General features: G+C 56.3%; 216 protein-coding genes and 1 tRNA gene (1 of these 217 running past the window's edge). 71 read left to right on the plus strand and 146 right to left on the minus strand.

Going from position 1 to position 230,686, the window contains the following annotated elements:
- Positions 1–251 carry the 3' end of a 7-carboxy-7-deazaguanine synthase gene (gene queE / locus GJQ55_RS09405; RefSeq protein ID WP_228344708.1) on the plus strand. The gene continues 442 nt to the left of window position 1, outside the view, so 251 of the gene's 693 nt are visible here — the last part of the coding sequence; its start codon lies off the left edge, out of view; the stop codon is at positions 249–251.
- 6 nt (positions 252–257) lie between these two features.
- On the opposite strand, the gene GJQ55_RS09410 is transcribed toward queE, so the two are convergent.
- The gene (locus tag GJQ55_RS09410) at positions 258–1,223 is read right to left on the minus strand and encodes an alcohol dehydrogenase catalytic domain-containing protein (protein WP_228344709.1); all 966 of its coding nucleotides are present in this window, start codon (positions 1,221–1,223) and stop codon (positions 258–260) included.
- Positions 1,220–2,089, minus strand: coding sequence for an HTH-type transcriptional regulator HdfR (gene hdfR / locus GJQ55_RS09415; protein WP_228346777.1), 870 nt, complete (start codon positions 2,087–2,089; stop codon positions 1,220–1,222). The genes GJQ55_RS09410 and hdfR overlap by 4 nt, the downstream gene beginning before the upstream one ends.
- Before the next feature lie 106 nt (positions 2,090–2,195).
- On the opposite strand from hdfR, the gene GJQ55_RS09420 reads away from it, so the two are divergent.
- From GJQ55_RS09420 to argF, 4 genes are all read left to right on the plus strand, one after another.
- A complete protein-coding gene (locus GJQ55_RS09420) occupies positions 2,196–2,543 on the plus strand; it encodes a MaoP family protein (RefSeq protein WP_228344710.1) in 348 nt (115 codons plus the stop codon).
- On the plus strand, positions 2,536–2,976 hold the full coding sequence (locus tag GJQ55_RS09425; RefSeq protein ID WP_228344711.1) for an ATP-dependent zinc protease family protein: 441 nt from the start codon (positions 2,536–2,538) through the stop codon (positions 2,974–2,976). The genes GJQ55_RS09420 and GJQ55_RS09425 overlap by 8 nt, the downstream gene beginning before the upstream one ends.
- A gap of 127 nt (positions 2,977–3,103) precedes the next feature.
- Entirely contained in the window at positions 3,104–4,270 is a 1,167-nt protein-coding gene (locus tag GJQ55_RS09430) for an aspartate aminotransferase family protein (protein WP_228344712.1), read from the plus strand.
- 27 nt (positions 4,271–4,297) lie between these two features.
- Complete coding sequence (argF, locus tag GJQ55_RS09435; RefSeq protein ID WP_228344713.1) at positions 4,298–5,203, plus strand: ornithine carbamoyltransferase; 906 nt, start codon at positions 4,298–4,300, stop codon at positions 5,201–5,203.
- Here the strand turns inward: argF and GJQ55_RS09440 are convergent.
- Positions 5,191–6,342 (minus strand): GGDEF domain-containing protein, encoded by a 1,152-nt coding sequence (locus GJQ55_RS09440; protein WP_228344714.1) that lies wholly within the window; start codon positions 6,340–6,342, stop codon positions 5,191–5,193. The two genes, argF and GJQ55_RS09440, sit on opposite strands and share 13 nt — an antisense overlap.
- 90 nt (positions 6,343–6,432) lie before the next feature.
- Positions 6,433–7,920, minus strand: coding sequence for a glycerol kinase GlpK (glpK, locus tag GJQ55_RS09445; RefSeq protein WP_228344715.1), 1,488 nt, complete (start codon positions 7,918–7,920; stop codon positions 6,433–6,435).
- A gap of 185 nt (positions 7,921–8,105) precedes the next feature.
- Here glpK and GJQ55_RS09450 point away from each other — a divergent pair, with 185 nt between their 5' ends.
- Positions 8,106–9,029 carry a LysR family transcriptional regulator gene (locus GJQ55_RS09450; RefSeq protein ID WP_228344716.1) on the plus strand — a complete coding sequence of 308 codons (924 nt, stop codon included), beginning with the start codon at positions 8,106–8,108 and terminating at the stop codon, positions 9,027–9,029.
- Positions 9,030–9,206: 177 nt separating this feature from the next.
- Here GJQ55_RS09450 and GJQ55_RS09455 read toward each other — a convergent pair whose 3' ends face one another.
- Complete coding sequence (locus GJQ55_RS09455) at positions 9,207–10,757, minus strand: ATP-binding protein (RefSeq protein ID WP_228344717.1); 1,551 nt, start codon at positions 10,755–10,757, stop codon at positions 9,207–9,209.
- Between the two features lie 29 nt (positions 10,758–10,786).
- Entirely contained in the window at positions 10,787–11,527 is a 741-nt protein-coding gene (locus GJQ55_RS09460) for a response regulator (RefSeq protein ID WP_228344718.1), read from the minus strand.
- A 397-nt stretch (positions 11,528–11,924) separates the two neighbouring features.
- Between GJQ55_RS09460 and nrdA the strand changes: the two genes are divergently transcribed.
- From nrdA to GJQ55_RS09490, 6 genes are all read left to right on the plus strand, one after another.
- Complete coding sequence (gene nrdA / locus GJQ55_RS09465; protein WP_228344719.1) at positions 11,925–14,201, plus strand: class 1a ribonucleoside-diphosphate reductase subunit alpha; 2,277 nt, start codon at positions 11,925–11,927, stop codon at positions 14,199–14,201.
- Between the two features lie 48 nt (positions 14,202–14,249).
- Positions 14,250–15,380: a class Ia ribonucleoside-diphosphate reductase subunit beta gene (gene nrdB, locus GJQ55_RS09470; RefSeq protein WP_228344720.1), complete on the plus strand. Its 1,131-nt coding sequence runs from the start codon at positions 14,250–14,252 to the stop codon at positions 15,378–15,380.
- Complete coding sequence (gene yfaE, locus GJQ55_RS13465; protein ID WP_420907141.1) at positions 15,380–15,832, plus strand: class I ribonucleotide reductase maintenance protein YfaE; 453 nt, start codon at positions 15,380–15,382, stop codon at positions 15,830–15,832. The genes nrdB and yfaE overlap by 1 nt, the downstream gene beginning before the upstream one ends.
- 95 nt (positions 15,833–15,927) lie before the next feature.
- The gene (locus GJQ55_RS09480) at positions 15,928–16,206 is read left to right on the plus strand and encodes a hypothetical protein (RefSeq protein WP_228344721.1); all 279 of its coding nucleotides are present in this window, start codon (positions 15,928–15,930) and stop codon (positions 16,204–16,206) included.
- 71 nt (positions 16,207–16,277) lie between these two features.
- On the plus strand, positions 16,278–16,751 hold the full coding sequence (gene bcp, locus GJQ55_RS09485) for a thioredoxin-dependent thiol peroxidase (protein ID WP_228344722.1): 474 nt from the start codon (positions 16,278–16,280) through the stop codon (positions 16,749–16,751).
- A gap of 40 nt (positions 16,752–16,791) precedes the next feature.
- Complete coding sequence (locus GJQ55_RS09490; RefSeq protein WP_228344723.1) at positions 16,792–17,706, plus strand: hypothetical protein; 915 nt, start codon at positions 16,792–16,794, stop codon at positions 17,704–17,706.
- 7 nt (positions 17,707–17,713) lie between these two features.
- Here GJQ55_RS09490 and GJQ55_RS09495 read toward each other — a convergent pair whose 3' ends face one another.
- A complete protein-coding gene (locus GJQ55_RS09495; protein WP_228344724.1) occupies positions 17,714–18,739 on the minus strand; it encodes an AraC family transcriptional regulator in 1,026 nt (341 codons plus the stop codon).
- A gap of 178 nt (positions 18,740–18,917) precedes the next feature.
- Here GJQ55_RS09495 and GJQ55_RS09500 point away from each other — a divergent pair, with 178 nt between their 5' ends.
- Positions 18,918–19,292 (plus strand): MAPEG family protein, encoded by a 375-nt coding sequence (locus tag GJQ55_RS09500; RefSeq protein ID WP_228344725.1) that lies wholly within the window; start codon positions 18,918–18,920, stop codon positions 19,290–19,292.
- A gap of 18 nt (positions 19,293–19,310) precedes the next feature.
- Here the strand turns inward: GJQ55_RS09500 and GJQ55_RS09505 are convergent, their stop codons facing one another.
- From GJQ55_RS09505 to fliS, 35 genes are all read right to left on the minus strand, one after another.
- Positions 19,311–19,553 (minus strand): hypothetical protein, encoded by a 243-nt coding sequence (locus tag GJQ55_RS09505; protein ID WP_228344726.1) that lies wholly within the window; start codon positions 19,551–19,553, stop codon positions 19,311–19,313.
- A gap of 134 nt (positions 19,554–19,687) precedes the next feature.
- A complete protein-coding gene (locus GJQ55_RS09510) occupies positions 19,688–20,074 on the minus strand; it encodes a DUF2802 domain-containing protein (RefSeq protein WP_228344727.1) in 387 nt (128 codons plus the stop codon).
- 9 nt (positions 20,075–20,083) lie between these two features.
- Positions 20,084–20,569, minus strand: a complete 486-nt coding sequence (locus GJQ55_RS09515) for a chemotaxis protein CheW (protein ID WP_228344728.1) — start codon at positions 20,567–20,569, stop codon at positions 20,084–20,086.
- A gap of 125 nt (positions 20,570–20,694) precedes the next feature.
- A complete protein-coding gene (locus GJQ55_RS09520; RefSeq protein ID WP_228344729.1) occupies positions 20,695–21,468 on the minus strand; it encodes a chemotaxis protein CheW in 774 nt (257 codons plus the stop codon).
- Entirely contained in the window at positions 21,455–22,243 is a 789-nt protein-coding gene (locus tag GJQ55_RS09525) for a ParA family protein (protein WP_228344730.1), read from the minus strand. Before GJQ55_RS09525 ends, GJQ55_RS09520 begins: the two co-directional genes overlap by 14 nt.
- 92 nt (positions 22,244–22,335) lie before the next feature.
- Positions 22,336–23,022: an OmpA/MotB family protein gene (locus GJQ55_RS09530; RefSeq protein ID WP_228344731.1), complete on the minus strand. Its 687-nt coding sequence runs from the start codon at positions 23,020–23,022 to the stop codon at positions 22,336–22,338.
- Positions 23,019–23,759, minus strand: coding sequence for a motility protein A (locus GJQ55_RS09535; protein WP_228344732.1), 741 nt, complete (start codon positions 23,757–23,759; stop codon positions 23,019–23,021). Before GJQ55_RS09535 ends, GJQ55_RS09530 begins: the two co-directional genes overlap by 4 nt.
- Entirely contained in the window at positions 23,759–24,784 is a 1,026-nt protein-coding gene (locus GJQ55_RS09540) for a protein-glutamate methylesterase/protein-glutamine glutaminase (RefSeq protein ID WP_228344733.1), read from the minus strand. The genes GJQ55_RS09535 and GJQ55_RS09540 overlap by 1 nt, the downstream gene beginning before the upstream one ends.
- Before the next feature lie 21 nt (positions 24,785–24,805).
- On the minus strand, positions 24,806–27,001 hold the full coding sequence (locus tag GJQ55_RS09545; RefSeq protein WP_228344734.1) for a chemotaxis protein CheA: 2,196 nt from the start codon (positions 26,999–27,001) through the stop codon (positions 24,806–24,808).
- A gap of 12 nt (positions 27,002–27,013) precedes the next feature.
- Positions 27,014–27,781 (minus strand): protein phosphatase CheZ, encoded by a 768-nt coding sequence (locus tag GJQ55_RS09550; RefSeq protein ID WP_228344735.1) that lies wholly within the window; start codon positions 27,779–27,781, stop codon positions 27,014–27,016.
- 31 nt (positions 27,782–27,812) lie between these two features.
- Entirely contained in the window at positions 27,813–28,187 is a 375-nt protein-coding gene (gene cheY, locus GJQ55_RS09555; RefSeq protein WP_479266825.1) for a chemotaxis response regulator CheY, read from the minus strand.
- A 134-nt stretch (positions 28,188–28,321) separates the two neighbouring features.
- Positions 28,322–29,002, minus strand: coding sequence for an RNA polymerase sigma factor FliA (locus GJQ55_RS09560; RefSeq protein WP_229367427.1), 681 nt, complete (start codon positions 29,000–29,002; stop codon positions 28,322–28,324).
- 57 nt (positions 29,003–29,059) lie between these two features.
- Positions 29,060–29,878, minus strand: coding sequence for a MinD/ParA family protein (locus tag GJQ55_RS09565; RefSeq protein WP_228344738.1), 819 nt, complete (start codon positions 29,876–29,878; stop codon positions 29,060–29,062).
- Between the two features lie 2 nt (positions 29,879–29,880).
- On the minus strand, positions 29,881–31,314 hold the full coding sequence (gene flhF, locus GJQ55_RS09570; RefSeq protein ID WP_228344739.1) for a flagellar biosynthesis GTPase FlhF: 1,434 nt from the start codon (positions 31,312–31,314) through the stop codon (positions 29,881–29,883).
- Positions 31,315–31,329: 15 nt separating this feature from the next.
- The gene (gene flhA / locus GJQ55_RS09575; protein ID WP_275944421.1) at positions 31,330–33,540 is read right to left on the minus strand and encodes a flagellar biosynthesis protein FlhA; all 2,211 of its coding nucleotides are present in this window, start codon (positions 33,538–33,540) and stop codon (positions 31,330–31,332) included.
- A 353-nt stretch (positions 33,541–33,893) separates the two neighbouring features.
- Complete coding sequence (flhB, locus tag GJQ55_RS09580) at positions 33,894–35,039, minus strand: flagellar biosynthesis protein FlhB (RefSeq protein WP_228344740.1); 1,146 nt, start codon at positions 35,037–35,039, stop codon at positions 33,894–33,896.
- Between the two features lies 1 nt (position 35,040).
- A complete protein-coding gene (gene fliR / locus GJQ55_RS09585; protein WP_228344741.1) occupies positions 35,041–35,820 on the minus strand; it encodes a flagellar biosynthetic protein FliR in 780 nt (259 codons plus the stop codon).
- A 3-nt stretch (positions 35,821–35,823) separates the two neighbouring features.
- Positions 35,824–36,093: a flagellar biosynthesis protein FliQ gene (gene fliQ, locus GJQ55_RS09590; protein ID WP_228344742.1), complete on the minus strand. Its 270-nt coding sequence runs from the start codon at positions 36,091–36,093 to the stop codon at positions 35,824–35,826.
- A gap of 11 nt (positions 36,094–36,104) precedes the next feature.
- A complete protein-coding gene (gene fliP, locus GJQ55_RS09595; RefSeq protein ID WP_228346780.1) occupies positions 36,105–36,878 on the minus strand; it encodes a flagellar type III secretion system pore protein FliP in 774 nt (257 codons plus the stop codon).
- Positions 36,878–37,306, minus strand: coding sequence for a flagellar biosynthetic protein FliO (gene fliO / locus GJQ55_RS09600; RefSeq protein ID WP_228344743.1), 429 nt, complete (start codon positions 37,304–37,306; stop codon positions 36,878–36,880). The genes fliP and fliO overlap by 1 nt, the downstream gene beginning before the upstream one ends.
- Positions 37,281–37,775, minus strand: coding sequence for a flagellar motor switch protein FliN (fliN, locus tag GJQ55_RS09605; protein WP_228344744.1), 495 nt, complete (start codon positions 37,773–37,775; stop codon positions 37,281–37,283). The genes fliO and fliN overlap by 26 nt, the downstream gene beginning before the upstream one ends.
- A 10-nt stretch (positions 37,776–37,785) precedes the next feature.
- Positions 37,786–38,754, minus strand: a complete 969-nt coding sequence (gene fliM, locus GJQ55_RS09610; protein ID WP_228344745.1) for a flagellar motor switch protein FliM — start codon at positions 38,752–38,754, stop codon at positions 37,786–37,788.
- A gap of 11 nt (positions 38,755–38,765) precedes the next feature.
- Positions 38,766–39,293 carry a flagellar basal body-associated FliL family protein gene (locus tag GJQ55_RS09615; protein ID WP_228344746.1) on the minus strand — a complete coding sequence of 176 codons (528 nt, stop codon included), beginning with the start codon at positions 39,291–39,293 and terminating at the stop codon, positions 38,766–38,768.
- A gap of 299 nt (positions 39,294–39,592) precedes the next feature.
- The gene (locus GJQ55_RS09620) at positions 39,593–40,714 is read right to left on the minus strand and encodes a flagellar hook-length control protein FliK (RefSeq protein ID WP_228344747.1); all 1,122 of its coding nucleotides are present in this window, start codon (positions 40,712–40,714) and stop codon (positions 39,593–39,595) included.
- Between the two features lie 227 nt (positions 40,715–40,941).
- Positions 40,942–41,313 carry an Hpt domain-containing protein gene (locus GJQ55_RS09625; protein ID WP_228344748.1) on the minus strand — a complete coding sequence of 124 codons (372 nt, stop codon included), beginning with the start codon at positions 41,311–41,313 and terminating at the stop codon, positions 40,942–40,944.
- A gap of 36 nt (positions 41,314–41,349) precedes the next feature.
- Positions 41,350–41,805, minus strand: coding sequence for a flagellar export protein FliJ (fliJ, locus tag GJQ55_RS09630; RefSeq protein ID WP_228344749.1), 456 nt, complete (start codon positions 41,803–41,805; stop codon positions 41,350–41,352).
- The gene (gene fliI, locus GJQ55_RS09635; RefSeq protein WP_228344750.1) at positions 41,802–43,148 is read right to left on the minus strand and encodes a flagellar protein export ATPase FliI; all 1,347 of its coding nucleotides are present in this window, start codon (positions 43,146–43,148) and stop codon (positions 41,802–41,804) included. The genes fliJ and fliI overlap by 4 nt, the downstream gene beginning before the upstream one ends.
- Positions 43,135–44,181, minus strand: coding sequence for a FliH/SctL family protein (locus tag GJQ55_RS09640; protein ID WP_228344751.1), 1,047 nt, complete (start codon positions 44,179–44,181; stop codon positions 43,135–43,137). The genes fliI and GJQ55_RS09640 overlap by 14 nt, the downstream gene beginning before the upstream one ends.
- The gene (gene fliG / locus GJQ55_RS09645) at positions 44,182–45,210 is read right to left on the minus strand and encodes a flagellar motor switch protein FliG (protein ID WP_228344752.1); all 1,029 of its coding nucleotides are present in this window, start codon (positions 45,208–45,210) and stop codon (positions 44,182–44,184) included.
- A complete protein-coding gene (gene fliF / locus GJQ55_RS09650; RefSeq protein WP_228344753.1) occupies positions 45,200–46,900 on the minus strand; it encodes a flagellar basal-body MS-ring/collar protein FliF in 1,701 nt (566 codons plus the stop codon). The genes fliG and fliF overlap by 11 nt, the downstream gene beginning before the upstream one ends.
- Positions 46,901–46,921: 21 nt before the next feature.
- Positions 46,922–47,341: a flagellar hook-basal body complex protein FliE gene (gene fliE / locus GJQ55_RS09655; RefSeq protein ID WP_228344754.1), complete on the minus strand. Its 420-nt coding sequence runs from the start codon at positions 47,339–47,341 to the stop codon at positions 46,922–46,924.
- A gap of 644 nt (positions 47,342–47,985) precedes the next feature.
- Positions 47,986–49,377 (minus strand): sigma-54-dependent transcriptional regulator, encoded by a 1,392-nt coding sequence (locus GJQ55_RS09660; RefSeq protein WP_228344755.1) that lies wholly within the window; start codon positions 49,375–49,377, stop codon positions 47,986–47,988.
- A 17-nt stretch (positions 49,378–49,394) separates the two neighbouring features.
- Positions 49,395–50,612, minus strand: coding sequence for a sensor histidine kinase (locus GJQ55_RS09665; protein WP_228344756.1), 1,218 nt, complete (start codon positions 50,610–50,612; stop codon positions 49,395–49,397).
- 178 nt (positions 50,613–50,790) lie between these two features.
- Positions 50,791–52,254 carry a sigma-54 dependent transcriptional regulator gene (locus GJQ55_RS09670; protein ID WP_228344757.1) on the minus strand — a complete coding sequence of 488 codons (1,464 nt, stop codon included), beginning with the start codon at positions 52,252–52,254 and terminating at the stop codon, positions 50,791–50,793.
- Positions 52,255–52,500: 246 nt separating this feature from the next.
- Positions 52,501–52,965, minus strand: a complete 465-nt coding sequence (fliS, locus tag GJQ55_RS09675) for a flagellar export chaperone FliS (protein WP_228344758.1) — start codon at positions 52,963–52,965, stop codon at positions 52,501–52,503.
- A gap of 241 nt (positions 52,966–53,206) precedes the next feature.
- On the opposite strand from fliS, the gene GJQ55_RS09680 reads away from it, so the two are divergent.
- Positions 53,207–55,234 carry a methyltransferase domain-containing protein gene (locus tag GJQ55_RS09680; protein WP_228344759.1) on the plus strand — a complete coding sequence of 676 codons (2,028 nt, stop codon included), beginning with the start codon at positions 53,207–53,209 and terminating at the stop codon, positions 55,232–55,234.
- Positions 55,235–55,350: 116 nt separating this feature from the next.
- On the opposite strand, the gene ung is transcribed toward GJQ55_RS09680, so the two are convergent.
- The 3 genes from ung to prfB form a co-directional block, all read right to left on the minus strand.
- Positions 55,351–56,034 carry a uracil-DNA glycosylase gene (ung, locus tag GJQ55_RS09685; protein ID WP_228344760.1) on the minus strand — a complete coding sequence of 228 codons (684 nt, stop codon included), beginning with the start codon at positions 56,032–56,034 and terminating at the stop codon, positions 55,351–55,353.
- 578 nt (positions 56,035–56,612) lie between these two features.
- Positions 56,613–58,142, minus strand: a complete 1,530-nt coding sequence (gene lysS / locus GJQ55_RS09690) for a lysine--tRNA ligase (protein ID WP_228344761.1) — start codon at positions 58,140–58,142, stop codon at positions 56,613–56,615.
- Positions 58,143–58,223: 81 nt separating this feature from the next.
- Positions 58,224–59,319 (minus strand): peptide chain release factor 2 gene (gene prfB / locus GJQ55_RS09695; RefSeq protein WP_228344762.1). Its coding sequence is split into 2 segments (ribosomal slippage): positions 58,224–59,246 and positions 59,248–59,319, totalling 1,095 coding nucleotides; the frame shifts between segments, so codons are not numbered across the junction.
- A 266-nt stretch (positions 59,320–59,585) separates the two neighbouring features.
- Between prfB and GJQ55_RS09700 the strand changes: the two genes are divergently transcribed.
- Positions 59,586–59,780 carry a (2Fe-2S)-binding protein gene (locus tag GJQ55_RS09700; protein WP_228344763.1) on the plus strand — a complete coding sequence of 65 codons (195 nt, stop codon included), beginning with the start codon at positions 59,586–59,588 and terminating at the stop codon, positions 59,778–59,780.
- A 70-nt stretch (positions 59,781–59,850) separates the two neighbouring features.
- Here GJQ55_RS09700 and GJQ55_RS09705 read toward each other — a convergent pair whose 3' ends face one another.
- The 4 genes from GJQ55_RS09705 to GJQ55_RS09720 all read right to left on the minus strand — a co-directional run bounded on the left by GJQ55_RS09705 (position 59,851) and on the right by GJQ55_RS09720 (position 67,665).
- Positions 59,851–60,309 (minus strand): ester cyclase, encoded by a 459-nt coding sequence (locus tag GJQ55_RS09705; RefSeq protein ID WP_228344764.1) that lies wholly within the window; start codon positions 60,307–60,309, stop codon positions 59,851–59,853.
- 211 nt (positions 60,310–60,520) lie between these two features.
- A complete protein-coding gene (fliD, locus tag GJQ55_RS09710; RefSeq protein ID WP_228344765.1) occupies positions 60,521–64,459 on the minus strand; it encodes a flagellar filament capping protein FliD in 3,939 nt (1,312 codons plus the stop codon).
- A 172-nt stretch (positions 64,460–64,631) separates the two neighbouring features.
- Positions 64,632–65,033 carry a flagellar protein FlaG gene (locus GJQ55_RS09715; protein ID WP_228344766.1) on the minus strand — a complete coding sequence of 134 codons (402 nt, stop codon included), beginning with the start codon at positions 65,031–65,033 and terminating at the stop codon, positions 64,632–64,634.
- Between the two features lie 67 nt (positions 65,034–65,100).
- On the minus strand, positions 65,101–67,665 hold the full coding sequence (locus tag GJQ55_RS09720) for a flagellin N-terminal helical domain-containing protein (protein WP_228344767.1): 2,565 nt from the start codon (positions 67,663–67,665) through the stop codon (positions 65,101–65,103).
- Positions 67,666–68,038: 373 nt separating this feature from the next.
- On the opposite strand from GJQ55_RS09720, the gene GJQ55_RS09725 reads away from it, so the two are divergent.
- Positions 68,039–68,329: a nucleotidyltransferase family protein gene (locus GJQ55_RS09725; RefSeq protein ID WP_228344768.1), complete on the plus strand. Its 291-nt coding sequence runs from the start codon at positions 68,039–68,041 to the stop codon at positions 68,327–68,329.
- A gap of 156 nt (positions 68,330–68,485) precedes the next feature.
- On the plus strand, positions 68,486–68,698 hold the full coding sequence (locus tag GJQ55_RS09730; RefSeq protein WP_228344769.1) for an RpnC/YadD family protein: 213 nt from the start codon (positions 68,486–68,488) through the stop codon (positions 68,696–68,698).
- Positions 68,699–68,784: 86 nt separating this feature from the next.
- Here GJQ55_RS09730 and flgL read toward each other — a convergent pair whose 3' ends face one another.
- From flgL to GJQ55_RS09800, 14 genes are all read right to left on the minus strand, one after another.
- Positions 68,785–70,023 carry a flagellar hook-associated protein FlgL gene (gene flgL, locus GJQ55_RS09735; protein ID WP_228344770.1) on the minus strand — a complete coding sequence of 413 codons (1,239 nt, stop codon included), beginning with the start codon at positions 70,021–70,023 and terminating at the stop codon, positions 68,785–68,787.
- Positions 70,024–70,033: 10 nt separating this feature from the next.
- Complete coding sequence (gene flgK, locus GJQ55_RS09740) at positions 70,034–73,015, minus strand: flagellar hook-associated protein FlgK (RefSeq protein WP_228344771.1); 2,982 nt, start codon at positions 73,013–73,015, stop codon at positions 70,034–70,036.
- Positions 73,008–74,063, minus strand: a complete 1,056-nt coding sequence (gene flgJ, locus GJQ55_RS09745) for a flagellar assembly peptidoglycan hydrolase FlgJ (protein ID WP_228344772.1) — start codon at positions 74,061–74,063, stop codon at positions 73,008–73,010. Before flgJ ends, flgK begins: the two co-directional genes overlap by 8 nt.
- 438 nt (positions 74,064–74,501) lie before the next feature.
- Complete coding sequence (locus tag GJQ55_RS09750) at positions 74,502–74,795, minus strand: hypothetical protein (RefSeq protein ID WP_228344773.1); 294 nt, start codon at positions 74,793–74,795, stop codon at positions 74,502–74,504.
- Positions 74,792–75,883: a flagellar basal body P-ring protein FlgI gene (locus GJQ55_RS09755; protein WP_228344774.1), complete on the minus strand. Its 1,092-nt coding sequence runs from the start codon at positions 75,881–75,883 to the stop codon at positions 74,792–74,794. The genes GJQ55_RS09750 and GJQ55_RS09755 overlap by 4 nt, the downstream gene beginning before the upstream one ends.
- A gap of 26 nt (positions 75,884–75,909) precedes the next feature.
- Positions 75,910–76,590: a flagellar basal body L-ring protein FlgH gene (locus GJQ55_RS09760; protein WP_228344775.1), complete on the minus strand. Its 681-nt coding sequence runs from the start codon at positions 76,588–76,590 to the stop codon at positions 75,910–75,912.
- Positions 76,591–76,600: 10 nt separating this feature from the next.
- On the minus strand, positions 76,601–77,386 hold the full coding sequence (gene flgG / locus GJQ55_RS09765; protein WP_228344776.1) for a flagellar basal-body rod protein FlgG: 786 nt from the start codon (positions 77,384–77,386) through the stop codon (positions 76,601–76,603).
- A gap of 12 nt (positions 77,387–77,398) precedes the next feature.
- Positions 77,399–78,145: a flagellar basal body rod protein FlgF gene (locus GJQ55_RS09770; protein WP_228344777.1), complete on the minus strand. Its 747-nt coding sequence runs from the start codon at positions 78,143–78,145 to the stop codon at positions 77,399–77,401.
- Between the two features lie 192 nt (positions 78,146–78,337).
- Positions 78,338–81,907 (minus strand): flagellar hook-basal body complex protein, encoded by a 3,570-nt coding sequence (locus tag GJQ55_RS09775; RefSeq protein ID WP_228344778.1) that lies wholly within the window; start codon positions 81,905–81,907, stop codon positions 78,338–78,340.
- 28 nt (positions 81,908–81,935) lie between these two features.
- Entirely contained in the window at positions 81,936–82,724 is a 789-nt protein-coding gene (locus GJQ55_RS09780; protein ID WP_228344779.1) for a flagellar hook assembly protein FlgD, read from the minus strand.
- Positions 82,725–82,737: 13 nt separating this feature from the next.
- Complete coding sequence (gene flgC, locus GJQ55_RS09785) at positions 82,738–83,184, minus strand: flagellar basal body rod protein FlgC (RefSeq protein ID WP_228344780.1); 447 nt, start codon at positions 83,182–83,184, stop codon at positions 82,738–82,740.
- Between the two features lie 2 nt (positions 83,185–83,186).
- Positions 83,187–83,585, minus strand: coding sequence for a flagellar basal body rod protein FlgB (flgB, locus tag GJQ55_RS09790; protein WP_228344781.1), 399 nt, complete (start codon positions 83,583–83,585; stop codon positions 83,187–83,189).
- Positions 83,586–83,751: 166 nt separating this feature from the next.
- Positions 83,752–84,591: a CheR family methyltransferase gene (locus tag GJQ55_RS09795; protein WP_275944422.1), complete on the minus strand. Its 840-nt coding sequence runs from the start codon at positions 84,589–84,591 to the stop codon at positions 83,752–83,754.
- A gap of 24 nt (positions 84,592–84,615) precedes the next feature.
- Positions 84,616–85,539 (minus strand): chemotaxis protein CheV, encoded by a 924-nt coding sequence (locus tag GJQ55_RS09800; RefSeq protein WP_228344782.1) that lies wholly within the window; start codon positions 85,537–85,539, stop codon positions 84,616–84,618.
- A gap of 141 nt (positions 85,540–85,680) precedes the next feature.
- On the opposite strand from GJQ55_RS09800, the gene flgA reads away from it, so the two are divergent.
- The 5 genes from flgA to GJQ55_RS09825 all read left to right on the plus strand — a co-directional run bounded on the left by flgA (position 85,681) and on the right by GJQ55_RS09825 (position 88,297).
- A complete protein-coding gene (flgA, locus tag GJQ55_RS09805) occupies positions 85,681–86,352 on the plus strand; it encodes a flagellar basal body P-ring formation chaperone FlgA (RefSeq protein WP_228344783.1) in 672 nt (223 codons plus the stop codon).
- Positions 86,353–86,521: 169 nt separating this feature from the next.
- A complete protein-coding gene (gene flgM / locus GJQ55_RS09810; RefSeq protein ID WP_228344784.1) occupies positions 86,522–86,821 on the plus strand; it encodes a flagellar biosynthesis anti-sigma factor FlgM in 300 nt (99 codons plus the stop codon).
- A gap of 17 nt (positions 86,822–86,838) precedes the next feature.
- Entirely contained in the window at positions 86,839–87,309 is a 471-nt protein-coding gene (locus GJQ55_RS09815; protein WP_228344785.1) for a flagella synthesis protein FlgN, read from the plus strand.
- Positions 87,310–87,323: 14 nt separating this feature from the next.
- Positions 87,324–88,172 carry a flagellar brake protein gene (locus GJQ55_RS09820; RefSeq protein ID WP_228344786.1) on the plus strand — a complete coding sequence of 283 codons (849 nt, stop codon included), beginning with the start codon at positions 87,324–87,326 and terminating at the stop codon, positions 88,170–88,172.
- 49 nt (positions 88,173–88,221) lie between these two features.
- Positions 88,222–88,297: transfer RNA gene (locus GJQ55_RS09825), tRNA-Arg, on the plus strand.
- A gap of 1 nt (position 88,298) precedes the next feature.
- Here GJQ55_RS09825 and GJQ55_RS09830 read toward each other — a convergent pair.
- The 3 genes from GJQ55_RS09830 to GJQ55_RS09840 are packed head-to-tail and all read right to left on the minus strand — an operon-like array spanning position 88,299 to position 90,713.
- Complete coding sequence (locus GJQ55_RS09830) at positions 88,299–88,775, minus strand: hypothetical protein (protein ID WP_228344787.1); 477 nt, start codon at positions 88,773–88,775, stop codon at positions 88,299–88,301.
- Positions 88,772–89,482 (minus strand): OmpA family protein, encoded by a 711-nt coding sequence (locus tag GJQ55_RS09835; protein ID WP_228344788.1) that lies wholly within the window; start codon positions 89,480–89,482, stop codon positions 88,772–88,774. Before GJQ55_RS09835 ends, GJQ55_RS09830 begins: the two co-directional genes overlap by 4 nt.
- Entirely contained in the window at positions 89,475–90,713 is a 1,239-nt protein-coding gene (locus tag GJQ55_RS09840; protein ID WP_228344789.1) for a hypothetical protein, read from the minus strand. The genes GJQ55_RS09835 and GJQ55_RS09840 overlap by 8 nt, the downstream gene beginning before the upstream one ends.
- Before the next feature lie 153 nt (positions 90,714–90,866).
- On the opposite strand from GJQ55_RS09840, the gene GJQ55_RS09845 reads away from it, so the two are divergent.
- Genes GJQ55_RS09845 through GJQ55_RS09855 form a run of 3 tightly spaced genes read left to right on the plus strand, consistent with a single transcriptional unit; the run spans position 90,867 to position 92,463 of the window.
- A complete protein-coding gene (locus tag GJQ55_RS09845; RefSeq protein WP_228344790.1) occupies positions 90,867–91,187 on the plus strand; it encodes a YbjQ family protein in 321 nt (106 codons plus the stop codon).
- The gene (locus GJQ55_RS09850; RefSeq protein ID WP_228344791.1) at positions 91,187–91,648 is read left to right on the plus strand and encodes a YbjQ family protein; all 462 of its coding nucleotides are present in this window, start codon (positions 91,187–91,189) and stop codon (positions 91,646–91,648) included. The genes GJQ55_RS09845 and GJQ55_RS09850 overlap by 1 nt, the downstream gene beginning before the upstream one ends.
- Positions 91,645–92,463 (plus strand): M48 family metallopeptidase, encoded by an 819-nt coding sequence (locus GJQ55_RS09855; RefSeq protein WP_228344792.1) that lies wholly within the window; start codon positions 91,645–91,647, stop codon positions 92,461–92,463. The genes GJQ55_RS09850 and GJQ55_RS09855 overlap by 4 nt, the downstream gene beginning before the upstream one ends.
- Positions 92,464–92,546: 83 nt before the next feature.
- On the opposite strand, the gene trxB is transcribed toward GJQ55_RS09855, so the two are convergent.
- Positions 92,547–93,497 carry a thioredoxin-disulfide reductase gene (trxB, locus tag GJQ55_RS09860; RefSeq protein ID WP_228344793.1) on the minus strand — a complete coding sequence of 317 codons (951 nt, stop codon included), beginning with the start codon at positions 93,495–93,497 and terminating at the stop codon, positions 92,547–92,549.
- A gap of 319 nt (positions 93,498–93,816) precedes the next feature.
- Between trxB and GJQ55_RS09865 the strand changes: the two genes are divergently transcribed.
- Positions 93,817–94,524, plus strand: coding sequence for a cyclic di-GMP-binding domain-containing protein, MshE-related (locus tag GJQ55_RS09865; RefSeq protein WP_228344794.1), 708 nt, complete (start codon positions 93,817–93,819; stop codon positions 94,522–94,524).
- Between the two features lie 80 nt (positions 94,525–94,604).
- On the opposite strand, the gene GJQ55_RS09870 is transcribed toward GJQ55_RS09865, so the two are convergent.
- From GJQ55_RS09870 to GJQ55_RS09880, 3 genes are all read right to left on the minus strand, one after another.
- Complete coding sequence (locus GJQ55_RS09870) at positions 94,605–96,728, minus strand: TRAP transporter large permease subunit (RefSeq protein ID WP_228344795.1); 2,124 nt, start codon at positions 96,726–96,728, stop codon at positions 94,605–94,607.
- Positions 96,729–96,807: 79 nt separating this feature from the next.
- Entirely contained in the window at positions 96,808–97,800 is a 993-nt protein-coding gene (locus tag GJQ55_RS09875) for a putative solute-binding protein (protein WP_228344796.1), read from the minus strand.
- A gap of 2 nt (positions 97,801–97,802) precedes the next feature.
- On the minus strand, positions 97,803–98,813 hold the full coding sequence (locus GJQ55_RS09880; protein ID WP_228344797.1) for a hypothetical protein: 1,011 nt from the start codon (positions 98,811–98,813) through the stop codon (positions 97,803–97,805).
- Between the two features lie 314 nt (positions 98,814–99,127).
- On the opposite strand from GJQ55_RS09880, the gene GJQ55_RS09885 reads away from it, so the two are divergent.
- The 4 genes from GJQ55_RS09885 (at position 99,128) to GJQ55_RS09900 (ending at position 102,457) form a co-directional block, all read left to right on the plus strand.
- Positions 99,128–100,507 (plus strand): PhoH family protein, encoded by a 1,380-nt coding sequence (locus GJQ55_RS09885; RefSeq protein ID WP_228344798.1) that lies wholly within the window; start codon positions 99,128–99,130, stop codon positions 100,505–100,507.
- Positions 100,508–100,611: 104 nt separating this feature from the next.
- Positions 100,612–101,031: a hypothetical protein gene (locus GJQ55_RS09890; RefSeq protein ID WP_228344799.1), complete on the plus strand. Its 420-nt coding sequence runs from the start codon at positions 100,612–100,614 to the stop codon at positions 101,029–101,031.
- A 9-nt stretch (positions 101,032–101,040) separates the two neighbouring features.
- A complete protein-coding gene (locus GJQ55_RS09895; protein ID WP_228344800.1) occupies positions 101,041–101,586 on the plus strand; it encodes an LOG family protein in 546 nt (181 codons plus the stop codon).
- Between the two features lie 52 nt (positions 101,587–101,638).
- Positions 101,639–102,457, plus strand: a complete 819-nt coding sequence (locus tag GJQ55_RS09900) for a pseudouridine synthase (protein WP_228344801.1) — start codon at positions 101,639–101,641, stop codon at positions 102,455–102,457.
- A gap of 748 nt (positions 102,458–103,205) precedes the next feature.
- On the opposite strand, the gene GJQ55_RS09905 is transcribed toward GJQ55_RS09900, so the two are convergent.
- From GJQ55_RS09905 to rpsP, 5 genes are all read right to left on the minus strand, one after another.
- Positions 103,206–104,057 (minus strand): thioredoxin fold domain-containing protein, encoded by an 852-nt coding sequence (locus GJQ55_RS09905; protein WP_228344802.1) that lies wholly within the window; start codon positions 104,055–104,057, stop codon positions 103,206–103,208.
- Positions 104,058–104,194: 137 nt separating this feature from the next.
- Positions 104,195–104,548 (minus strand): 50S ribosomal protein L19, encoded by a 354-nt coding sequence (rplS, locus tag GJQ55_RS09910; RefSeq protein ID WP_228344803.1) that lies wholly within the window; start codon positions 104,546–104,548, stop codon positions 104,195–104,197.
- 10 nt (positions 104,549–104,558) lie between these two features.
- Positions 104,559–105,314, minus strand: coding sequence for a tRNA (guanosine(37)-N1)-methyltransferase TrmD (gene trmD / locus GJQ55_RS09915; protein WP_228344804.1), 756 nt, complete (start codon positions 105,312–105,314; stop codon positions 104,559–104,561).
- A 3-nt stretch (positions 105,315–105,317) separates the two neighbouring features.
- On the minus strand, positions 105,318–105,854 hold the full coding sequence (gene rimM / locus GJQ55_RS09920) for a ribosome maturation factor RimM (RefSeq protein ID WP_228344805.1): 537 nt from the start codon (positions 105,852–105,854) through the stop codon (positions 105,318–105,320).
- A gap of 21 nt (positions 105,855–105,875) precedes the next feature.
- A complete protein-coding gene (gene rpsP, locus GJQ55_RS09925) occupies positions 105,876–106,127 on the minus strand; it encodes a 30S ribosomal protein S16 (protein WP_228344806.1) in 252 nt (83 codons plus the stop codon).
- A 332-nt stretch (positions 106,128–106,459) separates the two neighbouring features.
- Between rpsP and GJQ55_RS09930 the strand changes: the two genes are divergently transcribed.
- Entirely contained in the window at positions 106,460–108,196 is a 1,737-nt protein-coding gene (locus GJQ55_RS09930) for a Na/Pi cotransporter family protein (RefSeq protein WP_228344807.1), read from the plus strand.
- Between the two features lie 390 nt (positions 108,197–108,586).
- Entirely contained in the window at positions 108,587–109,765 is a 1,179-nt protein-coding gene (locus tag GJQ55_RS09935) for a PilT/PilU family type 4a pilus ATPase (RefSeq protein WP_228344808.1), read from the plus strand.
- Positions 109,766–110,244: 479 nt separating this feature from the next.
- Here the strand turns inward: GJQ55_RS09935 and GJQ55_RS09940 are convergent, their stop codons facing one another.
- The 7 genes from GJQ55_RS09940 to purL all read right to left on the minus strand — a co-directional run bounded on the left by GJQ55_RS09940 (position 110,245) and on the right by purL (position 121,344).
- Complete coding sequence (locus GJQ55_RS09940; RefSeq protein ID WP_228344809.1) at positions 110,245–110,847, minus strand: hypothetical protein; 603 nt, start codon at positions 110,845–110,847, stop codon at positions 110,245–110,247.
- Positions 110,848–111,319: 472 nt separating this feature from the next.
- A complete protein-coding gene (gene aadA1, locus GJQ55_RS09945; RefSeq protein WP_001206316.1) occupies positions 111,320–112,111 on the minus strand; it encodes an ANT(3'')-Ia family aminoglycoside nucleotidyltransferase AadA1 in 792 nt (263 codons plus the stop codon).
- Between the two features lie 16 nt (positions 112,112–112,127).
- Complete coding sequence (locus GJQ55_RS09950; RefSeq protein WP_228344810.1) at positions 112,128–112,433, minus strand: VPA1267 family protein; 306 nt, start codon at positions 112,431–112,433, stop codon at positions 112,128–112,130.
- Positions 112,426–113,094, minus strand: coding sequence for a gamma-mobile-trio protein GmtX (gene gmtX, locus GJQ55_RS09955; protein ID WP_228344811.1), 669 nt, complete (start codon positions 113,092–113,094; stop codon positions 112,426–112,428). Before gmtX ends, GJQ55_RS09950 begins: the two co-directional genes overlap by 8 nt.
- A complete protein-coding gene (locus GJQ55_RS09960; protein WP_228344812.1) occupies positions 113,094–115,781 on the minus strand; it encodes a VPA1269 family protein in 2,688 nt (895 codons plus the stop codon). The genes gmtX and GJQ55_RS09960 overlap by 1 nt, the downstream gene beginning before the upstream one ends.
- 2 nt (positions 115,782–115,783) lie before the next feature.
- The gene (gmtY, locus tag GJQ55_RS09965; RefSeq protein ID WP_228344813.1) at positions 115,784–117,250 is read right to left on the minus strand and encodes a gamma-mobile-trio recombinase GmtY; all 1,467 of its coding nucleotides are present in this window, start codon (positions 117,248–117,250) and stop codon (positions 115,784–115,786) included.
- Positions 117,251–117,438: 188 nt separating this feature from the next.
- Positions 117,439–121,344 (minus strand): phosphoribosylformylglycinamidine synthase, encoded by a 3,906-nt coding sequence (purL, locus tag GJQ55_RS09970; protein ID WP_228344814.1) that lies wholly within the window; start codon positions 121,342–121,344, stop codon positions 117,439–117,441.
- A 389-nt stretch (positions 121,345–121,733) separates the two neighbouring features.
- Between purL and mltF the strand changes: the two genes are divergently transcribed.
- On the plus strand, positions 121,734–123,161 hold the full coding sequence (gene mltF, locus GJQ55_RS09975) for a membrane-bound lytic murein transglycosylase MltF (RefSeq protein WP_228344815.1): 1,428 nt from the start codon (positions 121,734–121,736) through the stop codon (positions 123,159–123,161).
- A 4-nt stretch (positions 123,162–123,165) separates the two neighbouring features.
- Here the strand turns inward: mltF and tadA are convergent, their stop codons facing one another.
- A complete protein-coding gene (gene tadA, locus GJQ55_RS09980) occupies positions 123,166–123,714 on the minus strand; it encodes a tRNA adenosine(34) deaminase TadA (RefSeq protein WP_228344816.1) in 549 nt (182 codons plus the stop codon).
- A 72-nt stretch (positions 123,715–123,786) separates the two neighbouring features.
- Here tadA and GJQ55_RS09985 point away from each other — a divergent pair, with 72 nt between their 5' ends.
- Entirely contained in the window at positions 123,787–124,182 is a 396-nt protein-coding gene (locus GJQ55_RS09985) for an acyl-CoA thioesterase (RefSeq protein WP_228344817.1), read from the plus strand.
- A 1-nt stretch (position 124,183) separates the two neighbouring features.
- Here the strand turns inward: GJQ55_RS09985 and GJQ55_RS09990 are convergent, their stop codons facing one another.
- From GJQ55_RS09990 to GJQ55_RS10000, 3 genes are all read right to left on the minus strand, one after another.
- Positions 124,184–124,540, minus strand: coding sequence for a translation initiation factor Sui1 (locus tag GJQ55_RS09990; RefSeq protein ID WP_228344818.1), 357 nt, complete (start codon positions 124,538–124,540; stop codon positions 124,184–124,186).
- 32 nt (positions 124,541–124,572) lie between these two features.
- Entirely contained in the window at positions 124,573–126,210 is a 1,638-nt protein-coding gene (locus tag GJQ55_RS09995) for a sensor histidine kinase (RefSeq protein ID WP_228344819.1), read from the minus strand.
- An 81-nt stretch (positions 126,211–126,291) separates the two neighbouring features.
- A complete protein-coding gene (locus GJQ55_RS10000) occupies positions 126,292–126,768 on the minus strand; it encodes an Lrp/AsnC family transcriptional regulator (protein WP_228344820.1) in 477 nt (158 codons plus the stop codon).
- A gap of 186 nt (positions 126,769–126,954) precedes the next feature.
- Here GJQ55_RS10000 and GJQ55_RS10005 point away from each other — a divergent pair, with 186 nt between their 5' ends.
- The gene (locus GJQ55_RS10005) at positions 126,955–128,625 is read left to right on the plus strand and encodes a 2-isopropylmalate synthase (protein ID WP_228344821.1); all 1,671 of its coding nucleotides are present in this window, start codon (positions 126,955–126,957) and stop codon (positions 128,623–128,625) included.
- Positions 128,626–128,704: 79 nt separating this feature from the next.
- Here GJQ55_RS10005 and GJQ55_RS10010 read toward each other — a convergent pair whose 3' ends face one another.
- From GJQ55_RS10010 to GJQ55_RS10025, 4 genes are all read right to left on the minus strand, one after another.
- Positions 128,705–131,002, minus strand: a complete 2,298-nt coding sequence (locus tag GJQ55_RS10010) for an ATP-dependent helicase (protein ID WP_228344822.1) — start codon at positions 131,000–131,002, stop codon at positions 128,705–128,707.
- A 74-nt stretch (positions 131,003–131,076) separates the two neighbouring features.
- On the minus strand, positions 131,077–131,685 hold the full coding sequence (locus GJQ55_RS10015; RefSeq protein WP_228344823.1) for an NADPH-dependent FMN reductase: 609 nt from the start codon (positions 131,683–131,685) through the stop codon (positions 131,077–131,079).
- A 16-nt stretch (positions 131,686–131,701) separates the two neighbouring features.
- Positions 131,702–132,313 carry a glutathione S-transferase family protein gene (locus GJQ55_RS10020; RefSeq protein WP_228344824.1) on the minus strand — a complete coding sequence of 204 codons (612 nt, stop codon included), beginning with the start codon at positions 132,311–132,313 and terminating at the stop codon, positions 131,702–131,704.
- A 94-nt stretch (positions 132,314–132,407) separates the two neighbouring features.
- The gene (locus GJQ55_RS10025; RefSeq protein ID WP_228344825.1) at positions 132,408–134,336 is read right to left on the minus strand and encodes a DEAD/DEAH box helicase; all 1,929 of its coding nucleotides are present in this window, start codon (positions 134,334–134,336) and stop codon (positions 132,408–132,410) included.
- 208 nt (positions 134,337–134,544) lie between these two features.
- Here GJQ55_RS10025 and GJQ55_RS10030 point away from each other — a divergent pair, with 208 nt between their 5' ends.
- Both GJQ55_RS10030 and ppnP read left to right on the plus strand, forming a co-directional pair.
- Positions 134,545–136,137 carry a sensor histidine kinase gene (locus GJQ55_RS10030; RefSeq protein ID WP_228344826.1) on the plus strand — a complete coding sequence of 531 codons (1,593 nt, stop codon included), beginning with the start codon at positions 134,545–134,547 and terminating at the stop codon, positions 136,135–136,137.
- A gap of 73 nt (positions 136,138–136,210) precedes the next feature.
- Positions 136,211–136,492, plus strand: a complete 282-nt coding sequence (gene ppnP / locus GJQ55_RS10035; RefSeq protein ID WP_228344827.1) for a pyrimidine/purine nucleoside phosphorylase — start codon at positions 136,211–136,213, stop codon at positions 136,490–136,492.
- Between the two features lie 59 nt (positions 136,493–136,551).
- On the opposite strand, the gene GJQ55_RS10040 is transcribed toward ppnP, so the two are convergent.
- Positions 136,552–137,226 (minus strand): flagellar brake protein, encoded by a 675-nt coding sequence (locus GJQ55_RS10040; RefSeq protein ID WP_228344828.1) that lies wholly within the window; start codon positions 137,224–137,226, stop codon positions 136,552–136,554.
- 118 nt (positions 137,227–137,344) lie between these two features.
- On the opposite strand from GJQ55_RS10040, the gene GJQ55_RS10045 reads away from it, so the two are divergent.
- Both GJQ55_RS10045 and GJQ55_RS10050 read left to right on the plus strand, forming a co-directional pair.
- The gene (locus GJQ55_RS10045; protein WP_228344829.1) at positions 137,345–137,602 is read left to right on the plus strand and encodes a DUF3820 family protein; all 258 of its coding nucleotides are present in this window, start codon (positions 137,345–137,347) and stop codon (positions 137,600–137,602) included.
- A gap of 21 nt (positions 137,603–137,623) precedes the next feature.
- The gene (locus GJQ55_RS10050) at positions 137,624–138,343 is read left to right on the plus strand and encodes a glutamine amidotransferase-related protein (protein ID WP_228344830.1); all 720 of its coding nucleotides are present in this window, start codon (positions 137,624–137,626) and stop codon (positions 138,341–138,343) included.
- Between the two features lie 247 nt (positions 138,344–138,590).
- Here the strand turns inward: GJQ55_RS10050 and GJQ55_RS10055 are convergent, their stop codons facing one another.
- The 3 genes from GJQ55_RS10055 to GJQ55_RS10065 form a co-directional block, all read right to left on the minus strand.
- Positions 138,591–138,824, minus strand: a complete 234-nt coding sequence (locus GJQ55_RS10055; protein ID WP_228344831.1) for a GNAT family N-acetyltransferase — start codon at positions 138,822–138,824, stop codon at positions 138,591–138,593.
- Between the two features lie 22 nt (positions 138,825–138,846).
- Positions 138,847–139,194, minus strand: a complete 348-nt coding sequence (locus GJQ55_RS10060; RefSeq protein ID WP_228344832.1) for a DUF3301 domain-containing protein — start codon at positions 139,192–139,194, stop codon at positions 138,847–138,849.
- 922 nt (positions 139,195–140,116) lie between these two features.
- Positions 140,117–141,415, minus strand: a complete 1,299-nt coding sequence (locus GJQ55_RS10065) for a uracil-xanthine permease family protein (RefSeq protein ID WP_228344833.1) — start codon at positions 141,413–141,415, stop codon at positions 140,117–140,119.
- Between GJQ55_RS10065 and GJQ55_RS10070 the strand changes: the two genes are divergently transcribed.
- Positions 141,414–141,584 carry a hypothetical protein gene (locus GJQ55_RS10070; protein ID WP_228344834.1) on the plus strand — a complete coding sequence of 57 codons (171 nt, stop codon included), beginning with the start codon at positions 141,414–141,416 and terminating at the stop codon, positions 141,582–141,584. The two genes, GJQ55_RS10065 and GJQ55_RS10070, sit on opposite strands and share 2 nt — an antisense overlap.
- Positions 141,585–141,595: 11 nt before the next feature.
- Here GJQ55_RS10070 and upp read toward each other — a convergent pair whose 3' ends face one another.
- Entirely contained in the window at positions 141,596–142,222 is a 627-nt protein-coding gene (upp, locus tag GJQ55_RS10075; RefSeq protein ID WP_228344835.1) for a uracil phosphoribosyltransferase, read from the minus strand.
- Between the two features lie 123 nt (positions 142,223–142,345).
- On the opposite strand from upp, the gene GJQ55_RS10080 reads away from it, so the two are divergent.
- Positions 142,346–142,624, plus strand: a complete 279-nt coding sequence (locus tag GJQ55_RS10080) for a peptidylprolyl isomerase (protein WP_228344836.1) — start codon at positions 142,346–142,348, stop codon at positions 142,622–142,624.
- Here the strand turns inward: GJQ55_RS10080 and GJQ55_RS10085 are convergent.
- The 10 genes from GJQ55_RS10085 to cysM form a co-directional block, all read right to left on the minus strand.
- Positions 142,621–143,397, minus strand: coding sequence for a class I SAM-dependent methyltransferase (locus GJQ55_RS10085; protein WP_228344837.1), 777 nt, complete (start codon positions 143,395–143,397; stop codon positions 142,621–142,623). The genes GJQ55_RS10080 and GJQ55_RS10085 overlap by 4 nt on opposite strands.
- A 7-nt stretch (positions 143,398–143,404) precedes the next feature.
- Positions 143,405–144,202: an undecaprenyl-diphosphate phosphatase gene (locus tag GJQ55_RS10090; RefSeq protein WP_228344838.1), complete on the minus strand. Its 798-nt coding sequence runs from the start codon at positions 144,200–144,202 to the stop codon at positions 143,405–143,407.
- 15 nt (positions 144,203–144,217) lie between these two features.
- On the minus strand, positions 144,218–144,910 hold the full coding sequence (tsaB, locus tag GJQ55_RS10095) for a tRNA (adenosine(37)-N6)-threonylcarbamoyltransferase complex dimerization subunit type 1 TsaB (RefSeq protein WP_228344839.1): 693 nt from the start codon (positions 144,908–144,910) through the stop codon (positions 144,218–144,220).
- 163 nt (positions 144,911–145,073) lie between these two features.
- A complete protein-coding gene (locus GJQ55_RS10100; RefSeq protein WP_228344840.1) occupies positions 145,074–145,973 on the minus strand; it encodes a hypothetical protein in 900 nt (299 codons plus the stop codon).
- Between the two features lie 346 nt (positions 145,974–146,319).
- Positions 146,320–146,973 carry an adenylate kinase gene (adk, locus tag GJQ55_RS10105; RefSeq protein WP_228344841.1) on the minus strand — a complete coding sequence of 218 codons (654 nt, stop codon included), beginning with the start codon at positions 146,971–146,973 and terminating at the stop codon, positions 146,320–146,322.
- A 221-nt stretch (positions 146,974–147,194) separates the two neighbouring features.
- Positions 147,195–149,849, minus strand: coding sequence for a phosphoenolpyruvate carboxylase (gene ppc, locus GJQ55_RS10110; protein ID WP_228344842.1), 2,655 nt, complete (start codon positions 149,847–149,849; stop codon positions 147,195–147,197).
- 116 nt (positions 149,850–149,965) lie between these two features.
- The gene (gene mazG, locus GJQ55_RS10115) at positions 149,966–150,775 is read right to left on the minus strand and encodes a nucleoside triphosphate pyrophosphohydrolase (RefSeq protein ID WP_228344843.1); all 810 of its coding nucleotides are present in this window, start codon (positions 150,773–150,775) and stop codon (positions 149,966–149,968) included.
- The gene (gene relA / locus GJQ55_RS10120; RefSeq protein ID WP_228344844.1) at positions 150,775–153,018 is read right to left on the minus strand and encodes a GTP diphosphokinase; all 2,244 of its coding nucleotides are present in this window, start codon (positions 153,016–153,018) and stop codon (positions 150,775–150,777) included. Before relA ends, mazG begins: the two co-directional genes overlap by 1 nt.
- Positions 153,011–154,342, minus strand: a complete 1,332-nt coding sequence (locus GJQ55_RS10125; RefSeq protein ID WP_228344845.1) for an rRNA adenine N-6-methyltransferase family protein — start codon at positions 154,340–154,342, stop codon at positions 153,011–153,013. The genes relA and GJQ55_RS10125 overlap by 8 nt, the downstream gene beginning before the upstream one ends.
- 101 nt (positions 154,343–154,443) lie before the next feature.
- Positions 154,444–155,343 (minus strand): cysteine synthase CysM, encoded by a 900-nt coding sequence (gene cysM / locus GJQ55_RS10130; RefSeq protein ID WP_228344846.1) that lies wholly within the window; start codon positions 155,341–155,343, stop codon positions 154,444–154,446.
- A gap of 179 nt (positions 155,344–155,522) precedes the next feature.
- On the opposite strand from cysM, the gene GJQ55_RS10135 reads away from it, so the two are divergent.
- The gene (locus GJQ55_RS10135) at positions 155,523–158,330 is read left to right on the plus strand and encodes a response regulator (RefSeq protein WP_228344847.1); all 2,808 of its coding nucleotides are present in this window, start codon (positions 155,523–155,525) and stop codon (positions 158,328–158,330) included.
- Here the strand turns inward: GJQ55_RS10135 and acpS are convergent.
- The 12 genes from acpS to rpoE all read right to left on the minus strand — a co-directional run bounded on the left by acpS (position 158,320) and on the right by rpoE (position 168,076).
- Positions 158,320–158,745, minus strand: a complete 426-nt coding sequence (gene acpS, locus GJQ55_RS10140) for a holo-ACP synthase (protein WP_228344848.1) — start codon at positions 158,743–158,745, stop codon at positions 158,320–158,322. The two genes, GJQ55_RS10135 and acpS, sit on opposite strands and share 11 nt — an antisense overlap.
- A gap of 16 nt (positions 158,746–158,761) precedes the next feature.
- Positions 158,762–159,508: a pyridoxine 5'-phosphate synthase gene (gene pdxJ / locus GJQ55_RS10145; protein ID WP_228344849.1), complete on the minus strand. Its 747-nt coding sequence runs from the start codon at positions 159,506–159,508 to the stop codon at positions 158,762–158,764.
- Positions 159,505–160,194, minus strand: a complete 690-nt coding sequence (gene recO, locus GJQ55_RS10150) for a DNA repair protein RecO (protein WP_228344850.1) — start codon at positions 160,192–160,194, stop codon at positions 159,505–159,507. The genes pdxJ and recO overlap by 4 nt, the downstream gene beginning before the upstream one ends.
- A 3-nt stretch (positions 160,195–160,197) precedes the next feature.
- Complete coding sequence (era, locus tag GJQ55_RS10155; protein WP_228344851.1) at positions 160,198–161,094, minus strand: GTPase Era; 897 nt, start codon at positions 161,092–161,094, stop codon at positions 160,198–160,200.
- Entirely contained in the window at positions 161,091–161,798 is a 708-nt protein-coding gene (gene rnc, locus GJQ55_RS10160; protein WP_228344852.1) for a ribonuclease III, read from the minus strand. Before rnc ends, era begins: the two co-directional genes overlap by 4 nt.
- Positions 161,795–162,157 carry a DUF4845 domain-containing protein gene (locus GJQ55_RS10165; RefSeq protein WP_228344853.1) on the minus strand — a complete coding sequence of 121 codons (363 nt, stop codon included), beginning with the start codon at positions 162,155–162,157 and terminating at the stop codon, positions 161,795–161,797. The genes rnc and GJQ55_RS10165 overlap by 4 nt, the downstream gene beginning before the upstream one ends.
- A gap of 1 nt (position 162,158) precedes the next feature.
- The gene (gene lepA, locus GJQ55_RS10170) at positions 162,159–163,961 is read right to left on the minus strand and encodes a translation elongation factor 4 (RefSeq protein WP_228344854.1); all 1,803 of its coding nucleotides are present in this window, start codon (positions 163,959–163,961) and stop codon (positions 162,159–162,161) included.
- A gap of 105 nt (positions 163,962–164,066) precedes the next feature.
- Positions 164,067–165,470 carry a DegQ family serine endoprotease gene (locus tag GJQ55_RS10175; RefSeq protein ID WP_228344855.1) on the minus strand — a complete coding sequence of 468 codons (1,404 nt, stop codon included), beginning with the start codon at positions 165,468–165,470 and terminating at the stop codon, positions 164,067–164,069.
- Positions 165,471–165,481: 11 nt separating this feature from the next.
- A complete protein-coding gene (locus GJQ55_RS10180) occupies positions 165,482–165,943 on the minus strand; it encodes a SoxR reducing system RseC family protein (RefSeq protein WP_228344856.1) in 462 nt (153 codons plus the stop codon).
- Positions 165,944–165,945: 2 nt separating this feature from the next.
- On the minus strand, positions 165,946–166,881 hold the full coding sequence (locus GJQ55_RS10185) for a MucB/RseB C-terminal domain-containing protein (protein ID WP_228344857.1): 936 nt from the start codon (positions 166,879–166,881) through the stop codon (positions 165,946–165,948).
- Positions 166,878–167,456 (minus strand): sigma-E factor negative regulatory protein, encoded by a 579-nt coding sequence (locus tag GJQ55_RS10190; protein WP_228344858.1) that lies wholly within the window; start codon positions 167,454–167,456, stop codon positions 166,878–166,880. Before GJQ55_RS10190 ends, GJQ55_RS10185 begins: the two co-directional genes overlap by 4 nt.
- A 20-nt stretch (positions 167,457–167,476) precedes the next feature.
- A complete protein-coding gene (gene rpoE / locus GJQ55_RS10195) occupies positions 167,477–168,076 on the minus strand; it encodes an RNA polymerase sigma factor RpoE (protein WP_228344859.1) in 600 nt (199 codons plus the stop codon).
- A gap of 209 nt (positions 168,077–168,285) precedes the next feature.
- On the opposite strand from rpoE, the gene nadB reads away from it, so the two are divergent.
- Positions 168,286–169,893 (plus strand): L-aspartate oxidase, encoded by a 1,608-nt coding sequence (gene nadB, locus GJQ55_RS10200; protein WP_228344860.1) that lies wholly within the window; start codon positions 168,286–168,288, stop codon positions 169,891–169,893.
- 14 nt (positions 169,894–169,907) lie between these two features.
- Here the strand turns inward: nadB and GJQ55_RS10205 are convergent, their stop codons facing one another.
- Both GJQ55_RS10205 and GJQ55_RS10210 read right to left on the minus strand, forming a co-directional pair.
- Positions 169,908–170,297 carry a hypothetical protein gene (locus tag GJQ55_RS10205; protein WP_228344861.1) on the minus strand — a complete coding sequence of 130 codons (390 nt, stop codon included), beginning with the start codon at positions 170,295–170,297 and terminating at the stop codon, positions 169,908–169,910.
- On the minus strand, positions 170,281–170,535 hold the full coding sequence (locus GJQ55_RS10210) for an FAD assembly factor SdhE (protein ID WP_228344862.1): 255 nt from the start codon (positions 170,533–170,535) through the stop codon (positions 170,281–170,283). The genes GJQ55_RS10205 and GJQ55_RS10210 overlap by 17 nt, the downstream gene beginning before the upstream one ends.
- Positions 170,536–170,711: 176 nt before the next feature.
- Here GJQ55_RS10210 and ygfZ point away from each other — a divergent pair, with 176 nt between their 5' ends.
- Together ygfZ and GJQ55_RS10220 are read left to right on the plus strand one after the other, a co-directional pair.
- Positions 170,712–171,593, plus strand: a complete 882-nt coding sequence (ygfZ, locus tag GJQ55_RS10215; protein WP_228344863.1) for a CAF17-like 4Fe-4S cluster assembly/insertion protein YgfZ — start codon at positions 170,712–170,714, stop codon at positions 171,591–171,593.
- Complete coding sequence (locus GJQ55_RS10220) at positions 171,590–172,429, plus strand: HDOD domain-containing protein (RefSeq protein ID WP_228344864.1); 840 nt, start codon at positions 171,590–171,592, stop codon at positions 172,427–172,429. The genes ygfZ and GJQ55_RS10220 overlap by 4 nt, the downstream gene beginning before the upstream one ends.
- A gap of 80 nt (positions 172,430–172,509) precedes the next feature.
- On the opposite strand, the gene GJQ55_RS10225 is transcribed toward GJQ55_RS10220, so the two are convergent.
- Positions 172,510–173,646, minus strand: coding sequence for an enoyl-CoA hydratase/isomerase family protein (locus GJQ55_RS10225; RefSeq protein WP_228344865.1), 1,137 nt, complete (start codon positions 173,644–173,646; stop codon positions 172,510–172,512).
- 89 nt (positions 173,647–173,735) lie between these two features.
- On the opposite strand from GJQ55_RS10225, the gene GJQ55_RS10230 reads away from it, so the two are divergent.
- The 6 genes from GJQ55_RS10230 (at position 173,736) to nhaD (ending at position 180,615) form a co-directional block, all read left to right on the plus strand.
- A complete protein-coding gene (locus GJQ55_RS10230; protein ID WP_228344866.1) occupies positions 173,736–174,416 on the plus strand; it encodes a hypothetical protein in 681 nt (226 codons plus the stop codon).
- A gap of 30 nt (positions 174,417–174,446) precedes the next feature.
- Positions 174,447–175,391 carry an alpha/beta fold hydrolase gene (locus GJQ55_RS10235; RefSeq protein WP_228344867.1) on the plus strand — a complete coding sequence of 315 codons (945 nt, stop codon included), beginning with the start codon at positions 174,447–174,449 and terminating at the stop codon, positions 175,389–175,391.
- Between the two features lie 871 nt (positions 175,392–176,262).
- Positions 176,263–176,754, plus strand: a complete 492-nt coding sequence (locus GJQ55_RS10240; protein ID WP_228344868.1) for a DUF4442 domain-containing protein — start codon at positions 176,263–176,265, stop codon at positions 176,752–176,754.
- A gap of 115 nt (positions 176,755–176,869) precedes the next feature.
- Entirely contained in the window at positions 176,870–178,465 is a 1,596-nt protein-coding gene (locus tag GJQ55_RS10245) for an ABC-F family ATPase (protein WP_228344869.1), read from the plus strand.
- A gap of 154 nt (positions 178,466–178,619) precedes the next feature.
- Positions 178,620–179,237: a cyclic nucleotide-binding domain-containing protein gene (locus GJQ55_RS10250; RefSeq protein WP_228344870.1), complete on the plus strand. Its 618-nt coding sequence runs from the start codon at positions 178,620–178,622 to the stop codon at positions 179,235–179,237.
- A gap of 112 nt (positions 179,238–179,349) precedes the next feature.
- On the plus strand, positions 179,350–180,615 hold the full coding sequence (gene nhaD, locus GJQ55_RS10255) for a sodium:proton antiporter NhaD (RefSeq protein ID WP_228344871.1): 1,266 nt from the start codon (positions 179,350–179,352) through the stop codon (positions 180,613–180,615).
- Here nhaD and GJQ55_RS10260 read toward each other — a convergent pair whose 3' ends face one another.
- The 3 genes from GJQ55_RS10260 to dnaE form a co-directional block, all read right to left on the minus strand.
- Positions 180,616–181,110 carry a hypothetical protein gene (locus GJQ55_RS10260; RefSeq protein ID WP_228344872.1) on the minus strand — a complete coding sequence of 165 codons (495 nt, stop codon included), beginning with the start codon at positions 181,108–181,110 and terminating at the stop codon, positions 180,616–180,618. It lies immediately after the preceding gene.
- Between the two features lie 88 nt (positions 181,111–181,198).
- Positions 181,199–182,524, minus strand: coding sequence for a tRNA lysidine(34) synthetase TilS (tilS, locus tag GJQ55_RS10265; protein WP_228344873.1), 1,326 nt, complete (start codon positions 182,522–182,524; stop codon positions 181,199–181,201).
- A gap of 4 nt (positions 182,525–182,528) precedes the next feature.
- Positions 182,529–186,026: a DNA polymerase III subunit alpha gene (gene dnaE, locus GJQ55_RS10270; protein WP_228344874.1), complete on the minus strand. Its 3,498-nt coding sequence runs from the start codon at positions 186,024–186,026 to the stop codon at positions 182,529–182,531.
- A gap of 175 nt (positions 186,027–186,201) precedes the next feature.
- Between dnaE and rimK the strand changes: the two genes are divergently transcribed.
- Together rimK and GJQ55_RS10280 are read left to right on the plus strand one after the other, a co-directional pair.
- A complete protein-coding gene (gene rimK / locus GJQ55_RS10275; protein ID WP_228344875.1) occupies positions 186,202–187,104 on the plus strand; it encodes a 30S ribosomal protein S6--L-glutamate ligase in 903 nt (300 codons plus the stop codon).
- Positions 187,105–187,121: 17 nt separating this feature from the next.
- Entirely contained in the window at positions 187,122–188,147 is a 1,026-nt protein-coding gene (locus GJQ55_RS10280; protein ID WP_228344876.1) for a succinylglutamate desuccinylase/aspartoacylase family protein, read from the plus strand.
- A gap of 752 nt (positions 188,148–188,899) precedes the next feature.
- On the opposite strand, the gene GJQ55_RS10285 is transcribed toward GJQ55_RS10280, so the two are convergent.
- From GJQ55_RS10285 to GJQ55_RS10315, 7 genes are all read right to left on the minus strand, one after another.
- A complete protein-coding gene (locus GJQ55_RS10285; protein ID WP_228344877.1) occupies positions 188,900–189,712 on the minus strand; it encodes a TatD family hydrolase in 813 nt (270 codons plus the stop codon).
- 3 nt (positions 189,713–189,715) lie between these two features.
- On the minus strand, positions 189,716–190,189 hold the full coding sequence (locus GJQ55_RS10290; RefSeq protein ID WP_228344878.1) for a 6,7-dimethyl-8-ribityllumazine synthase: 474 nt from the start codon (positions 190,187–190,189) through the stop codon (positions 189,716–189,718).
- Between the two features lie 169 nt (positions 190,190–190,358).
- Positions 190,359–191,801 (minus strand): DEAD/DEAH box helicase, encoded by a 1,443-nt coding sequence (locus GJQ55_RS10295; protein WP_228344879.1) that lies wholly within the window; start codon positions 191,799–191,801, stop codon positions 190,359–190,361.
- 170 nt (positions 191,802–191,971) lie between these two features.
- The gene (locus GJQ55_RS10300) at positions 191,972–192,724 is read right to left on the minus strand and encodes an SDR family NAD(P)-dependent oxidoreductase (RefSeq protein WP_228344880.1); all 753 of its coding nucleotides are present in this window, start codon (positions 192,722–192,724) and stop codon (positions 191,972–191,974) included.
- Between the two features lie 93 nt (positions 192,725–192,817).
- Entirely contained in the window at positions 192,818–194,698 is a 1,881-nt protein-coding gene (locus tag GJQ55_RS10305; protein WP_228344881.1) for a transporter substrate-binding domain-containing protein, read from the minus strand.
- A 63-nt stretch (positions 194,699–194,761) separates the two neighbouring features.
- Entirely contained in the window at positions 194,762–196,513 is a 1,752-nt protein-coding gene (locus GJQ55_RS10310; protein ID WP_228344882.1) for a DUF3592 domain-containing protein, read from the minus strand.
- A gap of 4 nt (positions 196,514–196,517) precedes the next feature.
- Positions 196,518–197,399, minus strand: coding sequence for a hypothetical protein (locus GJQ55_RS10315; protein ID WP_228344883.1), 882 nt, complete (start codon positions 197,397–197,399; stop codon positions 196,518–196,520).
- Positions 197,400–197,641: 242 nt separating this feature from the next.
- Between GJQ55_RS10315 and GJQ55_RS10320 the strand changes: the two genes are divergently transcribed.
- Positions 197,642–197,965, plus strand: a complete 324-nt coding sequence (locus GJQ55_RS10320) for a hypothetical protein (protein ID WP_228344884.1) — start codon at positions 197,642–197,644, stop codon at positions 197,963–197,965.
- 12 nt (positions 197,966–197,977) lie between these two features.
- Here GJQ55_RS10320 and GJQ55_RS13480 read toward each other — a convergent pair whose 3' ends face one another.
- Positions 197,978–198,352: a VF530 family protein gene (locus tag GJQ55_RS13480; protein ID WP_479266819.1), complete on the minus strand. Its 375-nt coding sequence runs from the start codon at positions 198,350–198,352 to the stop codon at positions 197,978–197,980.
- A gap of 50 nt (positions 198,353–198,402) precedes the next feature.
- Positions 198,403–199,662: a glycosyltransferase gene (locus GJQ55_RS10330; protein ID WP_228344885.1), complete on the minus strand. Its 1,260-nt coding sequence runs from the start codon at positions 199,660–199,662 to the stop codon at positions 198,403–198,405.
- Between the two features lie 117 nt (positions 199,663–199,779).
- Between GJQ55_RS10330 and GJQ55_RS10335 the strand changes: the two genes are divergently transcribed.
- From GJQ55_RS10335 to GJQ55_RS10345, 3 genes are all read left to right on the plus strand, one after another.
- A complete protein-coding gene (locus GJQ55_RS10335; protein ID WP_228344886.1) occupies positions 199,780–200,595 on the plus strand; it encodes a hypothetical protein in 816 nt (271 codons plus the stop codon).
- Positions 200,596–200,971: 376 nt separating this feature from the next.
- Entirely contained in the window at positions 200,972–201,541 is a 570-nt protein-coding gene (locus tag GJQ55_RS10340; protein ID WP_228344887.1) for a hypothetical protein, read from the plus strand.
- Between the two features lie 141 nt (positions 201,542–201,682).
- Complete coding sequence (locus GJQ55_RS10345; protein ID WP_228344888.1) at positions 201,683–201,889, plus strand: DUF2798 domain-containing protein; 207 nt, start codon at positions 201,683–201,685, stop codon at positions 201,887–201,889.
- Positions 201,890–202,024: 135 nt separating this feature from the next.
- Here the strand turns inward: GJQ55_RS10345 and groL are convergent, their stop codons facing one another.
- From groL to GJQ55_RS10365, 4 genes are all read right to left on the minus strand, one after another.
- On the minus strand, positions 202,025–203,665 hold the full coding sequence (gene groL, locus GJQ55_RS10350; RefSeq protein ID WP_228344889.1) for a chaperonin GroEL: 1,641 nt from the start codon (positions 203,663–203,665) through the stop codon (positions 202,025–202,027).
- A gap of 48 nt (positions 203,666–203,713) precedes the next feature.
- On the minus strand, positions 203,714–204,007 hold the full coding sequence (locus GJQ55_RS10355; protein WP_228344890.1) for a co-chaperone GroES: 294 nt from the start codon (positions 204,005–204,007) through the stop codon (positions 203,714–203,716).
- A gap of 131 nt (positions 204,008–204,138) precedes the next feature.
- Entirely contained in the window at positions 204,139–204,633 is a 495-nt protein-coding gene (locus GJQ55_RS10360; protein WP_228344891.1) for an FxsA family protein, read from the minus strand.
- A gap of 64 nt (positions 204,634–204,697) precedes the next feature.
- Positions 204,698–205,546 (minus strand): metal-dependent hydrolase, encoded by an 849-nt coding sequence (locus GJQ55_RS10365; RefSeq protein WP_228344892.1) that lies wholly within the window; start codon positions 205,544–205,546, stop codon positions 204,698–204,700.
- Between the two features lie 186 nt (positions 205,547–205,732).
- Here GJQ55_RS10365 and GJQ55_RS10370 point away from each other — a divergent pair, with 186 nt between their 5' ends.
- Positions 205,733–207,124 carry an RsmB/NOP family class I SAM-dependent RNA methyltransferase gene (locus GJQ55_RS10370; RefSeq protein WP_228344893.1) on the plus strand — a complete coding sequence of 464 codons (1,392 nt, stop codon included), beginning with the start codon at positions 205,733–205,735 and terminating at the stop codon, positions 207,122–207,124.
- Positions 207,125–207,222: 98 nt separating this feature from the next.
- On the opposite strand, the gene GJQ55_RS10375 is transcribed toward GJQ55_RS10370, so the two are convergent.
- A complete protein-coding gene (locus tag GJQ55_RS10375) occupies positions 207,223–208,386 on the minus strand; it encodes a type III PLP-dependent enzyme (RefSeq protein ID WP_228344894.1) in 1,164 nt (387 codons plus the stop codon).
- Positions 208,387–208,648: 262 nt separating this feature from the next.
- Here GJQ55_RS10375 and GJQ55_RS10380 point away from each other — a divergent pair, with 262 nt between their 5' ends.
- The 4 genes from GJQ55_RS10380 (at position 208,649) to GJQ55_RS10395 (ending at position 212,876) form a co-directional block, all read left to right on the plus strand.
- Entirely contained in the window at positions 208,649–210,493 is a 1,845-nt protein-coding gene (locus tag GJQ55_RS10380) for an ABC transporter ATP-binding protein (RefSeq protein ID WP_228344895.1), read from the plus strand.
- A gap of 164 nt (positions 210,494–210,657) precedes the next feature.
- Entirely contained in the window at positions 210,658–211,059 is a 402-nt protein-coding gene (gene rnk / locus GJQ55_RS10385) for a nucleoside diphosphate kinase regulator (protein ID WP_228344896.1), read from the plus strand.
- A gap of 111 nt (positions 211,060–211,170) precedes the next feature.
- Positions 211,171–211,791: a hypothetical protein gene (locus GJQ55_RS10390; RefSeq protein ID WP_228344897.1), complete on the plus strand. Its 621-nt coding sequence runs from the start codon at positions 211,171–211,173 to the stop codon at positions 211,789–211,791.
- Entirely contained in the window at positions 211,791–212,876 is a 1,086-nt protein-coding gene (locus tag GJQ55_RS10395) for a rhomboid family intramembrane serine protease (protein WP_228344898.1), read from the plus strand. The genes GJQ55_RS10390 and GJQ55_RS10395 overlap by 1 nt, the downstream gene beginning before the upstream one ends.
- 68 nt (positions 212,877–212,944) lie before the next feature.
- Here the strand turns inward: GJQ55_RS10395 and GJQ55_RS10400 are convergent, their stop codons facing one another.
- Complete coding sequence (locus tag GJQ55_RS10400; protein WP_228344899.1) at positions 212,945–213,763, minus strand: crotonase/enoyl-CoA hydratase family protein; 819 nt, start codon at positions 213,761–213,763, stop codon at positions 212,945–212,947.
- 130 nt (positions 213,764–213,893) lie between these two features.
- Positions 213,894–214,889 (minus strand): ferrochelatase, encoded by a 996-nt coding sequence (gene hemH / locus GJQ55_RS10405; RefSeq protein ID WP_228344900.1) that lies wholly within the window; start codon positions 214,887–214,889, stop codon positions 213,894–213,896.
- Between the two features lie 210 nt (positions 214,890–215,099).
- On the opposite strand from hemH, the gene GJQ55_RS10410 reads away from it, so the two are divergent.
- The 3 genes from GJQ55_RS10410 (at position 215,100) to GJQ55_RS10420 (ending at position 217,186) form a co-directional block, all read left to right on the plus strand.
- Positions 215,100–216,299 carry a multidrug effflux MFS transporter gene (locus GJQ55_RS10410; protein WP_228344901.1) on the plus strand — a complete coding sequence of 400 codons (1,200 nt, stop codon included), beginning with the start codon at positions 215,100–215,102 and terminating at the stop codon, positions 216,297–216,299.
- Positions 216,300–216,367: 68 nt separating this feature from the next.
- The gene (locus GJQ55_RS10415; protein ID WP_228344902.1) at positions 216,368–216,940 is read left to right on the plus strand and encodes a TetR/AcrR family transcriptional regulator; all 573 of its coding nucleotides are present in this window, start codon (positions 216,368–216,370) and stop codon (positions 216,938–216,940) included.
- 96 nt (positions 216,941–217,036) lie between these two features.
- Positions 217,037–217,186: a hypothetical protein gene (locus GJQ55_RS10420; RefSeq protein ID WP_228344903.1), complete on the plus strand. Its 150-nt coding sequence runs from the start codon at positions 217,037–217,039 to the stop codon at positions 217,184–217,186.
- 10 nt (positions 217,187–217,196) lie between these two features.
- Here GJQ55_RS10420 and GJQ55_RS10425 read toward each other — a convergent pair whose 3' ends face one another.
- The gene (locus tag GJQ55_RS10425) at positions 217,197–217,793 is read right to left on the minus strand and encodes a hypothetical protein (RefSeq protein ID WP_228344904.1); all 597 of its coding nucleotides are present in this window, start codon (positions 217,791–217,793) and stop codon (positions 217,197–217,199) included.
- A 137-nt stretch (positions 217,794–217,930) separates the two neighbouring features.
- A complete protein-coding gene (locus GJQ55_RS10430) occupies positions 217,931–218,284 on the minus strand; it encodes a DUF1820 family protein (RefSeq protein WP_228344905.1) in 354 nt (117 codons plus the stop codon).
- A 161-nt stretch (positions 218,285–218,445) separates the two neighbouring features.
- Here GJQ55_RS10430 and miaB point away from each other — a divergent pair, with 161 nt between their 5' ends.
- From miaB to GJQ55_RS10460, 6 genes are read left to right on the plus strand one after another with little or no spacing between them, the layout of a single operon-like run.
- On the plus strand, positions 218,446–219,795 hold the full coding sequence (miaB, locus tag GJQ55_RS10435; protein ID WP_228344906.1) for a tRNA (N6-isopentenyl adenosine(37)-C2)-methylthiotransferase MiaB: 1,350 nt from the start codon (positions 218,446–218,448) through the stop codon (positions 219,793–219,795).
- A 49-nt stretch (positions 219,796–219,844) separates the two neighbouring features.
- Positions 219,845–220,924, plus strand: coding sequence for a PhoH family protein (locus tag GJQ55_RS10440; protein WP_420907143.1), 1,080 nt, complete (start codon positions 219,845–219,847; stop codon positions 220,922–220,924).
- Positions 220,921–221,403, plus strand: coding sequence for an rRNA maturation RNase YbeY (gene ybeY / locus GJQ55_RS10445; RefSeq protein ID WP_228344907.1), 483 nt, complete (start codon positions 220,921–220,923; stop codon positions 221,401–221,403). Before GJQ55_RS10440 ends, ybeY begins: the two co-directional genes overlap by 4 nt.
- Entirely contained in the window at positions 221,400–222,239 is an 840-nt protein-coding gene (locus tag GJQ55_RS10450; protein ID WP_228344908.1) for an HlyC/CorC family transporter, read from the plus strand. Before ybeY ends, GJQ55_RS10450 begins: the two co-directional genes overlap by 4 nt.
- Before the next feature lie 58 nt (positions 222,240–222,297).
- A complete protein-coding gene (gene lnt / locus GJQ55_RS10455; protein WP_228344909.1) occupies positions 222,298–223,797 on the plus strand; it encodes an apolipoprotein N-acyltransferase in 1,500 nt (499 codons plus the stop codon).
- A gap of 6 nt (positions 223,798–223,803) precedes the next feature.
- Positions 223,804–224,169 carry a DUF6164 family protein gene (locus GJQ55_RS10460; protein ID WP_228344910.1) on the plus strand — a complete coding sequence of 122 codons (366 nt, stop codon included), beginning with the start codon at positions 223,804–223,806 and terminating at the stop codon, positions 224,167–224,169.
- A gap of 14 nt (positions 224,170–224,183) precedes the next feature.
- On the opposite strand, the gene mutT is transcribed toward GJQ55_RS10460, so the two are convergent.
- From mutT to lpxC, 5 genes are all read right to left on the minus strand, one after another.
- Positions 224,184–224,594, minus strand: a complete 411-nt coding sequence (mutT, locus tag GJQ55_RS10465; protein WP_228344911.1) for an 8-oxo-dGTP diphosphatase MutT — start codon at positions 224,592–224,594, stop codon at positions 224,184–224,186.
- Entirely contained in the window at positions 224,594–225,811 is a 1,218-nt protein-coding gene (argJ, locus tag GJQ55_RS10470) for a bifunctional glutamate N-acetyltransferase/amino-acid acetyltransferase ArgJ (RefSeq protein WP_228344912.1), read from the minus strand. Before argJ ends, mutT begins: the two co-directional genes overlap by 1 nt.
- Positions 225,812–225,825: 14 nt before the next feature.
- Positions 225,826–228,558: a preprotein translocase subunit SecA gene (gene secA, locus GJQ55_RS10475; protein WP_228344913.1), complete on the minus strand. Its 2,733-nt coding sequence runs from the start codon at positions 228,556–228,558 to the stop codon at positions 225,826–225,828.
- 98 nt (positions 228,559–228,656) lie between these two features.
- Positions 228,657–229,586 carry a M23 family metallopeptidase gene (locus GJQ55_RS10480; protein ID WP_228344914.1) on the minus strand — a complete coding sequence of 310 codons (930 nt, stop codon included), beginning with the start codon at positions 229,584–229,586 and terminating at the stop codon, positions 228,657–228,659.
- A gap of 145 nt (positions 229,587–229,731) precedes the next feature.
- Positions 229,732–230,640, minus strand: coding sequence for a UDP-3-O-acyl-N-acetylglucosamine deacetylase (gene lpxC, locus GJQ55_RS10485; protein ID WP_228344915.1), 909 nt, complete (start codon positions 230,638–230,640; stop codon positions 229,732–229,734).
- Positions 230,641–230,686: the final 46 nt, after the last annotated feature.

Here is a 230,686-nt window from a genome sequence, read left to right on the forward strand (position 1 = left end):
AGTGCGATGAACTGAAGCTGGTGTATCCGCAAACAGAGGCACCACCGGAACGTTTCAGCACATTCAGAGCCCGGCACTACTATCTGCAGCCTTTGGCCGACTACCGTCCACAACTGCTGACCAGTGACCGTATTCAGGCGGCTAACGATGGCTTAAGCCGGAACAATACGGCAGCTGCCGTGGCTTATTGCCTGGCCCACCCACAATGGAAGCTGAGTTTACAAACCCACAAACTACTGGGTATTGATTAACCTGGCTCAGAAGTCGGCCAGCAGTACGGTTTTTTGCTGCAGACGGCCGGCTTCGTAATCACGATGCACATTAACCACCTGCGACATTGGCAGCACGTTAACCGGCAACGGGCGTATTTCGCCGTTATCGATGGCGGCAGCAATATCGGCCAGGTCCTGACCAAGACTGTCACGACCCTCTTCATTTAACAGCGGCAACAGAATAAAGATGGCGTGCAGCGTCAGACTTTTGGCATGTGCCAGTCCCAGTTCATGCTGCCCCCGGGCATTTATAGTCGCTACCTGCCCACCCGGCGCAGTCAGTTGCAATGCCTGTTGCAGGGCCGGACCACCAAAGGTATCAACCACCTTCGGAAAACTACGGGCCAGTGCGCTGACCTCATGATGCAGACAAGCCTGCGCACCGACGTGCCGGATTAACTGCAACCGCTGCTCCGATCCGGCACTGCCCACCACCCGGCAACCAATCTGACGGGCCAGCTGAATGACCATTTGCCCCACCGCCCCCGAACCGCCCAGCACACAAAGTTCATCCTGGGACTGAAGGTTCAGCCGCCGGCGCAATGCCAGCGCGGTTAATGACGGCACCGGCAAACCGGCCGCCTGAGCCAGCGGGATACTCCTTGGTGCTTTAGCCAATAACCGCGCATCGGCCAGCATATACTGCGCCAGGGCGCCAGCGTGTCCACGCACACCACCGGCACAGCCATATACCGCATCACCGGGACGGAACGCGGTTACCGCATCACCAACCGCTTCGACAACACCACTGACATCAACGCCGAGCACACCATGTTCTGGTGCAATAGCGGCCAGACCAGCGCGGATTTTGGTATCAATCGGATTAAAACCCGCGGCCTCAACCCGCAACAGTACTTGCTGCCCTACAGGTGCTGACAGCTGACAGGAGGATAATTCCAGAACCTCAGGAGCACCCGGCCCCCGCATCCGCCAGGCGGGTACACTTTTCACAATAAATCCCCTGCCGGACCGGGAGTACCGGCCGTAATCTGATCAATCACCTTATTAATAAGCTCTTCGCGCCCACTGGTCGCGTGGTAGCTGGCGTATACCGCACGTTTAATGACCGGCGCATCGGCCACAACGTGCAAAGCTCCCTGCTCGACAGCTCCCTGCACCAGGGTAGGTGGCAGATACGCCGCACCGCCATTGCTGAGAATACAATCCAGTGCAATCCGGCCGGTATTGGTGTGCAACACCGGTGCACGGCCACTGCGGAACTCTTGTGCATGCTGCATCTGGAAGGACGTGCCCCAGTCGACCATCACATAATTATGCTCAAACGCCTGCTGCCAGCCGCTGCAGGGCTGCGTGGACACCAGATAGAGTGGCACCTGCATCACTTCAATGGTGGTGAGTTCATCCACTTTCGGTGCGTCAAATACAAAGGCCAGATCGAGGGTGCGTTCAATAATCTGCCGCACCAGATTACCGCCGCTGTGCGACAACGCGGTTAAGCCGATACCAGGTGAAGAACTCATAAATAAGCTGAGATGCTGCTGCAGCAATGCATCCCATAAATTCGGCGTGGCGCCAATCGACATCTGTTGCTGCCGCCCTTCCGCCATCGCTACTTCCTGGCGGATACGCTGCTCCAGCAACACACTGCTCTCCGCCAGCGGCATCAGCTTTTCACCCGCCGCCGTTAGCTGAATATTATTACGCTGACGTGAGAACAGCTCGACACCGAGCAGGCTTTCCAGCTGGCGCACACGGAAGCTGACCGCTGATTGGGTCAGATAGAGGTTTTCCGCAGCCCGGCCGAAGTGGCGGGTACGGGAGACTTCCATAAAAGTTTTGAGCAGTTCAGTGTCCATTTCGACCAATAAATATTTTCGTTACGACAAGTTTTTTTTGTTTTACCGGTGAATCCTGGCTGACCATACTCCGCCCAAAATTACCTCTGGGGATAGTAGGTGCAGAATGGACAATAGCCAAGCGCAGAGTTTTGCCTGCCAAAAAAAGTTTTTTGACGACCGTAATTATCCGCATGGTTTCCAGCGTTCCGGTGACTTTACCCGCACTCAGGCGCAACTGCTGGAAAGCAAAGGCGTGGCGATGAAAGCCCTGCATGAAGGCAGCCGTCAGCCACAAACTGCGGAAGAAGAACATTTCGTAGCCGTGTGTCAGGGCAAAGAAAGCGCCACCACCGATATCGAAAAAACCTGGGCGCTGTACCTCAGCTCCTTACGGCGCAAACAGATCTACTTCACGGCCTCTTCTGCGGCCGTGGAAGGATCCGGCTCCGACAGCATCGACAGTGATGACTAAGCCAGTACTGGGCTACATAGAACACATCACCCTGCCGGACTTTGGCATAGACTGCTATGCCAAAGTCGATACCGGCGCCTGCACCAGCAGCCTGCATGCAGACCATATCGAACCCTTTAAACGTAACGGTGAACGCTGGGTACGTTTTCATGTGCAATTCGATAACGACCACCACACGCTCAATCAGGTTTGCGAAGCACCGGTGGTGGCGCGACGTATTATTGCCAGTTCCAATGGTCAGCGCAGCAGCCGCTATATTATCCGCACCACACTTAACGCTGCCGGCGACAGCTGGCCCATAGAAGTAAGCCTGAGTAACCGGGGCAGCATGAAATATCCGATGCTGATTGGCCGTAAAGCCATCGCCGGCCGTTTTCTGGTCGATGTCAGCCAGCCAGCCGACAGCCTCAGCGACGACAGTAACAACGACTGACGCTCCCGCTCCCGCCGTCCCGAACCCGCACCAAAGCAGGGGTTTTACAAAGCTTTTTGCCTCTCGTATGATGCTTTCCCTTCCGGGGCAGCCAAGGCTGCCTTTTTGTGTTTACGAGGAATTTTTCATGCAGGCCATCATGAACACCTACGGGCGTTTGCCGGTAACTTTCGTCAGCGGACAAGGCAGCTGGTTGATCGACACCGAGGGCCGACGTTATCTGGACGCCCTCAGCGGTATTGCCGTTTGTGGTCTGGGCCACGCCCATCCGGCGGTGACTGATGCGCTGTGCAAGCAAGCCGGACAGCTTATTCATACCTCCAACCTGTACAGTGTGGAACGGCAGCAGGCGCTGGCCGAGGCATTGGTACGCGTGTCCGGTATGGATAACGTTTTCTTTTCCAATTCCGGCGCCGAAGCCAACGAAGCGGCCATTAAAATTGCCCGCAAATATGGCCATGACCGCGGCATTCATGAGCCGGTGATCATCGTCATGACCAAGGCTTTCCACGGCCGCACCATGGGCACCTTAACGGCGACCGGCAATACCAAGGTACAGGAAGGTTTTGGCCCGCTGCTGAACGGTTTTATCCGGGTACCTTATCTGAATATTGAGGCCATCCGCGCAGTCACCGCCGCTAACCCGAATGTGGTGGCCGTGATGCTGGAACCCGTGCAGGGTGAAGGTGGCCTGGCCACCGCACCGGCCGATTACCTGCAAGCCGTGCGCGACCTGTGTACCGACAAAGAATTACTGCTGATACTGGATGAAGTGCAGACCGGCAACGGCCGCACCGGTAAGTATTTCTGCTACCAGCATTTCGGTTTTATGCCCGATGTTGTAACCACCGCCAAAGGCCTGGGCAATGGCGTACCTATTGGTGCCTGCCTGGCCCGTGGTGCTGCCGCGGAAGTGCTGAAACCGGGTAATCATGGCTCGACTTACGGCGGCAATCCGCTGGCCAGTGCTGCGGCGCTGGCCGTGGTGGAAACCATTGAGCAGGAAGACTTATGCGGCAACGCCCAGCGTATGGGGGATTACCTGCGCCAGGGCTTCCGTGAACGTCTTAACGGTAACCCGCGGCTGCAGGAAATCCGCGGCCATGGCCTGATGATTGGCCTGGTCCTGAACCAGGACTGTCCGGCCCTGATGGCTGCTGCACTGGAGCAGGGGTTATTACTGAATGTTACCTCCGGCAATGTGATCCGCTTGTTGCCGCCGCTGAATCTGAACCAGTCCGAGGCTGACCAGATTCTCGATAAAGTCACTGCCCTCATTCTGGCGCTCAACTGAGCGCCAGACGCAGTAAGGACCTGAACTGTGAGACACTTTTTAACCTTAATGGATTTTTCTGCCGATGAGCTCAACTGGGTGATCGAACGCGCCATTGAGCTGAAGCAGATGCACAAACGTGGCGATATTTACGAACCGCTGCGCAACCGGGTATTGGGTATGGTGTTTGAAAAAGCCTCAACCCGCACCCGCGTATCCTTTGAAGCCGGCATGGCGCAACTCGGCGGCCATGCCATCTTCTTATCGCCTCGCGATACCCAGCTGGGCCGGGGCGAACCCATCGAAGACAGTGCGCGGGTGTTATCGCGCATGGTTGATGTGGTGATGATCCGTACCTTCAAGCATGACATGATTGAGCGCTTTGCAGCCCATTCTGCCGTGCCGGTTATTAACGCCTTAACCGACGATTACCATCCCTGCCAGCTGCTGGCCGATATGCAGACGTTCCGTGAGCACCGCGGTTCCATCAAAGGCAAAACCGTGGTCTGGATCGGTGATGGCAATAATATGTGCCATTCCTATATCAACGCCGCCATGCAATTTGATTTCCAGCTGCGTATTGCCAGCCCGGAAGGCTTTGAACCCGATCCGGCTCTGGTTGCGGAAGCCGGCGACCGGGTAACACTGCTGCGTGATCCGCAGAAAGCCGTGAAAGGTGCGCATCTGATTGCGACCGATGTCTGGGCCTCCATGGGCCAGGAAAGCGAACGGGAAGAACGTATCCGTCATTTCCGCCCGTATCAGGTATCACCGGCGCTGCTCGATATGGCCGACAAAGAAGTGGTGTTTATGCACTGTCTGCCGGCCCACCGGGGTGAAGAAGTCAGCCACGATCTGCTCGATGATCCGCGCTGCATCGCCTGGGATGAAGCCGAAAACCGGCTGCACGCCCAAAAAGCCCTGCTTGAGTTCCTGCTTTGTCAGGAAGACTGACCCGCCGCGCCTGCAGCCTCTGCGCTGCAGGCCAGCGCCTCCGACTGTTCATCCAGTGTTAATTGCACCGGTGCCAGGCCAGCAACAATTCGGTTACGTCCATTCCCCTTGGCTTCATACAGCAACATATCGGCACGGTTAAGCACGCTGTCAGAATCCTCACCGTAACAGTATTCCGTGACGCCAACCGAAACCGTCAGCGGCAAATTCCAGGCTGAAAAACGCTGATTGCGCACCTGCTGACAAATCCGCTGCAGACTGTGCTTCGCTGCCTCCAGCGTCTGGCCATTCAGCAGCAGAACAAATTCTTCGCCACCATAACGCGCCACCACGTCCACCTGCCGTACCGACTGCTGTAACAGTTTGGCCAGTTCTGCCAGCACCTGATCACCGGCACTGTGGCCGTACTGGTCATTGATTGGCTTGAAGTGGTCGATATCAATAAACGCCAGCGCAAACGGCAATCCTTCCCGGTTCGCCAGTGCCTGCTGCTGCTCCAGCATCTGCAATAAATAGCGGCGGTTGTACAGGCTGGTCAGTTCATCCGTTACAGCCAGCTCCTCAATACGCTGCATGGCGCGGCGCAGTTCCTGATTTTTGCGCCGGTAGGCGGCCCGTAATACGGCGACTTCACGGCCCAGCACGGCATAGGTTAACAGGCTCAGGAGCAGGGTCAGCGCCACCAGCAGTTCCTTCGACCGCAGCCAGACCTCGGGCTGCTGCCAGTGCAACAGCAGCATGACCATGCTGTAGGTCAGCACGGTATACAAAGCAAGCAGAACAAAACCTTTCCAGGTCAGCCGGAAAATACCGTACGGCATAATCGTCAGGTAGGTCATCAGCACCAGGGTACGGTTTTCCGGCGCCACCGCCAGCGAGGCGGATATAAAGGTAATGCCCCAGGCCAGAAAGGTCAGGCTCATACTGGGGTCACGGTAATGCCGGCTGCGCCCGTCCACCACCCAGAACAACATCCCCAGCTGTACCAGCCAGTACAACAGGCTCATGCCGTACAGGGCATCCGGCCGGGGATCAGGGCTTTGCCAGTGATAGCTGAGAATAAACAACAGGTTGAACAACAAAGCACAAATACTGGCCAGTCCGTGACGACGGAGTATATCCCGCTGCAGTGATGTCATGGCGTCCTACCTTATCCTGTCATTCATTATGATTATAAAAAACCGCTTCCAGACTGGCCGGTTTTTTTGTTGGCTTTGGCAGCCACCCGCTCAGTCACTGCTGCGTACCCTCTGTACCGCCTGCTGCCAGCCCTGGTACAGAGCCTCCCGCTGCGCTGCCGCCAGTTGCGGCTGATAGGTACGGTCATGTTGCCAGACCCGCTGCAGATCGTCCGTATCCTGAAACACTCCGGCCTGCAAACCCGCCAGCAATGCCGCGCCCAGTGCCGTGGTTTCGGTCACCCGGGGCCGGGCAATGGTGATCCCGAGAATATCGGCCAGAAACTGCATCAGCCAGTCATTCACCACCATACCGCCGTCCACCCGCAATACCTGCGGTTGCACGCCGTCCTGAGCCATTGCCTGTAATAAATCACGGCTCTGATAGCACACGGCCTGCAGACCGGCGGTAACAATTTCTTTAATACCGGTATCGCGGCTAAGGCCCATAATCGCTCCCCGCGCCTGCGGATCCCAGTAGGGTGCGCCCAGGCCGGTAAAGGCCGGCACCATATACACCGGGTTGTTATAACCGGTGGCCTCGGCCAGCGACTGACATTCGCCGGCACTGCTGATCAGCCGTAAACCATCCCGAATCCACTGCAGGGTCGCGCCGGCCATAAAAATGGAGCCTTCCAGTGCATACACCGGTTGCCCCTGCAGACGATAAGCCACCGTTGTCAGTAAACGGTGTTCCGACTGCAGCGCGCGGGTGCCGGTATTCAGCACCATAAAACACCCGGTACCATAAGTGCTTTTCGCCATTCCGGGCTGCAGACAGGCCTGACCAATCAAGGCCGCCTGCTGGTCGCCGGCCATCCCCCGGACCGGCACCGCGGCTCCCAGCAATGACGCCTCCATGGTACCGAACTCGGCGGCACTGTCTTTTACGTCGGGCAGCAGCTCCGCCGGAATATCAAACAGGCGCAGTAAATCGGCATCCCACTGCTGGGTATGAATATTAAACAGCATGGTCCGGGCAGCGTTGGTGGCGTCAGTCGCATGTACTTTGCCGCCGCTCAGCCGCCATAACAGAAAGGTGTCGACCGTTCCGAACGCCAGCTCACCGCGCTCAGCCCGCTCCCGGGCACCGGGAATATGCTCCAGCAACCACATCAGTTTGGTGGCCGAAAAATAGGGGTCCAGCAACAGACCGGTACGCTCCCGTACCAACGCTTCGGCGCCAGACTGCCGTTGCAGACGCTGGCACAGCTCAGCAGTACGGCGGTCCTGCCAGACAATGGCGTTATACAGCGGCTCGCCAGTGTGGCGATCCCACAGCAGCGTCGTTTCACGCTGATTGGTAATTCCGGCCGCAATAATCTCGTCGGCACCAATACCGGTTTGCTGTAAAACACGGCGGGCACTGTTCAGGGTACTGTCCCAGATGGCTTGCGGATCATGCTCCACCCAGCCCGGCTGCGGAAAAATCTGGGCAAACTCCTGCTGCTGAGAAGCCAGCACGGCCCCGTCCGGAGTAAAGAGAATCGCGCGACTACTGGTGGTACCCTGATCCAGACTAAGCAGATAACCTGCCATGATATGTTCCCGGCTTATTATTTTTTTATCAGTTTACTGCCACATCCAGTCACTGCCCAGCAATAACCGCAGTAACCTCCAGCCACTACCCACAAGAGCCAAAGCGGTCACAGACTTCCGGACCCGGGCGTGAGCCGCTATCATGCCAGTGTTTATTTCAATGAATTTTTTTCAAGAAGGCATTCATGCTGGATATCAAACACCTGCGCACTCTGGTGGCACTGCGTGATGGCGGTACGCTGGTGGAAGCCGCACGGCGGATGCATCTGACCCAGTCGGCACTGTCGCATCAACTGAAAGACCTGGAAGAACGTCTGGGCGTGGCCTTATTTTTGCGTAAAAGCAAGCCGCTGCGCTTTACCCGTGCCGGGCTGGAGTTGCTGCAGCTGGCCGACTCGGTATTACCGTTGCTGCGTCAGACCGAACGCAACCTGCAGAAAATGGCCGGTGGTCACAGTGGACGCCTGCATATGGTGATTGAGTGTCACAGCTGTTTTGACTGGCTGATGCCGGCCATCAACAGTTTCCGTGACCATTGGCCGGAGGTGGAAATCGACTTAAGCACCAGCTTCCATTTTGAACCTATTCCGGCCCTGCAGCGCGGCGATATCGACCTGGTCGTTACCTCCGATCCGGGCGCGCAGGCCGACCTGCATTACCAGCCCTTATTCCGTTACCAATCGGTGCTGGCGCTGGCTAACCAGCATCCACTGGTGCAACAGCGTTGTATTCAGCCCACCGATTTGCGTGAAGAAACCCTGATCCATTACCCGGTTGACCGCCAGCGGCTGGATATTTTTGAACGCTTCCTGACCCCCCAGGGGATTGAACCGAAGGCCACCCGGCAAACGGAGCTGACCTTAATGATGGTGCAATTAGTGGCCAGCGGCCGTGGTGTCGCCTGCCTGCCCAGCTGGGCACTGCAGCCTTATCTGGACAGTGGTCTGATCAGCACCCGCCCATTGGGTGAACATGGCGTATGGCCGACACTGTATGCCGCCATTCGCCGGGATCAGCTCGACAGCCCCTTTATGCAGGACTTTTTCCAGCAGGCACTGGACAGCTGCTTCCGGCACCTGCCCGGCATTCAGCCGGCGCTCAGTGAGTAAATAACAGGCATAAAAAAAGGGCTCTGAAACAGAGCCCCCAAAAAGCGAATAAGATCGCTACATTCTCACCACGTCTCCAAGGGATACGCGGGACACATATTGACCGTTACGTCAGATTTCGTCTGTATTACTCCGGTTTATTTATGTAACTTTTTGTTTTCAGGCAAAACCGGAATATCAGGCATCCTGATGGCGACGGGGCCAGATCAGACTGAATTTCGCCCCGCCCAGCTGCTCGCTGCGCGACACCATGGCCCGGCCGCCATGCCAGTAGGCAATACGGCGCACAATGGACAACCCCAGGCCATAGCCACCGGAACTGCGGGTGCGGCTGTCATCGAGGCGGGCAAAGGCGGTGAAAACACGATCCCAGTCTTCTTCCGGAATACCCGGGCCATCGTCTTCCACATCCACGCGGCAGGTATCGGTGCCGATATGGCAGGTTACCCGTACCCGGCCGGCGGCATAGCGTCCGGCATTACCAACCAGATTCTGAATAGCGCGGTGAATATAACGCGGTTCCACTTCCGCATATTGCTCATGGTCCGGCGACACACCGGCATAGCTGACTGACACATGAGAGGGTGGCCGGGCTTCCCGCACGACCTGATCGGCAATCGCCGCCACGTTGGCACGCTGGAAATCCAGAATCGGCCCCCCCTCTTCCAGCCTTGCATAGGTCAGAATTTCGTCAATCAGCTCGTCCAGCTCCTGAATATCCGCATCCATGCCATTCAGCTGTTTGGTGACATAAGCATCATCGACACTGTCTTCAATAATCTGTAGACCGAAGCGGATACGGGCGACCGGGGTACGCAGTTCATGCGACACCGCCCGCACCATTTCGCGCTGAATCGAGATAAGCCGCTGAATATGCTCAGCCATTTTATTAAACGCCTGCCCCAGACGACTGACCGGATCACTGCCATCAATGGCCACCCGGGCGTTCAGATGGCCCTGGGCCAGCCGGCTGGTAGCCTGCTCCAGCTTGCGCAGACGGATCTCAAAAGAGTTAACCACCCAGTAAACCCCCAGCCCCAGCAACATAATGCCGATAACGGTGATTACCGCGATGGCCTGCCAGGAATAAGGGTCAAAAGCCCGGATCGGCCCCAGCCGTAATACCCGCGGATCGCCCGGCAGCATCACCAGCGCTTCCGCCTCCTGCCCTTCAATGGCAATCCGCACCAGCACATCGCCATATTGTAAGCGGGCAAAATCAGCATCCGATAACACCAGTTGTTCAAGGGTGGTCAAAGACAGAGGAAATCCGAAGCGGGGCTGCAAACGCTGCAGAAACAACTCCACCGGTTCGCCCGAACGCTGCCAGTCTTCCACCAGCAGGTAGGCGGTTGCCTGAGCCTGCAGTTCGGTTACGGTACTGACCTGAACATCGAGCAGGCCGCTGTCGGCCATCGGATACAGCAGACGGGCAGTCCGGCCATTATTAGTGGATTCGATCAGCGGCCGGCCCCGCTCCAGCCGTTCCAGCTGGTACGGGTCCAGCCGGGTGGCGGCAGCGGGCACAATCTGAATAGCGGCATCAAAGCGCGCCGCCATTTCTGTGATTGCCTGGGGGTCTTGCTGTAGGCGCTGGGCCAGCAGATACAAGCTGCCGGCCACCATGTCCTCATTGAACTGAGCGCTGCGGACCAGGTTAACCAGCTGCAGTGCAGCCATGCAGATCAGGCTGACCATCAGCAGCGCTGCCAGCAGTCCGGAATACACGCGAATAAAAATAGCGGCGTCTCCTGACGTCAGATTTCTTTAACGAACAGGTAGCCTTTACTGCGCACGGTTTTAATCCGTTTCGGATTCATCGGATCATCACCCACCTTCGGCCGGATACGCGATACCCGCACATCAATGGAACGATCTTGTCCATCGTATTCAATGCCGCGTAACTGATGGAAGATTTCTTCCCTCGTCAGCACCCGGCCGGCGCTGCTGCTTAATAACCACAGCAGATCAAATTCGGCACTGGTCAGATCAATGCTCTGACCATCCAGCCAGGCTTCACGCATGGCGTTATCCACCACCAGATTGCCGAAGGTAAGACGGTTTTCAGAACTGGGCTCGGCAGCGTTCTCTTCCGGTGTTTCTTTCACCCGGCGCAATAGCGCCCGGATACGCGCCAGCAACACCCGCGGCCGCACCGGCTTGGCCACGTAATCATCAGCGCCCATTTCCAGCCCCAGCACCTGGTCCAGGTCTTCGGTACGGGCAGTCAGCATCAGAATGGGGCCTTTGTAATAAGGACGCACAATCCGGCATACCGCCAGCCCGTCTTCACCCGGCAGCATCAGATCCAGTACCACCAGATCCGGCTGTTCGGTTTTGATACGCTCAATAGCCCGGCCGCCATCGCCTTCAACAGCAACCGTAAGACCGTTGCTCTCAAGGTAGTCTTTGGTCAGCGTTGCCAGACGCTCGTCATCTTCAACAATCAGAATGCGCCAGTTTTCATCCTGGCCGTGGCCAATTTCGTGTTTAAGCATGCTGTCCTGAATTCCTTACGCGTAAAGTACCCGCCTGCGCGGATTTGTGTGTAACTGTAGACGCTGTAACGCAAAGTTGCATAGTAACCAATCGGCGGCTTTTTTTCGTCATTTTCACGCCAGGACGGCCACGCCCGAAGCCGGCGGGTAAACAGCCACAGACTGTCCACCAACTACACACAAGTTATCCACATGCGATTTCGATAACCCACTATATCTTGGGGTTGAATTCACCCCCGCACCGCATTATCTTGTGGATCGCTTTGAAAAAGCGCCGTTTTCTCAGTTATTTACAGCGGCGTTTACAGGCTTCGGGAGCCACCGTCAAGCGTCATAATTCCCCCCCGCATCAGGGACGATGGAGCAGATTCTCTTGAATACAGCAGGCACAATTAACATGAGCAGCACACTGAAAGTCACCAAGCGCAATGGCCGCCTGGAACCCCTCGATCTGGATAAAATTCACAAGGTTGTTACCTGGGCTGCCGAAGGGCTTAACAATGTGTCTGTATCTGAGGTGGAGCTGAAAGCTCACCTGCAGTTTTTTGATGGTATCCAGACCGCCGAAATCCATGAAACATTAATCAAAGCCGCCGCCGACCTGATTTCGGAAGAAACCCCCGATTATCAATACCTGGCCGCTCGCCTGAATATTTTCCATCTGCGTAAAAAAGCCTACGGCCAGTTTGAGCCGCCAGCCCTGCTGGACCACGTGAAACGCATGGTCGACATGGAACGCTATGACCGTCACCTGCTGGACGACTACAGCGCTGACGAAATCGCCGCGATGGATACCTTTATTGACCACAACCGCGATCTCAACTTCAGCTACGCGGCCGTCAAACAACTGGAAGGCAAGTATCTGGTACAGAACCGGGTTACCGGTGAAATGTACGAAAGCGCCCAGTTCCTCTATGTTCTGATCGCCGCCTGTCTGTTCGCCAATTACGACAAAGAACGCCGGCTCGATTACATCCGTCGTTTCTATGATGCCGTCTCCACCTTCAAGCTGTCACTGCCGACGCCGATTATGGCCGGTGTCCGTACCCCGACCCGGCAGTTCAGCTCCTGTGTATTAATTGAAGCCGGCGACAGTCTGGATTCCATTAACGCCACCGCCAGCGCCATTGTGAAATACGTATCCCAGCGCGCCGGCATTGGTATCAACGGTGGCCGTATCCGCGCCCTGGGCAGCCCGATCCGGGGTGGTGAAGCCTTCCACACCGGCTGTATTCCGTTCTACAAGCATTTCCAGACGGCGGTTAAATCCTGCTCGCAGGGCGGTGTGCGTGGTGGCGCCGCCACCCTGTTCTACCCTATCTGGCACTACGAAGTGGAAAGCCTGCTGGTGCTGAAAAACAACCGCGGCGTCGAAGAAAACCGCGTCCGCCACCTCGATTACGGCGTGCAGATCAACAAGCTGATGTACGAGCGCCTGATCAAAAACGGCAACATCACCCTGTTCTCGCCCAGCGATGTGCCGGGTCTGTACGATGCGTTCTTTGAAGATCAGGAAAAATTCGAACAGCTGTATCTGCAGTACGAACAGCAGGATGGTATCCGTAAGAAAACCCTGAAAGCAGTCGATCTGTTTTCCAGCATGATGCAGGAACGTGCCAGCACCGGCCGCATCTACATTCAGAACGTCGACCACTGCAACACGCACAGCCCGTTTGATCCGAAAGTAGCACCGGTACGGCAGTCCAACCTGTGTCTGGAAATTGCCCTGCCGACCAAACCGCTGCAGGAAGTGAACGATGAAAATGGCGAGATTGCCCTGTGTACACTGGCCGCCTTCAACCTCGGCAGCCTGAACAGCCTGGACGATCTGGAAGAACTGTCCGACCTGATCGTACGCGCCCTCGACAGTCTGCTGACCTACCAGGATTACCCGGTCCCGGCCGCGAAAAAGGCCAGCCTGCGTCGTCGTACGCTGGGCGTCGGCGTTATCAACTACGCCTACTATCTGGCTAAAAACGGGGTGAAATACTCCGATGGCAGCGCTAATGGTCTGACTCACCGCACCTTTGAAGCCATGCAGTACTGGCTGCTCAAAGCATCAAACAAACTGGCGCAGGAGCAAGGTGCGTGTGACGCTTTTGCCGACACCACTTACGCACAGGGCATTCTGCCGATCGACACCTACAAAAAAGAAGTGGACAAGTTCTGTGCCGAACCGCTGCACTACGACTGGGAAGCCCTGCGTAAAGACATCGTTCAGTACGGCTTACGCAACTCAACGCTGTCAGCACTGATGCCGTCGGAAACCTCGTCACAGATCAGCAATGCCACCAACGGTATCGAACCGCCACGTGGTTACATCAGCGTAAAAGCCAGCAAAGATGGCATTCTGAAACAGGTGGTACCGGAATTTGAACGCCTGAAAAATCAGTATGAACTGCTGTGGCAGATTCCCAGCAATAATGGCTACCTGCAACTGGTCGGCATTATGCAGAAATTTGTCGATCAGGCGATTTCAGCCAACACCAACTACGACCCGACCCGTTTTGACGGCGGCAAGGTACCCATGCAGCAACTGCTGAAAGATCTGCTGACGGCCTATAAAAATGGTCTGAAAACGCTGTATTACCACAACACCCGTGACGGCGCTGAAGATCCGCAGAAAGAAATGAAAGAAGACGATGATTGCGCCGGTGGCGCCTGCAAAATCTAAGAGTAACCAACGCAGCCCCGCACGGGGCTGCCCTGAGATAACACCCGTATGGCTTACACCACCTTTAACCGTAATGTTTTTGACACCTTTGCCCAGCCAATGTTTTTTGGCGAGCAGGTCAACGTCGCCCGTTACGATTTACAGAAGCACAAAATTTTTGAAAATCTGATCGAAAAGCAGCTGTCTTTCTTCTGGCGTCCGGAAGAAGTTGACCTGACCAACGACCGCAAAGATTTTCTCGATTTACCCGAGCATGAAAAACATATTTTCATCAGCAACCTGAAATATCAGACCCTGCTGGATTCCGTGCAGGGGCGCTCGCCGAACGTGGCTTTTCTGCCGATAGTGTCATTGCCGGAACTGGAAACCTGGATTGAAACCTGGTCGTTCAGTGAAACCATTCACAGCCGCTCCTACACCCATATTGTGCGCAATATTGTGCCCAATCCGGCGGTTATTTTTGACGATATTACCAAAAACGAACACATTACCCGCCGGGCGGTTTCGGTTACCCGTCACTACGACAGTTTTATTGAACTGAGTAATTACTACCTGCAACTGGGCGAAGGTACCCACACCATCAACGGCAACACCGTTGACGTGTCGCTGCGTGAACTGAAACGCCGCCTGTACCTCACCATGGTGTCCGTAAATGTTCTTGAAGCCATTCGTTTTTACGTCAGTTTTGCCTGTTCGTTCGCCTTTGCCGAGCGCGCCAAAATGGAAGGCAACGCCAAAATTATTAAACTGATTGCCCGCGATGAAGCTCTGCACCTGACCGGCACTCAGCACATCCTGCAGATTATGGCGAAAGGCAAAGACGATCCGGAACTTGCCGGTATCGCTGAAGAATGCCGCGCCGACGTCATTGCCATTTTCAGCGAAGCTGCCCAGCAGGAAAAAGAATGGGCCGACTACCTGTTCAAAGACGGCTCCATGATTGGCCTGAACAAAGATATTCTGTCGCAGTATGTGGAATACATTACCAACCAGCGTATCGGTGCGCTGGGCTTTGAACCGTTATTCCCGGTTAAAAGTAACCCGCTGCCCTGGATCAACGCCTGGCTGAACAGCGATAACGTGCAGGTAGCCCCCCAGGAAGCCGAAATCAGCTCCTATCTGGTTGGCGCCATCGACAGCGAAGTGAATACCGACGATCTGGGTGATTTTGATCTCTGATGTCTGCATCACCACTGCCCGGCTCCGCCAACGAGGACTTTAACCTCAGCGGCGAGCCGGAAACCCCCGCGCTGGAACTCGAACCCCTGCAGGCCGACCGTTCTGCCACAGCCCCGCTGCAGACAGAACTGTTTTTGCCGGCAGACAATCCTGAACAACCGGAAACCACCCCGCAAATTGAATTTGACGGCATGGCGCCGCCGCGCCTGGCAGTTCAGCTCGGCGATGGCCAGCAGCTGTATTTTCAGCATGCCAGAACACTGCTGGAATCGCTGGAAGCGCAACAGGTGGATGTGCATTATCAATGCCGGGAAGGCTATTGCGGCAGTTGCCGGGTACAGCTGCTGGAAGGCCAGGTGCATTATCTGGAAGAGCCCATGGCCTGGATTAATGCGGATGAAATTCTGCCCTGCTGCTGTATTCCACGCAGCGATATCAAAATAAAACTCTGACCGGCTTTCCTGCTCCAGGTCAGTACCCGGGGCCCTTTCATCCTGCTATTCTGGCTCCACAATAACACTTACCTTTTACCCAAGGAGCCCAGCCAATGGCCTTTATCTGTATCACTCCGAACGTTGCTATGGTCCGCATCAATGCCCGTGAGCACCTGGAAGACATGCCCGGTAATTTCTATATCAACCTCGACACACTGGTTGAGGCACGCATGAAAGAAGTCCGTAAAGAACACGAAGGGGATTTCTGCGCCGATGTGCTGCTGGTACTGGAAAACCGTACCCATGAGTTCCTGTTCCGCAACAGCCCGGCCGGCAACAAAGCCAAAGAAACCCTCACTCAATATCTGACTGAACGCAGCATTAACTGCTGAGCAACAGTGCCACCGGGTTGATTTCTCAGCCCGGTGAGTTAGCCTTCGTACTCTTTGTACCGAGGTGTCCTATGAGCCTGAAATTACCCACCCTGAATCAACCTGCCCCGGCCTTTTCTGCCCCGGATCAGCACGGCAATATTGTTACACTCGACAGCCTGCGTGGCCGCAATGTGGTGCTGTATTTTTACCCCAAAGCCATGACCCCGGGCTGTACCGTCCAGGCCTGCGGTATCCGTGATCACCACGCCGAATTTGCAGCACTCAATACGCTGGTTCTGGGTATCAGCCCCGATGCGCCCCAGCGCCTGCAGAAATTCATTGAACGCGACCAGCTGAACTTCGGTTTATTAAGTGACGAAGACCACGCCATTGCTGACGCATACGGCGTATGGGCGCTGAAAAAATTTATGGGTAAAGAATACGAAGGTATCCATCGTATTACGTTCATTATTGATGCCCAGGGTGTACTGCGGCATATCATCGAAAAAGTAAAAACCAAAACCCATCACGACGATACCCTGGCGCTGGTGAAAACCCTCTGAACCGGCTTCAGTTTTTAGGCGGAATGCCGATAGCAGGGTTATGAAAATACTATTCGTCATCATCATGCTGCTGCCGGCTTCAGTATGGGCCAACAGCCATCTGAATTGTGCCGGCGGACTGCGCCAGCAGGGCTGGTTACAATCCGGCTGGCTGCAGGACGATGGTGATCAGTTCAGCTTTATCGAATGCGGTTTAATCACGGCCCCGCCGATGCAACAGGGCTGGTTTCTGACGCTGCCGGATATCCACTGGCAACAGGGCCTTGCGACCAGTTTTTCTCGCAGCCGGGGCGCGCTGGAAGCGCAAGATATACAACTGTACTGGCCTGTGCTGCGCCAGCAGGAAGTATTGTTCGGTCTGATTGCAGGCTCCAGCAATGCTCAACAACTGCATACCACGGCACAACCGCTGCGCTTAACCGGCACGGATCCGTATCTGGCCGCCGGCCAGGATATTCTGCTGCGGCGGGAAGAATATTTTGCCGGTCTGGCCATCGACACCCGCTTCAGCAACACCGCCATTACCCGCACCAGCCTAAGCTACCATTACCGCCGCCATCCGTTGCTGGTGCAAAATCCGGCCGAGCCATTATTTCCCGTCAGTGCCGATTTGCTCAGCACCGCCCGCACGGGCTTATGGGAATTACGCACCGAACGGGAAGCCCTGCGTTATGGCTGGCAATGGCACTGGTCGCTGGCACTGCTGTACGGAGCAATCGGTGATCTGCAACAACAGCCGCTGCGCGAACTGCAGGAAACCCGCTTTACCGGGCTGCAACTGCAGCTGGGCCTGTTATGGCGGCAACGTCTGAACCAGAATCTGAATGCAGTGCTGAACCTGAGCGGTGGCGGTGAATTCTGGTATCTGCCGGAAGACAACAGCAATAATCCGGCACTGGAATCCCCGCACCGCACTGATTATCAGATCAGCGCCGGCCTGAACTGGCGCTTATAAAGCACTCCTAGTGCGCGCGCCGGTATTCCAGCGGTGACATACCGGTCCAGCGCCGGAATGCGCGGCTGAAGACACTGCTCTCCGCAAAGCCAAGACGTGCACTGATAACGGTAAGCGACAGATCCGTCTGCCGCAGCAACTGTTGCGCCCGCCGGCACCGCTCCTCATCCAGCAATTGCTGAAATTTAGTACCGCATTCCTGCAATTTGCGCTGCAAAGTCCGCCCGCTCATGTGCAAACGGGCGGCCACCTGATCGCGGTCGACCAATAACTCATCCTGATGCTGTAAAAAATGCCGTACCAAACCGGCACTGTCCGGCTGATTCAGCAATGCCAGCTGCGCTTCCAGCATTTGCTCATGCAAAGATGACAACTGTTCATCCCCCAGCGCCAGCGGTTCAGCCAACACCTCCGGGGCGAATACCAGCGCATTGCGGGGTGCCGAAAACTGCAGGGGTGCGGCAAAAATACGGGCATATTCGCTGCTATCGGCCGGCGCCGGATGGCGCATTTCCACCCGTAATAACGGCAATGGCCGGCAAGCCAGCCAGTTGGCAAACGAGCGCAGCAACACCAGCACAGCATCCACCTGATGGTGACTGAAATCATCCCCCAGCGGCTCATAACAAATAGCGGCCTGGTTATTTTCTCCGGTCAGAAAATAATGGCCACCATCACTCAGCAGACGGGTATAACGCACCGAGCGGGTAAAGGCAGCCCCCAGCGTATCGCTGTGCATCAGGGTCAGGGCAAATAACTGAAAGTGGCTGGGCTTCACCATTTCGCCGATACGCAGGCCGGTATCCGGTTGTGGCCGGCTGCGCTCAATATTGCGCCAGACCTGCAGATTCTGCGCCAGTGAAATACGGGCATAAGGAGTACTGAGTAAACCAGCCGGAATATCGGCGGCCTGCAGCAACGCCTGCGGGTCCATACCCAAGGCTTCGGCAGCCTGTAACAAGCCACGCACCCACAGTGCCGACACGGTGGGAAGCGCGGGCGCCGGAGCAACATCATGCAAAGGAGTGGTCAAAAAAATCCTGCCCGATCATCATAAAATGCGTCGTACAGATTACCCTATGGCGGCGGCGAACATAAGCGGCAGAAAAGCATGAATAGCGGTTATACGGCACATTCAGACCTCGCACAAAACGCCGCGGCCGCTGACAATAACGGCACCATAAACCTTGCCCTTTGTATAAGGAACCAACATGACCATCGCTTACTGGAGTGTTCTGGCAGCCGCTTTGCTGCCCTATATTTTTACCTTACTGGCTAAAGCCGGTGGCCCGCGTTACAACAATTATTCACCACGGGAATTTCTGGAAAAACAACAGGGCTACCGTAAACGGGCACACTGGGCCCAGCTGAACGGCTTTGAGGCATTCCCGCCCTTTGCCGCCGCCGTCATCATTGCCCATCAGGCCGGCGCCGTACAAAGCAGCATCGATACCCTGGCACTGGCTTTTATTGCCTGTCGTATTCTGTACGGAGTGATGTATCTGGCCAATAAACCAACCCTGCGTTCGCTGGTATGGATGGCCGGTATTGGCTGTGTGGTTGCACTTTTTGTCAGCGCCGCCTGATCTGCGCCTGGCCCGCACTCAGGCGTGTAACGCCTGGGTGCGCAGCCGGTAGCAAGCGGAGGAATTGCAGTAGATAACGATCTGCCGGCCTTTATCCGGCGTGCGGATCAGATACAGATCGGTAAATTCCGGTGAACGCTCCATAAAGGTGGCATTCCGAATCATACCCGCCGCCTGCCAGGCGGCGGCGTCTGCCGTTGTTTCCGGTGTTGCAACAGTATTCTGCAGGAGCAGTATCACCAGCCATGCCAGTGCTGTCATTGTTGTTTTCATCACAACTCTCCCCGACCAACCTGCCTGAAGTATAGGCCGCCGGCAGCACCTGCAATGTATCCTTTAGTTATAAAAAAACCGCCGGAGACGGCGGTTTTATGGGTAGAACAGCAGCGCAGAACTCAGTGCGGTAATGATTGCCGCTTCAGCGACACCATCAGCTCGGCCTCACCTCTTGGCACACCACAGTTATCAACCAGATCGCTGGCGGTTGCCCCTAAACCAATCAGGCGGGAAGCCTGAGCAAAGGTATCGTCATCGGTATCCGGCAGTACTGCCCGGCGTTCCGTTTGCTGCAGACGGCCTTCCAGCTGTTTCAGCCGGCGCCCCATGCCGATAGTGCTCTTGCTTAAGCCACTCTGCGCCTGTTGCATTACCGCCAGCGCTTCATCCAGCCGTTGTGCCTCACGCACCTGCTGCCGCCGTAACGACCACAGCAGAACGCCCACCAACATCAACAAACCGATATTACCGACCAACAACCAATGCATCAGTGACAGAGTTGCCATGAATCGCTCCTATAAACCCTGGATTTCAGACCACTCCTCGTCGGTCATCATTTTCTCCAGGTCCACCAGGATCAGTAATTCGTCATTTTTATGACAAACACCCTGAATGAACTTGGCACTTTCTTCGTTTCCGACGTTAGGAGTGGTTTCAATTTCAGACTGACGCAGATACACCACCTCAGCCACCGCATCCACAAGAATGCCCACTACCTGATTTTCCGCTTCGATAATTACGATACGGGTCTGGTCAGTGGTCTCAGCAGTCGGTAAACCAAAACGCAGACGGGTATCGATCACCGTCACAACATTACCGCGCAGGTTAATAATGCCCAGCACATACGAAGGCGCGCCCGGTACCGGAGCAATCTCGGTATAGCGCAATACTTCCTGCACCTGCATTACATTAATGCCGTACGTTTCGTTTTCCAGGCGGAAGGTTACCCACTGCAATACGGGATCTTCGGCACCTTTGGTATTTCCGGCCATCGCTGACATAAAAACATCCTCGCTAAGAAAGATTGCTGTCTGACAGTGTCAAAAAGCTGTTCAGAATCTCTCTCTAATATAGTTCACAGCACAAACTGTACCAGTTGAAGAAAGAAATAATTACTCCGGCAAAATTAATGCCGGTTCGCGCCCGGACGCCGTTGCGCTTCCAGCAACTGCTGAATACCCGGCACATCCAGTAACGCACACATCTCATCAATAACAGTACCGGCCAACCATGGCCGCTTACTGCTTTCGCCACGCCATTTTACGGAATCATAGCCCAGCGTCACGGTATCACAGATCTCCTGGCAGGCCAGCGCCCAGGGCGAACGATCCAGCTGAATAAAAAACTGATAACCGGTTTCGCGCAGCTGTACGCCCCGCTCCGGCATAATCAGCACCGCGCTGTCGATAATCGTCAATTTTACGTCATCACCCTGCCAGACCCCCAGTGACCAGGCAGCCTGACCAAAGAGTGGCGTCACTTTGTCCGTTACCGGATACACACCACCCAATAACGGCAACGGAATGGCCAGTTTCAGGCCCGCGACTTTAAAGATCAGACATTCAATGCCCTGACTGGAGCGCCAGTCGAGTGCCTCTTTGGTGCTGAGCAATGCCGCGGTTTCGGTTTCAGCAACCGCGACCGCTGGCGGTTCCGTCACAATGGTGGCCGGAACGGCTGGCGCCGGCGTTGCCGGTATCACCCGGGTACGGCTGACGGGCACGGCAACAACAGAGCTGGCTTGCGGAGCTTCAGCAACCACCGGCGCGGGCGTCACAACCGGTACCGCCTGCACGGCCGGGCTGACAGTCGCCGTTACCAGCAACTGATCCAGATAATCCTGCAGCACCCCATCCACATGGTTGTGCAATACGACTGGTTTAACGTCAGCTTTGCTCACGGGCCGCCTCCGCTTGTTCCAGATCCTGCAGCAAATGCCGGTATGCCCGGACGCCACGGCTCTGCTCATCGAGCTGATGCGGGAATACGCCTTCATGGCTGGCATCACGCAGGCGGGTATCCACCGGAATGGCTTCCGACCACAGCGAATCGTGATAAATCTGCCGCATTTCTTTCAGCGTGGTCAGCGACGCCAGCGTACGCCGGTCAAATAAGGTTGGCACCACGGTATAGGGCAGCTGACGATTCTGCGAGCGCATCACCATTTTCAATGTGTGCACCATACGCTCCAGCCCTTTCAGGGCCAGATGTTCTGTTTGGGTAGGGATAATCAGACGCTGACAGGCCGCCAGCGCATTCACCAGCAACACCCCCAGAATGGGTGGGGTATCCAGCAAGGCATAGTCGTATTCGTCCCACAGCTGGGCCAGTGAGCGCGCCAGCACCAGCCCCATACCTTCCTGGCCACTGACCTGACGTTCCAGCGTGGCCAGCGACGTGGTGGCCGGCAACAGGCTGACATTGGGCAAACTGGTGGGTTTGATCACGGTCTGAATAAAGGCCTTGTCTTTGTAGCGCTGCTCAAAAAACAGGTGATACAGGCTGCGCTCCAGATTATCGGGGTTCTGCCGGAAATAGCTGGTCAGGGAGCCATGCGGGTCCAGATCCACCAACAGGACACGCTTGCCCTGGGCGGCCAATAAACCGCCGAGACTGACCACACTGGTGGTTTTACCAACCCCACCTTTCTGATTTGCTATCGACCAAATTCGCACAAAAATTCACCTGTTCGCTGCGTCCGACCTGTCTGCAGGCGGCCATTAAAGACAATTCCCTGCCGCCAACCCTGGTTAATGCAAGAATCGTGTCAATTTTCTGCTGACGGACGAGTCCACAAAGATTCATCCGTATTCTGGGTCATATAAATAACCACCCGGCGATTCTTACGGCGGGCTTCTGCTGTTTCTGCCGCCACCAACGGATGGTAGTAAGACAACCCTACCGCGGCCATCCGCTGCGGTGCCACCCCATATAAAGCCAGATTCTGTACCACGGAAGCCGCCCGTAACGACGACAACTCCCAGTTGGTACGCCCCCGGGACGGGGCATCATCTGCATGCCCTTGAACATTCAGGGGAAAAGGGTATTGCCGCAGTTCAGCGGCAATTCGCTGCAACAGCGGCAAGGCTTCGTCACGTATTTCCGTCTCGCCACTGGCAAACAATAAATCGGCGTTGAGCGATACCGAAATCCAGTCGGCACTGCCATCAACCGTTATATCGTCCGTTTCCGGAATAATTTGAGCCACCTGGCGTAAATCGGTGATTAACGGCAATAAACCGCTGCCTTCGGCCACTGGCAACACCGGGACCGGCGGATCGGGCACAAAGGCATCATCCAGCGCGGTAAACAAGGTTTGTAAGCGCGAGCGGGCGGCGGCGCCTTCTTCGTCGTCCAGCAGTTCGATGGCGTATAACATAATAAAAAAGACGCACAGCAGCGTCATAAAGTCGGCATAAGAAACCAGCCAACGATGGGGATCCGGGCGTTTCACAACACTACGCCCTGCAAGCGGTGCCGCAGCGCCATCGGGTTAATGCCCTCGCGCAGCGCCATCACGCCCAGCATCATCGCTTCGTAGTAACGCTGGCGGATCGCCAGTTGCTGTCGTAAAGCACTGGTCAGCGGAATGACCATCAGGTTAGCGCCGGCAACGCCATATAAGGTGGCCACAAAAGCGGTAGCAATACCGGCGGCCAGAGCTTCCGGTTGTTTGATATCGGCCAGCACCTGCATCAGCCCCAGTACTGCACCGACAATCCCCATGGTCGGTAAGTAACCGGCCAGATTATCCAGAATGCTGAGTAAATCCTCATCCCGCTGTTGCTGGCTTTTCAGTTCCAGCCACAGGGCTTTTTCGAGTGCTTTGGTATCACTGCCATCGGCCAGCAATAACAGGCCTTTGCGCAACACCGGGTCGGTTTCCGCCGTCGCCACTTTTTCCAGTGCCTGCGGGCCGTCACGGCGCAGTGCATTACCACTGACCGTCAGCTTGCCCAACAGCACATCCAGAGAAAAATACGGCGGCGATAACAACCAGGATAATAAGCCCAGCAAAGGACGATACTGAGCAGCAGGAATCTGTACCAGCGTGGCCAGCAGGCTGCCACCAAAGACAATCAGCAGTGCCGCCGGATTCCACAAGGCAGCCAGATTGCCGCCTTCCAGAACAAAGCCGGTGCCAACGGCACCGACAGCCAGGGCGACCAGTAACAGCGCCCGGCGGTTCATCAGCCGACCTCTTCGGCCAGGCGTCCGCCAATGTCTTTCAGAGGCAATATCTCATCACTGAGACCATCTTTGATGACCGCCATCGGCATACCAAAGATAACGCAGCTGTCTTCATCCTGGGCCCAGATATGGCCGCCACTCTGTTTAATCAGGCGGGCACCATCCCGGCCGTCGGCTCCCATGCCGGTAAGTACCACACCCAGCACTTTATTGCCGTAATGCTTGGCGGCCGAGGCAAAGGCAATATCCACACTGGGGCGGTAGTTAATGCGCTCGTCGCTGTCGCGGATATGAATAATGCCGCCATTACGACGCTCAACCATCAGCTGCATGCCACCCGGGGCAACATACACATGAGAAGGCTGAATACGGTCACCGTCCACGGCTTCCTTTACCACCAGCGGGCTGAGGCCATTCAGGCGCTCGGCAAAGGCTTTGGTAAAAGAACCCGGCATGTGCTGAACAATAATGATGGGGGTTTTGAAACCGGCCGGAATGGTCCGGAACAAAGTCTGCAACGCTGCCGGACCACCGGTGGACGTACCAATCACCACCAGATCTTTCTGGCCGATACGGCTACGGGCAACAGGGCGCGCGGCAACCACAGGGGCTGGTGCAGAACGCAGATGGCTGCGCGCCACGGCAGCAATTTTATCCGTCAGGGCGCGTTTGATTTCGGCCGAATCTTTGGCCACGGCATCGAAATTCTTGGGCAGAAAATCCAGTGCGCCGGCATCCAGAGCGTCCAGCGTAACGCGCGCGCCTTCAAATGTTAGCGAAGAAAACATCAGCACCGGCACAGGCCGGCGCTGCATAATATTGCGGATTGCCGTAATGCCATCCATCACCGGCATTTCGTAATCCATAGTAATAACATCCGGGCGCAGCGAATCGTTTTTCTCGATTGCCTCCTGCCCGTTAGCCGCTACGCCAACCACTTCCATGCGCGGGTCAGCATTAATGATCTCGGTTACCCGGCGGCGGAAAAAGCCCGAGTCATCGACGACCAGTACACGAATACTCATGAAAAATCGGTTTCCTTAGGTTCAGCGTGTAATCGCATGGCGACTGGCATAACGCGCCAGCATACTGGGAATATCTAGGATCAGAGCGATACGGCCATCACCGGTAATCGTAGCTCCGGACATCCCCGGGGTGCCATGCAGCATACGTCCCAGCGGCTTAATCACCACTTCTTCCTGACCGATCAGCTGATCCACCACAAAACCAACCCGTTTGGTGCCGACTGAAACCACCACCACATGGGCAGATTCATCCGCTATGGCGCGGTTTTCACCCTTCACCAGCCAGCGTTTCAGATAGAACAGCGGTACCGGTTTTTCCCGCACCACAATCACTTCCTGGCCATCGACTACGTTGGTTTTGGTCAGGTCGAGATGGAAAATTTCATTCACACTGACCAGCGGAAACGCAAAGGCCTGATTTTTCAGCATGACCATCAGGGTTGGCATAATCGCCAGCGTTAACGGCACTTTGATATGAATGCTGGTACCGGCATCCGGTTTGGAATGAATAACCACCGTGCCATTAAGCTGGGCAATTTTGGTTTTCACCACGTCCATACCCACACCGCGGCCGGACACATCCGAAATTTGCTCTTTGGTGGAAAAACCCGGGGCAAATATCAGATTAAAACATTCATTTTCGGTCAGGCGGTCAGCAGCATCCTGATCCATAATGCCTTTTTCGACCGCTTTACGGCGCAGCACATCGGCATTCATACCGTGGCCGTCGTCCTGAATAATCAGCAGAATATGGTCGCCTTCCTGCTCGGCCGACAACAACACCGTACCGACGCGGGGCTTACCTTTTTTCTCGCGCTCGTCCGGCATTTCCACACCGTGGTCAACCGAGTTGCGCACCAGGTGCACTAACGGGTCAGCCAGCGCCTCGACCAGGTTTTTATCCAGGTCGGTTTCTTCGCCGCGCAGTTCGAGGTTAATTTCTTTTTTCAGTTGCCGGGCCAGGTCCCGGACCACCCGCGGGAAGCGGCCGAATACTTTTTTGATCGGCTGCATCCGGGTTTTCATCACCGCCGCCTGCAGATCACCAGTAACCACATCCAGGTTAGCCACGGCTTTCGACATGGACTCATCGGCGCTTTTCAGGCCCAGCCGCACCAGACGGTTACGCACCAGTACCAGCTCACCGACCATATTCATAATATCGTCGAGACGTTTGGTATCGACCCGTACCGTGGTTTCCGCGGCAGAATCTTTATCAGCGGCAGCAGCGGGTGCCGGCGCAGTTTTGGCGGCGGCGGCTTTGGCAGCCGGTGCCGCTTTAGCCGGTTCAGCTTTGGCGGCAGCAGGTTTTTTACTGGGTTTTGCGGTCGTCTTAGCCGCTGGTTTGTCAGCGGCAGGTTCGGCAGTGACAGATTCGGCAGTGGCTGCAGCATCGGCACCCGCTGCGGCACTGTGCTTACCTTTACCGTGTAAGCGATCAAGTAATTCTTCAAACTCGGAATCGCTGATCAGATCATCACCACCAGCCCCGGCAGGTGCTTCCGCGGCTACCGGTTCTGCAGCGGGCGCAGCATCGGCGGCTACACCAGTATGGCGACCTTTGCCATGCAACTGATCGAGCAATGCTTCAAACTCGTCGTCAGTAATCTCGTCACTGTCAGCGCCAGATGAGCCAGCCTCTGCAGCGGCAGCGCCATCGTCGGCAGGTTGCTGGTGCTGTTCATCCAGTGCGTCCAGCAACCGTTCAAATTCGTCGTCGGTAATATCGCCGTCATCAACAGGCGCCGGTGCTGCTGTTTCGGTCAGGTCTGCCGTTTCTTCAGAATCAACGGCAACGACATCATCGGCCGCCACGTCGTCTTCGGAGGCAGGCTTAGCCAGCTGATGCAGGCGTTCAATTAATTCAGGATCAGCGTTGTCTGGTGTGGCGCCGGAACGAACGGCATCAAACATTTCGTTGACGCTGTCGAGTGCCTGCAACACCACATCCATTAAATCGGAGGTAACAGAGCGTTTACCGTTGCGCAGAGTATCGAACACGTTTTCCGCCGCATGGCAGCAATCCACCAGCGGGCTCAGCTGTAAAAATCCAGCGCCACCTTTAACGGTGTGAAAGCCGCGGAAAATAGCATTCAGCAGATCTTTATCCTGCGGGCGTTGTTCAAGATCGACCAGTTGTTCAGAGAGCAACTCAAGGATCTCGCCGGCTTCGACCAGAAAATCCTGGAGGATCTCTTCATCAGCATCGAAACTCATCCGTTAGCTCCTTCAAAAACCAAGACTGGACAGTAAGTCATCAACATCATCCTGGCTGGCAACTACGTCTTCACTGGATTTATTTATCTGCGGTCCTTCCGCAGCGATATTTTTACCCTCTGCCGGCGCCACAACGTCGCTGTCCAGATCGGTGTGGGTGATCCCGGTAATTTTGTCGACATTACCAGCCATCAGCACCAGATTAACCAACCGGGCCTCCACATCGCGTACCAGAGCGGCCACTTTATGAATAACCTGGCCGGTCAGATCCTGAAAATCCTGTGCCAGCACGATGTCAGAAAGCTGCCCCTGCAATTGTTGCGACTGACCGGCACTGTCCTGCAGGAACTGGGTCATTTCCCGACTCAGGGCCCGGAATTCATCCGGTGTCAGTTCTTTTTTCCGGAAGCGTTGCCATTGGGCATTCAACCGGCTGGCTCGCTCATGAATATCACTGGCCAGCGGCATCGCCGCATCCACCAGATCCATGGTGCGGTTGGCCGATTTATCGGTCATTTCCAGCACGTATGTCAGTTTATCGGTCGCATTGGCTATTTCTGAAGAGGCCCCCACCGAAGTATCGACATTCAGATTTTTTATGGCTTCATGCAACGCTCTGGTCAGGCGGCCGATCTCGTTGTAAAGCGTGCGATCCCGCACATCGTTGAGGTCGTTAACCAGCGAGACAGCCCGACCAATATCACCGCGCTCCAGCTCCTTAAGCATATTTTCAGCAAGGTTGCGGATTTCTCTGCTGACATCGCTGTTGTCGGTGTTCATATTGAATCCGGACATTAAGGGTCGCCTTTCTTTAACCTTCGATGCGTTCAAATATCTTGTCGATTTTCTCTTTCAGCACCGCCGCTGTGAAAGGCTTAACCACATAGCCATTCACACCGGCCTGGGCTGCTGCCACAATCTGATCACGTTTGGCTTCTGCTGTTACCATCAGTACCGGCAGGCTTTTCAGGCGTTCATCCGCCCGTACCCGCTTCAGCAGATCCAGACCGGTCATGCCCGGCATGTTCCAGTCGGTAACCAGAAAATCAAAGTCACCGTTTTGCAGCATCGGCAACGCAGTGGTCCCGTCATCCGCTTCCTGGGTGTTGGTAAAGCCCAGGTCACGCAGCAGGTTTTTGACGATCCGTCTCATTGTTGAAAAGTCATCAACAATAAGAATCTTCATGTTTTTGTTCAAAACGACCTCCAATAATCGACTTTATATTCCAAGTCGTCCCATCGGTTGAGTGTAGACGCAGTTAATGCATTATCCACAAACCACAGCACTCTGACCGAAAAAAATACCGTCAGATTAATAAGTTAGCCCATCCAACCGGATAACCGGGTGCGTAACCGGTGTGCCGCCTGACTGTGCAATTGGCTGACCCGCGATTCACTGACCCCCAGCACCGCCCCGATTTCTTTCAGGTTAAGCTCTTCGTCGTAATACAGGGCCAGCACCAGCTGTTCCCGTTCCGGCAGGGTTTTAATGGCACCGGCCAGCTGCAGCTGAAACGATTCACGCTCCACCCCATCCTGTGGACCGGGTAAACCTTCATCATCAAACACATCAAAACCGGATTCGCTTTTTTCCAGCACTTCTTCAAAGCTGAACAGCCGGCAGCCGGCGCTGTCTTGCAGAATACTGTGGTATTCGTCCTGGCTGATGCCCAGCACCGCCGCCACCTCAGTATCTTCAGCGTCACGGCCTTTTTCGTTTTCGACCTGGCGGATGGCGGCGCTGATGCGGCGCGCATTACGATGCACCGAACGCGGCGCCCAGTCACCACGACGTATTTCATCCAGCATCGAACCGCGGATACGGATACCGGCATAGGTTTCAAAGCTGGCACCTTTACCGCCGTCGTATTTACGCGCGGCTTCAATCAGGCCGATCATGCCGGCCTGAATCAGGTCATCCAGTTGAACACTGTCGGGTAAACGCCCCAGCAGATGATGCGCAATGCGCTTCACCAGCGTGGCGTGTTCACGCACCAGCATTTCATAGTCATGCTTCTGAACGTCGGTATACACCAGGCAACTTCCTACTGACACTCGTTATGCCCCAGCTTCCTGCACTAACCGGTCCACGAAAAATTCCAGATGCCCACGGGGGGTAGAAGGCAACGGCCATGAGTCTACTTTTTTCGCCAGAGCCCGGAAGGCAATTGCCGCTTTGGAGCGCGGATAGGCTTCCAGTACCGCTTTCTGACGCTGTACGGCACGTTTCAGCGCATCGTCCTGCGGAATCGCACCCGCATATTGTAATGCGACTTCCAGAAAACGGTCGGTTACTTTGGTCAATTTATTGAACAACGCCGTACCTTCCTGTGGTGTTCTTACCATATTTGCCACAATGCGGAAGCGGAACAGGCCGTAATCACGGTTCAGCAATTTGATCTGGGCGTAGGCGTCTGTAATGGACGTCGGCTCATCCGTCACCACCATCAACACTTCCTGCGCCGCATGCACAAAGCTCATCACACCTTCGGAGATACCGGCGGCGGTGTCGATAATCAAAACGTCCATATCGTCGCCGATATCGCTGAAGGCCTGAATCAGACCGGCGTGTTCACGACTGTTCAGTTGCGTCAGTTTCTGGGTTCCGGACGACGCCGGCACCACACGGATACCGCCCGGGCCTTTCACCATAATGTCACGCAGATCACACTCGCCCTGCAGCACATTTTCAATGGTTTTGTTGGCACTCAGCCCCAGCAGAATATCAATATTGGCAAGCCCGAGGTCAGCATCCAGCACCACTACCCGGCGGCCCAGTTCGGCCAGTCCGATGGCCAGATTGACCGATACGTTGCTTTTACCGACCCCACCCTTACCACCGGTAACGGCGATCACCTGTACGGGATGTCTTGCCATGCTTATTTATACTCCGTATTAGCCGCCGGGCGGCTGCGTTCTGTCATCGCGGTGGCAGCCTGCCAGCGCGTTCTGGCCATGCGAGCCATCTGTTCGGCCAGTCTTACCAGTTTGGCAGCCTCCGGGTAGTGAATATCATCCGGAATATGCGGGCCATCCGTTACCAGGGTAACCGGCAGACGGGTCAGCGCCGCGACACTCATGGCCGCTCCCAGGCTGAAACATTCATCCAGTTTGGTAAACACACAACCAGACAAGCCAGCGGGTTTGAACAATTCGTAATTTTCCTGCAGGCAACGACCCTGACTGGTTAATGGTAACACCAGTAATTTCTTCAACCTTGATCCAGCTTGCTTAAGCATAGCCAATTGCACGTCAAAGTGTTGATCGCGGCTGGATAAACCGGCGCTGTCGACCAACACCAGCTTTTTATCTTTAAGGGTATCGAGCAATTTGTTCAGATCGCCCTGCACCGGCAATACGTGCAGCGGCACGCCCAGAATGCGGGAAAAACTGCGCAGCTGATCATGGGCGGCCACGCGATAGTTATCCAGTGTTACCAGTGCCACTGAACCGGCACCGTGACGCATCACAAACTGCGCCGCAATTTTACCGATGGTAGTGGTTTTGCCGGCACCAGTAGGGCCAACCAATGCCACCATACCGCCACGCTCCAGCACCTGGGTAGAAGCGACCGGAATATCGTCCTGCAGCATGGTCAGCACCTGCTGCCAGGCCTGATCCAGATCGGAGGACGTTACCCGGGCGGCAATATCATCGGCCCAGGCCGGTTCCAGTCCCAGATCCTGACACCGCGCCCACATCTGCGACTGCTGCCAGGTTAAGGGCCGGCGGGTATCCCAGGGGCTGCCATTATGGCTGACCATCCAGTCTTTCAGTTCACGCAGCTGGCCCTGCATCTGTTCCAGAGCATGGTTGTACAGGCCAGTATCATTTACCTCGCTCACGGCCGCCGGCTGAGGACGCGCCAGCGGGCGTTCTTCCTGCACGGGCGACACCACACGGCGGGGCTGTGACTGAGGTTGAGATTGCGGCTGCGCCACCGCCGCAGCGCGGGGCTTGCCGGCAGCGCTGGTGAGCTGGTCGTTTTTAAAGCCACGCAGCACTTTGGCCAGACTGGCCTGCGAACCAACATCCGCCTCGCGGGCCTGCTGCAAACGGGCGGCACGCTGTTCGGTACGGGCCGGAGCGCGCTGTTGCTGACGGGTTTTGGCCTGCTCCAGCTCCTGCTGCAGTTGCAGCTGGCGCTCAAGTTCCGGCGCCGCGCTCTGGCTGTGATAATCCAGCGCGGCAACCACTTCCATACCTTCAGCGGTTTTGCGGCTGGACACAATCACGGCATCCGGGCCCAGTTCCTGGGATACCAGACGCAGCGCGGTCTGCATATTAGCGGCGGTGAAGCGTTTTGCTTTCATAATCGACACTCACAACTATTTGCCGCCGATACTGGCGACAATGGTAATACTCTTGTTGTCCGGTACTTCCTGGTAAGCCAGTACATGCAGCTGCTCAATGCTGTTGCGGATGAACTGCGCCATGGCAGCCCGCAACTGACTGGTAACCAGCAACACGGCCGGATTGCCGGCCATTTCCTGTGCCTGTACGGCTTCAGCCAGGGAGCGCTGCAGGTTTTCGGCCATGGCCGGTTCCAGAACCAGACCATATTGCTGAGCCTGCTGCGCGCTCTGCTGCAATGTCTTAAGCAATAACTGTTCCAATGATGGATCCAGCGTCATAACCACCAGCTCATCCCTGTTGCCATAGATGTTCTGGACGATCATCCGGCTTAATGCCAGACGCGCCGCCGCCGTCATCGTGGCAATATCTTGACTCTTCGAAGGTGAATTCGCCAAAGACTCGGCGATTGAGCGCAGATCGCGGATGGGCACATGCTCACGCAGCAGGCTTTGCAATACGGTCAGCAGCTGACTGATGCTGACGGTATTGGGCACCAGCTCTTCGGCCAGTTTGGGTGAGGTTTTGGCCAGAATATCCACCAGCTGCTGCACATCTTCATGACCCAGCAGTTCGTGGGCGTGGCGCTGCAGTTTCTGGTTCAGGTGCGTGGCGACCACCGTGCTGGCATCCACCACGGTGTAGCCCAGGGTCTGGGCACGATCTTTCTGGTTTGGATCAATCCAGAAGGCTTCCAGACCAAAGGCCGGGTCGGTCGTGGCCAGACCGTCAATTTTGCCGAACACCTGGCCGGGGTTAATGGCCAGCTCGCGTTCCGGGTAAATTTCCGCTTCCGCCAGCGTTACGCCCATCAGGGTAATGCGGTATTGGTTCGGCAGCAGATCGAGGTTGTCGCGGATATGCACCGACGGCATCAGGAAGCCCAGCTCCTGCGACAGCTTACGGCGCACGCCTTTAATACGGTTCAGCAACTGACCGCCCTGGGCTTTATCGACCAGCGGAATCAGACGATAGCCGACCTCCAGCCCCACCCGGTCAACCGGCTCTACGTCATCCCAGCCCAGCTCTTTCACTTCCATTTGTTTAATAGTGGCTTCGGCTTTTTCTTTCGGTGCCGCCAGCGCTTTGTCGCTGCCGCCCGCGGTTTTACCCGGTAACGCCCCGGCCGGCACCGTTTCTCCGGTTAAACGCCGCACCACGGCGTCGCCCAGCGCACCGCCAGATTTTTTCCAGCTGATGATATAAGCAATCAGGCCCGCGACCAGCGCCGAACCGAGAAACACGGTATGCGGCATGCCCGGCACCAGACCCATTAAAAACATCAGCCCGGCCGATATCGCCAGAGCGCGCGACGAGGAGAACATCTGCGTGAAAATCTGCTCACCCATGTCTTCATCGCTGCTGTTGCGGGTCACCATAATGGCGGTGGCGGTAGACAGCAGCAGTGACGGAATCTGTGCCACCAGACCGTCACCAATGGCCAGCAGCGTATAAGCAGAAACCGCATCGCCGAAACTCAGGCCGTGCTGCACCATACCAATGGCAAAACCACCGATGACGTTGATCACCAGAATCAGGATACCGGCGACCGCGTCGCCCTTAACGAACTTACTGGCACCGTCCATGGAGCCGTAGAAATCGGCTTCGGCCGCCACATCCGACCGACGCTTTTTGGCTTCATCGGCATCAATCAGGCCGGCGTTCAGATCGGCATCAATCGCCATTTGTTTACCAGGCATGGCGTCCAGGGTGAAGCGGGCACTTACTTCTGACACCCGGCCGGCACCCTTGGTGACCACCACAAAGTTGATAATCACCAGAATAATAAACACCACCAGACCGACGGCGTAGTTACCGCCGATCAGCACTTCACCGAAGGCCTCGATCACTTTACCAGCGGCATCGCCGCCTTCGTGACCGTACATCAGCACCACCCTTGTAGAGGCCACGTTCAGCGCCAGCCGCAACAGGGTCGCCACCAGCAGAATGGTCGGGAATACGGCAAAATCGAGTGGCCGTTTGGCGTACACGCTGACCAGCAGCACGATGACCGATAAGGCGATATTGAAGGTAAAGAAGATATCCAGCAGGAACGGCGGTATCGGCAGCGTCATCATGCCGAGCAGAATCAGCACCATCAGCGGGATGCTGAGATTGCCATTGGCCAGCAAGGAAGCGCCCTGCTTCAGCTGCCCCATCACCTGAGTTTTTGTGGCTGTCGCCATGTGTTCAATCCGTCAGAAAACCATCACTGACGGATGTCTTGCAAAAAGCTGTCCAACTTTTTGAGGTTGAGGGTTAAGCGTTCAGGGTTCTGCGTGCGCTGCAGAAAAATCCCAACACTGGACGCTGGACGCTGGACGCTGGACGCTGGACGCTGGACGCTGGACGCTGGACGCTGGACGCTGGACGCTGGACGCTGGACGCTGGACGCTGGACGCTGGACGCTGGACGCTGGACGCTGGACGCTGGACGCTGGACGATTTTTGGCATCTCCCGTTTCCCGTCAAGCGCAGCGAGCATTTTTTTGCTTCAAGCCTCAAGCTTCCGGCTTCATGCCCCCAAACGCAGCGAGCGTTTAGCCAGGCTCCGGGTCTACCCGCAGGTCACGCGGAATCGGCATATCCGGTTTGCGCTCGGGGCGTGGGCCACGGCCTTTTACGAACAGATCCATCTGGTAGATGTAGGCCAGCACCTGCGCCACCGCCACATACAGGCCTTCGGGGATTTCATCACCGATTTTACCGTGAGTGTACAAGGCCCGCGCCAGCGGCGGTGCCTGCATCTGCGGGACGTTATGTTCTTTGGCAATTTCACGGATTTTCATCGCCACTTCGTCACTGCCTTTAGCCACCATCACCGGCGCACTCATACCCGAGGAGTCGTATTTCAGCGCCACGGCAAAGTGGGTTGGGTTGGTAATCACCACATCGGCGGTGGGTACATCGGCCATCATGCGGCGCTGTGACATCTCGCGCTGCAGCTGACGGATTTTGCTTTTAACTTCCGGCTTGCCTTCGCTTTCTTTAAATTCGTCCTTAATTTCCTGCATGGTCATGCGCAGTTTTTTGGTGTGGCTGTAAACCTGCCAGGGTACATCCGCCACCGCGATGACGATGGTGGAGGCGCACAGAAAAATGACGCTCCATAAAATAATATCAATGGCACCTGCAATGGCTGTTTCAGTAGCCATACGCTTCAACAGCATCGCTTCATTAAAATACATGCCCAGTACCAGCCAGGCCACCAGCCCCACCACCAGTACCTTGGCCCAGGATTTCAGCAACTCTACCAGCGAATTCATGGAAAACATCCGCTTCAGACCACTGAGCGGATTCAGACGGTCAAATTTCGGCATAATGGCTTTGCCGGATAATAACCATCCACCCACGCCCAGCGGGCCGAAAAAAGCCGCCAGCAGCACAATGATTAACCAGGGTGTCAGGGCAATGGTGGCTTCCCAGGCCGACGCACCCAAATGGCGGAACATCTGCGCGGTATCAAAAGCGGTGTCACGATCAAAGGAAAAACCCAGCTTGGCAATGGCGGTCACGTGCTCGGCCATCCACGGGCCGAACGCCAGTAACCCGAGTGCGCCAAACAACAACACCATGGTGGTGTTCAGTTCTTTCGAGCGCGGCACCTGCCCTTCTTCGCGGGATTTCTCTAACCTTCGCGCCGTGGGTTCTTCGGTTTTTTCCTGACTGCTATCCTGCTCAGCCATATCAGGACATCTCCGTCAATTTTTTGATGAATTCAAACAGGGTGTCCATATAGCCCTGAAAACTTTGTGCCACTTCGCCCAGACTGAGCGACAAAATTAATAACCCGACAATCATGGTCACCGGAAAACCCAGCGCGAAAATATTCAGCTGCGGCGCGGCGCGGGTCATAACGCCAAAGGCCAGGTTCACAATCAGCAGTGCGGTCATGGCGGGAATGGCAATCACCACCGCGGCGGCAAACATCCAGCCGCTCCAGGTCACCATCAGGCCAAACTGTTCGGCGCTGAAGCCGGTAAAACCGACCGGCAATGTGCGGAAGCTGTCGACCAGAATTTCGATCATCACCAGATGACCGTTTAGGGATAAAAACACCAGACTGACCAGAAACAACAACCATTGGCTGACCACCACCACCGACGCACCCTGCGACGGGTCAACGGTGGTGGCAATGCCCAGGCCGGTTTGCATGGCAATTAACTGACCGGCAATCACAAAAATCTGCGTCACCAGTTCAATCACAAAGCCCAGCGCAATGCCAATAAGTAATTGCTGCAGAATAATCACCAGCGACGCCACCGACAGTGCATCCACCGCCGGCAGTGGCGGCAATACCGGTACAATCACTAAGGTAATAGTCACCGCCAGCAACAACCTTACCCGCGCAGTAACCATCCGGGTACCGAGCAGCGGCATCACCATCAGCAAGCCGCTGATGCGGGCAAAGGGGTACATATAGCGACTGACCCAGTGGCTGACTTCCAGAGCCTCTATTTCAAACACAGGTCAGCCGATGATGAAGGGAATGTTCATATACAGGTCGCGGGTGTAATCCAGCACCGCGCCCACCGCCCAGGGGCCGAACATCAGAATGGCCAGCAAGGTCACCACCAGACGCGGCAAAAAGCTCAGCGTCTGTTCGTTAATCTGGGTCGCCGCCTGAAAGGTACTGACCACCAGGCCCACAATCAGGCTGGGGACAATAATCACCACCACAATCAACAACACCAGATACATGGCGTGATTAAACAGATCACCGATTTCCGCCGGAGTCATAGCCTACCTCGCTAAAGCGTGCCGAAACTGCTGGCCAGCGTACCCATAATCAGGGCCCAGCCATCAATCAGCACAAACAGCATTATTTTAAATGGCAGCGAAATAATAATGGGCGACAGCATCATCATACCCATGGCCATCAGAATACTGGCCACCACCAGGTCGATAATTAAAAACGGAATAAAAATAAGAAAACCGATCTGAAAAGCAGTTTTCAGTTCGCTGGTAATAAAGGCCGGAATCAGAATATGCAGCGGCGTGGCATCCGGGCCGCTAATGTCATCACGGCCACTCAGACGCACAAACAATTGCAGGTCATTTTCGCGGGTTTGCGCCAGCATAAACTGATGCAGGGGCACCACGGCCCGCTCTACCGCTTCCATCGGTGTGATGGTTTCAGCCAGATAGGGCTGCAGGGCATCGGCGTTAATGACGCGGAATACCGGCATCATAATAAACATGGTTAAAAACAACGCCAGGCCTAATAAAATCTGATTGGACGGGGTTTGTTGCAAACCAATGGCCTGACGCAGAATCGCCATTACCACAATAATGCGGGTGAAAGAGGTCATCATAATCAGCAATGACGGCAGAATGGTCAGTACCGTCATAATGGCCAGAATCTGAATGCTGACGGTGTATTCGCCGCCGCTGTCCGTGGCCTTATAGGTTACTGCCGGAATACCGGGAAACGACGGGCTGGCCGCCACCGGGTCGGCCGCCAGTGCCGGCAAGGGCAATACCAACGTCAGCAGTAATAACAAACCAGCCCAGCCGTATCGCATCATGAACGTATCGCTTTTTTTAATAAGTCGGCAAAAGATGCCGGTGCAGCCTGAGTTTCCGGCAACGGTTCATCCAGCTCGGTCAGCAGGGTAATTTGCCGGGCGGTAATGCCCACCACCAGTTGCTTATCACCGGCCTGCACCACCGCAATTTTTTCTTTCATCCCCAGCGACAGGGTTGCCACCAGCCGTAACGGCTGAGCGTTACCGGCCATGCCCGGTAAACCTCCGAAGTGACGGGTTTTATGCACCAGCCAGGCCAGCACAATAATCAGGGCCAGAATCAGCAGCAAAAACATAAACACCCGGCCACCGGACGCCAGCGGGTCGGGCGGGGTCAGCTTTTTTTCTTCCGCCCACACCAGCACTGGCAGGCATAAGCCGGCCAGGCCGATCAGGCCGTTAGCGCAGGCGCTGAATACGTTCACTCTGGCTCACCACGTCGGTTAAACGGATACCGAATTTATCGTTCACCATCACCACTTCGCCGTGGGCGATCAGGGTACCGTTGACCATCACATCCAGCGGTTCACCGGCCAGACGATCCAGCTCCACCACCGAACCCTGGTTAAGCTGCAGCAGGTTACGGATCGGAATCTGGGTGGCGCCTACTTCCATGGAAATACGCACCGGAATATCCAGAATCACATCCAGCTCGGGGCCGTTGTAATCATTACTGATGGGTTTGCCGTCATCGTGCAGTTCATCCAGCGGCATATTTTTTACCCCGGCCGGGCTATCGGCTTCCTCTTCGCCTTCACCGGCTTCGGCCATGGCCGCGGCCCATTCATCGGCCAGCGCTTCGTCATCGCTGCCAGCGGCGATTTCATCCGCCAGCGCATCGGCATCAATACCGCTGTTTTCCTGTTCGTTCAGCTCATCATTTTCGTTCGCCATGACCGACTCCTCAGCGTCTTCTGTGCTTCACCTGGTCGATGATTTTCACCGCCAGATTTTCATTGGAAATACCCATTTTGCCGCGGAATACCGGCACCCCATTGGCCTGCAGAATAAATTCCTCCGGCAGATCGACCGGAATAATATCGCCGGCTTTTAATACCGCCACTTCACGCAGGGAAATATCGCGTTCCACCAGCGTCCCGTGTACCGGTACGCGGGCGTCCATAATGTCTTCCCGCAGCGACTGCTGCCAGCGCTCGTCCACATCGTCCACATCGCTTTGTACACCGGCATCCAGCACTTCGCGGATGGGTTCGATCATGGAATAAGGGAAGGTTAAATGCAGGTCACCGCCGCCGCCGTCCAGTTCAATATGGAAGGTGCTGACCACCACCACTTCACTGGGGCTGACGATGTTGGCCATGGCCGGGTTCACTTCCGAACCGACGTATTCAAACTCCAGTTTCATCACCGGCGCCCAGGCTTCAATCATATCGTTGAATACCTGGCTTAAGACCAGCTGCACCACCCGCACTTCGGTGGGGGTAAATTCACGGCCTTCAATTTTGGCGTGGCGGCCATCACCACCGAAGAAGTTGTCCACCAGCTTGAATACCAGCTTGGCGTCCAGAATAAACAATGCCGTACCGCGCAGCGGCCGCATTTTGACCAGGTTCAGACTGGTGGGTACGTACAGGGTATGAATGTACTCGCCGAATTTCATAATCTGCACGCCGCCGGAAGCCACATCGGCACTGCGGCGCAGAAAATTAAACATACTGATGCGGGTATAACGGGCGAAACGCTCGTTAATCATTTCCAGCGTGGGCATGCGCCCACGAACAATACGGTCGTTGCTGGTTAAGTCGTAGGCCTTGACCCCGGACGGGTCAATATCATCCTCGGGCTCGATATCACCTTCATCGACCCCGTGCAGCAACGCATCAATTTCATCCTGCGACAATAAATCCTGCACGCCGAAATTCCTTACTGCATAACCAGATTAGTAAACAGAACCGCTTCTACGCCATCCGCTCCGCTTTCGCGCTTAACCAGCAAAGCGATATGTTCCAGCAGGCGTTGTTGCAGTTCAACCCGACCTTCTGCGGTACGCAGATGGTTAAAACTCTGTTCGCTGATAATGCGGATAATCTCGTTACGCAACAACGGATCATGCAAACGCAGCGCGTCCACCACCGCCGGCTGGCGGGTCATTATTTCCAGGGTCAGCTGCAGAAAACGCTGTCGCTGCCCGACCTGAAAACTCACCACAAATTCCGGTTTCATAATGACGTACTGCACCGGCAATACCACCGGAGCCGCTTCCGCCACCGGCCCGTCTCCCGCGTCACCGGCCAGCTGGTCCCGCATCAGCCACAGGGTCGCGCCAACGGCGATAACCACCAGCAGTAAGGCGCCGGCGATCAGCAGAATCAGTTTCTTTTTGCCGTTAGCCGGTGGCGGTGTAGCGGCACCTGTCCCGTCATCCAATGTCAGATCTTGTTCTGCGGCCATATAAAAATGCTCCTCTGTATCGGTATAAAGCAATCTGCGTGCCAGCAATTCCGTCAAAAAACCAGCAAATAAGGGCGGATCATACGCCGGGGACGGCGGATCGTTCAGCAACTTATGCGGCAGGCGTTGGTATTATGGCAGTGATTGGCGGCGATAACAGCCGCGGCGGCGTTTGACCGGCAGGCTCAGTGGGCAGAGCAAACGACAGGTAAACAAACGGGCGGGAGAGCATAAAGACAAAACCACCGGGCCGACCTTCACTCCGGCCCGGAATTTTTCAGGCGCACGTCATGCGCACATCAGGCATAAGTATCCAGCAGATTAAGCGAACCGGCCGGTGCCAGTGACTGGCTGTCATCGGTTGCCAGCCATTCCCCCTCTGCACCATCCGCGCTGCGGTCACCCTGGCCGCCCTGTCCGGACTGACCTTGCTGCGCCTGGCTCTGCTGGCCACGTTCGCTGACATCATAGCCGGCCAGCTGTAACCCCTGCGCGGCCAGGGCATCACGCAGCCGCTGGGCACCGGATTCCAGGGCATCCCGCACCTGACCGTTCTGTACCTGCACCTGCACGGTGGCCTGGTCCTGCTGTACCTGCAGACGAATCTCCAGGCTGCCTAATTCCGGCGGATCGAGGTGAATACGCGCCTGCTGCACATCATCCATCACCATCGCCACCACTCTGGCACCCAGCGCCCCGCCCCAGGTGCTGCGGTCATTGCCAAAGTTCAGGCGTTCTTCCCGCAGTGCCTGGCTCAGTTCATCCGGTAACGAGGTGGCGGCATTTTTTTGTGCCGCTACGGTCGCGGCGGTGCTGATGCTGGTTTCCGCCGGGGCCGCTGCCGCCAGCACGCTGGCCGGAGTGGCGGGCGTACTGGCGGCGGTATTATTCTGCGGCGTCAGCAAACTGGTGCTGAAAGCCTCATCCGCGGGCGGACGGCTGTCCGTGCTGGTGCTGGTTAATACGGCGGTATTCAGAGGATCCGTGTCGGTAGCCGGTTCAGCGGCATCAGCACTGGCAGCGGTGGCGGTCGCCTGAGCGCCAGCAGCCAGCCCGGTTAAAGCGGAGCGGGCGGCAGTGGTCTCGGTATCACGCACCGCTGCAGCAGCGTCAGCCGGCGGCGGCAACAGGCTGGCAACCGCGCCGGTTTCAGCGGCCAGCAACGCCGCCTCTTCCCCGGTCAGTAACGCTGCGGCGGCTTCTTCCCCGGTCAGTAACGCTGCGGCGGCTTCTTCATCAGCAGCCGTCAGCACCTCTGTGCTGTCAATGCCTTCAGTACCTTCCGCACCGTCCAGCAGCTTACCGGTCTGACCGGCGCCGATCTGACGCAATAAGGCGGTAATGGAGGGTAAGGCCGCGACATCGGCGGCGCTATCAGGCAGTGGCGTTTGCTGCTGCAGGCTGCCGGCCAGCGGCAACATCCTGCCCGTCAGTGGCAACGCAGTGGCCGCCGCTGTTGCCGCCGTCCGGGCCGGTAACAGCGATGTGAGCACCGAAGAAAAAGCCGGTTCAGCGCTGTCGCCGTTTCCGGCCGCTGGCGCTAACGCCGCGCCAGCACTGGCCGCAGGGGCAGCCAGGGCCAATAAAGACAAAGCGGATGAATGAGGGGTTTGCATGCTGTTCTCCACAACCTCAGAAAGGTAACTGTTCAGAGTTCAGCAAAGACCGGGCCAGTTTTATTAACCAGCGCCTGTAAACAGTCGCGGACCTGGCAATATTCCTGTTCGACGGCGTCCAGCAAGACCAGCGTGCCGCCCAGATGGCCGGCGCGGCCGGCATCTTCCAGTTGTTGCAGCATATTGGTCAGCCGGATAGCACTGATATTGGCCGCCGCGCCTTTAAAGCTGTGCGCCAGACTGGCCACCGCCGCACAATCGCCAGCGGTCAGGGCCTGTTGCAGGCGCGGCAGACGTTCGTCCGCATCCTGACAAAACAGTGTCACCAATAAGGGGAAGTCTTCCGCCATCATGTCGTATAAAAAACGCAGGGCGGTGTTATCAAAATGATCCGTCAATGCCATCCGAGGCCTCCTGTTCCCGCAGGAACCATACGTACTTCAGCGCTGCTGACGCAAGGCTGCGGCACGGTTGGCCCATTCATCGGCCAGTTTCTGTTGTTGTTTTTCTTCACCGGCTGCGTGTTCGAGATCGAGCTTATCCATCAGACCGGTTAAGGCCCGCACTTTACCATGCTGTTCCAGATAACGCTGCCGGGCTTGTTCGGTTTGCTTTTGCAGCAGGTTCAGCTTTTCGCTTTGCTGCTGCAGCGCCCGTTCAATCTGCTGCATAAAGCCGAGGGTGGCGTGCAGGGTACCGGCACTGACCATGCCCTGCCCCGGCGTGGAGATACGCTGCTGATACTCGTTGTTATAGCTGACCAGCTGCTGGCGCTGTTGTTGTTCCGCCTGCAGTTGTTGCTGCAGCTCACCCCAGCGGCGCAGCAGCTCCTGCTCTTCCCGTTCGGCCATATCCAGTAAGACCTGCAGGCGCTTGGCGCGCGGATGCTTTCTCATGCCTTAGTGCCTTTGGCCGCCGGCGGCGACGGGAACAGCTCGTCCAACTCTTGTTTGCTGCTGGCCAGGTCAGCCCCTTCGTGCAAGCCCTGGCGCAGCATGGCTTTGATGCGGGGCAAACGGTCAATGGCGGCATCGAGCAACGGATCGCTACCCGGCTGATAGGCGCCGACGCTGATCAGATCCTGATTCTGGCGGTAATGCGACATCAGCTGCTTACACAGCTGGGCTTTTTTCAGCCAGTTTTCATCCACGATCTGCGGCATTACCCGGCTGACCGAGGCTTCCACATCAATGGCGGGGTAATGGCCTTCTTCGGCCAGTTTGCGCGACAGCACAATGTGGCCGTCGAGAATGGCGCGGCTGGCGTCGGCAATCGGGTCCTGCATATCGTCGCCTTCGCTCAGCACAGTATAAAACGCGGTAATCGAACCACCGCCTTCGCTGCCGTTACCGGTGCGTTCCACCAGTTTGGGCAGTTTGTTGAACACTGACGGCGGATAGCCTTTGGTGGCCGGAGGTTCCCCCACCGCCAGGGCAATTTCCCGCTGCGCCTGGGCGTAACGGGTGAGAGAGTCCATCAGCAGCAGTACGTTCTGGCCCTGATCGCGGAAGTATTCGGCAATGGAGGTGCAGTATTGTGCGGCGCGCAGCCGCATTAAGGGTGAATCATCCGCCGGCGACGCCACCACCACGGCGCGCTGCAGGCCTTCTTCACCAAGAATTTCATCAATAAATTCTTTTACCTCGCGGCCCCGTTCACCAATCAGACCCACCACAATAATGTCGGCACTGGTGAAGCGGGTCATCATGCCCAGCAGCACGCTTTTACCGACACCGGAACCGGCAAACAAACCAATGCGCTGACCACGGCCCACGGTGAGCATGGCGTTAATGGCGCGGATACCCACATCCAGCGGTTCACGAATGGGGGCCCGGTGCAGCGGATTAATGGGACGGCCCTGCAGATGGCCCTGTTCAATATCCTGCAGTGGTCCGTGCGCATCCAGCGGCCGGCCGGTGCCATCCAGCACCCGGCCCAGCAGGTTAAAGCCCACCGGCACATCGGCGGCCATGGTTAACGGCCACACCCGGGCACCGGGACGCAGGCCATCGACCTGTTCAATCGGCATCAGGAAAATTCGTTGCTCATCAAAGCCCACCACTTCGGCTTCAATATCTTCGGCGCCTTTGCGCTCGACCATGCAGCGGTCGCCGACCTTAACGTTAATGCCCACGGCTTCGAGGGTAAGGCCGACCATACGGACCAGGCGGCCGGCGATTTTCGGCTGGTAGGGTTTATCGGGAATGCGCAGGCTGTGCCAGCGGTCACTGAGGCTCATGGGGATGATCCGGCGCGGCGGCAGGTTCTTCGGCGGCAGGTTCTTCGGCGGCGGGTTCTGCTGCAGCAGGTTCTTCGGCTACCGGTTCTTCGGCTACCGGTTCTTCGGCTACCGGTTCTTCGGCTACCGGTTCTTCGGCTACCGGTTCGGCCGGCGTTGGCGCTAAGGGTTCTTCCCATTGCGCCTGTTCATCGGTATCGGGGAAGGTAACGCTCTGCTGCATCATCTGCGTCAATACATTGTCGAGCAGCTGATTCAGGTAATCCTGGCTGGAATACTCCACCAGCGAATGTTCGGTTTCCACCCGGCAGCTGCCCGCCGGTAATTTGTCGTCTACCCGGTAGTGCATTTCGGTGCCGGTCAGCTCCAGGCTGTTCTGCAGATGACGGGCATCGTCGGGGCCAATCACCACCCGGATGTCTTTTTCACCACCCGGTAACTCGGCCAGCGCGCGCTGCACAAACTGCAGAATATTCACCGCGCCATCGCGCAGTTCTTCGTCCAGCACACGGGAACAGATACCGGCCACCAGCGCCGCCAGCACTTCCGGCAGCTGCTGGTCACGCTGTTCCAGATGGCTGTGCAGCGTGGCCGCGATGCGCTGCAGCCGGGTGACCACCAGATTGGTGTCGGCCTGCGCTTTCAGGCGCCCGGCTTCATTGCCCTGCTGCAGGCCTTCGTCGTAACCGGCTTGCCGGCCTTCGGCAAAAGCGGCGTCGTAGCCTTCTGTGCGGCCGGCTTCAAAACCTTCTTTGTGGCCCTGCTGACGGCCTTCGACCAGGCCCTGCTCCAGCCCGTCGTTATAGGCTTCGCGGCGGATATTTTCCAACTCTTCAGCAGTCGGGAATGCCAGTGGCTCGCCCTGTTCATCGGTCACCGCCTGCCTGGCGGCCGCCTGCTGGGCGGCTTCCTGTTCGGCTTTTTCGGCCTCCCACGCCGGCGGCTCGGTCCAGTAGGGCAACCGCCACAGCTTCACATCGCGGGCATCTTCCGCGCGGATGGGATGGTGATGTTCCTGCCGGATTTCTGTCATTTACATCATGGCCTCGCCACCACCACCCAGCACAATTTCGCCGGCATCGGCCAGACGACGGGCAATGGTAAGAATTTCTTTCTGCGCCCCTTCCACTTCGCTGACCCTAACCGGCCCTTTGGCTTCGAGATCGTCACGCAGCAGTTCGGCCGCCCGTTTGGACATATTGCGGAAAATTTTATCCTGCACCTGCGGATCGGCACCTTTCAGGGCCACAACCAGCAGGTCGGTAGACACTTCGCGCAGCAGAATCTGAATGCCGCGGTCGTCGATATCCACCAGGTTGTCAAACACGAACATAAGATCCTGAATCTGAATGCCCAGATCTTCATCCACTTCCTTAATCTGATCCAGCAGATCAGCGGCAATGCTGCTGTCAACAAAGTTAACGATATTGGCGGCGGTTTTAACCCCGCCAATACTGGTGGTCTGGGCACCGGCCTTGCCAGAAAACTGACGTTCAAGAATATCGTTCAGTTCCTGCAACGCTGCCGGTTGCACGGCTTCCAGTGCCGCCACCCGCATAACGATATCCAGGCGCACTTTTTCATTAAAGTTGGACAGAATTTCGGCGGACTGATCCGGGTCGAGGTAGGACACCACAATGGCCTGAATCTGCGGGTGTTCGTGGCGGATCAGGTCGGCCACCTGACGGGATTCCATCCACTTCAGGGAATCCAGACCGGTGGTATTGCCGCCCAGCAGAATACGGTCGATCAGGGCACCGGCTTTGTCGTTACCCAGCGCCTGGGTGAGCATATTGCGGATGTAAGCATCGGACCCCAGGCCCATACCGGTCTGGCCGCTGACCGCTTCCAGAAATTCCGCCACCACGCCTTCCACCTGCGTCTGGTTAACGTTGGTAAGCGTCGCCATCGCAGTACCGACACGCTGAACTTCTTTCGGGCCCATGTGTTTCAGAATCTCGGCGGCGTCTTTTTCGCCCAGGCTCATCAACAGAATGGCAGCACGATCCAGGCGGGTTAAACGCGCCAGGGCTTCATTTGCCGGTTTTGCTTCATTTGCCATGATCGTCATTCACCCAGCCAATCACCACTTGTGCCACCCGTGCCGGGTCTTCTGCAATCAGACCTTTCAGCGCATCCAGCTGGCGTTCAAAACTTTCTGAGGCGCCCGGCAGCAGGAATTCATCCATACCCGCCAGCGTCACTTTTTCATCATCCAGACCTGCTTCCGCATCTTCAAGCTCTTCCAGCATCACCGAGGCCTCATCGCGGCCACGGTTGGCCAGGCTCTTGATGGTGGGACGGATCACGCCGAAGATCAGCAACAGGATAAACAAACCGGCCAACACCTGCTTGAGAATTTCCCAGAACCAGGGCTGGGTCCAGAAATCCGGCTCGCCCAGGGCCGCGTCGGTTTTACCCATAAAGGGCGAGTTAATCACGTTCACGCTGTCGCCACGGGCGGCATTAAAGCCCACCGCATCACGCACCAGCACTTCCAGCCGCTGCAGGTCGTTATCGCTCCAGGGGGTGTATACCGCTTCGCCGTTTTCGTTAAAGCTGACGCGGTCATTCACCACCACCGCTACGGTCAGGCGACGCAGACGCCCCACCTGTTGTTGCTGATAGCTTAAGGTACGGTCCACTTCGTAGTTACGGGTGGTTTCGGAGCGGCGGCTAACCGGCGCACCGGCACCCTGCCCGGTTCCCAGCGCCTGCTCCGGCGCATTGGCTTCAGCCGGCGGCTGATTGGACAGTGCACCCGGAATGCCGCCGTTGATTTTACCGGTATTTTCTTCGTTCAGCAGTTGCTCACTGCGCAGGGCGATTAAATCGGGGTTAAACAGCTCCTGGGTTTGTTCCTGCACGGTAAAGTCAATGTCGGCGGACACTTCGGCTTTGTAGTTATCGTCACCCAGCACCGGCCGCAGAATATTATTCACCGCCTGAGTAATAGAGGACTGCACGCGGTTGGTGTATTCCAGCTGTTTGGTGGCCAGGAATTCCGTCGATTGCTCTTCCGGTTTGGACAGCAGATTGCCGTGCTGGTCGACCACCGACACATCCACGCGATCCATTTCCGCTACGCTCGATGCCACCAGATTGACAATGGCTTCCACCTGATCGCGGCTTAATTCGCGGCCGGCATACAGCTCCAGAAATACCGACGCACGCGGCTTGCGCACATCACGCACAAACACCGACTGCTTCGGCAACGCCAGATGCACCCGCGCATTACGCACGCTGCGGACGCTGGCGATGGTACGTGCCAGCTCACCTTCCAGACCGCGGCGGTAGCGGGCGTTTTCAATAAACTGACTGGTGCCCAGTGAGCTGTCCTGGTCCAGAATTTCCAGACCGACGGTTTTATCGTCCAGCAAACTGGCTGCCGCCAGTTTCATACGGGCAGTGTGTAAATCACCGGATTGCACCAGCAGAATCTGGCTGGCCGGATCAATTTCAAAGGCTATGCCTTCGCGCTGCAGCACTTCAATGATGTCCTGCGCGTTATGGTCCTGCAGACGATGGATCAGCGGCTTATAGCTGGGCTCGCTGGTCCACACCATAATGGCGACCGACAGCGCAATCACCAGCGCTACACCACCAATCACCGCCGCCTGGCGCACAATCGACAAACGATTGAAACCCAGCAATACCGGATGCCCGGATTCCTTACCCGGCGCTACCGCCGGTACATCGGATTCGTTATCAGCGGCCATGTTGGCGTTGCTCTGAGCGGGTACGTTTTCCATAGTCTGCTACCTTATGCGCGGTTACACCGGCATATTCATAATGTCTTTGTAAGCTTCAACCAGCTTGTTACGGACCTGCGTCATCGCCTGGAATGACACACTGGATTTCTGCATCGCAATCATCACTTCCGGCAAATCTACCGACGGATCACCCTGCTCAAAGCGGGTTTGTAAATCGCTGGACGTTTTCTGGGTGCTGTTCACCGTGTCGATGGCGTTTTTAAACATCACCTGGAAATCCGGCACCCGGTTATCGCCCTGCACCTCGCGCACGGCCTGCACCTGATCTTCCAGGCGCGCGGCCCGCAGCTGCTGCAATTCCGATGGGCGCATGGTTTGCGGCTGCACCGGCTGCATATTCTGGGCATGTTGCGCGCGCAGCTGGCTTTTCACCTGGCGCATCTGCATCAGTACGGAATTGATATCAACGCGATCGACCATTGCTGTCCCCTTAACTGCCTGGTGGCAGAGTCACCGTCACGGATTTTTGACGTTTTTCGTCGTGAATCCTGCTTCTTTTACTGACACTGCAATAGTCTTGCCAACTTTGGTGGGACGGCGACTGCCGGCCATCATGGCAGGTAGGAGCGACATTTTTGTCGCGAAATCGGCGGGCTGGTTAGTAGTTGTGGGAACGGGCCATGCCCGTGACTCCAGCGCTGCGCGCTGGCTGTTTCTACGCCAGCCCTGCCGGGCTGGTTGGTTTTGGCTGCCGCTGCGCGGCAGCCTTTTGCGGCCTTCGGCCGCTGGTATTGCAAGGGGAGGTATCCCCTTGCGAACCCCTCTGGCCCGCGTTCCAGCTGATCCTGGCTAAAAAAATCCGGTTAAGCCAACGGATCGTAAGGCACGTCCTGTGCCACGATCCTTGCCCGGAATCATCCGGGCATGGCTACCGGCTTTTTTTACCTGCGGGCTGGAACGAATGGGCCGTAAAAACAGTGGCGGCTACGCCGGCATGGCTTTATTGAGCGCGCTTCGCGCGCAAAACCAAAAATTAAAAAATTCTTCCGGCCGCAGGCCGCAAAAAGCTGTCACACAGTGACGGCCAAAGCCAGCCTGCAAGGCTGGAAAAACCAGCTGGCCGCTCAGGCCAGCATAGCTTCCACGTCGATGCCCTCTTCGCGCAGCTTGGCCACTTTGTAGCGCAGCGTCCGCGGGCTGATGCCCAGTCGTTCGGCTGCTTCTTTGCGGCTGGGTTCTTCCTGCAACGCTTTAACAATTAATTCCACTTCGCGGTGGCGCAGGTCACTGCCCAGCGCGCCGGCGTCGTCCATGGGGGCGGCGGGTGGCACCGGCGGTACCGGAATAAACGGCATTACCGGCGGGCTGCTGTGGGCGCCAGCCTGACGGTTTTTTGGCACCGGGGTCAGCATAAAATCGCTGCTGCTCAGTTGTGGGCCGGTCTGAATAATCAGCGCCCGCTGCATGGTGTTGTCCAGCTCGCGCACGTTGCCCGGCCAGGGGTGGCTGCGCAGCAGCTGTTCGGCATCCGGCAGTAACCGCGGTACCGGGCGTTTCATTTTGCCGGCATGGTGGGCCAGTAAGCGGCGCGCCAATGGCAGAATATCGTCGGCACGGTCGCGCAGTGGCAGCCAGTGCAGCGGGAACACGCTTAAACGGTAATACAGGTCTTCGCGGAAATTGCCTTCCGCCACGTACTCGGCCAGATCGCGGTTGGTGGTGGCGATAATGCGCACATCCAGATCCACCACTTTACGGCCGCCCAGACGCTCAACCTGACGCTCCTGCAGTACGCGCAGCAGTTTGGCCTGCAACCCCAAATCCATTTCGGTGATTTCGTCCAGCAACAGAGTGCCGCCTTCGGCCTGTTCAAATTTACCCGGCATGGCGTTGTACGCGCCGGTGAAGGCGCCTTTTTCATAACCGAACAGCATGGCTTCCAGCATATTTTCCGGAATGGCCGCGCAGTTAATGGCCACAAAAGGCTTATTGCGACGACTGGATTGCTGATGCACATAACGCGCTAAAACTTCTTTACCGGTGCCGCTTTCGCCACTGATCAGCACGGTGGAATCGGTTTGTGCCACGCGCTGGGCCAGCTGGAATAACTGCCGCGACACCTGGGCTTCGCACACCGGTTCGCTGCTGTCGGCCGGCACGTCGTTACGGCTGTAGGGGCGCAGCAGATCATCCAGTTCTTTCAGCTCGAACGGTTTCATCAGGTAGTCATCGGCGCCGCGCTGCATGGCTTTTACCGCCTGGCCAACATCGCCGTAAGCGGTCATTAAAATCACCGGCAACCAGGGGGTTTCCTGCTTCACGTTCTGCAGCAGCTCCAGCCCGTCCATGCCCGGCATGTTGATGTCGGACAGCACCAGATCTATTTGCTGATGACGCAGCAGATTCAGGGCTTCGATGCCATGAGCGGCCTCGCTGACCTGAAAGCCTTTCAGCATCAGGGTATCAACAACGGCTTCGCGCAGACGCGGATCATCTTCAACAACCAAAACTCGCATAGCATTCACTCCTGTTCTTACTGCTGCCCGGCGAGGGGCAGAACCAGTCCGGCAGCCAGACCGCCGGCCGGGTTATCAGACACAATAAATTCCGCGTTATGAGCGCGGGCGACCGCCTGCACCACCGCCAGCCCCAGGCCGGTGCCGTTGGCTTTGGTGGTGTAAAAGGGTTGCAGTATTTTTTCTTTGGCAGCGGCGCTCATGCCCGGGCCGTTGTCCAGAATCAGTACCGAGGCGCGGTTGTCACCGAGCGGACGAATCAGTAATTGCAGCTGCGCCTGCCCCGGTGGGCAGGCTTCCAGGGCGTTGTTCACCAGATTCATCAGCGCGCTGATCAGGGCATCGCGGTTGCAGATAATGTGTTGCTGCGGCAGCTGGTTATCCACGCTGCACACCGCCTGCTGGTTAGCCAGCGCCACTTCCATGGCGGCCAGCAAGTCCTGCTGCAGCTCGGCCAATGAAATCTCGTCGTTTAATGGCGCTTCGCCACGGGCAAAAATCAGCATATCGCGCACCTGGTTTTCCAGGTGACGCAGGCGTTCCTGCAGTTTGGCAGCAAAGCGCTCGCGCATGGCGGCATCCAGACCACTGTCGCCCAGATGGCCGGCGTATAAAGTGGCAGCAGCCAGCGGGGTACGGATCTGATGCGCCAGCGAAGCGACCATTTTGCCCATCGCCGACAGGCGCTCGTGCTGGCTTAAACGCGCCTGCAGTTCGCGGGTTTCGGTCATATCGGTCAGCAGAATCAGCTGGCCCGGCTCGTTCAGCATCGGCGCGGTGCGCAGATGCACCCGGCGACCGTCGACCAGGGAAATTTCATGGCCATCGTCACGGCGCGGCTTAAAGCACTGCTGAATCAGGCTGCGCCAGCGCTGGCCGATTAAGGATTTATGCGGGGTCAGGCCCAGCAGCAGATCATTGGCGGCGGCGTTGCTCTGGCTGACGTAGCCGTTTTTATCCAGCACCAGTACGCCGGCCGGCAGCAGCTGCAACAGGCTTTCCAACCGGTGCGCCAGCCGCTCTTTCTCGGCCAGTTCCTGCATACGCTGACGGGAAACCGACGCCAGTTCTCCACTTAACTGCTCGACCCGGCTTTCCAGCTCGCTGTACGACGTGGTCAGCTGCTGCGACATCTCGTTAAACATCACAAATGCCTGACGCACGTTGTCCGGGTTCATCCGCAGAGCGGGGGCCGGAGAAACGTCAGTTGCTGCATGTGCCAGAGAATTACCCATAACTACCTCTTTTCTGTGCCGGAAAACCGACATCTGAAATCGCTTACAGGGTATTCAGCAAATAGCGGGCCAGGTTTTAAAAATAAGCAGGGGGCAGTAAAACCGGCGGGGATAATAAGAGAAATGCAAGATAAAAAAACCGGGCCTTGCGCCCGGTTCTTTCTTAAACGCTGGCCGGTTAGTCGGCCATGTCTTTTTCGCGCTTACCCAAATTGTACTTACGCATTTTTTCCACCAGCGTGGTACGGCGGATATTCAGTTTTTCGGCCGCCCGGGCAACCACGCCATTGGCGTCGTCCAGCGCCTGCTGAATTAATGAACATTCCAGATCCTGCAGGTATTCACGCAAATCCAGGCCATTCATCGGCAATAACGCCGGCGAATCGACGCCCGCCAGGCGGTCGGTCTGGGTAACATCCGGCAGCGGTGGCAGCGGGCTGCTGTCGTCTTCGGTGCCGTCGGTGTAGCGGAATTTTTTCGGTAATTCCTGCACGCCGACCACGCCATAAGGATGCAGAATGGCCAGCCGTTCCACCAGGTTGGCCAGCTCCCGCACGTTGCCCGGCCAGTCGTGCCGGCACAGCGACATAATGGCAGCAGAGTTAAAACGGATAGAGCCACGCTTTTCGTTTTCCATCCGCGCAATCAGCTCGTTCAGCAGCAGCGGTAAATCTTCTACCCGCTCACGCAGCGATGGCATATCAATGGGAAACACGTTCAGGCGGTAATACAAATCTTCGCGGAAGGTGCCTTCCTCGATCATCTGTTCCAGATTTTTGTGGGTGGCCGCCACAATGCGTACGTTGGCGTGCAGGGTTTTGTTGCTGCCCACCCGCTCAAAGGTGTGTTCCTGCAAGACCCGCAGAATTTTTACCTGCATATTCAGCGGCATATCGCCGATTTCATCGAGGAACAGCGTACCGCCTTCGGCCAGCTCGAAACGCCCGGGACGGCTGCTGATGGCGCCGGTAAAGGCGCCCTTTTCATGGCCGAACAGTTCACTTTCCAGCAGCTCGGCCGGAATAGCGCCACAGTTAACCGGTACGAAAGGTTTGTCGCGGCGGCGCGAATGGTAGTGCAGGTTGCGCGCCACCACTTCTTTACCAGTGCCGGATTCACCCTGAATCATCACACTCACGTCTTTGTCGGCCACCTGCATAATCAGCTCGCGGACGGTCTGAATATGGCGGCTGGTGCCCACCAGGCTGCGGAACAGCTGTACTTCGCGGCGCTCGCCACGGTTGCGGTTCTGATTAAACTGGTCGCGGTAAGTCTGGGCGCGGTGCAGGCTGTCGAGCAGCTGATTATAAGTAGGCGGCACGTTCAGCCTGCCCAGTACGGCGCGGCGCAGCGGCTCGGGTAAGGCGTCGGCATCGGCGTTGTTATCCAACAGCAGAATTGGCAGGCCTTTGTCCCAGCTCAGCAGGCTTTCCAGCAATTTTTCCAGCGGTTGATGCTCGCAGGCACCGATCAGTACGGCAGCAATGCCACTACTGTCTTCTGTGCCCTCTGCGGTGGCTTTGCGCCAATCGGCACTGCCGGCGACCAACGCCTGTTCCCCCAGAAAATCCAGAATCACCTTCATATCGTGACGGCGCTGTGCGTTATCGTCGATCAGCAGCACTTTGATTTCTCTCCACATGGCAGTCAGCCCTATTCCTTGCGCCGATGTCAGCGTTTTTATTGGTTGTCATAGCATCGCCCTGAACGTCTTGAGTTAAGACGCCAGCCACAGGCAAGTCAAACTTCTGACAGCGAATAGGTGGGATCAGGACAAAACCTGCCAAATCCCGGTTGGTGGCCTTTATACTTAAGCGCCGGAATTCTGACAAGGCACAGACCATGATCTGTGCCGGTCTATTAGTAGGAAAGAGAGAAGCTGGCCCATTCAGGCGGAAAAATTAGCGGCCATGCGGGGTTCATCCTGACCGGCAGAGGCTGGTTGCACCGGCGCCCGGCCCTGACTGCGCAGGTATTCATCACGGATGCCATCCCAGCCGGTTTTTACTTCCAGCATCAGACGGATTACCTCATCCACCATGCTCTGGTCGTTATGCAGGCTGGCTTCCAGCAAGCGGCGCACCATGTAATCGTACAGACTCTCCAGATTGGCCGACAGCTCACCACCGGCGTTATGGTCCAGGCTGCCCTGCAAGGTCTGAATAATGTCGTTCACCCGGCCCAGTAAATTGGCCTTGGTGTCCATTTCGCCCCGCTCCATCGCCGCTTTGGCCTGAGCCATACGGGTAAGGGACGCTTCCATTAACATCTGAATTAAACGGTGTGGGTCAGCATCCAGAACTTCGGACGTCAGATTCACCTGCTGATATTGCTTAGCGCCATTTTTGTACATGCTGTGGTTCTCCTGTGCTGGCCTTCGCCTGTACCCCTTGTTACGGCCGCCGGGGAATAATCTTTAACGGATTTTCAGCATGGTACAGAGCGGCAAGCGCGGCAAGCGGTGTCCGCTGCGGCGCGGCAAAAAGTCTTACCCTTTCCAGCCTTATAAAAATAAAACCTTAAAAATCATACAGTTACAAACTGGCACAATACCTGCTTAGCCTTAGACAAAACTCATTAATGAGGCACTGAAGATGATCAGCGCATCCCTGCAAACAGCCCACCGGGCGGAACCCGCAGCCGAGCACCGCCCCCTGTACGATCAGGCCAGCCGGTTGTACAGCAGCGGCGTTAACCAACAGAACGCGGCCAAGCTGGAGCATTCTCACCGCCTGGCGATGCAGGCGCGGGCGCTGCGTCCGGACTATCTGCCCGGCCTTAACCTGCTGGCACGAATTGAATTACAGCGGCGTAATTATGCGGCTGCCGAATTCTGGGTAGGGCAAGGTCTGCTGCAAAAACCCGACAGCGCCAGCCTGCTGTACAGTGCCGGCCATATTGCGCTGGCACAGGGGCAGCTGGCCGATGCCGAACAGTATTTTGAGCGCTCGGCGCGTATTTCCCGCGTTGCCACCAAAGCGCTGAACTCGCTGGCCCACGTTAAATTTCTGCAGGGTGACTACGCTGAGGCTTTTCGCCATTACCGCGAGCTGGCCAAAACCCAGGCCGATGATATTCAGATCCGCAGCCAGCTGTTTGAAGCGGCCGCGCAGGTCGCCGCCGATTTTTACGCCGAAGAACTGGAACAAGAGCTGCTGCGCTGGCTGGATTTTACCGAAGTGGACTACAGCCAGCTGCGCGGTCTGGCCACCTCGTTGCTGAAGCATAAGCTACGTTTGTCAGACGCTGGCTGCCCGCTGGAACTGGAAACCTTAGCCGCCGATCCGCTGCTGCTGAAATGCCTGCAGCGCTTCTATTTTGCGGATCCGGTTATGGAGCGCCTGCTGCTGACGCTGCGCCAGTCGTTGTTATTATCCTGCAGCCGTAATCTGGCCATTCGCCAGGACTTGTTGCCGCTGGTGAGTGCGCTGGCGCAACAAACCGGCCTGAACGAAGCCGTGTGGTACAGCACCGAGCAGGAAAATCTGTTAACCGAACAGCTGGAACAGCTGTGCAGCAAAATGCTGCAACTGGACAACCTGAACAGCGTCGACGCTTACCCGGCCATGCTGCTCACCTTAATGTACAAGCCGCTGGCGCGCTGCGAGTTTTTCCCGCTGCTACTGCAACGGGATCTGCACTGGCCCGAACTGCTGCACAATTATATGCAACGCAGTCTGAATGAGGCCAAAACACTGCAGGCCAGAGCGCAGCAACTGCCGTCATTAAGCAGCCACGACAGCGACAACGACGTAACCCGGCGGGTGCAGCAGCAGTACGACCAGAACCCCTACCCGCGCTGGACGGATATTGGCTATAACCAACCAGCCGACTACGCCACTGCCCTGCGCCAGACCTTTCCGCAACACAGCGGCCAGTTACCCCAGGCCGGACAACCGTTACGGGTGCTGGTCGCCGGCTGTGGTACCGGCCGCCACGCCATCCGGCTGGCGCGCTATTTCCCCGGTCTGGACATTAAAGCCATCGATTTAAGCCGCACCGCTCTGGCTTATGCCAGCGTTAAAGCCGAACAATGGCCACACTTACAGCTGCAATTTGCCCAGGCCGATATTCTGCAATTACCACAGCCTGAACAGCCGTTTGATGTTATTGAATGTTCCGGTGTGCTGCACCACATGGAAAATCCGCAACAGGGCTTGCAGGCCTTAACGTCGCAATTAAAACCGGGCGGCATTATTAAAATTGCCCTGTACAGCGCCACCGCCCGCCGCATGATTACCCAACTGCGCCAGCTGCTGGGCGATAACCGCCCACGCACCGATGCCGATATCCGCCTGGTACGCGAAGCACTGTTGCAAAAGGCCCTGCCCGGCGACTGGCAGGCGTTATACGAATCGAACGATTTTTACAGCTTAAGCGCCTGTCGTGATTTACTGTTCCACGAACAGGAGCACGTATTTGACGTGCGCGAATTACCCGGCTTTTTAGCCCGCGCCGGCCTGCAATGGATGGGCATGCTGCCACCGCCGGCAGGACGGGAATTATTAAAACTGGTGGGTAAAAACAGCCACGAAATCCGCATCGAAGAGTGGCATGCGCTGGAGCAGAGTAATCCGGATCTTTTTGCCGGGATGTATCAGTTTTATGCGCTGAAACCTTAAGCGGCTTGCCAGCCCTGCCGGGCTGGCATCAGCGGCAGCGCTTTAATCGCGAAAAAAATGTCGCTCCTACATAACAAATACAGCATCGCGACAAAAATGTCGCTGCTACCCGGCTGCTACAGTTGCCAGTTAATCGGCGGCTGCCCCTGCGCGATTAAATACTCATTAATCCGCGAAAACTGGTGGTTACCAAAAAACCCACGGTGGGCGGATAACGGCGACGGATGCACCGAGCTTAAAACCAGATGCTTATGGGCATCAATCATGGCACCTTTTTTCTGCGCATAACTGCCCCACAACACAAAGACCAAACCACTGCGTTGTTCGTTTAAGGCTTGAATAGCAGCGTCGGTAAATTCTTCCCAGCCGCGTTTCTGGTGTGAGCCGGCGTTGGCTTGCTCTACCGTTAAAGTGGCGTTTAACAGCAACACACCCTGCTCCGCCCAGGGTGTTAAATCGCCGCTGCCGCTCATGCGCAGGCCTAAATCGTTTTCGATTTCTTTAAAAATATTCTGCAACGACGGCGGAATTTTAATGCCGGCCGGCACCGAAAAACTTAACCCATGCGCCTGCCCGGGGCCGTGGTATGGGTCCTGGCCAATAATCACCACCCGCACCTTATCAAAGGGGGTGTGATTAAAAGCGTTAAAAATGAAAGGTGACGGCGGGAAAATGGTTTTACCGGCGGCTTTTTCCTGGCGCAGAAATTCCCGTAAATTTTGCATGTACGGCTTTTCCAGCTCGGCGCCAATGGCCGCCTGCCAGGAAGGATGCAACGCACCGGGGTGTTGGTTGGGCATAAAAAATTCCATTGAATCACCAGGTAGGAGCGACATTTTTGTCGCGATGCCCGCCAACAGCGGGCCAATAAAAACCAGGATTAAGACGGGCCTATCGGCCCGATTCGTGGGCATGGCCCACTCCCACACAATAAATCGCGACAAAAATGTCGCTCCTACAAAACCATCAGATCCAGCGTGTTTAATCACGACAAAATTGGCGTCCCTGATGTTTTTTCCGGCCCATTCGTTTCAGCCCGCAGATGAAAAAATCCGTTAGCCATGCCCGGATGGACCGGGCAAGGATCGTGGCGCACGACGCGCCTTACGATCCGCTGGCGTAAACGGAATTTTTCAGCAAGGTTAAGCTGGAACTCGGGCCAGAGGGGTTGGTAAGGGGATTCTTCCCCTTACATCGGGGTGCAGGGGCGAAGCCCCGCATTAGGCCGCCAGCGGCGGCCGTATCAGCCCAAAGGGCTGACCCAACCCCCATCGCGACAAAAATGTCGCTCCTACACCTGGTTGGCGGTTAAGGGCGCGCTGTAGCAAAACACTGAGCACGCCCAACGCTCAACCCCGAACCCTCAACCAATAAACACTTACTCCGCCACCGGCTTCATGTGCGGGAACAGAATCACGTCTTTAATGGTGTGGCTGTTGGTAAACAGCATCACCAGACGATCGACACCAATCCCTTCACCGGCAGTCGGCGGCAGGCCGTATTCCAGTGCGTTGACGTAATCGGCATCGTAGTGCATGGCTTCGTCGTCGCCGGCGTCTTTTTCTTCCACTTGTTTGCGGAAGCGTTCAGCCTGGTCTTCGGCGTCGTTTAATTCCGAGAAACCGTTGGCCAGTTCGCGGCCGCCGATAAAGAATTCAAAACGGTCGGTGACGAACGGGTTGTCGTCGTTACGGCGCGCCAGCGGTGACACTTCCCATGGGTATTCGGTAATAAAGGTCGGCTGGTCGAGTTTGCTTTCAGCGGTTTCTTCAAAAATTTCGCACAGCAGTTTACCGGCACCCCAGCCCGCTTCTTTCGGGCCTAAATGAATACCCACTTTGCGGGCGTATTCTTTCAGGGTTTCGATATTGTTTTCGGCGTCGCGCAGTACCGCTTCGTCCATGCCGTCGTTGTATTTCAGAATGGCGTCAACCATGCTGATGCGGGCGAACGGTGCGGCGAAATCGTAGCTGGAATCACCGTATTGAATGGTGGTGGTGCCCAGTACGCTTTCGGCCAGGAAACGCAGCATATCTTCGGTTAAATCCATCATGTCGCGGTAATCGGCGTAAGCCTGATAAAACTCGATCATGGTGAATTCCGGGTTATGCCGGGTGCTGGTGCCTTCGTTGCGGAAATTGCGGTTAATTTCAAACACGCGGTCAAAACCGCCCACCACCAGACGCTTCAGGTACAGCTCGGGGGCGATACGCAAAAACATATCAATGCCCATGGCATTGTGGTGGGTTTCAAACGGCTTGGCCGACGCACCACCGGGAATGGTTTGCAGCATCGGGGTTTCCACTTCCATAAAGCCGCGCTGCGACAGGAAGAAACGGATGCTCTCAATAATTTTGGAGCGGATCTGGAAGGTTTTGCGCGTTTCCGGGTTAATGATCAGGTCAACGTAACGCTGACGGTATTTCATTTCCTGGTCGGCCAGGCCGTGGAATTTATCCGGCAGCGGGCGCAGTGACTTGGTTAAAATGCGGAAATCGGCAATGTCGGCAATTTCCACATACAGTTCGCCTTTACCCGACAGGTGCAGCGTACCGGTAGCGGCAATAATGTCGCCCATATCCAGCAGTTGCCAGGCTTCGCTGTCTTTTTGCAATGCTTTGCCCATGTACACCTGAATGCTGTCGGTGCTGTCCTGAATGCCCACAAACGGGCCGCCACGGCGCATCACCCGGCCGGCAACCGATACGCGGATACCCGCCGCCGCCAGTTCTTCCTGGCTCTTCTGGCCATGAGCGGCTTTGATATCGCCGGCTAAATGTTCGCGGCGAAAATCATTCGGGTGGCCATTGGCCTTGCACTTACTGCGCAGGGCTTCCAGTTTGGCGCGGCGTTCGGCAATCAGTTTGTTTTCATCCTGAGCCGTTTGTTCGGTTGTTTTGTCGGTCATGTTGCACCCTTCCGGTCGGGGTAAATCAAAAGTGAGTATGGGGTCTGGCAGGTCTGTTTACAGGCCTTTTTGTTGATCTGATTACAGGCCTTTTTTCAGGCTGGCCTCAATAAACTGATCAAGGTCGCCGTCCAGTACCGCCTGCGTATTGCGGGTTTCTACCCCGGTACGCAAATCTTTAATACGGGCATCGTCCAGCACGTAAGAACGGATCTGGCTGCCCCAGCCAATGTCTGACTTGGTGTCCTCCAGTGCCTGCGCGTCGGCGCTGCGCTTTTGCAGCTCCAGCTCGTACAGCTTGGCTTTCAGCTGTTTCATGGCCTGGTCTTTGTTTTTGTGCTGCGAGCGGTCATTCTGACATTGCGCCACGGTGTTGGTGGGAATGTGGGTAATACGCACCGCCGATTCAGTCCGGTTAACGTGCTGACCACCCGCGCCGGAGGCACGGTATACGTCGATGCGCAGATCGGCCGGGTTAATTTCGATATCAATATCGTCATCGACTTCCGGTGACACAAACACCGACGAGAACGAGGTGTGGCGACGGTTGCCAGAGTCGAACGGGCTCTTACGCACCAGACGGTGTACGCCGGTTTCAGTACGCAGCCAGCCGTAGGCGTATTCACCTTCCACCCGAATGGTAGCGCCTTTAATACCGGCCACTTCCGCTTCGGAAACTTCCATCAGCTCGCCTTTAAACCCATGCGCTTCAATCCAGCGCAGGTACATACGCAGCAGCATGTTGGCCCAGTCCTGAGCTTCGGTGCCGCCGGAGCCAGCCTGAATTTCCACGTAGCAGTTGCTGGGGTCCAGTTCGCCGGAGAACATACGGCGGAATTCCAGCGTTTCCAGTTCTTTCTGCAGGGCGGCCAGTTCAGTGCGGATGTCGTTAACGGCAGACTCGTCGTTTTCTTCCACGGCCATATCCAGCAGGTCACGGGCATCGCCGAGGCCGTTGTCGAGGGTGTCGATGGTTTTTACCACCGCTTCCAGCGCCGAGCGCTCTTTGCCCAGCTCCTGGGCGCGTTCGGGGTTGTCCCACACATCGCCCTGCGACAGTTCGTGTTCGACTTCTTCTAAACGCTCAACCTTGTTGGCGTAGTCAAAGATACCCCCTCAGCACGTCGGTGCGCGCCTTGAGGTCTTTAATGGTTTCGAGAATCGGATTAATTTCCAATGTAATACCCTGCTTTCAAGCCGCATTGTTGCGGAAGAACTGACAATAGCTGCCCGCGGGCCGCCGGAAAAAAGAGGCAGCATTTTACAGAAACCCGCCGCCGGATGCGAGCCGGCCGCTGTTATCCGTAATGCGCGGTATCGCGTAAAAAGGCTGTCAGGTGAGTCAGGTTGAGAATCTTTATCAAAGGCACCTGCAAGCTATTGCAAATCCTTCGCATTCAGACTACAGTGCAAATCAAAGTAATTCGCATCTGGTTTTCTATTATGTACGTCTGTCTGTGCAAAGCCGTTACCCAACAACAAATCGAGCAGTCGGTGGCCGCCGGTGATGGCTATGCGCAAATCCGCCAGAAACTGGGCGTAGGCACTGATTGTGGTTGCTGCGGCCAGTGTGCCAAGCAGCTGGTGCGCGAATACACCAGCAAGCTCCCCGCCTGCGAATTTGCTGCAGCCAGCTGAGCTTCCCCGCAGAAACGCAAAAAGAGCCACGCTGGCTCTTTTTTTGTGTCCGTAATGTATGCCCGAAACCTCAGGCCAGCTTATTCACCACCTGCACCGCCGGCACTTCCTGCAGCTGGCGGTTGAGTTCAGAAATATCCACCAGCGTATTCTGGCCACAGACCCGGCCACGGCGGAATTCCCATACCGATATGCCGCCAAAACTCACAATGCGGTGGTTCGGCTGCATTCCAAATATGGGTTTTTCAAAGGTGCCGGAAAAAGTAGAAACACTGATGGCCTTGTCGCCCTCAACCATCAGCTCTTCAATGCTGACATCCAGATCGGGGATGGCATTGCGGATTTCTTTCACGTAGTCGCTGAAGGCGGCAAAGTCTTTAAAGCCCTCAACAAAACTGGTGTGGTACACATAATCGGGGGTTACCAGCTGTTGCAGCAGGTTGAATTTTCCGGTGTTCCACGACAAGCGGGTAAAATGCTCTACCAACGCCTTGTAATGCTGTACTTGCTGCGTGCCGGTGGGTTGCATACAGACCTCCTGTCAGAACATGGTGCGTCAGGTACCGGCGACAACGCCCTGCCGGCTGAAAAGCCTGTTGAGTGTGCAACACCACTGCGGCGGTTGCCAGTACATAACCCGCCCAGACAGACGGCCATCACCATTCCGGCGACTAACGGTCAACTGCATTCCTGTGCAGTTATTCTTCAGCCACAAGGTTTAGCCGCTTAGTGCTTAACCATTACTTTTTCGAGTTGGCCATGGCTTCAAACTGCTGCTTAACGTAATCCAGCGTGGTATTCAGCTTGGACACAATGGCATCGTTATACAGGAACGACGCCCGCAACCGCGCTTCCTGAGCCGCCAGACGAATTTCCATGCGCTCACGATCTTCAGCAATGGCCTTGGTATCGGTATCCAGCGCCCGTTCACGGCCGGCAATCACACTGTTCTGGCCATTCAGGAAACCGTCCATAATGTCTTTTAAGCGGTCACCAAAGCCTGACACATAGGTGACGCTGCCACGGCTGCCAACGTTGCCGCCGGTAATTTTCAGGCGCAGGCCAGAAGCGGCATCCACCTCACCCACCTGCGCCTTGCCTTTGGCGCCATCACCAATACCGGTAACAAAACCAAATACCGCCGCTACTTCAGCATTCGCTTCGGTAATGCGCACTTCTGACTGGGCACCGGCAGAGGCCGAAATAATACCGAATTTGCCGTTGGCAAAAGACGTGGGGTCATCGGTGTATTCCACCTTAACGCCCAGATTTTTGTCTTTAAAGGCCGGATTATCGTTAATGGCTTTCTGCAATGCCGCCGCCAGCGTGGCGCCGCTGTTGTAGGTGGCCGGAAGGGTCAGCTTCACTTCGGCTTCGGTGCCATCGACGGAAATTTTAAAGGTGCTGTTATTGGCATTCAGTTCCACCGCCGTCGAAAAGTCAGTGGCAGTATTGCCCAGATAAAAGCCGTTGGTGGCTTTGGCGTTGCCATCGACGGCGCGCAAAAACTGCCCGGTGCCGCTGGCTTCTACGCCATTAATGGTGCCGGCAACGTCTTTGCCTTTGGGAATTTCCGGGCTGTACAGGCTGGCATCCTGCAGGCCTAAAAACGACACTGCGGCAGAATCCAGATTGGTAAAGCCCACCTGAGTGGCGTTACCGCCAATGCTGATGTCGAACGAACCAAGTTTGGTGTCGGGGTCGTAGTTGTAGCTGACTGCAGCATCCAGGCTGTAACCAAAGGTGCGGCTGTTGGTGCTTAACCCAAAACCGTCATAGCCGTTGGTGCTGGTTCCGGCACTCAGTCCCAGCGCCGGGTTACCTTCAACATTGCTGATTGCCAGCTGCGCGGCGGAACCAAACGTAGCCGCAGTGCGCACACCATTTTTGGCGACGGTTTCAAAATACAGATTACCGATGTCGTCCACTTTGGCCTGCACATCGCCGGCGGCAAACTGGCCGCTGCCGGTTAAGGCGGTGTCCAGCGCCTGCTGAATAACCGCCAGGTTCGAAGCGCTGTCGTTACCGCCGCTGGTGCCATCGCCGTTGACATTCACGTTCAGGGTAACGCCGGCCACGGTTAAATCGAAGGTGGCGTAATTGGCTCCGCTGAAATCAATACCGGTAGCCAGGTTGGCAAAGCTGCTGCTGCGCGCACCCCGGCCATCGCCGGCAACTTCAATGTATTGCTGGTAGCCCTTGGCCACACTGCTGAGTTTCAGGCCATTGCCGTCCAGCGCCGCCGTTACCACGTTAGCGCCATAAGCCGCATCCAGCGCGGCCTGAATATCGGCCTGCCGGTTACCGCTGTTGGTGGTAACAATAATTTCTTTTTCTACCCCACTCACATTCAGGCGGAAACCGGCATTGGTGGTGCTGAAATCCACGGCAGAAATATCACGGGTGCCGGTGGCGGTTTCGGCGCCGCGTTGCACACCGGCGAAATTGGCATCGGTGCTTAACCGGTCCGTCAGCGCCTGTTGCACAGCAGCGGCCAGGTCTTCACCGGTAGCGTAGGTGCCTGCCGGTACCGATACTTTAGTGGACGTGGTGGTGCCGTCCACCGTGACATCAAAATCCACCGCACTGCCCAGGGTTAAACCCGCGTTTTTGCCATTGGTTACCGGCCCCTGGTCACCGCGCAGGCCCAGCAATACATCGCTGGTGCCGGTGCCGACATCGGTAATTTCAATACTCTGTGCGGCACCAATGGCGCTGGTGGTAAAGGTTAAAAAACCGTTTTTATCAAAGGATGCGGTTACCGCACCGTTCAGGCCGGGTGTGCTGTCGAGGGCATTCTGAATGGCCTGCAAAGTGTCGTTACGGTCACCGAATACACCATCGCCGTTCAGGTCGGTGCCGGCGGCATTCTGGCTGACGGTTACCGCCACAGGGCTGCCGCCAATGTTCAACGAAAAGCTGGCGTTACTGGTGGCGAAATTAATGCCGGCATCGGCGGCCACGGCACGGTTGCCCGGCAAGGTGCTGGCGCCTTTGCCGGTAAAGGCTTCGGCACCTAAGGTGGTTAAACCCACCCCTTCATAGGTACCCGCGCCCAGGGTATTAAAGCCCAGGGTATTGGCAGTATTGGCATCCACGCTGGTGAAATACACCTGCGATTCGCTGCCGTATTTGTTGGAGGTAAAACTGAAATTTTTATCAGTGGCGTTGTATTCCACTGACACGCTGTGGCCAAATTTCGACAAACTTTCGTTGCTGTTAATCTGCAACGCCAGCTGCGCAGCCAGCTCTTCGCCGCTGCTGTAACTGCCTTTAGTTAATTCCACGGCGGCGGTCTGGCCGTTCACATTAATGCTGAAATTGTTGTTGCTGTCGTCAATGATTACCGGGCTGGAAAAATCCAGCAACGCCAGCGAACCGGCGGTGTATTTCGCCTGGGTGGCCAGCTGGGTAATGTTAACGTCGTAGGTGCCCGGCTTGGTGTTAATGGAGTCGTTAACGTAGGTAATCTGGCTGTCGGTGGTGGTACCGGTTTTGGCCAGCAAACCAATAAGCGCCGAGCGGTCTTCATTCAGCGCTTTGCTGAACGCGGTTTTATCAAAGGTCAGCAAATAATCGTTGTTGCGGTCGGTGTTTACACCCAGCTCGGTTAACGAGCGGTATTTACCGGTTAAGCCCACAATTGGCTCGCTGATGAGCGCCCGCACCTGCGACATCATGGTACGGATGGTGGAATCGCCCATTAACAGGCCGCCCACATTCGACGATGGGTCAAATTTGGATAAATCATCGACAAAACTTTTTAAATCGTTGTAGGCGGTAATAAAGCTGTCGATGTTTTCGGTTAAGGCCTCGGTGTCGGGGCTGACATTAATGCTGATGTTTTTACCCACATCGGCACTTTTTAAATTCAGCGTTACGCCTTTAATCACTTCGTCCACGGTGTTGCTGGCGCGGGTAATGGTTAAACCATTCACCTGCAGCTGGGCATCTTCGCCCTTGCTGGTTTGGGTAAGCCCGCTGCCGACCTGGTTTTCGTTAAAGGCAAAGGCCCCCAGCCCGCCGCTTAAGGCATTACCGGCGGCATCCTGCGCTTCAATACGAATGGCGTTTTCCACCCCGGTATCGCTGGAATTCATTAACAGGCGGTAGCCATTACCGTCGTTAACGATGGTGGCGGTTACGCCCATATTGGCCTTGTTAATGGCATCGCGAATACCGCTTAAGGTGCGGTTGGAATCGTCAATGGTAATGGTTTTAGAGGCGCGCTCGGGGTTTACCGTTTGGCCGGTAATATTATTGCTGCCGTCGTAGCTGAGTTCGCCAAAGGTAAACACCAGCTTACCGGTGCCAATAATTTCATCAAAACTGGCGTAGCTGCCGGTGGCCAGTGCGTGCGATTTGGCGGTGTTCAGCACTTCCACGTTGTAAGTGCCGGGGTCAGCGGTGGCCGAGCCGGTGGCGGTTAAGACGCTGTCATCGGATGAGGTAACAATGGTGGCACCCATTAACGACGGGCTGGACAACGCCCCGGCCGCCGTCTGAATTTTGCTCATCTGCGATTTAATTTCGCCGTAAGCGGTAATTTTGGCTTCGGTCAGCTCCTGGCGGTTGTTTAACCGCAGCTCGGCCACCTCGCGCTCGGCGTTTACCAGTTTTTCGACCAGATCGGTGGTAAGAACCCCCGAACCAAGCCCCAACGACTGAATAGATGCCATAACCTTACCTCTTACCTTACGGTGCCTGTTTAACAGCTAATGCTAACGGGTTGTGTGGCCAATCAACAGCTATAAAAGCAGCTATACAAGCAGCCATAAAAAAACCCTGTACTGGCTTTATCGGCCGGTACAGGGTTTTCTGAAGGACTGTTTTGTAAACAATCCGTTACGGCTAAACCTGCGCTCTGAACAATAAAGACGGCTCTTCATCATTCAGTTTTTGTGCCAGTTGTAAGGCCAGCTCACTGGGGATCTGACGAATCAGTTCTTCAGAGGCTTTGTCGTACACACTGATCACGGTCTGGCCGCTGTCTTCATCGAGGCGGAACGACAAAGTCCGCTCGGTTTGCTGTACGTACTCGTTAATGCGCGATACGGCATCCTGAACCTGTTCGCGGTTCAGGCCGGTCACGTTGGTGGCCGGGGGCGGCAATTCCTTGCCGCTGGTTGCCTTACTGGCATTCACTTCTGCCGGCTTGCTGGCGGCGTTATAAACGCTGCTGGCTTTGCTGGCAGCTGAGGGTGATACAGCTGCGGTAGTAACTACCGGGGCATTCAGCTTCATCTCGTTCATACATCACCTCTCATATTGGGTTCAGGCGGCACGGGGAAGGTTACCCTTCCCCGCCCATTCGGGCCTGTTAGCCCAGCAGAGACAGTACGTTCTGACCAGAGGCGTTGGCCTGAGCCAGAATCGAGATACCCGCCTGTTGCAGTACCTGAGTACGGGACAGCTCGGCAGTTTCGGCCGCGAAGTCGGCGTCCTGAATACGGGAGTTCGCCGCGCTCAGGTTCTCAGAAGTTACTTTCAGGTTGCTTACAGTCGATTCCATACGGTTTTGGATCGCACCCAAGTCTGCACGTTGAGACGCTACCTGACCAATGGCGTTGTCGATCGCCACGATGGCTTTCTGTGCACCTTCAAAAGTCGAAATATCAATCTCAGTCAGCGCTTGACCGTCTGAACCACCACCGTACACACCTGCAGTTAAGCCAGTGTTAGCCAAACCTTTAGAGCCAGAAGTGCCATAGCTCACATCGAATGCTTTAGAAGACGACAGAGATACAGTGCCGTACACAGTCATATAAGTTGAGTCAGCGCCACCAGCTACACCTTCAGTAGGTGCCACAGCACCCTCACTAATACCATGTAAACCGAAGTTACCCGCAGCAGTAGTCGCCGCAGATTGCTGTGCGTACATGGTGATGTTACGACCATCAGCCGCTTTCAGTGTTAAGGACACACCGTTGTCTTCTGCAGTTACACCCGTTTGGCCAGCAACAGCATTGATGGCTGCCATAGCCGCTGAACGGTTTTTCTCAGCATCAAACGTCTCAGAAATTTGCACTTGTACGTTGTTGATATGCAGAGTCAGAGTAGAAGCCACTGTAGTACCGTTATGTGCTTTTGCGGCACCGGTAAATTCAGTCGCATTAACTTCCGCTTTCACACCGGTTGAGTCATACGCATCGTTAATCGCAGCAGCGATAGCGATAGCTGACGCAGCACCGTTAGAAGTACCCCCATAAGTAGGTGCTGTTACAGTGCCACCCACTGAGAAATCGGTGTAGGACGCAGTATCATCCAATGCAGTTGATGCACGAATACTTACGCCGTTAATGATCAAGTCACCGTCTTGTAACGCACGATCTTTAGCAATCAATGAAGCGTTTTGAGAGCCAGCGGTATCTGCAGTGGTAGAAGTGGTGATCAGGGTATTTAAAGCAGTCACCATATCGCTTACAAGACCTGTACCACCGGTGGTAGTACCCAGAGTACCGGTAATGTCTTTAATACGATCGTTGATTGAGTTGGCAATACCATCCGCTGTGTTTTGAACACCTGTCGCAGCTGGAGTAGTAGTAGCAGACTGCATGCCAACGGCTTTAGCACCGAAATTAACCAAGAATGAGTTGATTTTATCCAACGCTTCTTGAGAGATCGAATCACCTGCTGCCGCACCTAAATCCGCAGCAGTAATTGCTGCAGCAGCACCGTATGCAATGGCAGATTTAGAGGTTGCATGAGCCACTTGAGCACCATACTTACCGGCAGACAAACCTGAAGTCGCCAAGTTACCAGTACCAGTACCGTTACCACCTTCAATCACAATCGGAGTGTTGGCGTTAGCAGCTGTCAGCGTGAAGCCCGCGCTAGAAGTACCGAACGATGCCAGACCCAATTTTTCTAGATCAGCCGCTTCCAAATCGGTAGCAGCTGTACCACTTGCAGACAACGTAATGTTACGACCATCAGCCGCTTTCAGAATCACACCGCCTGCTTCACCACCATCTTCAGCGGTAACACCTGTTTGGCCTGACTTCGCGTTAATAGAAGCAACTACTGCGTTACGAGTGCCCGCGCGCGCTACTTCAGTGGTGTTATCAGTGGCTTGAAGAGTAACTTCCACGCCGTTCAGTAAGAACTTACCGCCAGCTGCGGCGGTGCCTGGGGTAGCACCTACAGGAATCTTGCTACCTACCACTACGTTTTCATCAACAGTAGCAGTTACGCCAGTCTTGTCAGATACCGAGTTGATCGCTGCAGCTTTGGCAATGGCAGAACCAGAACGACCCGCAAATGACAGATTGTCATCACTTTCCACTGATGAACGGATCGCTTGACCGTTGATGATTAAGTCGCCGTTGTTCAGTTTCAGACCAGTACCTTGAGCAGACACACCCGCTTTCAAAGAAGAACCTAACTTTTCAGCAGTCAGTTCAGCGATAGAGATGTCAACGGTTTGACCAGCGTTCGCACCAATTTGGAAAGTTGCCTTGAAAGAACCATCCAACAGCTTACGGCCGTTGAAGTCGATTTCGCTTGCAGTACGAGAGACCTCAGCAACCAGCTGATCAACCTCAGCTTGCAGTGCTTCACGGTCTACGTCGGAGTTGGTAGCGTTAGCAGATTGAACTGCCAGTTCACGGATACGCTGCAGGTTGTTGTTCATGGAACCCAGTGCGCCTTCCGCGGTTTGGGCCAGAGCGATACCGTCACCGGCGTTACGCACGGCTACGTTCAGACCTTTGATCTGAGAGGTGAAACGGGTAGAAATCGCCATACCTGCGGCGTCGTCTTTGGCGCTGTTAATACGCAGACCAGAAGACAAACGCTGTAATGCTGTTTGGTTGGCGGTTTGTGATTTGTCCAAGTTACGCTGGGCGTTTAGGGACGCCATGTTGGTGTTAATAATTTGCGGCATAGTGTTTCTCCTGTACCTGCGTTGCGGGGCTGGCGGGTGCCGGTGGCTTTCGCCAAACCCCATTCATAACTTCGTCATACCTGTTAACGGCCCCTGGTCAGGGTTCTTTAGGGCTGGGGTGAAAATTTTTTTGGGGGGCTTGAGGCTGGGAGATGCTGGACGGGAGACGGGAGACGCTTTGGCGGGAAGACGCTAAACGGGAGACGGGAGACGCTTTGGCTGGAAGACGCCGGACGGGAGACGGGAGACGCAAAAAACGGCCCATTCCTGCGCCAGCCCGCCGCCGGCGGGCCGGTACCCCATGTATCGACAGAACTGTATAGCTGCTTAATAATGCCTTTAACTTTTTGCACCATCGTTGGGGTGTGTTGCCATGAAACCTTCCGTCGCTCTGGAAAAACACCATGCAGCGGTACGCGCTGCGGCCAGCCGTTATAGGGTGGTTAACCCGCGCGTGTTTGGCTCGGTAGCTCTGGGGACTGACCAGAGCGATAGCGACCTGGATGTTTTGGTGGATGCCCTGCCCGGCACCACCTTGTTTGACCTGGGTGGTCTGCAGGACGAACTGGAAACCCTGCTGGGCGTACCGGTGGACTTGCTGACACCGGAAGATTTGCCAGAAAAGTTCCGTGCTCAGGTGTTGAAGGATTCCAGCCCCATATAAACCCGAGCGATTATCCTCACATTTTCAATTGCTGATTCAACATTCACGTCCCCCGTAAAAAAGCTCAAATACCTTGAGTTTGTCGACATCTATACCGCGCTGGACAATAATGAGCGCTTAGAATTTGAACAGCGTTACCCGCAGGAGGACCATGAAATGGCCAGTTACATCGAGACGGTGCGCGAAGAAGGCTTGCAGAAAGGCTTACAAAAAGGCCTGCAGCAAGGTGAGCAAAAGGGTTTTACCCTGGGTCAGCTGGAGGCCGCCCAAAAGCTGCTGGATAACAAACTGCTTACGGCCGAACAAATTGCTGACACCTTAGGCCTGCCCCTCCAGCAAATTAAAGAACTGGAAGCCCGCAGGCACTGAGGTGCTGCGGGTTGTTTCTGGTACTTAAAAAGCGTCTCCCGTCTCCCATTCCGCGTCCGGCTTCAAGCCTCCAGCCTCCAGCCCTTTTATATCTGATTAAACAGCGACAGCTGCGATATTTTCACATAACTCTGCTGCGCGGCTTCCAGCATAAAGGTTTGCTGCGCCAGCCGGCTGACGGCTTCGGCGTAGTCTACATCGGCCAGTTTGGATAACACTTCCTGGTTCACCACTTTCACATCAGCAGCGAGGCTGCGGGTGTTTTCCACCACGTTCAGGCGCGCGCCCAGGTTGCTGCGGATTTCTGATACCGAGGCCTGGGCGTTGGTGAGGTTTACCAGGGTGTCTTCAATCAGAATATCCAGGGTTTCCGAATCAATGGGGTTATCGCCCAGCGTGTTCAGGCCGGCATTCAGGCGGAAGATGGTGTCGGTAACGCTTTGTTTGGGCGTGGAGCGAGCCAGTACCTGGTCGCCCGGTTCGGCTTTGCCGTTCAGGCTTAACATAACGCCGGCGGCGGTAATGGCCGTGCCTTCGCTATAGGCAACGTTGGCCATGCCTTCAACAATGCGGTTGTCAGAGGCGCGGCGCACGGTGAAGTTGGCGCCTTTCGGGTCCACTGCCGATTCGGCGTTAAAGGTAATGATCAGGTCGTCGGGATAGAACTCGCTGTATTTTTCTTCGTCGGTGACAAAGCCGGGGTTTACCTGCAACGTGCCTTTGTTCAGCGGGTTCAGCTGGGTGGTGAAGGTATTTTTGGCCGCCGGTACGTCCACAAACAGGGCTTTGCCGTTGTCGCCGGTGGCCACGGTGGTGGAGTTGCTGAGCGCTAAATAGCGCTGGCCTTCGTCGCCCTGGTATTCGTAGCGGCCATTGTCGGCTTTTACAAAGGGCATCTGGCTGCCTTTGAAACCGGCAAAAATGTATTCGCCACCGGCGTCTTTGGTGTTCAGCAGGTCGGCCAGGCCTTCCTGCAGCTGGAAAATTTCAGCGGCAATGGCTTGCCGGTCGGTAATGGTCAGCGAGCCACCACCGGCCTGCACGGTCAGCTCTTTCACCCGTTCCAGGTTGGCGGTTACCGATTTCAGCGTCGCTTCTTCCAGTTTCAGGCGGTTATCGGCGGCGGTCATGTTGCGGGTGTACTGGTCGTTAAGGGCCAGTTCCTGCTGCAGCTGCAGAATTTTGGTGGCGGCAATGGGGTCGTCGGCGGGCGTTAATACGCGCCGGCCGGTCGAGATCTGCTGCTGGGTTTTGTTCACACCGCCCTGGTTGTCCAGAATGCCGTTCAGGCCGGTGTTAAATTGCTGCAATGTGGCGATACGCATCGTTTAACTCCTAGCGGAAGGTGTTGATTAAGGTGTCAAAAATACTGCGTGCCACCTGAATCACCTGAGCGTTGGCGTTGTAGGCCAGCTCGAATTTAATTAAGGCGGCGGCTTCTTCGTCCAGGTTAACGCCGGAAATGCTGTCGACGCTGGTCTGGGTGTTGCGCAGCAGCACTTCACTGGAATCGCGGTTGATCTGGGCGCGGCTGGTAATAGAGCCGATTTCTTCCACGATCATGGAATACGAATCCGAGTAGCTGGCGTTGCCGCCCACGGTGTCCTGGTTTTGTAAGCCGGCCAGCGCCACGCCGTTACGGCTGTCGGAGGTGCCATCGCTGTTGAAATCCAGGGTGAACTGGTCGCCGGCCTGGGGGCTGCCGTCAATGCCCACACTGAAACCAAAATGCAGCGGCTCGCCCACCGGCGCTTCGGGGAACAGGTTATTACCCGGTGGTTCAATGCTTAAGCTGTAGCCAGGGTCGGTCACGACTTTCAGCTGGCCGCCCATGGTCAGTTTGCTGGAGCCGTTTACGCCGGTGGCGTTCATGTCAATGCGCGGCTGAAAGCTGATGGTGCCGCGCTCGCTGATGGCCACATCCAGGTCGCCACTGAAGGTAAAACCGGCGTCTTCCAGCTTGCCGCGAATGCCGTTCAGCATGTCGGCGCCGGTGGCGTAGTTTTCGTTCAGGTTAATGCGGAAGGTGCCCTGCCCGGGTACGTCAAATTCGTAGTTGTAGGGGCCGCCTTCGCTGAAGTTGTAGCCTTCAAAGGGGTTCAGCGGTACATAGGGCGCTTCGCTGGTTTCGCGCAGAATAATGTCCTGGCCGTTGCCGACGCGGAAGCCATCGCCGTTATCGCCGCTGATTTCCAGGTTCACGTCTTCGCCGTTCAGCGCCACGATGGTGACTTTGCTGCCGTCACTCTGGGCCACCAGCCCCATGCGTTGAAAATCGAAGTTGGCGTTAATGCGGTCGGCGACAAAATCCGGGGTCAGCGGATCGGGCACTTCGGCCGGGTAGTCTTTGTCGTATTTGGTTTGATTGGGGCCTAAAGTGTCGGTCACCAGCACGCCGTTCACCCGCAGGCTGAGCGGCTGGAACGGGTTGGCGTCGGCACTGAAGTCGCTTAGTTCCACCGTGGTGCGGGCGCTGGCTTCCACGCCCGGGCGCTTGCTGAGTTCGGCAGCAATTTCTTTGGCCGAGGCGTTGGCCCGGGTAATCAGCGTTGGTTGCGAGGTGACTTTGCCGGTTACCGGGTCGGTCTGGCTGATAACAATGCGCTCCGGGAAAAAGCCGTTTACCGATTGCACCGGCGCGGCCGGCGGCGGCGCCTGATAAGTCGGCTGCATCGGCAGCACACCACCAAAACTGGTAAAGGCGGTTTTGCCTTCGTTTTGCGGCAGAATGTCGTTGCGGATGCCCGGAATGTAGGTCTGGTTCATCAGCGGCGGGAACAACGGAATGGGGTTGCCCGGGTCGGTGTTGTCCAGCACGTCGTAGGTGGTGGGCGAGGTAAAACGAATCAGCAACGGCGGAGTCATTTCGCCATCGCGGGAAAAATACGGCGTGCTGGTGTCGTACACATCCGGCTGGGTAATGTTGGCGTTACCGCGGTTACCAATGGCCGCTTCGCCGGTTACGGCCGAGGCAATGGCGACCTGTTCCGGCCGGGTGAGGTTCATGGCCAGCTGCGACGATTCTCTGCGCGTCGGCATAATAATAAAGTCATCGCCCTGGCGGAAACTGCCGGCTTCAAAGCGTATTTCAAAGCCATCCACTTCGACGCTGTCGGGAAAATCACCGCTTAACGCGCGGGTGGCAATAATTTCACCGTCGCTGATGCGTTTAACGCGGAAGGTGTAATCATCAGGGCCTGGAAATTCCAGCTGGTAATCGCTGGTGGTTAAGGCGCCGGCATCTTTAATGTGAATGCTGACCAGGCGGTCGTTCGGGCGGGCGTTGTTTTCGTCGCCCAGAATGCGGTTGTAGGCTTTTTCCGGGGTGTTGATGTCGGAAAAATAGTTGTCGCCGGTGCGGCCGTTAAAGTCGATGCCCAGCTTGTGCTGTTCGTTAAAGGTCTGGTTAATCACCAGCGCCATGCGGCCCAGGCCATTCAGCACCGGGTCGAGCACGGTGTTACGGAATTCCAGTGTGCCGCCCAGCTGACCGCCGGTCATGGCGCTGGTGACCAGCTGGCGACTGCTGCCGGCGACAAAATAAATATCGGACCGCGCCGGGTCCTGCGCGCCTTTGTCCACTTCCAGCCGGTTAAAGTCGTTACCCACCACCAGCGGCTGACCATTGCCGACGGCAATGTTCCACACCGAGTCGTCCTGTTCGACCACGGTAACATCCACCAGTTTGGCCAGGTCTTTCACCAGCACGTCGCGCTTATCCAGCAGGTCGTTGGGTTTAACGCCCTGAGCGGCGGCGGTTGCGAACTGAATCTGTTCGTTCAGTTCGGCAATGGCCTGACTGATGGTGTTAATTTCGCCCACCATCACGTCCATCTGGCCGTTAATAATGGTGTTCTGGGTTTGCAGGCGATTGCTGATTAACGCAAAACGGTCAACCAGGCCCTGGCTTTCACTCAGCAATACCGCCCGGGCCGGCAATGAGGCCGGGTCATCCACCACCGATTGCAGTGCCCCGAACATCCGCTCCAGGCCGGGTTGCACACCGGTGCCGGAATCGGCCAGCAGGCTGTCGATCTGTTCGGCGTTGGTGGCCAGGGTATCGAAGCTGTTGTAAATGGAGCTGTCGCGCCACAGCTGCTGGGTTAAAAACTGGTCGTACACCCGGGTAACGCTGTCGATGCCGACGCCCGAACCCATCCACACGCCGCCGAAATTCTGCGGCGCATTGGCGCTCTGGTTAACCACCTGGCGGCTGTAGCCTTCGGTACCGGCGTTGGTGATGTTATGGCCGGTTACGGTTAACGCCGACTGACTGGCGCGCAGGCCGGAAATGGCAATGGAGAGAATATCAGCCATCGTTGCGTGCTCCTGTCAGCAGGCTTTGCTGCATTTGTTGCAGCGCGTCTTTTAAGGTGTCGCTGCGGGAAATCCGCTGAATTTTGGCGCCGTACTGCGGGTCGGTGGCGTAGCCGGCGCGCTGCAGTTCGTAGCCGTACTGGTCGGCATCCAGACCGTTGTTAATGGCGTTCTGGTAACGCTGGCCGGATTGCAGGAAGTTGGCGTAGTCACGCAGGCCATCTTCCAGGCTGGCGTAGGAACGGAAGGCCGCACGTTCTTTCATGGCCACGCCGCCGCGGAATTCATGGGTAAGCACATTGACGCTTTCCCCGTTCCAGCGCTGGTCGGCCTTAATGCCAAAGAAGTTGTGGCTGTTGCGGCCCTGTTCATCGGTAATCATGTGTTTGCCCCAGCCGGTTTCCAGCGCTGCCTGGGCGACAATGGCGCGGGGGTCAACGCCCAGTTCGGCGCCAATGGTTTGGGCGTGCGGGTACACAGCGGCAACGAAGTCGGCCGGAGTGGCAAATTGTTGCCCTTTGCCGCCGTTACCGCTGGCGATATTGGCCGCTGCTGCCGGGCTGTTTACCGTTTCAGAGGCGCTGGCCTGTGGGGTGCCTGGCTGGCGTGCCAGCTCGGCATCCACCTGCTCCAGGGTTTGTTGCAGCGGCTGATAAATTGGCACAGAAATACGGCGGTCGTGCAGTTTGCCCTGATCCAGCGGCAGTTCGCTGCGGTCTTTGTTCACGTTGCCGTAGCTGTTCATTAACTGGCGATGAATAACCGGCGCCAGGCCCATGCCACCGCCGTTAGACAGCGATAACGCCATCTGGTCGTCGTACATTTGCTGGTAGAAATCGCCTTCCGGCGAGCTGAATAAGGAGTCTTCTTCAAACACCGCGCTGGCGTCACGCATGGACGACATCATCATGTTCACGAACATGGATTCGAACTGCTTGGCCACTTCCATTAACGCCGCGCTCTGGTCTTGTTTACCCAGCTTGCGGATGCCCTGCAGGGCATTCAGGTCGGTATAGGTGGCGGCAACGTTGGTGTTGTTGTTGATCATGGCAAACTCCTTGATTGCTGGATAAATGCAAGATGCTTGCCAATTACGTTCAAGGTTGGGCAGCCACTGCGTGGCTGCCCATGCGGGGCTTCGCCCCTGCGCCCCAGTGCAAGGGGAAGAATCCCCTTGCCAACCCCTCTGGCCCGCGTTCCAGCTGGTTACTCGCTTCGCTCACCCTTCGGGCCAGCCTCCGGCTGTTACTCCCGCTGGTCGTTTCCTCGTTTACCAAACCCAATTGAGCATACGCGGCCAAGGGGCATCCATGCCCCTGGCCACTCGTTTGGAGTCATCCAAACGATGCTATTGGCTTTGCCAAACTTCGGGCTGGAACGAATGGGCCGGAAAACCGTTAGGGACGCTGGCTTTTAAGAGCGTCTGACATCTCCCGTCAAGCGCAGCGAGCGTCTGGCCAGTTTGCGCAGCAAACGCCTGGCCAGATTAATGTTGCAAATACTGGCTGGCTTTGCGCTGGTTGCGCTGCTGGGCGGCTATTTCGGTTTGTTCCTGTTGCAGCATGTCGAGCAGTTGCTGTTCTTCTTTCAGCAGGTTTTCCAGAAACTGCTGTTGTTCGTTGGTCATCTGGATCAGTTCTTTGATGCCGCTGAACCATTCCTGCAGCAGTTCGTTGCGGCGGATGATGCGTTCTTCCACGCCTTCTTTGACGCCCTGACGGATCAGTGAACGCAATTCCAGCGACAGATTTTTGACTTCAGTAAATAATTGCTCGTTCATATTACGATTAACTCCGCTTTCAGCGCTCCGGCTTGTTTCATGGCTTCCAGAATGGCCATCAGGTCACCCGGCGCAACGCCAATTTCGTTAACGGCTTTGACCACACTATCCAGTGATACGCCCGGGCCGAATTTAAACATACGGTTGTCGCCATCGTTGTATACATTGATGTTGGTATCGGGTACCACCACGGTTTGGCCACCGGCCAGCGCATTGGGCTGGGCCACCTGAAAATCTTCTTCAATGGCCACAATTAAATTGCCGTGGGTAACGGCCACCGGTTCGATCAGCACGTTCTGACCCATAACGATGGTGCCAGTGCGTGAATTAATAACGACTTTGGCGCGTTCTTTACCGGTTTCAATTTCCAGATTTTCGATAATCGATAAATAGCTGACGCGCTGGGTGGTGTCGCGCGGTGCGCTTACCCGGATCGAGGCAGCGTCCAGTGCTTCGGCGGAACCCGGGCCCATCAGCTGGTTAATTTTATCCACCATGGCGCGGGCGGTGGTGAAGTCGGGCTGGTCGAGGTTGAAAATAAGGCTGTCACCACGGCTGAAGGTGCTGGGGGCGGTTTGTTCCACCGTGGCGCCGTTGGGAATACGGCCGGCACTGGGGACGTTAACGGTAATGCTGGAGCCGTCGTTCCCCTGGGCGCCAAAACCACCCACCACCAGGTTGCCCTGGGCCACGGCGTACACGCCACCGTCGGCGCCTTTCAGCGGAGTAAATAATAATGCCCCGCCGCGCAGGCTTTTGGCGTTGCCTAACGAGGCCACGGTTACGTCAATGCGCTGGCCGGGTTTGGCAAAGGCCGGTAATTCTGCGGTTACCGATACAGCGGCAACGTTTTTCAGTTTCGGGTCGACACCGGGCGGCAGGGAGATGCCGAATTCGGTCATCATGTTGCGGAAGGTCTGGGTGGTGAAGGGGGCTTTGTCGCCGCTGCCATCGAGGCCAACCACCAGACCGTAACCCACCAGCTGGTTGGAACGCACACCGGCAATGCTGGTGATGTCTTTAATGCGTTCAGCCTGAGCCAGGGTGCTGCACAGCAGCGCGGTCAGCAGAATCAGTGTACGTTTCATGGCGGTTACTCCTTGCCGTTGTGGGTTCAGAACGGCCACCAGGGTGACATCAGTATACGGCTGAACCAGCCTTGTTTGGTGGCGTTATTCAGGCCGCCACGGCCACCGAAGGAAATGCGGGCATCGGCCACTTTGCTGGACATAACCGTGTTGTTGGGGCTGATGTCCTGCGGGCGGATAAGGCCGGCAATGCGGATGTATTCATCGCCTTCACTTAAGGTAAGCCAGCGTTCACCGCGAATGCGCAGAATGCCGTTGGGCATAATGTCGGACACGGTCACGCTGATCTGCCCCTGCAGGCTGTTGGAGCGGTCGGCCTCGCCTTTACCACTGAATTCCCGATCGGCGCTCAGCTGTGTATTCAGGCTCATGCCGTTCCAGCTGGGCACCGTACCCAGAATACTGCCGGGGTTAATGTTGGCGGTGGAGGATTTGTCGGCGGTGGTTTCAGCCGATTTGCTGGACTGGTAGGCCTCGTCAAAAATCACCGTAATAATATCGCCCACCCGCCGTGCCTGCTGGTCGGTGTACAGGCCAATACCGTAGCGGGCCTGAAACAATGAACCATTTTCCACCGGTGGCGGCTGCAGGCTTTGCGCCGATACCGGGGCAAAATCCGGATCGTCGGGAAACACGTCTTTTTCCAGCGGCACGCTGGTGCAGGCGGTTAAGGTCAGCAATGGCAACAACAGCAGCAATGCTTTCATATCAGCCTCCTCAGGTATTCTGCGTTAAGAACTGCAGCATCTGGTCGGCGGCAGACACCACCTTGGAGTTCATTTCGTAGGCGCGTTGCACGGTAATCATTTTCACCAGCTCTTCCACCACTTCGACGTTGGAGTTTTCCAGCGCGCCCTGCTCTACCGTGCCGTAGCCTTCTTCATTGGGCACACCGACCAGCGGCGCGCCACTGGAGGCGGTTTCGTAGAACAGGTTGCCGCCCACGGCCTGCAGGCCGGCGGGGTTAATAAAGTCGGCGGTTTCAATCTGGCCCAGCTCCTGTGGCGTGGGGTCACCGAACAGGGTGGCCTGCACAATGCCGTCTTTGCTGATGGTGAGCTGGTTGGTCTGTTCCGGAATGGTAATCTGCGGTTCCAGCGGGTAACCGTTAACGTTAACCACCACGCCTTCGTCGTTGATGTGAAAGGTGCCGTCGCGGGTGTAACCAATGGTGCCGTCGGGCATGGCAATCTGAAAGAAACCACGGCCGTTAATGGCCAGATCCAGCGGCTGATCGGTGACGTTCAGCGAGCCGGTGGTAAAAATCTTTTGCGTGCCGGCGGTACGCACACCGGTACCCAGCTGCAGGCCGGATGGCAGGCGGGTATCCGCCGAAGAATTGGCGCCCGGTTGCCGCTGTACCTGATACAGCAGGTCTTCAAACACCGCGCGGTCTTTTTTAAAGCCGGTGGTGGAGACGTTGGCCAGGTTGTTGGACACCGTGGTGAGGTTAAGGTCCTGGGCTTCCAGACCGGTTTTGCTGACCCAAAGTGCTGGCATCATAATTCAGGCTCCTTACTGGTTGCCCAGTATCTGGGTGGTGGCGGCGGTGTTTTCATCGACGCGCTTCATCAGTTTTACCTGCATTTCGTACTGACGGTTCAGGGCGATCATGCTGGTGAGTTCGGTAACAGCGTTAACGTTGCTGCCTTCCAGAAAGCCGTTCGCCAGGCTGACGCCCGGTTCCGGCAATGCTGGCGGGGTGTTGGGGTCGCGGAAGCGGAACAGGCCGTCTTCGCCTTTTTCCAGCTCGCGCACATCGGGGCGCACCAGTTTCAGCTGCACCGGCTCGGCCACGGCGGCCGGTACTTCACCAAACGGCTGAATGGTCACGATGCCGGCGCGGCTCACTTCAATGCTTTCGTATTCGGGAATCACCACCGGGCCGCCATCGCCGATTAACTGCAAACCCTGGCCGTTAATAAGCCGGCCGTCGGGAGCGACGCTTAAATCGCCGGCGCGGGTGTAGGCTTCTTCACCATCGGGGCCGACCACGGCAAACCAGCCGTCGCCTTCAATAGAAACATCCAGCATGCGGCCGGTTTCCATTAACGGGCCCTGGCGGAAGTCGCTGGCCGGACGTTCGGTCATGGCGTAGGCACGGGTGGGAAAATGTTCGCCGTAGACGCCTTGCGCGCGGCTTTGGGTGTAGTCGGCGCGGAAACCTGTGGTGCTGGCATTCGCCAGATTATTGGCGTGGGCACTTTGGCCAAGGGTGTTCTGTTTGGCACCCGACATGGCGATAAATAACGCACGATCCATAGTATTACCTTTGCTGTTCAGGCAGTGCTTACGCACCGGTTGAATAAAACAAAGCAGATACTATGCCAATTCTAATTAATTGTTATTTTTCAATGCGTTACAAAAAAATACGGCGTTCCATAAGAACGCCGTGGCGGAAAATCGGCAGCCTTTCCTACGCTTAGCGGAAAAGGCTTGCCGGCATCCTCAACCTTAGAGGTTAAGGATGGTCTGAGTCACCTGATCGGTGGTTTCAATGGTTTTGGCGCTGGCCTGATAGTTGCGCTGGGCAATAATCAGGCGCACCAGCTGCTCGGACAGTTCGACGTTGGAGTCTTCCAGGGCCGACGAGGTGATCTGACCAAACGAGGCGGTACGCGGCGAACCAATGGTGGCCACACCCGATTCAAAGGATTCACCCCAGGCGGTGTCGCCCAGCGGGGTCAGGCCTTCCGGATTACGGAAGTTGGCCAGTGCCACCTGGCCCAGGGTTTGCGCCTGACCGTTGGTGAAGCGGGCAAAGATAATGCCTTCCTGGTCCACTTCCAGGCCGGTTAAACGACCGGTGCTGTAACCGTTCTGGTTCACTTCGTTCACCGCAAAGGCGCTGCCGAACTGCGTGGTGCCCGCCAGATCAATCTGGAAGTTGGAGTTACTGGCCGGTTCGCTCAGCGGTAACCCCCCTTCCAGCACGTTTACTGAACCCAAGGCACCGCTGGGGTTGCCTTCGGCGTCACGCGGGTCCCAGTTGGTAATAAACATATCGCCGGTGGCTGTGGTATCCAGTGAGCCGTCCTGATTAAAGAACAGCTCAAAGCGGGCGCGGGTCGGCTCCAGGTTCTGCGGGAACGGCAGACTGGAATCCGGATCGCCCACATCATAGCCATCCACCTGAACGTACATGGCCCAGATGTTCTGTTCGTTCGGACGCGATGGATCCAGCGGCTCTTTCACGAAGTACTGAGTCATCACATGGGAATTACCCAGGCTGTCGTAGATTTTCATCGACGTTGAGTGGTTGTAGGTGTCCTGATCCAGCGGATCAAAGGCATTCAGGGTGAACGGAGTAAATTCTTCCGGAGTCAGCGCCCCGAAAATACCCGCTACCGCCGGCTGCGGATCGCTGAGGGTGTAACCTTCATTGAAGATAAAGGTCACAACACCGCCTACTGCCGCCGCGCGGTCAGCCGTGGCAGTGCCACCCAGCACTACCGGGCCGGTGTTAGCCGCACCCTGCACCACCAGCGAGTCGGTGACCACCGGGCTGCGCATCGCCAGTTTGATGTCACGGCCAATCTGGTTGGTAATAATCAGATCGCCATTATCGGCAATGCTGGCGCGGAAACCCGGTAAGGTGCTGCTGCGCAGGGCATTAATTTCATCGGCAATATCCGGCAGCGACGTAGAGTTCAGTTGCTGACCATTGACGGTAATGCGCATATCGTTGCTGGGGCTGTTAAAACTGGACAGCGGAATGGTCATGGTGGTTTCGGCCGACGCCGTTACACCAGGCTGCAGGTTAAACAGCGCGACAATTTCGTTCGCTTCACTGCGCTCCGGAATCAGAATGTCGGTTTCTTCACCATCCGGGTTGGTCAGGGTAACGCGCTGTTCCGGGTACAGGTTGTTAACGCCTTCAATACCGGTGGTCAGCAGGCTGCCGTCGGCCGGGTTGGCCTGCAGCAAACCATACAGCTGAGCTTCACTGATGTCGGGGCCAGAGGCACTGACGTTGGTGATTGAAATAAGGGAAGCTTCGCCTTCTTCGGTGGCCCGCAGTTCCAGCTTGTACTGTGGCGGTACGGTATTGGGAACAATTTCAACCGCCTGCGCCTGCACACCAATGTAGCCATCAGAATCCTGGCTGTTCAGCTGACGGTTAATGGCAGCGGCCAGTTGCTGCACCGAGCGGAATTCTTCATCCAGCGAAATCAGCACCGAGCCGCTGCGGTTTTCACTGTCGGGCGCCGGTACGGTGAGGTTAATGCGGAAGCTGTTGGAACGGTCAACCGGATCGGTGCCGTACACCGGGAACAGGTTGGCCGCATTCAGACCCAGCGCATCCAGTGCAAAGGCGGTGTTGGCGTTGGTCGAGTCGGCAATGGCAATGCGCTCACCGGAACCTGGTTTGGTATTGGTGAATACCAACTGGCCACCCACGGCATCCACGCTGACCTTACCAGCCAGACCGTTAGCACCAATGTTGGCATCAATCTGCTGCTGAATGGCCACCGCCAGATCATCCAGCGAGGCGTAGTTAGCCGGCGGAATCACAATGTTATAGGCCGCACTGGCGTTACCGGTGGTACTGGTAACCTGCAGACGGAATTCGTTGTTGGCCTGAATAACCGGAGAGCCACTGTCAATGCGGTTATCCGCCAGGAAGCCCAACGCATCCAGGCTGTAAGTGCTGCCAGTGTTCAGACCGATCTGGACCGGCTGCCCCTGGATACCAGGGGCAACCACATCCAGCTGAATACGGCCGAAGCCATCCACCGAGGCTGACACCTGAGCTCCGGCTGGCAGCTCAGCGTTAATCGCGTTGGCAATGTCGGTGGCGATTGGCGCACCAGGAGTAACGAAATCGGCTGTGCTCAGAGAAATATCGTAATCATTGGCACCGGTGGTAATACGGAAATTCAGGGTATTGGGACCGCTGAAATCCAGTACCGGGTTGGACACAGTACCGGTCAGACTGGCAAAGGCACCCGCATCATGGGCGACCATGTTCAGTGGTGGTGTTGCGGTGGTACGGGTGGTGGTCTGAGTACCCGGAATGCTGCGGAAGTCAGCGGTTAAGGCACCAGCGCCAACAAATAACAGCTGGCCAGCCGTACCCGGCACCACGCCGGTGTTGGCACCCAATGCACCATTCCAACCATTGTCTACGGTAAAGCCGCTGCCGTTGGTGGCGTTCAGGCCTGCCCGTTGCAGCACAATGTTACCCGCACCGTTAACGCTGACGCGCAACTGCTCGGTGCCGATGCTGTCGTTAATGGCGGTCTGAATGGCCTGTACTTTGTCGGCTACGTCATCGGCGGCAGTAATGGCCGGCAAAGTGATGGTTCGCGGGCCGGTGCCGTCGCCAAGATCCACGGTCAGGGTTTCAGTACCAGCGGCAAAGGCAGTGGCGGCAGATCCAAAAGCCACCTGCGCCGGCGTACCGCCGGTGGTCGGCTGACCGGCCGAGGCTAAGGTGCTGCGGGTCGATTCAAGAATACCGGAATCCGCCACACCCACGGCCAGACCGTTGGCGACCAGCTGTAAACCCTGCTCCTGCAGCACCAGCTGACGGGCATCGAGGTTCAGAATGGATGAAATCTGGTTGGTCAGGCGCGGCGGCTGGTTGGCGATCTGAATCTGAATATCACCCAGCACGCCGTTCACCACACCACCACTGTTGGCGGCATAGCCCTGCAGACGGGCGCCGTTGTTGGCGGTTACATAACCGTCTTTATCCAGCGAGAAAATACCGGAACGGCTGTACGAGACACTGCCACGATCCTGCAGCACAAAAAAACCGTTGCCATCAATGGCCATATCCAGTGCATTGCCGGTGCCGCTGATATTGCCCTGGCTGAATTGCTGACGGACGTTTTCCACCATCACACCGCTGCCGACCGGCTTGGAGCCAGTACCCAGCAGCGTGGTGGTGTAAACGTCACCGAATTCGGTGCGTGACTGTTTAAAACCAACGGTACTGGCGTTGGCGATGTTGTTACCTGTTACCGACAGATCGGTAGAGGCAGCACGGATTCCACTTAAACCAATATTAAAAGCCATAATATGTTCCTCGTTGCCTGTTCCCGAACTACTCGTCCAGTACCTGTTTAATCTGATCCAGTGAGGCGCTCTGGCCACCGGCCAGATTCAGAATAACGCCACCGTTTTTGCTCATGGTGACACTGTCGACCCGTGAGCTCATTTGCATACCTAATTCTTCGGCTTTGCCAGCTACCATGCCATTCACCCGGAAGACGTATTCACCGGACGGATACGGCATCGGCACTTTGTTTCCATTGGCATCCAGCACCGGCTCGCCTTCTTCGTCTTTGTAGTATTCCTGACGGTTCAGCTTGCTGGCGTCCACATCCACAATCTTGCCGTCCAGCATCAGGTTCAGGCCGTCCCAGCGAATGGACATAGAGCCTTCGCCGTGACTGCCCAGCGGAATCTGCTCCAGCAGCTGGCCATTCTTATCTTCAATGGTCAGCACCATATCGGCGGCGCTGTCTTCCAGTTCGGCATAGCCACTGACAATGCCACCATTCAGCAGCAGGCCGGTTTTGTTGCCATCGACAATCACCGATTGGCCAACCATGCCGGACGCCTGCAGCGCCGAGGCGGAGTTAAAGCGCGCCATCATGCTCTCAGCCGAGGTATTGAGCTTGTCGATACCTTCGACGGTGGAGAACTGCGCCAGCTGAGCCACAAAGGCCTGGTTGTCGGTGGGTTCCAGCGGGTTCTGGTTGTTCATTTGCGCAACCATCAGTTCCAGGAAGGCATCCCGGCCCAGCTCGTTGCTTTTCGGCTCGTCGCTGTTGCTGGGTTTGCGGTACTGGTCCAGTACGGCGGCGTTGTTGCTGACATCGTTAATCATGCTGAGATGCTCCTTACTGGCCCAGTGTCAGGGTGCGTTGCAGCATTTGTTTTGCTGTTTTGAGCACTTCGACGTTCATCTGATAACTGCGTGAGGAGGCCATCATGTCGGTCATTTCCTCAACGATATTCACGTTCGGGTAGTACACATAGCCATCTTCGTTGGCCATCGGGTGGTCGGGCTGGAAGCGCAGTTGCAGCGGCGCATCTTTTTCGACAATGCCCATCACCTGCACACCGGCGCCGGTGTTGCCGGTCAGCTCCTGAAACTGGTTGTGTTCGTTCACTTCCATGTAAGCCTTCTGCATCACCGCAAACCAGGGCTTGCGGGCGCGGTAGGTTTCATCCACCGAGCTGGACGCGCTTTCGGCGTTGGCGATGTTGCTGGCAGTCGTGTTGATGCGGATCGACTGAGCGTTCATGCCGGAGCCGGCGATATCAAAAACGTTGGACAAGGACATGGTTATTCTCCCCGGATAACGCTTTTCAGGCCGTTGAATTTGCTGTTCAGAAATTCAAAGCTGGCGTTGTAATTCATGGCGTTGCGGGCAAACAGCGCCTGTTCCATTTGTGAATCAACCGTGTTGCCATCAATGGAAGGCTGGGTCGGGTTGCGGAACAACAGCTCTTCTTCCACATTGCCGCGGCCATCGATATGACCACTGTGGGTGCGTTCCAGACCAACTGAACGGCTGCTGTGGATTTCACCTTTCAGCACCGCCTGAAAATTAATGTCGCGGGCTTTGAAACCAGGGGTATCAGCGTTGGCCAGGTTATTGGCCAGAACTTCAGCCCGGGCGGCACGCAATTGCAGGGCGCTGGGGTGAATGCCAAGGGCGTTGCTGAAATTGATGGAGGCCATAAGGGGTTCTCATCTGGTGACTATGTCCAGAACAAAGCAACCCTTGTGCCAATTTTATAAGTTGTTATTTTTCAAGGAGTTATAAAGAAATTGCCGCTCAGAAGAGCGGCAATAAGGCGGCAAAACAGCAACCGGTAAACGGCAATGCCGCGACAGCGGCAAAGCTTTACCGCTGGCCGCTGAACGGCTTGGCCCGGTACACGATACCCGGATGGCATTGCACCATTTCGTAGTAATCGCTCAGGTTATTCAGCGCTTCGGAAGCGCCCAGCATTAAGTAGCCACCCGGGTTCAGGCTGGCGTGCATGCGGCGCAGGATGTCGGTTTTCAGTTCGGCCGAAAAGTAGATAAGTACGTTGCGGCAGAAGATGATGTCGAACTTACCCAGCATGGCAAAACTTTGCTGCAGGTTCTGAATGCGGAACTCCACCCGGCCCCGTACATTCTGACGGATACGCCAGCGGCCATCGCTGTCTTCATCGAAGTAGTTTTTCAGGTGAATGTCATTCATACCGCGGCGGATCGCCAGCTGCTGATACACCCCTTCTTTGGCAGCGGCCAGAGAGCTTGGGGAAATATCCGTCGCCAGAATGCGCTCGCCAGCCATCAGCTGGCCCGGGTTACGCTTTTTGTATTCTTCTATTTCCATACTCAGCGAGTAGGGTTCCTGACCGGTAGAACAAGCCGCCGACCAGATTTTCAGTGGCCGCCGCTGAGCAGCAATTTCCGGCAGCAGTTTTTCCCGGAAAATACGGTAGGGGTGCTCATCGCGGAACCACAGGGTTTCGTTGGTGGTCATGGCGTCGATGACGGTTTCCTGCAGGCTGCGGCTGCGTTCCATGGCGCTCATCAGTTCAGTAATGCTGTTGATGGATTCCCGTTCCATCAGGCGGCGCAGACGGCTGGTAACCAGGTACTCTTTGCCCTGCCCCAACATGATGCCGCTGTTTTTTTCCAGCATAAGGCGGAAACGATTGTATTCGTCTGCCGTCATTTCTTTTGTCATAGTTTTGAGTTCCAGCACCTTCAGTTACGCCGACTGCACCTGTTTGGCCACTTTTTCGGCCAGGATATCGGGATCAAATTTGGCAATAAAATCATCGGCGCCCACTTTCTGCACCATGGTTTTATTAAATACACCACTCAGTGACGAGTGCAGCACAATAAAGAAACCGTTCATGCGGCTGTCGCCACGGATATTACTGGTTAAGGTGTAGCCGTCCATTTCGGGCATTTCGATGTCGGAAATCAGCATCAGATAATGGTCCTGCGGCCGCTCGCCATTTTCCACCAGGGCTTCCAGGTGGTTCCAGGCTTGCCGGCCATCTTCCAGTACCACCACCTCCACGCCGACATCCTGCAGACAGCGGGTGATTTGCTTACGGGCGATTTTGGAATCATCCACAATCAGCACTTTGCGGCTACGGGCTTTTTCATGTACCTCAGCACTGACCACACCTTCACTGATTTGCTCATTGATGGGCGAGACTTCGGCGAGGATTTTCTCCACGTCGATAATCTCTACCATATGGTCATCCAGATGCGTCACCGCCGTCAGGTAATGCTCACGGCCGGTACCCTTCGGTGGCGGATGAATATCACCCCAGTTCATGTTCACAATGCGCTCCACCCCGGCCACCAGAAACCCCTGAGTTTTCAGGTTGAACTCGGTAATGATCACAAAGGCCGTACTCAGATCCTGCAAGGGCTTGTTACCGGTAGCCATGCTCAGATCCATAATCGGAATGGTGCCGGAGCGGATATGGGCAACCCCACGCACCACCGGATTACTGCGTGGCAGCAACGTCAGCTTCGGGCATTGCAGCACTTCTTTTACTTTGAACACGTTGATGCCGTACACCTGCTTACCGTTCAGACGGAACAGCAACAGCTCCAGACGGTTCTGACCAACCAGCTGGGTGCGCTGATTGACCGAATCCATTACACCTGCCATAAGACTCTCCAGAAGTAACCCGGCACAACCTTTGCTGTATGATGCCATGTACACATAAGGCGCCAAGTTAATGACATACGATTGTATCTGCCAATGAGCATAGTAGACATCCTTCGCAGGGACAGATTATTTGCAGCTTTTTTGCTGCTGTTGTTGCTGTCGATGTTGCTGCCGCTGTCCGTTGCTGCCAGCACCAGCGACTGGCAACAACAAGTAAGCGATGAATTATGCCAGCGCTGGCAGGATATCGGCGGCCCCGGCGCAGACTGTAGTATCAGTTTTCCCGGCCTGAGCCCGAACTTTCAGTTACAGCACTGTGAACAGCCCTGGCAGATTAACCTGCTGCGCCCGCTGCAGCCCGGCCGTAATGGTCTGGAGATCAGCTGCGAACAGCCCTGGTGGCGGCAAAATCTGGCGGTACAGATTCAGATTTTCCGCGAGGTCGCGGTTCTGGCCCGCAGCGTCAGTGCCGGCCAGAGACTGACCGCCGCCGACATCAGCCTGGTGCGCCACGATATTGGCGCCCTGAGTAAAGATTTTTTAACCTCGGCCGATAGCTTGCCGGGTATGGAATTACGCCGTACCCTGCGCGCCGGCACCGTGTTAAGCCGCGACATGATTGCCCTGCCAGTACTGGTAGAACGCGGTCAGCAGGTGAATATCCGGGTACAGCGCCCCGGCATCCGCATTGAAATGAAAGGCACCGCTCTGGACGCCGGCAGTGCCGGTGACCGCATTCGGGTACGCAATGAGAGCTCGCAAAAAATTATCCGGGCTACCGTACTTGAGCGCGGACTGGTGCAGGTTGACTGAAGCCTTCAACGGCACCGGAAGAAACCGTCTGGTCAACCGCCTGGCCAACCGCCGGAACGCAGAAAAAAGAGTTAAAGAAACACCAAAGAAACCCTAAAGTTTCAAAGCAGGCCGCCGATAACACTTATAGCAGGAGTGTCACTACCCTGAACTGGCCCGGAGATACAGTATGAATATCAACAAGTTAACCAGCGGATTAGACGGCAGCGCACGCAGCCGCAACGAACCCGTTGCTGCCGACAAAGCCCCGGCAGCCAAAGTACAGCAAAGCGCCGTTGCTACCGATCAGGTAAAACTGAGCAACAGCAGCAAGAGCATGCAGCAGATTGAAGCGGAAATCCGCGATCTGCCGGAAGTAGACGATGCCGCCGTTGAGCGCATCCGCGGTGCCATTGAGCGCGGCGAATACAAAATCGATTATGAAAAGTTGGCAGGGAAAATGCTTGATTTTGAGGATCGTCTCAACTGAAAGCGTAACCTCCGCCTATGAGCCAGGATAACGACACTCTTGCCAGCCTGTTGGAACAGGAATTAACACTGGCGGTGCAACTGCACCAACTGATGGAACAGGAACACACCGCTCTGGGGGCCAATGATCTCCAGGCCCTGCAGGAACTGCAGCCCCAGAGCGCCCGTCAGGTAGAACAACTGCGTAACCTGGCGTCTGACCGCCTGCAATGGATGAAAGGCCGGCAACTGCCACTGGCATCCTCCTGCCTTGATCACCCCTCGCTGCAACCGGCGGCAAACCTTCGCCGCCTGTGGCAAATGCTGGAAGAACAGTATCTACGCAATCAGAAACTGTCTGAAATTCTGTCTGAAATCGTGCTGACGGCCCGTTTCCGCACCCAACAGAAACTTAAAATCTTGCGTGGCCAGCAGAATGATCCACACTTGTACGACGGCAAAGGAGAAGCCAAGCATGTGCCAAAAGGACAAGGTTACATACAAGCCTGATCACCGGAAACAGCATGTCTGAGGATAACAACCAGCAGTACCAACTGACCGAGCCGGAAGACGTATACGGCGCCCTGCGCAAAATTGTGCTGATGGCCACCCCGGTACGTATTCATATTGACGGCAGCCATGAGCTGTTTATATCAGCCATCAGCCACACCGACTTCCGCAGTCGTTCATTTTTTATGGATAAAGTCATTCCCTCTGAGGGCAATGACCTGATCCGCAGTGGCCGTCGTTTTACCGTAGAGTGCGACACCCAGGGCATCCGGATTGAGTTCCGCATGAGCGGCCGCCTGATGTATCAGCCCGCCAAGGAACAATACCGCGCCGAATTTCCCGAGCAGGTGCTGTACCTGCAACGCCGCACCGCTTACCGCGTCAACATTCCGCCGGCGCACGATATTTATCTGAAAGTACAGATGAACGACGGTGAAGGTGACCTGACCGGCCAGCTGCTGGATATTTCATCCAGCGGTTTCAAAGTGCGCTTTACCGCCAACGTCAAAAAGCGTCTGCAGGATCAGGGCATGTTCCCGGTGGCACGTATTCGCTTCAATAAAGAACACATGATGGACTGCAGCCTGGAAGCCCGTCACGTAGTGACCGACGACGCCAACAACACCCTGTGCGGCTTCGCCTTCGTCACCATCTCTGCCATGGCGCAACGCTATCTCGACCGGCTGATTACTGAGTTCCAGTGGGAAGAACGCCACATGAAAGAACTGCAGGAAGAGCAGCTCGTTGAAGTGCTCAACGAGGAAGACGATGCGGAGCCAGAAGATAAACACAGCACTGCGCGCACTGCCGAACCGGATGATAAGCCGGATGATGAGCCGGATGATGAGCAGCGCCAACCCTGAACCACAGCGGGGCTGACAGGCTGCGGTGATGCCGCTAGAATGCGCCCCTCTCCCTATAGTTCAACTGGATAGAACGGATGCCTCCTAAGCGTCAGATTCAGGTTCAAGTCCTGATGGGGAGGCCAGTTACACAATCGGATAAAACGGATACTCGCGGCAAAATTCCTGCAGGCTGAAGTGTTCGCGCATCTGCTCCACAAATTCGGTGCGCCGCAGGCGGCGGGCGTCGATGCCCTGATACTGCAGCAGGGCCAGGCATTCCAGGCACACCCCACCTTCTTTGCTGGCTGGCCATTCGCTGGTGCCGGTATGCAGCTGCGGCCCGTGGTGCCGCAGGCTTTGCATGGGCTGGCAATACGCTAAGTGATACACCCCTTCCTGTTCCACCCACACCCGGCTGTTTTTGTAGGCCAGGGTTTTGTCTTTCAACACACGCAAATCATTACCGGCCACGCTCAGGCCCGGCCCGGCCAGTGCTTCGCGCTCACTCCAGGTGAGCTGGCGGGAAGGGTCGAATAATTCAAACTGCCCCAGTTCGGTGGCGCCCATGTGCTGGCGCAGCCGGTTAAAGGCCTCGTCCTGCAGAAAGTCGGGCAGCTTCATGGCGCTATCTGGTCCAGAATGGTGGCGATGCGGCTTTCGGCATCGGTGCGCACGCGGAATTCTACCCGCCGTGAACGGTCGGGATTTTCCGTGCCCTGCTCGTTGCGGATAACCTTGGCGGATGACAAACCGTTGGCGGTCAGGTGGCTTTTCAGCCAGTTTTTATCGGCCTGCACCGGCGGCAGGCCCAGCACATAGGCCAGGGTTGAGCGGGTGCGCTGCTGTGACAGGTTCATATTGCGGATATAGGAATCATCATCGCTGGCAGCACCCGACCAGGCGCTGGAGGTGTGGCCTTCAATGCGCACTTCGAGAATGTCGTCGCGGTATTGCTCCTGGGTGATGATGCGGATATAACGCGGAAAAAAATCGGCCAGAATGGCTTCAAACTCGCGCTTTAATACGGCATCGCCCTGGTCAAACAACACTTCGCTGTTGTTGAAGCGGAAGGCCAGATCTTTATCCAGCTCCGCCCCCCAGCGTTCCATATCGGGCGCAAATTCACGCTGCAGGTCTTCATACAGCTGGGTACGCAGAGTGTCGTACAGAATGGCCACGTCGCGGATTTTATTACGCTCGGTTTCGACGTTGATCATAAACACCACGGCCACCAGCATGAACACCATCATCAGGCCGGCCATCAGGTCAGACACCGCTACCCAGTGGCCTTCCTGTTCTTTCAGTTGTTCCAGTTCGTTTTCATTCATCGATGCGTTCTGCCATGGCCACCAGGCGTTGCAGTTTTTCGGTCAGCGGTGAGTAATCGCTGACAAACTTTTCCGACAGCGCGGTCAGCTGCATACCAAAGGATTTCAGTGCTTTGTTGAGTTCGGTTTCCATGCTTTCATCCAGCACGGTTACCTGCCGCTCGACCCGCTCACCCAGACGCTGCAGTTGCGCCAGACTTTGCTGTTGCTGTTCCTGCAGGCGCTGATTGCTGCTGGCCTGCATCTGTTGCAGTTGTTGTTCCGTATTGCGCTGCATTTTGGTCAGTTCTTCCACCGCCCAGCGTTGCTGCATTTGCAGGGCGTCAGACATGCCCTGGGTCAGCCCCACTACCCGCTCTTCCAGTTTCGGCAGGCCATCGGCGGCGTGGTTGACCAGATCGGCCAGGCTGCCCAGCTGCGATTGCAGGTTCTGTCGCTGCGCTTCCAGACCGTTCAGCAGATCCTGCAGCGATTCAGAAATTCCGTTAAAGGCGTTGGCGTGTTTCACCATGTATTCAAAGGCTTCACCGGCTTCGCTCATGGCGCTGGCGGTGCGTTCCTGCTCACCAATTAAAGTGCCCAGCTGCTCTTTGTAGTTTTGCTGCCATTCCAGCATGGCAATCACCGATTCGTTCAGGCGCTTGAAGTTGTCGCCGTACTGTTCGTTGATTTTGGTGTTGAACTCGCGCATTACCATTTCAATGGCGTGCACCAGCGCTTTGGCGTTGGCTTCGGCCTGCCGCTCCTGGTAGGTTTCCAGGCTGCTGATGATGTCGTTCATGCGGTCGAGGGTTTGTAAGTGCTGACGTCCAAGCTGCTGCGGCAGGCCGCTGTCGGCCGCCGGGTTCATCACATCGGCCAGATGTTTCAGCGAGGCGTCCAGATCATCAATGGTAGCGACCCGGGTTTGCTGCACTTCGCGGCGGGCAGTCTGCGCCACGGCACCCCGGATTTTCAGCGTTAACGCCCCAAGCAGGCCCACAATAGACGACCAGAAGGCGGTTTTCAGGCCGTCCATTAATTTGGGCACACTGCCGTGAATATCGGCGGTATCGAAATGCCACAGGCCTAAGGCCACGCCCAGAAAGGTACCGAAAATACCAATACTGGTAAGAATATTGGGCGCTACTTCTGCGGTGCGGATGCTGTAGCGGTAAAAGTGGAAAAAGAACGTCAGCGCCGTAATTACGACGATTAAGCCCAAGGTCCACAGGGAAAACTGCTCCATCATGGGTGTTGTCTCTCTTGCCCGGCCGGGTGTATGTGGCCATCAGTTTAGTGCATCCTGCCTGTTTTAGCCTACCGCGTGGGGATATTCCTTTTTTATTGGCCAGCGGGCTAAATAGACCTTCTTTTATCCGTTCAGTCTGCACAAGGAGCAATCATGCTGATCAGTAATATGGAAGTGGTTCCGGGTAAGCGCGTGGTGCGCCATCTGGGGCTGGTACAGGGCAGCACGGTCCGCGCCAAACACGCTGGCCGTGACCTGATGGCGGGCCTGAAAAATATTTTTGGTGGCGAGCTGAAAGGCTATACCGAGCTGCTGTCGGAATCGCGCGATGAAGCGTTGAACCGTATGACTGAGCAAGCCCGCCTGCTGGGCGCCAATGCGGTGCTGAACGTACGCTTTTCCACGTCGTCCGTGGCCGCTGGTGCGGCAGAAATTTTTGCTTACGGCAGTGCGGTGCAGCTGGAGGACCGTTAATGGAACAGCTGCTTACCTTTCTGGTACTGCTGGCGCTGGGGTTCGGTTTTGGTCGCTGGGCCGAGAAACGTCATTACCGCAGCATTCATGCGCGGGAGGCTATTTTACGCGGGCTGATCGTCGTGCCCGACCGGATGCCGCCCATTCAATACCAGCATTATCACAGCAACCTGGTGACCGGTTCGGTGGTGGTATCGGTCGACTATTTCAAAACCGTAGCCGCGGGTTTGCGCAGTTTTATTGGTGGCCGCATCGGTGCCTATGAAAGCCTGCTGGATCGCGCCCGCCGTGAGGCGATTTTGCGTATGCAGGAAGATGCCCTGCGTCAGGGCGCCGAGGCGGTGTTTAACCTCAAGTTTGAAACCGCCCGCATCGGTCAGAATGCCGGTAAAGGGCTGGGGTCGGTTGAAGTACTGGCCTATGGTACGGCGTTAATTCCACCGCAGCACCCGCTGCCATGAAAACGCCGCTGCCATCCGGTAATCCGCAGTTACCCGATACCATCAACAACCAGGACACCCACCCGCTGGCCGATTTTCTCTGGCTGGCGGCAGGTTTGCTGGGCACACTGGTTTTACTGATGCTGGTGCTGGCCGTTGCCGCCCATTGGTTAGGGCCCAGGCTGCCGTATCAGTGGGAACGCCAATGGCTGAGTGGCGACACGCCGGTGTCCAGCGAGGCAATGGCCACTGCTGACGAAGGCCAGCAGGCCTTGCAGCAACTGCTGGATAAGCTGCTGCAACAGGAAGCGGAGCCGCTGCCGGTTAGCGTACACTGGCTGCCCGATGAAGCGCTGCCGAACGCCTTTGCCACCTTAGGCGGGCATATTTTTATTACCCAGGGCTTAGTGCAACAGGTGTCGTCAGAAAATGCGCTGGCGATGGTGCTGGCGCACGAATACGCCCATATCGAACAGCGCCATCCGGCCATTCTGCTGCTGGAGCAGTTGTCTTTTATGGTGCTGGCCACCCTGATGGGCAGCGACGTTACCGGCACATTGGGGCAACACACCGGCATGCTGACCATAATGGCCTTCAGCCGGGATATGGAACGTGATGCCGATGCCCGGGCGCTGCAGCTGTTACAGCAGCATTACGGCCATACCGGCGGTGCCAGCGAGTTTTTCGACAACATGTTGCAACAGCGCGATGAACCGGGCTGGAGCGCCATGTTCCAGACCCACCCGCTGACCGCAGAGCGTATCGAACGGATTGCCGCCACCCAGCCCGGCAGCGGAGCATTAACCCCGTTGCCGGCGGTGTTCAAAGCACCTTGAGGGTTACGGCGTTAAGGGTTCAGCGAGCCTGACAGTAAAATCGGAGCTCGCTGAACGCTCAACCCTGAACGCTTAACCCGCTGTTACAGATTATCCAGATACCGCTCAGCATCCAGCGCCGCCATACAACCCGTACCGGCCGAGGTAATGGCCTGACGGTAAATATGGTCAGACACATCGCCAGCGGCGAATACGCCTTCAATGCTGGTTTGGGTGGCGTTGCCGGCCAGACCGCTCTGTACCACCAGATAGCCGTCTTTCATCTCCAGCTGGCCGGCAAAAATACCGGTGTTCGGCGAGTGGCCAATAGCCACGAAAATGCCTTCCAGGTCGATGTTCTCTGTGGCACCGGTGTCACGGTTTTTAATGCGCATACCGGTGACGCCGGCGTCATCGCCCAGCACTTCGTCCAGTTCGCTGTTCCACAGAATTTTCACATTGCCGTTGGCGGCTTTATCCAGCAGTTTGTCGGCCAGAATTTTTTCCGAGCTGAAACGGTCACGACGGTGCACCACCACCACTTCGGCAGCGATGTTAGACAGGTACAGCGCTTCTTCCACCGCGGTGTTGCCGCCACCGATTACCGCGACGCGCTTCTTGCGGTAGAAGAAACCATCACAGGTGGCACAGGCGGAGACGCCACGGCCTTTAAAGGCTTCTTCGCTGGGCAGGCCCAGGTACTTGGCGCTGGCGCCGGTGGCAATAATCAGGGCGTCACAGGTGTATTCGCCGCTGTCGCCCTTCAGGCGGAACGGACGCTGCTGCAGATCGACCGAGCTGATCTGGTCAAACACAATTTCGGTTTCAAAGCGCTCGGCGTGGGCCTTCATGCGCTCCATCAATTCCGGGCCCTGTACGCCCATCGCATCACCCGGCCAGTTATCGACTTCGGTGGTGGTGGTGAGCTGACCGCCCATTTGCATACCGGTGATGATCACCGGCTTCAGGTTGGCACGGGCAGCATACACCGCAGCGGTATAGCCGGCCGGGCCGGAACCCAGAATCAGTAACTTAATGTGGCGTGCTTCGCTCATGTGGTGGCTCTCCGGAATCAGTAACAAACAGCAGTAAGGAAAAATAACCGGCGGCCATTATAGGGGGCAATGTGGCCGGGCTCTACCGGCAAAACTTATCGTCTTATTGGTAAGGACTATCAGCCCGATGGGACGCTGCGCGCCAATCTGGCCGTATTAATGGCCTGTTTAGCCCAATCGGGTATTTTTGTTGAATTACAAGACGTTACACGCTTTATTCAGTGCTATAAATTGATGCGTCAAGCTCTCTGGCTTGTATCAGCGCCACAGCTGGTGCAGCATACGGGCATCCAATAACAAGAACTCTAAAGGTCGCGCCATGCATAAACGCCAGGAAATACAACAGAAGTCCCGTCTCGGTACACTTCTGATTCATAAAGGACTCATTACCCGTCAACAACTGGATGAAGCACTGAACGTGCAGGCTCAGCTGGGCTTACGCCTGGGTGAGGTAATGATCCAGAAAGGCTGGCTGACCGAGAAACAACTGAACAACGCCCTGCGCAAGCAGTCACGCTACCGTCTGATTGCCGCCATGAGCGCTATTCTGCTGGGGCCGTTTCAGCCGTTTCTGTCCAGCGCCCATGCTGCCGAAGACAGCTTACCGGTGGCTGAGGAATCCATTCAGCGCACGGGCATGAAAGCCCTGAGTGAACTGGAAATGGCCAGCGTCAGCGGCCAGGGCGTGATGACCAACTACGAACGCCTGCTCGACATTGTGGATAACGATCTTAAGTCCGATGAAGATGTGGCAGCCACCACGCTGGAAAGCCTGGCATCCTCACTGATTCCGGGCACCAACCTGCTGGATTCCGATGTGGAAATCAGCGGTGTTGAATACGAACCCGGCCCGCGAACCACCATTAATGCCGATGGTTCACTGGATATTCAGCTGCCCACCAACATCAAACAGATTGCCTTCCGCAATGTGCGGGTGGCTGGCAGCGAAGGTCAGCACATGGGTGATGTGATTGTACGTGACCTGAGCTTTGGTGCCGGTACCAGTGTGAAGATTCATCTGCGCTGAGTATTCTTTCCGCCCATAAAAAACGCCGCGAAATGCGGCGTTTTTTATGGCTGGCTGATACCGGTGCAATATTAACCGGCTCAGTCGTAACCAATGGCCAGTGGCACGAAAGCGACGATGGCCAGGGCAATGCCCATGCTCACCAGTGGCAACAGCATTTTTTCATGGCGGTACCAGAAGCTCTGGCCAACGGTTTCTTCTTTCGCCAGCCGTACTTCTTCTTCTCCCACCACCTGCCGGGTCAGCAGATGGTTCAACGCCACCGGCGGGCTTAAATACCCCAGCTCAAAGGCCACCAGCGTCACCATCCAGAAATGCACCGGATGAATACCGTTGTTATAGGCCACGCTGGCAATGGTGGCCGATACCAGAATAACGGCGCCGTAAGGGTCCATCACCATACCGATCACCACCAGAATACCGACCAGCACCGCCATGGCAGCCCAGGGTGATTCAAACACCAGCGGTACCATGTGCATAATTTCGGCCCGTTCAATCACCCCACCGATGCTCACCGACAAGCCCATCAGCATTAACAGCGCACCGATATGACCGGTGGTTTCGGTGGTGGCTTCGCGGATGGTTTTTTCCAGCGAATCATTACCCACGCGCAGGTCGGTCCAGGATTGCTCCAGCCGGTTTTCAACATAATCAATATTCAGGTTTTCGCGCTTCAGAACGTCTTTTTCCTGCATTAAACGCTCATAAATCAGAATCACCAGCAGCAACACCGGCAGAATAAAGGGTGCCGAAAATTCATCCAGATAGGCGTTCAGCGCCTGCGCGTAAATCAGCAGGGTAATACCAATAATCACCACATAAGGCAGCAGCGGTTTCAGCGCCTGCAGAAACTGCGGGAATACATCCTGCGGAATTTCCAGCCGTGCCGGCCCCTGGCGGGTAATCAGCGCCATCATGGCAAACAGCAGAGTGGTAAGAAAAAAGACTTTCACGCCCCAGCCAAATAACTGGTCGGTGGTTACTTCGTTATTCAGCGCAGCAATGATCACCACCAGCAAGCAGGGGCGCAGCACTACCCCCAGCGAACCGGACATGGCGGTAGCGGCTAAGGCTAACTGCCGGCGCGCACCGGCACGGCGCAGTTCCATATAAATAAGGCCACCGACGGCAATCACGAAAATACCGGAAGCGCCGGTATACGCGGTCGGGATAGCCGCAATAGCCACCACCACTACCGCCAGTAATTCCGGCGGTAAATTAAACGGGCGGAATACCGCAAAGACTTTTTGTGCCAGCTCGGTACGTTTCAACAGCATACCGATCCACACATACAGGCCGACGTTCAGGAACAGTTGCGACAGTTCCATCATCTGGTTCAGGTAAATACCGATACCGGCACTGTGGCCACTCATAATGAAATAGGTACCGGAAATAATGCACATGGTGGCGTACAGCGGTACCGCCAGCTGGGCTTTCAGGAAGCTGCCACCCGGTTTGGCTTCTTTGGGAATAAATAAAAACTGGTACAGGCTTAGCAGCAGAATAAAGGCGAAACCAATAATCCACAGATGGTGCAGAATATGGTGCTGGGTGCTGATGGCCACACCGGAATTAACCGCCACATCTTTAAAGCTGTAGACGGAATAAAACAGAATGGTGCTGGCAATTAACTGTGCGCCGGCGGCCACCCGGTAATCCATTTCGGTTTCCATCGGCCGCAGGGCAATGTGGTGGCGACGGAACAGCGCGGTAAGGCCACAAATAAGCACCAGTACGGCCAGCATAATGCGCTGGGCGTTCATGCCAAATTCGCCGAAACCGGCAATGCCTAACTCGATGGTACGGAAAATCTGCACCCCGGGGGTAATGCGTTCCACCGCCGATTCATACAGGGCATGGCGTTCGGCACACTGCAGCTGTGAGGCCAACAGCGACTGGCGTAACGCGCCTTCATTAACCGGCTCCGGCGCAAACAGATCAAATTCATCGACGCTGTTATTGGCCTGATGAATCAGACGCTGTAATTCCGCATCAATATCCATAGCCGGATTACAGCCCGGCTGCACCGGGTCAATACGCAGCTGGAAATAGCCACTCCACATACTTTCCCCCAGTTGCAATAACTGGGCATGGAGCGAACTGCTGGTATTAAGAACAACAACAAATACCAGCACCAGAAACGCTGGCAAGGCTGCCAGCCATTCATAGGCGGTACGGTGGCCGACACGCAGGGTCTGCTCCATGGGAATGTCCTCTGAAAATACTGCCAGAGCGCCGTGGCCGGCGCCTGATAATCGTTATTATTATTTTTGTACGGCCGGATTATTCCAGCTGTTCCGCACACTCGGCCGCCGCCGGCGTTTCCTGACAACGCACCCGGCGCATCAGCCGCAGCATGCGGCCGTCGTAGACGCCTTCATCACGCAGACCAATTCGCACTGAACGGAGCATTTCGTTGTATTTATCGACGTTTTCCTGGCTCAGCTCGATCCAGTATTTTTGGTCGATCTCGGCAGTATCACGGTCAATATGGGCCATCATCTGATCAAACATCGACGCGGCTTTTTCCCGTGATTTCTGACCGAAACCCGCCGGGAAGCGGTCTTTGTAAATAATCATCTGAAAATCCAGGTAAGCCAGATTAAAGCGCACTACACCGCCGTTATTGGCCAACCCTTTGTACATTTCCAGCGGTTTGTAGGCCACCGCCGGGGCGTACGCCACATCGACGCTGCCGTTATTAAAGCGGCCGGAAAAGTTCGCTGAGTTCGACGGCACCACCGAGGCACCCACATGATTCACCAGTTTGATGGAGGGTTCGTCATACTCAAAAGTGGCAATGCGTTTGCCGGATAATTCTTCCACGGTATCGACATTACGGTCACGCACGAACAGATAAATCGGCCCGGCCGGTAAAATACCCGCCACTTCATAACGGCCTTCTTCCATTAAACGGGCGGCCTGCGGCGCCGAGATGGTCTGAATCAGGCTGCGCATCACGCTGTGGGTCGGCACCCCGCCAATGGCTTCAATGGTGGCGGCAAATTTATTGAACGGCCGCGCACGGGCGCCGGTCATCAGCACCGCGTCGCATTGCTGAGCTTTAAAATCGTCGATGGCGATTTTTTCGTCGGTGTAAGCGCGCAGATTCAGGTCTACACCCCACTCCAGTGCCGCGGTGCTGTAATCACGGCTGAGACCGAACACCGAACCGTTAGCGCCCAGTGGGTCGTACACACAAAAGGTGCGTTTTTCAAGGTTGGCCCAGCTGGCAGCGCTGCCGGTTAATGCCAGTAATAAAATCCAACGCAGCATGATTAATCCTCCAGCAGATCGTCAATATTCAGGGTATTAACCGGGGTTTTTACATCGTCCCAGAAGGTGCCCAAAGCACCCACGGGTGTGCGCGAGCCGGTCCCTTCGGTCCACAAACGATCCGACACCGCCAGAATCTGCCGCGAGGCCATAATATCCATCATGCGGTAATCCGGGCTGCTGCCTTTCAGCGCCAGCGATTCACCATGACGACGAATGGCGGCGCGCAGACGCTCGGGGTTACCGGTGCTGTCGGCAATCACCACTTCAATGGCATGAGCCATGCGCACGCCGGAAGCGGTCGCCAGACGACTGGCCTGCTCCATTTCCATCCACGGGTCGGTGCCACGCGGGGCAGTGTCCGGCATCATAATCCACATGCCAGCCTGCAGAGCCTGCGGCAAGCCCCACCAGCGCTGGTTATCCACACACTGCAGGCCACGCACGGTTTTCATGGCAATGTCTTTCGGTACGTTCACCACACTGCCGGCGCGCAGATCGCTCATCACCGCCTGCATGCCGGCCAGGTTACCCAGCACCCAGTAAATTTCTTTGCTTTTGCTCAGTTTCGGGCACTGTTCACCCGGGGCGCCAAACTCGGCCACCATGTGCTGATACGCCTGATACTGGCGCTGCGCCGCCACGGCAAAGGCGCGCTTCTCGCGGATGCGGGCATCTTTGGCTTCGTGAATATTCTGTGCTTTGAACGCGCGGATATACGCCAGTGCTTCTTCATGAGCTTTTTCTTCGGCGCAGGTGCCCATCATCATATTCATGGTGACGGCGGCACGATCCGGCGTATAGGTCAGCTCGGTGAACGACATCAGCGCCGGTGACAGTGCGCTGGTCATGCCACAGGCCTGCTCGGGGTCGGACGATTTCATGGTGTAAGGAATGGCGTAATCTTCGGTGAAATCGTATGCAAACCAACCCGTGGTGCGGTAAATCGTGCTGCAGCCGGTAACGGTGCTGAGTGCCAGCACAACCAGCGTAAAACGCGCGAGGAAAGACATGGTGCCCCCAGTTTCAATCAATGTTGTTGTTATTCTGACGGGGATACTACCCCACTGCCCTATGGCAGCCCAAGTGCAGTATGACAATACGCGCCGCCGATACCTTGGCCGTACTGTCTCCCGGCCCGCGACATTAGAGCCAATTACCTATTTCGGGAAGGTTCGATCCGGCCGCGCCGCCGACCCGATGGCCCATATTCACTGTCACAAAATTTAAACTTGGCAGCGTCTTTGCGTGCTTGCATAGTGAAGCCGGCCGGTGCTTACCGGCCAGCCGTTGATGACTGCCCCGCCATGTTCAGGAGAATACCTTTATGGCCGCACGCAAATCCGCAACCAAGCTGTACGTTCTGGATACCAATGTTCTGATCCACGACCCCGCCGCGCTGCTGAATTTCGAAGAGCATCAGGTGGTGATTCCGATGACGGTACTGGAGGAGCTGGATAAGTTAAAAATGGGCAAGGCGGGTGTTGCTGCCGATTGCCGCGAAGCCATCCGTAAAATTGATCATATTATTGGCCACGCCTCGCCGACTGAAATTGCCCTCGGCGTGCCCATCATCCGCGCCGGCGGCGCCGCCATGGGGCATCTGTCGATTCTGCTGGATAACTTTGATGCACCACGCCGTTCACTGCCACCGGATCTGAACGACAATAAAATTATTAACAGCCTGGTCGGGCTGCAGGAAAAATACCCCAACCGCGATGTGGTGCTGATTACCAAAGACATCAACATGCGCCTGAAGGCGCGCGGTTGCGGCATCGCCGCCGAAGATTATCAGACCGATCAGCTGGTTTCGGACGTTGCCTTACTGGAAACCGGGTATCTTGCGGTTGCAGGCTCATTCTGGGATACCCAGAGCACCGTAGAAACCTTCCACGACAGCACCGGTACCTACCACCGCATCGCTCAGGCCGACCTGCCGGATGAGCTGGGTATTAACCGCTTTATTGTCGATCAGAGTGGTTTTATCGGTCGTGTGGTACAGCTGCAGGACGGTATGGCCACCCTGCAGGATCTGCCGGCCGAGCAACTGCTGGCACGCAGCGCCTGGGGCCTGACGCCGCGGGATATTCCGCAGGCGCTGGCGCTGCATCTGCTGCTCGATCCGGATGTGCATCTGGTGACCCTCACCGGCCAGGCCGGTTCCGGCAAAACCATTCTGGCGCTGGCGGCCGCCATTGAAATGACCGTCGCCACGCAGCAGTTCCGGCGCATTATTGCCACCCGTTCAACCCAGGGCCTGGACGAAGACATCGGGTTTTTGCCCGGCACCGAGGCGGAAAAAATGGAACCCTGGCTGGGTGCCATTACCGACAACCTGGAGGCGCTGCACAGCGATGACGAACACACCACCAGCAGTGTGGATTACATTCTGCAGAAAGTGCCGCTGCAGTTTAAGTCGCTCAACTACATCCGCGGCCGCAGCTTTCAGCACAGCCTGATTCTGATTGATGAATGCCAGAACCTGACCCCGCATCAGATGAAGACCATCATTACCCGCGCCGGCACGGGCTCGAAGGTGGTGTGCCTGGGTAACCTGGCCCAGATCGACACGCCTTATCTCAACCCGATCAGTTCCGGTTTAACCTATCTGATTGAACGGTTTAAGAATTTCAGCCACGGCGGCACCCTGCATCTGGAAGGCTCGCCGCGCTCCCTTCTGGCCGAATACGCGGAAAAGCATCTTTGACGATATAAGAAATGTGAACTATATAACTTGTGTTGCCTGTCACTGACGGGCAACACCAACCATTTATGAAATACACCCTCCCGGAGCGATCCTCGGAAGTGACTATGAAGAAAACCCTGGCCGCCGCCGCCCTCGCCGTTCTGACTCTGAGCACCCAAAGCGTCCGCGCTGAAGCCATTTATGAGCTGGAATTTGAAACCGACTCCAACTGGACCAGCATTGAAATCCGTGATGACGCGGTATTTGTAAACGCTCCCGCCGGTGAAATTATGAATATCACCGCCAAAGATGGTCTGCGGTCATTCAGCATTTCGCCGAAAAAAATCCATCTGCGTAACCGCAGCCGTGGCATGGTGAATATGAACCTGTACGTGCAATCGAAAAACAACGTACTGGGCCTGACCATCTGCAAAGGCTCACCCAGCAGCTACACCTCCATCAAGTCCGGCGAAGCCCGGCAGAAAAACGACCTGAAAGAGAAAGATCACTGCGAACAGGCCGCTCTGGTACTGCAGTTGTTCTGATTCCATCTGATGACCACTCCGTTACGACGCATCGCGGTCTACTGTGGCTCCCGGCCGGGTAACTCCCCGGCCTATACCGGGGCCGCAGCACAGCTGGCCCGCACACTGGCCGAAGCCGGTATCGGTATAGTCTATGGCGGCAGCCGCAACGGCCTGATGGGCGCGCTGGCCGACACCGCACTGGCCTGTGGCGGTGAAGTGATCGGCGTAATTCCCGACCTGCTGAATAAGCACGAACGTGCTCATCCCAACCTTACCCAACTGCACCATGTGGCCAGCATGCACGAACGCAAAGCCTTAATGGCCGAACTGGCGGATGGCTTTATCGCCCTGCCCGGTGGCGTCGGTACGTTGGATGAACTGATTGAGATCTGGTGCTGGGCCGGCATGGGCAGCCACGCCAAGCCCTGCGGCTGTCTGGATGTTAACCAGTACTGGCAACCCTTGTTTGATCTGCTGGCCCATATCCGCCATGAAGGCTTCAGCCACGGCGAACAACAGCTGTTACGCAGCGACGATCCGCAACAACTGCTGGCCCTGATGACTGCTTACTGAACCCAGCCTCGCCGATTTACAGTACAATCGCGCTTTTGCCGCAGCCCCGCCCATGACTCCTGAACTTCAGATTCTGTACCAAGACGACGCCCTGGTGGTGATTAACAAACCCAGCGGCCTGCTGGTACACCGCAGCGAAATCGACCGCCACGAAACCCGCTTTGCCCTGCAACTGCTGCGCGACCAGCTCGGCCAGCGTGTGTATCCGGTGCACCGGCTGGATAAACCCACGTCTGGCGTACTGGCCTTTGCCTTAAGCCCGGAGATGGCCAGCCTGACCACTGACCTGTGGCGTCAGCGCACGGTGGAAAAGCAATACCTGGCCATTGTACGTGGCTGGATGCCGGACTTTGTGCATCTGGACAAACCCATGGCGCCTCCTGTCGATAAATACGCCAAACACGAAAAGGTGCGGGAAGAGCAGGAAGCCATTACCGACTTCCGTCGTCTGGCCCAGGTGGAGCTGCCGGTGTTTATCGATAAATACCCGCAGTCGCGTTACTCGCTGGTGCAATGCACGCCGCATACCGGTCGTAAGCATCAGATCCGCCGCCATCTGAAACACCTGGCGCACCCTATTATTGGTGATGCGCGTTATGGCAAAGGCCGCCACAGCCGTTATTTCCGTGACCAGCTGCACGCACCGCGCCTGCTACTGCACGCCGCCAGCCTCAGCGTTACCCACCCGCTCAGCGGGGAGCCTCTTACCTTCCACGCCCCGCTGGATGCCATCTGGCGTCAGCTGCTGCAACGATTCGGCTGGCTGGATGCCGTGCCGGCCGGACTGGCCGCATCATTCAGCGAACCGGTACACCCATCGCTGGATTTATTCCTTAATGGAAACGATGACACGGACGACACGGAGAACTGAAAGTTGCCCACAGAGGCGCTGTGCCAGCACTTATGCGGCCTGCGCCGGTTATGCACAGATTCTGTGGATAAAACACTGGATAACATCCTGATAAATCTCACAAAGCCTGTATCGACGCGGCTTTCAGCAAATTGTCCGAAATTACAACAGCAGATAAACCTTATATATTTCAATAGGATACCTATTCAGTTATATGTCCGGAAAGCCTGAGGAATTTTGCCCCACAGTAAAAGAAGGGATATTTTCAAGTGTGCATAATCTTTTTCCAACCGTGCCGTCAAGAGTACGGAAGAGAAATAAATCAGCCAATCTGCAACCAAATTCAGACTTCTTTCTGATTGCCGGGTATCTTTCCACAGAATCTGTGGATAACCATGTGAGTAAACCTTTAAAAAATGCCCGAAATCACGATAACTTGGGCACTCACTTCAGATTGGTTATTTTTTAACCAGATAAAATATCCTTTAAAATCAATAAGTTATATAAATCAATACAAATCTTGCGAATTATCAGGCCAATAATGGCAGCTTTTTGACGACAACAGAGCAATGTGTATAACGTGCGCCGGAATGGATCACGCTGCGCCACAACAGGGCTCCGCCAGAATGCTGATGAAATAAGGGAGTTTTCCTTGAGTGAGCACTTACATCGGCAGGTCTGATTACCTGACGGCACAAAAAAACCTCCCGCAGGAGGTTTTTAAATGACGTAATACTGACGCTTTATGGCAGTATCTTCAGCCGTACTTTCAGAGGATGCCCAGCCGCCGGGCCAGCTCATCGGCCGGCATATAACCGGGAATCAGGGTGCCATCTTCGGTGATGATGGCCGGCGTACCGGTTACCCCCACCTGATGCCCCAATTCAAACTGCGCAGTAATGGGTGCGTTGCAATCTTTGCTGGCACTGAGCATGGCCTGCATTTTCTTTTCCGCATCCCGATACTGCTGTTCGGCGGCAGAACCAGCCCCCTGACGCACGCGCTGCGCTGCCATGCCGAGGTCTCGCTGGGTATTTTTCATTGCCGTCATCGCCGCTGTGCGGTCTTGCGCACACCAGACGTAATTCAATTTCTGATACGAATCGGTCAGCTGCCCGGTCTGTGGACTGTTGATACCAGCACGCGGGTAAGCCAGATAGCGCACAGCAATACCCAGCTCATTCAGGCGCGGCACCTCCAGGTGCAATTTCTGACAGAAGCCACAATCAATATCAGTGAACACATTAATCAGGGCTTTTTGCTTACCCTTGGCAGCAAACAGCACGCTTTGCTGATCAGTCACCTTACTCAGGCTACTGACGCGTTTTGGATTCAGGCGGCTTTGGGTAACGTTAACCACTTCGCCCGGGGTTAACTGGTACAGCTCATCGCGGTACAGAAAGTAGTTCATGTCCGGTGTCATGTGCATCACCGAGCCATCAATCAGAACCACTTCCAGCAGCTGCTTACCGGCCACGGCAACCACTTCCTGCACCTGCAGACGCGGACCAAATGCAGACACCAGGCGCGCTTCCACCTGTTGCTCCTGCGTGGCTTCTGCGGCCTGAACCGCAACCACACTGCCAAAGCTCAGCAGTGCAGCGATCAGAATCTTCTTCATGGTTTACTACCTTAACTGCGGGATAAATCAGACCGTCTGTACGGACATGCGTTCAACGCGGCTACCATTCCACAAGGGCTGACGGGGTGCAATAAAAAAACGGGCACAAGGCCCGTTCTTTTGTACCGGAAAAAGGATTACACCTTTTCTTTGATACGTGCAGACTTACCGCTGCGCTCGCGCAGGTAGTACAGCTTGGCTTTACGTACGTCACCACGACGCTTCAGCTCGATACCAGCGATCATCGGGCTGTGAGTCTGGAAAGTACGCTCTACACCCACACCGTGAGAGATTTTACGCACGGTGAAAGCAGAGTTCAGGCCACGGTTACGCTTGCCGATTACCACGCCTTCAAAAGCCTGGACACGCTCACGCTCACCTTCTTTAACTTTTACATTCACGACAACGGTGTCACCGGTGCTGAACGCCGGAATGTCGGCTTTCAACTGGGCATTTTCAATCTGTTGAATGATTGCGTTTTTGTTGCTCATTATTCGCTCCTTAACAGTCTGCCGAGGTTTGATCGTGCTCGCGCAGATATTCTGTCAATAACCTTTGTTGCTCGTTTGTCAGTTCCAGCGCTGCCAGTAAATCGGGACGGCGCTGCCAGGTTCTTCCCAGTGACTGCTTGAGGCGCCACTGGCGGATCTTTTCATGGTTGCCACTCAGCAACACATCGGGTACGGCCTGCCCTTCGTAAACTTCCGGGCGGGTGTAATGCGGACAATCCAGCAAACCGTCCATAAAGGAGTCTTGCTGGGCCGACTGTTCGTGCCCCAACACACCGGGCACCAGCCGGATTACAGCATCCATCAGCGTCATGGCGGCTAATTCACCACCACTTAACACGAAATCGCCCAGAGACCACTCTTCGTCGATTTCGCGTTCAATTAAACGCTCATCAATGCCTTCGTACCGTCCGGCCACCAGAATCAGTTTGTCGTGCTGAGCAAGCTCAAGCACCCCTTGCTGATCCAGTTTGCGTCCCTGAGGTGACAGATAAATCACCTTCGCGCCCTCCCCCGCCGCCGCTTTGGCTGCGTGGATGGCATCGCGCAGAGGCTGAATTTTCATCAGCATACCCGGGCCGCCACCGTACGGACGATCGTCCACGGTCTGGTAGTTGTCGTGGGTGAAATCACGGGGATTCCAGCACGTCACACTCACTTTTTCCTGTTTCACGGCCCGGCCACTGACACCGTATTCGGTTAATGCCCGGAACATTTCAGGAAACAGCGAGATAACCCCAAACCACACCGGTTAAAAGTCCGCTTCCCAGTCGACCAGAATTTCACCCTGTTCTGTGTCAACCTTAAGAACAATGGTTTCAGCGTAAGGAATCAGGCGTTGCTGACGATCAATACTGCCCTCGCAGGCATTAATAACCATCACCTGATTGCCACCACCGGAATCCAGCAGTTCTTTTACCTGGCCCAGCCATTCACCGTGGGTGTTTACCACCTTCAGGCCCTGTAACTGGAACCAATAATATTCATCGTCTTCGAGTTCAGGTAACTCACTGGTCGGTACTGCAATCTCAACCTGAGACAAGGCCAGAGCCGCGTCACGGTCGTTGATGCCGTCCAGCGCTACCGCCAACCCTTTACTGTGGACCTGACTGTCTTTTACCCGGAACGTCTTCCACTCGCCGCCGATGTTCAGCAGCCAGTTGGGGTAGTCCAGAATATTGGTCATGGGATCGGTGTAGGAATACACCTTCACCCAGCCTTTAATACCGAATGCGGTGGTTACTTTGCCAAGGATGGTGAGTTCCTGGTCCGCCGCCTGGTGTGACAAGTTCAGATCTCCGTCAGCCAATTAAGCCTGAGCTTTTTTGGCTTGCTTCAGTAAGCTGGCAACGCGATCAGTCGGCTGGGCACCTTTGGCCAGCCAGTACTCAACACGCTCGGCATTGATGCGGAAAGCTTCTTCCTGGCCGCGAGCAACAGGGTTAAAAAACCCAACACGCTCGATAAAGCGACCGTCGCGAGGCGAACGCGCGTCAGCTACGTTAATGTGATAAAAAGGACGTTTTTTAGAGCCACCACGGGCCAAACGGATTACTACCATAGTGTCAGATCACTCCGATCGGTTTATCAAGTGACAGGTTTTGGGATCGCCTGCCGTTAATCATCCCATGCTTCCCGAACTGGCCAATGGCCAGACTCCAGACACATGGGGCCTGTTAAAAGGGCGCATAGTTTATGCAATGTCCTGATTTATAACAAGGGCCACTGAAAAAGTACGCCAACTGACACTAAAAATCTTTCGGGATCTGTCATCCAGCGTTCATAATACGCGCCCAGAAATGCCAACCCCTGTCATAAAACAGCGGCCAGCATCTGACAGCCAGGCTCCGGGAGCCGGTGATACGGGCAACTACAGCAACCCAACGGTGGTACATGACTTACTCTTTCTTTGATTTCCTGCAGCTGATCGGTGCCCTGGGCATCTTTATTTTCGGGATGAAAATTTTCAGCGAAGGTCTGCAAAAAATTGCCGGCAATCGTCTGAAAGGCATCCTCAGCGGCATGACCCGCAACCGTTTAACCGGCGTTCTCACGGGTTTGGGTACCACCGCTATTACCCAGTCATCCACCACCACCACGGTTATGGCCGTCAGTTTTGTTAACGCTGGCCTGCTGAGCTTTGTGCAATCCACCGGCGTGATCATGGGCGCCAACATCGGTACCACCATCACCGCCTGGATTGTTGCGCTGTTCGGCTTCAAGATGCAGATCACCCCCATCGCCATGGCGCTGATCGGTATCTTCTTTGCCTTCCTGTTCTCCAAAAACCAGCGCTGGCGCAACATTGCCGAAACCATGGTGGGTTTCGGTATTCTGTTTATCGGCCTCGAATTTATTAAAAACGGCGTGCCGGATATCCGCAGCAACCCGGAACTGCTGTCGTTCCTGAACACCTTCAGCGAGTACGGTTACCTGTCGCTGATTCTGTTCGTTGCCATCGGTACCATCCTGACGCTGGTGATGCAGTCTTCCTCCGCCGCCAGCGCCATAACGCTGGTGATGCTGTTTGAAGGCTGGATTTCCTTCCCGATTGCCGCCGCCATGGTATTGGGGGAAAACATCGGCACCACCGTTACCGCCAACATTGCCGCCATGGTGGGGAACGTGCATGCCAAACGGGCGGCGCGCTTCCACCTTATGTTCAACGTGATCGGCGTGCTGTGGATGATGGCGGTTATTTATCCGGTGCTGAACGGTATCGATCTGGTGGTACAAACCTTCAGTCACAACCCGGTATCCATTATGGGCAACGACCCGGCGGCGCGTCCGAATGCCACCCTGGGGCTGTCACTGTTTCACACTTCCTTTAACGTACTGAACGTCGTCATCTTATTTGCCTTCGTACCCTATATTGTGCGCCTGATCGAACGCCTGCTGCCGGACAACGGCCCGCAAGACGACCAGTACCAGCTGAAATACATCAGCCTGGGCGTGATGACCTCACCGGGCTTATCCGTTGAGCAGGCACAAAAAGAAATTCAGAACTTCGCTGAAATTATTGAAAAGATGCACGGTCTGGTGGACGAACTGCTGTTTGACCCGCAAGCCCCGCGGGAAAAACTGCTGGAGCGCATTCACGCTTACGAAGAAACCACCGACCAGCTGGAAATGGAAATTTCCGACTATCTGGTGAGCATTACCGAAAACACCAATCTGGAACACGAACTCTCTGAGCGTATGCGCTTTATGCAAACCATGATCAACGACATGGAGCGTATCGCCGACATTTACTTCCAGGTCTCCAAACTGTCCGACCGTATGCTGGAAGCCAAAACCAACTGGCCGGAAGAAGCCAACAGCGAAATGCAGCAAATGATGACCGCTCTGCGCGCCGCCATTCACAATATGCGCCTGAACGTCGCCCGGGATGCTGAAGACGTGGACCTGCGTCATGCCATCAAACTGGAAGACCAGGTGGATGACCTGCGCGATGAATTCCGCGACAACCACTACGCCCGCCTGGAAAACGGTGCCTACTCACCGCGTGCCGGCGTAACCTTTATAGACATCCTCAACCGTCTGGAGCGTATCGGTGACCACGTTCTGAACGTGAACGAATCGTCGGCCTGCACCCGCCTGAAAGCCAAGCGCATTCCGGGTAAGAAATAAGCCTTGCCCCGGATGTTAAAAAGCCGCCTGCCCGGGCGGCTTTTTTTATGGCCGAATACTTCACCGGCAGCCGCAATGGCAGCCTGAAAAATACCGCCATACCTGACTTTGCAAGCGGCCAAATCAACGTACAAAAACCGCACAAAAGTAACAGGCGATAGCACGAATACACATCCTGTTACACTAAAAACCCCACCCTCAGACCGACCGCTATTACTGTGATCTGCTTGTCATATTTACAACGTAATCCTGCGACCCACGCCGCAACCTTCACTGAATACTGCATCCGCTGAGTTGCTAGTATTTCCTGTCATAAGAGCATCGGCCACCCGGCAGATAATCTGGTAAACCCGTTAAAAAAATACGCAGCGTTGCGTTAAAGGAGTCTTTATGAGCATCGAAAACTGGTTGCATCTACTGGCAAAACACGATGGCTCAGACCTCTACCTGAGCAAAGGTGCACCGCCCTGTGCGAAATTTCAGGGGCAATTAAAGCACCTCAGCCGAGACGTACTTGGCCCCGGCGATATTGAAAAAATTGCCTACGCCATTATGTCGGACGCGCAACGCAAAGAATTTGAAGAAGAATTCGAACTGAATATGGCCATGTCTAATTCGTCCGGCCGTTTCCGCATTAATATTTTCAAACAGCAGCACGAAGTGTCGATCGTTGCCCGCAACATCAACACCGAAATTCCGGACATTGCCAAACTGAACCTGCCGCCGGTCTTAAAAGACGTAATTACCGCCAAGCGCGGCCTGATTCTGTTTGTCGGTGGTACCGGATCGGGTAAATCCACCTCGCTGGCAGCACTGATCGACCACCGTAATGCCACCACCGCCGGCCATATTATTACCATCGAAGACCCGATTGAATTTGTGCACAAGCACAAGAAAAGCGTGATTAACCAGCGCGAAGTAGGCACCGACACCAAGAGCTACGCCGCCGCATTAAAAAACACCCTGCGTCAGGCGCCGGACGTGATTTTAATTGGCGAAATCCGCGACGCGGAAACCATGGAGCATGCCCTCGCCTTTGCCGAAACCGGCCACCTGGCGATTTCTACCCTGCACGCCAACAACGCCAACCAGGCGTTTGAACGCATTGTGAATATGTTCCCGGAAGAGCGCCGCAACCAGATTCTGCTGGGCCTGGGCCAAAACGTGCGCGCCATTATTTCCCAGCGTTTAATTCCCACTGTTGATGGCAAACGCGCCGCCGCCGTGGAAGTGCTGCTGGGCAATAAAACCGTGGAAGACCTGATTATCCGCGGCGATTTCCCGTCGATTAAAGAGATCATGAGCAAATCCGAAAACCTCGGCATGCAAACCTTCGATGGCGCACTCTACCACCTGTACAAACAAGGCAAGATCACATTGGAACAGGCGCTGAAAAACGCCGACTCGGAAAACAACCTGCGCTTGCGCATTAAACTGGGCGATAACAAACCGGCAGCCAAACCCGCTGAGTCGGCTACAAAACCAGCCGCACCGAAAGCAGCTGCAGCAACATCCGGGCTGTCATTGAGTCTGGTGGAAGAAGGTTCTGTGGAAGAAGCCTACGCCTGATGCTTCTGGCGTTTATAAATCCCGATGCAGTATTCGCAGAAAAGGCCGCTTATGGAGTATATACTGAATTCTGTGTACTTCTGCCGGTGAGTGAGTGAATGCCCCACAAGCAAAGACTTCTGGGGCATTTTCCATTTTTACACAGTGTGTAATTTGGTGTGTAAAAAGAGGAGCACTCGCTCCGAGGGCTCTGCCCTCTCGCCGCAAGCGGCGATTCACCCGAGGTATTTCACGACCAGCGATGTGATCGAGTGAGGGCGAAGATACAGATAACTTCCTCATAGATGTTTGAATGTGAGCAAGGGCCGTACCACCATACTCGTTCTGTAGCTGGAGAGTGCCACGATAAATTGGCCACCCGTAGCTCTGGTCGCAAAGCGAACGTTCAGATTTCGGAATAACGCCCGCAGTATGCGCGGCTTTGGAATGGAGGCGAAGCCGCAATGGAAAAGACGTCGCCGTGCCTGCGATTGTTAGGCTTAGATGCCACAGTTAGCCAGTGCCTGTTTGATATCTTCGCCTAATGCATATTCTCCAGTAGTTGTTGCGACTGAATTCACTCCAAATCCGATAATACGCATTTTGAGCACTTTGCCTACTTGAAGTTGGTCGACAATCTTCTCCGCTTTTTCACCCGCTGTGGCCGTGTACGGGCTTGACATTTTTTGGACATTTTCCATAGTCGCAGCCATAGATTTCTCCATCGCCTCAGCGTCAACACCTTCAATGCCTTTCATGTAAGACATATCTATCTTGTGGGAGCTTGAGGAAAAGCGCAAAGGTGTTTCAGATTGCGATATCGAGATAAAGTTATTCCCATCAATCCGTATCTGAACATCGCCAACAGGTACTTCGTAATCGTTGTGCACCCCAAAAACAACACCATCGGGACCATTCTCAATGAAGGGATAATAATGTATACCGCCTAACCCCTTGACCATTCCCTTACCAAAATCAGTTCCGTAAACTACTCTGCACGTTTTTTGATCGGTAAATTCATCTTGATAGTTTCTTGCCGACCAGTTCGTCGATGCACAAGCACTTAAAAGGACAATGAAGAGTGATAGCACCACCTGTTTCATTACGAACTCCATTTTTCTATAAGCCTAACGCTGAGCTTAGCGGCGCCACGATAGTGGCGTCCGGTGGACGGCCGTAGGCCGGGAACGTACTACAGCGACTGGTTAGAAGCCGGTTCACCCGTTGGTTTCCAGCCCTACTTCTCGGCTCGCATGCGAATGCCAAAGAAGCCCCGCACCGGCTCGCGATCCGGCACCGATACAAACCACTAAGCTACCTGACGCGCTTAGAATTTTCGGCGAATTGCCCCACAACCTGGGCACCCTGCCGATAACCCGAAAGATGCCGATATTGGCTTCCAAATTGGGCGGCGAAGTTGCTGGCCTTGGCCATACCCGAGAACCAGAAACCACTGCCCAGTTTTCCGCCAAGGCCCATGCACCCAACCAACAAAAAATTACCAGAGCCTTGGCTTTTAACGCTTGAGTTAAGCCGCGCCGCGAAGCGGCGTCGGCTTGAACGAATTGTTAGACATTATTTGCCGACTACCTTGGTGATCTCGCCTTTCACGTAGTGAACAAATTCTTCCAACTGATCTGCGCGGGAGGCCAAGCGATCTTCTTCTTGTCCAAGATAAGCCTGTCTAGCTTCAAGTATGACGGGCTGATACTGGGCCGGCAGGCGCTCCATTGCCCAGTCGGCAGCGACATCCTTCGGCGCGATTTTGCCGGTTACTGCGCTGTACCAAATGCGGGACAACGTAAGCACTACATTTCGCTCATCGCCAGCCCAGTCGGGCGGCGAGTTCCATAGCGTTAAGGTTTCATTTAGCGCCTCAAATAGATCCTGTTCAGGAACCGGATCAAAGAGTTCCTCCGCCGCTGGACCTACCAAGGCAACGCTATGTTCTCTTGCTTTTGTCAGCAAGATAGCCAGATCAATGTCGATCGTGGCTGGCTCGAAGATACCTGCAAGAATGTCATTGCGCTGCCATTCTCCAAATTGCAGTTCGCGCTTAGCTGGATAACGCCACGGAATGATGTCGTCGTGCACAACAATGGTGACTTCTACAGCGCGGAGAATCTCGCTCTCTCCAGGGGAAGCCGAAGTTTCCAAAAGGTCGTTGATCAAAGCTCGCCGCGTTGTTTCATCAAGCCTTACGGTCACCGTAACCAGCAAATCAATATCACTGTGTGGCTTCAGGCCGCCATCCACTGCGGAGCCGTACAAATGTACGGCCAGCAACGTCGGTTCGAGATGGCGCTCGATGACGCCAACTACCTCTGATAGTTGAGTCGATACTTCGGCGATCACCGCTTCCCTCATGATGTTTAACAGCTTATTAGTTTGCTTTCTTATTAAACCGCAACACCATCACCCAGTCCAATACTGCTTCACAACCTGAATAACCTCGATTTTTCAGATCATTACCCCTCCATCTCAGGGGGCTTTTGAGCTTTTGGTTCTGTGAAAAGATGGCCGGATTCTGGCGCAACGCGCTCTTTCCGATGCCTATGGCTTTGGCCACTTCGCCACGGTTTAACTGGCCCCGAAAGACGATCTGCTTAAAGTCGTCATCCGTTTGGGTGGCCACCCAGCGCTGGAAGGCACTCAGGTTCTGACGTGCTCTTTCCTGACCATTACTCATCAATTTCCCCCAAGATCTTCTTGAGCCCAGTCAGGAAGCCACGAGGCAGGATTTCCGTACCCAGCTCATCCTTCACCTGACCCAATTTGTTCGCCTGGAACCCGAGCTTTTCGAGCCACTCATCGGTGCAGACGGTTTGCAGGGCTTTAATCTCGTTGTCAGAGCAGATTCCCTTTAATGAGGGCAGCAGCTCCACACTGGCGTCTGACTGGGGTTCACTGTAAGCCGTAGGGCGCTTGTCGATGACGATCTGGGTTTGGTTCTTGAGCATGTTGGCTTCGCTTCTGTAGCGATCCCGCTCACGGATGATTTGCCCGAAAAGGGCGCGTACCGCTGGATCATCAATGCGCTCTAGCAACTGATAATCTTGACCCGATTTGCGAGCAGCCACTGAAGGCGGCTTCTTGGTTGTGGTCTGAGCCTTAGCTGCCCATGCTTCAATCAAATCACGGTAATGCTTGTTGGCTGTTGCACGAATTGACTGATAACCAACGCCGTTTGCTTCTGCTGAAACACGCCCAATTGTCGTGATCGAAAAGTCGCGCTTACCTGACTCATAATAGGCTTTGAGCGCCTCGTTCAGCTTATCCAATGATGCTTGCGTTTTTGCAGATTTACCTGCTTTCAACGTCTCTAAAACAGCGTTTATATCTATCTGCATCAGTCAGCCTCCACCAAGGAAATGCGCTTGGCGTTATCAGTCGCTAGAGTCAACGGTGTGATATTGCGTAGCTCCTCGAAACCTGGTTCCAGCAAGCGTGCATCCGTTAGGTATTGCTGAGCTTCTATGTAATTGGATGCGATTCGATACCCCTCAAGCTTGTCATCGGGGTTCGCAATCATCGCCATTTTTCGCATGATTGCATTACCTGCAATAAGCTGAGTCTTCTCATCCATTTCAAGGAAAACAGGCTGGTAGCCAGAGCGTGCCATCATGCGGCTAAGAGCGTTGGTACGCTTCGCGATGGCAGGGGTTTTACGCAGATCATCGTGCAGGTCGGGATAGAACTCAGCATCATCACACAGTAGCGACAAGTGCAGCAGTTCAGACTCGGTTTCGATGAACTTCATGCTTACACTGAGGTCGTCACCAGAACCCACCGCAATCAGCTTCTGACCTTCATCATCATCTTCACGCTGATTCTCAATCTGGATGATGCGGTTGATCAGATTGAAGGTTGCGATGTAGTCCTTCGCGTATTCGTCAGCCTCAACTCGCTGCTTTTCATAACGGCGCTCAAGGGCTTGCAGTTGCTCATGTTTGAGGAAGGGGTGACCCTGCTCCTCAGCCATATACAGCTCGTCTTTAAGCACCTCCAGATCGCCCTCAAGCTCAGCAGCCAGTTCGGCTGCCTGATGCGCTTTGTAGCTGATCTGGTTGAAGTGCGAGTTAAGTGCAGGCAGGTAGCTGGCATCGGTAATAAACCAACGGCAACGCGCACAGTTTTCAGGGCCATGCGGTACTGAGCCATAAACGCGAAGACTTTTGCTGCTTGAATCTCTGATTATCGGGCCACCATTCCAGCAACCGCCCACGGTTGACAGTTCATCGGAACGCACCGTATTGCCGCCCACCAAGCAAAGCCCCGTTGCACGCTCTTCCCAACCAATCGGATTGCGATTCGCCAATACTACCTCGATTGAGTTATGAGTATCCGAATGATAAGCGGCACGTAGTTCGATCTGATTCATCTCAGCATCGACCAGAAAATTCTTGAGCGACGACTCGCCTTTTTCGATGAGCCTTGCGTTGGCTTCTTTCATCTTTTCAGCCATGACTGAAGGCGTGATCTTGTTGTAGTAGATCGTCATCAGCAGGCGCGTATGCCCTGCTAAAAGTTTAGATATAACAGGCAGAGGAAGATCAGTATCCATGGCGTAGCAAGTGATCAGCGATACCCTCAAGCTGTGTAGGGGGTATTCTGTAGCAACGAACCTGCTGATGCCGCGAGCACCCCCCCTCAAGCTGTGTAGGGGGTATTCTGTCGCTCCTTTTGCAGATTCGTTACTAGCGTAATCCTCACCGTAATCCTTAACGAAGCGCAGGCGTTCACCGTTCGACATCGTTTGGCCACTGGCAAACACATCATCCTCAAGTTTGGATAAGAGGCGATACCAAGGATTCACTACGCTATTAGCATCAATGCAATGATGGGAGGCTGGTACGCGGAACAAGAACGCAAACTCTCCTAGTTCCTTTTTTTGAGTTTCGGATTTGGTGCCTCCGAAGTGAACACGCTCAAGCTCTGAGCCTTTGGTTAGACGATCTATCGGATTATATTTCTCTTGCCAATTACGAAGTTTTTCCAGCCAATACAGCAGTTCTTCGTGCTCCCACGGGACGGTGTAGCCGCGTTGGATTTCATCTTTATTCTGGTCGGCTGTTTTGTTTGTGGAGATGTACAGACCCGTTGAATAGCTCTCGCTCATCGAGTCGAAAATACGCTTGAACACACCTTTCTGATAAGGGCGTTTAGCGGTGCCGTACTTAAACGCGTGCTTGGTGTTTTCCACCCACTGACCCTGTTCGTAACGCCACGTATCGCCTTCACCAGAGTCCAGAAAACGCACCTGAAACGAGCGCAGCGGCAGGTGAAGTTTGGTAAACATAAACATCGCCATAACAGGCGACCAGATTTCGTGAATCTCTACCTGTTTTTTTGATTTGCCTTCTATGCGGGTAACAGTTCGAGTGCGGGAGATACAGTCTGGATCGTCAGGGTCAATCACCTCAGGCGAAACCTCCATCCACGCAAGATTTCCACTTTGAAGGTGTTCAATTGACCAGTGCCAATCGCTGAAATGACGACCTATCCACGGCTTCTGAGTATTGGATTCGGGAGGATAAGGACAGACAATCTGGCGTAACTGCTGGATGTAACGGTAAGGTAGTGGGCTGTGGACGGTTTCAGTATTTGAGCGCGAGCTGGCAACTCTATCAAAAGGGTTCTGATACAGAGGAATAGAAGTTCCATTATCAGCTTCGGCGCACAAATGTGTTTTTAGAATGTAATCCGACAACTCAATAGTGTAAGTAACATACATGTGATTATCTGAATTTACCCCTTTGGATTTGAGGTAGTTATTAAACTCTTCGCTTGAGACCTTGTGCCCCTGAGGGTGTCCTTGAAACATGGAGACGACATCAACCGCATACAGAGCGTGGGTCGCAAGATAGTTTAAGAAGTGTCTGATACCTTTGAGTTTATGACCAATACCTGCCTGTTCTTGAGCAAGCCATTCAGTCCCATACTGCTGCCACTGTAGCCAGTCTGGCCCTAAATCTTCAGCAATCCAACTCAGCGTTAGATCGGTGGTGTAACCTTTCGGTTTTGATTTCTTAGCCATCGTTATTTCTTCCCTAGTCGTGGATTCTTGCCCGTGAAATACCCATCGGGATCTATATCTTCAAAACCGTGTTCTGCCAGTGTTTTCCAGTCGAATGAGCTGCCCAGTTTTGGCTTGTCCGATTCCAGCTTGAGCTGCTCAGAAGCATTGGAAAGGGAGTTAGAAACTTGTTGACTGGACGGCATCGTATAGACCGTCTGAGACTCAAGACTTTTATGATGCAGGCACTTTTTGCGAATGAGCGGATCAACTCCAGCCTCGGTAAGCACGCGTCCATAGCGATGTCGGTGTCCGTGAGGGTCAAGACCTTCTGCTTTGTTCGGCGCTAAGCCGATTCGTCTCAGCCCCGCAGCATAGTTCTGGTTAAAGGCATTTTGGGTGTAAGGATTGCCTAAGTGGCGCGGGTCGAAGCTGATAAATGCATACGGGTGATTGCAGGGTACAGCGGCTCGGTTAACCAGATATTCACGCCACAGTTTCATGAACACATAGCGGTATTCGTTAGGGAAAAAGTAACCTTCTAGGTAACTATCCTTGTGGTCTACCACTCTCGACTTCCACCCAAGGCTCTGAGTGCCTAGCATCTCTTGTCGTGGGATTCTTCCGTATTTTTCCTGTAGATAGGCTTTGCGCTTATTTACACCTTTGCGTGACTTCCAATTATCAGGAGCCTTACCATCGATCTCGTTGTAGATTCGGACAATCACCGCATCATTGTCATTTGGGTCTTCAAAAACGTCCGTCACCCACAGCAACAGAGCCTCACTGGCCCTGAATCCAGCGCCTTGCATCAGTAACAGGATAAGCTTGTCACGCAGAGCCACACGAGGATCGCTAGCGCCACCGACACCATTCAGGTAAAAGTTCTCGAAATGCTTTGCTGGAAAGGCGATAGCATCATCTTCCGTCTTGGCGAGGGGCGTTCTTCCTTTGATAGAGCGCGCCCTTTTGACCGTGGTGTTGAACGACTTGTCTTTGATGTGTCCCAAGAAGTCATTTCGATTTCGGCGGAACCACGCAGCATACTGAATGCGCTCTTCATGTTTGGTGGCAGATCTGAGCGTGTTAAGCTCTTTGCCCAGTCCCTGATCACTCATCCACTGAGTGAAGCTAGTGAGATGCGATATATGTCGGGAAACGGTGTCTGTCGTTGCTGGAATCCAGTACAGACCTGACGGATCAAGTCCATCATCGCCAACTGTTCCGCTATACAATCGACGGACGAACACTCTGAATAAGTCTTCGGGATCGTTGAACATGGACTTGTTAGCGTCCATGAATTCGATCAGCAAGATAATAGATTGAATGTGCTTGGAAATAGTCGATTGAGAAGTACCGTTCACATGCAAACTCAGCACATAGTCGGCTACTGATTCCAGCACGCCTTCATCAGTCAAAATGACAGGTATTTCTGTGGCGATGCCACTACTGTCCTCGACTATTTTTGCAGTAACTTTCGTCGCTATCATCTCGACTCCTTACATATATTACACGAATTACACTATATGTACACCTGAATTTCAAGCAAAAAATAACCCCCTTTACAGGAGGTTATTATCAGAATTACACAGTTTTATGTACTATATAGAACATAAGCGGCCTTTTCTGTGTCAATCAGATCGGTGAGTACCGTCTGAAAACGTTAACTCGTTAGTTTTCAGCAGTTTTCCTCACACCAAACCCTGGCATTCCGGAACATCCGCATCCAGGCACCGTCTTCATCCCAGCTCTTACCTTCAGAATCAGCCGGAATGTAGGAGTTCTGGATCGCACGGAATACGCGCTCCGGGTGCGGCATCATAATGGTGACGCGACCGTCGTTAGCGGTCAGGCCGGTGATGCCTTGCGGTGAGCCGTTCGGGTTGAACGGGTACTGCTCGGTCACATCACCGTAGTTGTTCACAAAGCGCAGCGCGATCTGGCCGGCGGACAGTTCGGCAATGTCGTCTTCGGAAGCAAATTCGGCGCGGCCTTCACCGTGGGCGATGGCAATCGGCATGCGCGAACCGGCCATACCGGCGAAGAACAGGGAATCGGATTCCTGTACTTCGACCATGGCGACACGGGCTTCGAACTGTTCGCTCATGTTGCGTACAAAGTGCGGCCAGTGTTCGGCACCCGGAATCAGTTCGTGCAGGTTGGACAGCATCTGGCAACCGTTACACACGCCCAGCGCAAAGGTGTCTTCGCGTTTAAAGAAGGCTTCAAACTGGCTACGCGCCTGTTCATTGAACAGAATGGATTTCGCCCAGCCCTCACCGGCACCCAGTACGTCGCCGTACGAGAAACCGCCGCAGGCCACTAAGCCACGGAAGCCGTCCAGTGTGACGGCGCCCGACAGAATGTCGCTCATGTGTACGTCGATGGTGGTGAAACCAGCGCGGTCGAAGGCGGCAGCCATTTCGATCTGACCGTTCACACCCTGCTCACGCAGAATCGCGATACGCGGACGGGCAGTTAAGCCTGCGGTGATGTCTTCGTTAATGTCGAAGGTCAGCTCAGCGTGAATGCCCGGGTCTTCGGCGTCCAGCAGCGCGTCGAATTCCTGCTTGGCGCAGTCGGCGTTGTCACGGCGGGCCTGCATTTCGTAGCTGGTTTGCGCCCAGGTACGCTGCCAGGTGACGCGGGATTCGCTGAGGAATTCTTCGTCGCGGAAGCTGAAGGTAATCTGGTCGTCGTCGTTCGGCGAACCAATCACGGCGGTGCAATCACCCAGGCCAGCGGCTTCGAACTGCGCCAATACTTCTTCTACGTCGTCACGGCGAACCTGCAGCACAGCACCGATTTCTTCGGCGAACAGTGCAGCGGCTAAACCGGCTTCGTCGTCGGCCAGCATGTCCATGGCGATGTCGGCACCGCAGTGACCGGCGAAGGCCATTTCGGTGATGGTGGCGAACAGGCCACCGTCGGCACGGTCGTGGTAGGCCAGCAGTTTGCCATCGGCGTTCAGACCCTGTACCACAGCGAAGAAGGCTTTCAGGTCTTCGGCGTCATCGAGATCAGCCGGCACAGCGCCCACTTTGCCGTATACCTGCGCAAAACAGGAAGCACCCAGACGGTTCTGACCACGGCCGAGGTCAACCACGATTAAATCACTCTCTAACGCAACCCCGCCCTGGCTTAATTTCAGCTGCGGAGTCAGCACTTTGCGTGCGTCGGAGGTTGGTGCAAAGCCGGTGATGATCAGCGAGGTTGGCGCGGTAACGGCTTTGTCCTGACCATTATCGTTCCAGCGGGTTTTCATCGACATAGAGTCTTTGCCCACCGGAATAGTCACCTGCAGCTCCGGGCACAGCTCCATACCCACGGCTTTTACGGTGTTGTACAGAATGGCGTCTTCGCCTTCGTGACCGGCGGCGCACATCCAGTTGGCCGACAGTTTGATGTCGGCCAGTTTTTCAATCGGAGCAGCCGCCAGGTTGGTGATGGCTTCCGCCACCGCCAGACGACCAGACGCCGGGCCATCCAGCAGAGCCACCGGGGTACGCTCACCCATGGCCATGGCTTCGCCGGCGTAGGTGTCATAAGACGAGGTGGTTACAGCAACATCAGCCACCGGCACCTGCCAGGGGCCAACGAACTGATCACGCGCCACAGTACCGGTAATGGAACGGTCACCAATGGTGATCAGGAAGGATTTGCTGGCCACGGTGGGCAAGCTCAGTACGCGCTTGGCGGCGTCGGCCAGATCCACATCGCTGCCGTCGAAGGCTTCTACCGCGACGGAGCGAGATTTCACATCACGGTGCATGCGCGGCGGCTTGCCCAGCAGAACCTGCAAAGGCAGATCCACCGGCTTGTTGCCAAAGTGGCTGTCGGTAACGGTTAAATGCGGTTCTTCGGTGGCATAACCCACCACCGCGTAAGGAGCGCGTTCGCGGGCACAGATGGCGTCGAATTTCGCCAGATCTTCCTGAGCCACCGCCAGTACGTAACGCTCCTGAGATTCGTTCGACCAGATGGCCAGCGGGCTCATACCCGGCTCGTCGTTCGGTACGTTACGCAGTTCGAATTTGCCGCCACGGCCGCCGTCATTCACCAGTTCCGGGAAGGCGTTGGAAATACCGCCCGCGCCGACGTCGTGAATAAAGGCGATCGGGTTTTTATCGCCCAGCTGCCAGCAGCGGTCGATCACTTCCTGACAACGACGTTCCATTTCCGGGTTTTCGCGCTGTACGGAAGCGAAATCCAGATCGGCATTGGACTGGCCAGACGCCATAGACGACGCCGCGCCGCCGCCCAGACCGATCTGCATGGCCGGGCCACCCAGAACGATCAGGCAGGCACCGACCGGAATTTCACCTTTCTGTACGTGCTCGCCACGGATGTTGCCGTAACCACCAGCAATCATGATCGGCTTGTGGTAACCGCGTACTTCGCCGTTGTGTTCCAGTTCGAAGGTACGGAAGTAACCGCACAGGTTCGGACGGCCAAATTCATTATTAAAGGCAGCGCCACCCAGTGGGCCGTCGATCATGATATCGAACGCCGACACGATGCGGTCAGGCTTACCGTACTGGCTTTCCCACGGCTGTTCGAAGCCCGGGATGTTCAGGTCGGATACGGTGAAACCGGTTAAGCCGGCTTTTGGCTTGGAACCACGACCGGTGGCGCCTTCGTCACGGATTTCGCCGCCGGAACCGGTCGCCGCACCGGAGTGCGGGGCAATGGCGGTCGGGTGGTTGTGGGTTTCGACCTTCATCAGGATGTGCATGTCTTCCTGATGGTAGGCATAGTCGCGGCCATCCGGATTCGGGAAGAAACGACCGGCTTTGTGGCCAACGATCACAGACGCGTTGTCTTTATAAGCCGACAGAATGTTGTCGTTGTAGCACTGGTAGGTGTTCTTGATCATCTGGAACAGGGACTTGTCCTGTTCTTCACCGTCGATGGTCCAGCTGGCGTTGAAAATCTTGTGGCGGCAGTGCTCGGAGTTCGCCTGGGCGAACATCATCAGCTCCACGTCGGTCGGGTTACGGCCCAGCGCCTGGTAGTTGGTGACCAGGTAATCGACTTCGTCGTCGGCCAGGGCCAGACCCAGTGCTTTGTCGGCAGCTACCAGCGCATCACGGCCACCGGCCAGAATATCCACGATACTCAGCGGCGCCGGTTCGGCGTGGGAGAACAGACCCGCAGCGGCGGCGCTGTTTTCCAGCACGGTTTCCACCATACGGTCGTGCAGTACCGCAGCGGCGGCAGCACGGTCGGCGGCGCTGGTGCCCTGCACATAGTAAGCAATGCCGCGCTCCAGACGCTTCACACTGCGCAGGCCGCAGTTGTGGGCAATGTCGGTGGCTTTGGATGACCAGGGCGAAATGGTGCCGAAGCGCGGAATTACCAGGAACAGTTCACCCGCCGGCTCCTGCACGTCCACCTTCGGGCCGTAGCGCAGAATGCGTTCCAGCACCTGCCGCTCGTTACCGGCCAGTTCGGCGGTCAGCTCGGCAAAGTGCATAAATTCGGCATAGACACCGCTCACCTGCGGCAGTACCTGCTGCAGTTTGTTCAGGATTTTGGTCTGACGGAAGGTAGACAGCGCCGGTGCGCCACGCAGCTCGAGCATTGCGGGATAACTCCAGGGAGCAGGGTAAAAAAATGATGCCGGATGATACCGGATAGGGGCTGTCCGTACCAGATGAGCATGGCTCTGCCGGCGTCTGAACCGGCAGCACCCGGGGTTTGCTCACTGCGTTCGGGCAAAGAACAATCTGTGAACGCTGTTGCAAAATAATAAACAGACTGTTGTCAGCCGCAGGGGTTCGTGTTTGTAACTGCCGAAATGGTAAAAATTACTAATAAATTCAAGTAGTTAAGAGAAACACATAACAAAAAAACAACACTACGATGACAAAAAACCCGCCCCACTCAGGTTGTTTTTTAAGCAATCTGCAGGATAGAATGGCACCAACTTCACATTTATGCACTATTTTGGTGCAAAAATAGAGAACCTGAATGTCACTGAATCCACTCCGGCTCGCCAGCAAAGCGTTGATCGCTCTGTTCTGTCTGTCAGTTCTGACCGGCAGCGTACGCCCGACCCAGCTGGAAGTGGTGCGCATGCAGGGCGAGATCACCATGGTGACCCGCAACAGCCCCACCACCTTTTATGAAGACCGCAGCGGCCCTACCGGTTATGAGCTGGAACTGGCACAGGCGTTTGCCGATCATCTGGGCGTACAGCTGCGGGTAGTAGTGGCTGACAGCCTCAGTGATATTTTCCGCCTTATCGATACTCAGCCGGGGGTTTTTGCCGCCGCCAGCCTGACCCGCACCCCACAGCGTGAGCGTCTGGTCCGCTTTGCCGAACCCTATCAGCAAATATCAGAATATGTGATCTACCGCCGTGGCGGCCTGAAGCCAGCCACTCCGGCCGATCTGCTGCAGGGCCGCCTGATGGTAACCGCAGCCTCCAGCCATTCCGAGCGTCTGCACGACTGGCAGGCCAGCAACGTGCCGGAACTGAGCTGGAGCGAAAGCCCGGAACTGGAAGTGGCCGATCTGCTGCAAATGGTGGCGCAGGGTAGCCTGGATTTCACCCTGGTCGATTCCAATGAATACCGCATGCTGCAGGCTTACTATCCGACGCTGGATATTGCTTTTAATGCCGCCGACCAGCGCGATATTGCCTGGGCCTTCGGCTGGAGCCGCGACGACAGCCTGCATCAGGCGGCCAATGACTTTTTTGCCCATATCAAACCCCAGCCGTTGCTGGCCAATCTGGCCGAACGTTATTACGGCCATCTGGATAAACTGGATTACGTTGGCGCCCGCCGTTTTCTGCGTCAGGCCGACCAGAAACTGGATACCTACCGCCCACATTTTGTCGATGCCGCCGGTGAACACGGTTTTGACTGGCGCCTGCTGGCCGCCATGGGCTACCAGGAAAGCCACTGGAACCCACGGGCACGCAGCTTTACCGGTGTACGCGGCTTAATGATGCTGACGCTGAATACCGCCAAAGAGCTGGGCGTTAAAAATCGCCTCGACCCGGTGCAGAGCATTCATGGTGGCAGCCTGTATTTATCGCGCCTGCGTGACCGCCTCAGCGATGTGCCGGAACCAGACCGCACCTGGCTGGCGCTGGCCGCCTATAACGTCGGCTTTGGTCACTTAACCGATGCCCGCAAAATTACCGCACAGATGGGCGGCAACCCGGATTTATGGCTGGATGTGAAAGAAGCCCTGCCGCTGCTGAGCCAGAAACGCTATTACCGCCATACCCGCCACGGCTACGCCCGCGGTCAGGAGCCGGTGGATTATGTGCAGAATATCCGTCGTTATTACGATGTGCTGGTATGGAATGATGAACAAACCCAGCCACTGAAAGGTGAAGAACTGCTGGCATCCTCTGCCATTACCGTAGTACCACCACTGCTCTGAGCGGTTATTCCGCGGCTTTGGTTGCCGCCTGTGCTTTCAGACGTTTTTGCGCCGCCCGGCGCAGAGCAAAAAACTCCGACATCAATGCCGCGCATTCCTCCGCCATGACCCCACCGTCTGCCTGCAATACGTGGTTATAAAACGACTGCTGCGGCAACTGTAACGCACTCACCACCGCCCCGGCTTTGGGTTCGGTGGCACCAAACACCAGCCGGCTGATGCGGCTGTGAATCAGCAACCCGGTACACATGGTGCAGGGTTCCACCGTTACATAGAGCGTGGCGCCGCTGAGGCGATAATTACCCACCGTCGCGGCCGCTTGCCGTACCGCCACCATTTCGGCGTGGGCACTGGGGTCGAGGGTGGTAATCGGCTGGTTATAGCCCTGCCCAATCACTTTACCAGCCTGCACCACCAGCGCCCCAACCGGCACTTCACCGGCGTCAAACGCGCGCCGGGCCAGCTGCAGCGCCAGCTGCATGGCCTCGTTATCCGTGCTTACTGGCTGGCCAAGTAAATCGGCCGGTGCCGCAGAATTAACAGAGCTGGTCATTATACTCATGCCTTATAGCCGTACCGGGGAGTAGCGGTACAATCCGGATACTATTCATAGCAGGAACCCGTTATGTGGACTTTGCATCTTAACCCACGTTTTTCCGATACCGATGCCCTCGGTCACATCAACAACGCCAGCCTGCCGCGCTGGTTTGAAGAAGCGCGGGAGCCGTTATTCCGCCTGTTCAGCCCGGATCTGGATATCCAAAACTGGCAGCTGATTCTGGCCCGCATTGAAGTCGATTTTATCGGTGAACTGTTTTACGGCCGCGAAGTGGAAATCCGCACCGTGATGAGCAAAATCGGCAACAGTTCGATGACCCTGCACCACGAAGCCTGGCAGGATGGCAAACTAGCGGCCAAAGGAACGGCAGTGATGGTGCATTTTGACCTGAAAGCCAAACAGTCAAAAACCATTCCGGAACCCATCCGCCAGCAACTGCAGCAGCATCTGGTAACGGCGTAATTCAGCCGCCGGCTTTTTTCACGGTAAAACCCCGTTTACTCAGTTCGGCGACCAGCAATTCACGCTGGTCGCCCTGAATTTCAATCACACCGTCTTTCAGTGCCCCACCCACCCCGCAGCGCTGTTTCAGCGCCTTGGCCAGATCTTTCAGTTCGGCATCGGCCAGCGGCACACCGGTGACCAGCGTCACCACTTTGCCGCCACGGCCTTTGCTGTCACGGCTGACCCGCACAATGCCATCGCCCAGCGGGCGCTCAGGCTGCTTACAGGTGCACTGATCCTGCGGCTGACGACAGTCGGGGCAAGCGCGGCCAAATTCGGTGGAATACACCAGGCCGCCGGAGGACTTTTTGCTCATAGCAGATTCCGTACTCGATAACGGCGCGCAAACTAAACCAATCGTTCCCTGGCGGCAACTGTTAACCCCGTATCCGCACAAGGAAAACGCAGCGTCACCACGGTCCCCTTGCCCGGCGTGCTGTCGATCAGCAGGTCGCCGCCATGATGCTGCATAATGTTGTAAGCCACGGTCAGGCCCAGACCAGTGCCTTTACCGATTTCTTTACGGGTAAAAAACGGGTTAACGGCGCAGCTTAAATCGGCGGCATTCATGCCCACACCATTGTCTTTGATCATCACCGCCAGCCAGCCGGCCTCATGCTCACCGGCAATTTCGATGGTGCCTCCATCGGGCATGGCATCGCGGGCGTTATCCAGAATATGGCGGAATACCAGCCGCACCTGGGTGCCCACACATTCCAGCTCGGGCAGGCCATCCAGCAATGACACCAGCCGGAAGCGTTTATCCTGCTGTAAATCCAGTTCCTGCACCGCCTCCTGCACCAACAGAGCCACCGGCACCCGCTCTTTGGGTTGCTGGTCGCTGTCCGCAAAGGTACGCAGTTCGCGCACAATATTGCGTACCCGGTCGAGGCTTTGGCGGGTATTGCGCACCAGCTCCGGCGCATCACTGCGGACATAATCGAGATCGATGCTGTTACGCAAACGAAACAGCGATTCCAGTAACTGCTCATCCGCAATCAGACGCTCGGCCAGTTCGTATTCATCGGTGAGCTGTAATAACTCGGCCAGGTACTCTCCGAGGGTAGCGATATTGCTGTACACCACCGCAATCGGGTTATTGATTTCATGGGCAATGCCGGCTGCCAGATGCCCTAAAGAGGCCATGCGCTGGGCCTGCAGCAGCAGGTCCTGCGTGCAGCGTAACTCATCCAGGCTGTGCTGCAGCTGATGGGTACGGGCGCGGACTTTTTCTTCCAGCTGTTCATTCATAAAGCGCACACGGCCTTCAGCTTCCTGGCGCTGCTGCACTTCCTGCTGCATTTGCCGCAGCAGGGCATTCATTTTGCTGACCAGTTCATCCAGTTCCGTGCCGCGCAAGCGCTGATCCACCTTGGGCAGGCGTTCGGCCGAGCGCGGATCCAGATTGACCAATAAGCGCATCAGCCGCCGTACCGGTGTGGTAATCCTGGCCCGCAACAATAAGGCCAGCACCAGCGCCAGTACGCTGTAGCGCAATACATCCAGCAATAAGGTAACGGCAGCCCGGCGGTTGAAACCGGGCCGGCTGAGACGGTCATCTGACCATAAATACAGGGTACCGATGCGGCGCGGAGTGTCGCTGTAGGTACCCGGCTCCAGCAGCGGGATACTGTGACGCCGGAAATACATCGCCTGCTGCTCATCCTGCAGCAACGCCGGACTGAAACCGGCATGGCGCACATAGCCGCTGTTGGTTTCTTCCACCCGGCTGGCCACGGCCGCCACATTCAATAACAGGCTGTCGAGAATGGATTCCAGCGCGGCATTATCGTAGTTGTACAGCGCCAGTGCCGCCGGCCCTTGCTGACGGTTAAGCAAATCATGGGTTTCGGTCAGAAAGCGTTGTTTTTCGTTGTAATAATCAACACCAATCTGTAACCCGCTGAACACCAGACCAAATAAAATGGTGAGGCTCAGCACATGGAAGGTCAGCTTACTTTCGATGGAATTCAGTCGCTGCTGCACAATCACCCCGTTGTTCGTTGCGCCATTACAGCCCGTCAGCAGGCAGTATAGCGGAGGATACCCCGCCCCGCCGGGTACCATTCAGCCCAGCGGCAAAGCCGTGCGGTCCAGCACCTTGCGCATCACAAAACTGGAATGCACCCCGCTGACGCCTTCAATACGGGTAAGCGTACCCAGCAGAAACTCCTGATAATGCTGCATATCACGCACAATCACCTTCAGCACATAGTCGGCGCTCTGGCCGGTGATCAGGTAGCATTCCAGCACTTCCGGGCAGGCGCTGACCCGCGCCTCAAAGTTATCAAAGCGCTCGGGGGTGTGCCGGTCCATGCTGATATTCACCAGCGCCAGTAAGTCCAGCCCCAGCTTACGGGCATCCAGAAGCGCCCGGTAACCGACAATCAGACCGCTGTCTTCCAGTGCCTTCACCCGCCGTGAACAGGGCGATGGCGACAAGCCCACCTGCTCAGCCAGCTCCAGGTTGCTGAGGCTGCCATCCTGCTGCAGCAGCGCCAGAATTTTACGGTCAGTACGGTCCAGCGGCAGCGCCATCGACATATACACCTCACAAGGGTTGCTGAAAGATCAGCAGTAAAGATTATTAATTGCCAACATTAAACAAATAATGGATTTATATTGCGCAATTAAGGCAAAACAACAGCAACTTTGCAAACACCTGCTGCCAGCCGCGCCTTATACTGTGCTTCATCTGTTAACACCGTGACATCCGTAAGAGGAACCACCATGAACCGCTTTGATCACCGCAAATACCGCCCGTTTCCGGTTATCCGTAAAACCGACCGCCGCTGGCCTGACCAGACCCTGAGCGCGGCACCGCTGTGGTGTTCGGTGGATCTGCGCGATGGTAATCAGGCGTTAATGGAACCCATGAACGTCAGCCAGAAACAGCGTATGTGGGCTTTGCTGGTGAAGATGGGCTTCAAAGAAATTGAAGTGGGTTTCCCGGCCGCCTCGCAACCGGATTACGACTTCGTACGCTGGCTGATCGAACACAACCAGATTCCGGCCGATGTGACCATTCAGGTGTTGGTGCAGGCGCGCGACGAACTCATTGAGCGCACGTATCAGGCGCTGGAAGGCGTGCACAAAGCCGTGGTGCATGTGTACAACTCCACCTCGCCAGTGCAGCGCAATAAGGTCTTTAACCAGAGCAAGGAAGGCATTATTGAAATCGCCCGCAAAGGCGCGATGAAAGTGCAGAGCGAAGCGGCGAAATACCCGCAGACCGACTGGGTATTCCAGTACTCACCGGAAAGCTTTTCAACCACCGAAGTGGAATACGCGGTTGATGTGTGCAACGCCGTGATCGGCGTATGGCAACCAACCCCACAACGCAAAGCCATTATCAATTTACCGGCTACCGTTGAAAGCGCCATGCCCAACGTATTCGCCGATCAGGTGGAATGGTTCTGCGACCATGTGAACCAGCGCGACAGCCTGATTATCAGCATTCATACCCACAACGACCGTGGCTGTGGCGTGGCGGCGGCCGAACTCGCCTTGCTGGCCGGTGCCGACCGCATTGAAGGCACCTTGCTCGGCAATGGTGAGCGCACCGGCAATATGGACATCGTTACTATGGCGATGAATATGTACAGCCAGGGCATCGACCCGATGCTCGACATCAGCATCGCCGACGACATCATTGCCACGGTTGAGGCCTGCACCAATATCAAAACGCATCCGCGTCATCCGTGGGTGGGCGAGCTGGTGTACACCGCGTTTTCCGGCAGCCATCAGGACGCTATCCGCAAATGTCTGGCGGTACAAGCTGCCGATGAACCCTGGGATGTGGCTTACTTACCCATCGACCCACAGGACCTCGGCCGTAATTACCAGTCGGTGATCCGCGTCAACAGCCAGTCGGGTAAAGGCGGCGCCAGTTATTTGCTGGAGCAGGAATTGGGCGTGACCTTACCGCGCTGGATGCAGATCGAATTAGCCCAGCCGATTCAGCGCGAAACCGAAATCCGCGCAGGTGAATTAACCCCGGCGGATATCGTCGGCGTATTCCGCCGCGAATTTATGCACAACGATGGGCGCTATTCATTAGCCAGCTATCAGGTGGACAAACAGGGCAACCATTACCACTTACAGGCCGCCCTGCACGATGGTAATCAGGTGACCTTAATTCACGGTCAGGGCAGCGGTGCCATCAGCGCCTTTGCCGATGCCATGCACAAAGCGATGGGTATGGATATTCAGGTGGTGCAGTTTGACGAACAGGCGGTGGAAGCCGGTTCCGATGCGGTGGCCATGGCTTTTGTACAGGCCAGCATCCGCGGTCAGCGCTTTACCGCGGCAGCCCAGGATGGTGATACCTTATCGGCCAGCCTGAACGCCATTCTGAATACCGTGAATAAAGCTCTGCAGCATAATCTTCAGGTGGCCTGAACAGGCGCTGAATAAACGTCTGGAAAAAACCTGAAAAAACGCCGGCAGCTGCACCGTTGCCGGCGTTTTTTTATGGTGTTCAGACATCCTGAATAAAAGCTGCGGCGGTGCGTTTATCCAGCGTCCGTGCTTCGCGCTCACCAGCAAAACGTACTTTTAAATAGCGCTCATCTTCATACACCACCGCCCCGCGCCCCAGGCTCTGGTGCTCAATAAAACGCAATGGCTCGGTAGCGGCATATTTGCGCACAATCACCGTATCCGCCGGCGGCTTGGGCGGTGGCGGAAGGTCTTCCAGGGTTAACTGCAGGGTTAACCCGGTGCGTTCAAAATAATCATCCAGCCAGGGCGCCAGCGGGCCCGCCAGAGGATTCAGTGCCACGGTGGCGGCACCACGGCTGAGCGCCTCGCCAATACGGATACTGTGTGGCGCCTGTAATTCGCGCTGAAAGCGGCTGGGAAATTCACGCCCGGCGGCAGCTTTTTTATCGGCCTGGGTGGTATCCGGTGCAACTAAATGCAACTGCTCACGGGCGCGGGTCATGGCCACATACAGCAAGCGCCGCTCACTTTCTTCACTGGCCGGCGTGGTAAATTCACCGTCCGGCGTGTACGGGTAATAATGCGCATTAAGACCGGGAATAATCACCACCGGCCACTCCAGCCCTTTGCTTTTATGAATGGAGGTTAAATGCACCCCACCCTGCTCGCGGCTTTGCTGCAGGCGCTGGGCTTTTAATTGTTGCAGGTAATCATAGGCCGCGTGGCTGCTGACCCCGGTTTCGCGCATAAAGCGCACAAAAGCCTGAATGGTTTGCAGGCGGTCTTCAATCTGCTGGGCCGAAAAGGCACTGTCGGCAATACCGTCTTCCAGTTCAGAACGGGCAATATAATTCTGCAGTAAGCGGTGTGCCGGTTGCTCAATATGTTCGGCATCGGCCAGCACTTCGGCGCGCGCCTGCAGGGTTTTGGCCTGCCATTTACTGATGGAATCGGGCAGCGCCTGCGCTAAGGCTTCGCCAAAATTTTCGCTAACCGGGGCCAGTTGCCGCGCCATCTGTTCCAGCTGCTGGCGTTTAATTTTCGGGTAGGGCGTGGTCAGAATCTGCAGCCAGGCCGCTTCACGTTCTTTGTCGCTGCGCTGAGCGAAGCGGCCGGCGGCGATTTCCAGCAATAACCAGAAAATCTGTAATTCCCAGCGATCCAGCACCGACTGCGAATTATGCAACTGGTATGGAATACCGGCCTGTAATAACCCCAGTTCCACTGGTGCGCACAGAGCCCACAAACGATTAATGACGGCAATCTGATCCAGCGGCCGCTGCTCGGATTCGCTGCGGATTAAGGTCAGAATCAGCGCCGGTTCATAGCGCGCATAATGCAGTTTAATGCGCGTGGCCGGAGTGGATGGATGTGACAAACACAACACCGGCTCCCGCTCGCTGTTGTGGGAAATCAGGTGATTGGCCAGCAGTGCCAGCTGATGCCCGTAACGGAAGGTATGCGGTAACTGGTAACGCGATACCTGCTGCATTTGCTGGTCAAACCCATGCACAATAAATTCCGGCTTGGAGCCACGGAATTCATAAATGGTCTGATCCGGGTCACCGATGACCATCACTGAGCCGCGCCCGCCGTACAGAATCTCCAACAGTTTCTGCTGAATCGCATTAATGTCCTGATATTCGTCGACCAGAATCCATTGCATATGGCCGCCGAATTGCGCGGCTATTTCCGGCTGGTACACAAAGGCCATCACCGGGTCGTAGAGCATATCGGCGTAGGTAATACGGCGCTGCTGGCGGCGCCAGTCTTCGAACTGGTCAAATAATTCCACAAACATTTGGCATTGCGGCGGTAATTCCAGTTGCTCGAACACCTCGGCCGGCGTCTGTAAGCCGGATTTCACCAGATCAATAAAACCCAGCGCCGGCTCCACCCATTTTTTGCGCTGCGACAGAATATCCTGGCGGGTATCATCATCAGCCAGCTGCTGCAGCATGCGCCACACCACCGGTTCCATTTCACCGTCACTGAGCGGTTTACCCTGAAACGGAGGTAATACACCCTGGGCGATCAGGCGCTGATAAATCCGTAAGCCCAATGAGTGAAAGGTGCGTACTTCCGGTAAGGGTTGCTGCGGCAATAAATGCTGTAATTTACGCTCAAAATCTTCCCGCGCACTGCGGTTATACATCAGAACCAGCATGCGCCGCGGGCTGACGCCCTGCTGCAGACGGGCGGCAATAAAATGCGTAAGCGTGGTGGTTTTACCGGCACCCGCCACCGCCACGACCCGGGCATGGCCGGACGAATGGGCGATAACTTGCTGCTGTTCAGCAGTTAATGTGGGCGAGTGGTGGTGGGAAACGGTCAAAATAAAACCCGGGCAGCGGTCAGAAACAGGATTCTACCAGATACCCGGGCAGCGGTTCAGGCACAGACACAGACTCAGGACATACCGTTGCTGAATTCCACCAGACCTTCGCACAACTTGCCGCGTACCGGTTTCAGTGCCGCCGCATAGGTGTGCAATACATCCAGCGCATAACGGGTGCGGTTAGCCAGGTAGGTGTCGCTCATGCGCCCCTCCTGCCCCACCCACAAATCGTTGGCATCACGCAGGATCAGATGCTCAGGTAAATACAGCAGGCGGGAATTTTTATAGCCACTGTTGCGGATGTCGGCAATGGCAAAGGCACCGCCTACCGATGCAGACACGCCCACCAGCAAGACCGGCTTGTGGGCCAGTTCTCTGGCACCGCACCAGAGCAGCATATTTTTTAAGCCCGCCGGCGCCATGCCGTGCCATTCGGGAATAATAAAGATCAGCGCATCGGCGTCGTGCAGGCTGTTTTTAACGTATTCCACTTGCCGGGCTTTATCGCTGTCGGCCGGCAGCGGATCACCATCCCACAGCGGTAATTTCAGATCGTACAGGTCAACAATGCTGCCACGCCCGGCGAGAAAATGTTCACGCATATACTGCGCAATACGCAGACTTTGGGCGTTGGCCCGATGACTGGCTACCACCAGGCAAATATTCAGATCAGTGCTCATACCAAATTCCGTTTTATCAGGCGTTATAAGAAGGACGTTGTTGCATAGCGCTGTACCAGCGCTGAATAGCCGGGTATTCATCACCCGCCCGCAGTTTGATTACGCGGGCAAATTCCAGCGTACAGAGCGCCGTAATATCGGCCACCGAAAAATGTTCGCCGGCAATAAAGGGATGCTGCTGTAATTGCTGCTCCAGCACGGGCAGGAATTTTTGTGCCTGCAGCATGGATTCTTCGCCCCAGGCCGGTACCACATTCATACGGTCTTTAAAAAAACCGGTGCCATGCTGAAAGCAAAAACCGACCGGCTGCATAAAACTGTTTTCTAAGCGGCGGTCCCACATATCAATAATGGCTTTTTCGGCCGGCATCGAACCCAGTAACGGCGGCTGCGGATAAAGGCTTTCCAGATAACAGATAATGGCGGCGCTTTCGCTGATGCAGGTGCCATCGTCCAGCTCCAGTACCGGCACTTTGCAGAGCGGATTACGGGCGCGGAATTCAGCGCTGAGGTTATCGCCTTTCATCAGGTCGACATTAATCACGTCAATATCCGTGATGCCTTTTTCGGCCATCACCATCAGTACGCGACGGGGGTTGGGTGCTTGGGGGGCGCTGTACAGCTTCATAACGAACTCCGGCCAGATTGGGAAGTTCCCAACCTAGCCGGAGTAAGAGATCTGGTCAACCTGCCATTATGCTGTGGCCGGCTAACGCAGTTTTTCAGCCTTCGCGGGCTTTACGCGGGGCCCGGGCAGCCGGAGCTGCACCATCGGCACGCGGCTTGGCACGATAGGATTTTTTGGCGAAATCGCGGTTACCAGCCTCGCGCGGAGCACGATCGCGGTTAAAGCCTTCGTTACGGCTGCGTACCGGACGGGTGGTGCCACCAGCAGCCGGAATTTCGCTTTCGCTGTACGGACGGATTTCCAGCGGCCGGCCACACACGCGGGCTTTTTTCAATTTGTTCATCACCGGTGCCGGCATGCCATTGGGCAGGTCAACCACGGCAAAGTTTTCCATAATTTCGATATGGCCAATGTATTCGCTGTCGAGATCCGCTTCGTTAGCCACGGCGCCAACCAGGTTACCCGGCTTGAGGCCGTCGTTGTAACCAACGTTCACCATAAAGCGCACCATTTCAACTTCCGGATGGCCTTTTAACGGCTTCGGACGGCTCTCCGGGGCGGCTTTGGCAGCGGCACGCGGGGCACGGTCAAAACGCTCACGGCTGTCACGCTCACGACGGTCACCCCGTTCACCACGGGATTCGTTGCGGGCTTCATTACGGCTTTCGCGCTCACGCGCTTCCAGCATGCGGGCATCCTGTTGTTCGTTAATAAACAACTGTTTGTCACCCTGCAGCAATGAGGCCATGGCGGCAGCAACGTCCAGCGCATCGACCGGATTTTGCGCCAGAATGGCTTCAATCATTTCACGGTACGGCTGGTTACGCTCGGAATGCATGGCATCCAGAATCTGCGCCTGAAATTTCTCGCGGCGTTTTTCGTTAACCTGCTTAGCACTCGGCAGCGGCATTTCTTCAATTGGCTGGCGGGTGGCTTTTTCAATGTCGCGCAGCATGCGTTTTTCGCGGCCACGCACAAACACAATGGCCTCACCGTTACGACCAGCACGACCGGTACGGCCGATACGGTGTACGTAAGATTCCGTGTCAGACGGAATATCGTAGTTAATCACGTGGCTGATACGCTCAACGTCCAGACCACGGGCGGCTACATCGGTGGCCACAATAATATCGAGCTGGCCGGACTTTAGTTTTTCCACGGCTTTTTCGCGCAGAGCCTGCGGAATATCACCGTTCAGCGGCGAACATTTGAAACCGTTGGCCTGCATAAAATCAGCGACTTCTTCGGTGGCCTGTTTGGTGCGTACAAACACCATCATGGCATCGAATTCTTCGGTTTCAGCAATGCGCAGCAGCGCATCATTTTTATGCGCGCCGCCCACAAACCAGTAACGCTGACGGATTTTGTCGTTGGTGGTGGTTTTGGTCTGAATTTTTACCTGTACCGGATCTTTCAGATGGGTTTCAGCCACATTCTGAATTTCACGCGGCATGGTCGCCGAGAACAACGCCACCTGACGCGAGCGCGGAGTGTGTTCCAGAATCCAGTTCACATCGTCGATAAAGCCCATGCGCAGCATTTCGTCGGCTTCGTCCAGCACCACCGCGCGGATATCCGCCAGCTGCAGCGTGCCACGACGCAGGTGATCCATTACCCGGCCCGGTGTGCCCACAACCCACTGCGGACCGCGCTTCAGATCACGCAGCTGTGAACCGTAGTCAGAACCGCCGTAAATAGCAGTGACGTTAATGCCAGGCATGTATTTGCTGTAGGTTTTTACCGCTTCAGCAACCTGCTGGGCCAGTTCACGGGTCGGCGCCAGACAGAGCACCTGCGGGGAATTGAAATCCACCTGGGTACGGGTCAGCAGCGGCAGCGCGAAGGCGGCGGTTTTACCGGTGCCGGTCTGAGCCATGCCCAGTACGTCACGGCCTTCCAGCAAGGAAGGAATGCTTTCAGCCTGAATGGGGGAAGGTGCTTCGTAGCCCAGTTCGTCCAGAACGCGGAGAATAGGGAACGGCAAGCCAAGGCTGGCGAAGCCAGTCGGAGTAGAGTCAGTCATATTGTACCTGTGTGTCGCGAGCAAGGGCTTGGCCGTTCTGGTTCGCACTCACTGCTCACACGGCTTGACCCGACTCGTCGGTTTTCTAAAGGGAGGCGGACTATACCGGAATGACGCCGGCTTGTCCTGTTTCTTTTCGTTGCCGAACCGCCTACGCAAGCGCTGGCGTTGCTGTTAGGCTGTCAGCATCCGGCCAACAGACAGCTGTATGAATATTAAAACCCGCATCTTACTCAGCGTTATCCTGCTGCAGATAACCGGCTTTGCACTGGTATTGCTGAACCACCAGCAACGCGCTACCGACGGTATTCTGGCTGCCAATCAGCAACGCATTGCGGACGAAAGCTACCAGAATATGCGCTATCTCGATGCCCGCGCCGAAACCCTGGCCGGGCCGGAATTGATTCCCGCCGCCTTAACGCTGCTGCAGCCACAAACCAGTCCGGCGGACAGCCGTTTATGGTTATTCAGTGCCGCCGGCGACAGCCTCACCGGGCAACCGGCGGCCGGCATCACCAGCACCGTGAACAGCCTGCTGCCCCTGCCCGGTGGCAACCAGAAAACCCGGATTATCCGTCATGCGGACAGCCTGTTGTTTATTCAGCCCGGACGCAGCGGTCTGATCAGCGTCTTACAGGTGCCAAAGTCAGGTATGGATGCGCTGGTCAGCCATAACCTCAATGACGATATGTTCATCAGTGCCGCTATTGCGCTGTTATTTATTTCTGCCATGGCATTAATGCTGGAAATTTTATTCAAACCTTTTGAACAGGTATTGCAGCGGCTGCGTTATGCCGTGGCCCGTAACCGTGATGCCGGCCAGCCCATACTGCAAAAAGTGCATTACCCGGAAAACAACGAGTTTACGCCGCTGGCTGAAACCTTTAACACGCTGGTGGATCAGGTCGGTGAATTTACCGACCGCCTGTCGCACAGCAATGCGTTATTGCAACGCGAGCAGCAACGGGTGGCCGAGCTGAATACCTCACTGGAACAGCGGGTCAGTGACCGCACCCGGGAACTGGCGGAAAAAAATACCGAACTGCAGGAGTCCCTGCAGCAGCTAAAGCTGAGCCAGCAACGACTGGTAAGCATGGAAAAAAATGAAGCACTGGGTGAGATCGTAGCCGGTCTGGCCCATGAGATTAACAGCCCCCTGGGCATCAGTGTTGCCGCCATCAACAGCCTGCAGGATCAGCTGCCCGAATTTGCCACCCTGCCGCCCGCCACCCTGACCCTGACCCGGGAGAACCTGGATATTGCCGCGAACAACCTGCAGCGCGCAGCGGATATGATCGAACGCTTCAAACAGGTGAGTGTGGATCAGAGCAGTGAACAGCGGCGTGATTTTGACCTGGGCGATTATCTGCACAGCATCCTGCTGTCATTGCGGCCCTGGTACAAATACCGCCCGGTGGATATCCGGGTGGAGTGCCCGCCGCAGCTGTTTATCAGCAGTTATCCGGGGGCCATTGCACAGATTATGACCAACCTGATGCTTAACGCCCTCACCCACGCCTTTCCCGACCCGCTGCAGAATGGCCACATTGTTATCCGGGTCTGGCAACAACAGGAACAGGTTTTTCTGAGTTTCCGAGATGACGGCCAGGGGATGGATGAAACCACCCGACAGGGATTTTTTGAACCCTTTTTCACCACCTGCCGCGACCAGGGCGGCAGCGGACTGGGCGGCTATATTATCCGTGAACTGACTGAGCAATCACTGCATGGCAGCGCCCGTGTCAGCAGCACCCCCGGCGCCGGTTGCGAAGTGCAGCTGAGCTTTCCCCGCCGCCCCTGAACAGAGCCCGCGGGCCTGTAGCCAGCCACCGGCAGATGCGTATAATCGCCGCTCTTAACTGCGGAGAAGCATCATGCTGAAAGTAAATGAATATTTTGATGGCAAAGTAAAATCCATCGCCATCCAGACGGCCACCCTGCCCGCTACTGTTGGCGCCATGGAAGCCGGTGAATACGAATTCGGTACCAGCCAGAAAGAAGTGATGACCGTTGTTTCCGGCAGCATGGATGTGCTGTTACCGGGCAGCGCAGACTGGCAGACCTTTGCTCAGGGCCAGTCATTTGAAGTAGCTGCCAACGTAAAATTCAAAGTAAAAATGGCGACCCAGACTGCTTACTTCTGCACCTACGAATAAGCCCTGCCACCACTGCCGGCCGGTTTTTGCAACGACCGGCAGTGGCAAGCCTGGCCGTATCAGTTTTGTTTGTAAATATTCGACAGCACATAGCCATGCAGGGTAATGCGGTCAGAATCACTCATACTGACGAACTGCACCCCCAGGCCCACCACACCATCTTCCTGCGTCACCGAACGGACGATGCCATTCAGATTAATAATGCGCTCGACCCCGCTGACCGAAACCTGCGCCGTCAGCTGAATTTCCTCACCGTTCATGACCGGCAGCATTTTAGCCTGCAACCGTGCACCGCCCAGGCTTAAATCACGCACCATGGCCGAACTCTGCTTGGCAAACCCCTCGCCATAATGCACCGCAGTAATCAGCGATACCCGTGCCCGCACCGATCTGCGCACCTCGCCCAGCACCAGATTTTCCGGCATCGCCAGATGCAGATGCGAATAAGGGGCACGGGAAATATGCACCACCTCGGTCCGGAAAGCGCAGGCACAATTCATCTGTGGAGCAAACAAACGTACGGTTAGGCCGGCACCGAGTTTCAGCACCATGGGTGAGCCATTAACGACGGGGGTAGAAACAATAATGCCCTGATTGGCGCGGTAACCGATCAGCAAGGCCTTGTCGCGGTCACTGGTATAACCATCAAAGTCCAGCTGCAGCGGCTGACCGGGCAACAAACGTAAATCTTCGAAACGCGTGCGTTTTTCTTCCATGTTCAAGGCCTGATTCACAATATCCTGTTCTCCTGAAGATCTGCCACGATTGTAGCCTAAGCACACAATACCGGCTTTGCCTTGCAGGACAATTATCGGTTAGTCATCATATCCGTACTGAGGAGCGCAAAATACCATGTTTGAGAAAAACGATTTAGTGCAATTAGTGACAATGACCATGCCCTTTGGCAAATATCAGGGCCGGTTGCTGATTGATATTCCCGAAGAATACCTGCTGTGGCTGAATAACAAAGGTATGCCGGATGGCAAACTGGGCCTGTTGCTGAGCCTGGCACTGGAAATAAAAATGAACGGATTGGAAGATATTCTGAACCCGCTGCGTAGCCGCCAACGCCCTGCTGTGTTCCACTCCGGGCCGGATACCCTGCAATAACACCCCTGTTGTGAGCCGCTGATGAAGACGCTTGGACTCCTGGAAACCGATGTACTGTACGCCGACCTGCAAACCGACTTCCGCTCGTATGGCCACCTGTTTACTGAATTTTTTCAGCGCTATGGCGTAGCACTGAATTACCGGTTTTATCAGATTCAGCAAGGGGAATTACCACAGCCCGGCGACTGTGATGCCTACCTGATTACCGGCTCCAAAGCCGGCGTCTACGATGATTTGCCCTGGATACCGCCATTACAGGCGTGGATTCGTGAGGCGTTTGCGCGTCAGGAAAAAATCATCGGTATTTGTTTTGGACACCAGTTACTGGCACACACACTGGGCGGTTTTGCCGCCCGCAGTCCGAAAGGCTGGGGGATTGGTGTGCGCAGCGAAACCATTCAGCAGTTGCCGGCCTGGCTGGACGATACCGCCGCTCAACTAACCCTGATTTACAGCCACCGAGACCAGGTGGAACGCCTGCCGCCAGCAGCCGTGCGCATAGCCGGCAGTGAATTCTGCGAAAACGCCGCCTTTGTTATTGGCGAGCAGGTGCTGGCATTGCAGGGACATCCGGAATTTACCCCGGCCTACACCCGCCGCTTACTGCCACGCCGGGAAACCTGTGTGGGTTCAGAGCTGCTGCAGCAAGGCTTAAACAGCCTGGAGCAACCCACCGATGCCGGCAGGGTGTGCAACTGGATGGCAACCTTTATCGGCGCACGTTTAGGAGCCTCTGAATAACTCTGCACAGCTCTGCGCGAGTCTTTCCGGGCTGTAGAGTAAGGCGGTGAACGCCGAGAATGGCGAGCCCTTTTCAAGTTCGCCAACGCCGCTATACGGCCCGGAAAGCCGCGCCCTGCGGGGATTGCAGGAAAGCCCTGACTCGGTGTCGCCGGGTTTTGACAGAACCCGCTATGCCTGCAACCCGGCTTCGTGATTCAGAACTTTCCTGCAATCCAGAGCGGGCACCGAGTTATTCAGAGGCTCCTTAAAGAAATTTCTGCACATACCAGCAGCTGGCCTGCTTGTGGTACTGCTGCTGGTCAGCCCAGGCCAGCCCCGCTTTTACCAGCTCTTCGGCCAGGCCTTGCCCACGCAGGGCAAAGGGCACATAGGTGCGGGTAAAATCAATATCCGAACCCGTCACTACATATTCCAGCACGCATTCGTGACCGTCTTTATTCAGCACAAAACGCTGCTGTTCGGGTTGATGTTCAATCATATTTCAGGATCCTCTGAATGCTTTAATGAATCCGGTGCGGCGCTAACTGCAGCTGCAACAGCCGCCGGCCGGCCAGAATTAATTCACCCGCATAGCGTTCATCTCCGGTGGAGGAAAACTCAAACCGGTAACGGCGCAGCAGCTGCCAGCCGGAGGGACGTGGACGGTTACTGGCGCCGACCACGGCCAGTTTGGGTAAGCGTTTAATCCGCAGGGATTCCAGCATCAGGGTGTCGTCCAGCAGCTGCACATCTTCCTGCTGACAATGCCGGCGCACCAGCGCCAGGGCCTGTAACTTGGCCTGCTGTTCACGGCTCCAGAACAGGAATAAGGCGGCCACCAGGGTGAGGAAAAATAACCAGCCTAGCATGTGATGAACTCTTTACTATTTCCGGCAGTGTACACCGCTGCTGCGGTTCTGGCAGCCTGTTAGCCGGCTTGGCTGCCGGCCTGGCCGTCACGGCGTGACGGCTTTTTGCGGACTGATGTATGCCAGCCTTGCAGGCTGGTTTAGCTGCCACTGCGTGGCAGCTTATGCGGGGCTCCGCCCCCGCGCCCCGATTGCGAGGAACTTATCCTCGCGCTCCAGCTTTGCGCTGTATAGCACGTATCCCTCATTCACCGTCATTGCCGACGGCCACGGATCGTAAGGCACGTCCTGTGCCACGATCCTCGCCCGGAATCATCCGGGCGGACCTGTCAATGACGATTCATTTCGGCGTGCTATAGGCGCGGTTAAAACCGCAGCGGCTACGCCGGAAAGGCTTTCTTGGGCGTGCTACGCACACAAAAAACGAAAACCGAAAACTCTTCCGGCCGAAGGCTGCGAAATAACGTTCAAGTTGCTGCGGTTTTTCCCCGGCCCATTCGGACTAGCCCGACGTTTGGCAAAGCCAATAGCATCGTTTGGATGATTCCAAACGAGCGGGTAAGGGCATGGACAATTTTGTTGGAACAAAATTGAACAGCCGAAGGCTGGCCCGCAGGGCGAAAGGCAGGATGCCTGAAGTCTCCCCCCTATGGCCGCGTATGCGTCATTGGCTTTGGTAAACGAGGCAACGACCAACGGGAGTAACAGCCGCAGGCTGGCCCGAAGGGCGAGCGAAGCGAGTAACCAGCTGGAACGCGGGCCAGAGAGGATTGTAAGGAGACCCCTCTTCTTACATTGGGGCTCAGGGCCGGTTTTTGCTCCTGCAAAACCGGCATTTCCACCATCCATGGCGGTAGCGGAGCCCCGCATCAGCTGCCACGCAGTGGCAGCTAAACCAGCCCGGCAGGGCTGGCATGCGATATCAGCGACTGTGGTCGAGTATATCCTCAACAATGTCCTGCTCTTCATGCAGATCATCCGCTTCCGGCTGCGGGTGCGGCAGCACCAGATTCAGGAAGATGGCCAGTAAGGCACACAGACTGACACCCTGCAGGTGCCACTCCGACGACCCCACCGCCATACCGCCAATGCCGAATACCAGCGTGGTCGCCACAATCACCATATTGCGCTGAGTGCTCATATCAACTTTGCCTTTGATCAGAATATTCATCCCCACCGCCGCGATGGAGCCAAACAGCAGGATCAGAATACCGCCCATCACCGGGGTGGGTACGGTTTGCAGCAGCACGCCGAACTTGGCCACGAAGGCCAGCACGATGGCGAATACGGCCGCCCAGGTCATTACCACTGGGTTAAAGGCTTTGGTCAGCATCACCGCACCGGTCACTTCGGAGTAAGTGGTGTTCGGCGGGCCACCGAATAATGAAGCCGCCGAGGTGGCCAGACCATCGCCCAGCAACGTGCGGTGCAGGCCGGGTTTTTCTACGTAGTTTTTACCGGTAACACTGCCAATGGCGAGTACATCGCCAATGTGTTCAATGGCCGGGGCGATGGCCACCGGCAACATAAACAAAATGGCGGCGAGGTGAAATTCCGGCATGATGAATTGCGGCACCTGTATCCAGCTGCTGTTATCAACAGCCGTCAGGTCCACCATGCCCATAAAGGCAGCAATGGCATAACCCACCGCCACACCGGCCAGAATCGGCACCAGCCGGAAAATGCCTTTGGCCAGAGTCGCTACCAGCAGGGTAGTCAGCAGTGCCGGCATGGACACCAGCATGGCATCGGCATAGGGAAACAAGACCGCCGAGGCATCGCCGGTTTTGCCCATCGCCATGTTCACCGCCACCGGGGCCAGTCCAAGGCCAATAATCATAATGATGGAGCCGGTGACCACCGGCGGCAGTAAGCGGTGCAGAAAACCCGGGCCGCGCCAGGCGACCATGCCGGCCAGAAAGACGTAGAGTAAACCGGCACAGAAGAGTGCGCCCATGGTCGCCGCCTGCCCCCACATCTGTACGCTGAACATAATGGGCGCAATAAAGGCAAAGGATGAAGCCAGAAATACCGGCACTGAGCGTTTGGTACTGAGCTGAAAAATCAGTGTACCGATACCGGCGGTAAATAACGCCACACTGGGATCCAGCCCGGTAATTAACGGCACCAGCACCAGTGCCCCGAAGGCCACAAACAGCATTTGCAGACCGGCTAACGGCAAGCGCCAGCCGCGGTACAGCGTTTCACCTGAGTTTTGCATGCTTCTCCCCTTGCGCCGGCAGGCCGGCATTCAGTTATCGGCCAGTAAAGCCGGCATTATTATTAGCCGTTACGACGGCATCTTTATTGGCCGCCATAACGGCATAATTATGAGCCGCCATAACAGCATGATTATTAACCGTTATAACGGCGTAATGACTGGCCGCTGAACACGGCGTAATTACTTGGTACCGAAAATCTTATCGCCGGCATCACCCAGGCCGGGAATAATGTAGCCGTCGGCGTTCAGATGGCTGTCGACCGAGGCGGTAAAAATTTCCACATCCGGATGCGCTTCCTGCACTTTTTTAATGCCTTCCGGTGCTGCTACCAACACCAGCGCGCGGATACTGGAACAGCCCGCCGCTTTCAGCAGGTCAATGGTGGCGACCATGGAACCGCCGGTGGCCAGCATCGGGTCAACAATCAGGGCAATACGCTGGTCGATGTCGTGGGCCAGCTTGTCAAAGTAGCTGACCGGCTGCAGGGTTTCTTCATCGCGGTAAATACCCACTACGCTGATTTTGGCACTGGGCACCAGCTCCAGCACGCCATCCAGCATGCCTAAACCAGCACGCAGAATGGGTACCACGGTGATTTTTTTGCCGCGGATACGCTCTGCTTCAATCGGGCCGCACCAGCCTTCAATGATGTAGTTTTCCAATTCCAGGTCGCGGGTGGCTTCGTAAGTCAGCAAGCTGCCCACTTCTGCGACCAACTGGCGGAAACTGCGGGTGCTCAGGGATTTGGATCGCATCAAACCAATTTTATGGCGCACCAGTGGGTGGCGGATCTCATGTACGCTCATGCATGCCTCATTCTGTCGTTCGGGTACAATAACGGCGCGATTTTCGCACAGCACCGGAATGCGTGCGACGCAAAATTTAACTGAATGGTCAGATTGACCCGTTACCCTACCCGGAGACCCCCCATGCCACGCGCCTGCGCCCGCCATATTCTGGTGAAAACCCGCGATGAAGCGGAAAAAATCAAAGCTCTGCTGCAGAAAGGCGGCGATTTCGACAAACTGGCGCGCCAGTATTCCACCTGCCCGTCGGGCAAGAAAGGCGGCAGCCTGGGAGAATTCAGTCAGGGGGATATGGTGAAGGCTTTTGATGAAGTGGTATTCAAAGGGCCGTTATTGCAGGTGCAGGGGCCGGTGAAAACCCGCTTTGGCTGGCATCTGATTGAAACCATTTACCGCAGTTAAAGCGCCTGCACTTTGGCCAGGGCATACACATCAAAGCGGTTGGCTTTGCCGGTTAAGGCATAAGAGGGTGCGCGGCCGGCCAGCGGGGCCGCTTTACGGGCGCGCTTTACCACCACCCGGCAGCGGGCACAGGCCAGTGCTTTTTCCAGCAGATCATCGGCGTCAGTGTCCTGCCCCACCACGGCCCGGAACGCCTGCATATCTTTTTTAACCTGCGCCGTTTGTTTGTCGTCGTGCTCAAACATCGGGTCCAGATACACCACATCCGGCTTGTGGGCCGGGTCGGCAACCGGCTGCAATAATTCATGACTGCTGCCGTACTGCAGGGAAATGCGGGCAATAATATCGGCAATGTCCGGGTCGGCAGCGGCACGCTGTAAGCCATCGGCCAACAAAGCGGCGACCACCGGCTGCCGTTCCTGCGCGAAGACCCGGCAACCCAGCGTAGCTAACACAAAGCTGTCGCGCCCCAGCCCGGCGGTGGCATCCACCACCGTGGGTTTATAAGCTGAAATACCAATGGCTTTGGCAATATCCTGCCCCTGCCCGCCACCAAATTTACGCCGGTGGGCGGCAGCCCCTTCGGAAAAATTGACCTGTACGGCTGTGCGCGGGAAATTACCCTGTTTCAGGCTTAAACCCTGCTCATCCAGACACAGATAAAACTGCTCATCGTCCGGTAATACTGTGGCCAGGGTAAAACCATACTGGGCCGCCAGCTGCTCGGCCCGCCGTTGCTGGCGGTTGTCCTGCACAATTAACCGCGGCGTCATGGCCCGCTCAGCCGACAAAGAATAAAAACAGCACCGACCCCAGAATCAGGCGGTACAGCACAAAGGGCAACATGCCAATGCGGTTAATAAAGGCGAGGAAGTAATAAATACACAGCCAGGCACTCACCGCTGACAGCGCTGCGCCAATCAACAGCGCCTGCCAGTCAACCGGTAATAAAGAGTCGCTAAGCTCCAGGGTTTTTAAACCACCGGCGGCCAGAATAAGCGGAATGGACAGCAAAAAAGAAAAATGCGCCGCATCACTGCGCTGCATACCCAACAGCAAAGCAGCGGTAATAGTAATACCAGAGCGCGAGGTGCCGGGTACCAGTGCCAGTGCCTGTGCCACACCAATAACCAACACCATCAGCAAGGTGATCTGGGTGATGCCGATCGTCCCATGACGACGGTCAGCAAAGCCGAGCAAAATACCAAAGCCAATGGTGGTCCAGGCAATCACTTCCACCGAACGCAGGTTATCTTCAATCCAGTGGTTCAGCAGCCATCCCGCCAGGCAGGCAGGAACAGAGGCGACAACAACATACCAGGCCAGACGCCCATCGGCGGAAGGATTACGGGTAAATCCGGTGGTCAGCCAGCCCTGTGTTAAACGCACAATATCGCGGCGGAAATACAGCATCACGGCGGCCAGCGTACCGACGTGCACAGCGACATCGAAGGCCAGTCCCTGATCGCTCCAGCCCAATAATTTTGACGGCAGAATAAGGTGGGCAGAACTGGAAATCGGCAGAAACTCAGTCAAGCCCTGCAATAACGCCAGTACAATAATTTCCAGTAAATCCATAGCGGGTATTAATCCTTAATCACGACGCAGTAAACTGGGCTGTTCAGCCAGTTTTTTCCAGGCCACCGACTCCCGCAGATACACGGGCTGGTGTTGTTGCGGGTCCGCAAACTGTTGGTTGTCCCAGGCTTGTTGTGCCAATGGCAGCATCACATCGGCTTGCGGTTTTACCGCAGCCCAGCGCTGCTCCAGATGTGCCAGGGCGGGCAAGGCCAGGCCATCACCGGCGAGAACACCGGTAAAATCCTGCACTTCCTGCAGACATTGCTCCGGCGCACCGACTTTCTCGGTTCCCACTAACCGGCAGGTCGCACCTTCGCGCTGATAACAACCCCAGAATACTTCGCCCATATGGGCATCCATAATGGCCATCACCTGCTGCGCGTCACTGCTATTAAATACCGACTGCGCCACCGCCTGTAATGAAGAAATACCAGCCACCGGAATATTCAGCGCCAGTGCAATTCCCTGCATTACCGAAGCGGCAATACGGATACCGGTAAAGGACCCCGGACCACAACCGTAAGCAATGCCCTGAATAGCGGTTTTGCGGATACCGGCCTGACGGACAATATCATCCACCATAGGTAATAAGCGCTGGGCATGACGCCGCGGCTGTTCTTCAGTGATATGCCAGTTCTGATTATTGGCCAGCAAGGCAACCGAACAAAGGGTGGACGATGCATCCAGAACGAGTAGACAGGTCATAAACGGGGTCACGGCGAAAATTCGCCGGCGAGTATATCACAACCTTTCAGGAGCCTGAGAATAACCCTGCACCACACAGCGCGGGGCTTTCCTTGCTGCAGAGCAGATAAGGCAGATAACAAAAACCCGGCCGGAGCCGGGTTTTTGTTGCAGCAGGAACGGTTTAAGAAGCCTGTTCCGGAGTCGCTGCCGGAGCGGTCGCCGCTTTTGGCGGACGACCACGACGCTTCGGCGCTGCGGCGGTAGCGGTAGTGGCTTTGGCCGGACGACCGCGACGCTTCGGTGCTGCGGCGGTCGCGGTAGTGGCTTTGGCCGGACGACCACGACGCTTCGGTGCTGCGGCGGTAGCGGTAGTGGCTTTAGCCGGACGGCCACGACGCTTCGGAGCAGCGGCAGCAGTAGCAGCTTTAGCCGGACGACCACGACGCTTCGGTGCGGCGGCGGTTGCCGTAGTGGCTTTGGCCGGACGACCACGACGCTTGGGCGCCGCTTCAGCAGCCTTTACTACGGTAGTCGCTTTGGCTTTCAGTTTTTTCGCAGCAGCATTGGCCTTGGCTTGTTCTTTACCAGCCTGGGCTTTCACTTTAACGCCATCCGCTTTAGCACGAGCTTTACGCCATTTAGCGGTAAAGGCTGCAATGGCTTTGGCCAGATCGGCTTCTGCTTTGGCCGCCAGTTTGGCTTCAAACGCAGCAACGGCTTCCTGGGCTTTGGCCGCTACGGCTTCCGCCTTGGCTTCAATCTGTGCCGCTTTAGTGGCTACTTTTGCCGTGCGCACAGCCGCTTTCAGCGCCTGCAGCTTTTCTTTTTCTGCATTTAATTTAGCCGTCGCCGTTACACTGGCGCGTTTGGTTGCCGGTGTGGTTGCTTTGGCTTTAGCGGCTTGTGCTTTCGCGAGTGCAGCAGCCACTTTTGCATCCTGTGCGCTGACTGCCAGCACGGCTTTTTCTTCGGCTTTTAATGCCGCCGCGACGACTGCAGGAACCGCAGCAACGGTTTTAGCGGCTACTTTTGCTGCAGGTTTGCGACCGCGTTTCGCCGGTGCTTTTTTTGGTCTGGCCATAAATGAGATCCTCGGAGATTTTGCTGTCTGGGCTTTTTCCACTGGCACTATTATTTATGTGCGCAGCTAACGCAAACAATAATAGTATTTTTATTTAAGAAAACCAAAAAATATTATCGGTTAATAAACCTGCCTGAACATTAAAGACAATAGCGATGGTCTGCCACACATTATAAGAATCTGAGATATATCATCCGGCTTAGCCGGCAATATCCTTAACCCCTTTTTAACTTATTGATTTTATTGGTTTATAAACCATGCCCGTGAACAATAAACAAAACAGCGGGTACTGTTACCGGCATAAAAAAAGGGCCTGACGGCCCTTTTCTTAAATGCAGCGGCCGATTCAGGCCAGTGCTTTCATCACCCGGTCGGTGATTTCCTGCAGTGAACCAACACCCGCAACGTGCACATACTGAGGTGCAGATGCACCTTTTTCTGCCTGCAGCTTCTTATAGAAGCTGACCAGCGGTGCAGTCTGATCGTGATAAATAGCCAGACGCTTGCGTACGGTTTCTTCTTTATCGTCGTCACGCTGAACCAGATCTTCACCGGTTTCATCGTCTTTGTCTGCCGCTTTTGGCGGATTATAAACAACGTGATAAACACGACCAGAACCCGGATGCACACGACGGCCGCTCAGGCGCTTAACGATTTCCTCGTCAGCCACGTCGATTTCAACCACATGATCAATAGCAACACCGGCTTCCAGCATGGCCTGAGCCTGCGGAATAGTGCGCGGGAAACCATCAAACAGAAAACCATTGGCACAATCGGCTTGCTGAATACGCTCTTTTACCAGACCGATAATAATATCGTCGGATACCAGACCACCGGTTTCCATAATCTCTTTTACTTTCAGGCCCAGCTCGGTACCGGCTTTAACAGCGGCACGCAGCATATCGCCGGTTGAGATTTGCGGAATGGCAAATTTTTCGCAGATGAACTGTGCCTGAGTGCCTTTACCGGCACCGGGCGCGCCCAACAGAATTACGCGCATGCGCATACTCCTCGTGGTTAATGGAAACTGTCCGTCAGGTCAGAAAATTGTACAAAATTCAACCAGTCAGGGAAAAAATAGGCCTAACCTTACTCCGTGGCGTGAACTTGCTCAAGAGATTGCATGAAAAATGCCGGGCAAGTCAGGCCAGACTTTAGTCTGGCCACGGCCGGAAAAACGCGCCGGAGCCGCGCGCTGTCTGGCTCCGGCCAATCGGGGCATTAACCGGTATTACGCATTCCCGCCGCAATACCAGCCATGGTTACCTTTAAGGCGCGTTCCACTTCGGTACTGATCACTTCCTGTTCCTGGCGTTCGCGGTACAGCAGCTCAGCCTGCAGATAATGCAGCGGGTCGGTATAAGGATTGCGCACCTGCATGGACTGTTGCAGCGCCATATTATTCTGCAATAAATGGTCCTGCTGCAGCACCTGCAGCACCAACTGCCGGATATTATCCAGACGCTGACGTAATACACTGCCCAGCGGTTGTAATTCCGCCTGCACCAGCCGCGCTTCGTAATACTGCACAATGGCGGTATCGGCTTTGGAGACCACCATTTCCAGCATATCAATATAGGTGCGGAAGAATGGCCATTGCTGATACATGGCGCGTAATTCATCCAGGCCAGCGTTATCAACCGCTTGTTGCAGGGCGTTATCCGACCCCAGCCAGGCGGGCAGCATTAAACGCATCTGGGTCCAGGCAAAAATCCACGGAATGGCGCGTAATGATTCAATGCCGCCACCGCTTTTACGCCGTGCCGGCCGGCTGCCCAGGGCTAATTTGCCTAATTCCTGCTCGGGCGTTGCGGCGCGGAAATAGCGGACAAAATCGGGATTTTCCCGCACCATCGCCCGGTACGAAGCCACGCCGTCGGCGGCCAGTTGCTGCATCCGTGAGCGCCAGGCCGGTAATGGCGGTTGCGGCGGCAATAAATTCGCCTCCAATACCGCCGCCACATAAATCTTCAGATTCAGCCGCGCCACATCGGGTAAACCGTATTTAAAACGGATCACTTCGCCCTGTTCGGTTACCCGCAAACCACCGCGTACTGAACCCGGTGGCTGAGCCAGAATGGCGCGGTGCGCCGGACCACCGCCACGGCCAACGCTACCACCGCGGCCATGAAATAAACGCAAACGAATAGTGTGATCGGCCGCCACGGCTGCCAGTGCTTCCTGCACCTGATATTGCGCCCACACCGCGGCCAGCTGGCCGGCATCTTTAGAGGAATCGGAATAGCCGATCATAATCTGCTGGTGCCCCTGGCAATAATCCCGGTACCAGTTCACCGACCAGAGTTTCTGCATGCGCGCCGGGGCTTGTTCCAGATCACTCAGGGTTTCAAATAACGGCACAATGGGCAGATGATCGCGTACACCACAGGCCTGTAATAACAGCGCCACGGCGAGAATATCGGACGGTTCACCAGCCATGGAAATAATGTAACAGGACACACCGTCACCGGCGTCGCTGGCCAATACCTGCATGGTATCCAGCACTTCCTGCGTATCCGCCGACGGCGTCCAGCGGTTGGGTATTAATGGCCGCCGCGATGCCAGTTCACGCAATAAAAATTCCTGTTTTTCATCTTCGCTCCAGCTCAGATAATCGCCCCAGTTATACCAGGCACAGATTTCGGCCAATACGGCACTGTGGCGGGTCGATTCCTGACGCACATCCAGCTTGCCCAGGGTTAAACCAAAGCAGGCAATCCGCCGCAAGGTATCCAGCAAATGACTGTCAGCAATACGTTGCGAACCGACACTGACGAGGCTGTCGTAACAATGCTGCAACGGCTGGCGTAAGGCTTCAGGGTCGAGCAACGGCTGACGTTCACTGTCCTGGCCACGGGCGCGGGCGGCCGCCCAGCTGCGGGTATCTTCCAGCTGCTGACGCAACTGATGCAAACAACTGCGATAGGGTTCTGCCCCCGCCTGCGGATACTGATGGCGGAATTCCGCACTGGCCTGGCTCATGGATAACTGGGCAATCAGCTGTTCGATATCGCGCAGATATAAATCCGCCGCCATCCAGCGCGCCAGATACAGCACTTCACGGGTAACCACCGAGGTCACATTGGGGTTACCGTCGCGGTCGCCACCCATCCAGGAAGAAAAACGCACCGGCGCTGCCGTTAAAGGTAATGGGTCGGCGCCGCGGCGATGCAGTTCGGCATCGAGGTCGCGCAATAACGCCGGCACCGCATACCAGAGCGAATTTTCGATTACCGCAAAGCCCCACTTGGCTTCGTCGACGGCGGTCGGGCGCACCTGACGGATTTCATCGGTGTGCCAGATTTCGTCAATTAATTCACCCAGCTGCTGCTCCAGGGCGGCCAGTTGCGGATGGTCATCGCGCAGGTCATCGCGTTGTTGTAATAAGCGGGCAATATTGTCGTATTTCTGAATTAGGGTACGGCGGGTAATTTCGGTGGGGTGAGCGGTTAACACCAGCTCAATATTGGCAGCGGCAATCTGTTCACTGAGCGCCGCACCATCAATACCCTGTTGCTGCAAACGATCCAGCAACTGGCTGAACATGGCATCGGTATCATCAGTGCCCGTGGTCTGGCGGCGCCAGCTGACGCTGTGTTGCTGCTCGGCAATATTGGCCAGATTTAAAAACTGATTAAAACCGCGCACCACCGGCACCAGCGACTGGTCGGGTAAATTCTGTAATAACTGCAACAGGATATCGCGTTCGGCACTGGCGCCGCTGCGGGCTTTTTTGGCTTGTTTGCGGATCTGCTCAATCTGCTCCAGCATGGCCGCGCCATACTGGTCACCGATGGTTTGCCCTAACAGGCTGCCCAGAATCCGGACTTTATCACGCAGTACCGGATCGAGTTGCTGTGTTGCTGTCTGACTCATAACCCACTCCCCACATTGATGGTTTCAGTGTGGAGAAAAATCGGGTGAGTGCAAGTGAAAAAGCCGATTTAAAACACTGCTGCCAGAAGGGCATGACAGCGGCCGTAAAAAACGGATCAGCGGCCCTGTTTTTTCGCCAGCTGCCAGGCGGCTTCCATGCTGGCCGGGGTGGCTTTATGCCAGCCGCCCTGGCGGCCCACCTGCTCTTCCACCACGGCAAAGCGCTGGTAAAAACGCTGATTGGTACCGCGCAGGGCCAGTTCCGGGTTTACCTGCAGGTGGCGGGCTAAATTGGTGACGGCAAATAGCAGATCACCGATTTCCTCTTCCAGCCGCTGCGGGTCGCGGCCCGGCAATTCGGCTTCCACTTCCGCCAGTTCTTCATGAATTTTGGCCACCACGCCCTGAATATTGTCCCAGTCAAACCCAACGGCGCCGGCTTTTTTCTGCAGTTTTACCGCCCGGCTCAGGGCCGGCAGGGTAACGGGCACATCATCCAGCAGGCGTTCCGGCACTCTGGGCTTGCCGGCCTTTTCCTGTTGTTTAATGGCGTCCCAGTTGGCATTAATCTGCGCGTCTTCCGGCGTAATACCCGGGTCACGTTCACTGTGCAGCGTGCCGGCCGGAAAGACATGCGGATGCCGGCGGATTAATTTTTCCACCAGCCGGTGAATAATGGAGTGCAGGTTAAATAATTGCTGCTCATCCGCCATCTGGCCGTAAAAAATCACCTGAAATAACAGGTCACCCAGTTCTTCTTCCAGATGCGGCCAGTCCTGTCGCTCAATGGCGTCGGCCACCTCGTAGGCTTCTTCCAGGGTGTGCGGCAAAATACTGGCAAAATCCTGTTTTAAATCCCACGGGCAGCCGGTGTGCGGGTCACGCAGGCGGCGCATCAGGTACAGCAAATCATCCAGACTGTGCATCAGCGCGCTCCTGCCCGCACCCGGCGGGCTGAAATAACATTGGGCAACTGGGCAATGCGGGTCATCAGACGGCCAAACCGTTCCAGACTTTCCACTTCCACCGTCAGCTGCATACTGGCGGTATTTTCGCCCTGATTGGACGAGGTATTTACCGAGGTCACATTCACCCGTTCATTGGCCAGCAAGGCGCTGACATCGCGCAGCAAACCGGTCCGGTCATAGGCCTGAATCAGCATATCCACCGGATAAGTACGGTTGGGTTTATTGCCCCAGCTTACCTGCAACACGCGCTGAGGTTCGCTGATTTCCAGATGCAATAAGTTATCGCAGTCACTGCGGTGAATGGTGACACCACGTCCCTGGGTGACATAACCACGGATATCATCGCCCGGCACCGGCTGGCAGCATTGCGCCAGCAGGGTCACCAGATTGCCGACCCCTTCAATATAAATATTGTTGTCGTTGGCTTTGCGGTCCTGTTCCGGTTTCCGCAGCAGCGGTAATTCCTGCTGGGTCTGACCGGTATCGGCCCGCCGCAGCACGGCGGTAACAATCTGACCAACGCGCAAATCACCGGCACCAATGGCAGCGAACATATCGTCGACCGATTTCATGTTCATATCGCCAGCGATTGGCGTCAGTGGTTCATTGGCCAGATCCAGACGATCGAGTTCGCGTAATAACAACTGGCGGCCTTCTTCGACGTTCTGATCACGGGCCTGCAATTTAAACCAGTGCGCCACTTTGGCACGGGCGCGGCTGGTATGCAGATAACCGGCTTCCGGATACAACCAGTCGCGACTGGGGTGGCCGTTGGGGCTGGTCAGAATTTCCACCTGCTCGCCGTTTTTCAGCAAATACGTCAGCGGTACAATGCGGCCGTTAACCTTGGCGCCGCGGCATTTATTGCCCACTTCGGTATGCACCCGATAGGCGAAATCCACCGGCGTGGCGCGTGGCGGTAAATCCACCACATGGCCATCCGGGGTAAAGACATAAATTCGGTCGGGGTTAATGTCGGCGCCGAAATCCTGCGCTAATTCGGGTAAGTCACCCAGTTCTTCGTGCCATTCCAATACCTGCCGCAACCAGGTAATTTTCTGTTCGTAACCCTGATCTTTGGCGTTGATATCGGTGCCTTTATATAGCCAGTGCGCACACACGCCCAGTTCGGCATCTTCGTGCATCTGATGGGTGCGGATCTGCACTTCCAGAACTTTGCCTTCCGGCCCCACCACGGCGGTATGCAAGGAGCGGTAACCGTTTTCTTTCGGGTTGGCGATGTAGTCGTCAAATTCGTTGGGAATATGCCGCCACAAACCATGCACAAGCCCCAGCGCGGCGTAGCAGTCTTTTAATTCCGGCACCAGAATCCGCACCGCGCGGATGTCGTAAATCTGCGAAAAATCGAGATTTTTCCGGCTCATTTTGCGCCAGATACTGTAGATATGTTTTACCCGGCCATAGACATCACATTTAATGCCGGCACCGAGTAATTCATCACGCAGGCGCTGCACCACATCGTCAATGTAATCCTGCCGGGCCAGGCGTTTTTCATCCAGCAGGCGGGCAATTTTCTTATAGGCCTCCGGCTGCATATAACGGAAGGCCAGGTCTTCCAGCTCCCATTTCAGATGGCCGATACCCAGGCGGTGCGCCAGCGGCGCATAAATATTAAAGACTTCTTCGGCGACTTTACGGCGCTTGTCTTCCGGGCCGTCTTTCACGGCACGGATGGCCGAGGTACGTTCGGCCAGCTTGATTAACGCCACCCGCACATCGTCGATCATGGCGACCAGCATTTTGCGCAGGTTATCCACCTGTGCCTGACGCTGGCCCAGCACCACTTCATCGCCGGAATTCTGAATGGCGCTGATGGCCGCCATGCGCAACACGCCTTCAATCAGCTTGGCGACTTCGGCGCCGAAATCACGTTCCACTTTCTGCAGCGCCAGCCGCCCTTCGCGCACCGCGCGGTACAGAATGGCCGCCACCAGCGATTCGGTGTCCAGGCGCAGATCCAGCAGAATCTGCGCCATTTCCAGACCCATCTGCACACTGTCAATGGACCAGTAGGTACGGTTGACAATGGCTTCATCAGACAGCTGTTTGGCCAGCGTCAGCGCCCGCCCCAGGGTGTCCGGATCTTTTACATCGTAGGCTTGCTGGATACTGTCGAGCCAGCTGGCAACGTCCAGTGAACCATCGTGTAACAGCGGATGGTCGTCACGCACCTTAACCATGTCGTTTTGCCTTCCGTTCCAGTAATACCATGGTTTCCACATGATGAGTCTGCGGAAACATATCCATAATGCCGGCCCGCACCACCTGGTAGCCGGCCGTTATTAATACATTCAGATCGCGGGCCTGAGTGGCCGCATCGCAGGCCACATAGAGAATGCGCGGCACCTGCCGCTGCAGCAGCTCCTGCATAATGCCGGCGGCGCCGGCGCGGGGCGGATCGAGCAGCACCGCTGCCGGACCGGGCAGCTCGCGCAAGCCGTCATTACCGCTTAAATCGGCGCAGCGGGCGTGCAACGGCAACTGTAATTGCTGCGCCTGTTGCTGCAGGCTGGTAACCATGGATTCATCACCTTCCACCGCCCACACCTGCTGCGAGCGTTTGGCCAGTGGCATGCTGAAATTGCCATGACCGGCGAACAGATCCCAGATCACCTCATCGGGCTGCGGCTGCAGCCAATCGAGCGCCTGTTGCACCATGGCGCGGTTTACGGCGCCATTTACCTGGATAAAATCGTCCGGCTGAATCTGCAGCGGCAGTTCGTCTACCAGGTGATATAACGGTTCCGCCGGCGCAGGCCACAGCAACTGCGGTGCGGCCTGTTTGTCGGTTTTCAGCCACAGCTGCAACGGCAGACTGCCGGCGGTTACAGTGCCCTGCAGCCAGTCAATTAACGAGGTCTGATCCGCGTCACTCAGGGGTTTTAAAATCCGCAGCACCAGGGCCAGGGCGTTATCCGCGACAATGACTTCAATCTGGGTAATGTGCGCCCGCCCCTGCAACTGCCCCAGCTGCTCGCGCCAGTGCGCCCAGTTAAGCGCCGGGTGCGCCGGTAACACCAAGCATTCATCAATATTGGTCAGATGCGCCGAGGCGGCTTCGCGGAAGCCGACAAAGTTTTCGCTTTTCTGCTGGCTGAAACGCACGCCCAGGCGCGCCTTACGCCGGTAATGCCAGGGTTCGGCCTGAATGGGTGGCTGCCAGTCGGGCACGCTGATGTTCTGCCGACTGAATTCCCGCGCCACCCGCTCCTGCTTAAAACCAAGCTGCGCCGGATACTGCAGATGCTGCAGATCGCAGCCGCCGCAGCGCTGGTAATGCGGACAAAGGGGTTCGGTACGCTGCGGGGATGGGGTCTGAATGCTCAGCAGGCGGGTTTGCCACACCTGCCGGCGCCGGCCATTTAGCACCACTTCAACGGTTTCACCGGGCAGCGCGCCCGGTACAAAGTAGATGTCGCGGTTACGCCGCGCCACGCCCTCGCCTTCTGAGGTCAGATTATCGACCGTCAGGGTCAGGCGCGTGGTTGAAGTTGCAGGTTTCACCAGCGCTCCTCAGATTAAAGAACCAACCGCAGGTATGGGTGCGGCGGCGTTACGGCGCTCAATATGAGGGCAACGGCAGAATTTGCAAGCCCGTCAGGCCCTTACTGTGGCGCAAACACACCGGACGATAAATAACGGTCACCGCGGTCGCAGACAATCACGACAATGGTGGCATGCTGCAGCTGTTGTGCCAGCCGCAATGCCGCCGACACCGCCCCACCCGAGGAAACACCGCAGAAAATGCCTTCTTTACGCGCCAGTTCGCGCATGCAGTGTTCGGCTTCCTGCTGGGTGATATCCATCACCGTATCCACCCGCTCGCGCTCAAAAATGGTCGGCAGGTATTCCTCTGGCCAGCGACGGATACCGGGAATAGAGGCGCCATCGGAGGGCTGCAGGCCAACAATCTGCACCTGCGGATTCTGTTCTTTCAGGTACTGCGAAGTGCCCATAATGGTGCCGGTGGTGCCCATGGAGCTGACAAAATGGGTCACCCGGCCGCCGGTCTGGCGCCAGATTTCCGGGCCGGTGCTGGCGTAGTGCGCGGCCGGATTATCGGTATTACCAAACTGATTCAGCACCTTGCCCTCGCCACGGGCTTCCATCGCCAGCGCCAGATCGCGCGCACCTTCCATGCCGTTATTCACCAGAATCAGTTCGGCACCGTAGGCCTCCATGGCCCAGCGCCGTTCCATGGTGGCGCTGTCCGGCATAATCAGAATCATGCGGTAGCCTTTAATGGCCGCCGCCATCGCCAGCGCGATGCCGGTATTGCCACTGGTGGCTTCAATTAAGGTATCGCCGGGCTGAATCACACCACGGGCTTCGGCGTTGGCGATCATCGCCAGCGCCGGGCGGTCTTTAACCGAGCCGGCCGGATTATTGCCTTCCAGCTTCAGCAGAATGGTATTGCTGTTGCCGGCCGGCAGCAGACGCTGCAAACGCACCAGCGGGGTGTTGCCAACGGTGTCGGCAATGGTGGGATACTGAAAGTCGGTCACGGCAGGCCCTGTCTATATAACCAAAGGGCGCACAGTTTACCTGTGCACAGGGGCAGAAGGTAATATCCCTTCGATCTTTACTTATATCAGGCTGAAGGCTGGAGACTGGCCCGGCGCAACGATTGCACCGCCGTCCGGCGGGCTTTATTCTGGCCGCACTTTCGCGTTGAGCTGCCGGCATGAACCACTGGACCATTCAGAACCGCATCCTGTTTTTAGCCCTGCTGCCCGGGGTGCTGGTAACGCTGGTGCTGGGCATTTTTTTTATGTCGGAGCGCGCCCGGGATTTAAACAACCTGCTGGAAGAGCGCGCGCTGGCGATGGTGAAGCAGCTGGCGCCGACCTCGGAATACGGCGTGATGACCGGCAGCAGCGGTATTCTGCAGAATATTTCCAACAATATGCTGGAAGAACAGGATGTGCGGGCGGTCAGTATCTACAACCCGGACATGGTCATCATGGCGCACGCCGGCCCACGCATGCACACCGAACGGCTGGGGCAGCAACAACTGCTGGATGGCCAGCTGCTGCTGCAACGTACCGAGGAGTCGGTGCGGGTACGCGCACCGGTGTATGCCCAGAACCTGATTATCGACGATGAATTCAACAGTTTTGCGGTACAGCCGACCGGCCCGTTACAGGTGCTGGGCTGGGTTGAACTGGAACTGTCGCTGAACAACACCCGCTTACAGCATTTCCAGCATCTGGCGTCCTCCCTGACGGTAATCGCCCTGGCGCTGCTGATCTGCAGCTTTATCGCCCTGCGCTTCAGCCGCCAGGTATCACAACCCATGCAGCACATTGCCCGGGCCATGAAAGATCTGGAAAACGGCAAGCTGGATACCCGGGTGCATGTGCAGGCAGGGGCCGAATTTGTGCAGCTGGCCTCGGGCATTAATGCCATGGCCAGCGCTCTGCAGCGGGCCAATACCGAGCACCAGCACAACCTGGAACAAACCACCCGCGATCTGCAGGAAACCCTCGACGAGCTGGAAATCCGCAACCGCGAACTGGCCATCGGCCGTAAAGAAGCGCTGGAAGCCAGCCGCATGAAATCGGAATTTCTGGCCAATGTCAGCCATGAAATCCGCACCCCACTGAACGGCATTATCGGCTTCAGCGAGCTGCTGGCGCGCACCCAGGTTAACGACCGTCAGGCGGATTATCTGGCCACCATTCATAATTCCTCAACCGACCTGCTGAAGATCATCAACGATATTCTCGACTTATCAAAAATCGATGCCGGCAAGCTGATTATTGAACACACCGATATCAATCTGCGCGATGTACTGGAAGACGTGCTGACCGTGCTGGCACCGGAAGCCGGTAACAAAGGGCTGGAACTGAACTACCTGATTTATTCCGATGTGCCGCTGCACATTCAGAGCGACCCGCTGCGCCTGAAACAGGTGCTCACCAACCTGATTAATAACGCCATTAAATTTACCGAGCGCGGCTCGGTGAACGTGCGGGTGTCGGTGATCAGCCAGAATAACAACCGCGCCGGCATCCGCTTTGAAATTCAGGATACCGGTATCGGCATGAGCGACGCCCAGCTGGGCAAAATCTTCACCGCCTTTACCCAGGCCGATGCCAGCACCGCACGCAAGTTTGGCGGTACCGGGCTGGGGCTGATTATTTCACGCGCGCTGGTCGAAGCCATGCACGGTGACATTCAGGTCAGCAGCCAACCGGGCCGCGGCTCCACCTTCAGTTTCCATATTGAAGCCGGCCTGCAGCCCAACCCGCAGGATGATCTGCCACCGCTGCCGGGGTTACGGCTGGCCCTGTTGGAACCGGCAGTGATGAACCGGATGAACATTGCCAGCCTGTTGCAGCAATGGCAGATCGACCACACCGATTATGAGCATCTGCCTCAGTTGCAGGACGCGCTGGAACAAGAAGGTGCGCCGCCCTGGCAGGGGCTGATTATCAGTATCGGCCGTCATCTGCCCGATTCCGAAGCCGTGCGTAAACTGCTGCATCAGGTCCGTCAGCAAGGGCTGCCGGTCATCGCCCTGACCGAACCCGGCAGCAGCGACAGTGCCGAAATATTGCTGCAGGCTGGTGTCAGTTTCAGCATCAGTCAGCCCTGCACCCGCCGGCATCTGTACCGGGTGCTGCGCCAGGCTCTGCAGCTGCCGGCCCTGCCTGGTCAGGGGCAGGATGCCGCCCGCAATAACGGCAACAAAGCCGCACCGGTAATTCTGGCGGTGGACGATAACGCCGCCAACCTGAAACTGGTGGTAACGCTGCTGCAGGAACTGCAGCTGCCGGTGCTGTCGGCCACCTCCGGACGCGAAGCCATTGATGTGGTGCGGCAGCAGAATGTTGACATGATTCTGATGGATATTCAGATGCCGGATATGAACGGCCTGGAGGCCACCGGTCATATCCGGGCGCTGACCGAACGCGGCAATATGCCCATTGTTGCCCTCACCGCCCACGCCATGGCCGATGAAAAAGAAGCCCTGCTGAAAGCCGGTATGAACGACTACCAGACCAAACCCATTTCACAGGAACAACTGGTTAACTGTATTGAACGCTGGACCGGTTTCCGCTGTACCATTCAGCCCGTGGCACCAGCCGTTGCATCGGCCCCCGCCCCGCTGTGTCACTGGGTGTTTGATACTGCCATCGCGCTGCGCCATGCCAATAACAAAGCCGACCTGGCCACCGATATGTTCCGTATGTTGCTGGATTCGCTGGCGCTGGATATGCCGGCCATTATGGAAGCCTGGGAAGAAGAGGATATGGAACAACTGCTGGAGCGGGTACACCGGGTACACGGCGCCACCCGCTACTGTGGCGTGCCCTGCCTGCGCAATACCCTGGAAAAACTGGAAACCGCCCTCAAAGCAGGCCAAAACAGCATGCTGCCGGACTTAATGCGGCAACTGGTGGAAGACAGCGCCAATCTGCAGCACTGGGCCCACAGCAATGACTGGGAAACCCTGTTACTGGAAGGTACTGCGGTCAGCGACTGAGCAGCGCAAAAGCCAGAATCAGCGCCCCTTCATCCGACAAACTGACCAGCGCCTGCTGCGCCCCCAGCTGCTGCAGACGCTGTAACGCCACGCCGTACAGCTGCACCTGTGGCGCACCGGCAGCATCGCGCAATATCTCCAGCTGCTGAAAACCAACCCCCTGAGCAATGCCGGTACCCAGCGCTTTGGCCAACGCTTCTTTGGCGGCAAACTGCTTGGCCAGAAAGTTCAGCGGCTGCGCCCGCTGGCGGTACAGCTGCTGTTCTGCCGGGGTCAGAATCCTTGCCACAAAGCGCTGCCCATGCCGCGCCACGGCCTGCTCAATGCGCTGGCTGTCGAGCAGGTCAGTACCGACCGCGACCACTCCGGCAACTCGGCCAGGCATACTCTGCAAGGTGGGAGGCGTAATGTTCATCAGCTGCGTAACCGCTTCAGGCGCGGCTGGTCGCCGCAGCCAGCAAAGCACGCATTTCCCGCACCGCTTCGGCCAGCCCGACAAACACGGCGCGCGCGACAATGGCGTGGCCGATGTTCAGCTCGTTCATACAGGGAATGGCGGCAATGGCCTCAACGTTGTGGTAATGCAGACCGTGGCCGGCATTCACAATTAAGCCACATTCATGGGCATAGGCGGCGGCCTGCTGAATGCGCTGCAATTCCGCCAGCTGTTCGGCTTCGGTAGTGGCATCGGCGTAGCGGCCGGTGTGCAGTTCGATCACCGGCGCGCCGGTGCGCACGGTGGCGTCGATCTGGGCAACGTCCGGGTCGATAAACAGCGACACTTCACTGCCAATGGCCTGCAGCCGTTGTACCGCGGCGCGGATATGGGCTTCCTGACCCACCACATCCAGACCGCCTTCGGTGGTGAGTTCTTCACGTTTTTCCGGCACCAGACAGCTGGCCGCCGGGCGCACCTCCTCGGCCAGGGTCAGCATGGCGTCGGTGACGGCCATTTCCAGATTCATCCTGGTGGACAGGGTTTTGGCCAGCACCAGCACATCGCGGGTCTGGATATGGCGGCGGTCTTCGCGCGGGTGCACGGTAATGCCATCGGCGCCGGCTTGTTCAGCGATAAAGGCCGCCTGCACCGGATCCGGGTAGATGGTGCCACGGGCCTGACGCAGGGTGGCCACATGGTCAATATTCACACCCAATAACACTCGTTGCGGATTTTTCACGGCAGTCTCCCGGTGGCGGCATCGGCCGCAGTTGGTGTTCCGGCCGCACGGGCCGGCAATAATAATTCGCGGCTGAGCAGCGGTTGCTGCAGCACATGATCAAGCGCCTGGCGCAATACTGCGCGCGCCAGGCGCCACAGCGGTAAGGCATTGGCACCGCTGGCAAACGCCAATAAATCAGCACCGGCCAGGCCACTGGCGGCGGGACTGAAACCCTGCCCCGGCACAAACCGGTAGTATTGCCCGGCCTGCAGCGGCTGACCGCTGCTGTCCTGTTGCCAGGAAAAACCATAGCCCAGCTGCGTCAGTAACTGTACTTCAAATAACCGTAACCAGGGGTCGGCCACCGGGCTGTTGTGCAGGCCGTTCAGGGTCGCCTGATAGGTTGCAAACAAGGCGGGCTGCGGCTCATGCCGGGGCAGTAATTTCACCAGCAGTTCGTTCAGATAAAAACCACAGAACAACGCGGTGTCCTGTAATGGCCAGCTCTGTTGCCGGTGCCAGCCTTTCAGCGCCGGCCAGTCCTGCGCCGGTTGCCAGTCGCCCTGATACAGAGTGAATAAGTCCGGTACGGTTTGTGGCCGGTTCAGCACCAGGCTTAAGCGGCCACGCTGGCTGCTGAACACATCCAGCAGCCAGTCCTGCTCGCGCAGCGGCTGGCGCTGCAGAATGATCAGCGCCTGCATGGCTTAACCGATGCGGTCGTCGTAACCCAGACTGCGCAGAGCGCGTTCATCGTCCGACCAGCCGGCTTTTACCTTCACCCACAGCTTCAGCATCACTTTGCAGTCAAACATCACTTCCATATCTTTGCGCGCATCCTGACCGATCTGCTTGATACGGGAACCACCATCACCAATCACAATGGCTTTCTGGGTCGCCCGCTCCACCAGAATCAGGGCGCTGATATCAATTAACGTGCCGTTATGCACAAACTCTTCAATTTCCACCGTCATGGCATAGGGCAGTTCATCGCCCAGCTGGCGCATGATTTTTTCGCGCACCAGTTCGGCCGCCAGAAAACGCGAGCTGCGGTCGGTAATCTGATCTTCCGGAAAGAAGTGCTGGCTTTCCGGCAGGTAGCTTTCAATCAGATGCTCCAGCCGGTCGACGTTGTGGCCGGTCTTGGCACTGAGCGGAATAATCTGCTCAAAATTATGTTTTTTACTGACTTCTTCCAGCCACGGCAGCAGCTCGTCTTTTTCTTTAACGAAATCGACTTTATTCACCACCAGCACCACCGGTGCCCGCTGACCTTTAATGGTGTTCAGCACCATTTCGTCTTCGTCGGTCCAGCGCATACGGTCGATCAGCATCAGAATTAAATCGACGTCTTTTACCGCTGTGGTGGCCGCTTTATTCATATAGCGGTTAATGGCTTTGTCCTGCAGTTTGTGAATACCCGGGGTATCCACATAAATCACCTGCTGATCGTCTTCGGTTTTAATGCCCAGAATCTGATGGCGGGTGGTTTGCGGCTTGCGCGAAGTAATGGATAACTTCTGGCCGAGAATACGGTTCAGCAACGTGGACTTGCCGACATTAGGCCGGCCGACAATAGCAACGTAACCGGTACGCTGGGTCATACAGTTTCCTTCCCGCCGGACGGGGTTTGATCAATTCCGAGTAACACCAGCATCTGCTGGGCCGCCTGCTGTTCTGCCGCGCGGCGGCTGTTGCCCCGGGCCACGACCGGTTGCGGACATTCCGGCACCCGGCATTCCACAGTAAAAATCTGTTCGTTGGTCGGGCCTTCTACCTGCAACACCTCATAAGCCGGCAGACGCGACTTATTACCCTGCTGATGTTCCTGCAGGCGGGTTTTCGGATCTTTGATCGGATCTTCCAGGCTCAGCAGATCCAGCCGCGGGCCAAACCAGCTTAAAATGCGGCCACGCACTTCCTCTAAACCGGCTTCCAGATACAGCGCACCGATTAAGGCTTCTACGGTATCGGCCAGGATGGAATCGCGGCGGTGGCCACCGCTTTTTAATTCACCGGAACCGAGCAGCAGAAAGTCGCCCAGATCCAGTTCGCGGGCGATTTCTGCCAGGGTTTCCCCTTTCACAATTTTGGCCCGCAGACGGCTGAGTTTGCCTTCTTTGGCTAAGCCGAACCGTTGGTACAGTTCTTCGGCAATCACAAAATTAAGAATGGAGTCGCCGAGAAATTCCAGCCGTTCGTTATTGGTGCCACCTTTGCTGCGGTGCGTCAGTGCCAGCAGCACCAGACTTTCATCGCGGAAGCGGTAACCGAGTCGTTGCGATAATTTAACTAAGGGATTATTCACTGGCTGAATTCTTGGTTTTGCGTAAAAGTAACCACCAGGTCGACATTACCCAGCCAGGTGCGGCGCATTTCATACTGCCAGTCCATCTGCACCCCGTTCTGGGCCGGACGGAAGGTCAGGCCGCTCATATCAACATCAATATTATTGCTGTCCATGCGTTCCTGAATAATACGTTTCAGCTGCGCCGGGCGCACTTCCGTGCGCTCGTCCGGGTTACTGTGCATTTTTTCCAGTACCGTGCTGATCATCTTATGATCCCAGTACATGGAAAATAACCCGAACGCGGCTTTCAGCAATAAGGCCACGCCCACCAGAATAATCAGCACCGATACCATCGACATTCCGCGTTGTTGCTGCATATCAGTCATCCACTTTAAGTACGGCGAGGAAGGCAGATTGTGGAATTTCCACATTGCCGATTTGTTTCATGCGTTTTTTACCTTCTTTCTGCTTCTGCAGCAGTTTCTTCTTCCGCGATACGTCACCGCCATAACACTTGGCAGTTACGTTCTTACGCAATGCTTTAACGGTAGTACGGGCCACCACCTGGTTGCCAATGGCTGCCTGAATGGCCACATCGAACATCTGGCGCGGAATTAATTCTTTCATTTTTTCGGTTAACGAGGCACCGCGGCGACGGACATTATCGCGGTGCATAATCACTGCCAGGGCATCGACTTTTTCACCATTAACCAATACATCCAGACGCACCAGCGGTGCCGCCTGGAAGCGCTTGAAACTGTAATCCAGCGAGGCAAAACCACGGCTGGCCGATTTCAGGCGGTCAAAGAAATCCATGACCACTTCGCCCAGCGGAATTTCATAGCGCAGGGAAACCTGTGAACCGGTGTACTGCATATCCATCTGCACACCGCGTTTTTCAATGCACAGGGAAATAACGTTACCCAGATAATCCTGCGGCACCAGAATATTGCACTCGGCAATGGGTTCACGCATTTCTTCAATGGAACCGGCGTCGGGTAATTTGGACGGGCTGTCGACCTGCAGGGTTTCACCTTTACGGGTAACCACTTCATAAATTACCGTGGGGGCGGTGGTAATCAGGTCAAGGTCGTATTCACGTTCCAGCCGCTCCTGAATAATTTCCATGTGCAGCATACCGAGGAAGCCACAACGGAAACCAAAGCCCAGCGCGTCAGAATTTTCCGGCTCATAAAACAACGAAGCGTCATTCAGCGACAGTTTTTCCAGCGCATCGCGGAAGGTTTCAAAATCATCTGAGGAGACCGGGAATAAACCGGCATACACCTGGGGTTTTACTTTCTGGAAACCTGGCAGAATCGGGGTTTCATCAGCAAATTTGGTGCTGACGATGGTATCACCCACCGGGGCGCCATGAATTTCTTTGATGCTGGCCACCAGATAACCCACTTCGCCGGTACCCAATATTCCGGTCGGGGTCATCTTCGGGGTAAAAATACCGATACCGTCAACGATATGATCGCGGCCGGTGGATTTCATCCGTACTTTATCGCCCTTGCGGATCACGCCGTTTTTAACCCGGATAAGGGATACCACGCCCAGGTAAGAGTCAAACCAGGAATCAATAATCAGCGCCTGCAGCGGTGCGTCCGGGTCGCCTTGCGGCGGCGGGATATGAGTGACCAGATCTTCCAGCACGTCTTCCACGTTAAGGCCGCTTTTGGCACTGCAACGCACGGCGCCGGTGGCGTCGATACCGATAATTTCTTCAATTTCCTGGGCGACTTTATCCGGATCAGCCTGCGGCAGATCCATTTTGTTCAGCACCGGGCGCACTTCCAGCCCCTGCTCAATGGCGGTGTAGCAGTTAGCCACCGACTGGGCTTCCACGCCCTGAGCCGCATCCACCACCAGCAGCGCGCCTTCACAGGCCGCCAGTGAACGGCTGACCTCGTAGCTGAAGTCAACGTGGCCGGGGGTATCAATAAAGTTGAGCTGATAGGTTTTACCATCACGGGCGGTGTAGTTGAGGGTAACGCTTTGCGCTTTGATGGTAATACCGCGCTCGCGTTCGATGTCCATGGAGTCCAGCACCTGAGCCTGCATTTCACGGTCACTGAGACCGCCACAGACCTGAATAAAACGGTCTGACAGGGTGGATTTGCCGTGGTCAATATGGGCGATGATGGAAAAGTTACGAATGTGGTCCAGCTGGCTCACAGAAAACAACCCGTTGCTCGTTAAAATGGGTTGCGATTTTACTTGAAAGGCGGGGTAAAGGCTATTTTGTGCCCACCGCCGGCCGGCGGTGGGCTGCAGGGCAGATTACGGCGCAATACGCAGCGGAATAAACATCGCCGCACCACGCCGCACAATGCGCATCGGCACGCTGCGGCCGGCCGGCAAACCCGCCACCACTTTGTCGAACTCTTCGACGGTACGCACCGGCTCGCCGTAAATCATGGTGATAATATCGCCATTGATCAGGCCAGCCTGAGCGGCGGTGCCCTGCAATACTTCACGCACCACCACACCATCACCAACGTTTTTACGCTGGGCCGGATTCAGGTCAGCCACTACCAGCCCCAGGCGGTTGCTGCTGCGTTCTTTCGGATTGCTGTTGTTCAGCGCCAGCTCGGCACTGTCAGCGTCCGGCAATGTACCGATGGTAACGCTCACTTTACGGCGTTTGCCGTTGCGCACCACATCCAGTGCCACTTTGCTGCCCGGTTTTACCCGGCCAACCTGATGCGGCAGATCGGACGACATATAAATTGGCTTGCTGTTGAAATGGGTGATGATATCGCCATTCTGCAGATCGGCATCGTCGGCCGGGCTGCCCGGTACAATCTGGGCCACCAGGGCACCGGCGGCTTTTTCCAGACCAAAGGATTCCGCCAGCTCTTTGCTCACTTCCTGAATCACCACACCCAGCCAGCCCCGGCTGACGCGGCCTTTTTCTTTCAGCTGCTCACTGACATCCAGCGCCACATTAATTGGAATAGCAAAAGACACGCCCATAAAACCGCCAGAGCGGGTATAGATCTGCGAGTTAATGCCCACTACTTTGCCATTCAGATCAAACAGCGGGCCACCGGAGTTACCCGGGTTAATGGCAACGTCAGTCTGAATAAAAGGCACGTAATTTTCGTTCGGCAGGCTGCGGCCTTTGGCGCTGACAATACCGGCGGTGACGGAATAATCAAACCCGAAAGGTGAGCCGATGGCGACCACCCACTCACCCACTTCCAGGGTTTCGGAATTGCCCAGCTTCACCGTCGGCAGGTTTTTGGCTTCCACTTTCAGCAACGCCAGGTCGGTACTTTCATCCGCACCAATCAGCTTGGCTTCCAGTTCGCGGCGGTCGTTCAGACGCACAATAATTTCATCGGCATCTTTAATAACGTGATTATTGGTAAGAATGTAACCATCGCGGGAAATAATAAAACCCGAGCCCAGCGACGTGCTTTCACGACCGCCCTTCCCACCCGGACCACCTTGCGGCGGCACCGGAATACCGAAGAAATGGCGGAAAATTTCCGGCACCTCCTGGGGCAGGCCATAGCGTTGCTGATAATCACTGCCACCGGCACGCTGTACGGTGCTGATGTTCACCACCGCCGGCGAGGCTTCTTTCACCAGATCACGGAAATCCGGCAGGTTTGCCAGTGCCTGACCGGCACTCAGCCATAACAGCGTTAAAACAAAATAACGGAGCACTGCATTCATAGACTTACCTGTTAGTGTGAAGATTCCGGATACATTCGGTCAGAGGCAATGCGCACGCTGGGGCAGTGGCTCTGAATCTGTGGTTGCCAGCGACTGGCAAAGCGCTGCGCCAGGCTGCGGCTGAGCGCAAAGCCGGCCAGTAAGCCGCCCAGCCCCAGCAGCGCCGCCATGCCATCACCGCCCCACTGCTGGCCAACCGCGGCCGCCGGCAGCAGAGTTAATAAGGGCAAACCGTAGAGTAATAAAGCGCTGCCGGCCAGGCTGCCGCGCGGCAGTATTAATAACACCTGCTGGCCCACCTGCCACTGACCACTGGCGGGCACCCACAGGCGTAACGGCCGGCCCAGCTGGCTGAGGCTGTGCTGCCCACAACCGGCCCGGGCACTGCAGCTGTGGCAGGCACTGCGCTGGGTACCTTCGACCCAGACGCCGCCTTGTCCCAGCGCGGTAATTTCGACCATTTCCTGATTCATGGTTACTCCTGTTGTGCCGCTTTGGGTGCCGCCGCAGCCACGGGTTGCACCGAGCCGGCAATTTTCTGCAGCGTGGTGGCCGGCAATTCCCCCACCACCGTCACCCGGCGTGACTCGCCGGCCTCATTCTTTACCTGCTGCACCACCGCCGCAGTGGCCCCCCAGCGCTTTTGCAGGGGGGCAATCGTGGCGGCCGGACGATCAACAAAGACCGAAAAGGCGGCCAGACCATCGCTGAATAACAGCTGAATATCATCGCCTTGCTGACGCGCCGCCAAACGGCTGAAACCAGCCGGCAACCAGTCGGGTTGCCAGCTGACGTCGTCATCCGGATACGAAGGTGCCGGCGGTACCGGTTCACTGGCCGGGCGGGTAAATAATTCGGCCGGCATGATACTGCCGATTTCCAGCTGCGCAAACTGCACCCGCTCCAGCACCTGCTGGCGCTCATCCAGCAGTTCGGAACGCAGCAACAACGCGGTTTTCTGCTCCAGCCATAAGCGCATGGCGTAGCGATGCTGGTCTTTGGGTTGCAACACAATCAGGCGGGCATAATGGCCGGCAATGCGGTCATTGCCACCCAGGGTCAGTTCATATTGATCGCGCAGATCCGGGCCGGGTAAAAAACTGTGCAGAGGATTTTGCAGGGGCTGCCCCACCGCCGGATTCAGAAAGAACACCTGCTCTCCCTGGCGCAACTGCTCCAGCGGCGCGCCGGTCAGGCGTTGCAGCCGTTCGTATTCCTGTCCGTCCTGCAGGGCGTGCTGTACCGCCAGGGAATCCCAGTGGCGCTGGTTGCCGTACAGCAGGACACCGCTGTAATTCTGTTCGCGGGCCGCCTGCACCATGCGTCCGAACCAGTCGTAGGCACTGCTGCCGTCGGCGCTGGCCTGCGCTGCCAACAGCAGGCTCAGCATCAGCAAAGCGTGTTTTATCACTGCTGGGCGCCGGCCTCCTGACCGAAGTTCACAACCCGGGCGAACGGCGCAATGGCGCGGGCCGGTGCCACGGTGGCCTGCTCGGTATGTTGCATCACATATTCCTGCAGTTTGTGCTGCGCCGCTTCCAGCTCCGCCTGTTGTTCCGGACTGAGGCTTTGTGCCAGCTGCTGTTCAGCCACCGGCGCCGGTTCGGCCTGCTGTGCCAGCGGCACACCACCGGCGGCAGACTCAGTTTGCTGCCACTGTACGCCCACCAGCACAGCCAGCATCACACTGGCGGCAACGGCACCGGAAGCCAGCCAGCGCCAGCGGGGTGACACCATTACCGCCGCCGGTACGCTGTGCGGTAAGTCATCCATGGGTTCACCGTCCAGCGCCTGGCGGATGCCCTGCGACAAATCGACGGTGGCCACCGGTTCACCCCGCATTACCGCCCCCAATAACTGGTAACGGTGCCAGGTCGTACGCAGTTCATCATCCTGTTCCAGCTGGTTCAGTAAACGCCGCACTTCCAGTTCATCGGCCTCGCCATCCATCAGCGCCGACAGGGATTCATTGATTCGTTCATTCATGGCGGTTGTTACCTCCTGACTCAGGCCAGACTTTCGGCCGTGTCGGCCAGCAGCGGTTGCATTTTGCGCTCAATGGCTTCCCGGGCCCGGAAAATCCGCGAGCGTACCGTGCCGATGGGGCAATCCATCACTTCGGCAATTTCTTCATAACTGAGGCCATCCAGCTCGCGCAGGGTAACGGCCATGCGCAGTTCTTCCGGTAACGCCTCAATGGCATCAAACACCACCTTCTGCAGCTGATCGCGTTGCAGCAGGCTGTCCGGGGTTTCGATGTCTTTCAGATTTTTTTCGTCGGTAAAAAATTCGGCATCTTCCAGATCAATATCGCGGGTCGGGGTTTTACGCCCGCGGCTGACCAGATAGTTTTTGGCGGTATTCACCGCAATACGGTACATCCAGGTGTAAAACTGGCTGTCGCCACGAAACCCCGGCAACGCCCGGTAGGCCTTAATAAAGGCTTCCTGGGTAACGTCCTGGGCTTCGGCAAAATCGGGGATAAAGCGGCCGACCAGCGCCAGGATACGGTGCTGGTATTTGATAACCAGCAAATCAAAGGCGCGGCGATCGCCTTTCTGGACGCGCGCCACCAGCTGGCGGTCGTTATTCTGTTGGTCTGTCATGCCTCGTTCCGCTGTTGTATACCGGGCATTCTCTGCCACTGCTGCCAGGCTCATAGATAACTTCCCTTCAGGTCAGATGATGCAGATAGAGACACTGAAGGCGGATTTAGTTCCCGGCCCGGCTTATTCATAGATTGCGCGCCAGTGTATCATGCACCGCCCCGGCGCCTGTAACATGGCAGCCAATACTCTCGGCAAGCGGAATAATTATGAGCGAATCCTACCGTTTTGATGTGCTGATTATCGGCAGCGGCGCCGCCGGCCTGACCCTCGGGCTGTCGTTACCGGATCATCTGCGGGTGGCCATTATCAGCAAAGAACAACTGGATTCCGGTTCTACCCGCTGGGCGCAGGGCGGCGTCGCCGCCGTATTGGATGAACACGACAGTGTCGAAGCCCATGTACAGGACACCTTAGTGGCCGGGGCCGGCCTGTGTCATGAACCCGCCGTACGCTTTACCGTGGAACATTCCACCGCCGCCATTCAGTGGCTGATTGATCTGGGCGTGCCTTTTACTCAGGACAGCCCCGATCATTTTCACCTGACCCGTGAAGGCGGCCACAGCGCGCGGCGCATTATTCACGCCGCCGACGCCACCGGCCATGCCATTTCCGACACCTTACTGGCACGGGCCAGGGCCAAATCCAATCTGACCCTGATGCAGAATTACATCGCCATCGACCTGATTACCCGGGAAAAACTCGGATTGGGCGGACACGGCTGTATCGGCGCGTATTTTCTGAATAACGACACCGGCGAAGTGGATGTGATCAGCGCCCACGCGGTAGTGCTGGCCACTGGCGGCGCCAGCAAGGTGTATCTGTATACCAGCAACCCCGACGGTGCCTCCGGTGATGGCATTGCCATGGCCTGGCGCGCCGGTTGCCGGGTCGCCAATATGGAATTCAACCAGTTTCATCCCACCTGTCTGTACCATCCGCAGGCCAAGTCATTCCTGATTACCGAAGCGGTACGCGGTGAAGGTGGCAAACTGTTGCTGCCCAATGGCAGACGCTTTATGCAGCGCTTTGATGAGCGCGCCGAGCTGGCGCCGCGCGATATTGTTGCCCGCGCCATCGACCATGAAATGAAACGTCTGGGGGCCGACTGTCTGTTCCTCGATATCAGCCATAAACCAGCGGCCTTTATTAAGGAACATTTCCCCACCATTTATGAACGCTGTCTGGAACTGGGCATTGATATTACCCGCCAGCCCATTCCGGTGGTGCCGGCGGCGCATTACACCTGCGGCGGCGTGGTCACCGACGTGCATGGCCGCACCGACATCGAACATCTGTACGCCATCGGCGAAACCGCCAGCACCGGCCTGCACGGGGCCAACCGGCTGGCCAGCAACTCCTTACTGGAATGTCTGGTGTTTGCCCGTTCTGCAGCAGCCCACATTACGGCCCACACCGACTTCAGCGAGCCGGTACCGGATATTCCGGCCTGGGACGCCAGCCAGGTAAAAGATTCCGACGAAGATGTGGTGATTTCCCACAACTGGGATGAGCTGCGCCGTTTTATGTGGGACTACGTCGGCATTGTGCGCACCACCAAACGGCTGGTGCGGGCCAAGCACCGGGTGCAGATGCTGCGCCAGGAAATTCAGGAGTTTTACAGCAACTACCGGGTCAGTAACGACTTACTAGAACTGCGTAACCTGGTCGATGTGGCGGATGTGATTATCCGCTCGGCGCTGCTGCGCAAAGAAAGCCGCGGCCTGCACTTCAGCCGCGATTACCCGCAGCCACTGCCGCGTGCCTTTGATACCGTGCTGACGCCCAAATACCTGAAAGAACTGGGCGAACTCTGATCGGTACAGCGGGTTCAGGGCAAATACAGCGCCTTCAGCAGGCGCTGAAAATCCGCCGCCGGCAGGCTGTCGGCGCGGATCAGCAAGCGTTGCCAGGGCCACAGGCCATAGCGCCAGCTGATTAATCCGGCGCGCCGGCTGCTGCCAGTGCGCCAGACCAGCGGTTGACGTTGCCCGCCGGCCTCCAGCCACCAGCCGCTGCCATCATGATGCAGATAGGCCCGCTGCCAATGACGGCGCTGCCGCCACCACCACAAGGATCCCCACACCAGGGCCAGCGCGGCCAGTTCAGCCAGACTGAGCAACGGCCACAGCAACCCCAGCGTAACCGCCATAAACGCCGCATCCAGCCAGCGCTGGCGGCGCGAGGGCTGTAACAACCAGGTTTCAGCGGTTACGGGCACGCTCAAGAATCCGGTTCACCATGGCTTCCAGCTCCGCATCCGGCGGGGTCTGATGCTCCATAAACCAGGCAAATAAATCCGGGTCTTCACATTCCAGCAGCCGCCGGTAGATGGCCTGATCGTCCGCGCTGAGGGTGGTGTACACCTGCTCAGCAAAGGGCAACAACAATACATCCAGTTCCAGCATGCCGCGGCGGCTGTGCCAGCGGACGCGTTTGGCTTCTAATTCGTCAGTCACCCGCTTCTCCTCAGAACAAGGTCATTTCAGACAGGGCGGCAGTATAGCAAAAGGCACCGCCACACCAATGACACAAAGCGTTCACCAGCGCGCTGAAGTCCGGCATTAAATGGTTACCGCTTTTGCAGTAGACTGGCCGGCCTGTGCCATCTTTTTTATCCGACGCCGGAGCCAACATGAGTGATACCGCGGTTTTTTCTGTTCTGCCGGACCTGGCCCTGCTGGAAATCAGCGGCCCTGACAGCGAACGTTTTCTGCAAGGGCAATTAACCTGTGACGTCGCCGCGCTGCAGGCAGGCCGGTGGACGCTGGGTGCCTGCTGCACCGCCAAAGGCCGGATGGTGGCTAATTTTGTGATCGGCCGGCAGGACAACACCTTCTGGTTACGCCTGCCACGCGAACAGGTGGCGGCGTTGCACCAGCATTTAAGTCGCTACGCCGTATTTTTTAAAACCACCCTCACTGACCGCAGCGACGACTGGCAGGTACTGGGCGCCGTGCCGGCCCAGAGCAGCCCCGCCTTACTGACCCAGCCGCAACCGCTGCCGGTTATTGCTGACGGGCTGGAACTGCAGTGGCCGGATGGCCGCCGTGAACGCTGGCAGGCCGGCAACACCGCCGGCCACTCCCCGGATAACGGCCAGTGGGCCGCCGCCGATATCCGTCAGGGCCTGATCTGGGTAACCGAAGCCAGCCGTGAACAATGGGTGCCGCAGCACATTGACTGGCACCATCAGGGCGGCATCAGTTTCCGCAAAGGCTGCTACACCGGCCAGGAGATCGTGGCGCGGCTGCAGTATCTGGGCAAAAGCAAAAAGCAGGTGATTCAGCTTTACAGTGAGCAGCCGCTTGATCTGGCGGTGTTAACCCCACTGCAGGATCAGCAGGGCAAAGCCATCGGCGAGGTGGCCTGCTGGGCCGGCCAGCAGGGTCTGGCGGTTATTAACGCCGGTTCCCTGCCGGCGGCGCTGCTGGCCGGTGATATTTCTCTCACCGGCGCCGGACTTTTCTATACTGACGGCATTAACGACGGAACGGATACGGAGCCCGCACAATGAGCAACCTGGCCCTGCAGGTAAAAGATGAGATTGTCAGACAGATTAAGAACGATGAGCTGGTGTTGCCGACCCTGCCGGAAGTGGCCCTGCAGGTACGGGATGTGGCGGAAGATATCAATGCCACCATTACCGATCTGGCCCAGATTATTGCCCGCGATCCGGCCCTGAGCGCGCGTATTATCAAGGTCACCAACAGCCCGCTGGTGCGCACCAGCAGTCCGGTCACCGACCTGGGTACCGCCATTGCCCGGCTGGGCATTAACTTCACCAGCAATCTGGCCATTGGTCTGGCCATGGAGCAGATGTTCCAGGCCACCCACGACATCATCGACCGGCGCCTGCGCGAATGCTGGTCACACTCCATGGAAATTGCCGCCTCGGCGCAGGTGTTGGCGCGTCATTTCACCAAACTACAGCCGGATCAGGCCATGCTGGCCGGGCTGGTGCACCAGATTGGTATGCTGCCGATTCTGGCCTATGCCGAAACCCATGAAGGGCTGCTGAGTGACAGCTTATCGCTGGATCTGGTGCTGGAAAAACTGCATCCGGCGCTGGGCGCCTACATTCTGCGCAGCTGGAAGTTTCAGCCAGCGCTGGCCGAGGTGCCGAAGGAATATCTGAATCTGCAGCATCAGGCCGAGCAGGCGGATTACAGCGATCTGGTGCAGGTGGCGACGCTGCAAAGCTACGCCGGCAGTGACCACCCACTGGCCCGCATTAACTGCAGCGAACTGGGGTCGTTCCGCCGGCTGGGTCTGGATGCCGCCGAAGAAGTGACCATTCTGGAAGATCTGGCCGACGAGCTGAGCGCCAGCCAGGCGGCACTGCGGCATTGACACAACCGGCAGCACCTCAGCGCTGCTATCCATATAAAAGGCAGCGCTTCAGCGCTGCTATCCAAATAAGAGGCAGCGCCTCAGCGCTGCCAGCCCGGCAGTTCCCGTAACGGATGATTGTCCGCCGACCAGGGCGATTGCAGTAGCTCTTCCGTCCAGCGGCGCGGAACCTCAGTCACCGCCGCATGCTGCCAGCGCGGTTGATAATCCTTATCGATCACCATGGCGCGGATGCCTTCGGCAAAATCCGGATGCCGTACCGCCTGATAGGCCAGCACCAGCTCCCATTGCGCCACCTCGCGCAGGCTCATCTGAGCGCCACGCGCCAGCTGCTCCATCACCACCCAGGCCGTACCTGGACAGCCGCGCAAATAATTTTCAATGCCCTGTTTCACCCAGGGATTATCCCCCTGCCAGGCATGTAACGCGCGGTCGATGGCGGGCAGATCGGGCGCCGCAAACAATTCCTTTAAATCGTCCCGGGCCAGGGCTAACTGACTGGCCGGCAATTCATCTGCCCCCGCCTCCATGCCATGCAACAACGAACGCACCTGATGATGATTTTCCGCCACATTGCCGCCCCAGGGCAGCTGCCGCAGGGCCTTCAGAACATCCTGCTGCTGCTCATGGCGCAGCGCATACTGAATCAGCTTCAGTTCACGACAATCGAGCGCATTCATCAGACTGCCGGATAACCCCATCCAGTGTCCGACCGGGTACGGCAACCGCGACAGGTACCAGCTGCCACCGACATCGGGAAACAAGCCGATACGGATTTCCGGCCACGCCAACTTCAGGGTTTCAGTACCGACGCGGTGATTGGCGCCGATAAACAGCCCCAGCCCGCCCCCCATCACAAAGCCATTGCCCCAGGCGATTAAGGGCTTACTGAACAGATGCACGCGGTAATTTTTGCCGTATTCGCCGCGGAAAAAATCATCGGCATAGCGGTACTGCTCGTCACCCTCCGCCGTCATACTCTGATACAACTGGCGGATATCGCCACCGGCACAAAAGGCTTTATCGCCGGCACCGCGCATTAATACCGCCACCACCTTGTCGTTTTTTTCCCAGCGCGCCAGCTGTTTGTCGATCAGGTTGACCATGGTCAGATCCACCGCATTCATGGCGGCGGGAACATTCAGGGTTAATACCCCGATCTTATGACCACTGCGGGCGGCGAGCGTGGTGGCAACCACCGGGCTGTCTGCTTTCACTGAAAACTCCTTCTGCAACAACCGGTTAACTGGCAGGAAACAGGCTGGATGGTACACTTTCCGGCATCTGTTTGTCCGCGGACGTATCCATGACATCTGTACTCAGCGTACTGGTAGTGGCTGTAATTATCGGAGTGCTGCTGTGGCTGGCGCTAGTCGACCGTGGTCGCAGAGGCGGCCGGCTGAGTGCTGAAGCAACCCGGCTGGGGCTGCACTACCGCCCTTATGCCAGCCTCAGCGAGCGCCTGCGCGAAGCGCATTTTATGCTGCTCGACTGCGGCCAGTTCCGCCACTTCCGCCACCTGCTGGAAGGCAGCCTGACCAACGGCCGCTACCTTAACCTGTTTGATTACAGCCTGATTACCGCCCACGGCGTCAGTACCCAGACCCTGCTGCTGCTACCCTGCCAGCTGCCCGACTGCGAACGGTTCTGCATCGGCCGCCACGCCTGGCTGGACGAAGACGGTTTCAGTGAAACCCTGCAGCACCCGCTGCAACCGCTGCGTAAAGACCAGCGCCCGCCGCGCCTGCATCAGTGGCAACTGCTCAGCAGCGAACCGGCGCAGCTGTGGAATATTCTGCAGCCGGAGCTGTGCGACTGGTTATTGGCGCATCCTCACCTTCACATTGAGTGGTCGGCTGGCATCCTGCTGCTGTGCCGGCCCGGACATCTGCTGGAACCGGAACAACTGGAAGCCGCCCTCGACCACGCCCAGAGCCTGATCCGGCTGCTGCAACGTCAGGCCGGGCTGCCAGCCGGGCACGACTGAACCGCTTATTACCTCACCCAAGGAACGACCATGTTGCTACACCGATTAGCCGCCATCGCCACCCTGCTGTTCACCCTGGGCGGTTGTACCGCCAGTCAGCAGGATACCCTGCTGCAAAAAGTAACGGATACCGGCCGTCAGCAGGCGGGCCTGATCCCTGCCGTTGCTCAGGCTGACGATGTGCCCATGAGCTATCTGGAGCGTCCGGGCGACGGCCCGGTGGTGATGCTGGTGCACGGTTTTTCCGCCAACAAAGACACCTGGCTGCGCTTTGCCGCCGAACTGCCGGCCGATTACCGCATTATTGCCCCGGATCTGGCCGGCCACGGCGATACCCCGGCGCCCGCCAGCGGTGACTATACCCTTACCCGCCAGGCCCAGCGCCTGCACGCCCTGGCTGAGCATTTAGGCCTGCAGCAATTCCATATTCTCGGCAGCTCCATGGGCGGCGCGATCAGTGCCATTTACGCCAGCCAATACCCGCAGCAGATCGCCAGCCTGACGCTGATGAACGCCGCCGGCGTCGATGCCCCCAACCCCAGCGAATACATGCGGGCACTGGAACAGGGCCGCAACCCGCTGATTGCCACCGACAAAGACAGCTTTGATTACCGCTGGGACTTTATTATGAGCCGCCCGCCGCTGCTGCCCTGGCCACTGCGCCCGGCGCTGGTGCGCCAGACCATCGAACGCCGCGCCATCAACGAAGCCATCTTTGCCGGCATGCTGGCCACCCGCGAACAACTGGCCGCGGCTGACTTTGATCAGCAACTCACCGCCAACGTCACCATGCCGGTGCTGATTATCTGGGGCGCGGAAGACCGCGTGCTGGATGTATCCGCCGCGGCCGCCTTCAAGCAGCGGCTGCCGCAGGCAGAGACCGAGATTTACCAGGGCATCGGGCATTTGCCGATGTTTGAGAATCCGCAGGAAAGCGCGGGGCGGTATCAGCGTTTTATTAAGGCGCAGCTGTAACCAGCACTGTACGCCAGCCCTGCCGGGCTGGTACGGCCGCCGCTACCGCTGCTGGCCTTTTGCGGGCTCCGCCCGCGGACTATGCAAGGGGAGGTATCCCCTTGCGAACCCCTCTGGCCCGCGTTCCAGCTGATCCTCGTTTACAAAAGCCAATTAAGCATACGCGGCCAAGGGGGAGACTTCAGGCATCCTGCCTTTCGCCCTGCGGGCCAGCCTTCGGCTGTTCAATTTTGTTCCAACAAAATTGTCCATGCCCCTACCCGCTCGTTTGGAATCATCCAAACGATGCTATTGGCTTTGGTAACCATCGGGCTGGAACGAATGGGCCGGGAAAAACCTCAGCAACCTGAATCGCTTTTGGCGGCCTGCGGCCGGAAGAATTTTTGGGTTTTGGGTTTTGGGTTTTGGGTTTTGGGTTTTGGGTTTTGGGTTTTGGGTTTTGGGTTTTGGGTTTTGGGTTTTGGGTTTTGGGTTGCGCGAAGCGCACCAAAAACGGTGCCGGCGTAGCCGCTGCGGTTTTATCCGCGCCTATAGCACGCCGAAATGAAGCGGCATTGGCAGGCCCGCCCGGATGGACCGGGCGAGGATCGTGGCGCACGATGCGCCTTACGATCCGTGGCCGCAGGCAATGACGGTGAATGAGGAAATACGTGCTATACAGCGCAAAAGCAGGGGCGTGGGGATAAGATCCCCACATCCGGGGCGCAGGGGCGGAGCCCCGCATCAGCTGCCACGCAGTGGCAGCCAACCAGCCCAGCGGGCTGGCGTACATAATGCCAGGTCAGCCCGGCAAGGCTGGCATAACAGCAGGCTGGTAAGCCTGCACCCTCTCCCCTAAACTAGCCAAAATTAAGCACAGGACTATTTCCAAATGAGCACAAATAATCGTTTAAGCCGCCTGGTCGGCAAGATTAATTCCCTGCCGCAGGGCCTGCGGCCACTGGCGCTGTCTCTGGTGATGGGCCGGGTGATTCCGTTCGCCGGCACCGCCGGGACGCGGGTAATGGAACTGACGCCGCAAAAGTGCGTGATTGTGATGCGCAATAAGAAGAAGGTGCAGAACCACATCGGCAGCGTGCACGCCGCCGCGATGGGGCTGCTGGCGGAATCGGCCACCGGTTTTATGACCGGCATGAGCGTACCGGATAACCGCATTATTGTGATCCGCAGCATGACGCTGGAGTACCTGAAGCGCGCCAGCGGCGATATGACCGCCACCGCGACCTTCAGCGATGAGCAGCTGGCTTATGTGAAGAACACCGACAAAGGCGACATCGAAGTGCCGGTGGTCATCACCGACGGCACCGGTACCGAAACGGTAAAAGCCACAATGATCTGGGCCTGGACACCGAAAAAAGCCTGATCCGGCCTTATTATTCCGCGCGCGCCCTGTTTCGGGGCGCCATCGTTCGTTTTTTATGCAGAAATGCGTATAATCCCGCGCTTTCGTAAAACCCCCCGATTATCAGGATTACCTCGTGCTCTCTACCGCTAATATCACCATGCAATTTGGTGCCAAGCCGCTGTTTGAAAATATTTCCGTTAAATTCGGTGATGGCAACCGTTACGGCCTGATCGGTGCCAACGGCTGCGGCAAATCCACCTTCATGAAGATTCTGGACGGTTCCCTGGAGCCGACCGCCGGTAACGTGAGCCTGTCGCCCAACGAGCGCCTGGGTAAGCTGAACCAGGACCAGTTCGCCTACGAAGAATTCACCGTGCTCGACACCGTGATGATGGGCAACAAAGAGCTGTGGGCGATCAAGCAAGAGCGCGATGCCATTTACGCCAATCCGGAAGCCACCGAAGACGATTACATGCGCGCCGCCGAGCTGGAAGGCGAATTCGCTGAACTGGACGGCTACACCGCTGAATCCCGTGCCGGCGAACTGCTGCTGGGTGCCGGTATTGCCAGTGAACTGCACAACGGCCCGATGAGCGAAGTCGCACCTGGCTGGAAACTGCGGGTGCTGCTGGCGCAGGCGCTGTTCTCCAATCCGGACATCCTGCTGCTCGACGAACCGACCAACAACCTGGACATCAACACCATCCGTTGGCTGGAAAACATCATCAATAACATGAAGTGCACGATGATCATCATCTCCCACGATCGTCACTTCCTGAACTCGGTCTGTACCCACATGGCCGATATCGACTACGGCGATATCAAGATTTATCCGGGTACCTACGACGACTTTATGATCGCCAGCACCCAGGCGCGTGAACGCCAGCAGGCGGATAACGCCAAGAAGAAAGCCCAGATTGCCGAACTGCAGCAGTTCGTATCACGCTTCTCGGCCAACGCCTCCAAGTCCAAGCAGGCCACCAGCCGCGCCAAGCAGATTGAGAAGATCAAGATTGACGAGTTCAAGCCATCCAGTCGTCAGAACCCCTTTATCCGTTTCAATCAGGACAAGAAACTGCACCGCACAGCGCTGGAAATTACCGGTCTGTCGCACACCTACGCCGGTGGCGAAACGCTGTTTAAGGGTGTCGACCTGATGATCGAAGCCGGCGAAAAGATCGCCGTTATCGGTGCTAATGGTGTGGGTAAAACCACCTTCCTGAAGTGCCTGGTTAATCACGTTACGCCAGCAGCCGGCAGCATTAAGTGGGCGGAAAACGCCGATGTCGGTTATTACGCGCAGGACCACGAATACGAATTTGATAAGGATATGAACCTGTTCGACTGGATGGAACAGTGGAAAACCGAAGCACAGGACGAAACCGCGGTACGCGCTTCGCTGGGCCGGTTGTTGTTTAACGCCGACGCCATTAAAAAGAACGTGAAGGTGTGTTCGGGTGGTGAAAAAGGCCGCCTGCTGTTCGGCAAGCTGATGATGGGTAACCACAACGTGCTGATTATGGACGAACCGACCAACCACATGGATATGGAGTCCATCGAGTCACTGAACCTGGCGCTGGAAATGTACGAAGGCACCCTGCTCTTCGTATCCCACGACCGTGAGTTCGTATCCTCGCTGGCCACTCGCATTCTGGAAATCCGCGACAACAAGATCGTCGACTTCCACGGCACTTACGACGAGTACCTGCGCTCACAAGGGGTGGAATAAAACCCCTGCTTTGGTAGGGTTATTTTCCGGCAGACCTGTGACCTGGCTCAGGTTTGCCACCTTTCATAAGTGGCGCAGCATGCTATATTTCAACCGGTCTTAGTGCTTTGTTCGTAGCAGTACGAGTTGTTGCCGTTGTTTTCCAGGAGCCTTCATGCATCGCATCACCCGCGAAGAGTACCCGATTGATACGCTGCAGCGCATTGTCAACGGTGTCACCTTTTTCAAAGAATTGATTCAGACCGACCCCAGCCAGTTTGAACTGCTGATGAGCGTTACCCGCTTCGTAACGGCCGATCAGGATGAAATTATCCTGCACCGTGGCGAAGAGGCCAACGTGCTGTATTTCTTGCTGAAAGGCCAGCTGGCCGTTTTAGCGGATGATGACAGCGGTGCGGTTATTAATGAAATTAACCCTGGTGAAATGTTCGGAGTAATGGCGCTGGTTCTGAACTTCAAACGCTCGGCTTCCATTAAAGTGCATGGCCGCAGCGCTCTGCTGGCCGGTATTGATTTCCATCACTTCAGTGATCTGAATGATTTCACGCTGTTCAGCCTGAAAACCAAAATCAGTTTTTTCCGCATGCTGGCCAATAACATCCGCTGGAATCTGGAGCGCAATAAAATGCAGACCCCGGAGCATCCGCTGATTGCCCGCCTGCGCACCCTGCCGCTGTTTAATGGCGAAAAAGGGACGCTGGAAGAACTTCATTTTCTGCACCATCAGGCCCATGAATCGGCCGAATTGCTGTGCGCCTGGAATGAGGCCTGAGCCTTTACCCACGCCGCATCAGACTGTTGCTTAAAAACCCCTTGGCCGGTTACCCCGGCAGGCCTAGAATGCGCCTGCTTTACTCTTCCTGACGTAATCGCCGAGGTACCCTATGCCCGAATTTTTACCCTATCTGCTGATCGCTCTGGCCATTGCTGGTCTGCTGGCCGTCATTTTCGAAGAAGTTATCCACATTAATAAAGCCCAGTCGGTACTGTTTTTCGGCGCTTTTTCCTGGATTTTACTCTTTATGTTCTCGCCAGAGCCGGCCATCCATGAGCAGGTAAGAGCCGGGCTGGAACACAATATCAGTGAGATCGCCAGCCTGTGGTTATTTCTGGTCGCGGCCATGACCTTTGTGGCTTACCTGAACAAAAAAGGGCTGATCGAAAATATTATTTACCGGCTACTGCCGGCGCAGATTTCCGAACGGAAATTATTATTCCTCACCGGTATTTTCAGCTTTGTGTTTTCCTCGCTGGCCGACAACATTACCGCCACCCTGGTATCGGTGGCGCTGATTTTATCGCTGCGTTTACCGGCCGCCAAAACCCTGCGCTTTGCCACCGTAGTGGTGTTTGCTGTGAACTCCGGCGGCGTGGCCATGATTACCGGCGACGTTACTACGCTGATGATTTTCCTGGCCGGTAAAGTCAGCATTACCAACCTGCTGCTGTTATCGTTACCAGCCTTACTGGCGGTATTACTGCTGGCCTTTATGCTGGCGCGGCCATTGCGTGAAACCGCCATCATTGAACACAAGCACAATGATGTGCAGCGGGTCGATGTGATGATTGCCTGTGTATTTATGACTACCATTCTGGCCACCATGGCCGGCAACGTGCTGTTTGATATTCCGCCGGTATTAACCTTCTTAAGCGGTCTGTCGGTGATGTTCCTGCTCGCCCGCGCCTATGGTGAAGACACCGAGCACGACCCGATTATGGATTACATCCGCCAGATCGAATTCGATACCTTAATGTTCTTCCTCGGCATCCTGCTGATTGTGGGCGCGATGAAAGAAATTCATGCGCTGGATGGTTTTCTTGATCTGTATGCCGTGGTGCCGGTCTGGGTCGCTAATTTTCTGATGGGGCTGCTGTCAGCCATTATCGATAACGTACCGTTAACCGCCGCACTGTTAAAAGCCGACGTACAGATGAACACGGCAGAGTGGATGGGGCTGACTTACGCCGTTGGGGTGGGTGGTTCATTGCTGATCATCGGCTCGGCGGCCGGTATTGTTGCGATGAGTAAAATCAACGAGCTTACTTTCGGCAGCTACCTGCGCTATTTACTGGCACTGCTGCTGGCCTACCTGGTGGGCTATGCCGGGGTTTTGGGAATGGCCAAAATACTGCTGGAAACGGCGGCCTGATCAGGGCAGCCGTAACTGCAATTCCACTTCAGCGCCCAGAATGGTGTCGGTAATCGGCAGAGCCTCGGCTTCTTCGGATTCATCCCAGTGCAAACGGCCGGAAACGTTCATGCGCTCTTCCCTTTGCTGCTGGCGGAAAAAATCCGGATAAGCCGCTGCATCTCCGGCCCAGCCCTGGTCATCCCATTCCAGTTCCGGCAGAGATAAGTTCAGTGCCGGCACCGACGTTGGTTCTTTATTCCAGCGGCGGATGCTGGCGGGGCTGTCAGGACTGTCGGGTAAAGGATACAGATTGGCCGGTGGCTCCGGCTCGCTGATCACCACACTGTCACCAGGCTGGCGGTCAGATTCTGACGAGGATGGTTGCAGCAGCTCAGGCAACGGAATTTTGTAGCCGCGCAGTACCGGCGCCCGGTCCGGATGGCTCAGATACGAACCCAGCATCAGACCGCCGACAACAGCTCCGGCGAGGGTAATACTCCAGCTGACTTTCATAGGTTCTGAACCACATTCTCTCGGTTGGGGCTGGCTGGCCAGCAGCACTATTTTCCGCCGGCACGCTACCACAGGCATACGGCCCTTTTCAAATCAATGAAGCAGACCAATCCGGCCTTAGGCCACCGCTGACGCAAAAAGTTTCAGCCACGGCGATACCGCTGATGGCCACCAGCTGATCGTCCTGCACCCATACCGGCCAGTGCGGCCGCAACGGTACCGGCACGCCGGCCTGTTGCAACCACACTGCCAGCGATTTTTCCGGCCGATCATGGGCACGCAATGTCGTCGCCGGGCTGGCGGCCGCCGGTACCAGCTGATAACAGCCAGGCAGCAATCCAAGCGGATTAGCCACGGCGCTAACCGGCGCTCCCGCCCAGGGCAGCGCCACGGCCGGCGGCCAGTTCAGGGTCTGCAATGCGGGCAAGGCAACGGGCCGGTGCAGGTACAGGCTGTGCCGATGCCGATGCAGCCGCCACTCGCCCAACGCCAATACCGGCTGGCGGTCGGGGCGCGCTGTTAGCACCTCGGTAAATACCTGCTGCAGCCATTGCGCTGACGGCGCTGTTACACCGCAGCGGCGCAACCAGCCGCGCAGAATATAGGGTTGTAACAGCGCGGGCTGTTGCAGCAGCTGTTCGCCATCCAGTGCCAGCGCGGCGCATTGCGGCCAGGGCCAGGGCTGTAAACAAGCCTGCAGGTGCGGTTCTAATAATGCCTGCAACACCTGCTGATCCTGCTGCAGTTGTTGCAGGCTGCGCGCTAGCGCCGCCTGCCGGCCGGGAAAGCGCTGCCACAGTTGTGGCAGCAGATGATTGCGCCACCAGTTGCGGTCGTAGCGGTTATCGGCGTTGGATTCATCCTCAATCCATGCCAGCTTCTCTGCAACCGCCCAGGCTTGCAGCTGCGCATGGCTATAACCCAGTAAAGGCCGGAATAAGGTGACACCGGGCTGTAATTGGCGCTGCGCCGGCATGCCAGCGAGGCCATCGAGACCGGCGCCGCGCAGCAAGCGCATAAAAAAGGTTTCGGTCTGATCATCGGCATGCTGCGCCAGCAGCAGCAGATCACCCGGCTGACTGTGGGCACAGAACGCCGCATAGCGGGCCTGGCGGGCAGCCTCCTCAATACCATTGCCGCTTGGTGTTACCTGTACGCGCAGCGTCTGCAGCGGGATCTGTAACTGCGCGCACTGGCTGGCGCAATGCTGCGCCCAGTGGTCAGCGTTGAGGGATAAACCGTGATGAATGTGCAGCGCCCGCAGACGTTCTTTTATGCCCGCCAACCGGGCCAGACTGTGCAGCAGTACGGTGGAATCCAGCCCGCCGCTGAAGCCCACCAGCAACCGCCCGCCCTGATTCAGCAGCGGTTGCAGCAGCGGCAACAAGCACTCAGGCGTAAACGGTGCGCTCATAGACTCAGCTGAACACCAGTTCCACCGCGTCCTCGCCGTAGGCGTAACGCAGTTCCTGCAGCTGTTCGTCGCTGGGGTTCACGCGCCAGCGCTCGCCCAGCTGAATATCGCAGCGGGCCAGGCTGTTGTGGAAATCCAGCACCACCGGGCAGCCGTTTGCCAGCGGTTGCAGCAGACGTTTCAGGTCGGAGCAGAGACTGTCTTCGTGGCGGTCGCCGTCGACACGGATACGGATGGCTTTGGCAAAATTCAGCCGCGCCTGACTGATTTCCATCACGTTGCGGCCGGTGGCTTTGAGGCCGCCGGAATAATCATCGTGGGCAATAATGGCTTCCACTACCAGCACCCGGTCTTTGGCCACGACGTCGCGCACTTTGTCGTAAATATCGGCAAACAGCGCCACCTCCACCCGGCCGGTGCGGTCATCGAGGGTAACGAAGCACATATTGTCGCCACGTTTGTTTTTCATCAGCCGCATATCCACCACCAGACCGGCCAGTTTCTGCGGGGCTTTGCCTTCCTGCAGGTGCGACAGTTTAGTCGGCACCAGTTTGCGCACTTCGGTTTCGTATTCATCAAAGGGGTGGCCGGTGACGAATAAACCAAGGGTGTCTTTTTCGCCCTGCAGACGTTCTTTCAGCGACCAGTCACGCAGGTTGCGGAAGCGTTCGTAGGGGTCGGCGTGCTGCGCTTCTTCTTCCTGCACTTCGCCGAATAAATCCATCATGCCGGCCGCTTCGTTGGCGGCGGTCTGACCGGCGCTCTTAATGGCGTCTTCAAGGCTGGCCATTAATACCGCGCGCGGAGCGGTGACCGCTAGCCGGTCAAAGGCACCGCAGCGCACCAGTGCTTCCATAACGCGTTTATTCAGTTTTTTACCATCGACGCGCTGGCAGAAATCGAATAAATCCTGGAACGGCCCACCGGCTTCACGGGCCTCAATAATGGCGGCCATCGGGCCTTCGCCCACGCCTTTAACCGCGCCCAGACCGTAAACAATGGCGTTGTCATCGTTCACGGTAAAACCAAACTGGCTCTGGTTTACATCGGGCAAAATTAACTCCAGCCCCATCTCGCGGCATTCTTCGATAAAGGTCACCACTTTATCGGTGTTCTGCATATCAGAGGTCAGTACTGCCGCCATAAAGGGGGCCGGATAATGTTGCTTGAGCCACAATGTCTGGTACGACACCACGGCATACGCCGCCGAGTGCGATTTGTTAAAACCGTAACCGGCGAATTTTTCCACCAGGTCGAAAATTTTCATCGCCAGGTCAGGATCAACGCCCTGTGAAATCGCCCCTTCGCGGAAGGTGTCACGCTGCTTGGCCATTTCTTCCGGTTTTTTCTTACCCATCGCCCGGCGCAGCATATCCGCACCGCCGAGCGTATAACCCGACAGCGCCTGGGCGATCTGCATCACCTGTTCCTGATAGACGATAACGCCGTAGGTCGGCTCGAGAATTTCTTTTAAATTTTCGTGTTCAAAATCCGGATGAGGGTAAGCGACTTTGGCACGACCGTGTTTCCGGTTAATAAAGTCATCCACCATGCCCGACTCCAGCGGGCCGGGGCGGAACAGTGCCACCAGAGCGATCATGTCTTCGATATTATCCGGCTGCAGACGGCGGATAAGGTCTTTCATACCACGCGATTCCAGCTGGAATACTGCGGTGGTCTGGGCTTTTTTCAGCAGCGCATAGGACGGCGCATCATCGAGCGGAATACGGTCAATATCCACCAGCGGCAGCCCCAGTTGCTGCTGCTTTTTATTGATGGTTTTTAACGCCCAATCGATGATGGTTAACGTCCGCAGACCGAGGAAGTCGAACTTCACCAGACCGGCTTCTTCCACGTCGCCTTTATCAAATTGCGTTACCAGACCGGTGCCGTCGGGTTCGCAGGCGGTGGGCGAAAAATCGGTGAGTTTGGTCGGTGCAATCACCACGCCGCCGGCGTGCTTACCAGTCTGGCGGGCCACCCCTTCCAGTTTGAGCGCCATTTCCCAGATTTCCTGGGCTTCTTCGTCTTCGTCGAGAAATTCTTTCAGCAGCGGTTCGGTTTTTAACGCCACTTCTAAGGTCATGCCCGGATCGCCGGGAATCAGTTTGGATAATTTATCCGCCAGACCGAACGACTTACCCTGCGCCCGTGCCACGTCGCGCACCACCGCTTTGGCCGCCATGGTGCCGAACGTCACAATCTGCGATACCGCTTCGCGGCCATAGGTGTCGGCCACATAGGCAATCACCTGTTCACGGTTTTCCATGCAGAAGTCGATATCGAAGTCGGGCATAGATACCCGTTCCGGGTTCAGGAAACGTTCGAACAGCAGGTCGTATTCGAGCGGGTCGAGATCGGTAATTTTCAGCGCATAGGCGACCAGCGAGCCGGCACCGGAACCCCGCCCCGGACCAACCGGAATATCGTGGTCTTTGGCCCATTGAATAAAGTCCATCACGATCAGGAAGTAACCGGGGAACCCCATCTGAATAATAATATCCAGCTCGAAGGTCAGACGCTCATCGTAGGGCTGACGTTTTTCGGCATATTCCGGCGACTGTTTATCCAGCCCTTCCAGAATCGTATCCAGCCGCTGCTCCAGCCCCACCTGCGAAATACTGCGGAAAAAATCCGCTTCGGTCATGCCTTGCGGAATCGGGAAGTCGGGCAGGAAATATTTGCCCAGCAACACTTCCACCGAACAACGGCGGGCAATTTCCACGGTGTTTTCAATAGCGGTGGGAATGTCGTGAAATAATGCCGCCATTTCTTCGGCGCTGCGGAAATATTGCTGATCGGAATATTCGCGCGGCCGGCGTTTATCTTCCAGCGCAAAGCCCTGACCAATGGCAACCCGGGTTTCATGGGCTTCGTAATCGTCGGCGGTTAAAAAGCGCACATCGTTGGTGGCCACCAGCGGCACACCGAGTTTACCGGCCATGGCCAGGCTGGCGCGGATAATGGTTTCTTCACCGGGGCGGCCGGTACGCTGCACTTCCAGATAAAAACGCTCGGGAAAATGCTGCAGATATTCCTGCACCAGCAGGCTGGCATCGTCGGGTTTGCCTTTGATAATGCGCTGGCCGACATCGCCATCGCGGCAGCCGGAAAGCAAAATAAGGCCGGTATTTTTCGCCAGCAGCCAGTCTTTTTTTACCACCGCTTTATCGTAATGCTGATTTTCGGCGTAAGCCTGCGAAATCAGTTCGCGCAGGCCCAGATAACCCTCGGCATTCAGACACAGGGCAGTAACGCGGAACGGCTGGGTGACATCATCCGGGTTTTCCAGCCACAGGTCGGCACCCAGAATGGGTTTTACGCCGGCATCCAGACAGCCCTTATAAAACTTCACCAGGCCGAACATATTGGCCTGATCGGTCAGCGCCACCGCCGGCATTTCCTGTGCCGCCGCCGTGCCAATCAGCTTCTTGATGCGGATGGTACTGTCGTACAGCGAGAACTCGGAATGAACCCGCAGATGAACAAAACCCTGTGCCATAACCAACCCGGTAACTCAATCAGATAAGGCCAGCATTGTAGCCATTAAGGGGCCGCAGGTCTTGTGCTGTGGCGCGCCGAAGCGGCCAGTGCGCAGAAGCCGAAGCGCCCTGATGACTTTTATCCAAGGCCGGTGCAGACTAGCGCTTATTCACCCCGATTCACCGGAAATCGTCATGCGCATCGCTATTCTGTCCCGTAATTCCAACCTCTATTCCACCCGCCGCCTGAAAGAAGCCGGCGAACAACGGGGCCACGAAGTCGATATTATCGACACCCTGCACTGTTATATGGACATCACCAGTAACAAACCCGCCGTCCGCTATAAAGGCGAAGCGCTGCCGCATTACGATGCCGTGATTCCGCGCATCGGCGCCTCGGTTACCTTTTACGGCACCGCCGTGGTACGTCAGTTTGAAATGATGGGCACCTACTCCATCAATGAGTCGGTGGCCATCAGCCGCTCGCGCGACAAATTACGCTCGCTGCAGCTGTTATCCCGCAAAGGCATCGGCCTGCCGCGCACGGGTTTTGCTCATCGTCCGGATAATGTCGACGACCTGATCAAAAATGTTGGCGGCGCGCCGCTGGTGATCAAGCTGCTGGAAGGCACCCAGGGCATTGGCGTGGTATTGGCAGAAAGCAAAAAAACCGCCGAAAGCATCATCGAGGCCTTTATGGGCCTGAACGCCAATATCCTGATTCAGGAATACATTAAAGAAGCCGGCGGTGCCGATATCCGCTGTCTGGTGGTGGGCGGCAAGGTGGTGGCGGCGATGAAACGTCAGGCCGCCGAAGGTGAATTCCGCTCGAACCTGCACCGGGGTGGCAGCGCCGAAATTGTGCGTTTATCGGCCGCCGAACGCCGCACCGCGGTGGAAGCCGCCAAGGCCATGGGTCTGAATATGTGCGGCGTGGATATTCTGCGCTCCAACAACGGCCCGCTGGTGATGGAAGTGAATTCCTCACCGGGTCTCGAAGGTATTGAAAGTGCCACCGGCAAAGACGTGGCCGCCATGGTGTATCAGTTCCTGGAAAAAACCACCCGCAGCAGCACCCGCACCCGCGGCAATGGTTAAATACTATTAAGGAATCTATGCAAAGCAGTGTTCTTGAAATTGCCGGGGTCAGCATCCAACCCGGCACAACCCAAAAAATTGAGCTGCCGGTTGGCCGCCTGTACACCGATGCCTCGGTGGCCATGCCCATCTATGTAAAACGTGGCCGCCGCGCCGGCCCCACCCTGTTTATCAGCGCCGCCGTGCACGGCGATGAACTGAACGGCATCGCCATTATTCAGCGCCTGATCGCCAGTAAAGCCCTGAACAGCCTGCGCGGTACCCTTATCGCCGTGCCGGTGGTGAATGTGTACGGGGTGATCAGCCACAGCCGCTACCTGCCCGACCGCCGCGATTTAAACCGCTCTTTCCCCGGCAGTAAAAAAGGCTCGCTGGCGGCGCGCATGGCCAATATGTTTCTGGAAGAAATCGTCAGCAAATGCGATTACGGCATCGACTTTCATACCGGCGCCATTCACCGCTCTAACCTGCCGCAGATCCGCGCCAATTTAGACGATGAAGAAACCGCCGCCATGGCGCGCGCTTTCGGCGTTCCCGTGTTACTGAACTCCGACGTGCGCGACGGTTCATTACGCGGCTGCGCCGCCGAACGGGGCGTAAAAACCCTGCTGTACGAAGCCGGCGAAGCGCTGCGCTTTGACGAACTGTGCATCCGCGCCGGTGAGCGCGGCACCATCAATGTGCTGCGCCACCTAGGCATGCTGCCGAAAAGCCGCAGCCGCAAAACCGCCCTGATCGAACCCGTGGTGGCACGCACCAGCGCCTGGGAACGCGCCACCGACAGCGGTTTTGTGCAATACCATAAAGAACTGGGCGACCGGGTAAAAAAACAGGAATTACTGGCCACCATCCGCGACCCGTTCGGCACCGTACTGGCGGATGTGCGTTCCCGCTATGAAGGCATCATCATCGGCAAGCAGAACATTCCGCTGGCGCAGGAGGGTGAAGCAATGTTTCACATTGCGTACTTTCATCAGCCGGATGATGTGGTGGGGGGCATCGAGCAGTTGCAGGATTTGTTGCCTGACGAGGCGCTTAACTGACGCTGTTGGCCAGCCCGCCGGGCTGAGGTTATTGCCAGCCCTGGCGGGCTGGTTGGCTGCCACTGCGTGGCAGCTTTTTGCGGCTTCCAGCCGCTGTTAGAGCTGCCGCTGCGCGGCAGCTGATGCGGGGCTCCGCCCCTGCACCCCAATGTAAGGAGAGGTGTCTCCTTACAATCCTCTCTGGCCCGCGTCCCAGCTGATCCTGGCTAAAAAAATCCGGTTAAGCCAACGGATCGTAAGGCACGTCCTGTGCCACGATCCTTGCCCGGAGTCATCCGGGCATGGCTACCGTATTTTTTACCTGCGGGCTGGCCCGAATGGGCCGGGAAAAACCGCAGCAATCTGAATAGATTTTTGCGGCCTACGGCCGGATATTTTCTTTTGGTTTTTTGGTTTTGCGCGAAGCGCACAAAAAAACGTTGCCGGCGAAGCCGCTGCGGTTTGAACCGCGCCTATAGCACGCCGAAATGAAGCGTCATTGACAGGTCCGCCCGGATGATTCCGGGCGAGGATCGTGGCACACGACGTGCCTTACGATCCGTGGCCGTCGGCAATGACGGTGAATGAGGAAATACGTGCTATACAGCGCAAAGCTGGAGCGCGAGGATAAGTTCCTCGCAATCGGGGTGCAGGGGCGGAGCCCCGCATCAGGTCGCCAACGGCGGCCTGTCCAGCGGCTGCAGGCCGCATAAGCCGTCACGCAGTGACGGCTAAACCAGCCCGGCAGGGCTGGCAGCGGACTGGCAATAACATCAGCCCAGCGGGCTGAAAAACTCCCGCACGGCATTGCGGTACGTTTGCTCGAGCACGTCCTCAACGCGGATACCTTTCACTTCAGCGATTTTCTCAGCCACAAAGGGCAAATACACCGGCGCATTTTCCACGCCACGGAACGGCACTGGGGTTAAAAACGGTGCATCGGTTTCCAGCAGTAAATGCGTCAGCGGTGTAGCCGCGACTACTTCGCGCACGTTGTCGGCTTTATTGAAAGTAACAATGCCATTAATGCCTAAACAAAAGCCCAGTTCCACCGCCACCTGTGCCAGTTCCATACCCGAAGTGAAGCTGTGTACCACCCCTTTGCGGCGCAGCTGCGGCGCGTATTCACGCAGCATCGCCATGGTGTCGTCGTCGGCTTCGCGGGTGTGAATCACCACCGGTAAATCACACTCGACCGCCAGCTGTAATTGGCGGGCAAAGACCTGACGTTGCACGGTGCGGTCGCAGTGGTCGTAAAAATAATCCAGGCCGATTTCCCCTACCGCCACCACTTTGTCGTGGGCGGCGTGGGTCTGAATGTAGCCGGCGGTATCGTCGCTGAATTTCGCCGCTTCATGCGGGTGTACGCCGAGGGTGGCGAACACATCAGCAAAGCGTTCCGCCAGTGCCAGTACGCCGGGCATATTGTCCGGCTCGACGCTGATGCTCATAAAGCGTTCTACGCCAATGGCGCGGGCGGCGGCCAGAATCTCGTCCGGGGCGGCGGTTTTTAAATAATCGAGGTGAAAGTGGGTCTCGATAATCGGCAGGCCGTAGGCCGGAATGGTGCGGTTTTTCTTGCTCATAACTTACAGCGCACGGGCGGCAGCGGCTAAGCGCATGGCCTGGTCGGCCGCGTTGGCCAACTCCTGCCCTTTCAGCACAAAATGACGGATAAAATAATTGCTGTGTTCGTCGTGCTCGTGGAAATGATGCGGGGTCAGCACGGCGGTTAATACCGGCACTTCGGTTTCCAGCTGCACCTGCATCAGACCATTACACACGGCCGCGGCAACAAAATCGTGGCGGTAAATACCGCCGTCCACCACCAGTCCGGTAGCGGCGATGGCCTGATAACGGCCACTTTTAGCCAGTAATTTGGCCTGCAGGGGAATTTCGTAAGCACCCGGAACTTCAATGGCATCAATATTTTCAGCGGCATAACCACGGGCGAGCAGTTCGGTACGGAATCCTTCCACGCCTTTCATCACGATGTCGGCATGCCAGGCGGCATGAAGAATGGCGACGCGTTGGTGTTGCGGAGCAAAAGTGCTGTTGGTCATGGTGTCGGATTCCGGTTGGTTCGCTGAAGATCAACCGGGCTGGTTACCGGCTGCGCCGGCAATATAGGCAGTTTGACGGATGGCGTCAAAGGTGAAGCCGGCAACGGACTGTGCCGCTGCCGTAAACGATGTCCGGGGTTGTGTCGTCCACAAACCCCGGCGGAACGCATCAGGCCTGCGGGTTACGCGGACGGCGCGGTGCGGAGGAGCGGTTCTGCGGGCGGGCGCTGTCGCTGCGGTTACCATCGGCACGGTTACCGGCACTGCGGTTTCCGTTGGCCGCGGCACCGGCGCTGCGGGGTTTCTGGCTCTGACCTTGTCCTTCAGCACGACGCTGGCCGTCACCTTGCGGACGACGCTGGCCACGGCCGGCACCCGGCGCGCGGGGTTCGCGGTCAAAGGTGTCTTTAAAACCTTTCGGATCTTTGGCTTTTTTCGGTTTGCGCGGTGCGCGCGGACGCGATTCCGGTACCGCTACCTGCGGTTCAAAACCGGCCAGTACGCGGCGTTCAATGCTCTTACCGATCAGGCCTTCAATGCCTTCCAGGTCTTCCAGCTCTTCCGCGCACACCAGCGAAATGGCTTCACCGGTGGCGCCGGCGCGGCCGGTACGGCCAATGCGGTGCACATAGTCGGCCGGCACGTTGGGCAGTTCGAAGTTCACCACATGAGGCAGTTGTTCAATATCCAGACCACGGGCGGCGATATCGGTGGCCACCAGCACGGCAATATCACCGCTTTTGAATTCGGCCAGTGCGCGGGTACGGGCGCCCTGGCTTTTATTGCCATGAATGGCCGCGGCGGTGATGTCGTTTTTCTGCAGGTGTTCCGCCAAGCGGTTAGCACCGTGCTTGGTACGGGTAAATACCAGCACCTGCTTCCACTGGTTGTCTTTCAGCAGCTGGCTGAGCAGTTGCGGCTTACGTTTTTTATCGGCCGGAATGACCCACTGCTCGACACTGTGCGCGGTGCTGTTACGCGGGCTGACGTCGATTTCCAGCGGATCGTGCACCAGGCCTTTGGCCAGGGTGCGAATTTCGGGCGAGAACGTGGCGGAAAACAGCAGGTTCTGCCGCTGTTTCGGCAGCAGCGCCAGAATTTTTTTAATGTCGTGAATAAAGCCCATGTCGAGCATACGGTCGGCTTCGTCCAGCACCAGGAACTCGACCGCATCAAAGCGGATGGCGTTTTGCTGGTACAGATCAAGCAGACGACCGGGGCAAGCCACCAGCACATCCACACCACGACGCAGGGCAATCATTTGCGGGTTAATGCTGACGCCACCAAATACCACGGTAGAGCGCAGCTGCAGGTATTTGCCGTATTCGGCGACGTTTTCGCCGACCTGGGCGGCCAGTTCGCGGGTTGGGGTTAATACCAGGGCGCGGGTGCGGTTAGCACCGGCGGATTTGCCATTCTGCAGCAGGTGCAGCATCGGTAAGGTAAAGCCGGCGGTTTTGCCGGTACCGGTCTGGGCGGCGGCCATCACATCGCGGCCGGCCAATACGGCCGGAATGGCTTGTGCCTGCACGGGGGATGGAATGGTGTAACCCTGTTCGGTCACGGCTTTAAGAATAGGTTCGGCCAGGCCGAGATCAGTAAACTGAGTCATGCTAGAGGTATTCCTGAGAAGCTGACGTAAGAGGTACAGCGGTACGGCGTCAGCAACCCAGACCACGCCGGGCAGGCCCGGGATTTTGCCACCGGACAGTGCCGGCGTTAAGAAGGGGCGGACTGTACCGGAACCCCGGCGGGTAGTCCAGCACAGCCGCGGTTGCGCGGTTATACCGCCAGATAACCACCATCGGCCGCGTAGTAGGCGCCGGTAACAAAGGACGCGGCATCACTGAGCAGCCAGGCCACCAGAGCGGCAATTTCCTGCGGTTGTCCCAAACGCCCGACGGCGTGTTTGCTTTCCAGCGCTGCCACCACCTCCGCCGGTAAACCACCGTCGACCATGGGTGTGTGCACAAAGGCAGGGCCCACCGAGTTGATGCGGATATTGTCCTGCGCGTGTTCTACCGCCGCACATTTGGTTAACCCCACCACACCGTGTTTGGCGGCCACATAGGCCGGCGCACCAGCAAAGGCAACCTGCCCCAGAATGGAAGCCATATTCACAATGCTGCCGCCGCCGTGTTCGCGCATATACCGCAGCTGTTCGCGCTGGCAGTAATAGACACCGTTCAGGTTAATGGCGATCACTTTATCCCAGCCATCCAGCGGATAATCGGCCGAGCTGGCGGAAGGGCCACCGATGCCGGCGTTATTCACCGCCAGATCCAGACCACCCAGCTGCTTAACGGTTTCTGCGGTTGCTGCCGCCACGGCCGCGGCATCACTGACATCCACCTTCAGACCAATGCATTTCACGCCCAGCGCAGCAACGCGGGCCACGGCGTTATCCAGCTGCGGATTAATATCCCAGATCGCCACATCGGCACCGGAACGGGCCAGGGTTTCGGCAATGGCCAGACCAATACCGGAGGCCGCCCCGGTAACAATGGCTTTTTTACCCTGCATTTCGTAATTCATAACAATCTCCTTGTGAGTTTGATCCTGAATGTTCAGAACGCTTTCAGGAGCTCTCACCATGGCACAGCATGATGACAATGGTATTGACCCGGCTCAGGCCGGGTCGGAATTCACGGCTCGCAATGGCCGCAGCAGGAAAAACAAAATAACCGGCATCAGCAGCAACCAGAATAAACCGATAATAAAGGCCGAACGCTGCACGTCCCGCAGGGCACTGGTAAACAGCCGTTGTTCGGTGACCACAAAGGCAAAATATTCTTCACGGTCGCTGATACGGCTGAGGGAAGACACAAAAAAGTAATAATGTTCGCCACTTTCACCCTGCGGCACCATGGCCCGGCCGTTACCCCGCGCAACCATATCCAGTACCGCCGGATAGGGTACGACCGACAGGGCAATATCGCGGGGTATTTCACTGTCATGCAGCCAGCGTTCCTGCAGTTGCGCCAACACATTGCCGGGTAAAGCGGCGATGGCGCTGTTCAGAATGTCTGCCAGTGGCTGTAAATCTTGCCGCAACTGAAAATGTACCGTCGCCGGTAATGCCTGCAGCCCGTTTATTTCACTGTGAAAAACCAGATCACGCAGAAAAAACTGTCCCGCGGTGCGTCTTAAAATGGTTTCGCTGTCGAGGGTGGCAAACGCCTGACCATTGGCCACCATTTCCAGGGCCGTCCGGGTGGAATCAACAATTCGCACGGCCAGATTGGGGTAGCGTTGCTTCAGCACCGCATTCAGCGACCAGCCTTCCGGCATCACCAGCACTCTGGGGTATAAATCCTCCAGATTGGCGGGGGCAGCAGTGTCTTTACGGGTAACCAGCGTGTAATCCAGCGTCAGCCAGGCGTCGGTAAAAATCCCCCGCGCCCGGTTTTCATCCGTCGCAATCACCGGCTGCAGTATTTCCAGCTCGCCTTTATTAAACAGCTGAACTAATTCCGGCCAGCGATAGCCATTAATAAATTCCAGTTCCAGCCCGGTCATACCGGCCAGCAAGCGCAGTAAATCAATACTGTAGCCTTTGGGTTCGCCGGCAATGGCAAAATCAATAGGGGCCCAGTCGGGCTCGTTGGCAACGCGGATTTTGCCCAGACTTTTAATATAGGCTTGCTGCGCTTCGCTGAGGGCTAACGGTGGTGGTTTGGGTAACGCCCGTTGCTGTACCGTGGCATGATTACTGGCCAGTAATTCACCGCTGCGCTGAAATAAAAATAATTCACCATCGAGGCTCAGCGGCTGGCTGCGTAATTGATCGGACAGCGCCGAAAAGGCCACATCCACCGTCAGCACTGCCGGCCGTTCAGTGGCTGCCTGACTGGCGGGAATCTGCAGGGAAAAACTCTGCCCCGGTGCCTGCAGATGCTGAAATAAATACGGGCGGGTTTTATAGACTTTGTTGCGGGTGGCGTTGGTAAACCATAAGCGCTGAGTCGCGTCGTAATCACTGCGTTCGCTGCGGGAATAATTCGCCTGCAGCTGTTCATTCAGGTAGGTAAACCGGCGTTCGCGTTTGGCTCCTTCCCCCTGCACGACAATTTCCACCCAACGGTCACTGGGCATTGCCTGCAGCTGGAGGCGGACATCATCGCTGGTATTCAGGTTCACCAGCTCGTAAAAATCGCCGTTACCAAAGCCGATATAAATGGCATAAAAGACCGGGTTACTGCGCATGACTTCAGCAAACAGTTCTGCGGTATCCGGATGCACCCATTGCTGCTCCATCAGATTGGGGTGCCGGGCCAGAATACGCACAATCTGACTGGCGCGGTTATCAATACCGCTGAGGTAATCGCGGGTGGTGGTCGCGGCCAGTTCGTAGCGGGCCTCAGCGGAACTGAGGGCCATGCTGCGGCTGAAATAATAATGCAGGGCAATTGCCAGCACCGAACTGATAAGACTGACGGCAACCACCACCAGTACCATGCGTTGCCGCCAACGCCAGCGCTGGCGTTGCAGATCTCCTTCCCACTGCATAGATCAACTCCCTAACCGCTTTTGTTCAGACTGCCAGACAGCAGCGCCAACAATCAAGCGTCGTCAGATAATCAGTTCAGCCGTCAGGTCCTGACAGGCAACCGCAATAATATTCTGACGGATCTGCTCGGCCGCTTCACGGCCGGCAATACTTTCCGCCAGTACCAGTTTGCGTTGTTCATCCGTCGCCACGACGCGAAAGTATTCCGTTACCTTGCCATTCATGTTGGCCGTCATGGTCAGTTCCACCTGCAGTTGTTCCGGGGAGCGTAGCTGGGCCTGCCGCTGATACAAAGGGCGCCCCATAAAGCGGCGCACCATGCGTACCTGGCCGGGGCGAATATCGGCCTCCAGGCTGCGCCCCAGTGACGACACACCCAGCCACAGCACCAACAAACCCATTGGCGTAAACAGCAGCGGAAACAGCCACAACATCCCGCCGTCGTCACGGGCGACCTGCAGCATAAAAATACCGATACCGGCAAAAAGCAGCCCCATCAGCATAAACAGCACACTGGTGCCGGCATTGCGGGCCGCGGCGCTGTGCAGCTGCAGCGTATCGCCCTGTTGCCGGGCGGCAATCTGCCGGGTAGCGGATTCTGCCGCCTGTTGCCGGCGTTGCTGCTGTTCCTGTTGCTGTACGCTGGTCGGCGCCTGCCATTGCGCCCGCCCGGCACCGGCGGCCACCGGAATAGTCCAGCTGCGCGACAACGGCAACCGCAGCCTGGTATCGCTGTTGGGCTGCGGCACCCGTAATTCACCTTCACAGGTTAAGGTCCAGAGAATACTGCCACGGTAACCGGGCGCTCCGCTGGCGGGTAACTCTTCCGGCACCTCAAACTGCATATACATCCGGTCATGTTCGGGTATGGCCAGCCGTTCTTCCTGCCACAGTACATCCCTATGTGTTCTGCGATTCTTGCTGCTGCCACTGCTGTACACATGCACACATTCAAGCCGGCAGCGCAAACGCGACACCGGACTGCGGCCGTCCAGCTCAAAATAACCACCGACCTGGCCACCGGCATAACCGGGCAATGGATCCGGAAAAAACGGTGTTGGACCAATCCGTTTATAACCGCGGAACGACAACCAGCCGGCCAGCACCAGACCAGCACCAATTAACGGAAAAATAAGTACCGCGAGAATGCCATGATTGCCTTTGCCCAGTTCATCCGGAAGCGCCCACCAGGCCGGCGAAGTAATCAGAATAAACGTTGCACCAATGCCATACAGCAACCAGCCGGAATGACGTTCATTGCTGGCAATACCAGCGGGTAAGGCACTGTGCTCACCGGCTAACAGACGCTGCTCCTGTTCACCGCGGCGGTCAGCGCGCCACGACCAGACCATAATACCCGCCCCGATGCCGCCAAATAGCAGCATAAAGACGCCACCAAACACCAGCATGGGAACGCGGACACTGCGGTCAAGCACCGCCTCATCCGGCTGATGAGGATTCACCCAGGCCGTTACTTGCCCCGTTTCCTGCTGGCGTTGCAGGTGCCGGTAAAGTTGTTCCCAGTAATCACCGACATTGTCATAGCCGGCATAAAAACTGATGCGCCCGGACTGGTAGGTCTGGCCGGCGTATTGGTATTCATAGCGGCCCACCACTTTACTGGCAGAGTCTTTATTGAATTTAAGCTGCAACTCACTCATCTGCGCCGGGACAGGTTGCCAGGCCATGGCCAGCGCCGTCTGTCCCAGCGGTTTTAATACGGAGAAATAACCCGCTACCAATCCGCCCAGCAAAAAAAATAAACCAAACAATAATCCGCCAATGGATTTACCGCTGCCGGCCCGCTTAGCCATACCACTATGTCCTTTTTATTGATGATGCTTGTAAAACCGGCAACACCGGCACCCGCCAACTGCGGAAAAATTCTGTGTGCTCACCATCAGGCTGTTCTAAAACACCGCCGCAACTCAGTTCCCAATGAATCCTGCCCTGCTGGCTGTCACCGGTGGGCATACAGGACAGCGGAATTAAAAACGACATCTGTACCCGCCCGCGCTGCACTACGGCCGTTTGCTGATGTTGCCAGCGCAGAAAAAACTCGGTGCGCCGGCGGTCCGCAGGGCCAGACTGCACCATCTCAAGACAACGGAGTGTCGCTGCAGGTGGCTGCCGGAACCGTCCCGGCGGGCAGCGGAACCAGCCACTCAGCGCCCCGCCCACCCGGCCGGGTAAGGCTTCGGCCACCAGCGGTGTGGCACCAATACGCTGAAAACGCCGCCACAAGGTAAACGCCCGCCAGCACAACCACAGGCCGCCGACCGGTATCAACACCAGCAGCAGCCGGCCGTATTGCTGCTGCGCCAGCGCTTGCGGTAAAAACCACCACAGCGGCACCGAAACCACCAGCAACAAACCACCCAGCCAGCCAAATAACCAACTGCCATGCTGCTGAATACTGGCAATACTGGCGCCCGCCGGCGGGCCATTCTGCAACAATTCGCGTTGCTGCACATCGGCACGGCCGGTGGTCCAGAACAGATACAACAAACCGCTGCCGATACCGCCAAACAGCAACAATAACAGCGCCACAAACAGCAGCTGATCCGGGCGTACCGGCAAGTATGCCAGCCCGTCCCACCCCTGGCTTTGCCAGGCCTCCAGTGCCGGTACCAAAACCAGCCAAACAGCCGGCAGCAGTCCCGCCAGGATAAACAACAGCGCAAACAACAAAGAAGACAAGGAACGCCCAGAACGGGAGTAGAAAGACACTGGCACAACATCCTGGTCGGAGCCGGAAAAACGGCGATTAACAAAGATCCCGGTGTGGGTCATCAGACTGGCAGGCTAACAAAAAATACACCCAGGTAAAGGCCGGATTCCGCCACCCGGCCGACATTCACCGAAACCCCGGCCTGGCGGGTTCTTATTCCGGCCGGATTCACTATACTGACGGATCATTCATCGCCCGGCTTCGCCATGCCATGCAGAAACGCCCCTCGAAAAACACCGTTCGTGAACAACTGTCGCAGGAAGTAGAAGATTTTCTGCTGCACGGCGGCGCCGTTACGGAAGTACCCCGCGGTGCCTCGGGCTTGCAGGATGGCCGCTATGGTCAGCCGGTGGCGTTCGATAAACCCCGGGAAGAACGCACGCCGGTCTCGGATGTGCTGAAGGTGATTGACCAGCGCCGCGAAGAGCAGCGCAAAACCCATAAACCTGCCGCTTCAAAAAAACCCAAACGGCCGCGTAAAAAAGTGATTTACGACGATTTTGGTGAACCGGTGCGGGTAGTCTGGGAAGAATAACAGCGGCCCGGTTTAACCCGGGTGCTTATGCCAGGGGTTAACCGCGGCCTTAGCAGTGTTTTTTTTCCCCGGCGCAGGTTTGCTTTTGGCGGGCCCGGCGGCGGCCATACTTTTCAGGCGCGTACGAATTGCCGCAACATCCTCCCCCTGTACCCAGCCGATATATACGGCCTCGGTCTGCGCCCGCGCCCAGGGTGTGCGGCGTAAAAAATTCAGGCTGGATTTAATACCGGGGTTACTGCGGAAACAATTAATCCGCACCAGATCACCGAGCGTCGCCCACCCCAGTTCCTGCACCAGCCGGGTTAATAATTGTTCCAGCGTCACTCCGTGCAGCGGGTCTTTGGCAGCACCAGCAGAGGCATTATCAGCGGGTGAAAGAGTCATAAGCAGAAGTCCGGTGGCCGTTAAGAATAAGGAAAAATTGTAAAAGAAAATCAGCGCCGGGTCTTGGCTTCAATCCACTGCGCCATGTACTGAGTGCTTTTCAGGCTGTGGTGACGCAGCATCTGGCTGTAAAAATGTTGCCGGCGATGCTCAGCAATGCTGCCCTGCAACTGCAGTAACTGTTGCTGCAGGCGTGGAGCATGCACAGCATAGGCAAAGCGCTGCTGAATCAACCCCAGCCCCTGCTGCTGCAATAACTGCCACAGTGTTTCATCGCGGTATAACCGCACCGCCGCGGCAGCAAACTCTTCGGCACCATTGGCCAGCAGTACCGGTTCCGCGCCGGCATCGTACATACCTTCGGCACCGATACCGGTGGTAACGGCCGGCGTGCCACTGCGCGCCGCATCGATTAATTTGCCTTTTAAACCGGCTCCAAAACGCAACGGCGCCAGCATTACCCGTGCCTGCTGAATAACCCGGATGGCATCATCGGCCCAGCCTTTTACCAGAAACCCCTCGCGGGCATTGTGCAGCTGCGTGGCTTTCGGTGGTGGGTAAGCACCATAAATATGCAACTCAGCCTGGGGTAATTGCTGGCGGATACGCGGCCATAATGCTTCTTTTAAATAGCGTACGGCATCCCAGTTCGGTTCGTGGCGGAAATTTCCAATAGCGACAAAATGCTGGCGCTGAGAAAAATCCGGTCCCGCCGCCCGAAGCGGCAGATCTTCCATAAAGGGCAGATACAACAGCTGCGTGGCCGGCACCTGAAAGCGCCGCTGCAATATTTCTATTTCCGCCGCTGAAATCATCAGGCTCAGATCACAACGCAAAATAGCGGCAATTTCCCGCACCGCCACTTCACTGAATAAAAACTCATTGTCGACCTGCAACGGCAGCGGCGCCTCTTCAGCCAACAATTTTACTGCGGCTTTGAATTGTTGCTGGCGCGCATGGCGCAAACAATGCAGGTCTTCGGTATCCAGAATGCGCAGCGCCTGCGAACAGAATTTTTCTACCCGCCAGCCGAATTGTTCTTCCATCATAAAGCGGTCAAACAACACCAGCGCGGGCTGCAGCTGCTGCACATAATCATCAAAAGACGAGCAATTTAACGCAATGCGTTGCGGGGTAATGCCCAGTGCCGGTAAATCGGCCGCGTGCTCACTGAATTCCGCCGGCGAGGCGTAATGCACCTGATTGCCGCCGTCCTGGAGGGCACGGATCAGCTGCAGCATACGGCTGCCGGCGGCTGACGAATTGGGCTCGGGCCAGACATAGCCAATAATCAGGGCGGTTTTATTCATAACAGTGGCTGCAGAAAAATAGCGATTATACGCCATTAGCCGCAGCCCGGCGCCCTGCCTCTTCTGTATTACGGCGTGGGTGCTAAACTGCCGGCTCACCGTTGCGGAGTATGCATTGTGCTGTTGCTGGCAAAAATTCTGGTTACGTTTTTCACCGTGTCCTTACTGGCCCAGGTGGCCGAGCGCATGAGCCCGCGCCATGCCGGTTTATTGGCCGGTTTTCCGTTGGGCACCGCCATTGCGCTGTATTTTTTTGGCTGGGAACAAGGCACCGACTTTGCCGCCCGCAGCGCGGTCTTTGCCCTGGCAGGCCTGACCTCGGCTATCTGCTTTGCCTATGGCTACTGGCAGGTGGTGAAACGCCGCGCCGGGCTGCGGTGGTTACCGGTGGCGGTGCTGAGTGGGTTTGCCTGCTTTTTTGCCAGCAGCCTGATCCTGCAGTTTTTACCCGCCAACCGCTGGGTCAGCCTGACGGTGGTGGTCGCGGCCATTTTTCTGTTCCGTACGCTGTTCCGCGACATTACCGAAACCCAGATTAACCGCAGCGCACCGCCGGCCAACTGGCTGGCCGCCCTGCTGAGCAAAAAATCCAATACCCTGATGTTCCGTGCCAATATCGCGGCCGGCTCCATTCTGCTGATTACCGGACTGGCGGCCGTTATTGGTCCGGAACGTGCCGGCCTGCTGGCGGCCTTTCCGGTAAGCTTTTTCCCGCTGCTACTGATTCTGCACGTCAGCTATGGCACGGCGGTGGTCAGCGCCACCATTAAACATTACCCGGATGGTATTGGTGCGTTGGTGGTATACGCCCTGGCGGTCAGCTATCTGTACCCACTGCTGGGGCTGCATTGGGGCACCGCCAGCTCCCTGCTGTGCTCGGTGGCGTACCTGCTGGTCTACGGCTGGCTGCGCGCGCGCCGGCAACCGGCCTGAATCACCGGTAGCGGCGGGTTATTCCGCCGCGCCCCGGGGAGCCTCTGAATAACTCTGCACAGCTCTGCGCGAGTCTTTCCGGACGGCAGAGCAAGGCGGCGAATGCAGAGAATGGCGAGTTCTTTTCAAATTCGCCAACACCGCTATGTGGGCCGGAAAGCCGCGCCCTGCGGGAATTGCAGGAAAGTCCTGACTCGGTGTCGCCGGTTTTTGCCAGAGCCCGCTATGCCTGCAACCCAGCTTCGTGATTCAGAACTTTCCTGCAATCCAGAGCGGGCACCGAGTTATTCAGAGGCTCCCTAGCTGCTATAATGCCGGCCTTTCTGTATCCGTTAAGCCCAAATGCCCTTTACGGGCCTGCCTTGTGGAATCTGCTATGAACGAATTCACCGTCCCCGCCTACCTGCAGGATGCCCGCCAGCTGTTGTCTGAATCAGGCTTTGCCTGCACCGGCCGCTGGTATCACGGCACCGCCTCCGGCCTTATTCCTTCCATTCAGGCCCACGGCCTGCATGGCAGCGGTGACCTGGAACTGCTGACCCGTCAGTTCAAAACCCTGGGTACCATTGGTCACGACATCAGCGACCACAAAGATCCCTTGTTTATTACCCAGAGCAAAGAGCTGGCGTATTTCTGGGCCAATGAAAAAGCCCACACCCGCAGCGTCTATATGAAAAGCGACGAACAGCCGGTGGTGTTTGAACTGAACCTGCCGGAAGACCTGCAACAACAGGTAACCACCGACGCCGGTGGTGCGGCACTGGTGCTGGAACCGGGCAACCTGTATCTGCTGTGGCTGGGGGAACTGTACGACGCCTGTGGTATCAGCAAGCCGGACATCGATCCGCTGCGCGGCGACCGTATGGATTATCTGAACAAACTGGGGCTGGCCTATCTGAGTGCACCGGTGGCGCCGGAGCATTTGTTGTTGCTGCAACCGAACTGATCGCAGCCAACCACCGGACAGTATATTACCTTCCGGCTATACTGTTGCTTTATCTGAATAACCCGTTGCAGAAAAGCGGGTTTTTCCGCTACCTCTTAAGTAGTAGGCTTGGGGCTTTGTGGCTGACCGTCCGTAAACATCATGAAACAACGCCTCGCCTTTACTCTGATGATGTCATTCACCTTATCGGTGCTGATGACCCTGTGGATCACCTTTATCAATCTGGGCGCCGCCCCGGACTTCTTCGCCCGTTGGCTGAAAGCCTGGGTACTGGCCTGGCCGACCGCTTTTGTCATTGCGTTTATTACCGGCCCGACCATTCAGAAATTGTCGCTGCGGTTTAAGTAACACTCCGATTCCAACCAATACCCGTCAATCCTGAGCAGTGAATAACGACCATAAAAAAACCGGCCCTCGTGAGGCCGGTTTTTCAGTGCCCTGAATGCAGGCGCTGTTCTGCTGAGCAGGCTCAGCGGTTGGGCATTACATCATGCCCATGCCGCCCATGCCGCCCATTCCACCCATGTCTGGCATGGCCGGTGCGTCTTTCTTCGGCAGCTCGGCGACCATGGCTTCGGTGGTGATCATCAGACCGGCCACAGACGCCGCCGCCTGCAGTGAGGTACGGGTTACTTTGGCCGGGTCAAGGATACCCATCTCGATCATATCGCCGTACTCACCAGTGGCGGCGTTGTAACCGAAGGCGCCGGAACCGGCTTTCACTTTATCCACCACCACAGAGCCTTCCGCGCCGGCGTTGGCAGCGATCTGACGGATCGGGGCTTCCATGGCGCGCAGGGCCAGGGCGATACCGACGTTCTGATCTTCGTTGTCGCCAACCACTTTCACCTGAGTCAGAGCGCGCACCAGAGCCACACCACCGCCAGGAACCACGCCTTCTTCTACTGCGGCACGGGTTGCGTGCAGAGCGTCATCCACGCGGTCTTTCTTCTCTTTCATTTCCACTTCAGAGCCGGCACCGACTTTGATGACGGCAACACCGCCCGCCAGTTTGGCCACGCGTTCCTGCAGTTTTTCTTTGTCGTAGTCAGAAGTAGAAGCGGCGATTTCGGCACGGATCTGCTCGACACGGGCTTTCACACCATCAGCGGAACCGGCACCGTCAACAATCACGGTGTTTTCTTTGCTGATCACCACTTTCTTGGCAGTACCCAGTACGTCCAGCGTGGTGGTTTCCAGCGACATACCGACTTCTTCAGAAATCACCTGACCACCGGTCAGTACAGCAATGTCCTGCAGCATGGCTTTACGACGGTCACCAAAGCCCGGGGCTTTTACGGCGGCTACTTTGAAGGTACCGCGCAGGTTGTTCACCACCAGCGTGGCCAGCGCCTGACCTTCAACGTCTTCAGCGACGATCAGCAGCGGACGACCAGACTTAGCCACTGCTTCCAGAACCGGGATCAGTTCCTGCAGGTTGTCGACTTTTTTGTCGACCAGCAGCACCAGCGGGTGGTCCAGCTCGACGACCATTTTTTCCTGGTTGTTGATGAAGTACGGAGACAGGAAGCCACGGTCGAACTGCATGCCTTCAACCACTTCCAGTTCGTCTTCCAGGCCTTTGCCTTCTTCAACGGTGATCACGCCTTCTTTACCGACTTTTTCCATGGCTTCGGCAATGATGCGGCCGACGGATTCATCGGCGTTGGCAGAAATAGTACCAACCTGAGCAATGGACTTGGTGTCGGTGCAGGGTTTGGCCTGAGCTTTCAGGGCTTCAACCACCGCCGCAGTGGCTTTGTCGATACCACGCTTCAGGTCCATCGGGTTCATGCCCGCGGCCACAGACTTCAGGCCTTCGTTCACAATGGCCTGCGCCAGTACGGTGGCGGTGGTGGTGCCGTCACCGGCCTGATCGTTGGCCTGGGACGCCACTTCTTTCACCATCTGCGCGCCCATGTTTTCGAACTTGTCTTCCAGTTCAATTTCACGCGCAACGGACACACCGTCTTTGGTGATGGTCGGGGCGCCGAAGGATTTTTCCAGCACCACGTTACGGCCTTTCGGGCCCAGGGTCACTTTAACGGCGTTCGCCAGTACGTTTACACCCGCCAGCATTTTTACGCGGGCGTCATTGCCAAATTTTACTTCTTTAGCAGCCATTTCGGTTTCCTTAAATTCGGGGTCAGTGAAATACGGTTAACAACAGAATTACGCTTCGATAACGCCGTAGATTTCGCTTTCGTTCAGGATCAGCAGGTCTTCACCATCGATTTTGATGGTGTTGGAGCCGGAGTACTTACCGAATACCACGGTGTCGCCTACTTTGACCGACATGGCAACAACGCTGCCATCGTTGGAAACACGGCCAGTACCGACGGCAACCACTTCACCCTGATTCGGTTTTTCAGCAGCAGAACCCGGCAGCAGAATGCCACCAGCGGTGGTTTGCTCTTCTTCCTTGCGACGCACTACCACGCGATCGTGTAAAGGACGGATTTTCATTTGAGGTTTTCTCCACTGTTTAAGCAATGTTTGCTGATAACCGGGGCAGCCTTATCAGGCGGGCCCCAAAATTGTGTGCTCGGTTTCTGGGGGTGAGACCAAGGCTTTTCAACACCCCCGGGTAAAAATTTTCAGTCTTCGCGGCGGTATTCACCATCGATCACATCCGCTGGCGGCTGACGCTGCCCCGGCTGGCGGGTAATGCGGTTGTCGGTGGCATCGAATACATCCCGCTCGCCGCCCACGCTGTGGCTCTGGTACATGGTGACGGTTCCTTTCATCTGCAGCGCCTTTAAGGCTGACCCCGCCAGAGCCTTACGCACCGGCGGCAGCAACAACAACGCGCCGAGAGCGTCGGTAATAAAGCCGGGCACAATCAACAGCGCGCCGGCAAAGGCCAGCAGAAAACCCTCGGCCAGCTCGCGGGCTGGCAAGGTACCGGCGGCCAGTTTTTCACGCGCCCGCAACAAGGTCATTAAGCCCTGGGCGCGGATCAGCACCATACCGACAATGGCAGTGAGAAGAATCAGACCAACGGTCGACAGTGCGCCGATAGCCGTACCAACCTTAATCATGACGGTCAGTTCCAGAATCGGCAGCACTATAAAGAGGATAAGAAACGGCACGGGCAGCTCCGGTGAATAACAACAGAGCGTTATATGGGTGCCCGGGCCGGGATTACAAGCCTGCTTACTGAATCTGTAAGGCAGCCACCTCGGGGTGGCGTTGTTGCCAGCCGTCGATCAGGTACTGCTGGTCAATATCCCAGGGGTGAAAACCGGTGCGGAAGAATTGCCGCATGGATTTCAGGTTGTCGCGCAGAATGCCTTTTTTGCCCCAGAAAAAGCGCGTGGCTTCAACCCATTCTTTCAGGCTGGGAAAATGCCGGTCGGCCTTCAGTAACAGGAACTGGTAATAGGCAATACGCGAGAACAGGCTGAACATTGAAATCACCATTACCCGTTTGCGCATCCGCTCGTTGTTCACCTTCAGGCGGAACACATCAAAAGCCACGGCTTTGTGCTCGATTTCTTCCACCGCATGCCAGATCAGCATATTGCGCACGGTAGGGTCGACCGGATCAAGAATCTCGGGATTTTTCAGCAGAAACTCCGCCATAGACGCCGTAAAGTGTTCCATCGCCACCGTTAAGGCCAGTTGCCGGCCACGCCCGAGGTGCTTTTTCAGCATGGCCACCCGTTGCTGCAAACGACCAGTAATTTCCTGCATCGGGAAGCCCATGTCACCGATGGCCTTATTCAGACCTTCGTGCGAATGGCCGTGATGCGCTTCCTGACCAATAAAGCCGCGGATCTGTGCCAGTAATACCGGATCGTCGATTTCATTCTGGTAATTGCGCACCGAATGAATAAAGAAGCGTTCGCCATCGGGAAACAGCGCCGACAGCGCGTAAAAAAACGTACTGACCAGCGAGTTGTTATTAAAGGTGTATTTGTTCATCGGGGCATCGGTATCGAAGGCCATGCGCCGTGGTTTGATCTCAAATGGCCGGGGTTGATTATGGTTATTCTGGCTCATTGGGTTTCTCCGCGTCAGGCCGGATAAACACCGGCACCCGGGCACTATGGCACAGCAAAATAAGGCTGGCCGGGTGAAATACGGGCAATCCGGCGCTGACCGGCGGCGGCTTTGTACCGGTTGTCGTCACGCATCCACAGCCTTCAGTGTTAGAATCGCCGCCGGTATATTTCTTCAGGTTGTGTCATGCGTTCTTCCCGTCCCCGCTCTGCTTCCAATTCCCGCCGCGCACCGGCCAAACCGCGCAACAACGGCAAAAGCCGCTCTGCTGCCCAGAACAGCGGTATCCGGGCAGAACTGCAAACCCTGTGGACGCAGTGGCAACACAGCACTCCCAAACCTCCGCTGGACCGCTGGCTGCGCGCCCAGCGCCATCCCAAAGCTGAACTCAGCCAGGTGCTGACCCACAGCGAAGCCATGTTTCATGCCCTGCGCTTTCAGCAACTGGCCTGCGCCCTGGAAGCCCTGCTGGACGATAACAACCTTGATCTGAACGCCTGGGATAGCCGCTGGCAGGAAGACGACACCCGCCAGCTGCACCCCACCGCCTTCTGGTACTGGATTGAACTGCGCAGTCTGCGCGGCTGGGGTTTTACCCGCGCCGTGCGCCAGCAGGAGCAGCGGCTGGCCTTATTTCAGCGCCTGGAAACTCAGGTAAAAAATGCGCCGCAATCCCCGCTGGCACTGCTCTGGCACGGCATACGCCCGCAGTGGCTGCCGCTGCTGCAGGAACGCGCCCGCCGCAGTGGCTGGGCCACGGCCGACCTGCAACGTTTTCTGAATATGCAGAACCAGCAACCACCGCTGTGGCTGCGGGTGAATGAACTGCAGGGCCCGGCCGATACCGATACCCTGCGCCAGCTGCAGCAACAACTGCAGGAAGACGGCATCAGCGCCCAGCTGCGCGATAACGCCCTGTGCGCCACCGGCGGCAAAGGCGTGCAGCAAAGTGCGCTGTTCCGCAGCGGCCGCATTGAAGTGCAGGATTTCGCCAGCCAGCAGATTGTGCTGGCACTGGACCCGCAACCGGGTGAAAAAATCTGGGATACCTGCGCCGGGGCCGGCGGCAAAAGCCTGGCACTGGCCAGCCGACTGCAGAACAAGGGCGCGTTAGTGGCCACCGACCTGCACAGCTACAAACTGGATGAACTGAAACGCCGCGCCAGCCGCGCCGGCGCGCGCAATATCCGTACCTTCGTCTGGAACGGTAACGAACCGCTGCGGTTGCCACAGGAAATTGCCCGCCACGGTGGGTTCGACAAAATTCTGGTCGATGCGCCCTGCACCGCCACCGGCACCTGGCGCCGCAACCCGGACGCCCGCTGGCGCTTTAACGACAGCAGCCTGCAGGAACTGCTGGCGCTGCAACAACAGTTGTTAACCCAGGCTGCCGCCGCACTGCGCCCCGGTGGCCTGCTGGCCTACGCCACCTGCAGCTGGCTGAGCGCCGAGAACGAAGAACAAGTGGCCCGCTTCGCCACCGCCAGTGGCTTCAGCGTGCAGGAGCAGCGCTTACTGGGTGCCCCGCACCACGACAGCGACTGTATGTTTGTGGCGCTGCTGCGCAAGCCGGAGTAATCCGGCTGTCTGCCATTGCTTATTCCGGATTAGGCTCATAAAAAAACACCGCCGTGCTGACGCAGGGCGGTGTTTTCGGCAGTCGTGTTACGGCTGAATCAGATGCAGAAAGATTTCAGCGGCGGGAAGCCGTTGAATTCAATCGCACTGTAAGTGGTGGTGTAAGCACCGGTGGAGAACCAGTACAGACGGTCACCCATAGCCAGATTCAGCGGCAGTTCGTACTTGTAGTTTTCGTACAGAATGTCCGCGCTGTCACAGGTCGGGCCGGCCAGTACCACTTCTTCGGTTTCGCCCTTTTTCTCCACAAACAGCGGATACTTGATGGACTCATCCATGGTTTCGATCAGGCCACCGAATTTACCGATGTCGGTAAATACCCAGCGGTGCAGGCTGGTGCGGTCTTTGCGGCTGATCAGGACCACTTCGCTCACCAGCAGGCCGGCGTTGGCCACCAGCGAACGCCCCGGTTCCAGGATGATTTCCGGGAACTCATCACCAAAGTCTTCACGCAGGAAACGGGTGATTTCTTCGGCGTAGGTTTTCAGGTCGTTGGTACGGCTGATGTAGTTGGCCGGGAAGCCACCGCCCAGGTTGATCATGCGCAGGTTAACGCCGTCTTCGTCTTTCAGACGCTCAAAAATTACCTTCACTTTGGCAATCGCAGAATCCCAGGCGCCAATGTCACGCTGCTGTGAACCTACGTGGAAGGAAATGCCGTAAGGCACCAGACCCAGGTCACGGGCCAGCAGGCACAGGTCCATCGCCATATCGGTCTGACAACCGAACTTACGTGACAGCGGCCAGTCAGCGGTTTCTGAACCTTCGGTCAGAATGCGCACAAATACGCGCGAACCCGGGGCGGCCTTGGCAATGTTGCGCAGGTCGGCTTCGGAATCGGTAGCGAACAGGGTAACGCCTTTCTCGTAGAAGTAGCGGATATCCTTAGGCTTTTTAATCGTATTGCCGTAGCTGATACGATCGCCTGTCACACCCTCGGCCATTACCTTGTCCAGCTCATAGCGGGACGCCACGTCAAAACAGCAGCCACGGTCACGCAGAATACGCAGCAACTCCGGCATCGGATTCGCTTTAATGGCGTAGTAGGTTTTGGCGTAAGGAAAGGCTTCAATCAGCTCATCCAGCTGACGGGTGAAGGTCTTACTGTCCAATACCATAAAGGGGGTATCGTGCTGGTCGGAAAAAGTCTTAAGACGGGCAAAGGTCTCGGCGTCGTAGTAGTCTTCAGGCTTGATAACCATTGGGCTCGCTACCTCCTTACTCGGTAGTGATAAGAGTGAAAAAAGTCGCGCAAAGATAGGCTTATCTGAGCTGATGTACAGCGATAATTCCTTGTCTTAACGATCATGGTTTGTGATCGTAACACGACTGGCGATCAGTTTCTTTGCTCAAAGCCGGCTGATCATTTCTGCAGAACAGTGTTACCAAACCGCTTCGCTTACAATCTTAGCCCCTCTCGGCTAAGGTGTCGGGCTGTTTTTCAACCAATTTGTCCTCGTCATTATGCTCCGACTGTTTGAACGTTTTGTGAACCCCTTTCCGCCCGAACACCCGCAGCAACCCCCACAGGGGCTGTATGCGTTTTGCCGTCATTACACCCGCGGGCTGGAATGGCCGCTGCTGACCATGTCAGTGCTGACGGCGCTGATGGCCACGCTGGAAGTCACGCTGTTCAGTTTTATGGGCGAACTGGTGGACTGGCTGGTACAGAAAACCCCTGACACCCTGCTGCAGGAAGAAGGCTGGCGCCTGGGCCTGATGGCGGTAACACTGGTGGTGATTATGCCGACCGTGGTGTTCCTGCATGCGGCTCTGGTACATCAGACCTTGCTGGGCAACTACCCGATGCGCATCCGCTGGCAGGCCCACCGCTATCTGCTGAAGCAAAGCTTATCTTTTTATCAGGACGATTTTGCCGGCCGGATTGCTACCAAGGTCATGCAAACCGCGCTGTCGGTGCGCGAAACAGTGATGAAGCTGCTGGATGTGATGGTGTACATCCTGGTGTATTTCACCTCCGCGCTGGTGATCGTGGCGATGGCCGACTGGCGCTTAATGCTGCCCATGCTGGCCTGGCTGCTGCTGTATATCGGCGTACAGCTTTATTTTGTGCCGCGGTTGAAACAGGTAGCCACCGAGCAGGCCGATGCCCGTTCGGCCATGACCGGCCGCATCGTCGACAGCTACACCAACATCCAGACGGTGAAGCTGTTTTCCCACACCGACCGCGAAACCGCCTACGCGCAGGATTCCATGCAGGGCTTTATGGATACCGTGTACCGGCAAATGCGCCTGGCCACCGGTTTTAACGTAGCGGTCAACACCATTAACTACCTGCTGGTGTTCGCCGTGGCGGCCTTGTCGATTGCGCTGTGGCTGGACAGTGCCATCAGCGTTGGTGCCATTGCCATTGCCATTTCACTGGCGCTGCGCATTAACGGTATGGCGCAGTGGATTATGTGGGAAGTAGGCGCGTTGTTTGAAAACCTCGGCACGGTGGCCGATGGCATGCAAACCCTGGCCAAACCGGCGCAGATTGAAGATGCCAATAATGCCGGCCAGCTGCAGGTACCACAGGGTGAAATCCGCCTGGAGCACGTCGCTTTTCATTATCCGGGTCACGATGGCAAACCCGGCCGCGAGGTGTTCGGCGACCTGAACATTCATATCAAAGCCGGTGAAAAAGTCGGCCTGGTTGGCCGCTCCGGCGCCGGCAAATCGACGCTGGTGAACCTGTTGCTGCGTTTTTATGACCTGAACGGCGGCCGCATTCTGATTGATGGCCAGGATATCCGCAGCGTCACCCAGGATTCCCTGCGCAAGCATATTGGTATGGTTACTCAGGATACCTCGCTGCTGCACCGCAGCGTGCGCGACAATATTCTGTACGGCAAACCCGATGCCAGCGAAGCGGAACTGCTGGAAGCCTGTCGCCAGGCCGAAGCCGATACCTTTATTGTCGACCTGTACGATCCCGACGGCAACACCGGGCTGGATGCCCAGGTCGGTGAGCGTGGCGTAAAGCTGTCCGGTGGCCAGCGCCAGCGTATTGCCATTGCCCGGGTGCTGTTAAAAGATGCGCCTGTTCTGATTCTGGATGAAGCCACCTCAGCACTGGATTCGGAAGTGGAAGCCGCCATTCAGGCCAGCCTGTACCGGCTGATGGAAAACAAAACCGTCATCGCCATTGCCCACCGGTTATCGACCATTGCCGCCATGGACCGCCTGATTGTGCTGGACGAAGGCCGCATTGCCGAACAGGGCACGCATCAGGAACTGATCGCCCGGGGCGGCATTTACGCCCAGCTGTGGGCGCACCAGACCGGTGGATTTATCGGCGACGACTAAACCGAGTTATTCAGAGGATCCCCAGCCCCGCCCTCTTGTTTTTCCAGCGTAAGCGGGGTAGCTTCTGTTTATTATTTTTTATTACCGCCGTCCGGCAGCGCAGCATATTAATGACTGCGCCTGCTGTTTTTTAACGGCGGCTGTTTATTGATTGTGAGGATAGTGTGAGTACAAAACCCGAAATTATTCTGTCGGCACTGGATCTGGAACGCCTGGAACGCTTGCTGGAAAAAACCCAATTCCCGGGTAAAGACGAACTGGAATCGGAACTGGAGCGGGCCAATGTCATGGACCCGAAGGATATTCCCGGTGATGTCGTCACCATGAACTCCACCGTGCGCTTCCGCGAATTACCGGACGATGCCGAATTCAGCCTGACCCTGGTGTATCCGAAAGACGCTGGCCAGGAAGGTACGGTATCCATTCTGGCACCGGTTGGCGCCGCGCTGCTGGGTTTATCAGTGGGTGCTGAAATTGAGTGGCCAAGCCCGAAAGGCCGGACCCTGCGCGTCCGTATTGAGGAAATTATCTACCAGCCGGAGCGCGCCGGGGAATTTCACCGTTAATCGTTATAATATGGATTTTTTGCGCCAAACCGGTCACAAATCCGCCTGCTCCGGTTCAGCTGACCGGTAACGGGTAATATACTGCCGCCTTCATTTGTGCAAGGAGGCAGTATGCCCATTAAGTTTTCTGTTCTTACCCGTCCGTTAAAAGAAAAAATCCGCAATACCGACCACACCGAATTAAAAAGCTCCGGCTTCTGGATTGGTCATTTCCTGATGATTCTGGCCACCATTATCGGTGTTTATCTGGCGGCTCAGGCCGGTTTAAAACAAGCCATTCTGTTTGATGAAATTACCAGCCTGCAACGGGGCCACCACGTACGCTCCGCTCTTATTGATGAATTACAGGATAATATTCAGTTGCTGACGGCTTATAAAGAAAACTACCTCAGCAAACAGATTTCTGGCCAGGAATTACAGCAAAACAACCCGGACTTATCTTTTTACATCTGGACCAGCATGCAGCAGTCACCGGTTACCCTGGAAATTCCCGGTTATTTCCTGAATGGTATCCAGCGCTTTTACCGCGATGTAAATGACATTATTGGCAAAGCTGAACAGCGCACCTATGCCGCCAGCCATGCCAGAAAATTATTGGATGAACAGCTGCAACAGATAAACAGCACGCTGTTACCGCAGCTGAAAAAGAATATCAGCGAACTGGAACAGCGGTTGTTGCAGCACAATATCCGCATGCCGGATTACAGCAGCGTGAACGAAGGACAACAGTAATGGCCAACAAAGGCTGCCCGGTTTGCCGCCACAGCATTCTGACGCCCACGCAATACCACAGTCAGGAAATTGATGCCTGTTATCACTGCGGTGGCCTGTGGTTTGAAAAGGATGAAATGAACAGCGTGTTGTCGGCCATTGATAATGGCCATGACAACGTCGATTTTACCGGCCAGCTGGGTAAACGCTCCGGGGTTTCCCAGCGTCAGTGCCCCGATTGCCAGAAATCGCTGCAGCATTATCAGTTGCTGGAACATTACGATCTGGAAGTGGATGTTTGTCACGGCTGTGACGGCGTTTGGATTGACCGCGACGAAATTGCAGCGGTACAGCAGTCACCACGGCTGCGTGAAACGCTGGAAAAACTGAACACACAACCTAACTGGAAAAGCTGGGTATTTCAGTTTTTATCGCAAATGCCGGTGGAATATAACATCCGCCCGCACCGCACCCCCTGGGTTACCTGGGCCCTGGTGCTGATCAATGTGCTTATTTATTTTTCTTATGCCGGCAGCGATAACAGCATGATGGCGGCCATTACCAGTTTTGGCAGCACCCCGGCCGAGTTAGCCAATGGGGACCAGTGGTGGACGCCGTTAACCGCTACCTTCCTGCACGGCAGCCTGCTGCATCTGGCCGGTAATATGTATTTTCTGTGGCTGACCGGCGACAACCTGGAAGACGCACTGGGCCACTGGCGTTTTCTTGGGCTGTATTTATTGTGTGGACTCGGTGCCGGTTTAATCAGTGTGCTGATGAACTGGAACAGCAATATTCCCAGCGTCGGTGCCAGTGGTGCCATTGCCGGTTTATTCGGCATGTATATGCTGTGGTTCCGCCATGCCAGCCTGACATTTATGATTATTGTGTGGCAGAAAAAACTGTCGCCATTCTGGTATTTCGGTATCTGGCTGGGTATTAACCTGCTGGGTATGGTGGGGAATGAAGGCGGGGTGGATTATTGGGCCCATATCGGTGGATTTGTTATCGGCATTATTATCGGTCTGAGTATGCACCGCTGGGTAATGGCACAAAATCCGTTACTGCCATTATTAGCCCAGCCGCAGGCGCGGGTTTTACGCTGAGCCGATAGCTGAAATCATTAAAGGGGATGAACAATCAGCCCACCAACAGGGTGGGCTGATTAAGGTGTTTATAAAAACGAGCTGCGGTCCCGAAAGGGCTTCGGCTCTTTATCTTTACCCGCCAGGCCATTGGCCATGGCAATTTTCTGATTTTTACGTCCCAGTAACCGTGCCTGCACCCAACGCTCCCAGCGCAACGCTTTCCAGGTATCGGCTTTCCAGGTTTTCTTGAATAAATATTTGGTGGCGGCAATGGCATCCGGTGATTTGCCGGCAATCATTTCGGCCAGTTTTTCCGCTTCCGCCAATGGGTCGGCAGCCAGCTTGCTGATCAGACCGTATTCATAACCTTCAGTGGCCGGAAACTGACGGCCGGTCATGGTCAGTTCCTGAGCGATATCCACCCGGGTTAAACGCGATAAGGTAGCCATGCCGCTCATATCCGGAATCAGGCCCCATTTCATTTCCATAATCGACAGGTTGGCGTCCGGCGTGGCGATGCGGTAATCGCAGGCCAGCGCAATCTGCATACCACCGCCGAAACAATTACCGTGAATGGCGCAGATCACCGGCACCGGCAAATCACGCCAGCAATGGGCAATTTCCTGCGCCAGATTCTGTTTGGTCCAGGGCCATTTAAGAAACACTTTCGGAATCATCATCGGGTCTTTGGCCACGGCCTTAAAATCCAGCCCGGCGCAGAAGGATTCCCCTCTGGCCGCCAGGATTACCGCGCGCACGCTGCGGTTTTTCCGCAGCGCTTTGGCGGTGGCAACCATTTCCCTGAACATGGCCATATCCAGACCATTGAGTTTTTCCGGCCGGTTCAGCCATACCCAGGCGATATGATCGCGGATTTCACACACAACCCGTTGTTCAGTGCTCATACATTATTCCTGCTCGTTCATTCAGCCAGATGGCCCACAGCCGGCATCATTCCACAGCACTGGCAGACCCGCCATGATCATTCCGGACATTGGCGTAACCGTTACTAACAGCAACCTTATGCAGTCGCTGTTATTCCCAGCCTGTGCTGTGTTCACGCACCAACGACGCCAGCAGGCCGATATGGTCGGGGCGGTCGTTCAGGCAGGGAATATAGTGGTAGTCCTTGCCGCCGCTGCGCAGAAACAGTTCGCGGTTTTCCACGTCCAGTTCTTCCAGGGTTTCCAGGCAGTCTGCGGCAAAGGCCGGGCTGATCACATCCACCCGCCCAAGGCCTGCTTTGCCCCAGGCTTCCAGGGTGTAATCGGTATAGGGCTTCACCCACTCTTCGCGGCCAAAGCGTGACTGAAAACTACAGAGCCACTGTTCTTCGCTAAGCCCCAACTCGCTGGCAACCGCCGCCGCGGTAGCACGGCACTGTGACGGGTAGGGGTCACCACGGTCTTCGTAGCGCTGCGGAATGCCGTGGAAGGACAGCAGCAGCTTGTCGCCAGTGCCATGCCGGGCCCGGTATTCACGTACCGAGTCGGCCAGCGCCTTAATGTACTGCGGATGCACGTGGTATTCGTTCACCCAGCGGGTTTCCGGCAGGTGCGGGCAACCTTTTAAACCGGTCGCCAGACGGTCATACACGGCGGCGGTGGTACTGGAGGAAAACTGCGGATACAGCGGCAACACCAGCATCCGGCTGACCCCGGCCGCCCGCAGCTCACGACCGGCCTGTTCCATGCTGGGTTCGCCATAGGTCATGGCCAGCGTTACCGGAATATCACAGCCGTACTGTTCTTTTAAGGCCGCCGCCAGTGCCTGTTGCTGACGGCGGGAGATGGCCATCAGCGGTGAGCCCTCGTCTGTCCACACCGAAGCGTAAGCTTTGGCCACCCGGCGCGGCCGGAAGCGCAGAATAATCCCGTGCAGAATCAGCCACCACAACGGGCGTGGTACATCCACCACCCGTTTGTCCCACAGAAACTCGGCCAGATATTCCCTTACGGCGGCGGTGGTCGGTGCTTTCGGGGTACCCAGATTCACCAGCAACACACCAAAAGGGGGACGTTGGGCTGTCACAGTCTGCTCTCCTGCCTTGTATAAGTTTTGTTGAAGTTTAACCGAGCGGCCGGGCCGGGTCATCCACAGCCTTTGTATGCCTCTGATAGCCCGGATTAATCAGCCCAACAGGTTGCCTGGCGGCTCAACAGTGCGTTCCGTTTGCGCTACTCGGCAACCCCATTCGTAGCCGTTACAATGGCGGCTCTTTTCTTGTTCCACCGGATTCCCATGCCTGCCCTTACCTTACCATTGCCCGTTCTGCTGGCGATGCTGACGGCTATTTCCCCATTAGCGGTGGATATGTATCTGCCCGCCATGGCCATGATGGCCAGCGACCTGCACACCGATATTCACTGGGTGGAATTGTCGGTCAGCGCCTATCTGATCGGTTTTGCCATCGGCCAGCTCAGTGGCGGCCCGCTGTCCGACCGCTGGGGGCGCAAACCGCTGATTATCAGCGGCCTGCTCATTTTTACTCTCAGCAGTTTTTTCCTGATCAGCACGGCAGACCTGACCCAGCTATTATGGTTGCGGGTACTGCAGGCGCTTGGCGGCGGCCTGGCCACCGTTAACGCCGCTGCCATTGTGCGCGACTTGTTCCGGGGCGCCGATGTCGCCCGCACCTTGTCGATGGTGGCGATGATTACCATGATGGCTCCCCTGCTGGCGCCGGTACTGGGGGCGATAACACTGAACTTCAGCGGCTGGCGCACCATTTTCTTAACGCTCACGGCTTACGGTGGCATTGCGCTGTTGCTGCTCAGCTGGCAGTTGCCGGAAAGTCACCCACCGGCCGCCCGCCATAAGCGCTGGCCCTGGCAGGATTACCGCCGGGTTATCGGCCACCCCCGGGCACGGCGTATTCTGCTGGCACTGAGCCTGTCGTACAGCGGTATGTTTATCTTTATTACGGCCTCGCCCTATCTTTACCTGGAACATTTTGGCCAGTCGCCGGAGCGCTTTCCGTGGCTGTTCGGCGCCAATATTCTGGTGATGATGGCCATGAACCGCCTGAACATTGCGCTGCTGAACCGTTACCACAGCCAGGTCATTCTGCGCGCTGGCTTAATTCTGCAAGCCGCTTGTGCCTCGTTGCTGGTGCTGGGTTTTGCGCTGCAGCCACAAGTTAGCCTGTGGCTGATTTTGCCGCTGATTATGGTGTTTATCGGCAGCCTGGGCCTGATTGGTGCCAATGCCATTGCCATGGTGCTGCACCACTTCCGTGACATCAGCGCCACCGCCAATGCCCTGGCCGGTGTCTTACAGTTCTGTGGCGGTGCGCTGGCCGGGCTGATCTGGTCGCAACTGCACGATGGCTCACCACTGCCCATGGTCGGCCTGATGCTGGTTACGGCGGCGCTGGCGTTGCTGATGTTGTTCCATCTGCCGGCAGAACAACCCGCTGACAGCAACGAGCCTGTCCACTGATGAAACAATAGCGGCTTGATCTCTGAGCCCTGTTACAACAGAATGAACGTTCATTCCGGATGATCACTATGGATAAACGCGAACAAATTCTTGAAGCCACCGCTGATCTGATTGCTGAGCAGGGTCTGCAGGATTGTCCGATGGCCAAGGTCGCGCGCCATGCGGGTTGTGGTGCCGGTACCATTTATCGCTATTTCAGTACCAAAGATGAACTGGTGCAGCAGCTGTATCTGCACCTGAATGAAAAAATGGCCCAGCACTGCCTGTCCGGATTAAGCGACGCGGAGTGTATCCGTAAACGCTTTGACCATTTCTGGGGCAGTTTTTACCAATTTTTACGCGCACATCCGCGCGAAGTGTGTTTATTTGACCAGTTGTGGGCATCGCCGGTGATTTGCAGTGAATTGCGCGAGCAAGGCATGCAGACCATGCATCAGGAAATCATCAGGTTGCTGGATGACGGCAAGCAAGCCGGACTGATCAAGCCGCTGGCCGATGAACTGTTGCTGACCATGACCTTCGGCAGCTTGTTTACCCTGCTGAAGAAGCAGCTGCAAAAACCCGGAACGTTTACCAAACCGGTGCAGCTGCAGGATTTACTGAATATGTGCTGGGACGCCATCTGCGTACACAGCCATTAACACCACTGCCACAGGCAGTATCCGGGGCAACAGCCCCTTTTTATGACACTTTAAGCGGAATGAACATTCATTCAGGCTGGACAACAGGAGCAGAACATGAACAAACAGGCTGCCACAACCACTACCGCAACCCTGCCCCACACCCACAGTGTGGCCGGCAAAAGCCGCCAGCAGACGGCTTTTTACGATGTTTTAACCCAGTTAACCCTGCAGCAACTGCGCCAGCGGGCCAGCCAGCGCAGCTGAGCAGACAGACTCAGTGACGGATGGCCTCTTCGCCACCATCACTGTCGGCAAAGGTAGCCGGTAGCACGGACAGACGGTTTACGATCAGCACGCTGTGGTCAGGTATTAATACCTGACTGTTGCTGAACACCGGGTCCAGCAGAATGCAGGTCGCATCCACAGAATCCAGCCCGACAATAATGGCCAGCGGATAGCCGTAACGGGTATTCAGCGCCACCACATCGCCCATTTCCAGCTCTTCCCGCTCAGTAATAAAGTCATCCCCGGTCAGTTCGTCCGTTGGCCATGGGGTTTTGAAGCGTGCCAGAGCCACCAGCTGCACAATGCCCTGAATCACGCTGTCGCTGAGGTTCAGTTCGACATCGCCTTCCAGTTCTTCATCGGCCAGCCGGTCGAGCAGGGTCATAAACAAATCGGAATCTTCTTCCGACCAGCGCAGGTCGACCGGATGGGTGCTGCTGCGGTTGGAGCGGAAACTCACTTCGGTGGGAAACTCAGTCGGTGTCTGGTCGCTGACACCGGCAGGCATTAACAGACTCACGGCTTCAAAACCGCTTTGATCATGGTCGCTGATACGCCAGAACAGGGGTTGCATCTCTGTGCTCATAAGATTTACTCCGTTGCTACCGGGTGAGAGGAGCCTGCATGCAAAGGGTGAATTGTGCCTCCGTTTGATTACCAATAGTCCTTATATAGCAGCGCCCGCCAGTGCATACAAGCACCGGCCGGCATCGCCGGAACGGGTTAAAGGTCGTCGCGGGGCGGGAAAAAGTGGGTCGGAAAATGCGTAACGTTGGATTTCATATCCGGTTCCAGCGCTTCGGTAATGCGCGGCGGGCCTTCGCTGTCCACCTCATCAATACGGATAACTGCCGGTAAAGGAATAAAGGTACGCTTCACACCCTGAAAGGTGCTTTTCAGCTTTTCCTCACCCGGATCCAGCACCAGTGCCGAGCGCTCACCGAACACCAGCTGCTCCAGCTCGATAAAGCCGTACAGATCGCTCTGATACAGGTAACGGGCGTATATTTCATACACCTCACCCTGCTGCTGAAATACCACCCGGTACAGGGGTTCTGTTTTGTCTTTACTGCTCATGGAATGTCTTTCCGGACTGAGGAACCGGCAGCGCCGGTTTGCGGGCGCGCAGTATAACACGCAGCCCGCGCCGCCGCAGCCGCCCGCACTGGCGATATGCCCTTACGAAGCAGTATAATGCCCGGCCATTTATCCCTGCTGACGAGGCCGGACACAGCGTTATGACTGATCAGGTGAAAAAACTGTACATCAAAACCCACGGTTGCCAGATGAACGAATACGATTCATCGCGCATGGCCGATATGCTGGGTGCCAGTCATAAGATGGAGCTGACCGACAATCCGGAAGAAGCGGATGTGATTCTGCTGAACACCTGCTCGATCCGCGAAAAGGCGCAGGAAAAAGTGTTCCATGAACTGGGCCGCTGGAAAGGGCTGAAAGCCAAAAATCCCGACCTGAAAATCGGTGTGGGCGGCTGTGTGGCCTCCCAGGAAGGCGATGCCATTATCAAGCGCGCGCCCTTCGTGGACATGGTGTTCGGCCCGCAAACCCTGCACCGCCTGCCAGACATGGTGAACAAAGCCGCCAACGCCATTCAGGTGGTGGACGTTACCTTCCCGGAAATCGAAAAGTTCGACCACCTGCCGGAACCGAAAGTGGACGGCTGCAGCGCCTTCGTCTCTATTATGGAAGGCTGCTCCAAATACTGTACCTTCTGCGTGGTGCCCTACACCCGCGGTGAAGAAGTCAGCCGCCCGCTGGCCGATGTATTGAAAGAAGTGCAGTCACTGGCCCGTCAGGGCGTGCGTGAAGTAAACCTGCTGGGTCAGAACGTAAACGCCTACCGTGGCGCCACCGAAGACGGCGACATGGCCGATCTGGCGGAGCTGATCACGCTGGTGGCCGATATCGACGGCATCGACCGCATCCGTTTTACCACCTCACACCCGCTGGAATTCAGCGACAGCTTAATTCAGGTGTACGCCGAAGTGCCGGAACTGGTCAGCCACCTGCACCTGCCGGTGCAAAGCGGTTCCAACCGCATTCTGGCCGCTATGAAGCGTGGCCACGAAGTGGATATGTACATTGATAAACTGGAGCGCATCCGCGCCCTGCGGCCGGATATTTCCTTCTCGTCTGACTTTATCATCGGCTTCCCGGGGGAAACCGCTGACGATTTTGAAGACACCATGAACCTGATCAACCGCATCGGCTTCGATACCTCGTTCAGCTTTATTTACAGCCCGCGCCCCGGCACCCCGGCGGCGAACCTGCCCGACGACACCCCGGACGAGGTAAAAAAGCAGCGCCTGCAGATTCTGCAAACCCGTATCGTGCAGCAAGCCATGCAGATCAGCCGCCGCATGGTGGGCCGTGAAGAGACCATTCTGGTAACCGGCGTATCAAAAAAAGACCCGGGCGAACTGGCCGGCCGTACTGAAAACAACCGGGTGGTGAACTTCCGCCACCACGACCACAGCCTGATCGGCAAGTTTGTGAAAGTGCGTATCGAAGACGCCTACCCGAACAGCCTGCGTGGTATGGTTCTGAATCCTGAAGCCGCCTACTGATCATCCTTAAACCATCGGGCCGCTGGTGCGGCCCCGGAGAAAAGATTCTTTGACCGATCCTATTCTGCCTGCCGACGACCATCCGACTACGGCGACCAAGCCCGCCAGCCCTACCCAACACAGCATCAGCTTTACGCTGGAACCGGATGATGCCGGCCGGCTGGCCAATCTGTGTGGCCACTTTGACAGCCATATAGAGCAGATTGCCGACCATTTTGGTTTAACGGTCTATAACCGTGGCGGCCAGTTCACCCTGGAAGGCAAGCTGAAGCTGGCCCAGCGGGCCGCCAAACTCCTGCAGCGTCTGTATGCAGAAACCGCCAACGGCACCCTGATTACCCCGGATCTGATTCATCTGTTTTTGCAGGAAGACGGCGCCGAAGAAAGCAGCGGCCGCAAAAAGAACCAGTACGACAGCCATATCATCAAAACCCCGCAGGCGGTTATTAAGCCGCGCGGTCCGCATCAGCTGGAATACCTGCAGCGCGTGCGCGAATTTGATATCAATTTTGGCGTTGGTCCGGCCGGTACCGGTAAGACCTTCCTGGCCGTCGCCGCAGCGGTAGAAGCCCTGCAGCGCGATGAAGTAAAACGCATTCTGCTGGTACGCCCGGCGGTGGAAGCCGGTGAAAAACTCGGCTTCCTGCCCGGCGATCTGGCGCAGAAGATTGACCCCTACCTGCGCCCGTTGTACGACGCCCTGTATGAGATGCTCGGTTTTGAGAAAGTGGCACGCTACATCGAACGCAATATGATCGAAATTGCCCCGCTGGCCTATATGCGCGGCCGCACCCTGAGCCATTCCTTTGTGATTCTGGATGAGTCACAGAACACCACCAAAGAACAGATGAAAATGTTCCTCACCCGGGTGGGGTTTGGCTCCAAAGCCGTAATTACCGGTGACGTTACCCAGGTGGATTTACCGCGCGGAGTCTATTCCGGCCTTAAGCATGGTCTGGAAGTACTGGACGGTGTGCCCGGCATCGGCATTACCCGCTTTACCAACGCCGATGTGGTCCGCCACCCGCTGGTGCAGCGCATTGTGGATGCCTACGACCGTTTTGAAGAACAGGACGAACAACGTAAAAGCGCACAACGCGCGGCCCGCGATGCCGGAGACAACGCATGAACCTGCTGCTGGACGTGCAGATTGCCGAAGAGTTGGACAGCTGGGGCGCGTACCTGCCCACCGATGACGAACTGCAACACTGGGCAACGGCCGCATTGCAGGGGCGCACCGATTTTGCCGAGCCCGAGCTGACCATTCGCTTAGTGCATAACGAGGAAAGCCAGGAGCTGAACCGCGACTATCGCGGCAAGGATAAGCCCACCAATGTGCTGTCTTTTCCCTTTGATGCACCGCCGGAAGTGCCGATAGAGCTGCTCGGCGACCTGATTATCTGCGTCCCGGTGGTACAGGCTGAAGCTGAAGAACAGAACAAAACGCCACCGGCCCACTGGGCCCATATGGTGGTTCATGGCTGCTTGCATTTGCTGGGGTACGACCATATAAAGGACGACGAAGCAGAAATCATGGAAAACCTGGAGCGGCAGATTATGGCCGGGCTGGGGTTTTCTGACCCTTACTCCGATGATGAGGCATCATGAGCGACGACCGATCAAGCCAGCCACGAAGTTGGCTGGAAAGATTTACCGACCTGTTTTCCGACGACCCGCAAAGCCGTCAGGATATTAAAGACATTGTGCGTGAGGCTGCCGAGCGCAGCATTGTCGACAGCGACACCCTGACCATCCTTGAGGGTGCGTTACAGGTGTCGGAAATGCAGGTCCGCGACATCATGGTGCCGCGTTCGCAAATGGTTGCCATCGGCATTAACGACCCCATTCAGGAATTCCTGCCGCGGATTATCGAGTCGGCGCATTCGCGCTTCCCGGTACTGGGGGAAGGCCAGAATGAAGTACTGGGCGTGCTGCTGGCCAAAGATCTGTTACCCCTGATTCTGAATGGCCAGCGCGATTCGTTCGTGCTGCAGGATATTCTGCGCCCCACCACCTTCGTACCGGAAAGCAAACGCCTGAACGTACTGCTGCGTGAATTCCGTGCTACCCGCAACCATATGGCAGTGGTGGTGGATGAATTCGGCGGAGCCGCCGGCCTGGTAACCATTGAAGATGTACTGGAGCAGATTGTCGGCGATATCGAAGATGAACACGACGAGCACGACGAAGACGGCAATATCAAAGTGATGGATGACGGTGCCATTATGGTTAAGGCACTGACACCGGTGGAAGATTTTAATGAACACTTCCACACCCACTTGCCCGATGATGATTTTGATACCGTTGGTGGTATTGTAATTCATCATTTTGGCCGGGTACCGGAATGCAATGAAAGCATCCGTATCGATCAGTGGCAGTTCAAGGTGGTGAACGGTACCAGCCGGCAGATCAATCTGCTGGAAGTCACCCGCCCGGAAATCTGACCTGCGGGCACACCAACCGGTGTGCCCTTCTTTTATAACCTGTCGCAAGGAAAGTTCCATGCCACGCTGGCTGATCCCCCTGCTGTTACTGCTTGCCGGTGCGTTGTTTCCGCTGGCGCTGGCGCCTTTCTTCTGGTGGCCACTGGGATTAGTGAGCCTTGCGGTACTGATGGCAGCCCTGCAGCACAACCACACGCCCCGTCAGGCCTTTGTTTACACCTGGCTGTTCAGCTTTGCCAAATTTGCCGTGGGCGTGTCCTGGATTTACGTGAGTATTCACCGTTTTGGTGGTACCCCCGCGCCACTGGCCGTTTTAATGGTGGCTCTGTTTGCCGGGTTTCTGGCCATTTTTCCGGCGCTGGTCTTTGCCCTGCGCCAGCACCTGTTTGGCCAGACACTGGCCTGGCTGACCCTGCCGGTATTCTGGTTTTTGTATGAATGGTTGCGCGGTAATTTCCTCACCGGCTTCCCCTGGTTGTTTGCCGGTGATGCCCATCTGCACAGCTGGCTGGCGGGCTGGGCACCCATTATCGGCAGCTACGGCATTTCTGTCTTACTGGTACTGAGCGTCACCCTGCTGCTGGAAGTCTGGCAACGCCGCTGTTACGCCCTGCTGGCCGGCTTACTGGTATGGCCGGCCGGGGCACTGTTGCAGCCACTGGAGTGGACGCACATCACCGGCTCACTCAACGTCAGTGCGGTACAGGGCAATATTCCGCAAAATCTGAAGTGGCGGCCGGAAATGATGGATCCCACCATTGGTATTTATTACGACCAGACCAGCCAGCACTGGGACAGCGATCTGATTCTGTGGCCGGAAACCGCCGTCACCAAATTGCTGGATCAGTTCCGTCCGGCCATGAATGAAATCGCCGCCGAAGCCCTGGAACATAACACCACGGTCATCACCGGCATTGCCTACCGCTACCCGCGCGGCCATGAGCTGGCCGGTGAATTTCACAACAGCATTGTGGCCTTCGGCGCCGGCGCAGGTATTTACCATAAACAGCAGCTGGTGCCCTTTGGTGAATTTGTGCCTTTTGAACAGCAGATCCGGGGGCTGATCCCGTTCTTTGATCTGGAGATGTCCAGCTTCCGCCACGGTCCGGCCGATCAGCCATTGCTGAAAGCCGCTAAAGGCGCAGATACCTTTCTGGTGGCGCCCTTTATCTGTTACGAAATTGCTTATCCACAGCTGGTTAGCCGTATGGCACAGCAGGCGGATTTTCTGGTGACGGTCAGCAACGATGCCTGGTTCGGCGATTCCTTAGGCCCCAAACAACACATGGCGCTGGCACAGATGCGGGCACTGGAAACCGGCCGCTGGTTGCTGCGTGCGACCAACACCGGTATTACCGCTTTGGTCGATCACAAGGGGCGGCTGCTGGAGCGGCTGCCTTACGAACAACGCGGCACCCTCAGCGGCAGCGCTGAAATGCGCCACGGCAGTACGCCTTATATGCAGCTGGGGGTATGGCCGCTGGCCATCTTCAGTCTGCTGATTCTGGGGCTGGCCGGTTGGCGGCGCCGGCGGTCCCAATCGTTTACGGAACTCTGATAACCCATGGCCAAACTGTTATTCCGCCTGAATGGCGTCAGCGATGATGAAGCCGGTGATGTACGGCAATTACTGGCAGAGGCGGGCTTCGATACCTACGAAACCGATGCCGGTCGCTGGCGTATTTCCCTGGCCGCCATCTGGTTACGCACCGATGCCGACTATGAACAGGCACGGGCGCTGATTGAAGACTACCAGCAGCAACGCGCACAGCGGCTGCAGCAAGACTTTCAGCAACGGCTGGACAGCGGGGAAATTCCGGGCGTCTGGCAACGCTTCCGCGAACGGCCGGTGGATTTTGTCGCCGTTGCTGTCGCCATTGCCTTTATTCTGGGCCTGATGTTGTGGCCCTTTGTGAATTTTTTTAACTGAGGGATGGCAGCGTATCAGCCGAGACGCTGCAGAATAGCCTGTACGATGCCCTGATTAGCCGCCGGAAACTCAAATTCCGGCAACCGCATAAAGGGTACCCAGCGCACGTCCTGGCCTTCGGCGCCGTGTGCCAGTAAGGCTGAATTCATATCCGCTGCCACCCAGTACACATCCAGCAGCACGCTTTTATCGGGGTACTGAAACGGAATCTGCAGCAACGGCGCCATCTGTTCCGGCCGCACGGTCAGTGCCACTTCTTCATCCAGTTCGCGCACCAGGGCTGCTGGTACCGTTTCACCAGCTTCGACTTTGCCGCCGGGAAATTCCCATAACCCGCCCTGATGTTTGTCATCCGGGCGGCGGGCAATAAGAATATCGTGGTCATTAACGACCACGACCGCCACCGCCACGTGCACTGTTTTCATCAGGACCGGTAATTGGCGTTAATGGTGACGTACTCGTGCGAGAAGTCGCAAGTCCAGAGCTCTTCGCGGGCGTTGCCACGGCCCAGCTCAATACGCACACGGAATTCGGTACGGGCAAACACCGCCGCACCATCCGCTTCGGTATAGGCTTCACGACGACCGCCATCTTCGACAATCTGTACATCGTCCAGATAAATCTGCACCTTATCCAGATCGAAGTTCTGTACACCACTGCGGCCCACGGCGGCCAGAATACGGCCCCAGTTGGCATCGGAAGCAAACATCGCGGTTTTTACCAGCGGTGAATGCGCCACGGTATAGGCCACGTCCAGAGCTTCTTTCTGACTGGCGGCTCCGCCCACTTCGATGGTGACGAACTTGGTGGCCCCTTCGCCGTCACGGACAATGGCCTGCGCCAGAATCTGGAAGGCTTCTTTCAGCTTGCTGAACACCAGCTGCGCTTCCGGGCTGGCCACATCGTTGATCTGCACGCCGCTGCGGCCGGTGGCCATCAGCATGCAGGAATCGTTAGTGGACGTGTCACCGTCAATGGTAATGCGGTTGAACGAACAGTCGGCCAGCTCTTTACACCAGGATTGCAGCAAGCCCGGCGCAATGCCGGCGTCGGTGCCGATAAAGCCCAGCATGGTGGCCATGTTCGGCATAATCATGCCGGCACCCTTGGAAATACCAGTAATGGTGACGGTTTTGCCGTTCACGTCAAACTGGGTGCTGTACCCCTTCGGCAGGGTGTCGGTGGTCATGATGCCCTTGGCAGCCCGGGCCCAGTTATCAGCGCTCAGGTTGTCCAGCGCCGCCGGAATACCGCGTTCAAAGGCCGGCATATTCAGCGGCTCACCGATCACACCGGTGGAAAATGGCAGTACTTCCGCAGCTTTCACTCCGGTGGCCTGGGCCAGCAACTCACAGCTGCGGGTGGCATTGGCAAAACCGGCCTTGCCGGTACCGGCATTGGCGTTACCAGTGTTGATCAGCAGGTAACGCGGTGCAGTTTGTTGCAGATGCGCCTTGCTGATGTGCACCGGCGCCGCACAAAATGCGTTGGTGGTGAACACACCGGCCACCGAGCTGCCCTCGGCCAGCTCAATAACCACCATGTCATCGCGGTTGGCATAACGCACATGCGCCTGAGCCACACCCAGACGAATACCATCAACCGCTTTGAACTGTTCAAATACTGTGAAATTAACTGCCATTTTGTGCTGACGCCTTACGACAATGTGCCGTGACAATGTTTGTACTTTTTACCGGAACCGCATGGACAGGGGTCGTTGCGGCCGACTTTCTTTTCATCGCGCACGAAAGGCTGCGCCGCTGGCGCTTCTTCGTCCTGCGGACCGTTACCGGTCAGGGATTCTGCCTCTTCATGCTGATACTTTGCCCGCTCAGCCAGGGCGGCGGCGGCGGCCCGGCGTTCTTCTTCCAGCCGCTGCACTTCTTCTTCCTGACGCACCTTAACGTGCGACAGAATGCGGATGGTGTCGTGTTTGATATTCTTCAGTAACTGTTCAAACAGTAAGAACGACTCGCGCTTGTATTCCTGCTTCGGATTTTTCTGGCCATAACCCCGCAGGTGAATGCCCTGACGCAGATAATCCATGGTGGCCAGATGTTCTTTCCAGAGGTTATCCAGCACCTGCAGCATCACCTGTTTTTCAAACTGGTGCAGTACGGCCACACCCGCCTGCTCGGCCTTGGCGTCGTAAGCCGCCTGAATGGCCTGCAAGATGCGTTCGCGCAGGGTTTCTTCGTACAGTTTTTCTTCAGTATCCAGCCACTGGCGCACCGGCAGTTCAATATCAAACTGCTCCTTTAATGTGGCTTCCAGACCTTCAATGTCCCACTGCTCTTCGAGACTCTGCGGGGCAATAAACTGGCTGATGGTTTCGGTGACCACGTCCTGACGGATATTGCTGATGATCTCACCGATATTGTCCATGGCCATCAGATCGTTGCGCTGGTTGTACACTACCCGGCGCTGATCGTTGGCCACGTCATCGTATTCCAGCAGCTGTTTACGGATATCAAAGTTACGGCCTTCTACTTTACGTTGGGCCTTTTCCACCGCGTTGGTCACCATCTTGTGCTCGATGGATTCGCCGTCTTTCATACCCAGGGCCTGCATCATGCCGCGCATCCGCTCGGACATGAAAATACGCATCAGGTTGTCTTCCAGCGACAGGAAGAAACGGGTCGAGCCGGCATCGCCCTGACGACCGGCACGGCCGCGCAGCTGGTTATCGATACGGCGGGACTCGTGCCGCTCAGTACCAATAATGTGCAGACCACCGGCTTCCAGCACACCATCATGGCGCTTCTGCCAATCGGCTTTAATGGCTGCAATCTGTTCTTCGGCAGGGTTTTCCAGCGCCGCGACTTCGGCTTCCCAGTTACCGCCCAGCATAATGTCGGTACCACGACCGGCCATGTTGGTGGCAATGGTCACCGCACCCGGACGACCGGCTTCGGCAATAATCTGCGCTTCGCGGGCGTTTTCTTTGGCGTTCAGTACGTTATGGGCCACCTTGGCTTTGGTTAACAAGGCCGACACATATTCGGATGATTCAATCGATGCAGTACCGACCAGCACCGGCCGGCCGGCGGCCGTAACGGTGCGGATTTCTTCAATAACCGCATCGTATTTTTCTTTCTGGGTGGCATAGATAACGTCGTTGAAATCAATCCGGCGCACTTCTTTGTTGGTCGGAATGACCACCACATCCAGCCCGTAAATCTGATGAAATTCAAAGGCTTCGGTATCGGCGGTACCGGTCATACCGGACAGTTTTTCGTACAAACGGAAGTAGTTCTGGAAGGTGGTGGAGGCCAGGGTCTGGCTTTCCGGCTGAATTTTCAGCCCTTCTTTGGCTTCCACCGCCTGATGCAAACCATCGCTCCAGCGCCGGCCCGGCATGGTACGACCGGTGTGCTCATCAACAATCACTACCTGACCATTCTGAATAATGTATTCAACATTCTTCTGGTAAATGGCGTGTGCTTTCAGCGCCGCATGAACATGATGCAACAGTGGCAGGTTATTGGCCGCGTACAGGCTTTCACCTTCTTTGAGGATGCCATCGTTGATCAGCAATTCTTCAATGTATTCATGACCTTCTTCGGTCAGCTCAATACTGCGACTTTTTTCATCGACGAAATAATGACCGTTACCACGTTCCTGCTCTTCGTCGCTTTCTTCGCCCCGGATCAGGTTCGGTACCAGCCGGTTGATGGCCTTGTACATCTCGGAGCTGTCTTCGGCCGGACCGGAGATAATCAGCGGGGTACGGGCTTCATCAATAAGAATGGAGTCCACTTCATCGACAATGGCAAAGTGCAGGCCACGCTGAACTTTGTCTTCCAGCGAAAACGCCATGTTATCGCGCAGATAGTCAAAGCCGAATTCGTTATTGGTACCGTAGACGATATCGGCCTGATACTGCTCGCGTTTCTCCAGCGGATTCTGGCCTGGCACCACCACACCGACGGATAAACCAAGGAATTCGTATAACGGACGCATCCAGTTGGCGTCACGACGGGCCAGATATTCGTTCACGGTCACGACGTGCACACTGTTGCCGGTTAAGGCGTTCAGATAGGTCGGCAGCGTGGCAACCAGCGTCTTACCTTCACCGGTACGCATTTCAGCAATGCGGCCTTCGTGCAGGGTAATACCACCAATCATCTGCACATCGAAATGACGCATGCCCATTACCCGCCGGCTGGCCTCGCGGCACACGGCAAAGGCTTCAGGCAAAATGCTGTCTATGCCGGCACCATCAGTTAAACGCTGGCGCAACGCCGGCGTTCTGGCCTGCAGGTCGGTATCGCTGAGGGCTTGTAATTCGGTTTCAAAGGCATTGATCTGCTCGACCAATTTACCCATGCGTTTCAGTTCGCGGCTGTTTTTACTGCCAAAAATCTTGCGGAAGAGGTTACCAATCATGGAATTATCGTTATCCGGAAAACAAAATAGGGGCACAGGGCCAAAGCGCTAAAGGCTACTTATAACCCTGAATAATGACAAGCGCTTGAATCAGAAGATTATCGCAGGGTGCGATGGATATAAGCGGCAGGATCGACCGTACGGCCGTTTTTATACACCTCAAAATGGACGTGCGGACCGGTCGAACGACCAGTACTGCCCATCAGAGCGACGACATCCCCTTTGCGGACAATGTCACCGGTACTTACTTTCAGCTCATCGCAGTGAGCGTAGCGGGTTTTGTAACCGTTACCATGGTTGATCTCAACCATCTTGCCGTAGCCGTAACGATCGGCCGACCAGGTCACGACACCGGAGGCCACGGCGATAATATCGGCACCTTGTTTACCGGCAAAATCGACCCCCGCATGCCAGGCCAGACGGCCGGTAAAGGGATCGGTACGCTGACCATAACGGGAAGACATCCAGCCTTTGGTGATAGGACGGCCGGCAACAAAGGTGTCAGCACTGATACGGTTGGCGCTCATCAGCGAACCCAGCACTTCCAGCTGCTGTTCACGACTGTCTATGCGCTCAGCCAGACCATCCAGAACCTGGTTAATTTCGGTCACCTGATAGGCTTCACCGAGCGTGCCGGCAGGGCCGCCAACAGCAGGCTGAGCACTGAAATCAAACTCATCCGGCTGCAGATTGGACACATCAACCAGGCGTTCACCAAGCGCATCCAGGCGTAACAACTTGGCCTGTAATTGCGCCAGCCGCATGGTCAGGGCTTCGAGCTCCTGATCGGTTTGCTGGCGGATCTGCTGCAGCTCCTGACGCTGCATGGAAAGATCACGCTCCCAGGCTTTGGCAGCATTGAGATCCAGAATACCTTCGTCGGCCAGATGCTGGGCCAGCCAGTAACCACTGGCACCCATGGCAAACGGCAGCGCAAACAGAACACCCAGCAACACCGCCCGTGCAGACGCACTGATGGTGTAGGTTCTGGATTCTCCATGACGCCGGCCAACGATGATTATGTTCATACTCTGTCTTTTCCCGATCTTTCTGCCTGCGGTTAAGAAACTCTCGTTAAGCGGCTTGTAGCAGTAAGCGACTCAAACGACAAAGGCCACAACTTGATTATGGCCTTTGTCTGACGTTTCTCAAATGCATTCCTGTTTCAATACGTTAACCAGCGGCCGCCGGACGCATGTACGAAATAGGTGCGGTTTCTTCAGGAAATTCAACAAATTCCCAGGCATCCTGCTGCTGTAACAGCTCGCGCAGGAGTTTGTTATTCAGGCCGTGGCCGGATTTGTAACCGACAAATTCACCAATCAGGCTGTGCCCTAACAGGTATAAGTCACCCACGGCATCCAGAATCTTGTGCTTTACAAACTCATCGTCATAACGCAGACCGTCTTCGTTCAGAACCCGGTAGTCGTCAACAACAATGGCGTTTTTAACACTGCCGCCCAATGCCAGGTTCTTGGAGCGCATGTACTCCAGGTCTTTGGTGAAACCAAAGGTACGGGCACGGCTGACTTCTTTAACGTAAGAGGTGGACGAGAAATCCAGACTGGCTTTCTGTCCGCTCTGACGGAATACCGGATGGTCAAAGTCAATTTCAAAGCTGACTTTGAAGCCTTCGTAGGGCACGAAGGAGGCAATTTTGTCACCATCACGGACTTCAACTTTGCGTTTGATGCGGATAAAGCGCTTCGGTACGTTCTGCTCGGCAATACCGGCCGACTGCAGCAGGAATACAAAAGGACCGGAGCTGCCGTCCATAATCGGCACTTCCTGCGCACTCAGTTCAACCACGGCATTATCAATACCCAGGCCCGCCATCGCTGACAGCAGGTGCTCGACGGTATCCACACGGGCATGATCTTTAACCAGAGTGGTCGACAAGGTGGTTTCACCGACATTCAGTGCATGAGCAGGAATGTCCACGACAGGGGTCAGATCGGTACGGCGGAACACAATCCCGGTATCAGGGGCAGCCGGCTTCAGGGTCAGGTAAACCTTTTCCCCGGAGTGCAGGCCGACACCTGTGGCGCGGATTACGTTTTTAAGCGTACGTTGTGAGATCATCTGACTGTCCTGCCGTTATTGTGCAAATTTCATACAAATGTAATGG

The sequence above is a fragment of the Venatoribacter cucullus genome (assembly GCF_016132445.1).
GTDB lineage: Bacteria > Pseudomonadota > Gammaproteobacteria > Pseudomonadales > Oceanobacteraceae > Venatoribacter > Venatoribacter cucullus.

What these genes read in the sequence shown, in the direction of transcription:
- GJQ55_RS09770 (WP_228344777.1), bottom strand. Translation starts at nt 78,145, where the DNA reads ATGGATCGTGCGTTATTTATCGCCATGTCGGGTGCCAAACAGAACACC.
- flgL (WP_228344770.1), bottom strand. Translation starts at nt 70,023, where the DNA reads ATGCGTATCGCCACATTGCAGCAATTTAACACCGGCCTGAACGGCATT.
- miaB (WP_228344906.1), top strand. Translation starts at nt 218,446, where the DNA reads ATGACTGATCAGGTGAAAAAACTGTACATCAAAACCCACGGTTGCCAG.
- GJQ55_RS09720 (WP_228344767.1), bottom strand. Translation starts at nt 67,665, where the DNA reads ATGCCGCAAATTATTAACACCAACATGGCGTCCCTAAACGCCCAGCGT.
- GJQ55_RS09705 (WP_228344764.1), bottom strand. Translation starts at nt 60,309, where the DNA reads ATGCAACCCACCGGCACGCAGCAAGTACAGCATTACAAGGCGTTGGTA.
- GJQ55_RS10300 (WP_228344880.1), bottom strand. Translation starts at nt 192,724, where the DNA reads ATGAATTACGAAATGCAGGGTAAAAAAGCCATTGTTACCGGGGCGGCC.
- flgG (WP_228344776.1), bottom strand. Translation starts at nt 77,386, where the DNA reads ATGATGCCAGCACTTTGGGTCAGCAAAACCGGTCTGGAAGCCCAGGAC.
- GJQ55_RS09830 (WP_228344787.1), bottom strand. Translation starts at nt 88,775, where the DNA reads ATGAAGCTGCCCGACTTTCTGCAGGACGAGGCCTTTAACCGGCTGCGC.
- GJQ55_RS10230 (WP_228344866.1), top strand. Translation starts at nt 173,736, where the DNA reads ATGACATCTGTACTCAGCGTACTGGTAGTGGCTGTAATTATCGGAGTG.
- gmtX (WP_228344811.1), bottom strand. Translation starts at nt 113,094, where the DNA reads ATGCAGATAGATATAAACGCTGTTTTAGAGACGTTGAAAGCAGGTAAA.
- GJQ55_RS09850 (WP_228344791.1), top strand. Translation starts at nt 91,187, where the DNA reads ATGGAACAGCTGCTTACCTTTCTGGTACTGCTGGCGCTGGGGTTCGGT.
- argJ (WP_228344912.1), bottom strand. Translation starts at nt 225,811, where the DNA reads ATGGCAGTTAATTTCACAGTATTTGAACAGTTCAAAGCGGTTGATGGT.
- nrdB (WP_228344720.1), top strand. Translation starts at nt 14,250, where the DNA reads ATGGCTTACACCACCTTTAACCGTAATGTTTTTGACACCTTTGCCCAG.
- flhB (WP_228344740.1), bottom strand. Translation starts at nt 35,039, where the DNA reads ATGGCTGAGCAGGATAGCAGTCAGGAAAAAACCGAAGAACCCACGGCG.
- GJQ55_RS09895 (WP_228344800.1), top strand. Translation starts at nt 101,041, where the DNA reads ATGACCACTCCGTTACGACGCATCGCGGTCTACTGTGGCTCCCGGCCG.
- GJQ55_RS09640 (WP_228344751.1), bottom strand. Translation starts at nt 44,181, where the DNA reads ATGACAGAAATCCGGCAGGAACATCACCATCCCATCCGCGCGGAAGAT.
- GJQ55_RS10005 (WP_228344821.1), top strand. Translation starts at nt 126,955, where the DNA reads ATGAACCGCTTTGATCACCGCAAATACCGCCCGTTTCCGGTTATCCGT.
- GJQ55_RS10410 (WP_228344901.1), top strand. Translation starts at nt 215,100, where the DNA reads ATGCCTGCCCTTACCTTACCATTGCCCGTTCTGCTGGCGATGCTGACG.
- ppc (WP_228344842.1), bottom strand. Translation starts at nt 149,849, where the DNA reads ATGAGTCAGACAGCAACACAGCAACTCGATCCGGTACTGCGTGATAAA.
- GJQ55_RS09430 (WP_228344712.1), top strand. Translation starts at nt 3,104, where the DNA reads ATGCAGGCCATCATGAACACCTACGGGCGTTTGCCGGTAACTTTCGTC.
- GJQ55_RS09985 (WP_228344817.1), top strand. Translation starts at nt 123,787, where the DNA reads ATGTGGACTTTGCATCTTAACCCACGTTTTTCCGATACCGATGCCCTC.
- GJQ55_RS09490 (WP_228344723.1), top strand. Translation starts at nt 16,792, where the DNA reads ATGAAAATACTATTCGTCATCATCATGCTGCTGCCGGCTTCAGTATGG.
- fliS (WP_228344758.1), bottom strand. Translation starts at nt 52,965, where the DNA reads ATGTACAAAAATGGCGCTAAGCAATATCAGCAGGTGAATCTGACGTCC.
- GJQ55_RS09960 (WP_228344812.1), bottom strand. Translation starts at nt 115,781, where the DNA reads ATGGCTAAGAAATCAAAACCGAAAGGTTACACCACCGATCTAACGCTG.
- GJQ55_RS09540 (WP_228344733.1), bottom strand. Translation starts at nt 24,784, where the DNA reads ATGAGTATTCGTGTACTGGTCGTCGATGACTCGGGCTTTTTCCGCCGC.
- GJQ55_RS09780 (WP_228344779.1), bottom strand. Translation starts at nt 82,724, where the DNA reads ATGATTAACGATGTCAGCAACAACGCCGCCGTACTGGACCAGTACCGC.
- GJQ55_RS10395 (WP_228344898.1), top strand. Translation starts at nt 211,791, where the DNA reads ATGGCCAACAAAGGCTGCCCGGTTTGCCGCCACAGCATTCTGACGCCC.
- purL (WP_228344814.1), bottom strand. Translation starts at nt 121,344, where the DNA reads ATGCTCGAGCTGCGTGGCGCACCGGCGCTGTCTACCTTCCGTCAGACC.
- GJQ55_RS10285 (WP_228344877.1), bottom strand. Translation starts at nt 189,712, where the DNA reads ATGAGCAAGAAAAACCGCACCATTCCGGCCTACGGCCTGCCGATTATC.
- GJQ55_RS09730 (WP_228344769.1), top strand. Translation starts at nt 68,486, where the DNA reads ATGGCCAGTTACATCGAGACGGTGCGCGAAGAAGGCTTGCAGAAAGGC.
- GJQ55_RS09800 (WP_228344782.1), bottom strand. Translation starts at nt 85,539, where the DNA reads ATGGCAGGTGTAATGGATTCGGTCAATCAGCGCACCCAGCTGGTTGGT.
- GJQ55_RS10180 (WP_228344856.1), bottom strand. Translation starts at nt 165,943, where the DNA reads ATGAATCAGGAAATGGTCGAAATTACCGCGCTGGGACAAGGCGGCGTC.
- GJQ55_RS10310 (WP_228344882.1), bottom strand. Translation starts at nt 196,513, where the DNA reads ATGGCTAAGCGGGCCGGCAGCGGTAAATCCATTGGCGGATTATTGTTT.
- flgM (WP_228344784.1), top strand. Translation starts at nt 86,522, where the DNA reads ATGAATATCAACAAGTTAACCAGCGGATTAGACGGCAGCGCACGCAGC.
- upp (WP_228344835.1), bottom strand. Translation starts at nt 142,222, where the DNA reads ATGAGCGTACATGAGATCCGCCACCCACTGGTGCGCCATAAAATTGGT.
- GJQ55_RS10080 (WP_228344836.1), top strand. Translation starts at nt 142,346, where the DNA reads ATGCCACGCGCCTGCGCCCGCCATATTCTGGTGAAAACCCGCGATGAA.
- flhA (WP_275944421.1), bottom strand. Translation starts at nt 33,540, where the DNA reads ATGGCGACAGCCACAAAAACTCAGGTGATGGGGCAGCTGAAGCAGGGC.
- recO (WP_228344850.1), bottom strand. Translation starts at nt 160,194, where the DNA reads ATGCAGGCGCTGATCATTCTGCAGCGCCAGCCGCTGCGCGAGCAGGAC.
- GJQ55_RS09700 (WP_228344763.1), top strand. Translation starts at nt 59,586, where the DNA reads ATGTACGTCTGTCTGTGCAAAGCCGTTACCCAACAACAAATCGAGCAG.
- GJQ55_RS10340 (WP_228344887.1), top strand. Translation starts at nt 200,972, where the DNA reads ATGAACGAATTCACCGTCCCCGCCTACCTGCAGGATGCCCGCCAGCTG.
- GJQ55_RS09865 (WP_228344794.1), top strand. Translation starts at nt 93,817, where the DNA reads ATGCATAAACGCCAGGAAATACAACAGAAGTCCCGTCTCGGTACACTT.
- GJQ55_RS09880 (WP_228344797.1), bottom strand. Translation starts at nt 98,813, where the DNA reads ATGTCTTTCCTCGCGCGTTTTACGCTGGTTGTGCTGGCACTCAGCACC.
- secA (WP_228344913.1), bottom strand. Translation starts at nt 228,558, where the DNA reads ATGATTGGTAACCTCTTCCGCAAGATTTTTGGCAGTAAAAACAGCCGC.
- lysS (WP_228344761.1), bottom strand. Translation starts at nt 58,142, where the DNA reads ATGACCGACAAAACAACCGAACAAACGGCTCAGGATGAAAACAAACTG.
- GJQ55_RS10330 (WP_228344885.1), bottom strand. Translation starts at nt 199,662, where the DNA reads ATGAATAAAACCGCCCTGATTATTGGCTATGTCTGGCCCGAGCCCAAT.
- GJQ55_RS10305 (WP_228344881.1), bottom strand. Translation starts at nt 194,698, where the DNA reads ATGCAGTGGGAAGGAGATCTGCAACGCCAGCGCTGGCGTTGGCGGCAA.
- GJQ55_RS10365 (WP_228344892.1), bottom strand. Translation starts at nt 205,546, where the DNA reads ATGAGCCAGAATAACCATAATCAACCCCGGCCATTTGAGATCAAACCA.
- nadB (WP_228344860.1), top strand. Translation starts at nt 168,286, where the DNA reads ATGAGCGAATCCTACCGTTTTGATGTGCTGATTATCGGCAGCGGCGCC.
- GJQ55_RS10090 (WP_228344838.1), bottom strand. Translation starts at nt 144,202, where the DNA reads ATGGATTTACTGGAAATTATTGTACTGGCGTTATTGCAGGGCTTGACT.
- GJQ55_RS13480 (WP_479266819.1), bottom strand. Translation starts at nt 198,352, where the DNA reads ATGACTCTTTCACCCGCTGATAATGCCTCTGCTGGTGCTGCCAAAGAC.
- GJQ55_RS10390 (WP_228344897.1), top strand. Translation starts at nt 211,171, where the DNA reads ATGCCCATTAAGTTTTCTGTTCTTACCCGTCCGTTAAAAGAAAAAATC.
- GJQ55_RS10295 (WP_228344879.1), bottom strand. Translation starts at nt 191,801, where the DNA reads ATGACTCAGTTTACTGATCTCGGCCTGGCCGAACCTATTCTTAAAGCC.
- rpoE (WP_228344859.1), bottom strand. Translation starts at nt 168,076, where the DNA reads ATGACAGACCAACAGAATAACGACCGCCAGCTGGTGGCGCGCGTCCAG.
- groL (WP_228344889.1), bottom strand. Translation starts at nt 203,665, where the DNA reads ATGGCTGCTAAAGAAGTAAAATTTGGCAATGACGCCCGCGTAAAAATG.
- GJQ55_RS09815 (WP_228344785.1), top strand. Translation starts at nt 86,839, where the DNA reads ATGAGCCAGGATAACGACACTCTTGCCAGCCTGTTGGAACAGGAATTA.
- acpS (WP_228344848.1), bottom strand. Translation starts at nt 158,745, where the DNA reads ATGAACATTACGCCTCCCACCTTGCAGAGTATGCCTGGCCGAGTTGCC.
- mazG (WP_228344843.1), bottom strand. Translation starts at nt 150,775, where the DNA reads ATGCACAGTCTGGATGATTTGCTGTACCTGATGCGCCGCCTGCGTGAC.
- lnt (WP_228344909.1), top strand. Translation starts at nt 222,298, where the DNA reads ATGCCACGCTGGCTGATCCCCCTGCTGTTACTGCTTGCCGGTGCGTTG.
- GJQ55_RS09620 (WP_228344747.1), bottom strand. Translation starts at nt 40,714, where the DNA reads ATGTTGCCGCTGGCCGGCAGCCTGCAGCAGCAAACGCCACTGCCTGAT.
- GJQ55_RS09760 (WP_228344775.1), bottom strand. Translation starts at nt 76,590, where the DNA reads ATGAAAGCATTGCTGCTGTTGTTGCCATTGCTGACCTTAACCGCCTGC.
- GJQ55_RS09715 (WP_228344766.1), bottom strand. Translation starts at nt 65,033, where the DNA reads ATGAACGAGATGAAGCTGAATGCCCCGGTAGTTACTACCGCAGCTGTA.
- GJQ55_RS10220 (WP_228344864.1), top strand. Translation starts at nt 171,590, where the DNA reads ATGAGCAACCTGGCCCTGCAGGTAAAAGATGAGATTGTCAGACAGATT.
- gmtY (WP_228344813.1), bottom strand. Translation starts at nt 117,250, where the DNA reads ATGATAGCGACGAAAGTTACTGCAAAAATAGTCGAGGACAGTAGTGGC.
- GJQ55_RS09420 (WP_228344710.1), top strand. Translation starts at nt 2,196, where the DNA reads ATGGACAATAGCCAAGCGCAGAGTTTTGCCTGCCAAAAAAAGTTTTTT.
- mltF (WP_228344815.1), top strand. Translation starts at nt 121,734, where the DNA reads ATGTCACTGAATCCACTCCGGCTCGCCAGCAAAGCGTTGATCGCTCTG.
- GJQ55_RS09855 (WP_228344792.1), top strand. Translation starts at nt 91,645, where the DNA reads ATGAAAACGCCGCTGCCATCCGGTAATCCGCAGTTACCCGATACCATC.
- fliP (WP_228346780.1), bottom strand. Translation starts at nt 36,878, where the DNA reads ATGCGATACGGCTGGGCTGGTTTGTTATTACTGCTGACGTTGGTATTG.
- nhaD (WP_228344871.1), top strand. Translation starts at nt 179,350, where the DNA reads ATGCCCGAATTTTTACCCTATCTGCTGATCGCTCTGGCCATTGCTGGT.
- GJQ55_RS09940 (WP_228344809.1), bottom strand. Translation starts at nt 110,847, where the DNA reads ATGAAACAGGTGGTGCTATCACTCTTCATTGTCCTTTTAAGTGCTTGT.
- GJQ55_RS10135 (WP_228344847.1), top strand. Translation starts at nt 155,523, where the DNA reads ATGAACCACTGGACCATTCAGAACCGCATCCTGTTTTTAGCCCTGCTG.
- GJQ55_RS10055 (WP_228344831.1), bottom strand. Translation starts at nt 138,824, where the DNA reads ATGATTGAACATCAACCCGAACAGCAGCGTTTTGTGCTGAATAAAGAC.
- glpK (WP_228344715.1), bottom strand. Translation starts at nt 7,920, where the DNA reads ATGGCAGGTTATCTGCTTAGTCTGGATCAGGGTACCACCAGTAGTCGC.
- GJQ55_RS09840 (WP_228344789.1), bottom strand. Translation starts at nt 90,713, where the DNA reads ATGATGGAGCAGTTTTCCCTGTGGACCTTGGGCTTAATCGTCGTAATT.
- GJQ55_RS10420 (WP_228344903.1), top strand. Translation starts at nt 217,037, where the DNA reads ATGAACAAACAGGCTGCCACAACCACTACCGCAACCCTGCCCCACACC.
- fliD (WP_228344765.1), bottom strand. Translation starts at nt 64,459, where the DNA reads ATGGCATCTATTCAGTCGTTGGGGCTTGGTTCGGGGGTTCTTACCACC.
- GJQ55_RS10260 (WP_228344872.1), bottom strand. Translation starts at nt 181,110, where the DNA reads ATGAAAGTCAGCTGGAGTATTACCCTCGCCGGAGCTGTTGTCGGCGGT.
- era (WP_228344851.1), bottom strand. Translation starts at nt 161,094, where the DNA reads ATGACCCAGCGTACCGGTTACGTTGCTATTGTCGGCCGGCCTAATGTC.
- GJQ55_RS10190 (WP_228344858.1), bottom strand. Translation starts at nt 167,456, where the DNA reads ATGAATGAACGAATCAATGAATCCCTGTCGGCGCTGATGGATGGCGAG.
- GJQ55_RS10165 (WP_228344853.1), bottom strand. Translation starts at nt 162,157, where the DNA reads ATGCAGCAACAACGCGGAATGTCGATGGTATCGGTGCTGATTATTCTG.
- GJQ55_RS09845 (WP_228344790.1), top strand. Translation starts at nt 90,867, where the DNA reads ATGCTGATCAGTAATATGGAAGTGGTTCCGGGTAAGCGCGTGGTGCGC.
- GJQ55_RS09990 (WP_228344818.1), bottom strand. Translation starts at nt 124,540, where the DNA reads ATGAGCAAAAAGTCCTCCGGCGGCCTGGTGTATTCCACCGAATTTGGC.
- GJQ55_RS09480 (WP_228344721.1), top strand. Translation starts at nt 15,928, where the DNA reads ATGGCCTTTATCTGTATCACTCCGAACGTTGCTATGGTCCGCATCAAT.
- GJQ55_RS09905 (WP_228344802.1), bottom strand. Translation starts at nt 104,057, where the DNA reads ATGAAGAAGATTCTGATCGCTGCACTGCTGAGCTTTGGCAGTGTGGTT.
- GJQ55_RS09450 (WP_228344716.1), top strand. Translation starts at nt 8,106, where the DNA reads ATGCTGGATATCAAACACCTGCGCACTCTGGTGGCACTGCGTGATGGC.
- GJQ55_RS09515 (WP_228344728.1), bottom strand. Translation starts at nt 20,569, where the DNA reads ATGTCAGCGATGGCCGGAAATACCAAAGGTGCCGAAGATCCCGTATTG.
- GJQ55_RS09870 (WP_228344795.1), bottom strand. Translation starts at nt 96,728, where the DNA reads ATGGAGCAGACCCTGCGTGTCGGCCACCGTACCGCCTATGAATGGCTG.
- GJQ55_RS10045 (WP_228344829.1), top strand. Translation starts at nt 137,345, where the DNA reads ATGTTTGAGAAAAACGATTTAGTGCAATTAGTGACAATGACCATGCCC.
- ybeY (WP_228344907.1), top strand. Translation starts at nt 220,921, where the DNA reads ATGAACCTGCTGCTGGACGTGCAGATTGCCGAAGAGTTGGACAGCTGG.
- GJQ55_RS09875 (WP_228344796.1), bottom strand. Translation starts at nt 97,800, where the DNA reads ATGCTGCGTTGGATTTTATTACTGGCATTAACCGGCAGCGCTGCCAGC.
- cheY (WP_479266825.1), bottom strand. Translation starts at nt 28,187, where the DNA reads ATGAAGATTCTTATTGTTGATGACTTTTCAACAATGAGACGGATCGTC.
- GJQ55_RS09440 (WP_228344714.1), bottom strand. Translation starts at nt 6,342, where the DNA reads ATGACATCACTGCAGCGGGATATACTCCGTCGTCACGGACTGGCCAGT.
- trxB (WP_228344793.1), bottom strand. Translation starts at nt 93,497, where the DNA reads ATGAGCGAAGCACGCCACATTAAGTTACTGATTCTGGGTTCCGGCCCG.
- nrdA (WP_228344719.1), top strand. Translation starts at nt 11,925, where the DNA reads ATGAGCAGCACACTGAAAGTCACCAAGCGCAATGGCCGCCTGGAACCC.
- flgC (WP_228344780.1), bottom strand. Translation starts at nt 83,184, where the DNA reads ATGTCCTTGTCCAACGTTTTTGATATCGCCGGCTCCGGCATGAACGCT.
- GJQ55_RS10015 (WP_228344823.1), bottom strand. Translation starts at nt 131,685, where the DNA reads ATGAGCACTGATCTGAATATTTGCCTGGTGGTAGCCAGTCATCGGGCC.
- fliG (WP_228344752.1), bottom strand. Translation starts at nt 45,210, where the DNA reads ATGGCAAATGAAGCAAAACCGGCAAATGAAGCCCTGGCGCGTTTAACC.
- flhF (WP_228344739.1), bottom strand. Translation starts at nt 31,314, where the DNA reads ATGAAAGCAAAACGCTTCACCGCCGCTAATATGCAGACCGCGCTGCGT.
- GJQ55_RS09680 (WP_228344759.1), top strand. Translation starts at nt 53,207, where the DNA reads ATGATCAGCGCATCCCTGCAAACAGCCCACCGGGCGGAACCCGCAGCC.
- GJQ55_RS10480 (WP_228344914.1), bottom strand. Translation starts at nt 229,586, where the DNA reads ATGAACATAATCATCGTTGGCCGGCGTCATGGAGAATCCAGAACCTAC.
- GJQ55_RS10060 (WP_228344832.1), bottom strand. Translation starts at nt 139,194, where the DNA reads ATGCTAGGCTGGTTATTTTTCCTCACCCTGGTGGCCGCCTTATTCCTG.
- GJQ55_RS10020 (WP_228344824.1), bottom strand. Translation starts at nt 132,313, where the DNA reads ATGAAGCTGTACAGCGCCCCCCAAGCACCCAACCCCCGTCGCGTACTG.
- GJQ55_RS10250 (WP_228344870.1), top strand. Translation starts at nt 178,620, where the DNA reads ATGCATCGCATCACCCGCGAAGAGTACCCGATTGATACGCTGCAGCGC.
- GJQ55_RS09550 (WP_228344735.1), bottom strand. Translation starts at nt 27,781, where the DNA reads ATGAACACCGACAACAGCGATGTCAGCAGAGAAATCCGCAACCTTGCT.
- GJQ55_RS09545 (WP_228344734.1), bottom strand. Translation starts at nt 27,001, where the DNA reads ATGAGTTTCGATGCTGATGAAGAGATCCTCCAGGATTTTCTGGTCGAA.
- rimK (WP_228344875.1), top strand. Translation starts at nt 186,202, where the DNA reads ATGCGCATCGCTATTCTGTCCCGTAATTCCAACCTCTATTCCACCCGC.
- GJQ55_RS09950 (WP_228344810.1), bottom strand. Translation starts at nt 112,433, where the DNA reads ATGAGTAATGGTCAGGAAAGAGCACGTCAGAACCTGAGTGCCTTCCAG.
- dnaE (WP_228344874.1), bottom strand. Translation starts at nt 186,026, where the DNA reads ATGGCACAGGGTTTTGTTCATCTGCGGGTTCATTCCGAGTTCTCGCTG.
- GJQ55_RS10240 (WP_228344868.1), top strand. Translation starts at nt 176,263, where the DNA reads ATGAGCACAAATAATCGTTTAAGCCGCCTGGTCGGCAAGATTAATTCC.
- GJQ55_RS10070 (WP_228344834.1), top strand. Translation starts at nt 141,414, where the DNA reads ATGCTTCTCCCCTTGCGCCGGCAGGCCGGCATTCAGTTATCGGCCAGT.
- GJQ55_RS09510 (WP_228344727.1), bottom strand. Translation starts at nt 20,074, where the DNA reads ATGGCAACTCTGTCACTGATGCATTGGTTGTTGGTCGGTAATATCGGT.
- GJQ55_RS10320 (WP_228344884.1), top strand. Translation starts at nt 197,642, where the DNA reads ATGCAGAAACGCCCCTCGAAAAACACCGTTCGTGAACAACTGTCGCAG.
- GJQ55_RS09755 (WP_228344774.1), bottom strand. Translation starts at nt 75,883, where the DNA reads ATGAAACGTACACTGATTCTGCTGACCGCGCTGCTGTGCAGCACCCTG.
- flgJ (WP_228344772.1), bottom strand. Translation starts at nt 74,063, where the DNA reads ATGATCAACAACAACACCAACGTTGCCGCCACCTATACCGACCTGAAT.
- GJQ55_RS09500 (WP_228344725.1), top strand. Translation starts at nt 18,918, where the DNA reads ATGACCATCGCTTACTGGAGTGTTCTGGCAGCCGCTTTGCTGCCCTAT.
- lpxC (WP_228344915.1), bottom strand. Translation starts at nt 230,640, where the DNA reads ATGATCTCACAACGTACGCTTAAAAACGTAATCCGCGCCACAGGTGTC.
- GJQ55_RS10085 (WP_228344837.1), bottom strand. Translation starts at nt 143,397, where the DNA reads ATGACGCCGCGGTTAATTGTGCAGGACAACCGCCAGCAACGGCGGGCC.
- fliQ (WP_228344742.1), bottom strand. Translation starts at nt 36,093, where the DNA reads ATGACTCCGGCGGAAATCGGTGATCTGTTTAATCACGCCATGTATCTG.
- fliN (WP_228344744.1), bottom strand. Translation starts at nt 37,775, where the DNA reads ATGGCGAACGAAAATGATGAGCTGAACGAACAGGAAAACAGCGGTATT.
- GJQ55_RS10175 (WP_228344855.1), bottom strand. Translation starts at nt 165,470, where the DNA reads ATGAATGCAGTGCTCCGTTATTTTGTTTTAACGCTGTTATGGCTGAGT.
- mutT (WP_228344911.1), bottom strand. Translation starts at nt 224,594, where the DNA reads ATGAAAACAGTGCACGTGGCGGTGGCGGTCGTGGTCGTTAATGACCAC.
- aadA1 (WP_001206316.1), bottom strand. Translation starts at nt 112,111, where the DNA reads ATGAGGGAAGCGGTGATCGCCGAAGTATCGACTCAACTATCAGAGGTA.
- rpsP (WP_228344806.1), bottom strand. Translation starts at nt 106,127, where the DNA reads ATGGTAGTAATCCGTTTGGCCCGTGGTGGCTCTAAAAAACGTCCTTTT.
- GJQ55_RS10380 (WP_228344895.1), top strand. Translation starts at nt 208,649, where the DNA reads ATGCTCCGACTGTTTGAACGTTTTGTGAACCCCTTTCCGCCCGAACAC.
- GJQ55_RS10460 (WP_228344910.1), top strand. Translation starts at nt 223,804, where the DNA reads ATGGCCAAACTGTTATTCCGCCTGAATGGCGTCAGCGATGATGAAGCC.
- GJQ55_RS09425 (WP_228344711.1), top strand. Translation starts at nt 2,536, where the DNA reads ATGACTAAGCCAGTACTGGGCTACATAGAACACATCACCCTGCCGGAC.
- GJQ55_RS09795 (WP_275944422.1), bottom strand. Translation starts at nt 84,591, where the DNA reads ATGACAAAAGAAATGACGGCAGACGAATACAATCGTTTCCGCCTTATG.
- GJQ55_RS10000 (WP_228344820.1), bottom strand. Translation starts at nt 126,768, where the DNA reads ATGTCGATGGCGCTGCCGCTGGACCGTACTGACCGTAAAATTCTGGCG.
- GJQ55_RS09900 (WP_228344801.1), top strand. Translation starts at nt 101,639, where the DNA reads ATGACTCCTGAACTTCAGATTCTGTACCAAGACGACGCCCTGGTGGTG.
- GJQ55_RS10025 (WP_228344825.1), bottom strand. Translation starts at nt 134,336, where the DNA reads ATGACTGACTCTACTCCGACTGGCTTCGCCAGCCTTGGCTTGCCGTTC.
- GJQ55_RS09935 (WP_228344808.1), top strand. Translation starts at nt 108,587, where the DNA reads ATGAGCATCGAAAACTGGTTGCATCTACTGGCAAAACACGATGGCTCA.
- rplS (WP_228344803.1), bottom strand. Translation starts at nt 104,548, where the DNA reads ATGAGCAACAAAAACGCAATCATTCAACAGATTGAAAATGCCCAGTTG.
- tadA (WP_228344816.1), bottom strand. Translation starts at nt 123,714, where the DNA reads ATGACCAGCTCTGTTAATTCTGCGGCACCGGCCGATTTACTTGGCCAG.
- GJQ55_RS10400 (WP_228344899.1), bottom strand. Translation starts at nt 213,763, where the DNA reads ATGAGCACTGAACAACGGGTTGTGTGTGAAATCCGCGATCATATCGCC.
- GJQ55_RS10415 (WP_228344902.1), top strand. Translation starts at nt 216,368, where the DNA reads ATGGATAAACGCGAACAAATTCTTGAAGCCACCGCTGATCTGATTGCT.
- GJQ55_RS09505 (WP_228344726.1), bottom strand. Translation starts at nt 19,553, where the DNA reads ATGACAGCACTGGCATGGCTGGTGATACTGCTCCTGCAGAATACTGTT.
- flgB (WP_228344781.1), bottom strand. Translation starts at nt 83,585, where the DNA reads ATGGCCTCCATCAATTTCAGCAACGCCCTTGGCATTCACCCCAGCGCC.
- GJQ55_RS10345 (WP_228344888.1), top strand. Translation starts at nt 201,683, where the DNA reads ATGAAACAACGCCTCGCCTTTACTCTGATGATGTCATTCACCTTATCG.
- GJQ55_RS10280 (WP_228344876.1), top strand. Translation starts at nt 187,122, where the DNA reads ATGCAAAGCAGTGTTCTTGAAATTGCCGGGGTCAGCATCCAACCCGGC.
- GJQ55_RS10425 (WP_228344904.1), bottom strand. Translation starts at nt 217,793, where the DNA reads ATGAGCACAGAGATGCAACCCCTGTTCTGGCGTATCAGCGACCATGAT.
- GJQ55_RS10290 (WP_228344878.1), bottom strand. Translation starts at nt 190,189, where the DNA reads ATGACCAACAGCACTTTTGCTCCGCAACACCAACGCGTCGCCATTCTT.
- relA (WP_228344844.1), bottom strand. Translation starts at nt 153,018, where the DNA reads ATGGTTAAGGTGCGTGACGACCATCCGCTGTTACACGATGGTTCACTG.
- GJQ55_RS10370 (WP_228344893.1), top strand. Translation starts at nt 205,733, where the DNA reads ATGCGTTCTTCCCGTCCCCGCTCTGCTTCCAATTCCCGCCGCGCACCG.
- GJQ55_RS10235 (WP_228344867.1), top strand. Translation starts at nt 174,447, where the DNA reads ATGTTGCTACACCGATTAGCCGCCATCGCCACCCTGCTGTTCACCCTG.
- GJQ55_RS10065 (WP_228344833.1), bottom strand. Translation starts at nt 141,415, where the DNA reads ATGCAAAACTCAGGTGAAACGCTGTACCGCGGCTGGCGCTTGCCGTTA.
- adk (WP_228344841.1), bottom strand. Translation starts at nt 146,973, where the DNA reads ATGCGCGTAATTCTGTTGGGCGCGCCCGGTGCCGGTAAAGGCACTCAG.
- GJQ55_RS09725 (WP_228344768.1), top strand. Translation starts at nt 68,039, where the DNA reads ATGAAACCTTCCGTCGCTCTGGAAAAACACCATGCAGCGGTACGCGCT.
- GJQ55_RS09670 (WP_228344757.1), bottom strand. Translation starts at nt 52,254, where the DNA reads ATGTGGAGAGAAATCAAAGTGCTGCTGATCGACGATAACGCACAGCGC.
- GJQ55_RS10100 (WP_228344840.1), bottom strand. Translation starts at nt 145,973, where the DNA reads ATGGCCAGACCAAAAAAAGCACCGGCGAAACGCGGTCGCAAACCTGCA.
- hdfR (WP_228346777.1), bottom strand. Translation starts at nt 2,089, where the DNA reads ATGGACACTGAACTGCTCAAAACTTTTATGGAAGTCTCCCGTACCCGC.
- GJQ55_RS09660 (WP_228344755.1), bottom strand. Translation starts at nt 49,377, where the DNA reads ATGCGAGTTTTGGTTGTTGAAGATGATCCGCGTCTGCGCGAAGCCGTT.
- GJQ55_RS10450 (WP_228344908.1), top strand. Translation starts at nt 221,400, where the DNA reads ATGAGCGACGACCGATCAAGCCAGCCACGAAGTTGGCTGGAAAGATTT.
- tilS (WP_228344873.1), bottom strand. Translation starts at nt 182,524, where the DNA reads ATGAGCGCACCGTTTACGCCTGAGTGCTTGTTGCCGCTGCTGCAACCG.
- ygfZ (WP_228344863.1), top strand. Translation starts at nt 170,712, where the DNA reads ATGAGTGATACCGCGGTTTTTTCTGTTCTGCCGGACCTGGCCCTGCTG.
- GJQ55_RS09890 (WP_228344799.1), top strand. Translation starts at nt 100,612, where the DNA reads ATGAAGAAAACCCTGGCCGCCGCCGCCCTCGCCGTTCTGACTCTGAGC.
- tsaB (WP_228344839.1), bottom strand. Translation starts at nt 144,910, where the DNA reads ATGACCTGTCTACTCGTTCTGGATGCATCGTCCACCCTTTGTTCGGTT.
- GJQ55_RS09560 (WP_229367427.1), bottom strand. Translation starts at nt 29,002, where the DNA reads ATGCTGGTGCGTGAACACGCCACGCTGGTGAAGCGCATTGCGCATCAT.
- GJQ55_RS09625 (WP_228344748.1), bottom strand. Translation starts at nt 41,313, where the DNA reads ATGGCATTGACGGATCATTTTGATAACACCGCCCTGCGTTTTTTATAC.
- fliE (WP_228344754.1), bottom strand. Translation starts at nt 47,341, where the DNA reads ATGGTCGATCGCGTTGATATCAATTCCGTACTGATGCAGATGCGCCAG.
- GJQ55_RS09535 (WP_228344732.1), bottom strand. Translation starts at nt 23,759, where the DNA reads ATGAACCGCCGGGCGCTGTTACTGGTCGCCCTGGCTGTCGGTGCCGTT.
- fliF (WP_228344753.1), bottom strand. Translation starts at nt 46,900, where the DNA reads ATGGAAAACGTACCCGCTCAGAGCAACGCCAACATGGCCGCTGATAAC.
- GJQ55_RS09835 (WP_228344788.1), bottom strand. Translation starts at nt 89,482, where the DNA reads ATGAATGAAAACGAACTGGAACAACTGAAAGAACAGGAAGGCCACTGG.
- flgK (WP_228344771.1), bottom strand. Translation starts at nt 73,015, where the DNA reads ATGGCTGATATTCTCTCCATTGCCATTTCCGGCCTGCGCGCCAGTCAG.
- GJQ55_RS09930 (WP_228344807.1), top strand. Translation starts at nt 106,460, where the DNA reads ATGACTTACTCTTTCTTTGATTTCCTGCAGCTGATCGGTGCCCTGGGC.
- GJQ55_RS09460 (WP_228344718.1), bottom strand. Translation starts at nt 11,527, where the DNA reads ATGCTTAAACACGAAATTGGCCACGGCCAGGATGAAAACTGGCGCATT.
- GJQ55_RS10050 (WP_228344830.1), top strand. Translation starts at nt 137,624, where the DNA reads ATGAAGACGCTTGGACTCCTGGAAACCGATGTACTGTACGCCGACCTG.
- ppnP (WP_228344827.1), top strand. Translation starts at nt 136,211, where the DNA reads ATGCTGAAAGTAAATGAATATTTTGATGGCAAAGTAAAATCCATCGCC.
- fliJ (WP_228344749.1), bottom strand. Translation starts at nt 41,805, where the DNA reads ATGAGAAAGCATCCGCGCGCCAAGCGCCTGCAGGTCTTACTGGATATG.
- ung (WP_228344760.1), bottom strand. Translation starts at nt 56,034, where the DNA reads ATGCCCAACCAACACCCCGGTGCGTTGCATCCTTCCTGGCAGGCGGCC.
- GJQ55_RS09565 (WP_228344738.1), bottom strand. Translation starts at nt 29,878, where the DNA reads ATGGCAAGACATCCCGTACAGGTGATCGCCGTTACCGGTGGTAAGGGT.
- GJQ55_RS09665 (WP_228344756.1), bottom strand. Translation starts at nt 50,612, where the DNA reads ATGGGTAATTCTCTGGCACATGCAGCAACTGACGTTTCTCCGGCCCCC.
- GJQ55_RS09615 (WP_228344746.1), bottom strand. Translation starts at nt 39,293, where the DNA reads ATGGCCGCAGAACAAGATCTGACATTGGATGACGGGACAGGTGCCGCT.
- GJQ55_RS09775 (WP_228344778.1), bottom strand. Translation starts at nt 81,907, where the DNA reads ATGGCTTTTAATATTGGTTTAAGTGGAATCCGTGCTGCCTCTACCGAT.
- fliI (WP_228344750.1), bottom strand. Translation starts at nt 43,148, where the DNA reads ATGAGCCTCAGTGACCGCTGGCACAGCCTGCGCATTCCCGATAAACCC.
- GJQ55_RS10375 (WP_228344894.1), bottom strand. Translation starts at nt 208,386, where the DNA reads ATGGTTATCAAGCCTGAAGACTACTACGACGCCGAGACCTTTGCCCGT.
- yfaE (WP_420907141.1), top strand. Translation starts at nt 15,380, where the DNA reads ATGTCTGCATCACCACTGCCCGGCTCCGCCAACGAGGACTTTAACCTC.
- GJQ55_RS10355 (WP_228344890.1), bottom strand. Translation starts at nt 204,007, where the DNA reads ATGAAAATCCGTCCTTTACACGATCGCGTGGTAGTGCGTCGCAAGGAA.
- GJQ55_RS09750 (WP_228344773.1), bottom strand. Translation starts at nt 74,795, where the DNA reads ATGAACGAGCAATTATTTACTGAAGTCAAAAATCTGTCGCTGGAATTG.
- GJQ55_RS09885 (WP_228344798.1), top strand. Translation starts at nt 99,128, where the DNA reads ATGGCCGCACGCAAATCCGCAACCAAGCTGTACGTTCTGGATACCAAT.
- GJQ55_RS10030 (WP_228344826.1), top strand. Translation starts at nt 134,545, where the DNA reads ATGAATATTAAAACCCGCATCTTACTCAGCGTTATCCTGCTGCAGATA.
- GJQ55_RS09820 (WP_228344786.1), top strand. Translation starts at nt 87,324, where the DNA reads ATGTCTGAGGATAACAACCAGCAGTACCAACTGACCGAGCCGGAAGAC.
- GJQ55_RS10430 (WP_228344905.1), bottom strand. Translation starts at nt 218,284, where the DNA reads ATGAGCAGTAAAGACAAAACAGAACCCCTGTACCGGGTGGTATTTCAG.
- bcp (WP_228344722.1), top strand. Translation starts at nt 16,278, where the DNA reads ATGAGCCTGAAATTACCCACCCTGAATCAACCTGCCCCGGCCTTTTCT.